At 58.8% G+C, this 230,686-nt stretch carries 199 protein-coding genes and 3 tRNA genes; 139 read left to right on the plus strand and 63 right to left on the minus strand.

Features of this window, described 5'->3' with window-relative positions; translation table 11 throughout:
* Positions 1 to 184: 184 nt before the first annotated feature.
* The 12 genes from CRD20_RS07255 to CRD20_RS07310 all read left to right on the plus strand — a co-directional run bounded on the left by CRD20_RS07255 (position 185) and on the right by CRD20_RS07310 (position 13,614).
* Positions 185 to 2,107 (plus strand): acyltransferase family protein, encoded by a 1,923-nt coding sequence (locus CRD20_RS07255; protein ID WP_187405156.1) that lies wholly within the window; start codon positions 185 to 187, stop codon positions 2,105 to 2,107.
* Between the two features lie 43 nt (positions 2,108 to 2,150).
* A complete protein-coding gene (locus CRD20_RS07260; protein WP_187405157.1) occupies positions 2,151 to 3,839 on the plus strand; it encodes a VanW family protein in 1,689 nt (562 codons plus the stop codon).
* Between the two features lie 101 nt (positions 3,840 to 3,940).
* The gene (glmM, locus tag CRD20_RS07265) at positions 3,941 to 5,284 is read left to right on the plus strand and encodes a phosphoglucosamine mutase (protein WP_187405158.1); all 1,344 of its coding nucleotides are present in this window, start codon (positions 3,941 to 3,943) and stop codon (positions 5,282 to 5,284) included.
* 16 nt (positions 5,285 to 5,300) lie between these two features.
* Positions 5,301 to 5,957, plus strand: a complete 657-nt coding sequence (idi, locus tag CRD20_RS07270) for an isopentenyl-diphosphate Delta-isomerase (protein ID WP_016422095.1) — start codon at positions 5,301 to 5,303, stop codon at positions 5,955 to 5,957.
* 4 nt (positions 5,958 to 5,961) lie between these two features.
* Positions 5,962 to 6,987 (plus strand): mevalonate kinase, encoded by a 1,026-nt coding sequence (gene mvk, locus CRD20_RS07275; protein WP_370546078.1) that lies wholly within the window; start codon positions 5,962 to 5,964, stop codon positions 6,985 to 6,987.
* A complete protein-coding gene (gene mvaD, locus CRD20_RS07280; RefSeq protein ID WP_048731502.1) occupies positions 6,984 to 7,961 on the plus strand; it encodes a diphosphomevalonate decarboxylase in 978 nt (325 codons plus the stop codon). Before mvk ends, mvaD begins: the two co-directional genes overlap by 4 nt.
* 12 nt (positions 7,962 to 7,973) lie before the next feature.
* Positions 7,974 to 9,059 (plus strand): phosphomevalonate kinase, encoded by a 1,086-nt coding sequence (locus tag CRD20_RS07285; protein WP_187405160.1) that lies wholly within the window; start codon positions 7,974 to 7,976, stop codon positions 9,057 to 9,059.
* Between the two features lie 93 nt (positions 9,060 to 9,152).
* Positions 9,153 to 10,208: a hydroxymethylglutaryl-CoA reductase (NADPH) gene (locus tag CRD20_RS07290; RefSeq protein ID WP_016422099.1), complete on the plus strand. Its 1,056-nt coding sequence runs from the start codon at positions 9,153 to 9,155 to the stop codon at positions 10,206 to 10,208.
* A gap of 210 nt (positions 10,209 to 10,418) precedes the next feature.
* On the plus strand, positions 10,419 to 11,609 hold the full coding sequence (locus CRD20_RS07295) for a hydroxymethylglutaryl-CoA synthase (RefSeq protein WP_016422100.1): 1,191 nt from the start codon (positions 10,419 to 10,421) through the stop codon (positions 11,607 to 11,609).
* Positions 11,610 to 11,708: 99 nt separating this feature from the next.
* Entirely contained in the window at positions 11,709 to 12,044 is a 336-nt protein-coding gene (locus CRD20_RS07300) for a hypothetical protein (protein WP_016422101.1), read from the plus strand.
* On the plus strand, positions 12,044 to 13,333 hold the full coding sequence (locus CRD20_RS07305; protein WP_187405161.1) for a hypothetical protein: 1,290 nt from the start codon (positions 12,044 to 12,046) through the stop codon (positions 13,331 to 13,333). Before CRD20_RS07300 ends, CRD20_RS07305 begins: the two co-directional genes overlap by 1 nt.
* A complete protein-coding gene (locus CRD20_RS07310) occupies positions 13,333 to 13,614 on the plus strand; it encodes a hypothetical protein (RefSeq protein WP_070858123.1) in 282 nt (93 codons plus the stop codon). The genes CRD20_RS07305 and CRD20_RS07310 overlap by 1 nt, the downstream gene beginning before the upstream one ends.
* Before the next feature lie 15 nt (positions 13,615 to 13,629).
* Here the strand turns inward: CRD20_RS07310 and CRD20_RS07315 are convergent, their stop codons facing one another.
* Complete coding sequence (locus CRD20_RS07315) at positions 13,630 to 14,481, minus strand: dienelactone hydrolase family protein (protein WP_049169967.1); 852 nt, start codon at positions 14,479 to 14,481, stop codon at positions 13,630 to 13,632.
* Positions 14,482 to 14,592: 111 nt separating this feature from the next.
* Here CRD20_RS07315 and glmS point away from each other — a divergent pair, with 111 nt between their 5' ends.
* Positions 14,593 to 16,467 carry a glutamine--fructose-6-phosphate transaminase (isomerizing) gene (gene glmS, locus CRD20_RS07320; protein WP_005509815.1) on the plus strand — a complete coding sequence of 625 codons (1,875 nt, stop codon included), beginning with the start codon at positions 14,593 to 14,595 and terminating at the stop codon, positions 16,465 to 16,467.
* On the opposite strand, the gene CRD20_RS07325 is transcribed toward glmS, so the two are convergent.
* A complete protein-coding gene (locus CRD20_RS07325; RefSeq protein ID WP_101687750.1) occupies positions 16,450 to 17,802 on the minus strand; it encodes an HNH endonuclease signature motif containing protein in 1,353 nt (450 codons plus the stop codon). The genes glmS and CRD20_RS07325 overlap by 18 nt on opposite strands.
* A gap of 219 nt (positions 17,803 to 18,021) precedes the next feature.
* Positions 18,022 to 19,098, minus strand: a complete 1,077-nt coding sequence (locus CRD20_RS07330; RefSeq protein WP_187405162.1) for a triacylglycerol lipase — start codon at positions 19,096 to 19,098, stop codon at positions 18,022 to 18,024.
* 24 nt (positions 19,099 to 19,122) lie between these two features.
* Between CRD20_RS07330 and CRD20_RS07335 the strand changes: the two genes are divergently transcribed.
* The 10 genes from CRD20_RS07335 to groL all read left to right on the plus strand — a co-directional run bounded on the left by CRD20_RS07335 (position 19,123) and on the right by groL (position 29,788).
* Positions 19,123 to 20,793: an NAD(P)H-hydrate dehydratase gene (locus tag CRD20_RS07335; RefSeq protein ID WP_187405163.1), complete on the plus strand. Its 1,671-nt coding sequence runs from the start codon at positions 19,123 to 19,125 to the stop codon at positions 20,791 to 20,793.
* A complete protein-coding gene (alr, locus tag CRD20_RS07340) occupies positions 20,790 to 22,403 on the plus strand; it encodes an alanine racemase (RefSeq protein WP_187405164.1) in 1,614 nt (537 codons plus the stop codon). The genes CRD20_RS07335 and alr overlap by 4 nt, the downstream gene beginning before the upstream one ends.
* Before the next feature lie 30 nt (positions 22,404 to 22,433).
* A complete protein-coding gene (gene tsaB / locus CRD20_RS07345) occupies positions 22,434 to 23,084 on the plus strand; it encodes a tRNA (adenosine(37)-N6)-threonylcarbamoyltransferase complex dimerization subunit type 1 TsaB (RefSeq protein WP_187405165.1) in 651 nt (216 codons plus the stop codon).
* Positions 23,081 to 23,560 carry a ribosomal protein S18-alanine N-acetyltransferase gene (rimI, locus tag CRD20_RS07350; RefSeq protein WP_187405166.1) on the plus strand — a complete coding sequence of 160 codons (480 nt, stop codon included), beginning with the start codon at positions 23,081 to 23,083 and terminating at the stop codon, positions 23,558 to 23,560. Before tsaB ends, rimI begins: the two co-directional genes overlap by 4 nt.
* A 38-nt stretch (positions 23,561 to 23,598) precedes the next feature.
* A complete protein-coding gene (locus tag CRD20_RS07355) occupies positions 23,599 to 25,335 on the plus strand; it encodes a pyruvate dehydrogenase (protein ID WP_016422112.1) in 1,737 nt (578 codons plus the stop codon).
* 55 nt (positions 25,336 to 25,390) lie between these two features.
* Positions 25,391 to 25,819: a hypothetical protein gene (locus CRD20_RS07360; RefSeq protein ID WP_042388422.1), complete on the plus strand. Its 429-nt coding sequence runs from the start codon at positions 25,391 to 25,393 to the stop codon at positions 25,817 to 25,819.
* Between the two features lie 58 nt (positions 25,820 to 25,877).
* Positions 25,878 to 26,957: a tRNA (adenosine(37)-N6)-threonylcarbamoyltransferase complex transferase subunit TsaD gene (tsaD, locus tag CRD20_RS07365; protein WP_070642941.1), complete on the plus strand. Its 1,080-nt coding sequence runs from the start codon at positions 25,878 to 25,880 to the stop codon at positions 26,955 to 26,957.
* Positions 26,958 to 27,063: 106 nt separating this feature from the next.
* Positions 27,064 to 27,372 (plus strand): hypothetical protein, encoded by a 309-nt coding sequence (locus CRD20_RS11205; RefSeq protein WP_246819607.1) that lies wholly within the window; start codon positions 27,064 to 27,066, stop codon positions 27,370 to 27,372.
* Positions 27,373 to 27,864: 492 nt separating this feature from the next.
* Positions 27,865 to 28,164 (plus strand): co-chaperone GroES, encoded by a 300-nt coding sequence (gene groES, locus CRD20_RS07375; RefSeq protein WP_005510054.1) that lies wholly within the window; start codon positions 27,865 to 27,867, stop codon positions 28,162 to 28,164.
* A 19-nt stretch (positions 28,165 to 28,183) separates the two neighbouring features.
* A complete protein-coding gene (groL, locus tag CRD20_RS07380; protein ID WP_070604455.1) occupies positions 28,184 to 29,788 on the plus strand; it encodes a chaperonin GroEL in 1,605 nt (534 codons plus the stop codon).
* A 116-nt stretch (positions 29,789 to 29,904) separates the two neighbouring features.
* On the opposite strand, the gene CRD20_RS07385 is transcribed toward groL, so the two are convergent.
* Both CRD20_RS07385 and CRD20_RS07390 read right to left on the minus strand, forming a co-directional pair.
* Positions 29,905 to 30,228: a WhiB family transcriptional regulator gene (locus CRD20_RS07385; protein ID WP_016422117.1), complete on the minus strand. Its 324-nt coding sequence runs from the start codon at positions 30,226 to 30,228 to the stop codon at positions 29,905 to 29,907.
* A 137-nt stretch (positions 30,229 to 30,365) separates the two neighbouring features.
* Positions 30,366 to 30,734, minus strand: a complete 369-nt coding sequence (locus CRD20_RS07390; protein WP_038629374.1) for a DUF5319 domain-containing protein — start codon at positions 30,732 to 30,734, stop codon at positions 30,366 to 30,368.
* Positions 30,735 to 30,997: 263 nt separating this feature from the next.
* On the opposite strand from CRD20_RS07390, the gene guaB reads away from it, so the two are divergent.
* The 4 genes from guaB to guaA all read left to right on the plus strand — a co-directional run bounded on the left by guaB (position 30,998) and on the right by guaA (position 37,182).
* Complete coding sequence (gene guaB, locus CRD20_RS07395) at positions 30,998 to 32,527, plus strand: IMP dehydrogenase (protein ID WP_016422119.1); 1,530 nt, start codon at positions 30,998 to 31,000, stop codon at positions 32,525 to 32,527.
* A gap of 50 nt (positions 32,528 to 32,577) precedes the next feature.
* Positions 32,578 to 33,726, plus strand: coding sequence for a GuaB3 family IMP dehydrogenase-related protein (locus CRD20_RS07400; RefSeq protein WP_016422120.1), 1,149 nt, complete (start codon positions 32,578 to 32,580; stop codon positions 33,724 to 33,726).
* Between the two features lie 119 nt (positions 33,727 to 33,845).
* On the plus strand, positions 33,846 to 35,594 hold the full coding sequence (locus tag CRD20_RS07405; protein ID WP_187405167.1) for an FAD-dependent oxidoreductase: 1,749 nt from the start codon (positions 33,846 to 33,848) through the stop codon (positions 35,592 to 35,594).
* A gap of 13 nt (positions 35,595 to 35,607) precedes the next feature.
* Positions 35,608 to 37,182 (plus strand): glutamine-hydrolyzing GMP synthase, encoded by a 1,575-nt coding sequence (gene guaA, locus CRD20_RS07410; protein ID WP_070566164.1) that lies wholly within the window; start codon positions 35,608 to 35,610, stop codon positions 37,180 to 37,182.
* 4 nt (positions 37,183 to 37,186) lie between these two features.
* Here guaA and CRD20_RS07415 read toward each other — a convergent pair whose 3' ends face one another.
* Positions 37,187 to 37,948 (minus strand): hypothetical protein, encoded by a 762-nt coding sequence (locus CRD20_RS07415; protein ID WP_016422123.1) that lies wholly within the window; start codon positions 37,946 to 37,948, stop codon positions 37,187 to 37,189.
* A 65-nt stretch (positions 37,949 to 38,013) separates the two neighbouring features.
* Here CRD20_RS07415 and CRD20_RS07420 point away from each other — a divergent pair, with 65 nt between their 5' ends.
* From CRD20_RS07420 to CRD20_RS07430, 3 genes are all read left to right on the plus strand, one after another.
* Complete coding sequence (locus CRD20_RS07420) at positions 38,014 to 38,319, plus strand: antibiotic biosynthesis monooxygenase (RefSeq protein WP_038629377.1); 306 nt, start codon at positions 38,014 to 38,016, stop codon at positions 38,317 to 38,319.
* A 194-nt stretch (positions 38,320 to 38,513) separates the two neighbouring features.
* Positions 38,514 to 39,209 carry a hypothetical protein gene (locus CRD20_RS07425; RefSeq protein ID WP_048731702.1) on the plus strand — a complete coding sequence of 232 codons (696 nt, stop codon included), beginning with the start codon at positions 38,514 to 38,516 and terminating at the stop codon, positions 39,207 to 39,209.
* Positions 39,209 to 40,873, plus strand: a complete 1,665-nt coding sequence (locus CRD20_RS07430; protein WP_187405168.1) for a DNA polymerase Y family protein — start codon at positions 39,209 to 39,211, stop codon at positions 40,871 to 40,873. The genes CRD20_RS07425 and CRD20_RS07430 overlap by 1 nt, the downstream gene beginning before the upstream one ends.
* A 23-nt stretch (positions 40,874 to 40,896) precedes the next feature.
* Here CRD20_RS07430 and CRD20_RS07435 read toward each other — a convergent pair whose 3' ends face one another.
* Positions 40,897 to 41,577, minus strand: coding sequence for a hypothetical protein (locus CRD20_RS07435; RefSeq protein ID WP_070642893.1), 681 nt, complete (start codon positions 41,575 to 41,577; stop codon positions 40,897 to 40,899).
* Between the two features lie 164 nt (positions 41,578 to 41,741).
* Between CRD20_RS07435 and CRD20_RS07440 the strand changes: the two genes are divergently transcribed.
* Positions 41,742 to 42,653 carry a sucrase ferredoxin gene (locus CRD20_RS07440; RefSeq protein WP_070603509.1) on the plus strand — a complete coding sequence of 304 codons (912 nt, stop codon included), beginning with the start codon at positions 41,742 to 41,744 and terminating at the stop codon, positions 42,651 to 42,653.
* 24 nt (positions 42,654 to 42,677) lie between these two features.
* Here the strand turns inward: CRD20_RS07440 and CRD20_RS07445 are convergent, their stop codons facing one another.
* From CRD20_RS07445 to CRD20_RS07455, 3 genes are all read right to left on the minus strand, one after another.
* Positions 42,678 to 43,310 carry a methionine ABC transporter permease gene (locus CRD20_RS07445; RefSeq protein ID WP_224433327.1) on the minus strand — a complete coding sequence of 211 codons (633 nt, stop codon included), beginning with the start codon at positions 43,308 to 43,310 and terminating at the stop codon, positions 42,678 to 42,680.
* A 65-nt stretch (positions 43,311 to 43,375) separates the two neighbouring features.
* Positions 43,376 to 44,425, minus strand: a complete 1,050-nt coding sequence (locus CRD20_RS07450) for a methionine ABC transporter ATP-binding protein (RefSeq protein WP_187405169.1) — start codon at positions 44,423 to 44,425, stop codon at positions 43,376 to 43,378.
* Between the two features lie 64 nt (positions 44,426 to 44,489).
* Complete coding sequence (locus CRD20_RS07455) at positions 44,490 to 45,356, minus strand: MetQ/NlpA family ABC transporter substrate-binding protein (protein WP_187405170.1); 867 nt, start codon at positions 45,354 to 45,356, stop codon at positions 44,490 to 44,492.
* Between the two features lie 247 nt (positions 45,357 to 45,603).
* Here CRD20_RS07455 and CRD20_RS07460 point away from each other — a divergent pair, with 247 nt between their 5' ends.
* The 5 genes from CRD20_RS07460 to CRD20_RS07480 all read left to right on the plus strand — a co-directional run bounded on the left by CRD20_RS07460 (position 45,604) and on the right by CRD20_RS07480 (position 52,711).
* Positions 45,604 to 48,843: an error-prone DNA polymerase gene (locus tag CRD20_RS07460; protein ID WP_187405171.1), complete on the plus strand. Its 3,240-nt coding sequence runs from the start codon at positions 45,604 to 45,606 to the stop codon at positions 48,841 to 48,843.
* Between the two features lie 18 nt (positions 48,844 to 48,861).
* Complete coding sequence (locus CRD20_RS07465) at positions 48,862 to 50,826, plus strand: S9 family peptidase (protein WP_048731546.1); 1,965 nt, start codon at positions 48,862 to 48,864, stop codon at positions 50,824 to 50,826.
* A 31-nt stretch (positions 50,827 to 50,857) separates the two neighbouring features.
* Positions 50,858 to 51,397, plus strand: a complete 540-nt coding sequence (locus tag CRD20_RS07470; RefSeq protein WP_049190330.1) for a tRNA (cytidine(34)-2'-O)-methyltransferase — start codon at positions 50,858 to 50,860, stop codon at positions 51,395 to 51,397.
* Between the two features lie 67 nt (positions 51,398 to 51,464).
* Positions 51,465 to 52,322: a bifunctional methylenetetrahydrofolate dehydrogenase/methenyltetrahydrofolate cyclohydrolase gene (locus CRD20_RS07475; RefSeq protein ID WP_005510041.1), complete on the plus strand. Its 858-nt coding sequence runs from the start codon at positions 51,465 to 51,467 to the stop codon at positions 52,320 to 52,322.
* A gap of 20 nt (positions 52,323 to 52,342) precedes the next feature.
* A complete protein-coding gene (locus tag CRD20_RS07480; protein WP_016422136.1) occupies positions 52,343 to 52,711 on the plus strand; it encodes a DUF3017 domain-containing protein in 369 nt (122 codons plus the stop codon).
* A 6-nt stretch (positions 52,712 to 52,717) separates the two neighbouring features.
* On the opposite strand, the gene CRD20_RS07485 is transcribed toward CRD20_RS07480, so the two are convergent.
* The 4 genes from CRD20_RS07485 to CRD20_RS07500 all read right to left on the minus strand — a co-directional run bounded on the left by CRD20_RS07485 (position 52,718) and on the right by CRD20_RS07500 (position 59,116).
* Positions 52,718 to 53,854: a homoserine O-acetyltransferase gene (locus CRD20_RS07485; protein WP_049190326.1), complete on the minus strand. Its 1,137-nt coding sequence runs from the start codon at positions 53,852 to 53,854 to the stop codon at positions 52,718 to 52,720.
* 45 nt (positions 53,855 to 53,899) lie between these two features.
* Positions 53,900 to 55,222 carry an O-acetylhomoserine/O-acetylserine sulfhydrylase gene (locus tag CRD20_RS07490; RefSeq protein WP_016422138.1) on the minus strand — a complete coding sequence of 441 codons (1,323 nt, stop codon included), beginning with the start codon at positions 55,220 to 55,222 and terminating at the stop codon, positions 53,900 to 53,902.
* Positions 55,223 to 55,599: 377 nt separating this feature from the next.
* On the minus strand, positions 55,600 to 57,822 hold the full coding sequence (locus CRD20_RS07495; RefSeq protein ID WP_187405172.1) for an NADP-dependent isocitrate dehydrogenase: 2,223 nt from the start codon (positions 57,820 to 57,822) through the stop codon (positions 55,600 to 55,602).
* Positions 57,823 to 58,087: 265 nt separating this feature from the next.
* Complete coding sequence (locus CRD20_RS07500; protein ID WP_187405173.1) at positions 58,088 to 59,116, minus strand: molecular chaperone DnaJ; 1,029 nt, start codon at positions 59,114 to 59,116, stop codon at positions 58,088 to 58,090.
* A gap of 394 nt (positions 59,117 to 59,510) precedes the next feature.
* On the opposite strand from CRD20_RS07500, the gene CRD20_RS07505 reads away from it, so the two are divergent.
* Positions 59,511 to 60,821 (plus strand): MFS transporter, encoded by a 1,311-nt coding sequence (locus CRD20_RS07505; RefSeq protein ID WP_016422141.1) that lies wholly within the window; start codon positions 59,511 to 59,513, stop codon positions 60,819 to 60,821.
* Positions 60,822 to 60,864: 43 nt separating this feature from the next.
* The gene (locus tag CRD20_RS07510; protein WP_016422142.1) at positions 60,865 to 61,821 is read left to right on the plus strand and encodes an exodeoxyribonuclease III; all 957 of its coding nucleotides are present in this window, start codon (positions 60,865 to 60,867) and stop codon (positions 61,819 to 61,821) included.
* A 28-nt stretch (positions 61,822 to 61,849) separates the two neighbouring features.
* Here CRD20_RS07510 and CRD20_RS07515 read toward each other — a convergent pair whose 3' ends face one another.
* On the minus strand, positions 61,850 to 64,537 hold the full coding sequence (locus CRD20_RS07515; RefSeq protein WP_187405174.1) for a DUF6541 family protein: 2,688 nt from the start codon (positions 64,535 to 64,537) through the stop codon (positions 61,850 to 61,852).
* A 190-nt stretch (positions 64,538 to 64,727) separates the two neighbouring features.
* Here CRD20_RS07515 and CRD20_RS07520 point away from each other — a divergent pair, with 190 nt between their 5' ends.
* From CRD20_RS07520 to CRD20_RS07530, 3 genes are all read left to right on the plus strand, one after another.
* Complete coding sequence (locus CRD20_RS07520; protein WP_016422144.1) at positions 64,728 to 65,159, plus strand: hypothetical protein; 432 nt, start codon at positions 64,728 to 64,730, stop codon at positions 65,157 to 65,159.
* 96 nt (positions 65,160 to 65,255) lie between these two features.
* Positions 65,256 to 66,311 (plus strand): tryptophan--tRNA ligase, encoded by a 1,056-nt coding sequence (gene trpS / locus CRD20_RS07525; protein WP_049171954.1) that lies wholly within the window; start codon positions 65,256 to 65,258, stop codon positions 66,309 to 66,311.
* Between the two features lie 62 nt (positions 66,312 to 66,373).
* A complete protein-coding gene (locus tag CRD20_RS07530) occupies positions 66,374 to 67,399 on the plus strand; it encodes a YhjD/YihY/BrkB family envelope integrity protein (RefSeq protein WP_049190314.1) in 1,026 nt (341 codons plus the stop codon).
* Here CRD20_RS07530 and CRD20_RS07535 read toward each other — a convergent pair whose 3' ends face one another.
* Positions 67,400 to 68,650 carry a D-alanyl-D-alanine carboxypeptidase family protein gene (locus tag CRD20_RS07535; protein ID WP_187405175.1) on the minus strand — a complete coding sequence of 417 codons (1,251 nt, stop codon included), beginning with the start codon at positions 68,648 to 68,650 and terminating at the stop codon, positions 67,400 to 67,402.
* Between the two features lie 156 nt (positions 68,651 to 68,806).
* On the opposite strand from CRD20_RS07535, the gene CRD20_RS07540 reads away from it, so the two are divergent.
* Positions 68,807 to 70,036, plus strand: a complete 1,230-nt coding sequence (locus CRD20_RS07540; protein ID WP_016422148.1) for an adenosine deaminase — start codon at positions 68,807 to 68,809, stop codon at positions 70,034 to 70,036.
* Between the two features lie 29 nt (positions 70,037 to 70,065).
* Here CRD20_RS07540 and CRD20_RS07545 read toward each other — a convergent pair whose 3' ends face one another.
* The 3 genes from CRD20_RS07545 to CRD20_RS07555 all read right to left on the minus strand — a co-directional run bounded on the left by CRD20_RS07545 (position 70,066) and on the right by CRD20_RS07555 (position 72,803).
* On the minus strand, positions 70,066 to 71,307 hold the full coding sequence (locus CRD20_RS07545; RefSeq protein WP_016422149.1) for a hypothetical protein: 1,242 nt from the start codon (positions 71,305 to 71,307) through the stop codon (positions 70,066 to 70,068).
* A gap of 132 nt (positions 71,308 to 71,439) precedes the next feature.
* Positions 71,440 to 72,354, minus strand: coding sequence for a C40 family peptidase (locus tag CRD20_RS07550; protein ID WP_246819609.1), 915 nt, complete (start codon positions 72,352 to 72,354; stop codon positions 71,440 to 71,442).
* Between the two features lie 128 nt (positions 72,355 to 72,482).
* Positions 72,483 to 72,803: a hypothetical protein gene (locus CRD20_RS07555; RefSeq protein WP_069359429.1), complete on the minus strand. Its 321-nt coding sequence runs from the start codon at positions 72,801 to 72,803 to the stop codon at positions 72,483 to 72,485.
* A gap of 345 nt (positions 72,804 to 73,148) precedes the next feature.
* Between CRD20_RS07555 and upp the strand changes: the two genes are divergently transcribed.
* Complete coding sequence (upp, locus tag CRD20_RS07560; protein WP_049171962.1) at positions 73,149 to 73,784, plus strand: uracil phosphoribosyltransferase; 636 nt, start codon at positions 73,149 to 73,151, stop codon at positions 73,782 to 73,784.
* A gap of 9 nt (positions 73,785 to 73,793) precedes the next feature.
* Here the strand turns inward: upp and CRD20_RS07565 are convergent, their stop codons facing one another.
* Positions 73,794 to 74,477 carry a hypothetical protein gene (locus tag CRD20_RS07565; protein ID WP_141698028.1) on the minus strand — a complete coding sequence of 228 codons (684 nt, stop codon included), beginning with the start codon at positions 74,475 to 74,477 and terminating at the stop codon, positions 73,794 to 73,796.
* A 196-nt stretch (positions 74,478 to 74,673) separates the two neighbouring features.
* Here CRD20_RS07565 and CRD20_RS07570 point away from each other — a divergent pair, with 196 nt between their 5' ends.
* Both CRD20_RS07570 and CRD20_RS07575 read left to right on the plus strand, forming a co-directional pair.
* Positions 74,674 to 75,900, plus strand: a complete 1,227-nt coding sequence (locus CRD20_RS07570) for a M20 family metallopeptidase (protein ID WP_069359431.1) — start codon at positions 74,674 to 74,676, stop codon at positions 75,898 to 75,900.
* Between the two features lie 75 nt (positions 75,901 to 75,975).
* The gene (locus tag CRD20_RS07575) at positions 75,976 to 77,385 is read left to right on the plus strand and encodes an NAD(P)H-quinone dehydrogenase (RefSeq protein ID WP_016422155.1); all 1,410 of its coding nucleotides are present in this window, start codon (positions 75,976 to 75,978) and stop codon (positions 77,383 to 77,385) included.
* 98 nt (positions 77,386 to 77,483) lie between these two features.
* On the opposite strand, the gene CRD20_RS07580 is transcribed toward CRD20_RS07575, so the two are convergent.
* From CRD20_RS07580 to pgi, 5 genes are all read right to left on the minus strand, one after another.
* Complete coding sequence (locus CRD20_RS07580; RefSeq protein ID WP_016422156.1) at positions 77,484 to 77,762, minus strand: mycoredoxin; 279 nt, start codon at positions 77,760 to 77,762, stop codon at positions 77,484 to 77,486.
* 100 nt (positions 77,763 to 77,862) lie between these two features.
* Entirely contained in the window at positions 77,863 to 78,393 is a 531-nt protein-coding gene (locus CRD20_RS07585) for a dihydrofolate reductase (protein WP_070642910.1), read from the minus strand.
* A 23-nt stretch (positions 78,394 to 78,416) separates the two neighbouring features.
* Entirely contained in the window at positions 78,417 to 79,253 is an 837-nt protein-coding gene (locus CRD20_RS07590) for a thymidylate synthase (protein WP_187405176.1), read from the minus strand.
* Between the two features lie 16 nt (positions 79,254 to 79,269).
* Complete coding sequence (locus tag CRD20_RS07595) at positions 79,270 to 80,025, minus strand: 3'(2'),5'-bisphosphate nucleotidase CysQ (protein WP_187405177.1); 756 nt, start codon at positions 80,023 to 80,025, stop codon at positions 79,270 to 79,272.
* A 224-nt stretch (positions 80,026 to 80,249) separates the two neighbouring features.
* Positions 80,250 to 81,887, minus strand: a complete 1,638-nt coding sequence (pgi, locus tag CRD20_RS07600) for a glucose-6-phosphate isomerase (RefSeq protein WP_187405178.1) — start codon at positions 81,885 to 81,887, stop codon at positions 80,250 to 80,252.
* Between the two features lie 198 nt (positions 81,888 to 82,085).
* Here pgi and CRD20_RS07605 point away from each other — a divergent pair, with 198 nt between their 5' ends.
* Entirely contained in the window at positions 82,086 to 83,567 is a 1,482-nt protein-coding gene (locus CRD20_RS07605; RefSeq protein WP_187405179.1) for an NAD-dependent succinate-semialdehyde dehydrogenase, read from the plus strand.
* A 22-nt stretch (positions 83,568 to 83,589) separates the two neighbouring features.
* On the opposite strand, the gene CRD20_RS07610 is transcribed toward CRD20_RS07605, so the two are convergent.
* Positions 83,590 to 83,964, minus strand: coding sequence for a chorismate mutase (locus tag CRD20_RS07610; RefSeq protein WP_038627823.1), 375 nt, complete (start codon positions 83,962 to 83,964; stop codon positions 83,590 to 83,592).
* Between the two features lie 65 nt (positions 83,965 to 84,029).
* Here CRD20_RS07610 and CRD20_RS07615 point away from each other — a divergent pair, with 65 nt between their 5' ends.
* Positions 84,030 to 86,729 (plus strand): UvrD-helicase domain-containing protein, encoded by a 2,700-nt coding sequence (locus tag CRD20_RS07615; RefSeq protein ID WP_187405180.1) that lies wholly within the window; start codon positions 84,030 to 84,032, stop codon positions 86,727 to 86,729.
* Between the two features lie 66 nt (positions 86,730 to 86,795).
* Here CRD20_RS07615 and CRD20_RS07620 read toward each other — a convergent pair whose 3' ends face one another.
* Both CRD20_RS07620 and CRD20_RS07625 read right to left on the minus strand, forming a co-directional pair.
* Positions 86,796 to 87,287 (minus strand): hotdog fold domain-containing protein, encoded by a 492-nt coding sequence (locus CRD20_RS07620; RefSeq protein ID WP_038627827.1) that lies wholly within the window; start codon positions 87,285 to 87,287, stop codon positions 86,796 to 86,798.
* A gap of 151 nt (positions 87,288 to 87,438) precedes the next feature.
* Positions 87,439 to 88,146 (minus strand): M23 family metallopeptidase, encoded by a 708-nt coding sequence (locus CRD20_RS07625; RefSeq protein ID WP_187405181.1) that lies wholly within the window; start codon positions 88,144 to 88,146, stop codon positions 87,439 to 87,441.
* Between the two features lie 535 nt (positions 88,147 to 88,681).
* On the opposite strand from CRD20_RS07625, the gene CRD20_RS07630 reads away from it, so the two are divergent.
* The 14 genes from CRD20_RS07630 to CRD20_RS07695 all read left to right on the plus strand — a co-directional run bounded on the left by CRD20_RS07630 (position 88,682) and on the right by CRD20_RS07695 (position 105,818).
* Positions 88,682 to 90,508 carry a DUF6350 family protein gene (locus CRD20_RS07630; RefSeq protein WP_255468778.1) on the plus strand — a complete coding sequence of 609 codons (1,827 nt, stop codon included), beginning with the start codon at positions 88,682 to 88,684 and terminating at the stop codon, positions 90,506 to 90,508.
* Positions 90,509 to 90,565: 57 nt separating this feature from the next.
* The gene (gene purN / locus CRD20_RS07635) at positions 90,566 to 91,219 is read left to right on the plus strand and encodes a phosphoribosylglycinamide formyltransferase (RefSeq protein ID WP_187405182.1); all 654 of its coding nucleotides are present in this window, start codon (positions 90,566 to 90,568) and stop codon (positions 91,217 to 91,219) included.
* Positions 91,216 to 92,763, plus strand: a complete 1,548-nt coding sequence (purH, locus tag CRD20_RS07640) for a bifunctional phosphoribosylaminoimidazolecarboxamide formyltransferase/IMP cyclohydrolase (protein WP_070642922.1) — start codon at positions 91,216 to 91,218, stop codon at positions 92,761 to 92,763. The genes purN and purH overlap by 4 nt, the downstream gene beginning before the upstream one ends.
* A gap of 199 nt (positions 92,764 to 92,962) precedes the next feature.
* Complete coding sequence (locus tag CRD20_RS07645) at positions 92,963 to 93,556, plus strand: TetR/AcrR family transcriptional regulator (protein WP_070642923.1); 594 nt, start codon at positions 92,963 to 92,965, stop codon at positions 93,554 to 93,556.
* Positions 93,557 to 93,863: 307 nt separating this feature from the next.
* Complete coding sequence (locus CRD20_RS07650; RefSeq protein WP_187405183.1) at positions 93,864 to 95,444, plus strand: carboxyl transferase domain-containing protein; 1,581 nt, start codon at positions 93,864 to 93,866, stop codon at positions 95,442 to 95,444.
* Between the two features lie 53 nt (positions 95,445 to 95,497).
* Positions 95,498 to 97,591: a biotin carboxylase N-terminal domain-containing protein gene (locus CRD20_RS07655; protein WP_187405184.1), complete on the plus strand. Its 2,094-nt coding sequence runs from the start codon at positions 95,498 to 95,500 to the stop codon at positions 97,589 to 97,591.
* Positions 97,592 to 97,670: 79 nt separating this feature from the next.
* On the plus strand, positions 97,671 to 98,840 hold the full coding sequence (locus tag CRD20_RS07660; protein WP_187405185.1) for an acyl-CoA dehydrogenase family protein: 1,170 nt from the start codon (positions 97,671 to 97,673) through the stop codon (positions 98,838 to 98,840).
* 2 nt (positions 98,841 to 98,842) lie between these two features.
* Positions 98,843 to 99,385, plus strand: coding sequence for a MaoC family dehydratase (locus tag CRD20_RS07665; protein WP_187405186.1), 543 nt, complete (start codon positions 98,843 to 98,845; stop codon positions 99,383 to 99,385).
* 7 nt (positions 99,386 to 99,392) lie between these two features.
* Complete coding sequence (locus tag CRD20_RS07670; RefSeq protein WP_187405187.1) at positions 99,393 to 100,271, plus strand: CoA ester lyase; 879 nt, start codon at positions 99,393 to 99,395, stop codon at positions 100,269 to 100,271.
* Between the two features lie 102 nt (positions 100,272 to 100,373).
* Positions 100,374 to 102,128, plus strand: coding sequence for an AMP-binding protein (locus tag CRD20_RS07675; RefSeq protein WP_101687782.1), 1,755 nt, complete (start codon positions 100,374 to 100,376; stop codon positions 102,126 to 102,128).
* A 4-nt stretch (positions 102,129 to 102,132) separates the two neighbouring features.
* Positions 102,133 to 102,885 (plus strand): CoA transferase subunit A, encoded by a 753-nt coding sequence (locus CRD20_RS07680; protein ID WP_101687783.1) that lies wholly within the window; start codon positions 102,133 to 102,135, stop codon positions 102,883 to 102,885.
* The gene (locus tag CRD20_RS07685; protein ID WP_005509864.1) at positions 102,886 to 103,554 is read left to right on the plus strand and encodes a CoA transferase subunit B; all 669 of its coding nucleotides are present in this window, start codon (positions 102,886 to 102,888) and stop codon (positions 103,552 to 103,554) included.
* Positions 103,555 to 103,612: 58 nt separating this feature from the next.
* The gene (locus CRD20_RS07690) at positions 103,613 to 104,821 is read left to right on the plus strand and encodes an acetyl-CoA C-acetyltransferase (protein ID WP_038627863.1); all 1,209 of its coding nucleotides are present in this window, start codon (positions 103,613 to 103,615) and stop codon (positions 104,819 to 104,821) included.
* 133 nt (positions 104,822 to 104,954) lie between these two features.
* On the plus strand, positions 104,955 to 105,818 hold the full coding sequence (locus CRD20_RS07695; protein ID WP_101687784.1) for a CoA ester lyase: 864 nt from the start codon (positions 104,955 to 104,957) through the stop codon (positions 105,816 to 105,818).
* On the opposite strand, the gene hypD is transcribed toward CRD20_RS07695, so the two are convergent.
* Positions 105,819 to 106,970 (minus strand): hydrogenase formation protein HypD, encoded by a 1,152-nt coding sequence (hypD, locus tag CRD20_RS07700; RefSeq protein WP_101687785.1) that lies wholly within the window; start codon positions 106,968 to 106,970, stop codon positions 105,819 to 105,821. It abuts the gene before it with no gap.
* Positions 106,971 to 106,986: 16 nt separating this feature from the next.
* Complete coding sequence (locus tag CRD20_RS07705) at positions 106,987 to 107,256, minus strand: HypC/HybG/HupF family hydrogenase formation chaperone (protein WP_049172773.1); 270 nt, start codon at positions 107,254 to 107,256, stop codon at positions 106,987 to 106,989.
* A gap of 123 nt (positions 107,257 to 107,379) precedes the next feature.
* Here CRD20_RS07705 and hypE point away from each other — a divergent pair, with 123 nt between their 5' ends.
* Positions 107,380 to 108,522 carry a hydrogenase expression/formation protein HypE gene (gene hypE, locus CRD20_RS07710; protein WP_187405188.1) on the plus strand — a complete coding sequence of 381 codons (1,143 nt, stop codon included), beginning with the start codon at positions 107,380 to 107,382 and terminating at the stop codon, positions 108,520 to 108,522.
* Here hypE and hypF read toward each other — a convergent pair.
* Positions 108,519 to 110,909, minus strand: a complete 2,391-nt coding sequence (gene hypF / locus CRD20_RS07715; protein ID WP_222866249.1) for a carbamoyltransferase HypF — start codon at positions 110,907 to 110,909, stop codon at positions 108,519 to 108,521. The two genes, hypE and hypF, sit on opposite strands and share 4 nt — an antisense overlap.
* A 97-nt stretch (positions 110,910 to 111,006) precedes the next feature.
* Here hypF and CRD20_RS07720 point away from each other — a divergent pair, with 97 nt between their 5' ends.
* The 6 genes from CRD20_RS07720 to CRD20_RS07745 all read left to right on the plus strand — a co-directional run bounded on the left by CRD20_RS07720 (position 111,007) and on the right by CRD20_RS07745 (position 117,383).
* A complete protein-coding gene (locus CRD20_RS07720) occupies positions 111,007 to 111,303 on the plus strand; it encodes a hydrogenase maturation nickel metallochaperone HypA (RefSeq protein ID WP_255468780.1) in 297 nt (98 codons plus the stop codon).
* A gap of 16 nt (positions 111,304 to 111,319) precedes the next feature.
* Positions 111,320 to 112,138 (plus strand): hydrogenase nickel incorporation protein HypB, encoded by an 819-nt coding sequence (hypB, locus tag CRD20_RS07725; protein WP_049193294.1) that lies wholly within the window; start codon positions 111,320 to 111,322, stop codon positions 112,136 to 112,138.
* Positions 112,139 to 112,471: 333 nt separating this feature from the next.
* On the plus strand, positions 112,472 to 113,710 hold the full coding sequence (locus CRD20_RS07730) for a hydrogenase small subunit (protein ID WP_150961147.1): 1,239 nt from the start codon (positions 112,472 to 112,474) through the stop codon (positions 113,708 to 113,710).
* Positions 113,711 to 113,723: 13 nt separating this feature from the next.
* Positions 113,724 to 115,472, plus strand: a complete 1,749-nt coding sequence (locus CRD20_RS07735) for a nickel-dependent hydrogenase large subunit (RefSeq protein WP_070438472.1) — start codon at positions 113,724 to 113,726, stop codon at positions 115,470 to 115,472.
* On the plus strand, positions 115,469 to 116,737 hold the full coding sequence (gene cybH, locus CRD20_RS07740) for a Ni/Fe-hydrogenase, b-type cytochrome subunit (RefSeq protein ID WP_016422187.1): 1,269 nt from the start codon (positions 115,469 to 115,471) through the stop codon (positions 116,735 to 116,737). The genes CRD20_RS07735 and cybH overlap by 4 nt, the downstream gene beginning before the upstream one ends.
* A 61-nt stretch (positions 116,738 to 116,798) precedes the next feature.
* Positions 116,799 to 117,383, plus strand: a complete 585-nt coding sequence (locus CRD20_RS07745) for a hydrogenase maturation protease (RefSeq protein ID WP_187405234.1) — start codon at positions 116,799 to 116,801, stop codon at positions 117,381 to 117,383.
* Here the strand turns inward: CRD20_RS07745 and CRD20_RS07750 are convergent.
* A complete protein-coding gene (locus tag CRD20_RS07750) occupies positions 117,380 to 117,739 on the minus strand; it encodes a hydrogenase maturation nickel metallochaperone HypA (protein WP_187405189.1) in 360 nt (119 codons plus the stop codon). The genes CRD20_RS07745 and CRD20_RS07750 overlap by 4 nt on opposite strands.
* A 40-nt stretch (positions 117,740 to 117,779) precedes the next feature.
* Between CRD20_RS07750 and CRD20_RS07755 the strand changes: the two genes are divergently transcribed.
* On the plus strand, positions 117,780 to 119,135 hold the full coding sequence (locus tag CRD20_RS07755; RefSeq protein ID WP_070438469.1) for a nickel-dependent hydrogenase large subunit: 1,356 nt from the start codon (positions 117,780 to 117,782) through the stop codon (positions 119,133 to 119,135).
* A 4-nt stretch (positions 119,136 to 119,139) separates the two neighbouring features.
* On the plus strand, positions 119,140 to 119,400 hold the full coding sequence (locus CRD20_RS07760) for a HypC/HybG/HupF family hydrogenase formation chaperone (RefSeq protein ID WP_070438465.1): 261 nt from the start codon (positions 119,140 to 119,142) through the stop codon (positions 119,398 to 119,400).
* Here the strand turns inward: CRD20_RS07760 and CRD20_RS07765 are convergent.
* Entirely contained in the window at positions 119,397 to 120,983 is a 1,587-nt protein-coding gene (locus CRD20_RS07765) for an LCP family protein (protein ID WP_016422192.1), read from the minus strand. The two genes, CRD20_RS07760 and CRD20_RS07765, sit on opposite strands and share 4 nt — an antisense overlap.
* A 217-nt stretch (positions 120,984 to 121,200) precedes the next feature.
* Here CRD20_RS07765 and rfbD point away from each other — a divergent pair, with 217 nt between their 5' ends.
* The 4 genes from rfbD to CRD20_RS07785 all read left to right on the plus strand — a co-directional run bounded on the left by rfbD (position 121,201) and on the right by CRD20_RS07785 (position 124,995).
* Positions 121,201 to 122,175 (plus strand): dTDP-4-dehydrorhamnose reductase, encoded by a 975-nt coding sequence (rfbD, locus tag CRD20_RS07770; RefSeq protein WP_070652865.1) that lies wholly within the window; start codon positions 121,201 to 121,203, stop codon positions 122,173 to 122,175.
* A gap of 11 nt (positions 122,176 to 122,186) precedes the next feature.
* A complete protein-coding gene (locus CRD20_RS07775) occupies positions 122,187 to 123,110 on the plus strand; it encodes a glycosyltransferase family 2 protein (protein ID WP_187405190.1) in 924 nt (307 codons plus the stop codon).
* A 41-nt stretch (positions 123,111 to 123,151) separates the two neighbouring features.
* A complete protein-coding gene (locus CRD20_RS07780) occupies positions 123,152 to 124,306 on the plus strand; it encodes a sugar phosphate nucleotidyltransferase (protein WP_101687793.1) in 1,155 nt (384 codons plus the stop codon).
* Between the two features lie 320 nt (positions 124,307 to 124,626).
* Entirely contained in the window at positions 124,627 to 124,995 is a 369-nt protein-coding gene (locus CRD20_RS07785; protein WP_005510060.1) for a WhiB family transcriptional regulator, read from the plus strand.
* Between the two features lie 125 nt (positions 124,996 to 125,120).
* Here CRD20_RS07785 and CRD20_RS07790 read toward each other — a convergent pair whose 3' ends face one another.
* Positions 125,121 to 125,603, minus strand: coding sequence for a metallopeptidase family protein (locus CRD20_RS07790; protein WP_187405191.1), 483 nt, complete (start codon positions 125,601 to 125,603; stop codon positions 125,121 to 125,123).
* A gap of 172 nt (positions 125,604 to 125,775) precedes the next feature.
* Between CRD20_RS07790 and CRD20_RS07795 the strand changes: the two genes are divergently transcribed.
* From CRD20_RS07795 to manA, 4 genes are all read left to right on the plus strand, one after another.
* Positions 125,776 to 126,183 carry a DUF3499 domain-containing protein gene (locus CRD20_RS07795; protein WP_005509890.1) on the plus strand — a complete coding sequence of 136 codons (408 nt, stop codon included), beginning with the start codon at positions 125,776 to 125,778 and terminating at the stop codon, positions 126,181 to 126,183.
* Positions 126,184 to 126,299: 116 nt separating this feature from the next.
* The gene (locus CRD20_RS07800) at positions 126,300 to 127,679 is read left to right on the plus strand and encodes a phosphomannomutase/phosphoglucomutase (RefSeq protein WP_080985611.1); all 1,380 of its coding nucleotides are present in this window, start codon (positions 126,300 to 126,302) and stop codon (positions 127,677 to 127,679) included.
* Positions 127,680 to 127,717: 38 nt separating this feature from the next.
* Complete coding sequence (locus CRD20_RS07805; protein ID WP_187405192.1) at positions 127,718 to 128,734, plus strand: hypothetical protein; 1,017 nt, start codon at positions 127,718 to 127,720, stop codon at positions 128,732 to 128,734.
* Between the two features lie 86 nt (positions 128,735 to 128,820).
* Positions 128,821 to 130,023 (plus strand): mannose-6-phosphate isomerase, class I, encoded by a 1,203-nt coding sequence (manA, locus tag CRD20_RS07810; RefSeq protein ID WP_187405193.1) that lies wholly within the window; start codon positions 128,821 to 128,823, stop codon positions 130,021 to 130,023.
* Positions 130,024 to 130,025: 2 nt separating this feature from the next.
* On the opposite strand, the gene CRD20_RS07815 is transcribed toward manA, so the two are convergent.
* Positions 130,026 to 130,796: a hypothetical protein gene (locus CRD20_RS07815; RefSeq protein WP_187405194.1), complete on the minus strand. Its 771-nt coding sequence runs from the start codon at positions 130,794 to 130,796 to the stop codon at positions 130,026 to 130,028.
* Between the two features lie 349 nt (positions 130,797 to 131,145).
* On the opposite strand from CRD20_RS07815, the gene CRD20_RS07820 reads away from it, so the two are divergent.
* The 9 genes from CRD20_RS07820 (at position 131,146) to secA (ending at position 142,476) form a co-directional block, all read left to right on the plus strand.
* The gene (locus CRD20_RS07820; protein WP_048731664.1) at positions 131,146 to 131,520 is read left to right on the plus strand and encodes a DUF4259 domain-containing protein; all 375 of its coding nucleotides are present in this window, start codon (positions 131,146 to 131,148) and stop codon (positions 131,518 to 131,520) included.
* A 67-nt stretch (positions 131,521 to 131,587) separates the two neighbouring features.
* A complete protein-coding gene (gene ahcY, locus CRD20_RS07825; protein WP_049172800.1) occupies positions 131,588 to 133,042 on the plus strand; it encodes an adenosylhomocysteinase in 1,455 nt (484 codons plus the stop codon).
* 45 nt (positions 133,043 to 133,087) lie between these two features.
* The gene (locus CRD20_RS07830) at positions 133,088 to 133,717 is read left to right on the plus strand and encodes a dTMP kinase (protein WP_222866250.1); all 630 of its coding nucleotides are present in this window, start codon (positions 133,088 to 133,090) and stop codon (positions 133,715 to 133,717) included.
* 54 nt (positions 133,718 to 133,771) lie between these two features.
* Positions 133,772 to 134,446: an MtrAB system response regulator MtrA gene (gene mtrA, locus CRD20_RS07835; protein WP_016422206.1), complete on the plus strand. Its 675-nt coding sequence runs from the start codon at positions 133,772 to 133,774 to the stop codon at positions 134,444 to 134,446.
* Positions 134,447 to 134,524: 78 nt separating this feature from the next.
* Positions 134,525 to 136,198: an MtrAB system histidine kinase MtrB gene (gene mtrB, locus CRD20_RS07840; RefSeq protein ID WP_222709839.1), complete on the plus strand. Its 1,674-nt coding sequence runs from the start codon at positions 134,525 to 134,527 to the stop codon at positions 136,196 to 136,198.
* A complete protein-coding gene (locus CRD20_RS07845) occupies positions 136,199 to 138,040 on the plus strand; it encodes an LpqB family beta-propeller domain-containing protein (RefSeq protein ID WP_149421254.1) in 1,842 nt (613 codons plus the stop codon).
* Between the two features lie 493 nt (positions 138,041 to 138,533).
* On the plus strand, positions 138,534 to 138,791 hold the full coding sequence (locus CRD20_RS07850) for a hypothetical protein (protein WP_141737802.1): 258 nt from the start codon (positions 138,534 to 138,536) through the stop codon (positions 138,789 to 138,791).
* A 161-nt stretch (positions 138,792 to 138,952) separates the two neighbouring features.
* Entirely contained in the window at positions 138,953 to 139,612 is a 660-nt protein-coding gene (gene hpf, locus CRD20_RS07855; protein WP_016422210.1) for a ribosome hibernation-promoting factor, HPF/YfiA family, read from the plus strand.
* 161 nt (positions 139,613 to 139,773) lie between these two features.
* The gene (secA, locus tag CRD20_RS07860) at positions 139,774 to 142,476 is read left to right on the plus strand and encodes a preprotein translocase subunit SecA (RefSeq protein ID WP_049193304.1); all 2,703 of its coding nucleotides are present in this window, start codon (positions 139,774 to 139,776) and stop codon (positions 142,474 to 142,476) included.
* 3 nt (positions 142,477 to 142,479) lie between these two features.
* Here secA and CRD20_RS07865 read toward each other — a convergent pair whose 3' ends face one another.
* Complete coding sequence (locus tag CRD20_RS07865) at positions 142,480 to 143,103, minus strand: hypothetical protein (RefSeq protein ID WP_069359456.1); 624 nt, start codon at positions 143,101 to 143,103, stop codon at positions 142,480 to 142,482.
* A 291-nt stretch (positions 143,104 to 143,394) separates the two neighbouring features.
* Here CRD20_RS07865 and CRD20_RS07870 point away from each other — a divergent pair, with 291 nt between their 5' ends.
* The 4 genes from CRD20_RS07870 to CRD20_RS07885 all read left to right on the plus strand — a co-directional run bounded on the left by CRD20_RS07870 (position 143,395) and on the right by CRD20_RS07885 (position 147,100).
* A complete protein-coding gene (locus tag CRD20_RS07870; protein ID WP_038627918.1) occupies positions 143,395 to 143,805 on the plus strand; it encodes an HAD-IA family hydrolase in 411 nt (136 codons plus the stop codon).
* Positions 143,805 to 144,296: a hypothetical protein gene (locus tag CRD20_RS07875; RefSeq protein ID WP_101687796.1), complete on the plus strand. Its 492-nt coding sequence runs from the start codon at positions 143,805 to 143,807 to the stop codon at positions 144,294 to 144,296. The genes CRD20_RS07870 and CRD20_RS07875 overlap by 1 nt, the downstream gene beginning before the upstream one ends.
* A 329-nt stretch (positions 144,297 to 144,625) precedes the next feature.
* Entirely contained in the window at positions 144,626 to 145,690 is a 1,065-nt protein-coding gene (locus CRD20_RS07880) for a flavin reductase family protein (RefSeq protein WP_016422214.1), read from the plus strand.
* 69 nt (positions 145,691 to 145,759) lie between these two features.
* Entirely contained in the window at positions 145,760 to 147,100 is a 1,341-nt protein-coding gene (locus CRD20_RS07885) for an acyl-CoA desaturase (RefSeq protein ID WP_187405196.1), read from the plus strand.
* Here CRD20_RS07885 and CRD20_RS07890 read toward each other — a convergent pair.
* From CRD20_RS07890 to aroA, 3 genes are read right to left on the minus strand one after another with little or no spacing between them, the layout of a single operon-like run.
* Positions 147,097 to 148,482, minus strand: a complete 1,386-nt coding sequence (locus CRD20_RS07890) for a chloride channel protein (protein ID WP_187405197.1) — start codon at positions 148,480 to 148,482, stop codon at positions 147,097 to 147,099. The two genes, CRD20_RS07885 and CRD20_RS07890, sit on opposite strands and share 4 nt — an antisense overlap.
* Positions 148,469 to 149,515 carry a ribosome small subunit-dependent GTPase A gene (gene rsgA, locus CRD20_RS07895; RefSeq protein WP_187405198.1) on the minus strand — a complete coding sequence of 349 codons (1,047 nt, stop codon included), beginning with the start codon at positions 149,513 to 149,515 and terminating at the stop codon, positions 148,469 to 148,471. The genes CRD20_RS07890 and rsgA overlap by 14 nt, the downstream gene beginning before the upstream one ends.
* Before the next feature lie 2 nt (positions 149,516 to 149,517).
* On the minus strand, positions 149,518 to 150,996 hold the full coding sequence (gene aroA / locus CRD20_RS07900; protein ID WP_187405199.1) for a 3-phosphoshikimate 1-carboxyvinyltransferase: 1,479 nt from the start codon (positions 150,994 to 150,996) through the stop codon (positions 149,518 to 149,520).
* 70 nt (positions 150,997 to 151,066) lie between these two features.
* On the opposite strand from aroA, the gene CRD20_RS07905 reads away from it, so the two are divergent.
* Positions 151,067 to 151,762, plus strand: coding sequence for an SOS response-associated peptidase (locus CRD20_RS07905; RefSeq protein WP_016422219.1), 696 nt, complete (start codon positions 151,067 to 151,069; stop codon positions 151,760 to 151,762).
* 39 nt (positions 151,763 to 151,801) lie between these two features.
* Here CRD20_RS07905 and ybaK read toward each other — a convergent pair whose 3' ends face one another.
* Positions 151,802 to 152,314, minus strand: a complete 513-nt coding sequence (gene ybaK, locus CRD20_RS07910) for a Cys-tRNA(Pro) deacylase (RefSeq protein ID WP_070439541.1) — start codon at positions 152,312 to 152,314, stop codon at positions 151,802 to 151,804.
* A 98-nt stretch (positions 152,315 to 152,412) separates the two neighbouring features.
* Between ybaK and CRD20_RS07915 the strand changes: the two genes are divergently transcribed.
* Positions 152,413 to 153,042 (plus strand): sigma-70 family RNA polymerase sigma factor, encoded by a 630-nt coding sequence (locus CRD20_RS07915; protein WP_016422221.1) that lies wholly within the window; start codon positions 152,413 to 152,415, stop codon positions 153,040 to 153,042.
* 20 nt (positions 153,043 to 153,062) lie between these two features.
* Positions 153,063 to 153,347 carry a mycothiol system anti-sigma-R factor gene (rsrA, locus tag CRD20_RS11330; protein ID WP_038629430.1) on the plus strand — a complete coding sequence of 95 codons (285 nt, stop codon included), beginning with the start codon at positions 153,063 to 153,065 and terminating at the stop codon, positions 153,345 to 153,347.
* 151 nt (positions 153,348 to 153,498) lie between these two features.
* Here the strand turns inward: rsrA and CRD20_RS07925 are convergent.
* The 4 genes from CRD20_RS07925 to CRD20_RS07935 all read right to left on the minus strand — a co-directional run bounded on the left by CRD20_RS07925 (position 153,499) and on the right by CRD20_RS07935 (position 155,948).
* Positions 153,499 to 153,571 (minus strand) — tRNA-Ala (locus tag CRD20_RS07925).
* Positions 153,572 to 153,935: 364 nt separating this feature from the next.
* Positions 153,936 to 154,010: a 50S ribosomal protein bL37 gene (locus CRD20_RS11335; RefSeq protein ID WP_014300525.1), complete on the minus strand. Its 75-nt coding sequence runs from the start codon at positions 154,008 to 154,010 to the stop codon at positions 153,936 to 153,938.
* Between the two features lie 76 nt (positions 154,011 to 154,086).
* A complete protein-coding gene (locus CRD20_RS07930) occupies positions 154,087 to 154,356 on the minus strand; it encodes a WhiB family transcriptional regulator (RefSeq protein WP_016422223.1) in 270 nt (89 codons plus the stop codon).
* A 485-nt stretch (positions 154,357 to 154,841) separates the two neighbouring features.
* Complete coding sequence (locus tag CRD20_RS07935) at positions 154,842 to 155,948, minus strand: diacylglycerol kinase family protein (RefSeq protein WP_370546116.1); 1,107 nt, start codon at positions 155,946 to 155,948, stop codon at positions 154,842 to 154,844.
* A 100-nt stretch (positions 155,949 to 156,048) separates the two neighbouring features.
* On the opposite strand from CRD20_RS07935, the gene CRD20_RS07940 reads away from it, so the two are divergent.
* The gene (locus tag CRD20_RS07940; RefSeq protein ID WP_370546118.1) at positions 156,049 to 156,507 is read left to right on the plus strand and encodes a hypothetical protein; all 459 of its coding nucleotides are present in this window, start codon (positions 156,049 to 156,051) and stop codon (positions 156,505 to 156,507) included.
* On the opposite strand, the gene CRD20_RS07945 is transcribed toward CRD20_RS07940, so the two are convergent.
* Positions 156,504 to 157,835: a PQQ-binding-like beta-propeller repeat protein gene (locus tag CRD20_RS07945; protein ID WP_069359464.1), complete on the minus strand. Its 1,332-nt coding sequence runs from the start codon at positions 157,833 to 157,835 to the stop codon at positions 156,504 to 156,506. The two genes, CRD20_RS07940 and CRD20_RS07945, sit on opposite strands and share 4 nt — an antisense overlap.
* Positions 157,836 to 157,903: 68 nt before the next feature.
* Complete coding sequence (locus tag CRD20_RS07950) at positions 157,904 to 159,268, minus strand: DEAD/DEAH box helicase (RefSeq protein ID WP_187405200.1); 1,365 nt, start codon at positions 159,266 to 159,268, stop codon at positions 157,904 to 157,906.
* 94 nt (positions 159,269 to 159,362) lie between these two features.
* On the opposite strand from CRD20_RS07950, the gene CRD20_RS07955 reads away from it, so the two are divergent.
* From CRD20_RS07955 to CRD20_RS07985, 7 genes are all read left to right on the plus strand, one after another.
* Positions 159,363 to 159,587, plus strand: a complete 225-nt coding sequence (locus CRD20_RS07955) for a DUF3107 domain-containing protein (RefSeq protein ID WP_042388469.1) — start codon at positions 159,363 to 159,365, stop codon at positions 159,585 to 159,587.
* Entirely contained in the window at positions 159,587 to 160,495 is a 909-nt protein-coding gene (locus CRD20_RS07960; RefSeq protein WP_049172838.1) for a DUF3152 domain-containing protein, read from the plus strand. The genes CRD20_RS07955 and CRD20_RS07960 overlap by 1 nt, the downstream gene beginning before the upstream one ends.
* Positions 160,496 to 160,504: 9 nt before the next feature.
* Positions 160,505 to 161,356: a TIGR02569 family protein gene (locus tag CRD20_RS07965; RefSeq protein WP_049191104.1), complete on the plus strand. Its 852-nt coding sequence runs from the start codon at positions 160,505 to 160,507 to the stop codon at positions 161,354 to 161,356.
* Positions 161,357 to 161,459: 103 nt separating this feature from the next.
* The gene (locus CRD20_RS07970) at positions 161,460 to 164,810 is read left to right on the plus strand and encodes an ATP-dependent DNA helicase (protein WP_255468784.1); all 3,351 of its coding nucleotides are present in this window, start codon (positions 161,460 to 161,462) and stop codon (positions 164,808 to 164,810) included.
* A 2-nt stretch (positions 164,811 to 164,812) separates the two neighbouring features.
* Positions 164,813 to 168,307 (plus strand): ATP-dependent DNA helicase, encoded by a 3,495-nt coding sequence (locus tag CRD20_RS07975; RefSeq protein WP_187405202.1) that lies wholly within the window; start codon positions 164,813 to 164,815, stop codon positions 168,305 to 168,307.
* Between the two features lie 115 nt (positions 168,308 to 168,422).
* Positions 168,423 to 169,490: a TrkA family potassium uptake protein gene (locus CRD20_RS07980; protein WP_016422233.1), complete on the plus strand. Its 1,068-nt coding sequence runs from the start codon at positions 168,423 to 168,425 to the stop codon at positions 169,488 to 169,490.
* Positions 169,491 to 169,509: 19 nt separating this feature from the next.
* A complete protein-coding gene (locus CRD20_RS07985; RefSeq protein ID WP_187405203.1) occupies positions 169,510 to 171,681 on the plus strand; it encodes an ATP-dependent DNA helicase UvrD2 in 2,172 nt (723 codons plus the stop codon).
* Between the two features lie 26 nt (positions 171,682 to 171,707).
* Here the strand turns inward: CRD20_RS07985 and CRD20_RS07990 are convergent, their stop codons facing one another.
* Positions 171,708 to 172,643, minus strand: a complete 936-nt coding sequence (locus CRD20_RS07990; RefSeq protein WP_246819629.1) for a TOMM precursor leader peptide-binding protein — start codon at positions 172,641 to 172,643, stop codon at positions 171,708 to 171,710.
* 68 nt (positions 172,644 to 172,711) lie between these two features.
* Between CRD20_RS07990 and CRD20_RS07995 the strand changes: the two genes are divergently transcribed.
* Entirely contained in the window at positions 172,712 to 173,242 is a 531-nt protein-coding gene (locus CRD20_RS07995) for a YgjP-like metallopeptidase domain-containing protein (protein WP_016422236.1), read from the plus strand.
* 4 nt (positions 173,243 to 173,246) lie between these two features.
* On the opposite strand, the gene CRD20_RS08000 is transcribed toward CRD20_RS07995, so the two are convergent.
* Entirely contained in the window at positions 173,247 to 174,749 is a 1,503-nt protein-coding gene (locus CRD20_RS08000) for a zinc-dependent metalloprotease (protein WP_070603424.1), read from the minus strand.
* A gap of 139 nt (positions 174,750 to 174,888) precedes the next feature.
* On the opposite strand from CRD20_RS08000, the gene CRD20_RS08005 reads away from it, so the two are divergent.
* Positions 174,889 to 175,962 (plus strand): PDZ domain-containing protein, encoded by a 1,074-nt coding sequence (locus tag CRD20_RS08005; RefSeq protein WP_187405204.1) that lies wholly within the window; start codon positions 174,889 to 174,891, stop codon positions 175,960 to 175,962.
* A gap of 38 nt (positions 175,963 to 176,000) precedes the next feature.
* Here CRD20_RS08005 and CRD20_RS08010 read toward each other — a convergent pair whose 3' ends face one another.
* The 3 genes from CRD20_RS08010 to CRD20_RS08020 form a co-directional block, all read right to left on the minus strand.
* The gene (locus CRD20_RS08010; RefSeq protein WP_048733326.1) at positions 176,001 to 177,428 is read right to left on the minus strand and encodes a sodium:alanine symporter family protein; all 1,428 of its coding nucleotides are present in this window, start codon (positions 177,426 to 177,428) and stop codon (positions 176,001 to 176,003) included.
* A gap of 69 nt (positions 177,429 to 177,497) precedes the next feature.
* A complete protein-coding gene (locus CRD20_RS08015) occupies positions 177,498 to 177,923 on the minus strand; it encodes a CrcB family protein (protein WP_049172850.1) in 426 nt (141 codons plus the stop codon).
* Positions 177,920 to 178,339: a CrcB family protein gene (locus CRD20_RS08020; protein WP_224784093.1), complete on the minus strand. Its 420-nt coding sequence runs from the start codon at positions 178,337 to 178,339 to the stop codon at positions 177,920 to 177,922. Before CRD20_RS08020 ends, CRD20_RS08015 begins: the two co-directional genes overlap by 4 nt.
* 282 nt (positions 178,340 to 178,621) lie before the next feature.
* Between CRD20_RS08020 and pgm the strand changes: the two genes are divergently transcribed.
* From pgm to CRD20_RS08050, 6 genes are all read left to right on the plus strand, one after another.
* Positions 178,622 to 180,277 (plus strand): phosphoglucomutase (alpha-D-glucose-1,6-bisphosphate-dependent), encoded by a 1,656-nt coding sequence (gene pgm / locus CRD20_RS08025; RefSeq protein WP_187405205.1) that lies wholly within the window; start codon positions 178,622 to 178,624, stop codon positions 180,275 to 180,277.
* Positions 180,278 to 180,331: 54 nt separating this feature from the next.
* Positions 180,332 to 180,772, plus strand: coding sequence for a MauE/DoxX family redox-associated membrane protein (locus tag CRD20_RS08030; protein ID WP_016422243.1), 441 nt, complete (start codon positions 180,332 to 180,334; stop codon positions 180,770 to 180,772).
* 91 nt (positions 180,773 to 180,863) lie between these two features.
* Positions 180,864 to 181,595: a thioredoxin domain-containing protein gene (locus CRD20_RS08035; RefSeq protein WP_016422244.1), complete on the plus strand. Its 732-nt coding sequence runs from the start codon at positions 180,864 to 180,866 to the stop codon at positions 181,593 to 181,595.
* Between the two features lie 175 nt (positions 181,596 to 181,770).
* Positions 181,771 to 181,846: transfer RNA gene (locus CRD20_RS08040), tRNA-Ala, on the plus strand.
* Positions 181,847 to 181,981: 135 nt separating this feature from the next.
* On the plus strand, positions 181,982 to 182,416 hold the full coding sequence (locus tag CRD20_RS08045; protein ID WP_070429781.1) for a pyridoxamine 5'-phosphate oxidase family protein: 435 nt from the start codon (positions 181,982 to 181,984) through the stop codon (positions 182,414 to 182,416).
* Positions 182,417 to 182,595: 179 nt separating this feature from the next.
* Positions 182,596 to 183,192 (plus strand): TetR/AcrR family transcriptional regulator, encoded by a 597-nt coding sequence (locus tag CRD20_RS08050; protein WP_370546124.1) that lies wholly within the window; start codon positions 182,596 to 182,598, stop codon positions 183,190 to 183,192.
* A gap of 79 nt (positions 183,193 to 183,271) precedes the next feature.
* Here CRD20_RS08050 and nadE read toward each other — a convergent pair whose 3' ends face one another.
* Positions 183,272 to 184,123 (minus strand): ammonia-dependent NAD(+) synthetase, encoded by an 852-nt coding sequence (nadE, locus tag CRD20_RS08055; protein WP_187405206.1) that lies wholly within the window; start codon positions 184,121 to 184,123, stop codon positions 183,272 to 183,274.
* Between the two features lie 38 nt (positions 184,124 to 184,161).
* Between nadE and CRD20_RS08060 the strand changes: the two genes are divergently transcribed.
* From CRD20_RS08060 to CRD20_RS08110, 11 genes are all read left to right on the plus strand, one after another.
* On the plus strand, positions 184,162 to 185,643 hold the full coding sequence (locus CRD20_RS08060; RefSeq protein ID WP_016422248.1) for a sugar porter family MFS transporter: 1,482 nt from the start codon (positions 184,162 to 184,164) through the stop codon (positions 185,641 to 185,643).
* A 251-nt stretch (positions 185,644 to 185,894) separates the two neighbouring features.
* Positions 185,895 to 186,017, plus strand: a complete 123-nt coding sequence (gene ykgO / locus CRD20_RS08065) for a type B 50S ribosomal protein L36 (protein ID WP_005511141.1) — start codon at positions 185,895 to 185,897, stop codon at positions 186,015 to 186,017.
* A gap of 756 nt (positions 186,018 to 186,773) precedes the next feature.
* Positions 186,774 to 186,998 (plus strand): glutaredoxin-like protein NrdH, encoded by a 225-nt coding sequence (gene nrdH, locus CRD20_RS08070; protein WP_005511161.1) that lies wholly within the window; start codon positions 186,774 to 186,776, stop codon positions 186,996 to 186,998.
* An 85-nt stretch (positions 186,999 to 187,083) separates the two neighbouring features.
* Positions 187,084 to 187,506 carry a class Ib ribonucleoside-diphosphate reductase assembly flavoprotein NrdI gene (gene nrdI / locus CRD20_RS08075; protein ID WP_016422249.1) on the plus strand — a complete coding sequence of 141 codons (423 nt, stop codon included), beginning with the start codon at positions 187,084 to 187,086 and terminating at the stop codon, positions 187,504 to 187,506.
* A 173-nt stretch (positions 187,507 to 187,679) separates the two neighbouring features.
* Positions 187,680 to 189,824, plus strand: coding sequence for a class 1b ribonucleoside-diphosphate reductase subunit alpha (gene nrdE / locus CRD20_RS08080; RefSeq protein WP_187405237.1), 2,145 nt, complete (start codon positions 187,680 to 187,682; stop codon positions 189,822 to 189,824).
* Positions 189,825 to 190,058: 234 nt separating this feature from the next.
* Positions 190,059 to 190,784: a purine-nucleoside phosphorylase gene (deoD, locus tag CRD20_RS08085; protein WP_187405207.1), complete on the plus strand. Its 726-nt coding sequence runs from the start codon at positions 190,059 to 190,061 to the stop codon at positions 190,782 to 190,784.
* Between the two features lie 50 nt (positions 190,785 to 190,834).
* Positions 190,835 to 192,280, plus strand: coding sequence for an MFS transporter (locus CRD20_RS08090; RefSeq protein ID WP_255468785.1), 1,446 nt, complete (start codon positions 190,835 to 190,837; stop codon positions 192,278 to 192,280).
* Between the two features lie 339 nt (positions 192,281 to 192,619).
* A complete protein-coding gene (nrdF, locus tag CRD20_RS08095; RefSeq protein ID WP_016422253.1) occupies positions 192,620 to 193,636 on the plus strand; it encodes a class 1b ribonucleoside-diphosphate reductase subunit beta in 1,017 nt (338 codons plus the stop codon).
* Between the two features lie 330 nt (positions 193,637 to 193,966).
* Positions 193,967 to 195,667, plus strand: coding sequence for a cytochrome c oxidase subunit I (ctaD, locus tag CRD20_RS08100; protein WP_005511131.1), 1,701 nt, complete (start codon positions 193,967 to 193,969; stop codon positions 195,665 to 195,667).
* A gap of 278 nt (positions 195,668 to 195,945) precedes the next feature.
* Entirely contained in the window at positions 195,946 to 197,238 is a 1,293-nt protein-coding gene (serB, locus tag CRD20_RS08105; protein WP_048732992.1) for a phosphoserine phosphatase SerB, read from the plus strand.
* The gene (locus CRD20_RS08110; protein ID WP_147765851.1) at positions 197,238 to 198,041 is read left to right on the plus strand and encodes a peptidyl-tRNA hydrolase; all 804 of its coding nucleotides are present in this window, start codon (positions 197,238 to 197,240) and stop codon (positions 198,039 to 198,041) included. Before serB ends, CRD20_RS08110 begins: the two co-directional genes overlap by 1 nt.
* On the opposite strand, the gene CRD20_RS08115 is transcribed toward CRD20_RS08110, so the two are convergent.
* The 3 genes from CRD20_RS08115 to CRD20_RS08125 form a co-directional block, all read right to left on the minus strand.
* Positions 198,032 to 199,615: an AMP-binding protein gene (locus CRD20_RS08115; protein ID WP_042388489.1), complete on the minus strand. Its 1,584-nt coding sequence runs from the start codon at positions 199,613 to 199,615 to the stop codon at positions 198,032 to 198,034. The two genes, CRD20_RS08110 and CRD20_RS08115, sit on opposite strands and share 10 nt — an antisense overlap.
* 182 nt (positions 199,616 to 199,797) lie before the next feature.
* Positions 199,798 to 201,777, minus strand: a complete 1,980-nt coding sequence (locus tag CRD20_RS08120; RefSeq protein ID WP_172620254.1) for an ATP-dependent DNA helicase — start codon at positions 201,775 to 201,777, stop codon at positions 199,798 to 199,800.
* Between the two features lie 128 nt (positions 201,778 to 201,905).
* Entirely contained in the window at positions 201,906 to 203,216 is a 1,311-nt protein-coding gene (locus CRD20_RS08125; RefSeq protein ID WP_016422259.1) for a nicotinate phosphoribosyltransferase, read from the minus strand.
* Between the two features lie 81 nt (positions 203,217 to 203,297).
* Here CRD20_RS08125 and clpS point away from each other — a divergent pair, with 81 nt between their 5' ends.
* From clpS to CRD20_RS08165, 8 genes are all read left to right on the plus strand, one after another.
* On the plus strand, positions 203,298 to 203,591 hold the full coding sequence (gene clpS / locus CRD20_RS08130) for an ATP-dependent Clp protease adapter ClpS (RefSeq protein WP_005511165.1): 294 nt from the start codon (positions 203,298 to 203,300) through the stop codon (positions 203,589 to 203,591).
* Between the two features lie 30 nt (positions 203,592 to 203,621).
* Positions 203,622 to 204,173, plus strand: a complete 552-nt coding sequence (locus CRD20_RS08135; protein WP_005511188.1) for a DUF2017 domain-containing protein — start codon at positions 203,622 to 203,624, stop codon at positions 204,171 to 204,173.
* Between the two features lie 84 nt (positions 204,174 to 204,257).
* The gene (locus tag CRD20_RS08140) at positions 204,258 to 205,361 is read left to right on the plus strand and encodes a P1 family peptidase (protein WP_076773550.1); all 1,104 of its coding nucleotides are present in this window, start codon (positions 204,258 to 204,260) and stop codon (positions 205,359 to 205,361) included.
* Between the two features lie 16 nt (positions 205,362 to 205,377).
* A complete protein-coding gene (locus CRD20_RS08145) occupies positions 205,378 to 206,052 on the plus strand; it encodes a rhomboid family intramembrane serine protease (protein ID WP_016422263.1) in 675 nt (224 codons plus the stop codon).
* Between the two features lie 108 nt (positions 206,053 to 206,160).
* Positions 206,161 to 207,027 carry a glutamate racemase gene (murI, locus tag CRD20_RS08150; protein WP_370546129.1) on the plus strand — a complete coding sequence of 289 codons (867 nt, stop codon included), beginning with the start codon at positions 206,161 to 206,163 and terminating at the stop codon, positions 207,025 to 207,027.
* A 73-nt stretch (positions 207,028 to 207,100) separates the two neighbouring features.
* A complete protein-coding gene (locus CRD20_RS08155; protein ID WP_048733014.1) occupies positions 207,101 to 207,883 on the plus strand; it encodes an MBL fold metallo-hydrolase in 783 nt (260 codons plus the stop codon).
* A gap of 68 nt (positions 207,884 to 207,951) precedes the next feature.
* The gene (gene rph / locus CRD20_RS08160) at positions 207,952 to 208,713 is read left to right on the plus strand and encodes a ribonuclease PH (protein ID WP_049193334.1); all 762 of its coding nucleotides are present in this window, start codon (positions 207,952 to 207,954) and stop codon (positions 208,711 to 208,713) included.
* Entirely contained in the window at positions 208,710 to 209,411 is a 702-nt protein-coding gene (locus CRD20_RS08165) for a non-canonical purine NTP pyrophosphatase (protein ID WP_187405208.1), read from the plus strand. The genes rph and CRD20_RS08165 overlap by 4 nt, the downstream gene beginning before the upstream one ends.
* Positions 209,412 to 209,445: 34 nt before the next feature.
* Here CRD20_RS08165 and CRD20_RS08170 read toward each other — a convergent pair whose 3' ends face one another.
* Both CRD20_RS08170 and CRD20_RS08175 read right to left on the minus strand, forming a co-directional pair.
* Positions 209,446 to 209,799 (minus strand): DUF3817 domain-containing protein, encoded by a 354-nt coding sequence (locus CRD20_RS08170; RefSeq protein WP_005511118.1) that lies wholly within the window; start codon positions 209,797 to 209,799, stop codon positions 209,446 to 209,448.
* Between the two features lie 33 nt (positions 209,800 to 209,832).
* Positions 209,833 to 210,228 carry a hypothetical protein gene (locus CRD20_RS08175; protein ID WP_016422268.1) on the minus strand — a complete coding sequence of 132 codons (396 nt, stop codon included), beginning with the start codon at positions 210,226 to 210,228 and terminating at the stop codon, positions 209,833 to 209,835.
* Between the two features lie 223 nt (positions 210,229 to 210,451).
* Between CRD20_RS08175 and CRD20_RS08180 the strand changes: the two genes are divergently transcribed.
* The 6 genes from CRD20_RS08180 (at position 210,452) to CRD20_RS08205 (ending at position 221,826) form a co-directional block, all read left to right on the plus strand.
* Positions 210,452 to 210,536 (plus strand) — tRNA-Leu (locus CRD20_RS08180).
* Between the two features lie 154 nt (positions 210,537 to 210,690).
* Positions 210,691 to 211,110: a hypothetical protein gene (locus CRD20_RS08185; protein ID WP_187405209.1), complete on the plus strand. Its 420-nt coding sequence runs from the start codon at positions 210,691 to 210,693 to the stop codon at positions 211,108 to 211,110.
* A 31-nt stretch (positions 211,111 to 211,141) separates the two neighbouring features.
* Positions 211,142 to 211,555: a hypothetical protein gene (locus CRD20_RS08190; protein WP_255468793.1), complete on the plus strand. Its 414-nt coding sequence runs from the start codon at positions 211,142 to 211,144 to the stop codon at positions 211,553 to 211,555.
* 182 nt (positions 211,556 to 211,737) lie between these two features.
* Entirely contained in the window at positions 211,738 to 211,935 is a 198-nt protein-coding gene (locus CRD20_RS08195; protein WP_187405211.1) for a hypothetical protein, read from the plus strand.
* A gap of 394 nt (positions 211,936 to 212,329) precedes the next feature.
* Positions 212,330 to 221,425 carry a type I polyketide synthase gene (locus tag CRD20_RS08200; protein ID WP_187405212.1) on the plus strand — a complete coding sequence of 3,032 codons (9,096 nt, stop codon included), beginning with the start codon at positions 212,330 to 212,332 and terminating at the stop codon, positions 221,423 to 221,425.
* Positions 221,422 to 221,826 (plus strand): holo-ACP synthase, encoded by a 405-nt coding sequence (locus tag CRD20_RS08205; protein ID WP_187405213.1) that lies wholly within the window; start codon positions 221,422 to 221,424, stop codon positions 221,824 to 221,826. The genes CRD20_RS08200 and CRD20_RS08205 overlap by 4 nt, the downstream gene beginning before the upstream one ends.
* Positions 221,827 to 221,838: 12 nt before the next feature.
* Here CRD20_RS08205 and CRD20_RS08210 read toward each other — a convergent pair whose 3' ends face one another.
* From CRD20_RS08210 to bcp, 3 genes are all read right to left on the minus strand, one after another.
* The gene (locus tag CRD20_RS08210; protein ID WP_187405214.1) at positions 221,839 to 223,599 is read right to left on the minus strand and encodes a neocarzinostatin apoprotein domain-containing protein; all 1,761 of its coding nucleotides are present in this window, start codon (positions 223,597 to 223,599) and stop codon (positions 221,839 to 221,841) included.
* A 160-nt stretch (positions 223,600 to 223,759) separates the two neighbouring features.
* A complete protein-coding gene (locus tag CRD20_RS08215) occupies positions 223,760 to 224,419 on the minus strand; it encodes a TetR family transcriptional regulator (RefSeq protein ID WP_187405215.1) in 660 nt (219 codons plus the stop codon).
* A 75-nt stretch (positions 224,420 to 224,494) separates the two neighbouring features.
* Positions 224,495 to 225,022: a thioredoxin-dependent thiol peroxidase gene (bcp, locus tag CRD20_RS08220; protein WP_187405216.1), complete on the minus strand. Its 528-nt coding sequence runs from the start codon at positions 225,020 to 225,022 to the stop codon at positions 224,495 to 224,497.
* 150 nt (positions 225,023 to 225,172) lie between these two features.
* Between bcp and CRD20_RS08225 the strand changes: the two genes are divergently transcribed.
* Positions 225,173 to 225,454 (plus strand): DUF3618 domain-containing protein, encoded by a 282-nt coding sequence (locus CRD20_RS08225; protein ID WP_005511166.1) that lies wholly within the window; start codon positions 225,173 to 225,175, stop codon positions 225,452 to 225,454.
* A 249-nt stretch (positions 225,455 to 225,703) separates the two neighbouring features.
* On the opposite strand, the gene CRD20_RS08230 is transcribed toward CRD20_RS08225, so the two are convergent.
* A complete protein-coding gene (locus CRD20_RS08230) occupies positions 225,704 to 226,615 on the minus strand; it encodes an NAD(P)/FAD-dependent oxidoreductase (RefSeq protein WP_083229203.1) in 912 nt (303 codons plus the stop codon).
* 509 nt (positions 226,616 to 227,124) lie between these two features.
* Between CRD20_RS08230 and CRD20_RS08235 the strand changes: the two genes are divergently transcribed.
* Positions 227,125 to 227,400: a hypothetical protein gene (locus CRD20_RS08235; RefSeq protein ID WP_187405217.1), complete on the plus strand. Its 276-nt coding sequence runs from the start codon at positions 227,125 to 227,127 to the stop codon at positions 227,398 to 227,400.
* Positions 227,401 to 227,658, plus strand: a complete 258-nt coding sequence (locus CRD20_RS11340; protein WP_222866252.1) for a BRO family protein — start codon at positions 227,401 to 227,403, stop codon at positions 227,656 to 227,658.
* A gap of 531 nt (positions 227,659 to 228,189) precedes the next feature.
* On the opposite strand, the gene CRD20_RS08245 is transcribed toward CRD20_RS11340, so the two are convergent.
* Positions 228,190 to 228,804, minus strand: a complete 615-nt coding sequence (locus CRD20_RS08245; RefSeq protein ID WP_187405218.1) for a helix-turn-helix domain-containing protein — start codon at positions 228,802 to 228,804, stop codon at positions 228,190 to 228,192.
* A 719-nt stretch (positions 228,805 to 229,523) separates the two neighbouring features.
* Positions 229,524 to 229,664, minus strand: a complete 141-nt coding sequence (locus CRD20_RS11345; protein ID WP_370546146.1) for a hypothetical protein — start codon at positions 229,662 to 229,664, stop codon at positions 229,524 to 229,526.
* Here CRD20_RS11345 and CRD20_RS11350 point away from each other — a divergent pair.
* The gene (locus tag CRD20_RS11350; protein WP_370546144.1) at positions 229,605 to 229,736 is read left to right on the plus strand and encodes an HNH endonuclease; all 132 of its coding nucleotides are present in this window, start codon (positions 229,605 to 229,607) and stop codon (positions 229,734 to 229,736) included. The genes CRD20_RS11345 and CRD20_RS11350 overlap by 60 nt on opposite strands.
* The last annotated feature ends 950 nt before the right edge of the window (positions 229,737 to 230,686 follow it).

Consider the following 230,686-nt stretch of genomic DNA (forward strand, 5'->3'; position numbering starts at 1 on the left):
TTACACGCAAGCCGAGGTGCTTTTTTGGTTAAAGTCCGCAGTGACCAGGCATGGCTGCATTTTTGGGACAAGCCCCGTACGTTAGACTTTTATCCGTTAAAAACTGCCACGAGAATCGTTTATCGCGGTGCGATTGCAGTGCGATGAAAGTGCGATTGCAGTGCGATGGGAAGAAGGAAATCGTATGGCGGTGAGCACCACAGCCACCAAGACCTCCGACGCGAAGAGCTCCTCTAGCTCGTCGTCGGTGGCGAAGCATCCCTTCCGCATTCGACGCGTACCAGGCATTGATGGGCTGCGCGGTCTGGCCGTTGCCACAGTGGTGATCTACCACTACTTCGATAATGTGCTGCCCGGTGGCTACATCGGTGTGGATATCTTCTTCGTGCTCTCCGGATTTCTTATCACCTCGCTTCTGGTGCGCGAACGCGCGGTCACTGGGCGCATCGATCTAAAGGACTTCTGGCTTCGTCGGCTGCGCCGCATCGCTCCGGCTGCGATGTTCGTGTTGTTTATTTCCATCGCCGTCGCAGGTCTGGTCGGCGGGGATCCCGCTGTTGGCTTGTCGACGCAGTTTCTCGGCACGGTCTTTTTCGTCAATAACTGGACGCAGATTGCGGGCTCTCAGTCCTATTTCGCGGATTCCGGAGTGCAGCTGTTAGCGCACTACTGGTCACTGTCGGTGGAGGAGCAGTTCTACTTGCTCTGGCCATTGATTTTTGTGGCTCTTCTCGCCTTGAAGCTGGCATCTCGCAAGCTGGCAGCAGTGGCGGGCATTGGGGCGGTTGCTTCTTTCGTGTGGATGGTGTCGCTCTACGATCCGAAGGTCGACCCCACGCGGGTCTACTACGGTACCGATACTCACGCCTTTGGTCTCCTGTTTGGCGCGGCCCTCGCATTGTGGTTGACGTCGACGTCGTCACGCTCAGAGGCGGACTCCTGGCCGCGCACAGAACCTCTCCTGCGGGATTTCTTCGGTAGTTCTGCCCAGGCTTTCGTAGTGGCCTCGCTGCCGCTGATCTTCCTTTCGTTGGTTTTGCTGATGATGTCGGATACCGCGTCGGCGACTTACCGCGGTGGGTTGGTGTTCGCCGCGTTGCTGTCGGCGGCGATTCTCTATCTTGTCGTTCGCGGTGTCTCACCCGTGCGTCAGATTTTTGAGTTCAAGCCACTGTGCTGGCTGGGAAAGATTTCCTTCTCGCTGTACCTGTGGCACTGGCCGGTCATCGTGCTCATCCGCGAACTGCTGGAGCGAAATGAGGCCATGCAGTATGAGAACCTCGCTGCCTTCGCAGGCATCGCGCTATCGCTGCTTTTGGCGAACTGGTCGTACAAGAATGTGGAATCGCCAATTCGCCGGATGGGTTACCGCCGTTGGATGTCGCAGTTTTCGGGCACGCAGTTTGCCGGTTCCTGGAAGCCGCGCGTTGCAGCAGGGCTGGCGCTGGTCGTCGTGGTTGGTGCAGTTGTGGGAATGGCCACGGCGCCGAAGATGACGCGTTTGGAGGCACAGCTACAGGAGGCAGCTGAGCGCCGTGCACAGGCACAAAAGGCGGAGGAAGCCGAGTTGGCCAAGCGTGTTATGCCGCGTGGTGACCAGATCACCGCTATCGGCGACTCTGTGATGCTCGCCTCGGCGTCGGCGTTGGAAGAGAAGCTGCCCGGTATCTATATCGATGCGGCAGTTTCTCGTGGTTATCCGGCCGCCCCGGAGATCATCGCCAGCATGAAGGCGGCGGGTACGCTCGATCCATTCGTCGTGCTGGGCCTTGGTATCAATCAGTCGGCTGCGGCATCGGACGAACACCTGTTGGATGAGATCCTCGATTCGCTGGGTGAAGACCGCATCATTGTCCTAATCAACCCGTACGGTGATCGTGTGTGGATGCCGCAGTCGGAGAGGGAAGTCCTCGACGCGGCAAAGAAGCGCGACAATGTCTATGTGGCTGACTGGTGCCATGGTGTGCGTGATGATTTGTCCAAGCTGCGCGCGGACCTTATCCACCCGACCCCGGATGGCGCCGAGGTCTATGCCAATGCCGTGGTCGATGCTTTCCAGCAGTATGCGAAGAACAAGAAACGCATTCCGGATACCTGCGGAATCTAATAAAAATCTAGTTAGTAGTGTTTCCACGGTAAAGTAAGTGGCTGTGGCCAAACAAAAGTCTTCCTCCAGTCACCGTGGATTAAAGATTTTCCTCGGCATCGTCCTCGGTATCTTCGCGCTCTTCGGTGTGTTTTACGCTGTCGATTACGTGCTGAACAAGGACCATGTCCCGCGCGGGTCTACCGTTGCGGGTATTGATATCAGCACGCTGAGCGCGAATCACGCTGAGGCGAAGCTCGAAGAACAGCTCGGTGATCTTTCCACTCATCCAGTGGCGTTGCGTGCCGGCGAACGCACGGCGGAGGTTCTGCCCGAGGAGGCGGGGCTGAGCATCGACTGGGAGAAGACGGTCGCGCAGGCGGGTAAGCAGACGGCGAACCCAGTTACCTGGGTGCGCAGTTTCTTTACTACCCGTGAGCTGGATTTGGTCAGCGATATCGATAGCTCTAAGTTCGAGCTGCAGGTCGACCGTCTCGTCGGCGAACTGACTATTGCTCCCGTCGATGGTGAGGTCAAGCTTGTCGACGGCCGCGTGGAAACAACTCCACCGGTCATCGGCCAAGATGTCGACCGCAATGCGGTCAGCGGGGATTTGGCCGCCAAGTGGTTGTCGCCGGAGGGCATCGATGTAGAGACCACCGCGCACGACCCGGCTATCGGTGAGGATCAGGTCCGTGAGGCAGCTGAGGGAGAGGCCGCCGATGCGGTGTCGGGCCCCATTGTTGCCAAGGGTCGTGATGGCAAAGATGGTGTAATTCCGCCGGAGCGCATGGCTGAAATCATCAGCTTTGTGTCGCGCGACGGTGGATTGGCCGCCGATATTAATGTCGACCGCGCACGCGAGATCCTCGAGGAGGGGCTGGCTGCTTCCGAGGTTGATAAGCGCAATGCGTCGATACGCTTCAGCGGTGGTTCGCGTGAAGTGGTCCCCTCGGTTGATGGCGTAGCCGTGAAGTGGGATGAAACTATGAAGGACTTCGCCGAGCGTGTGACTTCGACGGATAAGCGCGAGTTCGATGCGGTCTACGAGGACAAGCCCGCCACCTACACCACCGAACAAGCGGAAAGTGCCACCTTCGATGATGTCATTGGTGAGTTCACCACCGGTGGCTTCAGCTCGGCATCGGGAACAAACATTGCCCTGGTGTCGCAGATGGTCAACGGCGCATTCGTGGCGCCGGGCGATACATTCAGCCTGAACGGCTACACGGGTCCGCGCGGTACTGCGCAGGGTTTTGTCGAGTCGGGCATCATCCTCAACGGCCATGCGGATAAGGCTGTCGGTGGTGGCATTAGCCAGTTCGCCACCACTTTGTACAATGCTTCGTACTTTGCGGGCATGGAGGATGTCGCGCACACTCCGCACAGTTACTACATTTCGCGTTACCCGGCCGGCCGTGAGGCGACGGTGTACGAGGGTGCAATCGACCTAGCGTTTAAGAACAGTTCCGACACTCCGGTTCTCATCGAAGCGGTTACTACTGGTTCCGACGTCACTGTGCGCATCAAGGGTGTGAAGAAGGTCAACGTCGAGTCCATCAATGGTGGCCGTTGGGCATACACGCAACCACAGCGTATGCAGGTCAGTGGCAGCTCTTGCCAGCCGTCGTCGGGTGCGCAGGGCTTCACCACTTCTGATACACGCGTTATTCGGGACCTCTCGGGCGCGGAAATCTCGCGTGAAACTCAGACTACGGTTTATGACCCGCAGCCAATTGTGTCCTGTGGCTAGTCTGGATTCGCCTGCGCGACCGGCTAAAGTAATACAGCATTGACAATGCAATAGTCCGCGATACCAAAACTCACAAACCCCCAAGGAGTGGTCTAGCAACAATGGCACGTCTTTTCGGAACTGATGGCGTCCGCGGTTTGGCGAATAAGACTCTGACCGCACCGCTGGCAATGCGGCTGGGTGCTGCTGCGGCCACTGTGCTGACTAGCGGTACGAATCCGTCGGGGCGTCGTCCCCTGGCCATTGTTGGCCGCGATCCGCGTGTCTCCGGTGAGATGCTTGCCGCAGCGCTGTCTGCCGGCATGGCTTCCCAGGGCGTCGACGTTTTGCGTGTCGGCGTGCTGCCCACTCCGGCTGTCGCTTTCCTCACCGACGACTACGGTGCCGACATGGGTGTGATGATTTCGGCTTCTCACAACCCCATGCCGGACAACGGCATCAAGTTCTTCGCCGCGGGCGGCACCAAGCTTGACGACGCGGTGGAGAAGGAAATCGAACACGCTCTCCACAACCTGCCGGAGACCGGCCCCACGGGCACCGGAGTGGGTCGTGTCATCGAGGAGGCCCCAGACGGGCTCGACCGCTACCTGTTCCACCTCTCCCGTGCGGTCAGCACCAAGCTCGACGGCATTCGTGTCGTGGTGGATTGTGCAAATGGTGCTGCTTCGCAGGCCGCCCCGATGGCGTACGCGGCCGCCGGTGCCGACGTCGTCGCTATTCACGACAAGCCGAACTCCTACAACATCAACGACAACTGCGGTTCCACCCACATTGAGGTTTTGCGCGCGGCAGTGCTGGAGCACGGCGCGGATCTGGGTCTGGCTCACGATGGCGATGCCGACCGCTGCCTGGCTGTGGACTCGCAGGGCAACATCGTCGATGGTGACCAAATCATGGCCATCCTGGCCGTCGCCATGAAGGAAGAGGGGCTACTGCACCACAACACGCTGGTGGCCACTGTGATGAGTAACCTCGGCCTCAAGCTGGCGATGGAGGAAAACGATATCGCCCTGCGTACCACCAAGGTCGGCGACCGCTATGTGCTGGCTGATTTGAACGCTGGCGGTTACTCGCTCGGCGGTGAGCAGTCGGGGCACGTGGTCATTCCGGATCATGCCACCACTGGTGACGGCACCCTCACGGGTCTGTACCTCATGGCGCGGATGGCACGCACCGGTAAGTCTCTGGCTGAGCTGGCCTCCGTAATGAAGGTGCTGCCGCAGACTCTTATCAACGTGCCGGTGTCCAACAAGGCCGCAATTCTGGAGTCTGATGAGGTCAAGGCCGCCATCGATGTAGCCGAGGAGAAGCTGGGTTCCACCGGTCGCGTGTTGTTGCGCCCGTCCGGCACCGAGGAGCTCTTCCGCGTCATGGTGGAGGCCGCCGATGCGGAATCGGCCCGCAAGATTGCCGGGGAGTTAGCTGCGGTTGTGGCCGCAGTCTAGAGTCAGGAGTGTGGAAATGAATGACGCGCCAGAGGACATTAAAGCCCGCTTTGCCCCGGGTGAAGCCGACATCCAGGTAGAGGTGGTCGATCGTGACGGTCGGGTTCTCGGTACCGTCGGCAAGCTTGAAGCACACGTTCCGCCGGGAATTTTGCACCGTGCTTTTTCTCTTTTCCTCTTCGATGAGCAGGGACGCATGCTGCTGCAGCGCCGTGCGGAGTCGAAGTATCACTCACCACTGCTACTGACGAATGCGACCTGCTCGCACCCACTGCCGGGGGAGCCGGTGGCCGATGCCGTTGAGCGTCGTGCGAAGGAAGAGCTCGGTGCGGATGTATCCCAGTTGGAGGAAATCGGCATTGTTATCTACCAGGTCATCGATGATCGTTCGGGATTGGCGGAGCACGAGTACAACCACGTGTACGCCGGCATCGTCGATCCGAAGTCGGTGGATATCAACCCCGATGAGGTCGATGAAGTGGTGTACGTGACCCCGCAGGAGCTCGCAGAACGTCGTGCGAACGAACCGATGACGGAGTGGTTTAACCACGTCTGGGGTGTCGGGGCGGAGAAGTTCTCCAAGTACGGTTTCGACATTGCGGGTGTGCCGGGTATCCATGGCCCCGCGGAGGCGCAGGCTGCCGCACAGTCGGTTTCGGAAAAGGATGTGTAGCTTCGTGACCAGCGTAGAAAACGCCAGCGTCGACGACTTCGGCCTCGACAAGTCCGAGGAATTGGAGACCGGAGAGTTCTATGCCCTGGCCAATGAACAGGGTGCCGCATTCGGTGAAGGCCATGCCAAGTCGATTTTGTTGGGCGAGCACTCTGTCGTCTACGGCAAGCCGGCTATCGCGCTGCCGGTGACGTCGCTGCGCACGATGGCGTGGATTGACCGCGTGGAGGATTCTCCAGTCCTGTTTTCCATGGACGGCGAGGTCATTGACATCGATGAGCTGCCGGAGCGCTTTGCCTCTATCGCCGCTGCACTCCGCGCTGGCCTGCGCACCTTCGGTATTCCCGAACGCGACCTGCTGGTTCGTCTCCGCTCCGGTATCCCACCCGCTGCAGGGCTGGGTGGTTCTGCCGCAGTGGCACATGCGCTTATCGACGCAGTGCGTGACCTCGCCGATGGCACTCTGACCGAGCGTCAGCGCTTTGACCTGGTGCAGGAAGCTGAGCGTCTGGCGCACGGTAACCCCTCTGGCCTGGATGCCACGGTTGCCCGCGCATCGCGTCCGGTTTACTTCAAGCAGGGTGAGTTCCATCCGCTGAAGGTGGCCAAGAAGATGTGGCTGGTGCTGGGGGATACCGGTGTGCGTGGTTCGACGTCGCTGGCCGTTGCCCGCGTGCGTGGTTTCGTCGATTCCCACCGAGTCCACGGCCAAGAGTTGTTGGACCACTTGGGGCAGCTGGCCGATGGCGCGGTGTACAACCTGGCCAAGGGCGATTTTGCCCGTCTGGGACATCGCATGGACTCGGCGCAGGAAGCGCTAGAGGAACTAGGTGTTGGGCATGAGTCCATTACCGATCTCGTCACTGCCGCCCGACTGGCAGGTGCCCACGGGGCAAAGCTCACTGGTGCCGGTTGCGGTGGCTGTGTGATGGCGCTGGCAGAGTCCGCCGATCACGCGGAACTGATTAGCCATGCCATGATGGGCGCCAATGCCGTTGCTACTTGGACTGTGGAGGTAAATCCCTCGTGACCACGACCGCTACCGCCGTCGCTCATCCCAACATCGCCCTGATTAAATACTGGGGCAAGCGCGATGAGGCCGTGCAGCTACCGGCCACAGGTTCGCTGTCCCTTACTCTGGGCATCGCTCCGACGACGACCACGGTGTCGCTTATCGACGATCCCAGCGTCACCGCCGACTCGGGCACTCTGAACGGCCAGGAGATGGTGGGCAAGGACCTCTCCCGTGTCCAGAAGTTTTTGGATTTGGTCCGCGAGCGTGCGGGCAGCACTAGCTTCGCAGAGGTGACCAGCACCAACGAGATTCCGACGGGTGCGGGTCTGGCTTCGTCCGCGTCGGGTTTTGGCGCTCTCGCGCTGGCCGCGGCGAAGGCCTACGGCCTGGACTACACCCCGGAACAGCTCTCGGCTCTGGCCCGTCGCGGTTCGGGCTCGGCCTGTCGCTCTATTTTCGGCGGCCTCGTTGAGTGGCTGCCCGGCGATGACGATGCTTCCAGCCACGCAGTGGCTCTGCCGGATTCCGGCCTGGATCTCTCCCTGGTCGTGGCGGTTTTGGCCCCGGGGCGCAAGAAGATTGACAGCCGTGCCGCCATGCGTCGCACGGTCGAGACATCACCGTTCTTCCCGGCCTGGGTGGAGCAGGTGCCTCGTGATATCGAGGACATGAAGGCCGCCATTGCCGCTGCGGACTTCACTGCGGTCGGCGAGCTTGCCGAGGCCAATGCCATGCGCATGCACGCCACTATGCTGGGGGCTCTTCCTCCGGTGCGGTACTGGAATCCGGATTCGGTGGCGGCTCTCGATCTCGTCGCTACGCTGCGTGACGAGGGCACCGAGTGCTACGCCACCATGGATGCCGGGCCGAACGTGAAGGTGCTGTGCCGCAGCGGCGATGCCGAGACCATCGCGGATCGTTTCCGCGCAGAGTTCGAGGATATTGACGTGCTGGTTTCCGGCTCAGGCCCTGGCGCATACCTGGTGTAGCTGGGGGAGTAGTTGAGCAACGCTAAAGGCGGACCTATCGAAGGCGAGTCCATCGGCCGTGGCTGCGGCAAGCTGTACCTCACTGGTGAGTATGCGGTGATGGATGTCGAGGGTCTGGCCGTCATCGCAGGAGTCAACCGCTATGTGACGGTTCGGTGCCACGGTGCCGACCCATCGCAGCCGGTCTCTCGCGTGTACTCCAGCTATTACGGCCCGCAGGGGCGCGTCATTGATATCGATGCACCAGATGACATCGCTACCCATACGATTTCCCTGGTCTATCGCATTGCTGCGGGCGAGCTGGAAAACACCCCAGAGCGCCCCATCAATATCGTCATTGAATCAGACCTCGATGACGCCGACAGCGGTGCGAAGTATGGCCTGGGGTCCTCCGGGGCTGTCGCTGTGGCTGTGACTCGTGCGCTGGGGACGCACCTAGGTCTGGAGCTGGATTCACTGGACGTGTACAAGATTGCGATGGTGGCCACGCTTCTGGCTGGTGCAGCTGGTTCCGGCGGCGATATCGCGTGCTCCGCGCACGGCGGGGTGGTGCTCTATCGCCGGCCGAATCCGACGGCGCTCGCAGAGCTCGTGGCGGCTGATCCTGTCGCTGCCGTGGCGGCACCGTGGCCGAATCTTCGCATTGACGCCCGTGCCGACCTCGGTGGGCTACAACTGTTGGTCGGCTGGACGGGCAGTCCGGTGAAGACGGACTCGCAGTTGAAGAAGGCCGGTGGCGCAGACCGTGATTTTGTGCGCGGGGTCTCGTCGATAAGCGAAAGACTCTGGCAGGCGCTTGCCGACGGCGACCACACCGCGGCGTTTGCCTGCCTGCGTGAGAATCGGACGCTGCTGCAGGACTATGAGCGTGAGCGTGCTGTGTGCATCGAGACGGAGAAACTGAAAGCGCTCGCCGACATCGCCGATGGCGCGGGGGCCGCGGGCAAGAGCAGCGGCTCCGGTGGTGGTGACTGTGGAATCGCGCTGGTGGGAGTCTCAGATGGTGTCGATGCCGAGGAGACTGCCGCGGACATCACCGCGCGCTGGCAAGCAGCTGGCATCCGGCCGTTGCCGCTGAAGCTGGCCGCTCAACTTTGACCACAGTTTTTTGACCGTAGAATTTAAGACAGCTGAAATTTACAGAAGCTGGGAACCGAAGCTGCATGCAGCTAGAAAGGGTCGCTTAGGACAATGGCTGAAAAGAGCTCGCACGACCTGGAATATGCACACGTACCACTGAGCTGGATTGGTCCGGTGCGCATTAGTGGCAACGTCATGAATGACGAGGTGAAGATTCCGCTGGCGACTTACGAGACCCCGCTGTGGCCGTCTTGTGGTCGCGGTGCGAAGGTCTCCCGCATGATCGAAGGTGGCATTACCTGCACTTTCGTCGGTGAGAAGATGACCCGATCGGTGATTTTCACTCTCGACTCGGCAGCGGATGCCGTCATTGCGCGCGACAACATTCTGTCTCGTTATGACGAGCTGAAGAAGGTCGTGGAGTCCTCCTCGCGTTTTGCCAAGCTGGTAGATATTCACTTCCAGATCGCATCGCGTCTTCTCTTTGTCCGCTTTGACTTCTTCTCCGGTGATGCCTCGGGCCACAACATGGCCACGCTGGCGTCTGAGCGTTTGATGTCCTACCTGATGGAGCAGATGCCAGAGTTGGGCTATGGCTCCATCTCGGGCAACTACTGCACCGATAAGAAGACCTCCGCCGTCAATGGCATTCTGGGCCGCGGTAAGTACGTGATCGCCGAGGCCGTCATTCCGGAGCCGGTTGTCCGCGAGCGTCTGCGCACTACCGCCAAGCGCCTGGCTGAGCTCAACGAACGCAAGAACCTCGTCGGCTCCATCATGGCGGGCTCACTGCGCAGCGGTAATGCGCACTACGCCAATATGCTGCTGGGCTTTTACCTCGCTACCGGTCAGGACGCTGCGAATATCGTCGAAGGCTCGCAGGGGCTGACGCAGGTAGAGGCGCTTGACGACGGCTCCGTGCGCTTTAGCTGCACCCTGCCACATTTGATCGTCGGTTCCGTGGGCAATGGCAAGGGCTTGGACTTCGTGGAGAAGAATCTCACAGCGCTGGGCTGCAAGGAGGACCGTGAGCCGGGTGAGAATGCCCGTCGTCTAGCAGCGTGCTGCGCGGCAATCGTCTGGTGTGGTGAGCTTTCCCTGCTCGCGGCACAGACGAACCCGGGTGAGCTGATGGAGGCGCACGTTTCTATCGAGCGTGCGAAGTAGTGGTTTGTGAATAGTCGTTTGCGACAATTCGCAAAACCTAAGACAAATCTCAGGTAAACGCGCTAGATTTCTGTAGTAGGCAATTAACATTTTGTGGGCAAAATATCCCGTGGTCTGATGACTGCTCTGATGGCCGTTCTGATGACATAGGGATGTTTCGTTGCCCGTTATTTCTTAAAAATCTGTAGAGGTAGTGAAGGCACGGTTTTGATGACAACAAGCAATGTGACCCCGATCGGTATTGATGACATCGCCTTTGCGACGGGTTCGTACTGCATTGACCTCGCCGATATTGCGCCCCGACTCGGAGCGGAACCGGCAAAGTACCACAAGGGCCTGGGGCAGGAACGCTCCAGCGTGGTTGCCTCTGATGAAGATCCGGTGACGATGGCCGCGACCGCGGTGAAGAAGATCGTCGACCGCCACGGTATCGACGGCGTGCGCACCATCATGTTCGCCACTGAGACCGGTATCGACCAGTCGAAGGCCGCTGCTGTCTATGTGCATGAGTTGGTCGGTCTTGACCCGCACGCGCGATCTGTCGAGCTGAAGCAGGCTTGCTACTCCGGTACCGCGGCGCTGCAGTTCGCGTGCGCTCTGGTGGCCCGCAATCCGGAGGAGAAGGTCATCGTTGTCGCCTCCGACATTGCCCGCTATGACCTGGACTCCGCTGCGGAGCCGACCCAGGGCGCAGGTGCTGTAGCCATGCTGGTGACCGCTAATCCGCGCATCCTGGCTATCGATGCCGCTTCGGGCGTCTTTACCCGCGAAGTTATGGACTTCTGGCGTCCGAACCACCGCAGCCAGGCGTTGGTGGAGGGCAAGCTCTCTATTAGTGCTTACATCGACGCTGTTCAGGGTGCTTACGAGGACTACCGTGCCCGCGGCGGTGTGGACTTCAGCGAGATTGACTACTTCAGCTACCACCAGCCGTTTACCAAAATGGCCTACAAGGCGCACCGGCAGCTTTCGGCCAATAACGGTGTGGAGCTCACCGCAGAGGACGAGGCCCGCCAGCTCGGCCCAACTACTGAGTACAACCGCATCATCGGTAACTCCTACACAGCATCGGCCTACTTCGGCCTGCTCTCGCTGCTGGACACCGAGAAGGACCTGGCTGGTAAGAAGGTCGCTGTTGTCTCCTATGGTTCCGGCTCGGTTGCTGAGTTCCTCACCGGCAATGTGGTCGAGGGCTACGAGTCCCAGCTGCGCGCCGAAGATAATGCTCGTGAACTGGATGAACGCGTAAAGCTCGATGATCCGACCTACTACCGCCACGCTCAGGTGACGCATGAAGATCCGGGTGAGTACTCCAACCTGGGAGACGACGCCCTGATTGGCACCGGCCCATTCAGCTTCACTGGTGTTGAGGGGTGTAAGCGCATCTACCGCGCTCGTTAGCCCCGGGGGCACCCGCGCTAGTACCTCAACGGAACCGAATCCCCTTTTTTCGCGCCTAACAGTAATAAGAACTGTTTTTCGCGGGGAAGGGGATTTTTCGTGTCCGCACGTTTTACTGGAGGCAGTGGCGGAGGCTTGCTGCACTTTTCGGAAGATGCAGTGACAGCGGCTGCCCGAGAGATCGAGCAGCGCGGCCGTGAAGGCCATGAGCGGTGGGGAAGCGCTCCCGATATTTCCGCGGCAGACTGTGGCCAGGGTTTTGCCGCCCAGGGGCGTCGTCTGCAGCAGGCGGCAGCGCGGCTGCGTGAGCACGGGCAATCGATGTACGCGGGACTTGGCAATCATGCTCCGGCAGTGCGGGAACAGTGGCGTGTCTTTGCAGGCTGTGACAGCGACGGGAGCGCCGACCTCGGTGGAATTGAGGTAGTGGACTGATGCCATGGGTTGCTCGAATTCTTCCGATATTGGTGCGTGTTATTGGCCGTGGAAGCCGTATTGGAGCCAAGCGCGGGGTCGGCGGCATCGGCAAGAATCTGCCCAAAGTCTTGGATAAGGTGCGACGCGCTGACGGCTGGAAGGGCAGCGCCCTATCCAAGTTCTCCAACTCCGTGGGGTTGATAGCCTCCGCGATAACTATTGCTATGGCTTTCGATTGGGGCGGTTTGAAAGGCGATGCCGCCGACGCCGCCAAGGAACGCTGTGATAAAGCCGCGCAGGACTGTGCGAATCAGGATGAGCAGTCCGCCAATGGCGCGCAGAGCGTCGGCGAGTGCGGCAAGAAAGTCGACGAGGTCCTTGAGGATTGCGAAAAGCAGGCCGAAGATATGGCCGAGCAAACCGACGGCATCCTCTCTCAGTGCGAAGCGCTTGTCGACGATCCGGAGGTCGGCGCCGAAGCCGCACAAGTGGCCCAGCAGGTGTGTAACAGTCTCGTCGACTCCACTGGTCAGCTCTACGATGCGCGTAATAGTTGCATCGAGCAGTGTCTTGAGCAGGCAGCGTGTGACACTGAGGCCGCGGTGGTCGCCACCCCGCCGCAGCCTCCTACTGTTCCTGCCAGTTCGGGTGCTACCTCGGCGGCCTGTGCAGAGGTGGCTGAGTCTGGGAGTGGCGAAGGAGCTACTGTAACCGGTGGCAACGGTGCTACCGCTGGTGGAATTGGGGTCGTTGCCAACGTTGATATTGGGATAGAGGCAGGCGTTGCTGCTGGGATATCCGTTGGAGGTGCCATTGGCGCTGCCGGGGCGGCCAGTATCGCTGGAATTGCGGGGGCTGTGGGTGTTGCGGGCAGTGTCGCGTCCTCACTGCTCAACTTGGACATGTGCACGGAGACGGAAGAGCCAGTGTGCGAACAGGCACCTGCGCCAGCACCAGCTCCTGCTCCTGCGCCGGAGGACTGTGTGCCGGAACCCGAACCAGAACCCAAGCCCGAACCTGAACCCAAGCCCGAACCTGAACCCGAGCCCGAACCTGAAAATGTTCCTGAACCGCCTCCTCCAGCTGAGAAACTAAAGCACTTGGGAATCGAGCTGCCACAGGAGCCGCAAGCAGAACAGCGAGCGGAACCGCAGCCAAAACCACAAGCAGAGCCGCAGCCAGCACCAGCCCAGGATTCGGCAGCATCAGTGCAGGAATCTGCTTCCGCTGTGCCCGAGCCCCCTGAGCAGCCCAACGCCCAGGAGCTTGTGGGCGCGGTCAATTCGCCAACGGCAGGTGAGTGGTAGTGGGGAGTAAGCATGCCGCGAAATATGACCGGATTGGGCAGGACTATTACGACGCTGCTGCAATGACCAGGCAGGAGTTCGATACGGCGATACAGAGGGCACAGAAAGAATTGCAGGGTTTGGAGGAGCGTCGTAAAGCACGCGAAACTAAGGAGAGGGAGGTGGCGGCGGGCGTCGAAAAGCAACAAAAAACCGCCCGACCGAAGGGAACCGTTACGCGGTTGTTCGGGCGGGCGGGGAAAGGGACGCCGACGGTGAAGTCGATTCGGGGCGTGTCCTGAAGCGTGGCCTAGTGACTACTTGCCGGGAATCAGCGAGTGCTCCGGGTTTTCCGGCAGCTCCTTGATGAGCCACTCCATATCGCGGTTAGTTGTGCCCTTGATAGTGGCGGTCGGGTCTGCGAAATCCGAGTACTTCTTGTCGTCACCGACCGTGGCCAGCAGGAAGCCTGTGAGCGCGGCGCGCGCAACCTCCTGGTACTTCACCTTGGAGGAAGAGAAGCCCGCTAGACGACGGAGAAGAGTTGTCTCCGAGAAGCTGCCCTGGTCAGCCTTGTCTACTTCGCGGTAAACGACATCGCCCTTCCACTGAACAGCCAGGCGAGCTGGGTTACCGCGATCGAGCCACTGATCCTCGCCAGGAGCCAGGACGAGGCCCGGGGCCGAGACATTAGTTGCAGCGGCGCTGGAGGAAGGCGCGGTAGTTGCGGGGAAGACGCAGCCAACGCCGGAGATGAGGTCGTGACCAGCAGCGGCGAGGACGGCTACACCCGCGCCCATGCCGTGGCCGGCAACGCCGAGTTTCTTCGGGTGGACGACGACCTTGCCCTCTCCGAGGCGGACACCAGCGAGAATCTGGAGCGCTGTCTCCAAATCGTTGGCGAGACCACGGTGGTCTGCCACGATGCCATTTTCGGTGTCCGGAGCAGCGACCGCGATGCCCCACGAAGCTAGGTGACGCAGCGTGGCGTGGTACTCCTCAATCGGTGTGCGCCAATCGTGTGCGAAGGCGATACCGGGGATGCCATTGCCCTCGGCAGGCGTGTAGACCTTTCCCGGCAGGCCAGTAAAAGCGAGATCACCGACCATGACGCGGTGCGGTCCACGCTTGGAAAGATTAGATGTCAGAGTCTTCAAGTTGTCAGCCACAGTGAATAGCTTAACTATAAGGTGCATACCTTTGCTGAAAAAGTGCCAGGATGAGCGAGAATGTCTATTTCGTTATGACGATTTTCCGCTTCGCGGGTTATTCTGTAGGGCATGTGTGGAATCGTTGGATATGTGGGCCATCAGCCCGCCCTGGATATTGCTGTCGATGCGCTACGACGCATGGAATACCGTGGCTATGACTCCGCGGGTGTTGCCATTGTCGACAATCAGGGGCATATCACTGTAGAAAAGAAGGCCGGTAAACTCGCCAACCTCGAGGCTGCCCTTGACGCGGATGGGCGCGACAAAATCACTGGAACCACCGGAATTGGGCACACCCGCTGGGCTACCCACGGTCGCCCAATTGATGAGAATGCCCACCCACACCAGTCCTATGACGGCAAGGTGGCTATCGTCCACAACGGCATTATCGAGAACTTTGCTCCGCTACGTCAGGAGCTGGAGGATGCCGGCATTGAGCTGAAGTCCGAAACCGACTCCGAGGTCGCCGCGCACATGCTCGCCCGTGCCCTGGACGGTTCCGACGGCGGATCTACCGCTGGTGATTTCGAGGCCTCTGCGCTGTCCGTGCTCAACCGTCTCGAGGGTGCTTTTACGCTGCTGTTTACTCATGCAGACCACCCGGATCGCATCATCGCTGCTCGTCGCTCCACTCCGCTGATTGTCGGTGTGGGCGAAAACGAAATGTTCCTCGGCTCCGATGTTGCGGCTTTCATCGCGCACACCCGCGAGGCCGTGGAGCTGGGTCAGGACAACGTCGTCATCATCACCGCAGATGATTACCGCATCCTGGATTTCGCCGGCAACGAGCAGCAGGGTCGACCATTCACCATCGACTGGGATCTCGCCGCAGCCGAAAAGGGTGGCTATGACTCCTTCATGATGAAGGAAATCCACGAGCAGGCTGCCGCCGTCCGCGATACGTTGGCCGGTCACCTCGTTGACGGCCGCATCGTTCTCGACGAGTCCCGCCTGAGTGACCAAGATCTGCGTGACATCGAGAAGGTCTTCGTCGTCGCCTGTGGTACCGCATACCACTCCGGTTTGTTGGCCAAGTACGCCATTGAGCACTGGGTTCGTATCCCGGTCGAGATTGAGGTCGCGTCCGAGTTCCGCTACCGCGATCCGGTGCTGGACCGCCAGACGCTGGTGGTCGCTATTTCGCAGTCGGGCGAGACTGCTGACACCCTTGAGGCCGTGCGACACGCAAAGAGCCAGGGCGCCCGCGTGCTGGCTGTCTGTAACACCAACGGTGCACAGATTCCACGTGAGTCTGACGCCGTGCTCTATACGCACGCCGGCCCGGAGATTGGTGTTGCTGCAACCAAGTCGTTCCTGGCGCAGGTAGCCGCAAACTACCTGGTCGGATTGGCTCTGGCCCAGGCGCGCGGCACTAAGTACCCGGATGAGGTCACTCGCGAGTTTGAAGAGCTGGAGACCATCCCGGCACTGATTGACAAGGTCGTCGCTAAGGGCGATGAGTTCATCGACATGGCCAAGGAAATCGGTGCTATTCCGACGATGCTCTTCCTCGGCCGTCACGTTGGTTTCCCAGTCGCACTTGAGGGTGCGCTGAAGCTCAAGGAGCTTGCCTACATTCACGCAGAGGGGTTCCCGGCAGGCGAGCTCAAGCATGGCCCAATTGCACTCATCGAGGATGATCTTCCGGTCGTCGTCGTAGTGCCATCGCCGAAGGGGCGCGCCGTGCTGCACTCCAAGATTGTCTCCAACATCCAGGAGATTCGAGCCCGAGGCGCCAAGACCATCGTGATTGCCGAAGAAGGGGATCAGTCGGTGGTTCCTTTTGCGAACTACCTGATTGAAATCCCGGAGACGTCCACGCTGCTCCAGCCGCTGTTGTCTACGATTCCGATGCAGTTCCTGGCAGCTGAGATCGCTCGCCAGTGCGGTAACGAGGACATCGATAAGCCGCGCAACCTGGCTAAGTCAGTCACCGTCGAGTAGTTCGTCCTGCTTTCGTCGGTACTGCTCAATCTCCGCATCGAGTTCTTCATCCGTGAGGGACTCGATGCGTTTTTCTTCCTCCTCTGTTAGCTCCCAGACCTCGTCAGGTACGTCGCAAAATGACAACATCCAATCGAGGTTGCGTTTCTGAATCGTCTTCATCTTCCGTGTCACGCGCTGATGAAAAGTTTGCTTGCCGACGTTCTTTAGCGGCCCAACCGGAATGCTAGTCGCGGTGTCTCCATCACGGGAAGTCCACACTTCTGTTCCGTCGGGGTACCTGTCGATGTTCCAGCCCTCGTGCGTTTTTAGGTTGTGGTGTCGGCGGCAGAGACAGTGCAGATTCTCCGTGTCAGTCGGCCCGCCCTGCTCGGGATTGTCGTAGTTATACGGCTGAATATGGTCCAGGTCGCACTTGGCTGCCGGGACGTCGCAGCCGGGGAAGCGGCAGGTACCGTCACGCCCACGGACGCGAGCCACCTGGCTCTCGGTGGGGCGGTAACCATCCACCTTGCTATCGGCGGAGATACGGATGTGAGTTGCGCGAGCAATCCATTCTTCGGTGGCTACCTCGCTCAACCAGCCGACGCCATCAATCCATGCTGGCCCACCGCCGACCTCGCGGTAGACATTGATGACAATCTCGGCATTGGTCGAATTCTGTGCCAGCTGTAGTAGCGCTTCCGCCTGCGTGCACTGTTCACCGCGATTGATTGCGGTGTTGCGAATCCCCTGGATTCTTGCCATGAGCTCGGTCGCGCGGTCGTTTTCAAGGATTGCTGTGACCTTTTTGTGCTTGCCATCGCCCGTGTCGGCGAGTGCGACCGCTTCGCCTTCTGGAACCCGTTGGGTGCCGTCGTTGCGGGCGCAGTCGTTGTACTCAGAAACCAAGTCGCCGATTAGACGAGACAGCGTGTAGACACCAACCATTGCTTGTCGAGGTCGCGTCGGAGTGAGCATTTCCAAAAGATGGGGCTCTACCGTGTCGAACTGATCTGGTGACAGCCCGGCAACGCCATTGGCGATGGCGCGGAGATGGGCTAACGAGAAACAGAAGGTGGATTCGATGAGAGCCCGGACTTTTGGTAGGCGTTCGAACATCAGCGCAATTTCGCACAGCGTAGAACACTTGCCGCGGCTAAGGCCGGTTCGAATGCTTATGCGGGCAAGATGGTGATTGACATCGACCTCGTCGCCGGGAGCGCAGATATCGATGAGTTGAAGGTCTGCGGCGTTGATGGCACGGGCCGCGATGCTAATCGGGTCGTCGGATTGCTGGTTGGCCCATGAGGGCTTTTGACCTGGTGCTGGAAGTTCTGTGGGCGGCGATGACATTGGTTATCCCCCTGATTACTACGTGTCCGCCGGAGAATTGAAGATTGTGTTCTGTGGTGGAGAGAAGCGTGGTGGAGGCTGTTTCAACCAGTCCCGCCAACCCCTGTGCACCGGACAAAGAACTTTCGCTTACAAATTTTCCCTACAACCCAAATCGTACACCTGTTTGAAAAACTGTCAATAGAATTCTGGAAATACGTTCTAAAATTCTGTGCTGAATTAGATCCGGCCCCTCTGCCCGGACCCCCTCCGCCCGGACCCCCTCCGTCCGAGCCCCCTCGGCAGGGCGCCGTACAAAGGCAGGACTCGCTGTCGCGGATGATGCGGGACATCACCAGCTTCAGCGCCATCCAGTTCCTCCAAGAACTCGTGAATGCGTTCGAGCGTATTGGGGGAGTAGAGCAGTGCGAGGTGATCAGACCAGTCGCCACCGCCAGTGGCATTGTTGACGTTCGTAATGTGGTGACCCTCTTGTTCGGGCAAAAAGGCGCCGGTCCACGGGCGAACCACGGTGTCAAAAGGGGTGCCGATATTCAGGTAGTGCGGACCACGTCGGGTAATGCCACGCGCTGCGCGGTTCAGAGTCGCAATGTAGTCAGAGTCCAGCAGCTGTTGAATGCAGGCACGGCCGACAAGGCGGTCGACGAGCTTGTGCATCGGTAGGCCGCATCGCTCAAGGGCACTGAGCCTTCGGCGCATGCCCCACGCAGTAGTGCCGCGATGGTTTCCCGCAAGCGAGATCACTGCCCGCACGGGGCTGTTGTCGGAGGCGTACTGCTCGGCTTCTTCTTCGTTGAGGCCATGGTTGAGGGCGTCGTCGTAAAGCGAATCGATGCTCGCGTTGGCGTAACTGCGGCAGTGTAGACCGCCCTGGGAATGACCGATGAGGTCGATGCGGGGTAGGGAGAGTTGGGCTCGGAAGCGGTCGAGAAGGTCGGTGACTTCGGCGAGCGCATCGCTTAAATCGGTGGTGGCTTTGACGCTACGGAGACGGCTGACCAGCGTGGCGGGGTCGGAGCCGTAATCGAGTGAGAATACGGGGCGATTCCGGGCGAGGAACGGCCCCAACATGGCGAAGGAGTTGAACGAGTTCATCCAGGTGCCGTGAACCAGGACAATTGGTATGCGACCGTTGTATCTGTCCAGGTCGGGAGTGATTTTGCCGTCGAGGATTTCGCGAACGTCCTGCACGCCGTGGGGGATCCATTCGGGATGACGCAACGAGCGCAGGTATGCCTGGGGAAAGGCGCGCAGTAGAGGGCCGAAAACTCGCGTGCTCGGGGAGTAGTCATCCATAGGGGCTAATCGTAGGCTGGGTTTATGACGTACTGCTACACAGCTGCCGAAATTCGCGCCGCGGAACAGCCCTATCTGGACGCACAAACGCGTGACGACGAACTCATGCGCCACGCAGCCGCCGCTGTGTCGGAGGTGGCGGAGCGGATGCTCTCAGAGGCATCTCCGGAGCCTGGTCGCGGTCGCGTGCTGCTGTTGGTTGGATCGGGAGGCAATGGTGGCGATGCACTCTATGCTGGCCGAAACTTGTCCTCGGATGGGCATGGCGTGGATGCGGTTTTGCTGGGCTCGAAGCCGCATGAACGGGCGCTGAAAGCTTTTGAACTCGCAGGTGGGCGGGTGCTGCCGTTGGGGTGTGACCGGGAGACGGATTTATCGAAGATTCTGTGGTCGATTAGTGAAGACTACGCACTGATCATCGACGGCATCGTGGGGCTCGGAGGTCACGGCGCGCTGCGTGAAGAGGCCGCGTGGTTGGTGCGCGAAGCGCGGTTGGGCAAAGTTCCCATTCTCGCGGTTGATGTGCCGAGCGGCGTAGAAGCCGATACTGGGCGTACTTTTGACCCGTCTGCCCAGACCATCAATCCAGACCCTGATCTGGAGGAAGGACAGAGCCCGTACCTGCCATCCCACGTCGAGGCCACGACAACGGTGACTTTCGGCGGTCTGCGCTACGCGCACTCGCTGTCCGAATCCTGTGGCACCGTCGAATTACATGAAATTTCCCTCGACTCCTTCTCCCTCGAACTTCCAGGACTGGGGCAGACGCTCTATGAAAACGGTACCTACAATGCCGTCCACCACCAGACTCCGACCGTGGAGTTCTACGAAGCCCTAGGCGGGAGCTTTCCGGCACCACTTGGCGCGATGACCCCGCTCGAACCCGGTGCTGCAGACCACAAGTACTCCACTGGAGTTACAGGAATCGCCGCTGGTAGCGAGGCGTATCCCGGCGCAGGTCAGCTGTGCGCCACCGCTGCCGTGCATGCGACCAGTCCCGCGGTCATCTATGTCGGCGACGCGGCCGCACGCAACCGCATCACCGCAGCCTTGCCGACGGTCATTGCGCAGCAGGACTCGGTGGATCGCAAAGAGGTACGCGTCGATGCCTGGGTCGTCGGTCCCGGTCGGGGCACTGATGAGAAAGCCGCCGAGGAACTGCGAGACATTCTGGCCACTGACAAACCAGTGGTCATCGACGCTGACGCACTGACACTGCTGTCGAAGCATGAGGACATCCGACAGCTCATTCGTGAGCGCGGCCAGGAGCGCAACCTGCGCACTGTTCTCACGCCGCACGCCGGTGAATTCGAGCGCCTGACCGGGCACGAGGTCACTAACCCCATCGCAGACGCCCGTGAACTTGCCGAGCAGTTCTCCTGCGAAGTGTTGCTCAAGGGGCGCCGTACCGTGATTGCCAATCCGGCAACGCAGCGCACAGTCGTGGTTGACGCGGGTAGCTCCTGGGCAGCCACGCCGGGCTCTGGCGATGTACTGTCCGGGCTCCTCGGTGCCTGGGTAGCGCGTGGCGAAGCCCTCTATGTACCAGCAATTATTCATGCGCGCGCCGCATTTTTGGCCGCGCAGACAGAGTTCGGACCAGCACCCTGCAGCGCCCAGGACATCGCCGAATCCATCCGAGATGCCACCGCATGGTTCACCAACGAAGGCAGCAGTGGCAAAATACGGCTATGACTTCCTCGGCACCAGCCATCCTGACCCATACCGTTAATCTCGACGCGATCACCCACAATGTGAAGACCGTCAAGGCCATCGCAGGGGTGTCGGAATTCATGGCCGTCGTCAAGGCGGACGGCTACTCGCAGGGTGCGCTGCAGACCGCGCGTGCCGCGCTGGCCGGCGGGGCAACGCAGCTCGGTGTCGCAACAATCGACGAGGCGCTCTCCCTCCGCGAGGAACTCCGCGCCACGCTTGACGACGGCCACACCATCCCCATCCTCGCCTGGATCTGGGACGCAGCGGCCACCTCATTGGTGCAGCGAGCTGTGGCTGCAGATATTGACCTCGGTCTGCCGTCGATGGCTCATGCGCTGGCCGTGGCCAATGCCGGGCGGGCGCTGTCGGTGACACCACGTGTGACGGTGATGGTCGATACGGGTTTGGGCCGCTCGGGATTCTCTATGGCCAATGGGGACTTTGAGCATGCGGTCGCTCAGCTGGTCGAGCTGCACAAGACCGGTGCTCTGAACGTCACCGGTACTTTCACGCACTTTGCGTGCGCGGATGAGCCGGGCCACGAGAGCGTCGATAAGCAGGCGCAGAATTTCCGTGCTGCGATTGCGGCACTGCGTGAGGCGGGGCTGGACGAGCTGATTAACCATGCGGCGAATTCGCCGGCATCGTTGTCGCGCCCGGACTTGGCCTTCGACATGGTGCGCCCGGGGCTGGCTATTTATGGTGGTGAGCCAATTGTGGGTGCCACCCATGGATTGCGTCCCGCGATGCGGTGGGAAGCGTCGGTCATTTTGGTCAAGAAGCTGCCGGCGGGAGAGTCGGTGTCCTACGGACAGACGTGGACAACTGGCCGCGATACCACCATCGGCATCGTGCCCTGTGGCTATGCCGACGGCATGATGCGCTCGGCCTCCGGGCGTTTCGAGGTCAGTATCAATGGCACACGCTACCCGCAGGTAGGACGGGTGTGTATGGATCAATTCGTCGTCGACCTGGGGCCCGACAGCGATGTCGAGGCCGGCGACACTGCGGTCATCGTCGGCGATTCCACACTGGGGGAGCCCGGTCTCGATGACCTCGCGGAGGCATCCGGCACCATTAACTATGAAATCCTCACCGCGCCGAAGGGGCGTAGCGAGCGAAAGTGGGTGCGCAGCCGGCTCGCGCCAACCGCAGAGGACATGCGTGACCTCGGCGAGGAGATTGGCCGGGAGTTGGCAGCTGGGGATTTGGTGATTCTCGATGGCCCACTCGGCGCGGGCAAAACGACCCTCACGCAGGGCATCGCCCGTGGCATGAACGTGCGCGGTCGCGTGACGTCGCCGACGTTCACCATCGCCCGCGAGCACCGTCCGCTGGCAACCGACGGCGTCACCCTTATCCACGTCGACGCCTATCGACTCTTCGGCGAAGAGGGGCCCGGCTCCGATGGTGATGCCTTCGATGCGCTGGACTCGCTCGATTTGGACACCGACCTTGAGGACAGCGTCGTGGTCGCCGAGTGGGGAATGGGGCTCGCCGAGGTGCTCTCCGAGCGCTATCTGCAGGTGAATATCGATCGTTCGCGTGACGACGATGCCCGCGTCGTCACCTGGAAGTGGAGCAAGTAGCTTCAAGTCGGTTCAAGTAGGTTACTGAGTATGAACATTTTGGCCGTTGACACATCGACTCCACAGGTCACCGCGGGAATTGTCCGCGATGGTGAAACCGTGGCCGAAAAGCTGCACCTGGATGCCCGTGCGCACAACGAGGTGCTGGTGCCGCTGATTCAGCAGTGCCTCACTGACAGTGGGGTGGCGGCAACCGAGCTAGATGCCGTGGTTGTCGGCTGTGGTCCGGGGCCTTTTACGGGATTGCGCGTTGGTATGGCCACCGCAGCCTCCTTCGCCGACGCTCTCGGAATTCCCTGCTACGGCATCTGCAGCCTGGATGCGCTTGCGGGTGGGGTTGGCGATGAACTGGTCGTCACCGATGCCCGCCGCCGCGAGGTGTACTTCGCCGCCTACCGCGATGGCCAGCGGGTTTTCGGTCCGGCAGTGGCCAAGCCAGCCGACGTCATGGAGCTGCTCAAGGAAGAACTTGCAGCAGAAGCCGCCGACTTCGCGCCGAGCCACGCCCGCGGCAGCCTCAGCCACATCGAGCAAATTGCCGGGCTTGAGGTTCCTGCCGAACAAGTCTTTCCCACTCCGAAAACCATGGTTGAAGCGGTCGACTTTGACTCCGCGCCGGGCCCACTGGTGCCGCTGTACTTGCGCCGTCCGGATGCCGTTGTCCCGAAGGCTATGAGATGAGCGTCGTCAAGCTAGTGCGTCTCGGACCTCCTGCGGCCAAGGCGTGCGCGGCGATTGAGGCGGAGCTGTTTGCCGGCGACGATCCCTGGCCGGAATCGGCCTTTATGGCAGAGCTGGCCGCGCCGAACAATTTCTACGTCGGGCTGATTGCAGATGTAGACGAGGACGAAGAACTGTGCGGCTATGCGGGGATTACCAAGCTGGGGCCTGCGGGTGCCGCCGAGTACGAGATTCACACCATCGGGGTGGGGAAGAAGTGGCAGCGCCGGGGCTTTGGGACGCAGCTGATGGACGCGCTGATGGCAGCTGTGGCGGAGGATCCGGGCCCGGTTTTCTTAGAAGTTCGCACAGATAACGAACCCGCAATCGCCATGTATCGGCGCTATGACTTCGAGAATATGGGGCTGCGAAAGAACTATTATCCGGGCTCTGGGGCGGATGCGTACACGATGTGTCGGCCTGAGTTGGCCAGCTAGATGTTGACGTATTGACTAATCTGCGTTAGACCGGGCACATGGCTAAAACCTTTGCAAAACAGCTCGTAGAAACCCTAGAGAAGCAGGGTGTCAAGCGAATCTTCGGACTCGTTGGAGATAGTTTGAACCCCATTGTCGACGCTGTGCGCGAGTCCTCCATTGAGTGGGTGCACGTTCGCAACGAAGAGGCTGCCGCCTTCGCCGCCGGCGCGGAGTCCCTGGTCACCGGCGAATTAGCAGTGTGTGCGGCCTCCTGTGGCCCGGGTAATACCCACCTCATTCAGGGCCTGTATGACTCCCACCGCAACGGCGCAAAGGTGCTGGCGCTGGCATCGCACATTCCTTCCCGCCAGATTGGCTCGAACTTCTTCCAGGAGACCCATCCGGAGTTCATCTTCAACGAGTGCTCCGGTTACTGCGAGATGGTCAACTCCGCTGAGCAGGGTGGCGTCGTTTTGCATCACGCTATCCAGTCGACCATGACTGGCCACGGTGTTTCCGTGCTGGTTCTGCCGGGCGACATTACAACGCATGAGGTGGAGAATGATGAGTTCGTCACCTCCACTATCAGCAGCGGCCGCCCAGTCGTATTCCCTGACGCCGGCCAGGCCGCCGCGCTTGCCGACGCAATCAACGAGGCTAAAACCGTCACGCTTTTCTGTGGCGCAGGTGTGAAGGACGCCCGCGAACAGGTGCTCAAGCTTGCGGAGAAGATTAAGTCGCCGGTGGGACATGCGCTGGGTGGCAAGATGTACATCCAGTACGACAACCCCTATGACGTCGGTATGTCCGGCCTGCTGGGCTACGGCGCCTGCCACGATGCCTCCAACGATGCTGATCTGTTGATTCTGCTCGGTACTGACTTCCCGTACAACGACTTCCTGCCGACTAAGAACGTCGCACAGGTCGATATCGATGGTCGTGCCATCGGTCGTCGTACCACGGTGAAGTACCCAGTCGTCGGCGATGTGGCTGCCACGATCGAAACCATCCTGCCGCACCTGGATGAAAAGACCGACCGTTCCTTCCTGGACAAGCAGCTGCGGAACCACGAGCGCCTGCTCAGCCACGTCATCGAGGCATACACCCACGACGTTGAGAACATGCGCCCGATTCACCCGGAGTATGTGGCCGACCTGATTGATAAGTACGCCGATGACGATGCCGTCTTCACCGTCGATACCGGCATGGGCAATGTCTGGGCTGCGCGCTACGTCACGCCGAATGGCAAGCGAGAGCAGATTGGTTCCTTCCGTCACGGCACTATGGCCAACGCACTGTCGCAGGCCATTGGTGTGCAGGCTGCTGACCGGGACCGTCAGGTCATTACCTTCAACGGTGACGGTGGCCTGTCAATGCTGCTCGGTGAGCTCATCACCGTGAAGCAGGAGCAGCTACCCATCAAGATGTTTGTGTTCAACAACTCCTCGCTCGGCATGGTCAAGCTGGAAATGCTGGTTCAGGGGCTGCCGGAGCACGAGACCGACCACGACGCAGTGGACTACGCCGGAGTCGCAGAGTCGTTGGGTATCAAGGCCATCCGAATTGAAGATCCGGCCGATGCGCCTCGCCTGATTCAGGAGGCGCTGGCATACGACGGCCCGGTGTTGGTGGACATGATCACCGACCCGAATGCCCTGTCCATCCCGGCAAACATCACCTGGGACATGCTGATGGGATTCTCCAAGGCCGCTACTCGCACCGTCTTCGGCGGCGGCGTTGGTCAGATGATCAACATGGCACGGTCGAACCTCCGCAACATCCCGCGGCCATAGTGGGGGTAGCGCTCTCGAGATGCGGGAGCGGGTGCGGTGCGGTACCTCTGTTTCCATGATTAAAGGTTTTCTGGTGAACCCTGACCTGACGCATCGCATCGTCGAATTTGAGTTGGAGGCCGCTGCTACATTCCTCGGCGGAGTTTCCTCCGACCGTGTTTCGGTGGCGTTTCAGGAAGACGGCGCCGATTACGCCGCTCTCTACAACCCGACGGCCAAGGCTGAGGGCGCTGAACCGAATCCGGTCGCGTCCCTCGGCCGCAATGAGGCTGCTACGGGCAACTCGGCTTTCTTTACCGACCCCACCACCGCAATTTGCGGAACGGTCGTATTTGTCGACGCCGAGGGCAAGGATATCGGCGACGAGGAAATCGAGCGTATTAAGCACGGTATGCGCGCCGTGCGTCACTACCGCGATGACTACCCAGAGGAATACGCTCTCTGGCGTGCCGCTGTGCGGAACCTCGGTCGCCTCGAAATTTAAACTCGGTCGCTGGTAAGTGACCCGGTGGTGCGCTAGTACCATGACTGCTATGACCGAGTTGACCCTGCTGGCAATCGAGAGTTCCTGCGATGAGACTGGCGCTGCAGTGATGCGTGTGCGCTACGACGACACCGACACCAGCACCCCCGCCATTCCCGAGGTGGAAGTGCTTGCCGACGTCGTCGCATCCTCCATGGAACAGCACGCCCGCTTCGGTGGTGTGGTCCCGGAGATTGCTTCCCGCGCTCATTTGGAAGCCCTGCAGCCAGTAGTCTCCGAGGCGCGCGCGCAAGCAGCTGCCAAGCTCGGTACCGATACTTTTATCCCAGATGCCGTCGCCGCTACCGTGGGACCCGGTCTCGCCGGTGCGCTGCTGGTCGGTTCGGCAGGCGCGAAGGCTTATGCCGCCGCCTGGGGTGTGCCTTTCTACGGCATTAATCACCTTGGTGGCCACGTTGCTGTCGGAGCTCTCGACGGCGCGGATTTGTCCAACGCCGTGGCGCTGCTAGTTTCCGGCGGGCACACGCAGTTGCTGCGCGTACAGGGGGTTGGTCGTCCGATGGAGGAGCTCGGATCGACGCTTGACGACGCAGCCGGAGAGGCATACGACAAGGTTTCGAGGTTGCTTGGGTTGGGTTACCCGGGCGGCCCGATTATCGATAAGTTGGCTAAGCAGGGAAATCGCAAGGCCATCGCGTTTCCTCGCGCCATGATGCGCCAGCAGGATGCGCGCCATGACTTCTCCTTCTCCGGCTTGAAAACCGCCGTGGCCCGCTATGTCGAAGCGGCAGAGAAGGAAGGTCGTGAATACTCCGTAGAGGACGTCTGTGCTTCCTTCCAGGAGGCGGTCTGCGATGTATTGACCAAGAAGGCCGTTCGCGCAGCTCAGGATGTGGGGGCCACTACGCTGCTGCTCGGTGGTGGTGTGGCTGCGAACTCGAGGTTGCGTGAACTCGCAGCGGCGCGAGCTACCTCGGCAGGAATTACGCTGCATGTGCCACCGATTAAGCTGTGCACCGACAACGGAGTCATGATTGGCGCAGCTGCCGCCTACCTCATTGCCGCGGGGGTCAAGCCCTCTGGCTACGCCTGCCCGACCGACCCCTCCATGCCTGTGGAAGATCCTCTAATGCAATAAGCAGTGATTGCCCCCCCCCGGATCCATGTTAAGTTTCGTTAACTGACTTTGACTTGTTTCTCTGCCATGGATCGCAGGACAATTACAGGAAAGCGCTTGCCCAAAAATGAGTAAAGACTACAGCGAGTGGGAACTTCAGCCATCCGATAATTCGCATAATCAGACTGAGCTGTTTGCGCCGCAGGGTGAACTGCAAACAACGCAAGCACCGCAAGTTGAACTCCAGCGCGGTCGTGGTCGGGGAGTGTTATGGGCAGTCGTCGCGCTGTTGCTTGTGGTGATCGTCGCTGTGGCAGCGGTGCTTTACCTAGTTGCGAGTGGTCGAGGTGAGCAATGGTTTGGTGCAGGTGCCAAGGATGAAGTAACGCCGAAGCTCACTGTTACTGCGACTGCGACAGAGACCGTGAAGGTGTAGTCGCCGGAGAAAACCAAGACGAGGGAAACCACGAGTACGGCTACGCCCGATCATCCGATCAGTGGGGATTGCGAGGCATCGGCGTTCCCGACTACGGAGGAAAACTTTACGATCGTCGCCTGTGACGGATGGTGGGCGCTGGGTGGGCGCGCAAACAGTGGTGGACTGGCGGTTTACCAATGGGACGAAGGTGCCTGGCAAAGGAGGGAGCCAGACAGTAACTACACAACCGGTTCTGGTGGCCCGTGCTTTAGCGATGAGTACATCAAGGAACACGGAATGACGGTTACTGTGTTCGGTCGTATGGCGTGTAACCCCGACAAGCTGACCAATTAGCATTAGCGCTCACTATTGTTGAGTGTTAGCACTTGCAGGGGTAGAGTGCTAACGAAGGTTGTTTGACACACAGTTGTTCACCCGCGACGACGGCTGTGCACGGCAGACCAACCGGCACAAGAACATCACATCACCGCATGTATGGAGGAATTCATCGTGGCGAACGTCAACATCAAGCCGCTGGAGGACCGCGTCCTCGTCCAGATCAACGAAGCAGAGACCACCACGGCTTCTGGCCTGGTTATCCCGGACTCCGCTAAGGAGAAGCCGCAGGAGGCTACCGTTATCGCAGTTGGTCCGGGTCGTTGGGCCGATGACGATGACCGCATTCCTATGGACGTCAAGGAGGGTGACATCGTCATCTTCTCCAAGTACGGCGGCACTGAGCTGAAGTACCAGGGCGAAGAGTACCTGCTGCTGTCGCAGCGTGACATCCTGGCTGTTATCGAGAACTAAAGGGAGGACGTACCCACACATGGCGAAGCTTATTGCTTTTAACGAAGAGGCTCGCGAAGGCCTCAAGCGCGGTGTGGACACGCTTGCCGACGCAGTCAAGGTCACGCTTGGCCCGAAGGGTCGCAACGTTGTCCTGGACAAGGCCTTCGGCGGTCCGCTGGTCACCAATGATGGTGTGACCATCGCCCGCGACATCGACGTTGAGGATCCGTTTGAGAACCTCGGCGCGCAGTTGGTTAAGTCCGTTGCGGTCAAGACCAATGACGTTGCCGGTGACGGTACTACTACCGCAACGCTGCTGGCACAGGCGCTGGTCCACGAGGGTCTGCGCAACGTTGCAGCCGGCGCAAACCCGATTTCGCTGAACCGCGGTATTCACGCTGCATCCGACAAGGCGGTTGAGCTGCTGAAGCAGCGCGCCACCCCGGTCAGCAGCTCTGCTGCCATCGCACAGGTGGCAACCGTTTCCTCGCGCGACACTGAAATTGGTGACCTGGTTGCAGGTGCCATGGACAAGGTTGGCAAGGACGGCGTCGTCTCTGTGGAGGAGTCGCAGTCGATTGCCACCGAGCTGTCCGTGACCGAGGGCGTGTCCTTCAACAAGGGCTTCCTCTCGCCGTACTTCATTACCGACGTTGAGGCTCAGCAGGCGATTCTCGACGGTGCACAGGTGCTGCTGGTCCGCGAGAAGATTTCCTCCCTGCCGGAGTTCCTGCCGATTCTGGAGAAGATTGCCGAGTCCGGCAAGCCGACTCTGATCATGGCTGAGGATATCGAGGGCGAGGCTCTGTCCGCACTGGTCATCAACGCTATGCGCAAGACCTTGAAGGTTGCCGCAGTGAAGGCACCGTACTTCGGTGACCGTCGTAAGGCGTTCATGGATGACCTGGCAGTTGTCACCGGTGCAACCGTCGTTACGGCTGACACTGGCATGCAGCTGAAGGACGTTGGACTTGAGGTGCTGGGTAACGCACGCCGCATCACCATTACCAAGGACGAGACCGTCCTAGTTGACGGTGCTGGCACCGCTGAGGCTGTGGAAGAGCGTCGTAACCAGATCCGTGCCGAGATTGAGCGCACTGACTCTGACTGGGATCGCGAGAAGCTGGAAGAGCGTCTGGCGAAGCTCTCTGGCGGTGTGGCTGTCATTAAGGTCGGCGCTGCTACCGAGACCGAGGTCAACGAGCGCAAGCTGCGTGTCGAGGATGCCATTAACGCTGCTCGTGCGGCAGCTCAGGAAGGTGTCATCGCCGGCGGCGGTTCCGTACTGGTGCAGATCTCCCGTGAACTCGAGGCATTCGCTGACGAGTTCGAGGGCGACGAGGCAGTCGGTGTCCGTGCAGTTGCCAAGGCTCTGACCCGTCCGGCTTTCTGGATTGCTGAGAATGCTGGTAAGGACGGTGCGGTCGTTGTCTACCACATTGGTGAGCTGGAGAACGGCAACGGCTACAACGCTGCTACTGACACTTACGAGAACCTGATTGAGTCCGGCGTCATCGACCCGGTCAAGGTCACTCACTCCGCAGTCGTCAACGCAACCTCCGTGGCGCGTATGCTGCTGACCACCGAGGCTTCCGTTGTGGATAAGCCGGAAGAAGAACCACAGCACGATCACGCTCACTAATCGCAAGTGTGCTAGTGCCCTGGCCTTTGGCACGTAAAATGCTCCCCACCTTTCAATCTGAGGGTGGGGAGCATTTTGGTTTTTATGTGAACTGGCTGGAGTCCGAGAGAGGGGGACTACATGGCAGTAACTAGAACGCGTTCAAGTTCGCGTTCACGTGCGGCCGGCTTAGCTCGAAGGATTTCATTTCGTTCAGATTCGCTGAGACCGCCCCAGACACCGTATGGCTCACCAACCTTGAGTGCGTGACTACGGCACTGCATAAGAACAGGGCAAGAACGGCAGATAGCCTTCGCACGGGCTTCACGCAGGCTGCGTGCGCGTCCGCGCTCGCCTTCCGGGTGGAAGAAGGTCGCGGAGTCCTGCCCGCGGCACGAGCCGTGCAGCTGCCAATCCCACAAATCCGCATTGGGCCCGGGCAAGTGGTCGATGTACGTCATCGGAATTGATGTCTCCTTCATTGAGCTTTCTTGAAGCAGTGAGCTCAAGTGTGGAGGCCAACAATGAACGGTTGGTAAACCTAAGGAGACCAGCCGGGATACTACGCAAACAATTCCGTCAAACTCTTACCAAATTTTTAGAAACGGCCAGGTCGGCGAGAACGCAAACCGTCGACAAAGCCTGCGCAGTAGTCCCATGGGGCGTAACGGGAGGGGTCTGGATCGAATTGTGGCTCGTGAACCGGAGATGCCTGGCCAGACAGGAGCATCAGGTAGTGGTTTTCCAAAACCTCCCAGTTATAAAAGTGCTCGTCACCGCAGTCCTCACACAACATACAGACGCCCAGTAATCCCTCTGGGCTCAAAGCGGTACGGAATAGGCGAACTGCGGCCAGATCTTCAAGAACCTCTCGACGTTCCTGGTCTGTCAGTGGAGCAAACGGCTCATCCGGCTCGAGAAAGCTTGCCGGGTCATTGGGATCTCCTTCGAACGGATCCCGCGGCATGGATGAGAAAAAGTTGTGGTTCACAACCACTACCGTAACAGCTCTGTACGGCAATCCTGTCGATTGGCGATGCACTTAGTTGGGGTTTAGTTCACCTTGGAATAACCCTCAGCTAGCTTTCGGCTAACCCTTGTCGGGCACCTGTCGCTCCGCCTAATTGTCGCGTTTCATCACTGAAGGACTACCCTGTATATAACGTTTGGCAACCACGAAGCGATAGCGCCCCTGGCCGGATGTCGGCAAGGGTGGAGCAGGAGGAGTCCATGACCAACCCCACGGGAATTAGCCTCGGCGGAGACAATCCCAACAAGATTCCACTAGTCGGCCTTACATTCGATGACGTCCTGCTGCTGCCGGATGCTTCGGACGTTATCCCCTCCGGCGTTGATACTTCGACGCAGCTCACTCGTGAGCTGCGTCTGAACATTCCGGTTGTGTCCGCTGCTATGGACACCGTCACCGAGGCCCGCATGGCTGTTGCCATGGCCCGCCAGGGCGGTATGGGTATCCTGCACCGCAACCTGTCTATCGAGGAGCAGGCTCAGCAGGTCGAGATTGTGAAGCGCTCTGAGGCTGGCATGGTGTCCGACCCGGTGACCTGTTCCCCGGATGACACCATCGCCGAAGTAGATGCCAAGTGCGCTCGTTACCGCATCTCGGGCCTGCCGGTCGTCGACAAGGACGGCAAGCTGGTCGGTATCTGCACCAACCGCGACATGCGTTTTGAGGCAGACCTGAACCGCAAGGTTTCCGAAATCATGACCCCGATGCCGCTGGTCGTGGCTGAGCAGGGTGTGTCTGGCGATGCGGCGCTGAACCTGCTGCGCGCTCACAAGGTGGAGAAGCTGCCGATCGTCGATGGCGAAGGCCGCCTGACTGGTCTGATTACCGTCAAGGACTTCGTCAAGAAGGATCAGTACCCGAATGCTTCCAAGGATGGTTCCGGCCGTCTGCTGGTCGGTGCTGGCATCGGTACCGGCGAGGACTCCTGGAAGCGCGCGCACGCATTGGCTGACGCAGGCGTAGACGTGCTCGTTGTTGATACCGCTCACGCCCACAACTCAGGTGTACTTGAGATGGTCTCCCGCGTTAAGAAGGAATTCGGCGAGAACATCCAGATTATCGGCGGCAACCTGGCTACCCGTGGCGCTGCACAGGCCATGATTGACGCGGGTGCAGATGCCATCAAGGTCGGTATCGGCCCAGGCTCGATTTGCACCACTCGCGTTGTCGCAGGTGTGGGCGCCCCGCAGATCACCGCCATCATGGAAGCCTCTGTCGCAGCTAAGAAGGCTGGCGTTCCGATTATCGCCGATGGCGGTATGCAGTTCTCCGGCGACATCGCCAAGGCTCTGGCAGCCGGTGCATCCTCCGTCATGCTCGGTTCGATGCTGGCCGGTACCGCTGAGGCTCCGGGTGAGGTCACCTTCGTCAACGGCAAGCAGTACAAGATGTACCGTGGCATGGGCTCGCTGGGTGCTATGCAGGGCCGCGGCCTGACCGGTGAGAAGCGCTCCTACTCCAAGGACCGCTACTTCCAGGCTGATGTCAAGAGCGAAGAGAAGCTGGTTCCGGAAGGCATTGAGGGTCGTGTTCCGTTCCGCGGCAGTATCGACTCCATCGTTCACCAGCTGGTCGGTGGTCTGCGCGCAGCTATGGGCTACACCGGTTCCGCTACCGTCGAGCAGCTGCACGACGCACAGTTCGTCCAGATCACCGCTGCAGGCCTGCGCGAGTCGCACCCGCACGATATCCAGATGACTGTCGAAGCGCCGAACTACTACCAGCGCTAAACTGGCTTAGTCGAGTTAAATTCCACGGAAAGGGCATGTGAGGAAAGCTCATGCGCGACATCGTTGAAATCGGTATTGGCCGCGAGGCACGCCGGACCTACGAGTTGGACGATATTGCACTCGTTCCCACTCGGCGTACCCGGTCGTCCAAGGACGTCGATACCTCCTGGCGAATTGACGCCTACGATTTCGAACTCCCGATGATGATGCATCCGACAGATGCCATCGCCAGCCCGGAATCCGTCGCTGAGTTTGCTCGCCTGGGCGGTTTGGCGGTTCTCAACGCCGAGGGTATCTGGGCCCGTCACGCCGATGCGCAGGACAAGATCGCCGAGCTGGTGGAGTTGGCAAAGAATGCCGCCACCAAGCGTGAATCCGAGGCAGTGAACCGCAAGCTGCAGGAACTGCACTCTGCTCCAATTGATACTGACCTGTTGGTTGAGCGCATCAAGGAGATTCGCGCAACCGGCGCGATCACTGCAGTTCGTGTCTCCCCGCAGCATGCCCGTGAGCTGGCTCCGCTGGCTATCAAGGCCGGCATCGACTTGTTGGTTATCCAGGGCACGCTGATTTCCGCAGAGCATGTCACGGCTCAGGGTGAACCGCTAAACCTCAAGGACTTCATCGGCAGCCTGGACGTTCCAGTTATCGCCGGTGGCGTTGTCGACTACCAGACTGCGCTGCATCTGATGCGTTCAGGCGCAGCTGGTGTGATTGTCGGTACGGGCTTTACGACGTCCCCGGATGCGCTCGGTATCGATGTGCCAATGGCTACCGCTATTGCGGATGCTGCAGCTGCTCGTAAGGACTACCTCGATGAGACCGAGGGGCGCTACGTCCACATCATTGCCGATGGCGGCATTGATACCGTCGGTGACATTGCCAAGGCAATCGCCTGCGGTGCGGATGCTGTGGCACTGTCCAGTGTGCTGGCAACCGTCCACGAAGCTCCGGGGCAGGGCTACGCCTGGCCGTCTGTTGCGGCACACCCGAAGTACCCGCGCGGTGCGGTGTGGCCGGTCGTCGACGATGAGAAGGAATTGGTCAGCCTGGAAGAGGCTCTGTTTGGCCCTTCCGCTTCGCCGTTCGGTGACCGCAATCTCGCCGGTGGCCTGCGTCGCGCAATGGCAAAGTGCGGCTTTACCAACTTGAAGTCCTTCCACCGCGTTGAGCTGTCGGTACGTCCGAAGGGTTTTTAATTAAAGTAATCGGATAGTTTTTTCGCAAAACTACCTTACTGAAAAGCCACCTCCGCTTAGGGTTAGGAACATGAGTTCCGCGCATTAGCGTTACGCCCTTAGAGAAGGTGGCTTTTCCCATGAGTAAACAACGTGATTTCGATGTTGTAATCGTCGGTTCCGGTTTTGGTGGTTCTGTTTCTGCTTTGCGGTTGACCGAAAAGGGCTACCGAGTGGCAGTTCTCGAAGCTGGTCGACGGTTCGAAGATAAAGACTTTGCCAAGACCAGCTGGCGGCTTCACAAGTACCTGTGGGCTCCCAAGCTGGGACTCTTTGGCGTCCAGCGCGTGCACATGTTGAAAGATGTCATGATTCTCGCTGGTGCTGGAGTTGGCGGTGGTTCTCTTAACTACGCAAACACTCTGTATAAGCCGGGCACTGAATACTTCCAGCACCGTCAGTGGGGGCACATTACCGACTGGGAGTCAGAACTCACTCCGCACTATGACAATGCATCTCGCATGCTCGGGGTGGTCACCAACCCATCCGACACGCCTGCCGACGTCGTCATGCGTGAGGTAGCCGAAGATATGGGTGTGGGCCATACTTTCCGCTCGACTCCGGTGGGTGTGTTCTTCGGAGCTAAGACTGGTGGACAGGGTGCGCCAGGGCAAACAGTTTCCGATCCTTACTTCGGGGGGATTGGCCCGGACCGTACTGCTTGTACGGAATGTGGTGAGTGCATGACTGGTTGCCGTCACAATGCCAAGAACACCCTGGTTAAGAACTACCTCTACTTGGCGGAGAAGTTTGGTGCGCAGGTCTTTGACCGCACTACCGTTACCGGCCTGCATCCTCAGGCTGATGGCTCCTGGGTTATTGACACTGAGCGCACTGGCCGTTGGGTAGCTAAGGGCAAGCAGCAGTTTAGCGCTAAGCGCGTCATTCTCGCCGCCGGTGCCTGGGGCACCCAGAATTTGCTGCATCGCCAGCAGGCCGATGGGCACTTGCCGCTGCTGCCGAAGTCTTTGGGCAAGCTGACCCGCACCAACTCCGAGGCTATTTTGGGCGCGATGGGTACGAAGGTGGACCCGGAAAATGACTTCTCTAACGGTGTAGCCATCACTTCGTCATTCTTCCCAGATGAGGACACCCATATCGAGCCAGTGCGCTACGGTAAGGGCTCTAATGCCATCGCAATGCTGCAGATGATTATGACCGAAGGAGGTCGTGGGACTCCGCGATGGTTGCAGGCTGTGGGGACCGTCGTAAAGCATCCTAACTACCTGACGCAGCTCGTGAATCTGCGTAAGTGGTCGCAGCGCACCGTGATTTCTCTGGTGATGCAGAATCGCGACAACTCGATTACGACGTACCTGCAGAAGATTGGGCCGGTGCGTTTCCTGATGAGTAAGCAGGGCGAGGGCGAGCCGAATCCGACGTGGATTCCGTCGGGTAACGAAGCTACGCAACGTGCGGCGGACAAGCTCAGTGCACGTGGTCGGAATGGTCGTGTGCTAGCTGGTGGCACTATCGGTGAGTTGGCAAATATTCCTTTGACAGCTCACTTCATTGGCGGCGCGACGATTTCGGATTCACCCGAAAACGGCGTTGTTGATCCGTACTTGCGTGTGTGGGGTTACCCGACGCTCTCGATTCACGACGGTTCGGCGATGGCAGCCAACCCGGGAGTGAACCCGTCACTGTCGATTTCCGCGAATGCGGAGCGTGCAACGTCGCTGTGGCCGAATAAGGGTGAGGAAGATCAGCGTCCAGCGCAGGGGGAGTCCTACGTGCGCCTGGATCCGATTGCTCCGGTGAGCCCGGCTGTGCCTGCAGATGCTCCGGCTGCACTGAACCTGGGTATGCCTGCAGTCCGTAAGTCTTGATAAGCTTTAGGGCGTGTCTGAACAGGTGACTAAGCCCGTCCTCGTCGTGGACTTCGGTGCGCAGTATGCGCAGCTCATCGCGCGACGTGTGCGCGAGGCAAAAATTTATTCCGAAGTGGTCTCGCATGATGCGACGACCGAAGAAATTAAGGCCAAGAACCCGGCCGCGCTGGTGCTGTCCGGCGGCCCGTCCAGTGCCTACGCCGAAGGTGCCCCGAAGCTCAACCCAGAGTGGCTTGAGCTGGGCATTCCGGTGTTTGGTATTTGCTACGGTTTCCAGGCGATGACTGAGGTGCTCGGTGGCACGATCGCTGCTACCGGTGACCGTGAGTACGGCCGCACGCAGCTAAACGTCGTCGACGGTGGCGGTGTCGCTCACACTGGTGTGCCGGAGACACACGAGGTGTGGATGAGCCACGGTGACGCGGTGTCTAAGGCACCGGAGGGCTTCACCGTTACGGCGTCCACCAAGGGTGCTCCGGTAGCGGCTTTCGAGTGTTTGGAAAAGCGCATGGCCGGTGTGCAGTACCACCCGGAGGTCAACCACTCGCCGTATGGTCAGCAGGTTCTGGAGAAGTTCCTGTATGAGATTGCTGGCCTGGAGCCGGACTGGACTGCCGCTAACATCGCGGAAGAGCTGATTGAGCAGGTCCGTAATCAGGTCGGTGAGACCGGTCGCGCAATTTGCGGTCTGTCTGGCGGCGTTGACTCCGCAGTTGCCGCCGCGCTTGTGCAACGCGCTATTGGTGACCGTCTGACCTGTGTCTTCGTCGACCATGGGCTGCTGCGCCAGGGCGAGCGCGAGCAGGTTGAGAAGGATTTCGTTGCCGCCACTGGTGCGAAGCTGATTACCGTCGACGATTCCAGGGTCTTCCTGGATGCTCTGGCTGGTATCACCGATCCGGAGACCAAACGTAAGACCATCGGCCGTGAGTTCATCCGCTCCTTCGAGCGCGCTGTCGCACAGGCGCTGGAGGGCGCTCCGGAGGGCGAGACCGTGGACTTCCTGGTCCAGGGCACCCTGTACCCGGATGTGGTTGAGTCCGGTGGCGGTTCTGGTACCGCCAACATTAAGAGCCACCACAACGTCGGCGGTCTGCCGGATGACGTTGAGTTCACCCTCGTTGAGCCGCTGCGCCTGCTGTTCAAGGACGAGGTCCGTGCGGTCGGCCGCGAACTGGGGCTGCCGGAAGAAATCGTCGCTCGCCAGCCGTTCCCGGGCCCGGGTCTTGGTATCCGCATCATCGGCGCTGTCGATGAGGAGCGTCTGGATACCCTCCGTCGCGCCGACGCCATTGCACGCGAGGAAATGACGGCCGCAGGTATGGACGAGGTTGTCTGGCAGTGCCCGGTCGTCCTGCTTGCCGACGTCCGCTCGGTCGGTGTCCAGGGCGATGGTCGTACTTATGGCCACCCAATCGTGCTGCGCCCGGTTTCCTCTGAGGATGCGATGACCGCTGACTGGACCCGCGTTCCGTACGACACTTTGGAGAAAATCTCCACTCGTATCACCAACGAGGTGCCTGAGGTCAACCGCGTGGTCCTGGATGTGACTTCCAAGCCACCGGGAACCATTGAGTGGGAGTAAGCCACTAGTTGGCAAGGGCCGTGTCTGTGAGTTGTGCAAACTCGCGGGCACGGCCCTTTTCCGTCAGGGCCGAATTGTTCTTGGCGATGGTGATGCGCTTATCGGCGGCTAGGGTGTGGAGAGCTGCGCTCACGGTATCGTCGTCAAGCATGGCGAAATAGGGGAGCTGGTCGGTGAAGAAGACGTAGCCGTCGCGTAGACGTGCGATGAAGAGGACTGTGAGGATGCGGGCCTCTGGTGAGTCGGCGGGGTAGGGGCAGCGCTGGGCGAAATTGTCAGGAAGATGCGCGGCGAGAGGGAGGAATCCGAATTGCCGCGGCAGGATTGCGCAGGTAGCGGTGATGGCGGACAGAACTAGGGTCATTATGCAGGCGACCGGTGTAGAGGAAATTCGTTCGGCGACGGCGGCAATGATCCATGCTCCGGGGAAGATGAGCAGCACGCTTATACTGCTATTCCACGAGATGTCGTTTGGTGACTCACGCATCGGCTCTGCGAAGTAGGAGGGCCGAGTTTCTTTGGTGGGTGTTTTTGCCTGGCGCACGAAAAGTGTGGTGCCGATGAGTACCAGTAAAAGCGCTATCATGATCCACCAGCCAATGGAGCCGATGATGTGGGCTTTAAGCAATGCGAGCAGTGCGATCACTGCGGTGGTGACGCCAATTGCCGTCCCCAGGCGCACGGGACTATTGATAAATTTTGTCGTGCGTTCGGCCCCGTCTTGGTAAGAGCCTGAAGAGTGTTGGTGCCGGCTGGAATCTGTCATACTTCTTAATTTTAGTAGCGATGGAACTATAGATTGTTGAGAGTTGTGTGGCTAGTGTTATGACCATGAGCATTGTAAAAATTAACGCTATTACCGTTCCTGAGGGTGCGGGAGAAGAGCTCGAACGTCGCTTTTCCGCTAACTCTTCAAAGATGACCGATGTGCCGGGTTTCATTGGTTTCCAACTGCTGCGTCCGACTGCAGGAGAGAGCCGCTACTTCGTCTTTACCGAGTGGGAGAGTGAGGAGGCCTACCAGGGGTGGCGTGAGGGCCGTGCCTTCAAGGCTTCGCATGAGGGCGAAAAGCGCAAGCCGGTGTCGTCGTCGGCTGATTTGCTCGAATTCGATGTAGTTCTCGATGTGAAGGCCTAAGTAGTACGAAATGTAGTACTCGGCTGAGGTTAGAGCGTCGCGCGGTGGTGTGCGGCGCTTTTCTTCGCACATTAATATCGAACGTACGTGCTATTTAGGGTAATGTTTAATCCGCTTGTTGGGAAAGAATATTCGAGCAGTGTTCGTGGTGGGCGGGGGCAGTGGGATGGCAGTGAGATGAGGTGGAACAAGAAGTGACAACGGCGGTCAATATTGCTGCGGGGCAGTCTAAGGAACAGACTATTGCGGCATTGCGGCAGGCGATGGCAGCCCAGTCTGGTGGGACTGCAACTGGTGCAACCTTTGGGCTCGGTGAGGCTCTACCGGTGCCGGAGGCGTTGGAAAATACGTTGGCGGGAGCAGTGCGAAAAGGGGCTGTCAGTGTCATTGAACAGCCCGGTGCGGTATTGGCAGGCCTAATCGCGGAAGTTACGAAGACAGGTCATGTTGCGCTAGTTGGACTCGCTGAACAGGGGTTGCTCTCCGTGGTGGAGTTGGGCGGGAAGCTATCGAACATTGTCTGTGTGCCAGATCCTGGAATGCAGCCGCTTGAAGTAATTGGGCTGTTGGCGGACGGCGTTGACTTGGTGGTGGCTTCGTTGGCGCGCACTCCGCCGCCGTCGCAGGCACGTCCGCTGCAGGCACGACTGCGCACGAGTGGTTGTGCTCTGGTTTTTGTCGGGCAGCAGTGGCCGGGCGCTGCTGCGGAAATTTCCAGCTCTGTCGCTGGTGTTTCCGGGCTTGGCACTGGTTATGGCCGGATTCGAGCAGTGGATTACCAAGTCAGTGTGTCGGGGACGCGGTTTCCGCGGAGGCAGTGCCGTTGGCGGGTGGGGGAACAGGTGGAACAGAACAATGTGGTCGCGTTTCCCGCGCAGAGGAGGTCCTAGTGGTAGCGGCGGAATCGAGCCGTGTGGTGGCGCTATGGCTTCCTGATTGGCCAGTGCAGGCAGCACATCTAGCATCTGTGACGTCGCAGGCTAATCCGCTCAGTCCAGTTGCGATTGTGGGTGATAGCGGAGTAGCTGCTTGTTCTCCGAGTGCGCGCCGTGCAGGGGTACGGCGCGGGCAAAGCCGTCGCCATGCGGAAGCGTTGTGCCCGGAGCTGGAGGTTGTCGAGGAAAGTGCGGTGCGCGACGCTGCAGAATTCGAGTCCGTGCTGCAACGGTTGGAGGCGGTGGCAGCTGGGGTCGAAGCTCTACGGCCAGGCTTGGCGGTTGTGGCAGCGCGAGGGGTAATGCGTTATTACGGCGGACAGGATGTGGCCTTGGAAAAGCTGCTTGATGCCGCTGCGGTACCGGGCGTGGACTGCAGCTTGGGGCTCGCGGACGATATTGTGACAGCTATTTTGGCAGCGCGCAGGGGAGTGCTGGTAGCTCCCGGGGAAGATGAAGGCAAAAGATTTCGGCAGGGAATCTCTCTGGTGGAGCTGAGGGCGGAAAGTGCACTGGAGATGCCCGCAGAGCTTGCGAAGTCGTGGCAGGAACTCGGCCTGCGCACATTGGGGGATGTCGCTGCGTTACCGAAGCGGGATATAGCCAACAGGTTTGGGGCGCAGGGGGCTAGATGGCACGATTTGGCCTGCCGTGGGGAAGTGCGGTTGGTGGCGCCGCGATCTTTGCCGCCAGGACTGGCGGTGAGCTACCAGTCTTGGGAGAGTCCACTCCGAAGAGTGGATGAGGTCTCATTCGTCGCGCGCTTTCTAGCTGGGCAACTGCATGAAAAACTTTTTAACCATGGGTATTCGTGTTACCGCTTAGCGGTGGTGGCGCAATTTAGTGACGGCTCAGAGGTGCGCAGAGTATGGCGCTGCACTGAGCCACTGGCAGAACAGACTACGGCTGACAGGGTTCGGTGGCAGCTCGATGGCTGGCTGAATAACAGGAATCGGCAGCAGCCACGAGGAGGCAGCGGCACTGTTGCTGGAACTGTTGACGGCGCTGAGGAAAATGATGGAGATGACAGCCGCGGAATTGTAGAGCTGCAGTTAGAGCCACTGGATGTGGTCGCCGCCGGTACTGTAAAACAGGATCTGTGGCACGGCAGCGATGATGCGCGAGCCAAAGCGCGCCGGGCTGCCGAGCGTGTGCAGGGGTTACTGGGGTCAGAGGCAGTACAGCAACCAATCATGCAGGGCGGGCGTGGCCCAGGAGAAAGAGTGGGATTTGTCGCTTTCGGAGAAAAACCCAAAAGCACAAAAACCGCGGAAAATAATCAGCCGTGGCCGGGAGCCGTTCTTGCCCCCAATCCGGCAACTATTCCCGCGACTGCTAATGCTGAGGTGGAAGTGCTCGATGCCAATGGGCAGACCGTGGGCGTAACTGGGCGAGCGACCATGACGGCGGAACCATCTCTGGTGCGGCATGGAGTGACAACGTACCGCGTGTCATCGTGGGCTGGGCCCTGGCCGATTGATGAGCGCTGGTGGGTGCCCGATGAGGCTCGTCGAGCGGCAAGAATACAAATCCGTGCGATGGCGAATGACGGTACCATCGCCGCCTGGTTGCTCATAGGGCATGCCGGCGCATGGAGAATCGAGGGGGCTTACGCGTAGAGGCGTAGCGCGGGGCAACCCGATTACTTCGATTGGAAGTCAATAACCAGGCGGTTCGGGTTGTTCAACGAGAAAACCTTGAACGGGGTCTTATCGCCCTTGAGCCCGACGACATACTGAGTCTGTCCCTCGAAGGTGCCGGCGCCAACGACTTCCTTAATAACGGACGTCGATGTCGGCTTGACCGGGTCAGAGGGGAAGTCCTCCATCTGGAAATCAAAGGGGTAACCCATGCCCCGCAAGTCGATTACCAGCTTGGCTGTGCCGTCGACCGAAATCGGTTTGCCGGAGCCCTGTTGGGTCGGCACATCCTCGTAACGGACGAAATATCCCGGAGTGCCCTCGCCCGTGAGTTCAAAGACAATGCGGTCGTAACCGTCGTGGGAACCGACACGGACATCTTCAATACCCAAGTAAGCGCCATCGGAAGGGGCAGCTTCTGAGGAGGAACTATTGAAATCGCCCTCCGGAGCAGCATCGTCATCCATGGTGGTTTGCGCCGCCGCAGATGAGCTAGTGGAGCTGCTAGAGCTGCTTGACAAATCGGAGGTGCCAGCGGTTGAGTCAGTCTTCATAGACACTGCAGCAGCCGAGTCTGGGGATGAGTCAGAGGAGCAAGCGCCGAGAGCCAGGCCCAATGCGAGGCACAGGGATGCCGCGATACGGGTACGGGTGCGCGAAACATCCAGCGATTTCGTATTCATACGTCTGACGGTATGTGCGCAGTTACGGAATTTCAACAAGCTGAACTACAAAAGTCGAGGTCAGAAGTATTTGTTGTCAAAGTGTTGCACAATAGTAACAAAACAGGGGTGAACGCTGCGACCTAAGACCCAATCGCAGGGGGCACTCAATTACGCTTAGGCGTATGAGCCAGGCCAAATTTGATACCACCTGTTCCGCTCAGATGACTGAGCCGCTTCCCGGTACTGCGAAGACCGGAAAGCTCTTTATTGCGTTGGAGCACCAACTCGGTTGGTCGCACGATATTTTTGACGGCGGGGTATGGGGAGCAGAGATCACCGGTCAGGTAGAGGCCTGGTTGTCTGAACGCGGCGGCGCGTTGCAGCTGATTCGAAAGCCAGGCCGAATCGGCCAGCAGCCGTGTGATGGCGTTAACGTCTATATCGCGCATTGTGAATCAGTGGATGGCTCTGAGGTTTTTCTCGAACATCGCATGGTTGCCGATGTTGAAGACCTGATGACTCTGGATATCCGCCCTGGCCAGCCCACCGAGGGGGCCACTCGTCTGGACCATCCACTGTTTCTCATCTGTACGCACGGTAAGCGCGATCGTTGCTGTGCGATTAAAGGTCGCCCGCTCGCTGCTGCGATGCACAATCTCTACCCAGAGGTTGTGTGGGAAACCTCGCACTCTAAGGGGCACCGCTTTGCGCCGGCCAGCGTGCTGTTGCCATGGAATTACAGCTTTGGACGTCTGAGTGCGGTGGATGCCAAGGGGGTCATCGAAGACGCTCAGCAGGGCATCGTGCATGCAGAGGGCTGTCGCGGCCGTGGTATCTACACCCCGCAGGGGCAGGCGGCCGAGTTGGCTGTGCGTCGTCAAGCAGATGCGTGGGGCGTAGACGATGTCGCACGCGTTGACGTCGACGGCACGACTGCAGTCGTCGCGCTTTACGACGGCCCCAGCGACCGCGACAAGGTCGTGGAATATGAAGTGGCCCTGGAGAAAATCACCACGGAAGGCGTTGTGTCTTCCTGCGGTGATGCTCCAGGGCCAAAGAAGGGCTGGGCTGCGGTCGAGGTAACCCGCCGCTAGCTAGTGGCTAGCTAATGTGCGCGGCTACCTGCGCATAATCTTCTTGGAGAGCCAGTTGCCGAAGATCTGCGCCAACTGGACGATGAAGATGATGACCAGGGTTGTCACCAGGGTGACGTTCCAGTCGAATGCCTGGTAGCCGTAGGTGATTGCGAAGTTGCCCAGTCCGCCACCGCCGATGTAGCCGGCCATAGCTGACATGTCGACCACGGCGATGAATGCGAAGGTGTAGCCCAGTACCAGCGGGCCCAGTGCCTCCGGCACGACGACCGTCCGGATGATGCGCCACGGACTTGCGCCCATCGCACGGGCGGCCTCAATCACGCCGGGGTCGATGGACATCAAGTTCTGCTCCACCAGGCGCGCGATGGCGAAGGTGGCGGCAATCGACATGACGAACACTGCGGCTTCGGTGCCGATCGTGGTGCCGACCACGTTCTTTGTCAGTGGGCCGATGGCCGTAACCAGGATGATGAACGGGATTGGTCGGACAAAGTTAATCAGGACATTGAGGACCTGGTAGACAAACTTGTTGCGCAGCACGCCACCATCGCGGGTGGTGTAGAGCAGCACGCCGATTGCCAGACCTGCGACACCGCCAATCAGCATGGCGACACAGACCATATAGAGCGTCTGGCCGAATGCCTCGCCCAGCATCGGGCCGAGGCTATCCCAGTTGGTGTCCTTGCCACTCACCGATGGCAGAGAGTTTAAGAGACCGATCATGATGCAAGCTCCTCTACCTGTGTCAGTTCGGAAATAGCAGCAATGGCGGCATCGAAATCAGAGGAATCCGAGGCGGAATTACCTGTCAGCGGAGTCAACCGCAAAGTAAGGCGGCCGTAGGACTTCGCCTGCACATTGGCGACTGCGCCGTGTGCCACCGAGGCGGCGACACCGTGGGCACTAGTGGCCTGTGCCAGGGCACCGAGGTCAACACCGTCATTGATAGTGATGGTGACCAGGCGAGCTGCTGCGCTCTCGGCAGACTGATTCACCGAATCGCGTTCACGGCCAATTGGAACATCGCGCAGTGCGGTGGTGGCGAAGCGGCGGCCAACCTCAGTCTTGGGGTTGGCAAAGATCTCGTGGACCGTACCGGTTTCGACGATGTGACCATTTTCCATGATGGCCATGCGGTCAGCGATACCGCGTACAACCGACATGTCATGAGTAATCAGCACGATAGTGACACCCATTTCGCGATTGATGCGACGCAGCAGATCCAGGACGCCGGAAGTAGTTTCCGGGTCGAGTGCCGAGGTGGCTTCGTCGGCAAGCAAGAGCGTCGGTTCGGTGGCGAGCGCACGGGCGATGCCGACACGCTGCTTCTGCCCACCCGAGAGCTGCTCGGGGAAGGACTCCGCCTTGTCGCCGAGACCGACGAACTCCAGCAGTTCCTGGGCGCGAGCGCGGCGCTTGGCCTTAGGCATACCGGCCAGTTCCAGCGGATATTCAACGTTGCGAATCGCGTTGCGCGAATGGAAGAGGTTGAAGTGCTGGAAAATCATGCCGATATTACGGCGTAGGCCCCGTAGCTGGCGCTCGGAGATGCCGACGATGTCGGTGTCATCTAGCAAAACCTGCCCGGAGGTTGGCTTTTCCAGGCCGTTAATCATACGGATGAGCGTTGATTTACCAGCGCCGGAATAACCGATGACGCCGAGGATTTCGCCGGGTTCAACGGTTAGGTTGATGTCGGCGAGCGCGGTGACGTCGCCGAATTGCTTGTTCAGCTCGCGGAATTCGAGCTTCGTTCCCTTGTTGGTCACGAGTGAATCAGTGCCCCTTGGTCTGTGTTCCCTGGTGTTGGGCGGTGCTTAGGTGGCAGTGGCGTTAGTTCTGCTCGCGCTGCTGCTCTTCGACGCGATCCAGAATGTCCTGCAGCTCCTTAGCCGAACGGTCAACCGGAACCGAGGTGCCCTTGGAGTCCTCTGCGACTGCGTCCTGGACCTCCTTGGAGTGCCAGATCTTGGAGAGCTCCGCGTACTTCGGGTTGTCAGCATTTTCAGCTTTGGTGACAAAGACGTTGATGTACGGCTCTGCCTCCGTGGAGTTCGGGTCATCCTGGAAGATAGCGGTGTTCGGGTCGATGCCGGCGCGGTCCAGGAAGGAGTTATTGATAATGGCGGGCTTACCCTCGCCGTAGGCGGCCGGAGTCTGAGCGGCATCCACCGGCAGAACCGTGATCTTGGAAGCTTCCTTATCGATGTCAGCAGGGGACGGGGTCAGCAGGTCATCCTGCTTCAGCTTCAGCAGGCCAGCCTGAACCAGTACGTTAATAGCGCGGCCCTGGTTGGACGGGTCGTTCGGGATGACGACCTCGGTGCCCTTCTTCAGCTCATCAACCGACTTGTGGTCCTTCCAGAACAGAGCCAGCGGGACAATTTCGCTCGAGCCAATCGGAGTCAGGTCCGACTTAGCGCCGACGTTGTACTCAGCCAAGAACTTGATGTGCTGGAAGAGATTGACGTCGAGCTGGCCCTCATCGAGTGCGCGGTTCGGGGTCTGGTAGTCGGAGAAGGGCTGAACATCCAGATCGATGCCCTGTTCGGAAGCCTTCTGCTCGAAAACGGTCCAGGCCTTCTTGCCGGCATCCGTGGTGCCGATGCGAATGGCATCATCCGAGCTGCCACAGGCGGTAAGGCCGGTTGCGGCGAACGCGACAGTAAGTACACCGGCGGAAAAACGCTTGAGGTTCATCGAGGGGTCTCCTTATTTAATGGGATTTGTTAGCTGAAGTTTTAAGGCAGAACTAGACCAAGCTGTCTTTAATTCTGGGGTTAAGGCTAGCACTTGCCCAGGTAGTGCTGAAAATTCAACTTCAGCCTAAACAGTCGAGCGTGGCTGAGGTGTGACTTACGGATGCGTCCCGGGGGTGGTGCTTAATACACATACTAATCGAAAATACGTTTGAATACAGTCCGGAGGGTGGGTTAATGTTCGTGGCATGGAAAACATCTCGGGCGGACAGTCGGAGCAGTCCGGTCGGCCACTGAGCTGGTCGCGGATTGAGCGTATTCTATCGGGTAAATTTTCAGGAAAACTACAGCCTAATGGCAGCTTCAACGGCTGGAGGGGGCAGCTGTCAGATTCCATCGTTGGGGCTTTTGAAGCTCCGGAAAGCGGTGTTAGTGGCGGAGGTGGCGTGTCATTTTCGCCTGCGGATATTAAGGCGGAATTGCACTGTCGTTCGAGTTATTCATTCCTGCATGGCGCATCGGATCCGGAAGAATTGGTGTCCGAGGCTGCGCGTTTGGGGTTAAACGTGTTGGGGCTGGCAGATCGCGATGGTTTCTATGGAATCGCTCGTTTTGCCGAGGCTGCAGCGGAGGCTGGTATTGCCACAATCATCGGCGCGGAGCTGGGGCTTCCGCAGCGGCCCCTCACGGTGCTGGGGCGGGGGCCCGAGGGCTATCGGCGCCTGAGCCACACGCTGTGTGATGCGCATATGTCGGCAGGGGAGAAATCCGTCGTCTGCTATCCCTCGCTGCCAGAGTTAGGGGAGGCCGCAGGTGGTTTCTGGCAGGTGCTTGCCGACGTCAGCTGGGTCGGCGACTTGGAAGAGCTCATTGCGGCCTTCGGTGCGGAGAACGTGGCGCTCGAGCACCGCCTGAGCCCCACCGCACAGGTGGCCGATGACGCGGAGGCGATTTCGGCCGCAGCTGTGAAGTATGGCCTGCGAGAGGTGGTTTCCTCTGCTGCGACGGCGGCCTCGCCTGCGGCAAGCCGGTTGGCCGGGGCGAAGCAGGCCCTTGCTGTGCGGGAGGACCTAGACGGGTTCGAGTCACGGCTGGAGCCCGCAGGCGGAGCTTGGTTGCGTTCGTGGGAGGAGCTATCGGCGGCAACACGGTATCTGGGGGCGCAGGTACTGCAGGCAACACAGGACATTGCAGGTGAGTGTGCTTTTACGCTTGATCTCATTGCGCCTGAGTTGCCTCGCTGGGAGGTTCCTGCTGGTCACGATGAGGACTCATGGTTGCGGGAAATTGCTCGTGCAGGGGCACGGCGGCGGTATGGTCCGGTCGATGGAGCTGGGGATAGCTCCGTGCAAGCGCGGGCGTGGGCGCAGTTAGAGAATGAGCTGACTGTGATTCGAGAGCTGGGTTTTCCGGGCTACTTCCTCATCGTGCATGACATCTGTGAGTTCTGTCGCCGGGCGGGAATTCTGGCACAGGGCCGCGGTTCGGCCGCTAACTCGGTGGTGTGTTTTGCGCTGGGGATCACCAATGTTGACCCCATTAGTGCCGGGCTGTTGTTTGAGAGGTTTTTGTCGCCAGAACGGGATGGGCCACCGGATATCGATGTAGATATCGAGTCTGGCCGTAGGGAAGAGGTCATTCAGTACGTCTATGAAAAGTATGGTCGTGACAATGCCGCGCAGGTGGCCAATGTCATTACCTACCGGCGGCGCGGTGCATTGCGCGATGCGGCGCGGGTGTTGGGGTACTCGCCGGGCGTTATCGATGCGTGGGTCAGAGACCGGGAGGTGTGCCCGCCGGAGCCGGTGCAGCAACTGGCGGAGCAGCTTCGTGGGCAGCCTCGTCATTTAGGCATTCACTCTGGCGGAATGGTGATTTGTGATCGGCCGATTGCGGATGTCGTGCCAGTGGAATGGGCACGCATGGAAGGTCGTTCGGTAGTGCAGTGGGATAAGGATGACTGTGCGGCAGCGGGACTGGTGAAATTCGACCTGCTTGGCCTCGGAATGCTGGAGGCCATCCACCATTGCATTGACTTGGTCTATGAACAGCATGGGCGCCGAGTGAACCTGTGGGAAATAGATGTCGCCGAGCCGGGGGTCTATGAGATGTTGGCACGCGCGGACGCGGTGGGCGTGTTTCAGGTGGAATCGCGCGCGCAGCTGGCCACCTTGCCCCGACTGAAGCCGAGGGAGTTCTTTGATCTGGTGGTGGAGGTGGCACTCATTCGCCCAGGCCCCATTCAAGGCGGTAGCGTGCACCCCTACATTCGCCGCCGAAATGGACTCGAACCAGTGACCTATGAGCATCCAGTGCTGGAGAAGTCCCTCGGGAAGACACTGGGCATCCCGCTATTTCAAGAGCAGCTGATGCAAATGGCCGTCGATGCGGCGGGTTTCAGTGGGGCGGAAGCGGACTCGCTGCGTCGCGCTATGGGGTCGAAGCGCTCAGTGGCCAAAATGGAAGCGCTTCATGCCCGTTTTCTGGCTGGGCTGGAGCGCACCAGTGGCATTGATGCGGATATTGGGGAACAACTGTGGAACAAGATAGTGGCCTTTGCCGCCTACGGTTTCCCGGAATCACACGCGCAGTCGTTTGCCTCCTTGGTGTATTTCTCGGCTTGGTTTAAGTACCACTATCCGGCGGAGTTCTGTGTCGCATTGCTCCGTGCTCAGCCCATGGGGTTTTACTCTCCGCAGTCGTTGATTGCCGATGCCCGCCGGCACGGTATCGGCTGCGATGGTCCGGATATCGCGGTTTCAGGCGTGGAAGCCCGCGTCATCGATGGGCGTATTCGTTTGGGGCTCGGCGCCATTGCCAGTGTGGGCAATGACGTGGCGGAACGTATCGTTGCAGCGCGGCCATTTGTCAACGCAGCAGATGTCGCCCGCAGAGCTCGGCTGGGTGTTGGGCACATGGAAGCACTGGCGCGTGCAGGGGCACTTGGGTCGCTGGGGATTGACCGTCGTCAAGCACTGTGGGCGGCGGGCGTGGCGGCGACGGAAAGTGAGGGCATGCTGCCGGGGCTCACGCTTGCCGACGCACCTGCGTTGCCCGGCATGACGGAGTTTGAGCTGGCAGCTGCCGATTTGACGGCAACGGGAGTGACCCCGGGGCAGTACCCGGTGGCCGCGTTGCGGGCAGACCTGCAGGAACGTGGAGTGGTGCCTGCGGCGGAACTGAAAACAGTGCCCGATGGAACACGAGTAGAAGTGGCGGGAGTCGTGACGCATAGGCAACGTCCGGGGACCGCTGGCGGAGTGACATTTTTGGGAATGGAGGACGAAACTGGGCTGGTGAATGTGCTGTGTACGCCGGGGCTGTGGAATCGATTTCGGCCGGTAGCGGTGAATTCGCGGGCGATGGTGGTGCGCGGTATCGCGCAGACAGCCTCTGGTGCGGTGACAATCGTGGCCGATCGTCTGGTGGATATGTCCGAGGCTCTGGGGCAGCCAGTGGTGGCAGGTCGAAGTAGAGATTTTCGCTGACTACTAGAATGGATTGTCATGCGCCAGACCTATGAATCCTCGTTAGCACCGGATGGGAGTGCAATCGCCTTTATTGTCCGCGATAGCGGCTACCCGCGTGCGGTACAGCAGGAGATTACTCCGGAGGGGCTAGGGGCGGAGCGCCCCGTGAAACTGCCGGTGGAAGGCCCGGTTACCAGGGTGCTGCACTCCCCGGATGGAAAGTGGATCGCCTGCGAGGTCTCTCCGTACGGTACGGAGCGACTGCAGACCTGGCTGGTATCCACCGATCCGGAGGTCGACGGTGCCCGCCCCCTGCGTATGGATGCGGATATGCGCGCCACACTGGTGGAATGGGATAACGATCTCCTAGCGATGAACGCGGTCGATGCCCAGGGCATTAACTATGCGCGTTTGGTCAACCCGACGAACTCAAAGTATGAGGTCATTGATAAACGCACTGACAGCCAGCTGGTAGCGGCTGAAGGCGGGTTTGGCCTCGTGCGGGTGGGGCCGCGAGGCCACCGTGAGCTACTGCTGGTCGGGCCGGGGCAGCAGTGGCAGCCGCTGTTGCCGTCCGATCCCGGCTCCACCACAGATGCCGGTGTCTTATTGGCGCATCCGGGGCAGGAGAAGCTGACCGCATTCGTACTCTCAGATCATGGCGCGGAACAGCGTCGCATCCTGCGCCTGGGTATTACTCCCGATAGCGGTATCAGCACTACTGAGCCGCGCACAGCGGAATCGACCGCAGCGGAGATTTTGGATATGAAGATCGGCATCGAAGTTGATGTCGAGGAGTTCATTGGCAATCCGGATCAAGACGTCGAAGAATTTGTCATCAGTGAGGATTCCTCCACTGCGGCTGTGCTGTGGAACAGCGGTGGGGTCAGCACGCTTGAGGTGCTTACCCTTGGCCTTCACCCGCAGACTGACGACATGCGGGTGATGGTGCGCCGCAATGTGGAATTGCCGGGCATGGTTGCGCGTGAGCTGTCAATCTCCGGTGACGGTGAGCTGATCTCCCTGACAGTAGAAGGGCCAGGCCTTGCGCCAACGGTGGAGATTCTGCGCAATATCGGTGGTGTCATTGAGCCATTGGACATGGATCGCACCGAACGGATTTTGGCTCTGGAAGAGAAGAATCTGGAGACTATGCCGGCCCCAGAGCTGGTCTACTTTGTCTCCCGCGATGGGTTGGAACTGTCTGGTTGGCTCTACCTTCCGGAGTCGGTGCGCAATAGTTCTAATGACGTTTCCGGAAACGCACTACCGCCGGCTTTTATCCACATCCACGGCGGACCAGAGCTGCAGGCGAAACCCATCCACCACGATGTTCTAGCCAGCATTGTGGAGGCGGGCTTCGTGGTGTTCACTCCTAACGTGCGCGGTTCCTCGGGGTCCGGTAGGTCATTCGAGCACGCAGGTGACCGCTATGGACGCTTTGCCGCTATTGCGGATATCGCAGCGGCGCGTGCCTTCCTCGTTGATGCCGGGTTGGCGGACCCAGAACGCATTGCTCTGGGCGGGCGATCCTACGGTGGCTTCATGTCGTTGTTGGCCTCGGCATGGTATCCGGATCAGTTTGCGGCCATCGTCGATGCCTGCGGAATGACAAGTTTTGAAACCTACTACCAATCCACCGAGCCCTGGTTGGCGCAGGCCGCGTTCCCCCGATACGGCTACCCGTACCAGGATGCTGAGCTTCTGCGCGATATCTCGCCGCTGCACCGTGCGGAGGAAATGAAGGTTCCAACTCTCTTTATCCACGGCGAGTGGGATACCAACGTGCCTCCGCGAGAGTCCGGTCAGATGCGCAACGCCATGGACGCATACGGCGTGCCCACCGATTTTCTAGTGGTCGAGGGAGAGGGCCATAAGTTCTCGAAGCCGAGGAGCCGAGCGCTAATCGGTGAGACCATCATCGCGTTTTTCACCGAGCACGGTGTGTGCGATGCGGCGCCTGCCACGACAGCGGCAGCAGAAACCAACAACGAGCAGTAAAAGAAGCAGCGGAAAAGAACTGACGGAAGAAATGAATAGCGCCACGACCGAGCCAACGAACGCCGAGCCAACGAACTCCACAGACTGGATTACGAGCCACACCTGCCACGTGCTTTTTGACCGGCCTGTCATCCCGCCGAACACCGGAAACGCTATCCGCATGTGTGCGGGCTCTGGAGCTATGCTGCATCTGGCCAAGCCACTGGGGTTCAACTTCGATGACAAAAATCTGCGTCGCGCCGGGCTGGATTACCATGACCTGGCCGATGTGCGTATTCATGACTCCATCGATCAAGCATTGGAGACCTTTGCCAGCCAAGGGTGCCGCATCTTTGCTTTCACCGCTCACGCTGACACGTGGCACACCGATATTGAGTACACGAATACCGATGTACTGCTCTTTGGCCCGGAGCCAACCGGGTTGGAACAGTCAGTGCTCGATGATCCGCGAATTACACAATTAATCCGAATTCCGATGCTGCCAGCTCGTCGCAGCATGAATCTTTCCAACGCCGCAGCAGTGGCTGCTTATGAAGTCTGGCGTCAGCAGGGCTTTATGGGCGGTAAATAGGGTCAAGGCGAGGGCTGTTACGGGGCATTTCTGGGCATTATTCGCTCCTGTGCCTAAGATAAATGCCATGGCAGCGACAAAGCTTGATGGCAAACTCTACCGAGACGAAATCTTTGAAGACCTGGAAAAGCGCGTTGAGCGTTTGAAGGAAGCCGGCTACACCCCGGGGCTGGCCACCGTGTTGGTTGGTGATGATCCGGGCAGCCACTCTTACGTCAAGATGAAGCATCGCGACTGTGAGCAGATTGGTATCGCCTCTATCCGCCGTGACCTTCCGGCTGACACCACGCAGGAAGAGCTCGAGGCAGTAATCACCGAGCTGAATGAAAGCCCGGAGTGCACAGGCTACATTGTTCAGTTGCCACTGCCGAAGCACCTGGATGAAAACCGTATTCTGGGACTCATCGATCCGGAGAAGGACGCCGATGGCCTCCACCCGGTAAACCTGGGCAAGCTGGTCCTCAACGAGCCAGCACCACTGCCGTGTACCCCAAACGGCTGTATCCACCTGCTGCGACGCTTCGGCGTCGAGCTCAACGGTGCCAAGGTTGTTGTTATCGGCCGCGGTGTCACCGTTGGTCGCCCAATCGGCTTGATGCTCACTCGCCGCAGCGAGAACTCCACCGTGACGCTGTGCCACACCGGCACCAAGGACTTGGCCGCTGAAACCCGTCAGGCTGATGTCATCATCGCAGCCGCTGGTGTCGCTCATATGCTTACTGCAGACATGGTCAAGCCTGGCGCTGCTGTACTCGACGTGGGAGTTTCGCGTGTCGACGGCAAGCTGGCCGGTGACGTTGCCGATGACGTCTGGGACATTGCCGGTTACGTATCCCCGAACCCAGGTGGTGTCGGCCCACTGACTCGCGCTTTCCTCGTACGCAATGTCGTCGAGCGCGCTGAAAAGCTCGCTGGCCTGGCCTAGCCAGCCAGGAGGAACAACTCGTGTCGAAAAGGGAAATTGCGCAGCGTGCCCGGCGGGAAGACCTGCCGGATCCAATGCTGAACCCGCACAGCCCGAATACCCCGCCGCCGGGGGCATCGTGGCCAATGTGGGTGCAGTATACGATTTACGGCGCGCTCTTTTTCGGCATGTCCGCCTTCGTTGTGTTCCTGGGGCTGGAGCGGTGGCGACGCGCCACATTCATGCTGGGAAGCACAATGATGCTGCTCGGTGTGGCTAGGCAGTACCTGCCGGACAGCATTCTAGGTGTGTTCTCTGTACGATCCCGGGCCTTTGACCTATGGTTTTGCTCCATAATCGGGATGGGAATCGTATTCCTCGCAGTCAGCGTGGATGCGCTGGGAAGCTAGCTGACATTAACTGACATCGCGAGCGAGGAAACTACGCACAATCGAATCCACTCGCTCGAACTCCGTCAAGAATCCGTCGTGCCCCACGGCGGATTCAATCTTTTCTAGCCCCAAGCAGTTGCCCAGATTGCGGGCGAGGTGCTCCTGCTGGTGGAAGGGGTAGAGAATGTCCGTGTCCACACCGGCAACCATGGTCGGCACGGTTGACGAGTGCAGCGCTTCATTGAGGCCACCGCGATCACGGCCAATATTGTGCCGATTCAAGGTATCGGTGAGCACAACATACGAGCCTGCATCGAAACGCTGGGCAAGCTTCTCCGCTTGGTGATCCAAGTAGCTTTCTACCTGGAAGCGATCTTCCGTGCGCATCGCGCCCAGCGGATCCTCACCGGGCTGCGCTGCCGCGCCAAAGCGATCATCCATCTCCAGCTCGCCACGGTACGTCAAATGCGCGACCCTGCGTGCAAACCCCAAACCTCGGGCCGGAGTCACACCGCGGTCGTAGTAGTCGCCGCCATGCCAATCGGGATCGGACTCAATGAATTGAATCTGCGCAGACTGAATACCAATCTGCCAAGCAGACGCACGTGCGCCGACACACATCACCAATGCCTTGCCGACGAAATCCGGGTGCATCAGTGACCACTCAAGCGCGCGGGCCCCACCCAACGAGCCGCCAATGACAGCTTGGAGGCGGGAAATTCCCAGTTCTTGCAGCGCCAGGTGCTCCACCGTCACCGTGTCGCGCACGGAGATTGCGGGAAAGCGAGAGCCCCAGGGTTTGCCGTCGTCCGGATGTGGGCTGGAGGGGCCGGTTGTACCGCGACAGCCACCTATGACGTTGGTGCAGATAATGCAGTACTCGTCGGTGTCCAGTGCGCGGGCAGAGCCGATCATCCCGTTCCACCAACCCGCAGTCGGGTGGTACTCATCCGAGGGGCCGGAAGCGTGGGCGTCGCCGGTTAGAGCGTGCTCGAGGAGGATGACATTCGAGCAGTCGTCGTTAAGCCGACCCCAGCGTTCGAACTCGACAGTGACGTCGGGGATGACCGCGCCAGCCTCGGTTGTGACATCGCCGATAAAGACACGCCCCGGCTCGCCCTCGGGTGGGAGGGCGGCCGGGGTAGATGGGGAAAAGCTCATGCCTTATAGACTACTTAGTCCGTTCTGTGTCCGTGTACAAACGGTCTACGCGAGTGCTGCGAAGCCGCTCTCGAGATCGGCGATGATGTCATCGATGTTCTCGATACCGACGGAGAGACGCACAGTGGCCTGGGAAATGCCGGCGCGGGTCAGACCCTCCTCATCGGACTGGGAGTGAGTGGTGGTGGCCGGGTGGACAACCAGCGAGCGGACATCACCGATGTTGGCGACGTTGGAGTGCAGCTTCAGAGCGTCAATGAACTTCCAAGCCTTGGCGGTGTCGGCATCCTTCAGGTCGAAGGAGAGTACGCCGCTGGCACCGGAAAGGCCCAGCTTGTTCAGGGTCTCGTACCACGGGGAGCTCGGCAGGCCAGCGTAGTTGACCTTGGCGACCAGCGGGTGGTTCTCGAGGAACTCAGCGACTGCCTTGGCATTTTCATTGTGGCGCTCGATGCGCAGAGCCAGGGTGTCGAGGCCCTGAGCCAGAACCCACGCATTGAACGGAGCCGGGGCAGCACCGGTGTCGCGGAGAATGCCAGCGCGAGCGCGCAGAGCGAAGGCCGGGGCGCCCAGGTCAGCGAACTTCAGGCCGTGGTAAGCCTCGTCGGCCTCGGTGAAGTTCGGGAAGATGGAGCGGCCGTTGCGGGTCTGAGTCCAGTCGAACTTGCCGCCGTCGACGATGACACCGCCGAGGGAGGAGCCGTTACCGGTGAGGAACTTGGTGGTGGAGGAAACCACGACGTCAGCACCGTGCTCGAGTGGGCGCAGCAGGGCCGGGGTCGGAACCGTGTTGTCGACGATCAGCGGAACGTTGTTGCGGTGTGCAACCTCGGCGATGGCAGGGATATCGAGGACGTCGATCTGCGGGTTGGCGATGGACTCACCGTAGAAACCGACGGTGTTGTCCTGAACTGCTGCCTGCCAGGACTCCGGGTCATCCGGGTTCTCGACGAAAGTGCAGTCGATGCCAAGGCGCGGCAGGGTGACCTTGAACAGGGTCTCAGTACCGCCGTAAAGGCGTGGCGAAACGACGAAGTGGTCGCCTGCACGAGCCAGGGTGAGGACAGCAGCGGTCTCAGCTGCCTGGCCGGAGGAGAACAGTACGGCAGCGACGCCGCCTTCGAGGCTGGCGATGCGCTGCTCGACGGCATCCACAGTCGGGTTGGTCAGGCGGGAGTAAATCGGGCCTGCATCCGAAAGGTTGAAGCGGTTGGCAGCGTGCTCAGCGGAATCGAAGACGTAGGAGGAGGTGTTGTAAATCGGCAGGTTGCGCGCGGAGGTCTGTGCGTCCGGAGCGAAACCGGCGTGAATAGCGCGAGTGGACAGGCCCCAGTTGGCGGCGTTGCTGTTGTCGTACTTGGTGGTCATTTCAGATACTTCCTTGCGGTTTTTGAGATTGTTCAAAACGTTGCTTACAAACAATAGTGAACCAAGCTGTCTATTGCAAAGTTTTGGAAAAACCCAAGGTAAGAGAGTGTGTGTATCTGTGTCGAGAGTTCTATAGCCCGCTTAGTACGGATTGGCTTGATTGGCTCTGGGGCGTGGCCAGTTGTGGGGGGGATCGGGCGCTGCGGTGCCGAGTGTCGGGCGAGCCAAGCCGGAAGCTGTCAAGGCCGTTAAGGAAGTCAGGGCATAGAAAAGCCCCTCGCGCCATGTGTATCAAATGCAACATGAGCGAGGGGCTATCGCCCGAAACCGGCGGTCAGCCTAGGTCAGCCAGACCAGCCAGGAGCAAGCAGCTAGTCCTACTTCTTCAGACCGTCGATGATCTCGTTGAACTCAGCGGACGGACGCATAACTGCGGAGGTCTTCTCATCGTCCGGCAGGAAGTAGCCACCCAGATCAGCTGGGGAACCCTGAGCATCAATCAGGGTCTTGGCGATGGACTCTTCCTTCTCCGTGAGAGCCTTAGCGACCGGTGCGAAAACTTCCTTCAGCTCGGAGTTCTCGTCCTGCTTGGCCAGCTCCTGTGCCCAGTAGAGAGCCAGGTAGAAGTGGGAGCCGCGGTTGTCGATTTCGCCAGCCTTGCGGGACGGCGACTTGCCCTCGTCGAGCAGGGTAGCGGTTGCCTTATCCAGGGCCTCAGCCAGGACGCGTGGACGTGGGTCGTCGTCATGCTCAGCGGCGTAGCGCAGGGACTCGGCCAGTGCCAGGAACTCACCCAGGGAGTCCCAGCGCAGGTGGTTTTCTTCCTGAACCTGCTGGACGTGCTTCGGTGCGGAACCGCCTGCGCCGGTCTCGAACAGGCCGCCCCCGGCCATCAGCGGCACGACCGACAGCATCTTGGCGGAGGTGCCCAGCTCCATGATCGGGAACAGGTCGGTGAGGTAGTCACGCAGAACGTTACCGGTTACGGAAATGGTGTTCTCGCCGCGGCGGATGCGCTCGAGGGAGAACTTGGTAGCGGACACCGGATCCATGATGCGGATATCCAGACCCTCGGTGTCGTGGTCTGCCAGGTACTCGTTGACCTTGCTGATCAGGTTGTTGTCGTGCGCACGCTGCGGGTCCAGCCAGAACACTGCAGGGTCGCCAGTGATACGAGCGCGGTTAACGGCCAGCTTCACCCAGTCGCGAATCGGAGCATCCTTGGTCTGGCAGGAGCGCCAGATGTCACCCTCGGCGACGTGGTGCTCAATCAGAACCTCGCCAGCGGCGTTGATGACCTGCAGGACACCGTCAACCGGAATCTGGAAAGTCTTGTCGTGGGAGCCGTACTCCTCAGCCTTCTGAGCCATCAGGCCGACGTTCGGGACAGAGCCCATGGTGGCCGGGTCGAAAGCGCCATTGGCGCGGCAGTCCTCGATAACAGCCTGGTAGACGCCTGCGTAGGAAGAGTCCGGGATGACTGCGAGGGTGTCGCGCTCCTCACCATCCGGACCCCAGCCCTTGCCGCCGTTGCGGATCAGGGCCGGCATGGAAGCGTCAACGATGACGTCAGACGGAACGTGGAGGTTGGTGATGCCCTTATCGGAGTTGACCATGTAAAGGGCCGGACCTTCCTTCAGGTCCTTCTCGATAGCGGACTTGACGGCCGCCGCAGTAGCGTCGTCAAGCTTGTGTAGACCATCGAGCATGGCGCCCAGGCCGTTGTCCGGAGTCAGGTTGGCGGCAGCCAGCTTGGACTCGAACTTCGGGAAAACAGATGGCAGGAAGGCCTTGACAACCTCGCCGAAGATTAGCGGGTCGGAGACCTTCATCATGGTGGCCTTCAAGTGGACGGAGAACAGGATGTTCTCGCGCTGTGCGCGACGGATCTGAGCGCGCAGGAAGTTGTCCAGGATGTGGACGTTCATGCCCGTGCCGTCAATAATCTCGCCCTTGAGGACCGGCATGTCCTTCTTCAGGGTGATGATCTGGCCGTCGTTAGCCTCGAGCTGGTAGGTCAGCTTGTCATCTTCCGGCATGACAACGGACTTCTCGTTGTGGCGGAAGTCGTTGGAGGCCATGGTGGCGACGTTGGTCTTGGAGTCTGCAGACCAAGCGCCCATGCGGTGCGGGTGCTTGCGGGCGTAGTTCTTCACCGGCTCCGGAGCGCGGCGGTCGGAGTTGCCCTCACGCAGTACCGGGTTAACGGCAGAGCCCTTGACCTTGTCGAACTTGGCGCGGTCGGCGGTCTCCTCGTCGCCTTCCGGCTGCGACTTGTACTTCGGAATGTCATAGCCCTTTTCCTGCAGCTCTGCGACAGCGCGCTTAATCTGCGGGACGGATGCAGAGATATTCGGCAGCTTGATGATGTTGGCGTCCGGCTCCTTGACCAGCTTGCCCAGGGCTGCCAGCGCATCCTCTACCTTCTGTTCGTCCGAAAGACGCTCCGGGAACTGAGCCAGAATGCGGCCTGCGAGGGAGATGTCGCGGGTTTCAACATTGACACCAGCCTGGCTTGCAAATGCCTCCACGATTGGCTTCAGCGAGTAGCTCGCCAGCAGAGGGGCTTCGTCAGTACGGGTCCAAATAATTGTCGCCATAATTCATGTCTCCTATCTGTTTTGTTCCACGATAACCCAGTTTTGAATCTTGGGTTGTGTCGGGGCATAGCGCAAAAACAGTGATAGTGATATGAATAACGCAATTATGTGAGGTAAGTCACGAAATGCGTAATTATTTGTCGCTTATTCACCGCTTTTCATTCCATTTTTCGCTTTACGACGGTCCCCGCGCTCAGGCCCCTCAAATACGAAAAACCGCGCTGGGGTGTCGTGCACGCCGGCGCGGTGGTTCAGGACAGCTTAGTTAGTTCTGCGTATTGTTCGGAGGATTGTTCTGGCCGAACTGGTAGCCCTGAATGTTCTGAGACTGGGGGTGCTGCGGCGCATATCCCTGCCCCGGGGCTGACTGGGTAGTCCTGACCAGTTTCTGGCCGCGGAACCATGCGCGCATGTCCTTGAGGAACATAAGAACGCAAGCGGCGATCAGCATGGCACCTGCGAGGAAGAGGACTACATCCACCCAGGAGCTCAAGAACAGGAGGGGGATGATGGTCATAGTCAACGCCAGTGGTGCCACGGTGACGCAGAAAAAGATTGGTGCCGTTGAGTCTTCGCCGCGGAGAATGGAGTGAATCCAGTATGCGGTCAAGGTGACAAGCATCATTCCCAGCAGTAAAAGGATTGGAACGAGAACGAGGGCGGCTGCAGCGCCCATCATGTAGCCAATACCCTCCCAAGAATCACCCAACGATGACTCTAGGCTGCCGAGATTGTTGGCGCCCTGGATGCTGAGCTTGATTGCGTACAGAACTGTGATGATGCCAATCAAGGTTGAAAAACCGACCAGGCCGGTAGTAATTCGGGGAATGAGCGGCATGCGCTGCCACATGTTCTGCAGTGTGGCGTTTGCCGGCAGTGGCGGTACATCCGTGGTCACCGTGGTGGTTACCGTCGCAGGTCCGTTTTGAGTTGGGGCGGACCACTGTGCTTGTTGATTCTGCTGTGCCGATGACGGCTGCGACTGGGCTTGCTGGGCTTGTGTCTGGAACGAGGATTCCTGCGCAGTGGGTACCGGGCGATTTGCCAGCCCGCGCAGCGTCGCGATGGTGATGGTGGCGTTCTCATCGGCCAGCAAAGCGTCGTATTCGCGACGACGTCCCTCATCGCCTAGCACTTGCAGCGCAGTGAGCTTCTCCTGGAATTCGCCGGAGTACTCCGAGACGCCAGCATCTCGCAGTTCGGAGAGTTGATTAGAAAGATTTGCATGGAGCTCTTCGGTGCTGGCTTCGCTATCCAGCGTCAGAGACTCGTAGAGGTTATAGCGGTCGCCCATAGTGAATCAAGATCCTATCGGTATTGCAGTTCGAAATATCTTTTAAAACAATTTACCTGGTAGCTATTACGGCAGCATCGAAGACCCGGAGCGCTCGATGGTAGGAAGTCCGTGGCGCTCGGAGGGAATGGTAGTCCTCGGCAAACAATGCCGATTTCAAAATGGTTTAGAAGAACTTGAGTGAGCGACTTCCACTAATGGCCGTAGATGTTATTCCGCGCACAAATACCCGGGGAACAGGCGGATTAAATAGCGAAATTTTTGTGTTGCGGAGTAGAGTCTCATTTTTCCCTTACGGCTCCCCTCACGGTTTTGCGAGCCCGTCTTGGGTCGAAAGTCGAGGGGAACTGAGAGTCCACCAACTGGCGTAAGAAGAGAAAAGGAGACGGTCGCAATGACGTCGTCAAGCGAAGTAACAACCCACAACGACGACCACAAACCGCGTGCGCGTCGTGCGGGAGCGTTTAGCTCGCATCGCCGTCCTGTTCCGGTGCAGGACGACATCTCTGATTTACGCCGAATCTTGGTGATTGTGGCTCTGTCGGTCGGTGCATTCGGCATCGGCGTTACCGAGTTTGTGGCCATGGGCCTGCTGCCTTACATCGCTGATGCCTTCGGACGTGATGAGGATGCCGCAGGGCGCATGATTTCGATGTACGCACTCGGTGTTGTCGTGGGCGCACCGCTAATTACCGTGCTGACCGGCTCGATTCCGCGCAGGCGCATGCTCCTGCTGCTGATGGCGGCATTTACCATCGGCAATGGTGCCACGGTTTGGGCAGGCACACTGGGCTCTTTCGAAGCGGTCATGGTCTCGCGCTTCATTGCCGGTCTGCCACACGGTGCGTACTTCTCGGTGGCGGCTCTGGTGGCGGCCTCCCTGGCTAAGCCGGGGCAGCGCGGCAAAATGGTGGCCCTGTCAGGAGTGGGGCTGTCGGTGGCGACTGTGATTGGTGTGCCGGCCGCGCAGGTGCTGGGACAGATTTACGGTTGGCGCAGCGCCTTCGCGTTTGTCGCGGTCATCGGGCTGATTGCATTTGTTTCGCTGTGGTTCGCCGTGCCGCATATGAACCGCATGCCGAAGACACGTCCGATGGATGAGCTCTCGGCTCTGGTGACACCGCAGGTGCTGCTGACCGTCGCGATTGGCACCGTTGGTTTCGGCGGCATGTTTGCGGTTTACACCTACATCACCTGGACTATGACTCGCGAAGCGGGCATGAGCGAAAACCACATCTGGATTGTGCTGATGGCCTACGGCATCGGCATGGTTGTCGGTACTTACATCGGTGGCTGGCTCTCCGACCGCATCGGGGAGTGGGGCATCATGGTTGCGCTGGTGCTGATGGTAATCATGCTCAGCGTCTTCTACTTCACCTCACAGAATGCTGTGCTGGGCACGATCAACTTCCTCCTTATCGGTCTGCTGGGATCGGTATTGGTGCCTAATCTGCAGACCCGTCTGATGGATGTCGCCGGTCGTGCACAGACGCTGGCGGCAGCTCTCAACCAGGCCGCATTGAACATGGCCAACGCATTCGGGGCGGCGCTCGGTGGTTGGGTCATCGCTTCCGGTTATGGCTACCGCGCACCGGCTTTGGGCGGCGCGACGTTGGCGATGTTGGCTATCTTCATCGCTCTGCCGACCATTGTTCTTTACCGCCGCTCACAGGCGAAGAAGGCTGAGCGCATCGAACTGCGCTAGGGGTCTTCAAGGCGTAGTGCACGCATAGGTAACGTATGAGGGCATGAGCCTTACAATCGCGACAATCAATGTCAACGGCATCCGCGCCGCCGTCAAGGAGCGCAGCGAAACCAATCTGGGATTGCTGGAGTGGTTGAAGCACACCAGTTCCGATGTCGTTTTGCTGCAGGAAGTCCGCGCCACCGACGACCAGGCACGCAAGGCCCTCGCGCCCGCTTTTGATGCCGGATGGCATTGGGTCGGCGCTGAAAACCTGGGTGCCAAGGGGCGCGCCGGCGTGGGCATTCTCTCGCGCTTTCCGCTTAACGACGTCCAGGTGGGCATCGGCTCCGAGGAGTTCGAAGAATCCGGTCGGTTTATCAGTGGTGTTGCCCCGGCAGCGGACACCGGCCTGGATGTGGATGTCCAGATTGCCAGCCTCTACCTGCCCTCTGGTGCTGCCCTGAGCGAGAAGCAGGATGAGAAGTACCGCTTCCTCGATGCCTTCTCCGACTACCTGGCCGAACTGGGTGCCAAGGGGCGCGACGGTCACCACGCAGTCATCGGCGGCGACTGGAACATCTGCCACCGCGAACAGGATTTGAAGAACTGGAAGACCAACCGCCGCAAGAGCGGTTTCCTACCGCAGGAGCGTGCCTGGATGGACTCGGTCTTCGGCTGCTGGCCCGATGAGGTTCCCCAGGATTCGCAGGTACAGGCCAGCGACAAGGAGCTGGAATCCGGTGCCTTCTCCGATGGTTCTGTGTGGGAGGCCCCGAAGCTCAATGCAGATCCGGTGTGGTTTGATGTCACTCGCCGTCTGCACCCAGAGGCCGACGGTCCCTGGTCCTGGTGGACCTACCGCGGTAAGGCGTTCGATACCGATGCCGGCTGGCGGATCGACTACCAGGCGGTAACCGAACCAATGCTCAAGCGTGCTGTCAGCTCGGTAGTGGATAAGCCTGCCGCCTACGACCTTCGCTGGACGGACCACGCGCCGGTGATCGTGGAGTACGCCTAAACCCGGCATACGCCTAACCCCGAGCGGACTAGTGTGCTCCGACGTCAGCGAACTCTGGGATTATCTCAGGCTCGGGAGCAGTTACGAGATGCCGGTTCTGCCGCAACATGGAGGCGATGCCGTCAACGATGGCGTCGGCCCATTTGTCCTGCATAGCGGGGTCGGCCAAATCGCGGGTGAGTTTTTCAGCGCCCACCGCTCCCAGCGATAGCGCAATTGTCGGCGCATGTGGCCGCGAACTCTGGTTCACCGCCACTGCCGGCGCCAGGCCGGTGCGAAACTCGGTTGGCACCCCGTTTGTGCTGTAACTGCTGTGCGGATTGAAACCTCGGTACACCATTCCGTCGCGAACACCCGCCGCCAACTGCCAACCGGCAGGAGCATCGTCCTCAGGTTCGAGAGACTTCACCACAGCGGATACCGAAAAACCACGATCGCCAATGTTATCCCCAGAAAGGGTCTGCCCCTCTGATGAGCGACCGACGATTACGGTGGCTGCGCTCGCAGTGTCGTCGGCAAGCGAATGCGCGCCAATGATTGCGCCGCGCTGACGGAGCTTGTCGCTGGCGCGTTGCACGATGCTGTCGATGTGAGCGGAAGTATCCCCACTCAAACGCAGCGCGCGAGGCAGGTCGGCGTTGATAGCCTCGATGGCCTCGCGGCGAGAGTCGACGGTGATGTGCGCGCCGGCGAGCGGATCGACAGCCTCGTCGGGGGAGGGGACGATTGGCTGGCGCGGAGGCATCCACAGCGGATTGGGGCGCGCCGGGCGGTGTGGGGAACTGTTGACAACAGCGTGCAACTCTTCCTGTGAAAACATCTTGTTGACCGCGAAAATCATCACCGAGCTGTTGTGATACACAGGCGTGAGCCCCGGCGCGTGCCATGCCCAGGAACGCATCGACAGCGCCTCCGTGCCATCCGTGTTCACACCCGGCGGGGAACTAATGATGTAGTGCACTCCCAATTTCTTCGCCATGGCATCGAACTCTGGATGTGAGCCCAGCAGGTCAACGTTTATCGGCAGCTTGTTGCTCGCCTCGGCAGTTTTGTCGGAGAAGGAGAAATGGCGGAACAGGGTCGGCAGTCCGGCGATGGCATACATCCACGCAGAACCGTCACGACGGTCATTGAGAATATGCCCCTCAAACGCATGCGGCTGTGCGGACAGCCAATCAATAGCTTCCATGTCCGCAGCGGTCACAAACGTGCTTCCGAAACTCTGGCGAATTGCCTCGCGCTGAGCAGGCCCACTCGCCCAGGTCGCAGGCACAATCGCCAGTGCCGCTACGAGCCCCATCGCCAGCGCAGGATTCCACGACTTGGTCGGCTGATCTCGCTTTGCGACGATCCACTGCGCCACAGCCACAATCGCGACAACGGCAGCCGCGACTGCGTAGCCGATCAGTACTGCGCGCAGAATTCCCATAACCGCCTGCATGCGGTACGGCATGTCGTAGAAGAAAGTGCCAATAAACTTCAGATAGGTGCCGAACGGCTCAGACCAACGGGACTGCGCACTGTCGGACACCACAAAGAGCAGCCCGAAAACCAGCGCCGGCCACGGCGCCCATGGGCTGTCTGGCAGGCGAGAGACCAGCGCCACTACCAGGCCGATGAGCACAAGAACCAGAACAGTCCGGGAAAAGATGGGCTCGTCAGCATAGCGGGAAAAACCGATCAGAGTTCGCCACAGTGATTCGGAGCGGGAAATCTCAATTTGGCCGGTAAAGCCCGCAACGGATTCGCCTTGCCCACTCGCGGACAAAGCCGCCGGGAGAGTCATCACCAGGGCGAGCGCGCCGATAATTAGCGTGCGAACTAGGCCACTGACGCTCGGTTGGGTGATCAACCACAAGCCAACAAAGAGCACGGCAGCAATTGCGCCGGCCGGGTGGGTGATAAACGTGCCGACCAGGGCAAGCGCAGCGGGGACAATATAGCCCCGCATGGTCAAAGCCGCAGCAATCGGCAAAGCGGCCACCGCGAGCAGATACGGCATGGAGGAGGTGCGCCAAAGGGCCACCCAAATCTCCGGAAGCATCAGCGTCGCGACGGCAGCTGCGGGACCGGCATAGGCCGCCCACTTAGGACCAACTGCGGTGCGGGCTAGCACCGCAGTTGCTGCGGGAAGAAGCAGCGCCGGGGCCAAGAACGCAAACACGTTGGAATCAAGGAAGACCGAGCCGGGCAGCAGCCCCGCCATGGCATGCCAGCCGGTGGGGTAGAACATTTCGGCCCCGGTCTCCTGATTCATCAGGTCACCGGCCGCGGTGGGCGAGGCTATTGCATGTTCGTCAATGAACCGGAGGAAGTTGGTATGCCAGAGCATGTCCCAGGCTTCGCGGATAGCGCCGGGGCCACCAGGGACGTCGTTAAGCACGAGCATGGCGCGCATCGAGCCGACTACCGTAACTCCGACGACAATCATCGCGGTGACAACGCCGGAATCGAAGCCGTCTTCGGGCGTTGCTCGGGGGACGAATCTGCGCACCAGATAGCCAATAGCACAGAACCATGCCCACATGCCGGCCACGAAGAGCCAGGTGTAATCCAGCCCGAGCGCGTGAGACAACCATGCGGAAAAACCGGTCACACCCAGCATTAATGGGCCGGCAGATGCCAACGCGAGCGTGGGACGTAGCCCACTGGCCCAACCGAGAACTGCGCCTGGGACCAGCAGGATGAAGACGGCAACCACAATGGCAGCGAGCATGGGACTCCTGACGGATAAGAGAATTGAATTAGTCCAATAATACCTGTGGGTTAGTTCGGCACTTGGGACGCGAGCGCCTAAGATTTGAAGAAGGACTGATGGGACTTCAGCCGCTGTAAAACCCAAGCGCGAATCTGCGCGGGACTTGAAGCGAGCTCGGTGCGGACCAGGAAAGGAGAGGACATCCCCAGTGAAAAACGGCGAGAGCGATAACAAGCGGCACCAGATGGCCGATTTGGAAGCCATCGCACGGAGTCTGCAGAACGACCCTGGCACTGCTGTCAATGTCCCAGTGGTCGTGACTTCCGGTGTCATTGTTGCGTTTATCGTGCTGTCTTTTGCCTACGCGTGGCCACTGTGGATTTCCCTAGGACTCATTGTTCTGCTGGGAGCCGTGATGGTCGTGTCCTACACCCGCAGGCCACCCGTAGCCCCGCTCGAGTTGACCCAGGGGGAGCGTGAGCGTGTTCGCCGTGTTCTCTCTGAACACGGCATTCGCCCAGCGATCACGTTGGTGCGCGCACTGTACCCCGAGGAATCGCCAGCCGCTGCGGCGCGCACCGTCAAATTGCTATCCGATCGAATGCTTGTGGAGCAGGGGGACGAGGGGCGTCGGGGCTAGCTTTTGGCAGTCGGTTTCCTGCAAAAGCCCGTGGTGTTGTCGAAACGGGTACGTCGTCGACTCTCAACTGCGGGCCTCGCGCTAGACTTATTGGCTATGAGTGAAAGCAAGGGTCCTGAGGCAACTAATCCTGCACCGAGTGCTCGTAAGCAGCGCGTTCTGTCCGGCATTCAGCCGACCGCAGATTCCTACCACCTGGGCAACTACCTGGGTGCATTGAAGAACTGGATTAATCTGCAGGATGACTTCGACGCTTACTACTTCATTCCAGACCTGCACGCCATCACTGTCGAGCAGAATCCGAAGGAGCTGCGTCAGCGCACTATCGCAGGTGCCGCACAGCTGATTGCACTCGGTATTGATCCGGAGAAGTCGGTGCTCTTCGTGCAGTCGCATGTGCCCGAGCACGCGGAGCTCGGATGGGTGTTGACCTGCTTGACTGGCTTTGGTGAAGCCAGCCGTATGACGCAGTTCAAGGACAAGTCCTCTCGTCAGGGCGCGGAACATACCTCCGCTGGTTTGTTCGCGTACCCCATGCTGATGGCTGCCGACATCTTGCTCTACCGCCCGCAGCTGGTGCCGGTGGGGGAGGATCAGCGCCAGCACCTCGAACTGACGCGTAACCTGGCGCAGCGTTTCAACTCCCGCTACAAGAAGACCTTCGTGGTGCCGGATCCACACATCATGGAAGGCTCCGCGAAAATTTACGACTTGCAGGATCCGACCTCGAAGATGAGCAAGTCGGGTGCAAATCCGAAGGGCATTATTAACCTCTTGGACGACCCGAAGGTCTCCGCCAAGCGCATTCGCTCGGCCGTTACCGACAATGACGGAGAGATCCGCTTCGACCGTGAGAACAAGCCGGGCGTTTCCAACCTGCTGGTCATTCAGTCGGCGTTGACCGACAAGCCTGTCGACGAGCTCGTTGCCGGCTACGAAGGCGCTGGCTACGGCCAGCTGAAGGCCGATACCGCAGATGCGCTGGAGGCATTCACCACGCCACTGCGTGCACGCTATGAGGAGCTCATGGCTGATCGCGGTGAGCTGGAACGGATCCTAGCCGAAGGCGCAGACCGCGCCCGTGAAGTTGCCGCCAAGACACTTGCAGATGTGTACGAGCGCGTCGGGTTCCTGAAGGCCGCCAACCGGTAATTCAGCTGTAGACTCTGCGCTTCAGTCTCCGTACCGAAAGCTGGCACGTTAAGGTAGGGGACATGGCAACCTCTACTCAAAAAGATCCGAAGAGAACGGACCGCTATGGCATCGAGCGTGTACACGCCGATGAACCGAGCGCAATCGACCGCCTCCGCGAAAAGTGGGCGTGGTTCGATCACGTTATGCGGATGCAGGAGCGCTACTCCGAGCAGGGTGGCAACTTTTTTGCCGCCGCTGTCACGTACTTCTCCGTGCTGTCGATTTTCCCCCTAATCATGACGGCATTTGCCATCCTCGCGCTTGTGTTGCGTGGCAATGAGCAGCTGCTTGAGCAAATCCAGTCCGCTATCACCGACTCCATCGATGGGTCGATGGGCGACACCATCAACGCAATTATCGAAGGCGCGATCGATCAGGCAGGTGGCGTCTTCACCGTCGGTTTCATTGCCACCCTGTGGTCGGGTCTTGGTTGGATGGGCAACCTCTCCAACGCAGTGACACAGCTGTGGAAGCGCCCGCTGGGCGCTAGCAACTTCGTGATGGGAAAGGTTCGCGACCTGCTGCGTCTGCTGGGCATGCTGGTTATGATCCTGCTGACCTTCGCTGTCACCGCAGCCGGCTCTTCCGGACTGACCCAGTCCCTGCTGGACAAGATTGGTCTGGCCCATGTCCCGGGAATCACAATCATCGCGGGATTGATTGCCATTGCCATTGGTCTCGTTGCCAACTGGCTGCTGTTCTTCTGGATGCTCGCTTTCCTGCCGCGCGGGGGTGCCCCGTTCCGCTCTGCGGCAAAGGGCGCGATTATCGGTGCGATTGGCCTTGAGGTTGTCAAGCAGCTCGGTAGCGTTTTCTTCTCCAACGCCCTGTCGAACCCGGCCGGTGCAGTTTTCGGTCCGGTCATCGGTTTGATGGTCGTCTTCTACCTCATCTGGCGCATCACTATGTACGCCACCGCCTGGACCGCGACGACCGAAGAAGCGCTTGCCGACGAGGAGCTGGATGCACCTGCTCCTGCTGTCATTAACGTCCGTGCGGAAGCGGCCAACCCGTCCGGATTGAACCGCCTGCTCGGTTCGAAATAATTAGTCGCGATCGCGTCTGCCGAAGCGGTAGGTGACCATCGCAATCAATGCGATGACACCTACGATGGCAGCGCTGACAGTAATTTTTAGCCCGGTTCCTGTTGACTCGCTGTCCAGGATATCGGGCAATTTTTCTACCAACTTGTCCTCAGTCGCTTCCGCTTCGAGGACACCGACAGAGCTGTCCTGCGGGGCCGCGAAGCCGGCGTCGAGAAGCGATGCCGCCTGCTCCCAGGGGCGCGGCGAATCCTCAACCGTGACGTCGAGAACGATGACGCCGAGACGACGGCCATCGCGCTCAGCCACCCCAGCGAAGGTGTGACGGGCATCGTCGGTAAAACCGGTCTTGCCTCCAAGGGCGCCGGGGTAGTCCTGGGCAATCAGCTGATTGTCGTTGGCGATTTCGAAGTCATCGACCTCGAGAGCCTTGTCTCCGGGGATGGTGGCCAGGCGGGTGGCCGAGAGCTTGCGATAGGTCTCATTGTTGAATGCGTGCTGGAAGAACAGTGACATGTCGTATGCCGACGTCATCTGCCCCGGAGCATCGAGACCAGTCGGGTTGACCACTCGCGTATCCGTCGCCCCCAACTTCTTTGCCAGGGCATTGACCTTCTCTGTGGTCTTATCCATGCCACCAAGTTCGCGGGCCAAGGCGTGGCCGGTGTCGTTGCCGGAGTTAAGCAACAGACCAGTCAGGAGCGTTTCTACCGAGTAGTTCACGTCCTCGACGATGCCGACACGAGAGCCCTCCATGTTCGCGTCCTCGAAGGTCGCCTTGACTGGGGTGTCGAGCTTCAAATTCTCGATTGCCTCCATCGCCAGCAGCACCTTAATAATTGATGCCGGACGGTAGCGGCCGTGAGGGTCCTTCGCCGCAAGGACATCTCCGGATTTCAAATCGAACACCGTCCATGCAGAGGCGGAGAGGTCCTTCGGAACGTCAAACCCCTCACCGCTGACAATGCCGCAGGCGGACATCTTGCTACCTCCAGCCGGCTTTTGAGGAACCGGAAGTGGAGCGGGAGATGTTTCGCCGGGAGCCGGAACCTCAGAGGAATCCACTGGTGCTGGTGGAAGGGTCTTGTAGGGGCAGCCCTCCGTGTCACGGATATCAGGTGCGGGACCGACAATCGGGGCGTCGTCGGTAAGCGAGGTGCTCTGCGCCATGGCTGCGGGGGCGGTGCTCGGCAGAAGCAGAGCGCTGGTAGCTAGCAGCGTAACGGCAGATGAGAAGCGGCGAGAGGGAAACATGATGAAATAAGGGTAGTAAAACGTCACCCGAAATGACGTATTCGTCGTGTGTGGATGGGGGAAAACGGGGGAGCGGAAGCCTTTGTACAAAGCAGAATTACGATTCACCGGCAGTGAAGTAGAAGCGGAGGGCACAGTACCGATAGTCTGGCCATTATGACTAATTCTTTGCACAGTGATGCTCAGTCTCTGGACACACAGTCTTCGGCATCGAATCTCGATGAGATGCGCAAGGTTGTCGCCAGCCTGCCCAAGGTACTGCTTCACGATCACCTCGATGGCGGCCTGCGCCCGCAGACCGTTATCGACCTGGCCGCGGACTGCGGTTACACCGATCAGTTGCCCACCACCGACGTGGATGAACTGGAGAAGTGGTTCATTGACACCGGCAACTCTGGCTCGTTGCCGAGCTACCTGACCGCCTTCGCGCACACCTGCGCCGTCATGCAGACCGCTGAGTCGCTGACGCGCGTTGCGCGTGAGGCCGTCGAGGATCTGGCCGCCGACAACGTCGTCTACGCTGAGCTGCGCCTGGCTCCGGAAAACCATTTGGAAAAGGGCCTGGATATGCAGGCTGTCATCGACGCACTGGTCGAAGGCCTGGCGCAGGGTGAAGCCCATGCCGCCGCTGAGGGAAAGCACATCACCGCACGTCTGCTGGTCTGTGCGATGCGCCAGAATGACAATTCCAAGGAAGTCGCACAGCTGGTCATCGACAACTACGGGAAGAACTCCGACGGGTACGTTGTCGGTTTTGACATCGCTGGACCGGAAAACGGCTTCCCACCGGCTAACCATGCCGAAGCATTCACCATGCTGCGGGAAAACCTCATTCCGGTCACCATTCACGCAGGTGAAGACGCCGGTGTCGATTCGTTGCAGGATGCTGTCGTGCAAGGTGCTCGCCGCCTGGGTCACGGCGTACGCATCTACGAGGACTTCGGTGCTTCCCTCGAGGGCATCGAATGCCAGGAGGTTGCCTCCGCTATTCGTGACCGCCAGATTCCGCTGGAAATCTGCCCGACCTCCAACGTTCAGACTGGTGTTTGTGACAGCGTTGCGGATCACCCGTTCTCGCTTCTCGACGATATGAGTTTCGCCTGCACGGTCAACACGGATAACCGTCTGATTGGCGCGACTTCCATGACCCGGGAGTGCATGGAGTTGGTGGAGAACTTCGGTTACGGCTACAGCGAGCTGTTCGAACTGACCTCGAATGCGCTAAACAATGCATTCGTGGATCTGCCGACCCGCGAGCACATCATGGACACCATTATTTACCCCGCTTACCTGCAGCTTATCGACAACAGCGACGAGGACATCGAAACTGATGTCAACGGTGCGGGTTTCGGTGCCGAAGATGAGCTGAACCTGACGCTGGACTAGCCAGCGCCGGCCAGCTTTGCTGGGAGGAGCTAGATCTTGGTCGTGAACCGAGCGGCCAAGTCCTTCTCCAGCTGCCTCCAGCCCTCGGCCTCATCGTCGTAAGGCGGAACTGGCTCGGACATTTCTCCGGTGTCCAGCAGGAAGTTCAGCAGCCACTGCAGCTGCTGGTTGCCCGCCAGTACTTCGTTCACGGCATCATCTCCAGCCCAGTCAGCGGCGTCTGCGAGTAGCTCGTACGCGCGGGCGAGCTGGGCGGTGTCCACGGCGTTCGGGCCCTTTTCAATGTCCTCGGCCAGGCCGGTAAACGAGTACTCATTGTCCTCGTGCACCACGGCCTCCAGTTCACCTGCGTTGGCCGCGGTGATGATTTCATCCCACGTCGTCAGCGCCGACATGTCGTGATGCTTGTGCTCCAGCAGCCAACGCACCATCGTGCGGGGCTGTGAGAACGTGTGAATCTCACCGGCGCTGCCCAGGAATAGCGGGCGACGCCCCATGTAACAACGCAAGGTGTAGAGCGTGCGGCCAGCGATGGAGATCTTGATCGGGTCGATGCCAGCGTTGGCCCACACCGTCTGATCGTACGGATCGCCGGCGGTCTCCTCTGCGGACTTCTTTTCCTCTTCGCGCTTCTTCTCCGCTGCTTCACGACGCTCACGCTCCGCGGCCTCCGCTTCCTTTAATGCGGCTGCAGCAGCGGTTTCAGACTCTTCATCGATGCTCGGAGTATTTGCGCCGATGGCGTCGATAGCGTCAATGCAATTGTCCCAGTTGGTCAAGATGACATTGCCGATAGCCGACCACTGAGCGGCGCCACTGCCCTGGAAGTGATCAGCACCATTTTGTGTGGCAGCCAGGACAGAGTGAGAGGCGAACATCTGGTTGATCGGAGTGAGATCCGCGATTGCACCAATCGAGCGAGTGATGGCAAGAATGCGATCTGCGCGCGAAACATGGTCGTAGTCGGCCCGGCCGGCCAGAATCTCTGGCAGCCCAATCAGGTCATAGCGGTGGCGTGGCGCCGCGATGGCAGCTCCCGGTAGCTGCTGGTTGAAGTTTCGCCAGCTGGGGTGCTGCGTGAAGTCGTGAGGAGCATCCGACTGAAGGAAAGCCAGGAGCTTTGCCGCCGATGAGAACAAATAGATGTCATCGCCGCGGCCGAGCAGAGCCTGCCACTCGGAGCCACCTTCACGCCAGCTTGGAGCCCACAACGTGTAAAAGGTGCCCGAGGTCAGCTCGAGTTCGATAGGAACGATGCCTTTCCTGGCCATAGTTTTCGTCGCAGCCCTTCTGCTTGTTGGTGATTATTAAAATTCAAAAATTGTCATACCTGCAGCGCCCCCACGGGTGGCAAGTTTGCGTATTCCTATCTTAGAAGTTTTGCGACGCAGATACCCACCGCACTATCCGGTCGGGCGGTAGAACCCCTTAAACGGCATGCCAATGTTGGTTGTACGCACGGGGTTTACCTGCACCGGATCGCCCGCTTCGACCATCTTTCCGTCACCGATAACCATGGCGACATGGCCGTCCCACACTGCAAGATCGCCAGGCAGCAGTTCATCCTGGCTCACCTGTCTGCCGACGGCCTGTGCTTCTGCCGTGCGGGGAATATCAACACCAGCTTGCCCGTAGGCCCAGTGCGTCAAGCCTGAGCAATCGAGCGCCTGCCCCGGAGTATTTCCGCCCCAACCATAGGGCGTTCCGACGGCACTGAGTGCAGCCTTCACCGCAGCTTGGGCCTCTGGTGTGGGCGCGCCAGCTCCAGCATCCGCAGGTACCGGCGCGCTGCCCGAATCGGACGACGCCTCCGAACCATCTGCAGCGTCGGTAGCGCTAGCCGATCCTGGGGTGTTCGTAGACGTAGAAGCGAGGGCGGCTTGAGTGGTACCTGGGGCCTCCAACTGTGCCGGGTGAGGTGGGGTAGGGGTGTCCACCGCTGTACTTGCTTGCTGTATCAGCGACTGCACCAGAGGTCGTAGTTCTTGCTCGAGTTTCATGAGCCGTGCAATTGCCTGTGAAATCGCGGAACTGGCCGCTGAGGCTAGGCTGGCACCGGTCGCGGCGAGACCAGCGGGCCCCGCAGCAGTCGCAGTCAACGAGCCCATGGCAGAACTGACAAAATCCATGGCGATTCGGGCCAAATCAGTGGCCGCTGACATTACTGCGGCCAGGCCCTTGGCAATGTCACTGTCAATGGTTCCGGCGCGAGTTTCCAAGTCGGCTGCCGCATTTGCAGCCCGTTTGAGGCTTGTTCCCGCGGCCCCTGCTCCGGAACCAGCACCATCGCCCCAGTTGCGGTCAACGGAATCTGCCACTGAGCGCCAGGCAGTACTCGCGGCGGGGATTGCGGCCCCAGCAAGTCCTGCCAGTGCGGGTGCGATGGCAGGACTTAACTGTTGTGCAATCGCGCTGGGGACCTCCGTAAGTAGATTGGTGGGAAGCATCACGCATCACCAATCCCGCGAGCTGCAACGGTTCCCATTTTCGGCGAGATCGACTGCAGCGCATGAGCACCGGCATCTTCAGCAGTGGACACCGCAGAGACAAGAGCGTTCAGTGCACGAGCAGCGCTGGTGCCGTACTCATTCAGCTCAGCCACATGCTCATGTTGGCGCTGTAGAGCAGTGGCTGCAGCGTGACAGAAGGGGCCAGCAAACGGGACGTCGCCAAGCGAGAGCAGTGCGCTGATGCCCAAGTCAGCGCCGCTGACCTGCTGCGACAACGCGTCAAGGCGCGTGGCATCGGCAGAAATAAGCTCTGGCACCAGCGTAAAGACTGAGTCATTCCCGCTAGTGGTCGGAGAGAGAAAAGATTGGCTGTGGGAACTGTGTGGTGATGGACGGGACAATGTTGACGGCCTCTCTAGGGAATTCGCGTGTGGTTCAACACTCAGTGCTGTGGCTGAACGGCTAGCGGGGTTCGGACGGCGGCTGAGCGGCAAGTGGTTTGGTAGTAAGCGGGCTTACGCAAATGGGGCGCAGTAAAAAGCCCTCGTATTGTTAGGCGCGAAAAAGGCCGATTCGGTTCCATCTTTTTTGGGAACGCGTTTTCAGAAACTTGCGATGCCGGCACCAGAGCAGCAAAAGCAAAGCAATGTATTTTGGAAGGCATGGAGATTACCGTTGTCAACCATCCCTTGGCACAGTCACGTTTGACCATTCTGCGCGACGCGCGCACTGATAACGCGGGCTTCCGTGCGGCACTCGCCGATCTGGGCGCAATGCTGATTTACGAGGCAAGCCGGGAGCTGCCCGTCGATAACTTCGATGTTCAGACCCCAATCACTACCGCGCCGGGTTACCGTCTGCAGGATCCGCCGATTATTGTTCCCGTCATTCGTGCGGGGCTTGGCATGATCGATCCGTCGCTGTCGATGATTCCGGATGCGCAGGTGGGCTTTATTGGCTTGGCTCGTAATGAGGAAACTCATGAGCCGGTGCCGTACCTCGAGGCGCTGCCGGAGGATCTGTCCGGTCGCACTGTCTTCCTGGTCGACCCGATGCTGGCAACCGGCGGTTCACTGCTGCATGCCCTGAAGCTGTTGGCGGATCGCGGAGCGGACAACATCACGGCCGTGTGCATCATTTCTGCACAGCAGGGTGTCGACGCCTTGAAGGAATCCGGTTTCCCGGTGCGTCTTGTCACCACTGTGGTGGACCCGGATCTTAACGAGGATGCCTACATTGTGCCGGGGTTGGGAGATGCGGGCGACCGTCTCTACGGTCCCCGCAACATTGATCTTTAAATTGATCTCTTAGGCAGTTCCCCAGGCTTCTGCGGCGTACTTCTTGACGACCTCGTTGTCCTTGGTCACAAGAACTCCGTCGGGGGACATCTGGTACTTGTACGAGCCGTTTTGTGCAACAACGCGGTCGCCCTCATCGACGATGATGTCCATCGATCCGGAACCCTGTGGTGTATCCGAGCGGTAGTACTTCTCGCCGGAGCGCGTCTCACAAGCAGCAGCCTTAATTCCCTGTTCAGCGGCGATAACAGCAAAGGCGCGGTCACCGTTGTCGCAGCGTGCGGAGCTGCCCACGAAGCCCAGGCCGTCTAAGTCGGAGCGGCCAGTGCCGAAGTCCTGTCCCTCCGGAGCTGTTGTCGGCTCTGAGCTCGTCGTCGTGGATGGCGAAGACGTGGTGCTCGGCGTCGACGACGAGGACGATGTCGAAGTGCTCGGCGTGCTTGACGACGTCTCGGAGGACTTCGACGTAGTTGTCGTCGTGGTGGTCGTCTTGCTCGTAGAAGTCGAACTCGTCGAGGACGGCGGTGTCGAACTGGGCGACGTCGGCTGCGAGGAGGAGGGGACCTCCGGACGCTGGGGCTCATCACTATTGTTCAGCGACAGGCCGATGGCGATGCCGATGACGACCACGAGTGCGGTGGCCACGATGATGATGGGGATGCTGAGAGACTTAGGTGTGCCATTGCCGGACATGCCTATTATCATCGCAGACTTCCTCAAAATGTGAAACATCTGATAATTGAAGAGGTCAAAGTTAAAGAAGTGACTCCTGGTCATGCGTACGTCTGGCGCCGACATTCAAGCGCTTGCCGGCCACTGCTGTCGCTGGCGCAGTCGTCGGTAGGCCTCTTGTTACGGCCTGTCGGTGGAGCGCTTACACTGGAGAGTTGTGATTGAGGAGTTTATTAAGCACTGGTGGGCCGAGCACGCGAACGAGATTCTCGAGTGGCGGCGGCATCTTCATGCGCACCCAGAGCTATCTCACATGGAGCACGCCACCACGGCTTTTGTGGAGGAGAAGCTGCGTGCTGCGGGGCTGAAACCAGTGCCGTTTCCCAACACCGGCCTGATGGTCGACATCGGTGAAGATGAACTCGCCGGTAGCGAAGCCGGAGGTGAACTCCCGGGGCGTCTCGCTTTCCGCGGTGATATAGACGCGCTTCCAATTACAGAAACCACGGGGCTGGAGTTTGCCAGCACCAACGATGGCGTCATGCACGCCTGCGGGCATGATTTTCACACCACGATTACGCTCGCGACGGCTCTGGCTATGGCTGAGTACCACGAGAAGCACACATTGCCGACGCCGCTGCGTTTCATTTTCCAACCTGCTGAGGAAGTCATGGTTGGCGGTGCACCCGAGGTTATCGCTGCCGGTGCGCTTAATGGCGTTGAGCGTATTTTTGCCGTCCACTGTGAGCCGAAGCTGCGCGTCGGTCACGTCGGCGTTCGAACAGGTGCCATCACCTCTGCGGCCGACACGCTGGAGATTCAGGTGCATGGCCCGGGCGGGCATACCTCCCGTCCGCAGATGACAGCCGATGTTGTCTATGCACTGGGCAAATTGATTGTCGATTTGCCCGGCTTGCTCTCGCGACGCGTCGACCCGCGCACCGGCACCGTGCTCACGTTCGGTTCCGTGCACTCCGGGTATGCGCACAACGCGATTCCGTCGGAAGGCAGCGTCAGCGGCACCCTGCGCACCGCGGACATCAAGACCTGGCGCGACATCGATCCACTGGTCCGCGAACTCATTGAACAAGTCCTCGCTCCGACCGGCGCCGAGTGCACCATCAATTACGAGCGTGGCGTGCCGCCTGTGCTTAACGACGAATATTGCACCGCCCTGATTGCGGAAGCAGTGCGACGAGTGGACGAGAATGCTGTCATTCAGGCCCCACAGTCGTCCGGTGGCGAGGATTTCGGTTGGTATCTCGAGCACGTCCCGGGTGCGATGGCCCGTTTGGGCTGCTGGTCCGGTCGCGGAGACAAGCACGATTTGCACCGAGATGACCTAATCGTGGACGAGCGTTGCCTGGGCGTTGGTGTGAAACTCTTCGCTGGCATTGTTGCTCGCTACGAGGACGGCGCGCAGTCAACCATGACTGTCCGTTAGACTATGGGGGCAAAGCGGGGAAAATGCCTCCCGCGGTAATTACATTGTGATATCCACGGCAAATTTGGAGGATTTGTGGCACAGAGGATCGTAATCATTGGCGGCGGCCCAGCCGGCTACGAAGCAGCGCTGGTTGGCGCCAAGTACGGTGCTGAAGTCACTGTGGTTGAGGATGCCGGGATGGGCGGTTCTTCCGTCCTGTGGGATTGCGTTCCCTCTAAGGCCTTCATCGCGGCGACGGGCGTTCGTACCGATATGCGCCGTGCGGACGAGATGGGTCTGCGTCCGGACTTTTCCCAGCGCAAAATCGACTTCACTGCGGTCAACGAGCGCGTTAAGCGCCTGGCACAGCAGCAGTCCGACGATGTTCGCGCGCAGATGGAGCGTGAGGGCATCAAGATGCTGCAGGGCCGTGGTCGTCTCGATGACCACGACCCGGGCCGTGTAACTCACTACGTCACCGTCGACTTGCTCGAGGGCGGCGAGGTCACTCTTGAAGCCGACCTGGTGCTGGTCAGCACCGGTGCGTCCCCGCGCATTCTGCCGGGTGCGATTCCTGATGGTGACCGTATTCTGACCTGGCGTCAGGTCTACGAACTGGAGGAGCTGCCGGAGCACCTCATTGTGGTCGGTTCCGGTGTGACTGGCGCTGAGTTCGTATCCTCGTTCACCGAGCTGGGCGTGAAGGTCACCATGGTCGCGTCGCGTGATCGCATCCTGCCGCACGAGGATGCCGACGCTGCAGATGCCCTAGAGGAAGTCCTACTGGAGCGCGGTGTGGACGTTGTTAAGAACGCCCGCTGTGATCTTGTCGAACGCACGGAGGACGGCGGCGTTCGCGTCGTCACTTCCGACGGCCGTGAGGTCTTCGGTTCCCACGCGTTGATGACCGTCGGTTCGATTCCGAACACCGCGGATATGGGGCTGGAAGCCAGCGGCGTAAAACTGACTCCGTCTGGCCATATTCACGTTGACCGTGTTTCCCGTACCAACGTGCCGGGTATCTACGCTGCCGGTGACTGCACTGACTTGTTCCCGCTGGCTTCCGTTGCAGCTATGCAGGGCCGTATTGCGATGTACCACGCCCTCGGTGAAGGCGTATCTCCGATTCGCCTGCGCACTGTTTCATCGGCAGTGTTCACCCGCCCGGAGATTGCGACTGTCGGTGTTTCCCAGGCTCAGATTGAGTCCGGTGAGGTCTCCGCTCGCGTTGAGGTTTTCCCACTGGCAGGTAACCCGCGTGCGAAGATGCGCTCGCTGCGCCACGGTTTTGTCAAGCTGTTCTGCCGTAAGAACTCCGGCATGATTATCGGTGGTGTGGTGGTCGCTCCCACCGCCTCGGAGCTGATTCTGCCAATTGCGGTATGTGTTTCCAACCAGCTCACCGTCGATGACCTGGCAAGCTCCTTCTCTGTCTACCCGTCACTGTCTGGCTCGATTACTGAGGCTGCTCGTCAGCTGATGGCACACGACGATCTGGACTAATGCTGGTATCGCGACTGGCAGCATGACCGGTCGTATTCATACATAAAAAGCCGAACCCCGGAAGTGGGGCTCGGCTTTTTAATTACTTAGCTTTTTAATTACTTGCTGGAGAGTTCAGCGTACTTAGCGGTGACTTCCTCAACCGACGGATTCGTGGCGTGCACGCCATCGGAGTACAGCACGGTCGGAACAACGCGGTTGCCATCATTGACGGACTCAACCCACTTCGAAAGGTCGTCGTGCTTTTCGACATCCCAGGCCTCAAACGGAGTGCCGTTTTCCTTCAGGCCAGCAATAAGGTTCTGGCAGAAAGGACACCAGGCTGCAGCGTAAATGGTCACGTGTTCGGTGGTCTGTGGAGTCTTCACATCAGTCATACTTAGGTCAACGCGCGGACCAAGGCCGATATTCCATTGCGCAATACGTTCGCCGGGCAGTAGTCCCGCCTCAGAGCCTTGCGAGACAGGCTTCCAAGCGCTAATCCTCTAGACGCCGCCACGTGCAGAAGCGGTAGCGTAGGCCGGTCGTTGACGTCTGCCACGGGCCATCCTCGACGCGAACCCAGTCGTAGAGGTCGGGAGCCATGACCGGTACTGGGACGTTGACATCAGTATCAATGTCGGTGACCACGCATTCGTCGGCAAGCGAAAGTGCATCGCGATAGACACGCCCACCTCCAAGAATCCAAGCCGCGGGCGCGTCGGCGACGGCTGCGAGCGCGGCTTCGAGGCTGGTTGCGGACTCGGCGCCGGGGAAATCGGACACGGAGCGTGAAAGGACGATGTTTCGACGACCGGGGAGTGGTCGGAACTTGGGATTCAGCGAGTCCCATGTGCGACGCCCCATGATGACCGGTGCGCCCATCGTTGTTGTTTTGAAATGCTGAAGATCTTCAGGCAGATGCCAGGGCATAGTCGCACCGTCGCCGATAATGCCGGCTCGAGACTGCGCCCAAATCATCCCTACAAATGGGGGCCTTGCGCTGGTGGAAGCGGTGGACTCGTTCATGTCGACACTCACCTTTCGCTGACTTAGACAGCCACCTGACCGCGAATCAGAGGATGCGGGTCGTAGCCGATGACCTCAATGTCCTCGTAAGTGTAGTCGAAAATGCTGTCGGCCTTCTGAAGCTTCAGCGTGGGGTAGGGGCGTGGCTCACGGGAGACCTGCAGTTCGCACTGTTCAATGTGGTTGTCGTAGATGTGGCAATCGCCACCGGTCCAGATGAACTCACCAACATCCAAGCCCGCCTGCTGCGCCATCATGTGCGTCAACAGTGCATAGGAAGCGATGTTAAACGGCACGCCTAGGAACATGTCCGCGCTGCGCTGGTAGAGCTGGCAGCTGAGCTTGCCATCTGCGACGTAGAACTGGAACAGCAGATGGCACGGCGGCAGCGCCATATTGGAAATCTCGGAAACATTCCAGGCGCTGACGATGTTGCGGCGGCTATCCGGGTTGGACTTCAGTGTCTCCAGCGCCTGTGCAATCTGGTCGATGTGGTGCCCATCTGGAGTGGGCCAGGAGCGCCACTGCACGCCATAGACCGGGCCGAGGTCGCCGTTGTCGTCTGCCCACTCATCCCAAATAGTCACCCCATGATCCTGGAGCCACCGGACGTTCGAATCGCCGCGGAGGAACCACAACAGCTCGTACACGATGGACTTCAGGTGCACCTTCTTAGTGGTGATCAGTGGGAAGCCCTCGCTCAGATCAAAGCGCAGCTGGCGGCCGAACACTGAGCGAGTGCCCGTGCCAGTGCGGTCTGATTTAGCTGCTCCGTCAGCGAGAATTTCGCGCAGCAAATCCTCGTACGGAGTCTTAATGCCCTGATGAGCCTGTGTCGTGATGTCAGTGGAGTCGGTCATAGCCGCCCTAGCTTACCTACTTCTGCTCTTGATTCTTGAATTCCTTCACCAGTGCCAGAATCTCCTCCGACAGGTCCGGTCGGCAGAACAGCATATCCGGCAGGAAAGTATCGACATTATTGTAGGTCGGCGCGGAGCCGTCTAGGCGGCTGACGAAAAGCCCTGCGGACTTAGCGACACCAACCGGCGCTGCCGAGTCCCACTCGTACTGACCACCGTCGTGGATGTAGGCGTCGTAGTCACCGAGCAGCACGTGCATTGCCTTCGCGCCAGCGGAGCCCATCTCTACCAGCTCCATGCCCAGCTTGTCAGCGACGTACTTCGCCACAGCCGGTGGGCGAGTACGCGATACGACAATCTTGCCCGCACGCGGCCCCTGCACAGCCTTGGCCTCACCCGTGTGGAAAACCTGGCCGTGATCCGGTAGACCAACAGCAGCGTGGGTCGGCTGACCGTCCTCTACCAGAGCGACATGAACTGCCCAGTCCTGGCGCCCCGAAGCGAACTCACGCGTGCCATCGAGTGGGTCAATAATCCACACCCGCTTTGAGTCCAGGCGCTCACGGTTATCCGCGGCTTCCTCCGACAGCAGCCCGTCGTCCGGACGGTGCTGCTCCAGTACGCGGGCAATCCACTCCTGTGCCAGTGCGTCGCCGGCTTCTCCCAGAATGCGGCCGCGCAGCAGGCCTACGTTGCGGACACCCTTGAGAATTTCACTGGCGCCCACGGCAAGTCGATAGGCAAGAACATCATCTTCAATGTAGGCAGACATGACTTAGATACTATTCACTTTTTCCCAACCCCGCTTTACGACGGGATGCCGCGCCCCATCTTCACGGCAACCGAGTGGCCCCATGGGCTTAACGCCTGACTTTGGGCAGGCGTTAAGTGAGCTGCGCTATCTCCAGATGCCGACTACACATCCTGACTACACTCGGCGGCATGAAGACCTTGCTGAATATCATTTAGCTAGTTAGGCCAGCTATCTAAGGGCTGTTAGCGCTTGTCGCGGTACCACGCCAGCAGCGCATCGGTCGAAGCATCGCCAGAATCAGGTGCTACTTCACCGGTAACAGCAGGCAGCAGGTCGCCGGCTTGCTGCTTGCCCAGCTCCACGCCCCACTGGTCGAAGGAGTTTAGACCCCAGACAATGCCCTCGACGAAAGTGATGTGCTCGTAGAGTGCAATCAGCGCACCGACAGCGTCCGGGGTGAGTTCCTCAGCCATGATGGTCGTGGTCGGACGGTTGCCCGGCATGACCTTGTGTTCCACGAGTTCCTCGGCAATGCCCTCCGCACGGATCTCTTCCGCGGTCTTACCGAAGGCCAGCACCTTGGTCTGCGCAAAGAAGTTACTCATCAGCAGATCGTGCATAGAACCATCGCCGGATGCTGTCGGCAAATCCTGACGCGGGCGTGCGAAGCCGATGAAGTCAGCCGGAACCAGGCGAGTGCCCTGATGGAGGAGCTGGAAGAAAGCGTGCTGGCCGTTCGTTCCCGGTTCACCCCAGAAGATTTCTCCGGTGTTGTAGTCCACCCTCTTGCCGTCGGTACGCACAGACTTACCGTTCGATTCCATGGTGAGCTGCTGAAGGTACGCCGGGAAGCGAGAGAGATCCTCGGAGTAGGGCAGCACGGCATGCGACTGAGCGTCGAGGAAGTTCGAGTACCAAACATTCAGCATGCCCATCAGTACCGGCACGTTCTGCTCCAGCGGAGCGTTGAGGAAGTGCTCATCCATTGCGCGGAAGCCCTGCAGGAAGCGCATGAAGTCCATCGGGCCAACGACGGCCATGATGGACAGGCCGATGGCGGAGTCGACCGAGTAGCGGCCGCCGACCCAGTCCCAGAAGCCAAACATGTTCTCAGTGTCGATGCCGAATTCGGCGACCTTTTCGGCATTCGTGGAAACGGCAACAAAGTGCTTGGCGACGGCTTCTTCGCTACCCAGCTGCTGGATAAGCCAGCGGCGAGCTGCATGAGCGTTAGAGAGCGTCTCCTGCGTGGTGAAGGTCTTAGAAGCGACGATAAACAGCGTGGACTCCGGATCGACCTCATCCAGAACCGCCTGTAGATCAGATGGGTCAACGTTAGAGACAAAGCGAGCATCAATGCCGGCAGTGGCGTAGGTGCGCAGCGCCTTGGTCACCATTGCCGGGCCCAAGTCGGAGCCACCGATGCCGATGTTGACCACAGTCTTAATAGTGTGACCCGTGTAGCCCAGCCAGTCTCCACTGCGGAGGCTGCGAGCGAAATCGCGCATGCGGCCGAGCACCTCATGCACGTCGGCAGCGACATCCTGGTCGCCGACGGTCAGATTTTCCTCTGCTGGCAAGCGCAGCGCTGTGTGCAGCACGGAGCGGTTTTCAGTGGTGTTGATCTTGTCACCGCGGAACATCTTCTCGCGTGCTTCTTCGATGCCAGCGGCACGAGCGAGCTCAACCAGCTCGGCAAAACCGTCGAGGCACATCAAGTTCTTGGAAAGGTCAACGTGGAGAGTGCCCGCATCGAAAGTCAGCTTCTCAGTGCGGCCATCTTCATTGGCGAAAAGCTCACGCAGCGAGGTGGCGCGAACATTGTCCACGCGCTTAGCCAGCTGAGCCCACTGTTCGGTTGCGGTGATATCTACAGTCATTCCTGCTCCCAGTGATTTTTGACGAAAAGCACTTTATACATCCCCAGACTAGTTGCGTTTTGGCACTCTCGCCGGGCGGCAGGATGTGAGCAGGCGTGACCACAGTTTGCTAGAAACTCGATTCCGCTGTGCTATGCGTCAACTATTCGGGATCTACGCCCCTAGCCTGCTTCAGCAAAGGCACCTACCCTGGAAAATATGACTGATTTCACGCCTGATTATGAAAGCATCCTCAATGACGTCCCCACCGGTCTGCTTATTGGCGGCGAGTTCCGCTCTGCGTCGAATGGTGAGACCTTCGACGTAATTAACCCCGCTACAGATAAGCCGCTGGTTAAGGTCGCTTCCGCCACCGAGGAAGACGCCAAGCAGGCGCTTGACGACGCCGTCGCAGCCCAGCAGGAGTGGAGGGCAACCCCGCCCCGCAAGCGCAGCGAGATTCTTTACCGTGCATTTGAACTCATCCGTCGGGATGCAGACAAGTTGGCCCAGCTGCAGTCCCTGGAAATGGGCCGTGCGTTGCCGGATTCCAAGGCCGAGGTCGGCTACGGTAGCGAGTTTTTCCGTTGGTTCGCAGAGGAGGCCGTGCGTATCTCTGGCGACTACCGAATTTCTCCGAGCGGAACCTCGCGCGTCGCGGTGATTAAGCAGCCGGTCGGCCCGGTTTTGGCTATTACACCGTGGAATTTCCCACTGGCTATGGGTACTCGCAAGATCGCCCCGGCACTCGCCGCCGGCTGCCCGGTCATTATTAAGCCCGCGTCCAAAACTCCTCTGACCATGCTCTACCTGGGCAAACTGCTTATCGAGGCCGGCGTCCCCGCAGGCGTGATCTCCGTGCTGCCAACAGGACACTCAGCCAACGTTTCGGCCCTCCTTTCCGATGACCGCCTGCGCAAGTTCACCTTCACCGGTTCCACCGAAGTTGGCCAGATGCTCGCTGCGAAGGCCGCGGAAACCTCGATGAAGGTCTCCCTTGAACTCGGTGGAAATGCACCGTTTGTCATTCTCTCTGATGGTGATGTCGATAAGGCTGTGCAGGCAGTCAGTGACGCCAAGCTCCGCAATGGCGGCCAGGTGTGTATCGCCCCGAATCGCTTTATTGTTCATGAATCCAAGAAAGATGCGTTTGTCGAGGGCGTCGTCAAGCGTTTTGCGGAGCTGAAGTTGGGCGAGGGCACCGACCCTGCGACGGACCTTGGGCCGCTCGCGCTGCGCGATCAACAGGAAAAGGTTCGTGATCTGGTTGACGATGCGGTCAAGCGCGGTGCGAAGGTCGAGTGCGGCGGCAAGATTCCAAATCTCGGCGGCGCGCTTTCCGACGGCTACTTTTTCGAGCCCACAGTTCTGACCGATGTGCCCGAGGATGCGGATATTGTCCGCGAAGAGATTTTCGGTCCGGTGGTTGCGGTGACGACCTTCACGGACGATGACCGGGCGATTGAGCAGGCAAATGACACCATCTTTGGTTTGGCTGCATATGTGTTCAGTGAGAATCTGACCAAGGCGCTCGGTGCGGCAGAGGCAGTGGAGTCCGGCATGGTTGCGGTCAATAAGGGCTCGCTGTCGGACCCGTCGGCGCCGTTCGGTGGTGTCAAGCAGTCCGGCCTTGGACGTGAGGGCGGCTTCACCGGTATCGATGAGTTCCTAGAGGAAAAGCTGATTTCCCTGGAAGGCTAGCCGGACAGGTAGCTGGCGCGGGTTAGCCCAGGCGACCGCGTCCCATGCGCAGCAGAGCCGATGCGATCGCTGGGCCCTCTGGGCCAAGGGCGTCACGGAACTCGTTGATGATCTGCACCTCTCGGCCGTGCACGAGACGCGTGCCGCCAGATCCCAGGCGGGTTTTGCCGACGGCCTTACTGATTGCGGTGCGACGTTGAATGGCATCGATAATCAGCCCGTCAAGGCGGTTGATTTCCTTGCGGTACTGTTCGATCTCCGCGGAGCTCAACGGGTCATCGGTGCCGGTGGGGGTGCGGACTTCAAAAGGGGATACTGCCGCAGCCTGCTGGCTGTGTTCAGCGCCGTTGGTGTTGTCGGTGTGTGCGGCGGGAGTGTCCGCAGGGTTTTCGCTCATAGTTCTTATTGTGCCAAAGGATTCGAACAGTCCAATCCGGGGGCTCGGCTACTGTAGTAGCCATCATGGGAAATGAAACTGGAATGTTGTTCGGGTCCTTCAATGCTGACGATGGCCGTAGTGGTGATAGCCATGGTGGTTCGAACCACGGTGAGTCGGGCGGTGCTACGCCTGGCCGTGGTGGGTTCGGCCACTTCGCCGGCGCTGGTAACAATAGCGCGCAGAGTGGCGCTGCCAGCTTTGGCGGCGGTTTTGGCGGTAGTTTCGAGCCCAGTTTTGATTCAGAGTCGCTGTTAGAGGGGCTTAATCCGCAGCAGCGCCAAGCAGTGGAGCACATTGGCTCACCACTGTTGATTGTGGCTGGAGCGGGTTCGGGAAAGACGTCTGTGCTGACGCGCCGGATTGCATACCTGATTGGTGCGCGTGGGGTCCTGCCAAGTCAAATTTTGGCTATTACTTTTACCAATAAGGCCGCAGCCGAGATGCGCGAGCGTGTGGCTGGTCTGGTTGGTGACCAGGCGCAGCGTATGTGGGTGTCCACGTTCCACTCCATGTGTGTGCGCATCCTGCGCATGCAGCATGCGCTAGTACCGGGGCTTAATTCCAATTTCTCTATTTATGATTCGGACGACTCCCGACGTTTGCTGTCCATGATTGCTAAAGACATGGACCTGGATGCCAAGAAGTTCACCGGCCGCGTGCTCTCGTCGCGTATCTCCAATCTCAAGAATGAGTTGATTGACCCGGAGAAGGCCATCGCGGATGCCTCGACGACGCGCAATCCTTTTGATGACGTCGTTGCACGAGTTTACCTGGAGTACCAGACCAGGCTGCGGGCGGCTAATGCCGTGGACTTTGACGATCTAATCGGTGAGGTCGTTCGGATCTTCACAAATCACCCGCAGGTTGCAGAGTATTACCGTCGCCGCTTCCGGCATGTGTTGGTGGATGAGTACCAGGACACCAACCATGCGCAGTATGTTTTGGTCTCGACGCTCGTCGGCAAGCCCGGTGGAGATGTGCCTCCGAGTGAGCTGTGTGTGGTGGGCGATTCGGACCAGTCCATTTATGCCTTCCGTGGTGCGACTATTCGCAATATTGAGGAGTTTGAAAAGGACTATCCCGAGGCCACGTCGATTCTGCTGGAGCAAAACTATCGCTCGACGCAGACGATTCTGTCGGCGGCCAATGCGTTGATTGCGCGCAATGAGAATCGCCGGGAGAAGAAGCTGTGGACCAATCTCGGTGAGGGCGGCAAGATCAAGGGCTACGTAGCGGACAATGAGCACGATGAAGCTCGGTTTATCGCTAACGAGATTGAGCAATTGGTCGACTACGGGCCGTACTCGTATTCGGATGTGGCGATTTTCTACCGCACCAATAATTCCTCCCGTGCGCTAGAGGATGTCTTCATTCGTATGGGCGTGCCGTACACGGTGGTTGGTGGCACCAGGTTTTATGAGCGTAAGGAAGTGCGCGATATCGTCGCTTACCTGCGCGTTATTGAGAACTTCGACGATGATGTTTCGCTGCGTCGCATTATCAATACGCCGCGCCGCGGAATCGGTGACCGTGCGGTGGCGCATGTGTCGCTCTATGCCGAGGACGAGAGATGCTCGTTCGGCACGGCGCTACGTGCCGTAGCGGAGGGCAAGGTTCCGGCGGTGGCGGCGCGGAGTCGAAACGCGATGGCGGCGTTCGTCGAGATGATTGATGGCTTGGCGGCGGATATGGCATCCGGTGAACTGGCCGATATCGGTGATCTGGTCAACGCGATTATTGATCGCAGTGGGTACAAGTCGGAGCTCGAGCGCTCCAATGATCCGCAAGATGCCACGCGCCTGGACAACCTCAATGAGCTCGTCAGCGTTGCGCGGGAGTTCTCTGCAGAGGCGCGGATGATGTCGTCGGTGGATATTAGCGCTGATGTAAATGAAGGCTCTGGCGCTGCAGCTGATGCTAAAAGCGGTGCTGATACTAGTGGCGAGTCCGAGGTGGAATCTGGAATCGCGAATGACCTCGCGCGTGATTTCACGGCCGACTTCGACAACGATGGGGAAGCGGAGCCGGGAAGTCTGCAGGCATTCCTCGAGCGAGTTTCTCTGGTCGCGGATGCGGACCAGATTCCGGATGATGACACCGGTGTAGTGACGTTGATGACGCTACATACGGCCAAGGGCCTGGAGTTTCCGGTGGTATTTCTCATTGGTTGGGAAGACGGACTGTTCCCGCACCTGCGCGCCCTGGGCGATCCGAAGGAGCTGGCCGAAGAGCGACGTCTGGCCTATGTGGGTATTACCCGAGCTCGCAAGCAGCTGTATCTCACGCGCGCTGTGACTCGGTCCTCGTGGGGTTCGCCGCAGAATAATCCGCCCTCACGTTTTCTGGGGGAAGTCCCAAGCGACCTGATTGATTGGCTGCGCGAGGCTCCGGCTCGAAGCTGGGGTTCCGGTTCTGGTGGTTTCGGCTCTGGTGGCTACGGCGCAGGCAGCGCGTTTGGTCGTGGCCACGGTGCCTCGTCGGGCTTCGGCTCCAGCTCGGGCTTCGGCTCTGGTGGATCCGCCAACTCTGGTGCGTCATCCCGAAAGAAGAATCAGGTCTTGCACCTAGAGCCCGGTGACAAGGTCGTTCACGACAAGTACGGCTTAGGCACTGTGCTTGAAGTCCAAGGGGTCGCGCCCCGGGCAACTGCGATGATTGACTTTGGATCCGCAGGTAAGGTCCGAATGATGCTTATCGGCGGTGTGCCAATGGAAAAGCTGTAAAAATCCATCACCGCCCAACTGGCCGTCCCTACCTGCGGCCGTGCACGTGCCACTATCGCGTGGAGGCTACTTAGGCTTCTTCGCCGTCACCCAGCAGTTGATGGTGGCATCTTGCACTTCGGTGCCGTTGGCATCGGTCAGCACGATGTGGACGGGAAAATCTACCCCGCCAGTCTCCGGTGTGATGGTGGAGAAGTCCGGCAACTCAGCCTTGGCCACAGCCGTCAGGCCACCAACGGAGATGCGCTTGTAGTTCGTCGTCATGCCCTTTGGAACCCAGCGATGCGTTGTCGGTACGCTGGCCTCACAGAGCATGCCCATCGCGAATTCAGCGAGGTTACACGCAGCAATCGCATGCACGGACTTAATGTGATTACGCACGCCCCACCAAGCGGGCATGCGCGCTACCGCCAGTCCAGGCTGCATCGTCTCTAGCTTGGGGCAGATTGTGCGGAAATATGGCGCCGTCAATGCGGCGGTTAAGGAAAATAGACGCTTGCCGACGACCGGAGTCGCAGCCAACTTCTTCCACATGCGAAATGTTTGAGTCTCTGCCATGTGTCAAGAGTAAAGCCCCAGTACCGGCGGCGATGCCGATTTCTGAAAAATTAATCAGACGAGGCTTGCAGCCGCGGTCAAACAGGGGCCGGTGCACAAGTAGGGCCTTCGCAGAGCGGCCAGGCCTGCTCGTACCTGTGCCGATACCTGATTAGTTCAGGTTCAGACCACGCTGGATGAACCAGGTCACCGGATCGACCGGGGTGGTGCCATCCGGGTGGATCTCGAAATGGAGGTGAGTACCGGTGGAGAAGCCGCGGTTGCCCATACCGGCAATGACCTGACCAGCTCGGACAACTTCGCCGACAGCAACGTAGATGGACTCGATGTGGCCGTAGACGGAAACAGAGCCATCGTCATGGCGAACGCGAATCCACTGGCCGTAGCCCTGAGCCGGACCTGCATCGATAACAGTGCCGTCCATGACGGACATGATTGGGGTGTTGGTGACGTTAGCCAGGTCAACACCGTAGTGGAAAGTGCCCCATCGTGGACCGAACGGTGAGGTCAGCAGCCCCACGGTCGGAATAGAGAGCTTCGGAGCGCGGGCAGCCTGATCGCGGGCAACGCGCTCCTGGTTGTACTGCAGGGCGGTAGCGAGGTGATCGCTGAGGTTAGTGCTCGGGCTGAAGGAGCTGGAGGCCAGCACCATTGGAGCATTGTTCTTCGGCTGAGCAGCGCGGGTCTGAGTAGAGGCTGAGTTCTCTGGAGCCTTATTCTCGGTCTCTGTTGCGTGGGCGACCGCGTTGGAAGAAGCGATTGTCGATGCGGACAGTGCGACCAGTGCTGCGCGAGAAGTTGCGGAAACCTCTACCTTGCGGTGCTTTCCGCCTCCGCGACGAGCATTGAAAAACGTCACTTCAATCTCCCTGCCAACGAAACTCTTTGTAACCCAACTGTTATCTAACCCCTGTGATAATAACGGTTCGATATAGGGCAAGCAACTTCTTTTTAGAGAACTTGTTCACTGATTCGTCAGTTTCAGTTCAATAGAGCCGTGCTGTGGCCATAGTGCTGTTGTCTTCTACCGCGGGTTCGTCGAAGCGCAACCGGCCTGTTTCCAGGGGGTTTATGCCGGATGCCCCTTAATCGAGGGGGTGTGCAGGGAAATTGGCAAGGAGTCTCCGCGCGAACTAGGGGTGTGTCCGCGGGGGTGACAAAAGGTAACCCGTTGGCGTTGACAAATGGAAACCAAAGGTGAAGCCACTTTGGGGGGATGGCAAAAGGGGTATCGGACTCGACGGATAGCGTCCGTCCTGAGAATCCACACTTTCAAACGAGACTCTGCAATGCCTGAGCAAACAGGCGTTGTATATATGGCACTATATGGCCATGGCTGTGACGCACAGGTGCGCGCCACCTTATCCATATAGGTAGGGAGTCAGCCGTCAACGATGAGACGCAGGAAGGACGATGCCACTGTGAAAGGCGCGGATTCGCGGAGAGGTTCCTCCGGTAGCGATCGAAATCGGCGAAGCCGCACCGGTGCCGGTGGTAGCAGCGGCAGCTCCCGCGGCGTCCGCAGCGAGCACAGCGAACGCACCACCCGCGCATGGCAGAATACGCAAGCGGGTCAAACAGGGGGCGCGCGCAGCGAAGGGGCTGGCTCAAATCGAGGTACCGCTACGAAGATGAAGGCGGGGGCCTCCGGGACGTCGTCACGCATGGGGCGGTTCTCGGGTTTCCGTCGCCTCATTAACTCGCCTCGTGCGCGCCGGTTTGGGCTGTCTGTTGCCGGTTCTTACGGCGTCGTATTGCTGTTCATCATCTCGGTAGCTCTGATTGGCGTCATCGTGAGCGGCGCTGGAATGTCTCCGCTTCCAGCGAGTATCGCATCGATGTGGATGATCTTTAACCTCGCACCGTTCCGCTTTAACGGCACGACGCTGGGGCTCACACCAGCACTGCCTGCGGTGCTGATGGTGTTGTTCATCGCCTGGCGTGTACGCCGCGAAGTTGCTGACCGCATCAGCATCAAGGACGTGCGCGCGCTGGTCGGCGCGTATCTGGGTACGCCCATTGTGCTCACCATCATCGCGTGGCTCATGCTTTACGACGCGTCGAAGGTGTTTCCCCGCATTCAAACCCCCAGTTTCGGCCTTGCGATTGCAGCCGCGCTGCTCGTAAATCTCGTGGCCTTGGTGCTGGGAATGGGGCAGCGGTTGCTGCGCGCACTACTGCTGCGCCGGAAGCTGCCGGAGTGGTTGCTCGCGTCGGCGCGACTGGCGGGCAGCTACGTGGCATGGCTGTGGCTGGTCGGTGTTGTGGTGACCCTCGTTTCGCTGATTTGGCATCGAGGGTTGCTGGCAGAGACATTTGCAATCACGGATACGGCCGGTGAAAGTGTTGCGGTCAGCGGTCTCTCGCTGCTCTACCTGCCAAATGTGGCCTTCGGTGCTGTCGGTGTGCTGGTGGGCGGAAAATCGACCTTTGGGCCTGCGGAGGCTGGGCTGTTCGCAGTGCACCCGGCTCAGCTGCCACCCCTGCCGATTCTGGCTGCCATGCCTCAGTCGCTGGCGCACTGGGCTTTCGGAGTGCTGATTGTGGTACCGCCAGCCGTTGCAGCTTGGCGCGTCGTGGCATTCCTGAAGAAATCTGCACCGAAGCAGCCCTACCTGGTCGTCGTTCTCGCTGCCGTGTGGTCGATCATGTTCCTCATGGGGCTGGCTTGGCTGCTCGGCGGTGAGGTTGGCATCTTTGGGTGGGCCGGTGCCTCCTGGTGGCTGACCGGACTGCTCGGCTCAATGTGGCTGGTTGTTCCGGGGGCCATCGTGGTTGTTGCGATGACCGGTGTGCCGTCACTGGGTAGGGACAAGGGCGTCTCGGAAGTGGCCGCTGAGAAGTTCCCGCCGAAGCCTGCAGAGGATAGGAACGGTCATGCTGAGGCTGAGGATGCCGGAGATGCCGACAAGTCTGACAATGACGCGGACGGTTCGGAAGAGTCGGAGGAGTCGGAGGAGATTGTCGACGGGGAAGTCGTAGCAACCTCCGAAGACGAAGCCGAGTCCGACACAGAGGAGCAATCAGGGGCCGGTGCAGATTCTGAAGACACTTCAGAAGGCGCTGAGGAATCAGACGACTCTGAAGAGGATTCGGAAAGCGCCGCAGGCGGAGAAGAACCGAGCGAAGTAGATGCGACCGACGAGGACGAATCCGATGAGGACACCGAAGACTCGGAGGAGGGCGGCGACGGGGAACCGTCGTCAAGCCAAAAGAGCTAAGCCAACTTAGGGGGAGCGGAATTTGGGGTCTCTGTCGGGCTGGGTAAGCTAAACGCCGTGACTGAAGCACAGCCCGTCGCAGAAATTTCGCACAATAATTCCTCCAGCAAGCAGCTCCGCATCGTAGTCCTGGCCTCTGGCCTGGGCTCCCTTTTGCAGTCGATGCTGGAACTGCTCGACGCTGAAAAGGTTCAGATTGTCGCGGTTGGTTCGGACAAGGATTGTCCGGCGCTGGAGAGGGCTCAAAACCTCAATATCCCAACTTTTCAGGTGCCTTTCGATGCTGAGGCAAAGAAGGACCGAGAAGGTTGGGATATTCGTGTTTTAGAGGCCATGAACAGTTTTTCGCCGGATATCGTTGTCTCGGCGGGTTTCATGCGCATTCTGGGGCCTTCCTTTGTAGAGGCCTACAGCAATCGCATCATTAATACGCACCCAGCGCTGCTGCCGTCCTTCCCAGGGGCGCGTGCGGTACCGGATGCACTTGACTATGGGGTGAAGGTCACCGGCACGACCGTGCATATCGTTGATAATGGAGTGGACACCGGGCCGATTCTGGCGCAGCAGCCAGTGGCCGTCGAGGACGGCGACACGGTGGAGACCCTGCACGAACGAATCAAGGTTGTCGAACGCCGACTCCTGGTTGATGTATTGCACTCGATTGCCGATCACGGAATTGAGCGTGACGGACGAAAGGCTTATCTGAAATGACCAACGACAACACGCAGCGTAAACCAATCAAGCGCGCTCTGATTAGCGTCTACGACAAGACTGGGCTCGAGGAGCTGGCTCGTGACCTGCACGAGGCTGGCGTGGAAATCGTTTCCACCGGTTCCACGGCTGGCAAGATTGCTGCAGCTGGCGTGCCGGTGACCCCGGTTGAGGATCTCACTGGTTTCCCGGAGTGTCTCGAGGGCCGTGTGAAGACGCTGCACCCGCGTGTTCACGCCGGCATTCTGGCTGATACTCGCAAGGAAGACCACCTGGCTCAGCTGAAGGAGCTCGGCGTGGAGGCTTTCCAGCTCGTTGTCGTTAACCTGTACCCGTTCCGTGAGACCGTTGCCTCGGGCGCTTCCTACGACGAGTGCGTGGAGCAGATCGACATCGGAGGCCCGTCGATGGTTCGCGCTGCGGCGAAGAACCACCCGTCGGTCGCTATCGTGGTCGACCCGGCTCGCTACGGCGATGTCGCTACCGCCGTGAAGGAAGGCGGCTTCACCCTGGAGCAGCGCCGTGAGTTCGCTCGTGACGCATTCCTGCACACCGCCGATTACGACGCAGCTGTGTCCAACTGGTTTGTTGAGCAGCTCGGTGGCGCTGAGGGGGCCGCCCCGACTCCGCTCCGCTACGGCGAGAACTCTCATCAGTCGGCAACTCTGACCCGCATTGGTACCAAGGGGCTGGCTAACGCCAAACAGCTGAACGGCAAGGAGATGTCGTACAACAACTACCAGGATGCCGACGCCGCATGGCGTGCCGCCTGGGATCATGAGCGTCCGTGTGTGGCAATCATCAAGCACGCTAACCCGTGCGGTATCGCAGTTTCGGATGAGTCCATCGCCGCAGCTCACCGCGCAGCTCACGCATGTGACCCGATGTCCGCATTCGGTGGTGTCATCGCCGTCAACCGCGAGGTCTCCGTTGAGATGGCCGAGCAGGTCAAGGACATCTTCACCGAGGTCATCGTCGCTCCGTCCTACGAAGACGGTGCCGTTGAGGTACTGAAGGCCAAGAAGAACCTGCGCATTCTTGTCGCCGAGTACGAAGCACCGACCGCAGAGAACAAGTTCATCTCGGGCGGCCTGCTCACCCAGGAGCCGGATACTTACCAGGCAGAGGGCGATAAGCCGGAGAACTGGGAGCTGGCCACCGGCGAGGCATTGAATGTCGAAGAGCTGGCTGAGCTCGAATTCGCATGGCGCTCCGTCCGCGCTGTGAAGTCCAACGCCATTCTGCTGTCCAAGAACAACGCCACCGTCGGCGTCGGCATGGGCCAGGTCAACCGTGTGGACTCCGCAAAGCTCGCCGTTGAGCGCGCAAATACGCTTGCCGACGGAGAAAACCGTACCCAGGGGGCCTACGCTGCATCCGATGCCTTCTTCCCGTTCGCAGACGGCCTGCAGGTCCTGATTGATGCCGGTGTGAAGGCAGTTGTCCAGCCAGGTGGCTCTATCCGTGACGAAGAGGTCATCGCTGCTGCCAAGGAAGCTGGCGTCACTATGTACATGACTGGTACTCGCCACTTCTTCCACTAATTCCTTATTGGGTTAAGGGCTAACCGCCGAGGTGCTAACTGTCACCTCGGCGGTTTTTCTCTAATCGGAAGTGAGCGGAGATAGAGCCGAGGATGCGTGTCTGTTGTCGAGCCGTGGTCTATGTGAACACTCGCTGAGGGCGGGCGCTGGTGAGAATTATGCAGACGAAATGGCTCCAATGCGTTTAACATAAGGGCTTATGTCACGTAGAACCGAAGCGCGACGGCGTCGAGAAGCAGAGATTCTCTCCGCTGCTGCTGCGATCCTGGCCGACCGGGGGTTTCATCAGACTCGGTTGGAGGATGTTGGCTCCGCCGTCGGCATTTCTGGCCCAGCTCTTTACCGCTACTTCAGCGGCAAGGAAGAGTTGTTGGCGCAGATCCTCATCGATATTTCTATCCGGCTTGTCGATGGTGCGCGAGCAGTTCTCGATCGAGCAAAGAGCAATGATTGGGGTCCAGAGGAGACTCTTCGGGCACTCCTTTCGCATCACGTGCATTTTGCCGTCACGGAGCCGGATCGCATTCGCGTCCAAGAGCGCGAAGGGGGAAATCTGGCGCCAGAGCAGAGCGCAAAAGTGCGTTCCTTGCAGCGTCTTTACATGGTCTTATGGGTGGATGCTCTGCGTGAACTGCAGCCCGAACTGACCTCCGATGAGGCGCAGCTTAAAGTCCAGCTCACCGCTGGGTTGATTAATTCTTCCAGGCACGTGCTCAAATGGGCGGGCCCCGAGGCGACAAGGGAAAATGCCTTTGAGATGGCCCTCGCTGCGCTGGGCATTAACAACCAATAATCCGCATTCATTCTTCTGCCGTCTGGCCTCACTGTGCTCAGCAGTGTGGGGGTCAGGCGGTTTTATTGTGCGGCGCGGGCGGTCTTATCCGAGTGAATTTACCCCCGAAACAGATTTCTAGGAGAAACTTACATCTCTGCTGGAAATATGTCGTGACCTCGGGGAGGTGTGCGTACTTCAAGCCGTCTAAAAGGCTCTCGGGGGTGGAAGCGTGGTCTAGGAAACAAAATTTGTTGTGAGGTGACTGGGGTCACATTAATCTTTCCGTCAAGAAAGTTAATAGTCATTAACGGAAAGTATTTCGCCCATGACTCACGCCCCAGCATTGACCAACCGACAGCGCCACGAAGAACTCGTTGCAGAGCTCAAAGAGCTGCTCAGCACAACAGCACGCGGTGGTTCCGAACGTGCCCGTGCTCGCCATATTTCCCGAGGTAAGCTGCTGCCACGTCAGCGCATCAATCAACTGCTTGATCCCGGCAGTCCTTTCCTTGAGGTCGCACCATTAGCGGCCCACGAAATGTATGGAGGCAAGGTTCCGGCTGCTGGCGTCATCGCCGGCATTGGCATCATCGAAGGTCGTCGCTGCCTGGTTGTCGCCAATGACGCAACCGTTTCCGGCGGTACGTACTACCCGTTGACTGTCAAGAAGCACCTGCGCGCACAGGAGATTGCCGGCCTTAACCACCTGCCGTGCATTTACTTGGTCGACTCCGGCGGGGCCATGCTTCTCAACCAGGATGAAGTTTTCCCTGATCGCGATCATTTCGGTCGCATTTTCTACAACCAGGCCAACCTCTCCGCTCGCGGCATTCCGCAGATTGCCGCCGTGATGGGGTCCTGTACCGCCGGTGGCGCCTACGTTCCGGCAATGAGCGATGAAGCGGTCATTGTGAAAAATCAGGGCACTATCTTCCTGGCCGGCCCGCCGCTGGTGAAGGCTGCAACTGGTGAAGATGTCACACCAGAGGAACTCGGCGGTGGCGAACTGCACTCCAAGACCTCTGGAGTTACTGACCACCTTGCGGTTAACGATGCCGACGCACTGCGTCGCGTCCGCGATATCGTCGCAACGCTTCCCAAAGATCCGGAAGCTCCGTGGGATACAGAACCCACCGTCGCGCCGACTCGCAACCAGACCGATCTTTACGATGTCGTCCCCGTCGATGCCAAAGTGCCTTACGACGTCCACGAGGTCATCGAAATTATCGTGGATGGGGGACAGTATCAGGAGTTCAAGGCCGAATTCGGTACCACTCTGGTCACTGCTTTCGCCCGTATCCACGGTCACCGCGTCGGCATTATCGCCAATAACGGCATTCTCTTTGCGGAATCGGCGCAGAAGGGTGCGCACTTCATTGAGCTGTGTGACCAACGCGGCATCCCACTGGTTTTTCTGCAGAACACCACGGGTTTCATGGTTGGTCGCGAATACGAGGCCGGTGGCATCGCAAAGCACGGGGCCAAGATGGTCAACGCTGTCGCCACCACCCGTGTGCCCAAGTTCACCGTTGTTATCGGTGGTGCCTTCGGTGCAGGTAACTACTCCATGTGCGGCCGTGCGTACTCGCCGCGGTTCCTGTGGATGTGGCCGAATGCACGCATCTCCGTCATGGGCGGCCCACAGGCGGCAATGACGTTGTCGACCGTCCGTCGCAATCAGATCGAGCGTGCAGGCAAGAACTGGTCACAGGAGGAGCAGGAGGAGTTCGAAGCTCCGATTCGCAGCCAGTTTGAACGCCAGTCGCACTGCTATTACTCGTCGGCTCGCCTGTGGGATGACGGTGTCATCGACCCCGCAGATACCCGCCGAATTCTTGGCATGGCCCTCGATGTGGCAAGTGGCGCACCCCTGGATGAACAGGGCTTCGGCGTCTTCCGCATGTAGCAACCCGCTAAAACTCTCGACACCGCATTTTCTGGAAAGGAAACACAGGGCACATGACAGCGCACAACACGCAGCCCCACGCAGCTGGCGGCAGCCTGAGTACCGTATTGGTCGCAAACCGCGGGGAGATTGCCTGCCGCATTATCCGAACCCTTCGTGACAACGGAATTCGCTCCGTCGCGGTCTACTCGGATGCCGATGCCGACGCCCCTCATGTCCGCATGGCGGATATGGCCATCCACATTGGCCCATCTCCGGCACGCGAGTCCTACCTGGTTATCGACAAGATCATCGACGCTGCTCGCCGCTGCGACGCAGACGGAATCCACCCCGGCTACGGCTTTCTGTCTGAAAACGCAGACTTCGCGACCGCCTGTGAGGAAGCCGGTATTGAATTCATTGGTCCACCGGCCAGCGCCATTAACACCATGGGTGACAAAATCTCCGCCCGCGCTGCCGTTGAAGCCCGCGATGTTCCCACAGTTCCGGGCCTGTCTCGCCCAGGGCTTAGCGACGAGGACCTCATTGAGGCAGCCCCATCGATTGGCTTTCCGGTACTGATTAAGCCGTCGGCAGGCGGTGGCGGTAAGGGTATGCACCGCGTGGAAGACGCTGCTGACTTGCCGGCGGCGCTCGCAACGGCTCGTCGTGAAGCGGCGGGTGCCTTCGGCGATGACTCCCTGTTCATCGAGCACTTCGTCGACACCCCGCGACACATCGAGGTGCAGATCCTCGCAGATAAGCACGGCAATGTAATCCACCTAGGCGAGCGTGAGTGCTCGCTGCAGCGACGCCATCAGAAGGTCATCGAGGAAGCGCCGAGCCCGCTGCTGGATGAGGAAACGCGCAGTGCAATTGGTGAAGCGGCCTGTGACGCGGCCCGCTCGGTTGGCTACGTCGGCGCGGGCACGGTGGAGTTTATTGTGCCGGCGAAGGACCCGTCGTCGTTCTTCTTTATGGAGATGAACACGCGCCTGCAGGTCGAGCATCCAGTAACTGAGCAGGTCACCGGCCTGGATTTAGTGGCGCTGCAGGTCGACATTGCCTCGGGACGCTCACTGCCGGTTGCTCAGGAAGATGTAACTCTCACCGGTCACTCGATTGAAGCTCGCGTGTATGCCGAAGACCCAGCGGCGGGATTCCTGCCCACCGGTGGCACGGTCACACGTGTCGTCGAGCCGAGCGGGACGGGAATCCGGGTGGATTCCGGCATTGTCGACGGTTCCGAGGTCTCATCCCTCTATGACCCGATGTTGATGAAGATTATCTCCCATGGGGAAAACCGTGAGCAGGCGCTCGAGCGGCTGGACCGGGCGCTCGGAGACACCGTTGTCGCAGGTGTCGGAGTCAATATCGATTTTTGTCGCTACCTGCTGAACGTCCCCGAAGTTCGCGCCGGCGATCTTGATACCGGTCTGCTCGACCGTGTGGCGGAAGGCTTCGCCACCTCCGAAACACCGGACGATGTCTACCTCGCCGCTGCGATGGACTGGCTGACTTCTCGCTTTGAAGAGGCCACCGACTCGCCGTGGCTGACCCCGGACGGCTGGCGCGCCAGTACCCCTGCCGCGCAGCGCATCCGCTTCGGAACGGGGGAGGACTCGCGTCTGATCTCGATTGTGGGCACGCCGTCGAGCGCCGACGTCATCGTTGGTGATGTGGTCGCGGGCCTGTCCGCCGAGGCGGAGAACGAAGAGATCGACGTTCCAGAACCGCGAAACTACAAGGTTTCGGTCTACCGCGACGGGGAACACCTGCGCATCGTCCGCGACGGTGTCGCACAGCACTTCCTGGTCGAGACCATCGACAATGCGGGGGCTGCGAACCATGAAGAATACGTCGTCGCCGGCGCTCACGGCACGTGGGTGCTGCCTCGCACCGAGGTAGTCACCACCGGAGCCGAAGCCGATGCCGGAGGCTCGGGAGTCATCCAAGCTCCGATGCCCGGCGCGATTATCGCGTTGGCGGTGGAGGAGGGAACCCGCGTCGAAGTTGGTGATGCTCTGTTGGTCATGGAGGCCATGAAGATGGAGCACACTCTCACCGCTGAAATTGCGGGTGAGGTCAGCTTCACCGTCGCGCCGGGCGATCAGGTCACCGGTGACCAGCAGCTGGCGGTCATCACTGTGGCCGAAGCCGAGGAATAAAAACCCACACGAAACGCACCAACCAGGTCTAACGCCAATCAAGTCCCACACCTACAAAATCTTTTAAGGAGCACTCATCATGTCCGAAAGCACCAAGATTGCAACCGCCATCCTCGACGACGAATACGTGGAACTGCAGAAAGTAGTTCGCGAATTTGCCAACGAAGTTGTCGACCCGGTTTCCGCCGAGCACGACCGCAACCACACTTTCCCGTACGAGATTGTCTCGCAGATGGGCGAAATGGGCCTGTTCGGTCTGCCATTCCCTGAGGAAGTCGGTGGCATGGGCGGTGACTACCTGTCCTTCGGTATCGCCCTGGAGGAGCTGGCTAAAGTCGATCAGTCGGTCGCTATCACCCTGGAAGCCGGCGTTGGTTTGGGCGCCATGCCAATCTTCCACTTCGGCAATGACAAGCAGAAGGAGACCTACCTGCCCGAGCTGACTGCTGGTAAGAAGCTCGCTGGCTTTGGTCTCACCGAGCCGGATGCAGGTTCCGACGCCGGCGCCACCCGCACCACAGCCCGTGAAGACGGCGATGATTTCGTCATCAACGGCGCCAAGCAGTTCATCACCAACTCCGGCACGGATATTACTTCGCTGGTTACTGTCACCGCAGTCACCGGCCAGAAGGAAGATGGCAAGAAGGAGATTTCTACCATCATCGTGCCGAGTGGCACGGAGGGCTTTGTCGCGGAACCAGCTTACGACAAGGTCGGTTGGAATGCCTCCGACACCCACCCACTGACCTTCACCGCTGTTCGCGTCCCGCAGGAGAACCTGCTGGGCACCCGTGGTCGCGGCTTCGCTAACTTCCTGTCCATCTTGGCCGAGGGGCGTGTCGCAATCGCAGCGCTTGCCACCGGTGCTGCGCAGGGTTGTGTTGATGAGTCGGTCCGCCACGCCAAGGAGCGCCACTCCATGGGCCGTGCGATTGGTGAGTACCAGGCCGTTTCCTTCAAGATCGCACGAATGGAAGCGCGTGCGCATGCCGCACGTATGGCGTGGTACGACGCAGCCGCAAAGATGGCCGCGGGCGCAGAGTTCCGTCGTGAAGCGTACATCGCCAAGATGATTGCCTCGGAGGCTGCGATGGACAACGCGCGCGACGCGACGCAGATTTTCGGCGGCTACGGATTCATGAACGAGTACCGCGTGGCACGCCACTACCGCGACTCCAAGATCCTGGAGATCGGCGAGGGCACCACAGAAGTGCAGCTCATGCTGATCGCACGTGGATTGGGGCTTTAAAAATGTCTGACAACAACGCAACCGAGGCCACCCACGACGTCGTCCAGCGCGGACTGTGGTTCGAAGAGTACGAGGTCGGCGCGCGTTACCTGCACCGTCCGGGGCGAACCGTAACTGAAACCGATGACGTCCTCTTCACGACGCTGACCATGAACACCCAGCCACTGCATCTGGATGCGCACTGGTCGAGCCAGCAGCCGGGATTCGGAGGCGAGCGCCTGGTCAATTCTATGTGGACGCTGTCGACGGTTGTCGGGCTGTCTGTCGGGCAGCTCACGCTCGGCACCATCGTCGCCAACCTCGGCTTTACCGAAGTGGCGTTTCCCGCACCGATGTTCCACGGCGACACCCTGTACGCAGAGACCGTCTGCCGTAACAAGCGCCTGTCCAAGTCCCGCCCCAACCAGGGCATTGTCGAGCTCGAGCACATCGGACGCAATCAGAACGGCACTGTCGTCTGCCGCGCAGTCCGTTCCACGCTCGTCCAATGCGCACCGACTTCGCTTAACGACGGCTCCGAGAACGCAGCTTCAGCGGGGAAGTGAGTGGCTCATGTCTACGCATAACTCCTGGCAGCCGCTGGGCCCTGCAATTCTGTTTGCGCCAGCCGACCGGCCGGAACGGTTCGCTAAAGCTGCTGACCGTGCCGACATGGTGATCCTGGACCTGGAGGACGGCTGTCGCGCTGAAAACCGTGAGGCTGCCCGCGAGGCTATCGTCTCCTGTGACCTCGATCCGGCCCGCACCATTGTGCGTGTCAATCCACCGGAGGTTGAGGACTACGCAGCGGATATTGACATGCTGCGTGGCACCGCTTTCCGCCAGGTGATGCTGCCCAAGGCCTCCTCGGCGCAGCAAGTGGATGAGTTGGTAGCGGCACTGGGGGAGAAGACCCAGATCATTGCCCTCATCGAAACTCCGCTTGGGGTCATGCGCGCCGAAGAGCTGGCGCAGGCCGATGGCGTCGTTGCGCTGTTCTGGGGCGCAGAGGACCTGGTGGCGGGCTTGGCGGGAACGTCATCACGCTTTAGCGAAGCAGAGGCTGCACTCGCGCCGGGCCGTATCCATGCGGGCAGCTACCGCAGTGTGGCGGCACATACCCGCAGCCACGTTCACCTGGCGGCAGCGGCGCACGGTAAGGCCAGTCTGGATTCCATCTACGTCAATATCTCCGACACGGATGGGCTAGCTGCGGAGGCAGCCGATGCCGCTGCGTTGGGATACGCTGCCACCGTCTGTATTCACCCAGGTCAGGTCCCGACAATCCGCCAGGCTTATCGCCCTAGCGACGAGGAGATTGACTGGGCGCGTCGGCTCTTGGCGGAAGCGGAAAAGAACACCGGTGCCTTCAGCTTTGACGGCCAGATGGTGGATGCGCCGCTCTTCCGCCAAGCAGAAGCCATTGCTCGGCGAGCCGCTGTAACCGGTTAGTCCCACAGCCGGTAATGACTACTGATTTATCCCCCTAAAGAACACATTTCCCCTAACGCACTCCGCACTATGCGGAGTCACTTAAACCAAGGAGATCTCCCCATGACCGCGACATTGAAGAACCACGCAGAACAGCGCACTGCTGATCCTTCGAAGCTGCCGGAGGGCTTCACCACTGTGCCGGCACCATACGGCAAGGATGTTGTCGATGCTGATGGCAACAAGATGAGCCACGTGTTCGGCGCCGGTGTCGAGCAAGGTGCCGCTCCACTTCGCGATGAGACTCTCGGTGAGAACCTGCGTGCGATTGTGGAGAAATTCCCGTCCCGCGACGCCGTCGTTGACGTCTACGCGGATGTCTCCTTTACCTTTGAGCGTTTCTACAACCGAGTTCTGCGTCTGGCCAGCGCTTTCATCCGTGAGGGCTACCGTCCAGGAGATCGTATCGGCATTTGGTCCACCAACCGCTGGGAGTGGACCGTGGTGCAGTACGCCTGCCACCACATCGGCTTGGTGCTGGTCAACATCAACCCGGCTTACCGCCAGCACGAGCTGAACTACGTGTTGGAAAAGGCAGGTGTGCGTATGGTGTTTGCCGCCCGCCGCTACAAGGACTCCGATTACCGAACCATGCTGATCGAGGCCTCCAAGCAGCGCGGTGTGCGCCTGGACAAGGTCATCTACTTCGGCTCCTCCGAGTGGTACGAGCACATGCACAGCGAAATCGATGACCTGAGCGAGTACACCTCCCAGCTGAAGCCGGATGATCCGATCAACATCCAGTTCACCTCGGGCACGACAGGCTTTCCCAAGGGCGCTACGCTGACGCACCGCAACCTGCTGAACAATGGTTACTTCATCGGCGAGCTGTTGGGCTACACCGAGGCCGACCGCATCTGTGTGCCGGTGCCGTTCTTCCACACCTTCGGCATGGTGATCGGCACGTTTGCGGCCTTCACCCACGGTGCCGCCATTGTCATTCCAGCGCCGTCGTTTAAGGCGCGCGAAACTCTCAAGGCTGTGCACTCGGCTAAGGCCACTAGCCTCTACGGCGTGCCGACGATGTTCATCAATGAGCTTGAAGAAGCCCACGACCAGGAGGAATACGGCTCCCCTTACGACCTGTCGCTGCTGCGCACAGGTGTGATGGCAGGTACCTCGTGCCCGTCGAAGACCATGCGTGATGTGATGGACAAGCTCAATATGCGTGAGATTGCCATCTGTTACGGCATGACCGAGACTTCGCCGGTGTCCTTCCAGACCCGCGCTGATTCCCCGCTGGAAAAGCGCGTCAACACCGTCGGGCAGATCATGCCGCACCTGGAAGCCCGCATCATCTGTGAAGAAACCGGCGAGACGCTGCCGCGAGGCGAACAGGGCGAGGTCGTCGTCCGTGGATACTCCGTGATGAAGGAGTACTGGGAGCACCCGGAAAAGACCTCCGAGGCCATCGATGCCGACGGTTGGATGCACACCGGCGACTTGGGTGTGCTTGACGACGAGGGCTACCTGTCCATCACCGGGCGTATCAAGGACATGCTCATCCGCGGTGGTGAGAACATCTACCCGCGCGAGATTGAAGAGTTCCTGTTCACGCACCCGGCTGTCGTCGATGCGCAGGTCATCGGTGTTCCGGATGACAAGTACGGCGAAGAGATTATGGCGTGGGTAATTCTGCACGACGATGTGGAAGACCTCACCGCTGACGATGTGGCGGCCTTTGCCCACGGCAAGCTGTCGCGTCACAAGATTCCGCGCTACGTCCACGTCGTCGAGGAGTTCCCGATGACCGCGTCGGGCAAGGTCCGCAAGGTCGAGATGCGTGAGATGGCTCCGCGAATCCTGGGCTGGGTGTAGAACAATGTCAAAAACAACTAATCAGACCGGCCGCGAGCTTGTCGCAGGCCTCGTCACTGATGGAATGACCCTGGCAGTCGGTGGATTCGGCCTATGCGGTGTTCCGTATACCCTCATCGAGGGCGTGCGCGACTCCGGGGCAAAAGACCTCACCATCGTGTCCAACAACATGGGCATTGACGGCACTGGGCTCGGCATTCTGCTGGAGAACAAGCAGGTGGCAAAGGTAGTGGCCTCCTACGTCGGCGAGAACAAGGAGTTTGCTCGCCAGTACCTCGAAGGAGAAATCGAGGTGGAGTTCACCCCTCAGGGCACTCTGGCAGAGCGTCTTCGCGCAGGTGGCGCAGGTATTCCCGCGTTCTACACCGCAACCGGCGTCGGTACGCTCGTTGCAGAGGGCAAGCCCCACGCCGACTTCGACGGACAGACCTACGTGCAGGAGCGTGGCATCGTTGCCGACATCGGCCTGGTGCACGCCTACCACGGCGATATTGACGGCAACCTTGTATATCGCCGGACCGCGCAGAACTTCAACCCGCTGTGCGCAGCATCCGGCAAGGTGACCGTTGCAGAGGTGGAGCACTTGCTTGGCCGCGGTGAGATCGACCCAGATCTGGTGATGACTCCGGGTGTGCATATCCAGCACATCGTCCGCGGTGACGGTCGCGAGAAGCTCATTGAAAAGCGCACAACTCGGCCACGCAATACCGATTCCAGCCACGATGCCGGTGACGCGGCAGCAGGGGAGGAGATTTAAATGGCACCTGCGAAGACAATTATGGACAAGGGCTGGAGCCGTGACGAGATGGCACAGCAGGCCGCTGAAGAGCTGCGCGATGGCGACTATGTGAATCTGGGTATCGGCATTCCGACACTGGTGGCAAACCATATTCCCGAAGGCGTGCGCGTTCTGCTGCAGAGTGAAAACGGAATTCTGGGAATGGGCGCCTTCCCATATGAAGGTGAAGAGGATGCTGACCTCATCAATGCGGGGAAGCAGACCGTGACATTGGTGCCGGGCGCGGCAATCTTCGACTCCGCCACCAGTTTCGGCATGATTCGCGGCGGTGCCGTGAAAATGGCCGTGTTGGGTGCGATGGAGGTGAGCCAGTGCGGTGACCTGGCCAATTGGATGATTCCGGGAAAGATGGTCAAGGGCATGGGCGGTGCGATGGACTTGGTCGCCGGTACCCCTCGAGTGGTGGTTTTGACCGATCATGTTTCCAAAGATGGCAAACCAAAATTGGTAAAAGCCTGCGAACTGCCCCTCACAGGTGCAAAAGTAGTGAAAAGGATTATTAGCAACCTGGGAAGCTTCGATGTCGCTGATGATCACCTGGTGCTACGCAGGCTGGCACCTGGGGTGACGCTGGCAGATATCGAGGCCAACACCGAAGCCGCATACGTGGTTGACCTCGAGAATTAAATACGCAGCAATCATGGTCAGTCCACACTCATCAGTTTTGACTTAGGAGAATCCATCCATGAGTAACCTTCCAGCTCCCAGCCCGAATGATGTCGTTATCCTCGCTGGTGCCCGCACCCCGCAGGGCAAGCTGCTCGGTCAGCTGGCACCGCTTACTTCCGTCGAACTCGGCGCACATGCTGTCAAGCACGCTGTCCAGCGTTCCGGCGTTGCCCCGGAAGAGGTTCAGCACGTCGTTCTGGGCCAGGTGATTCTCGCAGGTGCTGGCCAGAACCCGGCTCGACAGGTCGCCATTAAGGCAGGTCTGCCATGGAATACGACTGCTGAGATCGTTAACAAGGTCTGCCTCTCGGGCCTAAACGCTGTCATTCACGCCGCTCGCTTGATTCGTCTCGGTGATGCAGACGTCGTTGTTGCAGGTGGTCAGGAGTCCATGACGCACGCTCCGCACGTTGCACGCGGTGTTCGTCAGGGCAAGTCCTTCGGTGCGCTGAAGCTGGAGGACACCTTGGAGCGCGACGGTCTGGTCGACTCCTTCGATGGTGTGTCCATGGGTACGCTTACCGACGGTCCGAACAGCGACCTCGGCATTAGCCGCGAGCAGCAGGACGAGGTTGCGGCCGCTTCTCACCAGCGTGCGGCTAAGGCGCAGGAAGACGGTATTTTCGCGCAGGAAATCGCTCCAATCGAGATTCCGCAGCGCAAGGGTGACCCGGTAGTTGTCGACACCGACCAGGGCATTCGCCCGGAGACCACGGTGGAGACCCTGGCTAAGCTGCGCCCGGTCTTCCTGAAGGAAAACGGCACCATCACTGCCGGTAACTCCTCGCCGATTTCCGACGGTGCCGCAGCAGTTGTGCTGGCATCGCGTGCTTACGCAGAAAAGCACGGCCTGGACTACCTCGCAGTTGTGGGCAAGGCTGGCCAGACCGCAGGTCCGGATAACTCCCTGCACGCTCAGCCTGCGGACTCTTTGAAGGAGGCCCTGCGTCGCGCTGAGTGGGACGCGCAGGAGCTCGACTTCATCGAGATCAACGAGGCATTTGGTGCGGTGGCCGTCAAATCCCTGCGTGAGCTGGACTACCCGCTGGAGAAGACCAACATCCACGGTGGCGCGATTGCCCTCGGCCATCCGATTGGCTGCTCTGGTGCCCGCCTGACTCTGACCGCTGCGATGGAGCTGAACCGTCGCGGTTCGGGTCGCGCTGGTGTGTCCCTGTGCGGTGGCGGCGGTCAGGGCGATGCGCTGCTGCTGTACCGCGACTAATCGCAAAAGGCTGAAAAACTCAGCAAGCCCGCGTTGTGGTTTCCACTCTATGGATGCCACAACGCGGGTTTTGTTGTCTCCTGGGGGAGCCCCTGCGCGAAGGTGATTCGAGTTTTCAATTAGGTTAGGAGCTATGACAGGCTTTAGCTCCCTCGATGGTGAACAGACCTTCCCTTGGCTTCCCTCTGGCCCGGCGCTACTCTTCGCCCCGGCTGACCGTCCGGAACGTTTCCAGAAAGCTGCTGAACGATCGGACATGGTCATCATTGACCTGGAAGACGGCGCTGCCGTTGACAATCACGAGCAGGCACGTGCGAACATCATCAACAATCCGCTCGACCCGGAGACGACTATTCTTCGGATCACCGGTCCCGGGACTCCGACCTTCGCGGAGGATGTCGCCTTTGCCCGTGCATGTGATTACGACATCGTCATGGTGCCCAAGATTCGAGACTCCATCCCCGCAGAGCTCGAGGGGTTGAAGATCATCGCGATGATTGAAACCCCGCAGGCCATGATTAATATCCAGCAGATTGCCACCCACCCGGACGTTGTGGGTCTGTTCTGGGGCGCCGAAGACCTGACCGCCGAACTCGGTGGCGTGTCCTCGCGCCAGAGTGTGGATGAAAACCCTCGTCGCCACTACCGCGATCCGCAGCGTCTGGCGCGAGCACTCGTTCAGGTGCATGCAGCTGCGGCGGGTATTGCCGCCATTGATGCCGTTCATACTGACTTTCGCGATGAGCGCGGCCAGTACCTAGAGGCTCTCGATGCCGTGGGCTGTGGTTTCCTGGCTACGGCCTGCATCCATCCGGCGATGGTGCCGCCGGTGCGCAAGGCATACAAGCCGTCGGAAGCAACGCTCGCCCGCGCCCGGAAGATTGTCGATCACGCAGGTACGCACACTGGCGCCTTCCAGCTCGATGGCGAGATGATTGACGCGCCCGTCGTAAAGCAAGCCGTGGCAGCGCTCGCGCGAGCGGGAATTACGGAGTAACTAGCGGCGAGATTTCGCCAGGTTCTCGGTGACCTTCCGATCGATGCGGCCGAAGTTGTAGTACGCCGCACAAGCGCCTTCGGGGGAGACCATGCAGGTGCCGATGGGGGTCGCCGGGGTGCAGGCGGTGCCGAAGACCGCGCACTGCCAGGGCTTGATGTGGCCGGTGAGCACAGAGCCGCATTCGCAGGTCACGGGATCTGGAATACGGCGCCCCGGCACTTGGAAACGGCGCTCGGCGTCGAATGCCGCGTATTCCTCAGAGATGCCGAGGCCGGAGTTTTCAATCCAGCCGAGGCCACGCCACTCGAAGGTGTCGCGGAGGGAAAAGACGCGGTCCATAAGTTTCTGCGCGGTGTTGTTGCCGGAGGAGCGAACGACGCGCGCGTACTGGTTGTCCACCCGTGACTTACCGGCAGAAACGTCGCCGCTGACGAATTGATCCAGCAGCATGACGACGGCCTGGAGCACATCCAATGGCTCAAAACCGGTGACCGCCACTGGCAGATTAAACTCGCGCGGCAGGAACTCAAAGGCGTCCGTGCCTGTGGTTGTAGCCACGTGACCTGGGCCGATGAAACCATCGACCTTGGTTTCGCCGCCGTTGACGATGGCGCGCAGTGGCGGCTCGATGAGTACGTGGTTGGAAAATACGGAGAAGTTTTCCACTCCCTGCCGGCACGCGGCCTCAACGGTCACGGCTGTCGACGGGGCGGTGGTCTCAAACCCGACAGCGAAGAAAACGACCTGCTTATCGGGGTTATCGGTGGCGATCTTCAGCGCGTCGAGAGGCGAGTAGACAAAGCGCACATCGGCGCCGCGCGCACGTGCCTGCATCAGCGACGTTTCGGACCCCGGCACGCGCATCATGTCGCCGAAGGTCGTGAAAATGACGTCTTCCTGCTGTGCCAGCCAAATGGCATCGTCGACGCGACCCATGGGGATGACGCAGACGGGGCAGCCGGGCCCGTGGATCAGCTCGATGTTTTCGGGTAGGAGGTTTTCCAAGCCGTAGCGGTAAATGGTGTGCGTGTGCCCGCCACAGACTTCCATCAGCGCGATGGGCTTCTCCAGCTTGGTGGCCTCGCGTTCAATGCGTGTGAGCAGCTTTTTCGCAGCGGCGGGATCGCGGAATTCGTCAACGTATTTCATGGTGCCGTCCAGCCCCTCAGTTGATCTGTGACGATGAGAAGGATTCCAGCTCATCCTCGTAAGTGTCGCCGCCTAGCTGTTTGATTTGCTGGAGCGAAAGTCTGGCTTCTTCCTCGTCGATCTTGCTCATGGCGAAACCGACATGTACGAGGACCCAGTCACCGGCGGTGAGGTTCTCGTCAACAAGTAAATCGGTGGAAATCATGCGTGCGACGCCACCAATTTCCACTGTTGCACGGGCAGCATCGTGGACTTCTGTGATGACGGCAGGGACACCAAGACACATACGCTTCTCCTCGTTTGCAATACTTATCGAGACTACCATCAGAGGCAGCGAGCCTCGTTTTCGAAGGACGAGTGACGCAAGCAGTTTTGTCCGCCACCAGCTGTGAAGTTAGGGATAGTGAGCATGCAGCCGAAGAATCGTCTGAACACCAACGAAGCCAAGGTAAACACCAATATTGGTCGCGTTCGGGCACGTCCGTTCAGGCTTCTCGACGACTACGTCACCTTGCAACACGGCTCCGGCGGAAAGGCATCCGCAGCTCTGGTTGAACAGGTCTTTTTCGATGCCTATGGCAATGAAATTTTAGGGCAGGGTGGCGACTCCGGGCTCTTCGCTGCCGATGCCGTCGTCAAGGCTGCGACAGCTTCTGCACATGGCGGGGCGCGTTTGGCAATGTCCACTGACTCCTACGTGGTCAATCCCATCGAGTTCCCGGGCGGCAACATCGGCGATTTGGCCGTCAACGGCACGATCAACGATCTGGCGGTAGCCGGAGCCAGGCCGCTGGCGCTGACCGCATCGTTCATCCTGGAAGAGGGGCTGGAGATCGCGACTCTCCGTCGCATCGTGGCGAGTATGCGCGTCGCTGCCGATGCCGCAGGGGTGAGCATCGTCGCCGGCGACACCAAGGTTGTGCCGAAGGGCGCAGGCGACCAGGTCTACATCACCACGGCCGGGGTGGGCGTGGTCCGCGGCGACTATGCAGGTGCCGCTACGGCAGGATCTGTCTACGCAAACATCGAGGCCGGAGACCGCATCCTCGTCTCCGGTCCAATCGCCGATCACGGCATGGCCGTCATGCTCGCCCGCGGCGACTTGGCTCTGGCCGCGCCTATCGAGTCCGATACCCGTGCCGTCAACGGCCTGGTCGAGGCACTACTTGAAGCTGCCCCCGGCACTCGCTGGATGCGCGATGCCACCCGCGGCGGCCTCGGCACGGTCGCCAACGAGCTCGCCCGCGGCACCGGTCTTGGTGTCGTGCTTGACGACGAATCCATTGCAGTCCGTGAAATGACCCGTGGCGCCTGTGACATGCTCGGCATCGATCCGCTCTACGTTGCCAATGAAGGTACCTTCGTCGCCGTTGTCCCCGCCGAGCAATCCGAGGCAGCGCTCAGTGCGCTCCACGCAGCCGGAGCTTCCGAGGCTCGTGATATCGGCTCCATCGAGGACGAGCCCGCCGCTTCCGTGGTGCTAGTCACCGGATTCGGTGGCACCCGCATGGTGGACATGTTGGTCGGCGACCCGCTGCCGCGCATCTGCTAGACGCACGTGCCGGTTGCCGCCAGCAGGCGCCCGGCCACTGCCTGGCCAAGACTCAAGCCGCCATCGCCCGGTGGCACGATCTGGTGCTGCAGCAAAGTGAATCCCTGCTCTGCCACCTCACGCCGCAGCAGCTCCATCAGCAGCGCATTATTCGCGCAACCCCCGCTGATGCCGACAACATCGGTGCCGGCTTCCTCCGCAGCCTGCACCAATCGCTTGGCGACGACACCCGCGACCCCACCGTGAAATACAAATGCGGCCTGCTCAACGTCAGGCGATGCTACCGCCTCCCGAATGGCGTCCTGGAAGGGCACTGGCTTGGTCTCTGAACTGACCGCTTCAAGCGCTTCCGCATGTGACCTCACGTAGCGAGTCGCCGCTGCCTCCAACTCCATGGCCGCTTGCGCCTCGTAGCTGATGGCCCCGCCACCGCGCCAGCGAGGAAGCAGCAGAGCTGCGGCGGCATCGAATATGCGGCCGAGAGAAGACGTTTGCACTGTGCCAACTCCCGTCGCCAACTGGCTTTTAACCAGGGCTACTTCGCGCTCGTTGGAGAGATTGCGCAGGAGGTGGTCGTCGTCAAGCCCCCAAGCATGAGCGAGACCGAGGGCGAGCCGCCACGGGTGCGTGACGGCGCGATCTCCACCGACCAACGGGAAAGTGGGGCAGTGCCAGGTGCGTTCCCAGTTTGCGGAACTGCGACTGAGCGTGAGGATCTCGCCGCCCCAGATGGTGCCATCAGTGCCGTAGCCGGTGCCGTCGAGGGTGGCGACGACGGCACGGCCCGCGTTCAGGGAAAGGAGACGGTGCTCGGCGAGTAGGGAAAGCGCGTGGGCGAAGTGGTGTTGAACCGCGAGCAGCTCGATGTCGTGCTCGGCGGCGAAGCGTTCGGCGAAGGCGGTAGTGGCGTAGTCCGGATGCAGATCGCAGACGACAAGCTCCGGGGTCGCGTCACGCATGGAAAGCAGCTGGTCAACTGCTCTCTGGAAGGCCTTCTGACTGGCCCACGAACCCATGTCGCCAATGTGCGCGGAGACGTGAGCGAGGTCCCCATGCGCGATAGCGAAAGTGTTCTTCAGCTCTCCGCCGGTCGCGAAAATGGTGGGTTGGGACGTGCTCCGGGCGCTGGTGCCAGGGCCAGGGCCAGTGTGGCTACGAGAATCGGTGGGCGTGATTGAAACGGGGACGGGAGCGAAGCCGCGGGACCGGCGCGATGGGGCGGTGCCGATGAAAACCGAATCTTCAACGGGTACGTGGATTTCGCGGTCGTGGAGGATGAAAGCGTCGGCGATGTGACCGAGCTTCTTCAGCGCGTCGGCATTGTCGGTACAGACGGGCTCGCCACTGAGGTTGCCGCTGGTGACCACGAGCGGGCGATCGCAAAGCAGCAGGTGAATGCCTGAGTACGGAAGCATAATCCCGAAGCTGTCGAGGCCCGGTGCGATGAGATTGGAAAGCGGCCCCGACCGCTGCTTCGGTGCAATCACAATCGGTGCCTCAGGGGAGTCGAGGAAACGCTTCTCCTGCTCAGTTAACTCAACCAGTTGGGCAGCGGTGTCAACAGTGGGGGCCATTACCGCCAACGGTTTGTCGGGTCGACGCTTGCGCATCCGTAGTTTCTCGCAGGCAGCGTCATTGGTGGCATCGCAGACCAGGTGAAAACCACCAATACCTTTGACGGCGAGCAGGGCGCCGTCGTCAAGCAGTGCGTGTGCGCGACGAAAGAGCGCGAGAACCTCCTCGCGGGAGGTGGCGGTGGTGGTGCCGCCTGCATCGTGCCAGCTCAGACGCGGGCCACAGTCGAAGCAGCTGATTGGCTGAGCGTGATAGCGGCGGTCGGTGGGGTCGGTGTACTCGCGCTCGCACGGGGTGCACATCGGAAAGGCCGCCATAGTGGTGCGCGGGCGGTCGTAGGGCAGTTCAGTGATGATGGACAGGCGCGGTCCGCAGTTGGTGCAGGAGATGAAAGGGTAGAGGTAGCGCGGGTTGGTAGGGTCGAAAAACTCACGGCGGCAGTCCGGGCACAGTGCAGTGTCGGGCGGAAGCAGTGCGCGGCCGGAGTAGCTGTGGCGAGAGGGCACGATGGTGAACTCGCGCTCATGGCCCAGTGTCGCGATGTGCTCGGCGGAGTGATTGATGATGCGGGCAAGCGCGGGCAGTTCGGTGAAAAGCTGGCTGCGGAAGGCAGCGAGGGCGTCCGACGTGCCTTCTACCTCGATGAATACGCCCTGCTCATCGTTGCCACAGAAGCCGACGAGACCCGCGCGTCGGGCGATGGTGGCGACAAAAGGGCGGAATCCGACCCCCTGGACGATACCTTCGATACGCCAGCGAATGCGTTGAATGCTCGTACCCATCCCCGCCCCGGTCGCGCCTGCCTTTTCCATGCATTCAACTTTACGTAAGCGGCTCGGGTCCGTTCGCACTGCTAGTTTGGAGATTGTGCACGAAGTAGCGTTGAGCATGCAGTTAGCGAAGGTTGTCATGAGAGCAGCCGAAGGTCGAACTGTACGCACTGTGCACCTGCGGATAGGCGCTCTACGGCAGGTTGTGCCAGAAACCCTTTCATACGCGTGGGATTTCGTCAGTCGCGATACCGGTTTGGGGGACGCGAAGTTGGAGATCGACTGGGTACCTGCGGTTGTCGAATGCGTGCACGGACATCGCGAACAAGTGGGGCCACTCGACGGCCTGCTGTGCCCCACGTGTGGAAAGCCAGGACGCGTAATCTCGGGGGAAGAGTTCACAATCGTCGACATCGACGTCGACACGCACAAGTAGGAAAGACGGTTTTATCATGGGACGTTTCCACCGGCATGACGGCGATGACGCACACCACCATCACCACCATCATCATGACCACGACCATGACCACCATCACGGCCATGACCACGTTCACCTCGCTGACCCCGATGACACTAGCCACGGCGACCACTCGGGTTATGAAACCGGCGTGGAACGCGTGACCATCCTCGAGGACATCTTCAGCGAAAACGACCACCGCGCGGAGCATAATCGCGAGCTGCTTGCTGAACATGGCGTGGAAGCCATCAACCTGATGAGCTCCCCGGGCTCAGGCAAGACTGCGCTGTTGGAGAAGACACTGGCGGCTGCGCAGGGAAAGCTGCGCGTCGGCATTATCGAGGGCGATATTGAGACGGCTCTCGATGCCGACCGCTTGGAGGGCTACGGGGCACAGATTTCGCTGCTGAACACGGGCAACGGATTCGGTGGTGAATGCCACTTGGACGCCCCGATGGTCTCCCGCGCGCTCGAGGGGCTGGATCTGTCCACGCTTGACCTGGTCATGATTGAAAATGTGGGAAACCTTGTCTGTCCGGCTGAGTTTGAGGTCGGTGAGACTCGCAAGGCAATGGTCTACTCCATCACCGAGGGGGAGGATAAGCCGGTCAAGTACCCGGTGATGTTCCGCTCTGTACAGGTGGTGGTTATCAACAAGATGGACCTTGCCCCGTACCTTGACTTCGACATGGAGCTCTTCCGCGCCAACCTGGAAAAGGTCAATCCAGGCGTGAAGGTGATTGAGGTGTCCGCTAAGACCGGGGAGGGCATCGACGAATGGCTCCGTTGGGTCAACCCTGCGCTGGTTGATTAAGCGCGCGCCGGGGGCCGTCGTGAAGCAATGGGGGGGGCAGCACGGCATGCTTGACGACGGCCCCGCTGCCCGCTCGCTTCGCTCCACCTTAGTGGGGGATAGGTGATATCCCGCTGTAATCTGCGGCGGTTTTTCACGTTCATTACCTGTACCTGGAGCTATATTTACGCAACATTTATCTTGCATATTATTTTGTTATAACCGCAGCGCAGCGCCATTATTCAGGTTGTTCTTAGGTCGCTATACTTGGCCATGTATAGGCAATGGGCCTGGGTAGTTGTAAAACCTCGAAACCAATATTCCTAATAACTAAGCAGAAGGCGCAGCGAAAAAATGATTAGTGGCGCGAATTGGCAGGAAGGGACCCTCGGCGAAAACCTCGCTAGAGCTGGTGTCTCACGGCGCAGTTTCATGAAGTTTTGTGGCACTATGGCGGCAATTTTTGCCGCCGGAACTCCGAATGTCGGTGAGGCTGCGGCGCAGTCACTGACTCCCTCAGCGGAGGAAATCGCAGATAAGCTCTCGGCTGTAAAGAAGCCGAAGGTGGCTTGGCTGCAGTTGCAGGAATGTACCGGATGTATGGAATCCGTATTGCGTTCCGGAGGCACCACTGCTGAAGATGTGGTGCTGAACCTGGTTTCGATGGACTACAACGAGCTGCTCATGGCACCGTCCGGGCATGCGGCTGAAAAGGCTTTGGACGACATGAATGCCGAGGATCACATTCTGGTGGTCAATGGCTCGATTCCGACCGGCGAGAACGGTGCGTACTGCACCATTGGCGGTAAGTCGGCAGAACAGGTGCTGCTCGAGGCTGCTGAGAAGGCCACGGCAATCCTGGCCGTTGGTGCCTGCGCAGTCTGGGGTTCTGTCCAGGCGGCTAAGCCGAATCCGACCGGCGCTAAGGGCGTCGATGAGATCATCAAGGACAAACCGGTGATTAACGTCTCTGGTTGTCCGCCGATTGGTGAGGTGATTACGGCCACCCTGACGTACGTACTCACTTATGGCAAGACACCGGAGGTCGACGCTGAGGGGCGGCCAAAGTTTGCCTATGACCAGCGTATTCACGACTCCTGCCCGCGTCGCGCGCATTACGATGCCGGTCAGTTCGTGAAAACCTTCGACGACGAAGGCGCGCGAAACGGCTGGTGCCTTTACGAGGTCGGCTGTAAGGGGCCATCCACGTTTAGCCCATGCCCAATCGTGCAGTGGAACCTTAAGTCCGGTTGGCCAATTGGTGCTGGTCACCCATGTATTGGCTGTACTGAGAAGGACTTCTTCGACCAGTTCACTCCGTTCTACGACAAGCTGCCAGGAATCCCGGGTATTGGAGTGGAGTCCAGCGTGAACAAGGTCGGCGTTGGACTGCTGGCTGCCACTGCCGCAGGTGCCGCGGTCCATGGCGGACTCACATTGGTGAAGGAACTGAAGATAAGGCGCTCCAACGGCGAAGAAAAGGTGTTGGCTGCGTTTGGTGGTGTGGAAGGCCGGAAGCCACCGATGGTCGACCTTCCTTCAAACTCACCAGGCACGCAGAGCGAGACAGCATCCGATTCGAAGGACAACTAAGGGGGCATAGGACATGGCTACGGAAAAAGTTGTAATCGACCCGATTACCCGAATCGAGGGACACCTTCGCATTGAGCTGGAGCGCGAGGGAGACCAGATCAAAACCGCGTGGAGTGAGACTACTCAGTTCCGCGGTATCGAAACCATTGTGAAAAACCGCGATCCTCGCGATGTCTGGGCATTCGTTGGTCGTATTTGTGGTGTGTGCACTGGTACTCACTCGGTGGCGTCCATTGCCGCTGTCGAAGATGCCATTGGCTCGACACCGCCCCCGCAGGCACGTCGTATTCGCGACCTGGTGATTGGCTCGCAGGAGATTCACGACCACGTCGTCCACTTCTACCATCTTCACGGTCTGGACTGGATTGATGTCACGAAGGCTCTCGAGGCAGATCCGAAGAAGACCGTTGAGTTCGCGCAGTCGATCGGCTCGACGTGGAAGGGCAATAACGAAGAAACCTTCGCCCGGGTTAAGGAGACCGTGCAGGGCATTGTGGACTCCGGCCAGCTGTCCATCTTCACCGGCGGCTACTGGGGACATGAGGACTACCGCTTGCCGCCCGAGGCCAACCTGATGGCAGTGTCGCACTACCTCGACGCCTTGGCTTTCCAGCGCTCTATCATCCGCATTAACACCGTCTTCGGCGGTAAGAATCCACACCCGAACTTCCTGGTCGGAGGCATGGCGTGCTCCATCGACCCGGAACGCTCTGAGACGGTCAACCAAGTCGGCATTGATCAGATCAAGTCCTGGATCGACGAGATCGTGGAGTTCGTCAATGACTGCTTCTACCCAGATGCAGTCGCCATCATGAGCGTTTACAAGGACTACTTCGACATCGGTCGCTCCTCTGACAGCTTCCTGGCGGTAGGCATGGCCGGCGCCACTTACTCCGGCGACCCGGCTAAGTCCCGTGTCCAGACCGTGCATCCAAACATCAAGCCCGGTGTCATTCTCGACGGTGACTACACCAAGCTCCACCCATTCCAGCCGGAAAAGATCGAGGAATTCATCAACTCCGCCTGGTATACGCAGGAAGCCGGCGATGATGTCGGCCTCAAGCCGTACGACGGCGAAACAACTGTGAACTACACCGGCCCGAAGCCGCCGTACGAGTGGTTGTCGGACAATGAAAAGTACACCTGGTCGAAGGCGCCGCGTTACGACGGTCGCGCTGTTCAAGTTGGCCCGGTTGCTCGTGTGCTGTTGGCATACCTGCAGAAGGAGCCGGAGACAATGCGCCTGGTCGACGAGGTCATGGATAAGCTCGACCTGCGCATTGAACAGATGAACTCCACTGCGGGACGCACCTACGCACGTGCTGTGGAGTCTGTGACCACCGCCAATTACTTGGCAGATCACATTTTCCCGGAGTTCGTTGAGGCCCTGAAGAACGGCGACATCGATGTCTTCGACAACAGCCGTTGGGAGCCGACCACGTGGCCGGAAAAGTGCCAGGGCGTGGGCTTCCTCGAGGTCGCTCGTGGCATGCTCAGCCACTGGGTCAAAATTGAAAATGGCAAGGTGACCAACTACCAAGCCGTGGTTCCCACCACGTGGCTGGCCGGTGGCCGTGACCCGAAGGGGCAGCTTGGCCCATACGAGCACGCGCTGGCTGGCGATGGCACACATCCGCTGGTTGATCCCGAGCAGCCGCTTGAACCACTTCGCACGATTCATTCCTTCGATCCATGTATGGCCTGCGCAGTCCACATTTTGGATCCGGCTGGTCAGGAAATGTTTAAGGTGACGACGGCATGACACCCCCAGTGAGTGAAAATCCGGAACTGCGACTAAAAGATTCCAAGGGCAACCCCCTGGTTATTGCGGTTATTGACGCACACACCAGCCACTGGTTGTCGCCATCCGAGGTCATTCAGGCCGCAGCAATTGTCCCGGACGACTCCCGCGATCCTGTCGACCTTGCGCTGAAGGTCAGTTTGCGTCGTCGTCGTGACGATCTTTTCCATCTCGACGGCACGCCACTGATGAAACTGACCCCGGATTCCTACGACCCGGCAACACCTGACCGCCGTTACTCCATCGCCAAGGTGCACGGCCTCAACATTGCGGATCAAACGGTCGATGTCGCCATCATGCGCGGTGAATTGAATGCGGTCGTTGAGGCATCCACGATGTCCCGTGAGGAAGGCGTTCTACTTCGTCGTAACGCGAACATGCACCATGGTCGCGGGCACCGCAGTATGGGCGTCGCGCTTGCGCCCATTGACAAAGACGGAAATATCATCGGAGAGTTCATCTTCGAAGGATTCGTGGCAATGGGGCTGCGGAAACTCGACGAGGCCATTGCGGAAAACAAAAAGGGTTCCGGTTCGTGGGTCGAGGTTCACCTGTGGGGATGGGCGCTGCGCGTTCAGCATTGGTTGAACCTGGCGCTGATGTTGGTGATGACCTTTACCGGCTGGTACATCATGCAGCCCTATTTGACCGAGCGCACCTATGACGGCTCGGCCGCGGGCTTCGCGATGGGATATGTCCGTTTCGCGCACTTCTTAGCCGGATTCCTATGGATCGCGGTGGGGCTGTGGCGTGTCATTCTGCTGTTTGTTACCCACGACCGACAAACACGATGGCGTGCGCTATGGCCGATTTATAACAAGCAGGATGTTAAAGACCTCTGGCACACGATGCAGTACTACCTCTTCCTGCGCAAGGAAGGGCCGTTCTACTTCGCACACAATCCGCTGCAGCAGCTGGCGTACACCGGCATTTATGCGATGTGTTTCATTCAGATGCTCACAGGTTTGTCGCTATACGCGATGATGGATCAGTCCAACTGGTTCTTCCAGCTGCTGGCTATGCCGACGCACTGGATTGGCATCGGCTACTTCCGCCTGATTCACACAATCATCATGTACCTGATTTGGCTCTTCGCCATCATTCACGTCTACTTGGTCATCCGCTCCGATGCGGTGCACAACCACGGTGGTCTGTCCTCGATGATTGGTGGCTCTGTCTGGCTACCGCGCGGCACGCAACCGGTTGACTCTCCACGCATTGGATAGGAGATCATTGGGTAACGATAAGGTGTCCGACGCAGTCACCGGTGCTGATGCTGGCACTCCGTTGGTGACGGTTCTTGGCATCGGCAACCCCGTCATGGGCGACGACGGCATTGGTCTCGAGCTGCTGAGGCGTCTTGCCCCAGAACTGGAATCTGCAGGCATGGGGCAGACAACGCAGGCTGGGGATTCTGCGCATCTGGTCTGGTCGCCCTCCAACCTCGATGATCCTGCGAACCTCGCCGGGCGAGGGGACGAATGGACGGGTGCGGTTGCCTACATCGATGGCGGCACCTGCGGTATGGAGTTGCTGCCCATCGTGCAGGAGGCCAAGAACCTATTGTTGCTCGACGCTCTCGCTGGTCCGGGGGCTCCCGGTACCGTCGTCAAGCTCGTCGGTGACCAGATCCCTAGACTATTGGCGGCAAAGCTGTCCGCGCATCAGGTCGGCTTGCTGGATTTGCTCACCGCGGCGCGCCTGCTGGGGCAGGAGCCTGAGCGCGTCGGTGTGGTGGGAGTGGTCTACGAGTCTGCCGACATGGTGGTGGGGCTCAGCAACACGGCACTTGGTGGCATTGAGGAGGCGACTGAGGTTGCGCGCGAGCTCATCGACAGCTGGCTTGCCGACGAGCGCGACAGTGACGTCTAACCCTCGCCCTCAGCGCTGACCTCAATACTGGAGATTTCAAACTCGCGGCCGTGCCGTAAATCCGCAGTAGGTGTGCCACAGACAGGGCAGGTTAGAGCATAGAATTTATCAATTTCATGCTCGGCCTCGCAGGTGGGGCAGTAGACCGTCGAGACAATGAGCTCGGCGTCTAACTCGGCGCCCTCACACTGCGTCGCGGCACTGGCCACAGGCCACGCGGCGATGAGGGAATCGTAGACGACTCCGGAGCGGTCGCCCACACGCATTGACACCTTTGTCACGGTACGTCCCGGGCAGACCTCGGCGATCTTTTCCACCACGCTGGTCAACAATCCAAGCTCATGCACAGATACCATTATGGCGAAGCACTCAGCGCGAAGGAGGCGCAGGCGGACCATGTCATCCAAATCCGTTCCGGTTACCCAGCACATCCAGCTCGATGAGCTTGTTGACCCATTCGAGGCACGACTGGATGTCTATCGCGATGACAACGGCGCCATCACACAGGTGTCCTTCGACCTTTCAGGGCTGCCGCGTATCGACGGGATGCTCGTGGGCAAGCAGGCATTAGATGTGCCAGATATCACCAAGCGGCTGTGTGGCCTGTGCCCGGTTGTGCATCATCTTGCAGGTGTACGGGCGGTGGAGGACCTCTACAGGATTTCCGACATTCCCCGAACCGCACAGTTGATTCGAGAGCTGCTGGCGGCCGGGTCGACCTTGGATAATCTAGCGACCAAGTTTGTGGCCGTCGACCGCGAGGGGGCGCGGGCAATGAAGCGTGCCGGAAAAGCTCTGATGCGTGCAGCGGGGGCACCGTCGCACTTCCCGGATGTCGCCGTCCCCGGCGGTGTGCGCGCGGCAGTGGATAAGACGCTTGTTTCTGAGGCAGAAAGTGCCCTAGAGGCGCTGGCTGAGACGGCGGTAATCAAGGAAGTGGAGCTTCTTGCCGCCCCCTATGCTTCTGATGCTTGGACGGATACTTTTGATGGTCTCGACGTCGCAGTTGTCGATGCTGACGGTGAGCTGGCTCCGCTGGGAAATTATCTGGCAGTCGCGCGGCACGACACCGATACCGCGGCGCAGATTTTCCCGGCTGCTGATTGGCCTACACGTGTTCGGGAGTCCCGTCCGGGCGATGCCGCTCCCAGGCCGGTGTTTGATGCCTCGAAGGAGCTGGGCAAGGATGGCTGTGAAGGTCAGCGGGCAGATTTTTACCGGGTGGGGCCGGTCTCCAGGCAGGTTGTCGTCGATAAGCGTGGAATCAGCCCACGCGACGCCCAACGCCAGCTTCTCGCCGACACCGTGGCCTGGGCGAGACAGGTGCTTGCCGACGGGGAACTGCTCGGCGACCATGTGTGCGATCCGAATGCCGCGGCGGCGATTGAGAATGCTGACTTTGCAGGACCTCGCAGCGGTGTCGGGATGATCGACGGGCCGCGCGGGCTGTTAGTGCATCGTTATACGGCAGGAGCTGACGGCATCATCACGGATTGTCAGATTATGACGCCAACTGCGCAGAATGAACCCTGGCTGACGCGTATGCTCACCGAGCAGCTGCGCGGTGGCGGGGAGACTGCGGGGGTCGAGAAGTCCATCTGGGCCGCTGATCCGTGCCTACCGTGTAGCTCGGCACCTGCGGGAGTGATGACATTCACGATGCAGGAACATGCCGGTGCACCTGCGGACAATATGACAACGGATAGCCGTGGTTCGGCGGACGCCCCGACTGTAGTGGAGAGGACGAAGTAACTCGATGTGTCTTGGAATTCCTGCTCAGGTTCTGGCAATCGCCGATGGTCCATTGCCGATGGCGACGGTGGATATGGCGGGGCAGAAGCGGCAATGCTCGGCAATGTACGTGCCTGAGCTGGTGGCAGGTGATTGGGTGTTCGTCCAGAACGGATTCATCATGAACGTGCTGGACGAACAGGAGGCCAAGGAGTCCTTGGCCGCAATTGAGGAATATAACCTCATCGAACATGTCGCTGAGGTCTCCCCGAAGGGACGGACCTAGTTCACGCAGGTCACGCCGGCGGCGTCGATAGCGGGGCGATCTTCCTGCGGAATTGCCCCGCCTTCCTGGCCGATGACATCGCCATTGGAACCATCTTCGACTTCAGGCGCGGGTTCGGCACCGTCGCCCGAATCAGCGGCCATTCCCTCTGATGTCAATCCCGGGCCTTCGTAGTCACCGGCAATTGTCACTGAGATGTGGTGCGGATCGAGGTATGGATCGTGGACAATCGGTACGCCACCGAGTGCCTCAGAGATGGCCTGCGCTGCCGGATCCTCTGGGTCAGCCGCATTGATCTGGCTGGAGGCAACGCCGGCGAACTCAGCGTTGCCGACCTCTCCCTGGGTGTAGCCCTTTTCCGTTAAGAAGCCTGAGACGCCGCTGGCCAAACCTTCGATGCCTGTGGCGTTGTAAACGCTGACTGTAGTTTCAGCCGCGTTGGGGTCAGCCTTCTTTTCGTCTTCTTCCTTCGCCGGAGCTTTTTCTTCCTTGGTGCCCAGCAGGGTCTCGAAGTACTGGTGAACCTGGCCCTTATCGATTGTGACCACGGACTCGCCATAGTCACCGACACCGTCAATCGAGGTCACCGGGATAGTTTCAAACTTCACGTTGCCACCACTGAGGCCCTGCATCTGGGTGGCAAATCCGGTGACATCCCAGTTGTCGTCGAGCACCACCGAGCGCTGGACAGCATTGCCCAGTTCAGACAGCTTCGCGGGATTAGACAGTGTGCCAGCGCCGAGCAGCTTATTGGTGAACGAGGCCATGAAGACCTGCTGGCGAGTAATTCGGTCGAGGTCACCGCGGGGCAGGCCGTGGCGCTGGCGGACGAATGAGAGCGCGTCGGCGCCCTTCAACGTCTGTGAGCCCGCTGGGAAATCTGCACCCGAGAACTCGTCGTAGACAGCCTCATTCAGACATACATCGACACCACCAATGGCATCGGTGAGCAGGACAAAGCCGAGCAGACCAACTTCTGCGTAGTGGTCAACGGTGATACCGCTGAGGTCGCTAATGGTTTCAATCAGAGCTCTACGTCCGGCCTCGGTCGAGCGACGCTCAATGTCTTCCGGCGAGGCCCCGCTTCCTGCGAGTTCCTCTTCTACCATTTGCTTTGTGTTGCCGTAGACACCATTAATCTTTGTGTTGCCTAGACGATTGGTGTGGACATAGGTATCGCGCGGAATGGAAATTGCCGTCGCTGAAGAACCATCGGCAGGAACACGAATCACAATAATCGTGTCTGTATTCGTGGCTTCTTCGTCGCCGGCACGCAGAAGCTCAACTTCTTCCGGAGTCAGCGGGTTGCCCTGGGCATCGGTGCGGGAGTCGGAGCCGACGAGCAGAATATCGGTTGCACCGTCCTTCTCACTGCCTAGACCGAAGTCGCCACCCGAACCCAAGTTGTCGGTGGTCCTACCAAGTGTCCACCAGCCAACTGCGGAAATAACCAGGATAATGGCTGAGAGCAGCACAAGCGCATTGCGCAGCATCGGCGGCCAAGCTTGGGCTGTACTCTCTGCAGAGGACGGTGGCGCTTGAATATCGCGTGCGTGACGCGCGCGTGGCGTGTGGCTGCTCAAACCGGGGCTCCTCTTAAACCGTTTTTCGAAAATATAATTTGTGCTGCATGTCTGCGTGGGCATTCCACACATCGTGGAGGGCAGTAAGCGGCTGCGGAAACTACATAAACCTTAACCGTCCAACCGTGTGCGGTTGCACCTCAACACAGTGTCAATCCGTATCCGGTTACACCTCAACACAGTGTCAATCGTATCTACGATAGTGATAAAGAAGAATATGTCTGAAATTTCAGTCTCGCATTTCGCCACTCATGGACCAACCCACAGCAACTCGCGGCGTCCCATTGTCGCCATAACTGGTGCGGCGGGACAGCTGGGTACTGCGCTTCAGTGTGATTCTTTTGCCGCCGGTGTTGAGGTGCGCGCTCTCACTCGGGCACAGTTGGATATCACTGATTCGGCTGCTGTGGAGGCAACGCCTCTGCTTGACGACGTCGACATCATCATTAACGCGGCAGCGGCGACCGATGTCGATGGCGCAGAATCCGATCCCGGTTCGGCGCACCTTATCAATGCACTTGGACCGAAGTACTTGGCGGCTCGGGCGAAAAAAGAAGGCGCGTATCTCATTCACATCTCCACCGACTATGTCTTCGGTGATGTAGCAATCGATGAGATGACGGGGCAGCGCCGAGCGCTGCGAGTTGATGATTTCACCGCGCCTCAGACTATGTATGGACGTACCAAGTTAGTGGGGGAGAATAATGTGCGTGATTCGGGTGCGCGTTTCGCTATTTTGCGCACGGCGTGGGTCTGGTCGGGGCCCACACAGCCGGAGGCCAAGGACTTCGTTTCCACGATGATGCGTCTGGCAGAGACGGCGACTGACGACAAAGGCAATCCGGCAATTATTAAGGTCGTTGACGATCAGCACGGAAACCCCACATTTGTCGGTGATCTCGCCGGAGCTGTCTGGGAGTTGTCCGAACGTGTGTTGTCCGAACCGAGCAGCGCACCGACCGGCACCTTCCATGTCACGGGCAGCGGTGAGGCGACATGGTTCGAGGTGGCTCGCGAAGTGTTTCGGCTCACCGGTCACGATCCGCAGCGTGTGGTGGCTTGTACCAGCAGTGAGTTCCCACGTCCGGCCCCACGTCCGGCCTGGTCCGTGTTGGATGGTTCGGCATGGAGTGAGGTAGGTCTACATGCGCTTCCGGAGTGGCAGGACACTTTGCGGGCAGTCCTGACCTAGGGTCTAGGTTTGTGATTGAAACCTCGAATTCCCCGCAACCCTCGCAGCTTCCGCTCGGTGTGGTCACCGTGACCTTTTCGCCCGGTGAGCACCTGAGCAAGCTGGTGGATTCGCTGGGCCCCGCCGCCAGTGCCTCCACGCGTCTGATTATGGCCGACAACGGCTCGACGGATGGTTCCGTGGAGAAGGAAGAAGCTCGGGCCAAGGAGACCGGAGCGGATGTTCAGCTTCTGCGCACCGGCGGCAACATTGGCTATGGCGCGGCCGCCAACCGTGGCATTGCGGAGCTGGGGCGGGCTCGCCGTGCTGGTGAAATCAATCCTGATTACGTCATGCTGGTCAACCCTGACGTGGTGTTTGCCCCTGGCGCAATCGATGTTCTGTTGGAATGCGCGCAGCGCAATCCCAAAGCTGGAGCGATTGGTCCGCTGATTCGCGAGGCGGATGGCAGCGTGTACCCGTCGGCACGCGCGGTTCCTAAACTTGTCAGCGGTATCGGACACGCGCTGCTTGCCGATATCTGGCCTACTAACCCTTTCTCACGTCACTACCGGGATGACACGAATATGGATCGTGAGCGATCGGCGGGATGGTTGTCGGGCGCATGCCTGCTGCTGCGGTGGGATGCGTTCGACCAGATTGATGGCTTTGATACCCGCTACTTCATGTACATGGAGGACGTGGATTTGGGTGACCGACTGGGCAAGGCCGGTTGGAGCAATGTTTTCTGTCCCCGTGCAGAGATTCGTCACGCGCAGGGGCATTCTGCCAGTAAGCACCCAGAAATTACCGTAAAGGCCCATCACGAGTCGGCATACCGTTTTATGTCAGATCGCCTGCCGGGGCCGGCGCTGGCACCCGTGCGACTGGCATTGCGTTTGGGGCTGTTCCTGCGTGGCAAAGTCATAATCGCGGTCAAAAAGCGTAGGAATTAATTAACTGTTGGAATGATCCATCGAAGAAAGTTACCGATTTCATGACTACCGAAGTTCGTCCGAGTGCTGGGCATGGCTCCGCCTTCCAGCCGGGAGCGGCTGCTGAGCAGGCGGGAGCCACGTTGGCTGAACAGACTGACGCTGTCATTCTGGTCGGCGGGCAAGGTACGCGTTTGCGTCCCCTTACTGTGAATACGCCGAAGCCGATGCTGCCCACGGCAGGGCATCCATTCCTGGAGCACCTGCTTGGCCGCATTCGTGCAGCAGGTATGAAGCACGTGGTATTGGGCACCTCCTACCGAGCTGAAGTATTTGAAGAACACTTCGGCGACGGTTCGGATTTGGGTCTCGAAATTGAATACGTCTTTGAGGCTGAGCCGCTGGGTACCGGTGGCGGTATCCGAAACGTCCTAGACAAGCTGCGCTATGACACCGCAATGATTTTCAATGGCGATGTCCTCGGCGGTACCGACTTGCGCGCGGTGTTGGGCACCCACGCGGAGAAGGATGCGGACGTTACGATGCACCTCGTCCGTGTGCCGGATCCACGCGCGTTCGGCTGTGTTCCGACCGATGAGGATGGGCGCGTCCTGGAGTTCCTGGAGAAGACCCAGGATCCGCCGACCGATCAGATTAATGCCGGTATCTACGTGTTCCGCCGCGAGATTATCGAGTCGATTCCGGCTGGTCGCCCCATCAGCGTTGAGCGTGAAATCTTCCCAGCGCTGCTTGACCGCGGTATGAACGTCTACGGTCACGTTGATTACGCCTACTGGCGTGACATGGGGACTCCGGGCGACTTCGTCCGCGGCTCCTCCGATTTGGTCCGCGGTATCGCGCCGTCACCACTTCTAGAGGGTAAGCACGGCGAAGCGCTTGTCGACGAATCTGCGTCGGTCGGTGGCGGTGCTCTTCTCTACGGTGGCTCTGTTGTCGGCCGTGGGGCGGAGATTGGTGCGGGAGCTCGGATTGATCAATCGGTGATCTTCGACGGCGCACGCATCGGTGCCGGTGCTGTGATCGAGCGCTCTGTGATTGCCGATGGCGCCGATATCGGCCCGCGAACGGTCATCAGTGATGCCATTATCGGCGAGGGTGCCGTCGTTGGTGCGCGCTGTGAATTGATCAACGGTATCCGTGTGTGGCCGGGCGTCCAGATCCCCGATCACGGAGTACGTTTTTCGACGGATGTCTAGTCTGCAGCCTTCGGCGTGTCAGACTTTTGTCGGCAATATCTGATTAGAGTTGCCGAAGTGTCGTCAAAGTTGCTGGTGAGAGGCATGTGGCGAATGTGATTGAGTTCAGGTGGCAGGTTTGGGGTTCGGGCACCATCCTTCAACCTGAACTTAATCCCCAACGCGGGGGGAGGGGCTTCAGGGGCAATGAAAACTATTGGGGCAAATTCTCTATTCGGCTTGACCGATGGTGGGTTACACGTGTGTAATCACAAATGTGTGTTTCGCACACTAAGCCCAATTTAAAGACCCGCAGCAACAACCATCAGGAGGCCCTCGGCATGGAAAAGTCCAGCATGTTTGATGGCGGCTCTGCTGTGGATAGTGAGACGAATGCGGGTGACATCGCTGTGAATGATAGCTCCTCTGAAAACCAGCCTCGGCCGTTGACAGAGTGGGCAGATGACCTTTCGGGGTTGTTTGAAGCCGTCGATCAGGACTGGCAGGAGCAAGCTCTGTGTGCCCAGACCGATCCAGAAGCTTTCTTCCCTGAGAAGGGTGGATCTACTCGCGAAGCAAAGCGTATTTGTCGTGCTTGTGGTGTGCGAGATGAATGCCTGGAGTTTGCTCTCGAGCATGATGAGCGCTTCGGTATTTGGGGCGGCCTCTCTGAGCGTGAGCGCCGCCGTTTGAAGCGGCAGATTGGCTAGGGCAGCCGGGTCTGCATTTTATCCTTCGCTCGACCTCGCAGTTTCCCCTTGGGTAATACCCTGGGGGATTTTTCGGTGAACGAGTTTTTCTCCGCTCTCTAGAGAGCTCCCTAGAAGAAAGCTTTCTACAGGAAGTTCTCGTCGAAACTAGGGTCCACCTCAACCGGGTCAATGCCCAGATATACCGCTACCAGGCGGGTCAGTACATATTGCAGCATCTGGTCCAGTTCCACTCGGCCCGAGACACGGCGCTCAATGGGGCGGCGGAACACTACTACGCAGGGGCGGGTGGGGTTGCCTACGCGGTCAATGCCAGCGGAGATAAGCCGTCCCAGCGGTACAGGTCCGTCAGCGACAATCTCTTCCGGGAAATACATGTCCGGGCGCAACTGCATGCGAGGAATCGTGTCGATGGCGATGTCCAGGTGTGACAGTTGCCGGGACCAGCGCTGATCCAATGGGGCGTAGGCGTCAATAACCGCCTGGTCAAAAGCTTCTGAACGGCTCTTCCAGCGGGGTACCTCCGGCGGCAACAGAGGACCCCGAGGTCCGCGACCGCGTCGCAGTGAGCGTCGCAAAGAGCGCGGAGTATAAGCCGATGAATTCATATTTGTTGAGCTTAATCGGTCGGATCGTCAACGTGGGTGAGGCCAGCTTCCGGCCATGTCGCAGGTTTACTGGGTAAGGCTGGGGTGCCCCGGGGGAGCGTCGGAAAGCGAAAAACGCCCGAGTGGGAGAAAAACTATCGAAACTTAAAGTTAGGGTCTAGACTTTGATGCCGTGAGTGTTTTTAGACGTTGTTGCCGGCCCGGCTGTGGCAAACCTGCCGTAGCTACGTTGACGTATGCCTACGCGGAGTCGACGGCTGTGGTGGGTCCGCTCGCCGCCGCGTCCGAACCGCATAGCTGGGATCTCTGTGAGAAGCACGCGCGTTCTATCACCGCACCGCTGGGGTGGGAGCTCGTGCGTTACGACGTGCCGACGCCCGCCCAGGACGATGATGATTTGACCGCACTGGCGGAAGCCGTCCGTGAAGCTGGCCGCAACGCGACTGGCCTGGTGCTGCGGGATGAGGTCGACAACCGTCCGCAGACCTACAAGATTGATTCCAGCCGCCACCCGTCGACGCGGAAATCCGCGCGCGGTCACCTGCATGTAGTTCGCGATCCGGAGGATTCGGACGACTAACGGGTCGGGCGCCGTGCCCCAGCTCATGCCATCTTGCCGCGGCATTTCTTTGTGAGAGCCTCTCTGTGGCTAGTATCATTTTTCACAAAACTGATACTTACCCAGAGAGGTTTTTCGTGGGCACTTACAATCGTTCCGATTTGGATGCCGTCATCAAGGCCTATGACGTGCGCGGTGTTGTCGGTGAGGGCATCGACGCGGATCTTGTCGGAGCCATCGGCGCCGCCTTCGGACACATCATGCGTTCAGAGGGCGCAACACGTGCCGTAGTTGGCCACGATATGCGTGAGTCCTCACCGGAGTTGGCGGCTAGTTTCGCCGACGGCGCGGCTGCACAGGGGCTCAACGTCACCCTGCTCGGCCTGACCTCTACGGACGAGCTGTATTTCGCCTCCGGAGTAAAGGAATGCCCGGGCGCGATGTTCACTGCCAGCCACAACCCAGCTGAATACAACGGCATCAAGATGTGCCGTTCGCTCGCCCGCCCGATCGGGCAGGAGACAGGGCTTGCTCAGATTAAGGATCTGCTTGTCGACGGAATCCCGGAGTACACCGGCACTCCGGGCGAAATTGATCACGAGGATGTTCTGCAGGATTACGCGGCGTTCCTCCATGGGCTGGTCGACATCCGCTCTGGCCGTCGCCTGAAGATCGCAGTCGATGCCGGTAACGGTATGGGAGGACTGACAGTCCCGGCAGTGCTCGGAGAAGACATGGATGTTGCTGACCTCTACTTTGAGCTCGACGGCAACTTCCCGAATCACGAGGCCAACCCATTGGAGCCCGCCAACCTCGTTGACCTGCAGAAGTTCACGGTGGAGCAGGGCGCAGACATCGGTATTGCCTTCGATGGCGACGCTGACCGCTGCTTCGTCGTCGACGAGAAGGGCAACCCGGTCAGCCCATCGGCCATCTGTGCGTTGGTGGCCACCCGCTACCTGGAGCAGAACCCGGGCGCGGCTATCATCCATAACCTGATCACCTCACACGTCGTGCCGGAGATGATTGTGGAAAACGGCGGAACCCCGGTTCGTACCCGTGTTGGGCACTCCTTTATTAAGGCGCAAATGGCCGAGCACAGTGCTGTTTTTGGTGGCGAGCATTCGGCACACTACTACTTCAAGGAATTCTTCAACGCTGACTCCGGCATGCTCGCCGCCATGCACGTCCTGGCCGCACTGGCAGAGCAGGACAAGCCACTGAGCGAATTCATGGCCGAGTACAACCGCTACGAGGCCTCCGGTGAGATTAATTCCCGCCTGGGCAGCGCAGAGGAGCAGCAGGCAAAGCAGAAGGAAATCGAGACTGCGTTTGCCGATCGCACCGAGTCCTCGGACTGGATGGATGGCCTGACCATTGAGCTGGCGGACTCCAAGGCGTGGTTCAACGTCCGGGCCTCCAATACGGAGCCGCTGTTGCGTCTGAACGTCGAGGCGCCGACGCGTGCTGAGGTCGACGCTCTTGTCGACGAAGTTCTCGGCATCATCCGCGGTTAATCAACCCCACACGCCCGTTTTCAGGCATGCTTGGGAGTATGACCTCGTCATTCGACTCCTCCCATAACCCGCGCCAAGAGGCCCTGTTCTACCGTATGGCCACTGCCGGCGCAGGTCTCAGAGCTGCTGCCTCCGCGACTCGCGGGGGAGCGTTTGCTCAACTTCCACTGCCGCGCAGCGCGGTCATCCTCGTGGGAAATCGTCGGGCGCAGCTCGCCGCCGAATCCGTGCGCGCGCTTGCCGACGACATCCGCTGCCCGGTCGTAATTGCGCGTCAGTTGCCCAGTTATGTCGGCGCCCTCGATTCGGTCATCGTCTGTGACGACAACCCCGGCAGCCCACTCGGTGCAGCTCTGGCTGAAGCTCATAGGCGAGGAGCAGCCACGGTCGTGGTGGATCCCGGTGAAGGGCCATTGCGTGCCGCAGGTAGCCCCGATACGGTTGTGGTTCCGCGCCCGGCGATGGCGGAGTCGGCGTCCTTTACCGCCTATGTCGGTGCCATCGCCAGCGCGCTCACCGAATGTGGCGCCACCGCTCTGGCTCCGGCTGGGATAGTCGAGGAAGTCGCCGATGCGGTGGACGCCGATATTGCCGCTTGTGCTCCGCAGCGAGATGAAACAGTTAACCCCGCGCGGCAGGTAGCGCAGTGGGTGGCAGGCCGCAGAATGCTTGCAGTGTCGACGACCTCGGCGCTGGCGCCGGTAGCGGAGCTGGCATCGTTACAGATGCTCGAGGCAGGCGTGGTCTCGGCAGCGTCGTCGATAAGCGAATTGTCTCTTAGCGTGGGCGCGTTGCTCGCTGCAGAACCCCAGGCAAGCCGGGATATTTTCTATGACCCGTTCATTGATGGTGGGGATGAAGGGGCGACAGTGCTACCGTTGGGGGCGATTGTTTTAGCTGCGCCGAACAATGTGGGCCACTACCGGGACCACTACGGCGAGGCTGGATGGGCTCGTGTGGAGTGCCCTGCGCTCGATGCGGAGACTCATCATCCACTGGTTGAAGTATGTGTTACTGCAGCCAGAGTTGGTGCGATTGCGGCGTTTTCTGCGTAATCGCCGGGTGTCACCGAAGGCTTTTGGGTCTTCGGTGAGATTGGCGTGCTTGCGCCAGTAGTGACTATTAGAGGAGTGATACGGGCATGGAGCTGTTGGACCCCGTGCTGCAGTCGTACCCCTGGGGGTCTCGTACACATTTGGCGAGAATCACCGGTGCGGACGCTCCCACATCGAAGCCCTGGGCGGAACTGTGGTTTGGTGCGCATGCACTGGCATCGGCCACCGTAGCCGGCACGCCGTTGGATGAGCTCATTGCGCAGGATCCGGCGGCTGCGCTCGGATGCGCAATTGACACCGACAACGGCAGGCTGCCGTTCCTGTTGAAGCTGCTCGCAGCCGATGAGCCGCTATCGCTGCAAGCACACCCCACCTTGGCAGAAGCTCAGGAGGGATTTGCACGCGAAAATGCGGAAGGAATTCCGGCCACTGCACATTTCCGCAATTACCGGGACAACAACCACAAGCCAGAACTCATTGTCGCCCTGACTACCTTCGACGCGTTGGCCGGATTCCGCCCGGTGGAGCGCACGAAGGAGCTGCTCGCAGCGCTGGCGGTACCGGAGTTCGACCACTACATGGGACTGCTCGATGCCGCCGATGACGAGAGCGCTCTGCGGGCATTGTTTACAACGTGGTTGACGTTGCCCCAGGATGTCCTCGATGAGCTGGTCGAAGCCGTGGCTGCCAAGTGCGCGGATTACAGTGGCGAGGACGAGGAGTTCTCGCGAGTAGCCGAGACCACCTGCGAACTGGCTCGGAAGTATCCGGGGGACCCGGGAGTCCTGGGGTCGATGCTGCTTAATCGCCTTCGCTTACAGCCGGGCGAAGCCATCTACCTTGGTGCGGGACAGTTGCACGCTTACCTCAATGGCATGGGCGTGGAAATCATGGCCAACTCCGACAACGTGTTGCGCGGAGGCCTGACCTCTAAGCATGTCGATGTCGTGGAGCTACTACGCGTGCTCTCTTTCCGCCCGCTGCCAGATCCGGTGCTGCAGTCGCGGCTGACCGATGATGGCTGGAATGACTATGACGCGCCGGTGCGCGAGTTCCGTCTTCGTTCGCGGGACCTGGAGCCGGGCGAACATGTTCTGCTCGACGAAGATTCCGCCACGGTTGTGTTGTCTACCGCGGGCACGGTGGCGTTGCGTCACGACGACTCCGTGGTTGAGGTTCCCAGTGGCCATGCGGCCTGGGTTCCGGCTGTTGACGCAGTCGATATTGAGTTGACTGCGCGCCAAGGCGGGGCAACCGTCTTTGTCGCGACCGTCCCGCGGGTGGGTTAGTCCTAGTCGTTATCGAAGAGATTTCCCAGGAATCCGGAGTCCTTCGGCTTTTCCGGGATTGGGGAAATCTTGCTATTGATAGCCCCATTGCCGCCAGTGGTGTCCTTCTCCTTCGAAGGGGCCTGGTTGTTCGGCGGTGTCGGCACCTTCGGAGGTGTCGGCCCCTTCGGGGACGTTGGCTCGTTCGAAGGAGTTTTCTGAGGAGTCTCGGACGGAGTTGTGGTTTGCGTACCCGACTGAGACTGCGCCTGCGATGAAGGCGGCTTCGGCTCAGCTGCTGCGTCACCGTCGCCTTCCGGAAGACTGTCGTTCGGCTTTTCCGAGTTATCTTCCGGTAGCAGTGGCACCGGCTTGCTGGGCGTCGGCGAAGAAACGTCGTCAGACGTGGGCTCTGTGGTCTCCGTGGTCGTCGGAGGTGTTGATGTCGTCGACGTCGGAGTTGTCGTACTTGAGCTTGTGGAAGTCGGCGGGATGTACGCCTGCGGTGGCAGGTACGGATCCTTTACAATCTCGCTGCTCGATGGCGTGGTCGGACGAGGTACCAGACTGCCAGTCGTCTCAGTCAGCGAGGAATCTGAATTCGATTCAGTGCTCTGCTGCAGCTCGGCATCACTAGGAACTGGAGGCAGCGGAGCAGAGGTCTCCATTTTCGACTGAGAGCCGGCATTTTCCGGATTCGCCCCCTCGGCAGCATTGCTATCGGAGCAGCCAACGAGCGAAACGCTCAGGGGAAGGGCTGCGAGCAGAAGAGCTCCAAAAGCCTTCTTCACCATGGTAGGTACTCCTTTCGTGTCATGCGTGAGGTCGCCCTGTAACGAAAAAGATAACAGTTGCATTACGAGGTCTGGGAACTAACTTAACATGCCCGTTATCTTCTCTCTAGGGTGAAAATTGTGTTGAGGGGATTAAATAAGTCTCTCGCACTGTAAAAGTGGCGAAAAGTCGGGTAGAACTTCGGTAAGGCCACATGCGGTTTTCCGGCTAGCGGCGCGTGCAGACGACAGCTATTTGGTCGGCGGCCAGATTACCGTGGGCTCGTCGAAAAGCGCTCTTTGGAAAGCGCTCGTCGAAGACGAAAACTGGCAATTGGTTCGAAGCGCGAAAGGAGCGTGGCCACCTATCATGTCCATCTGGGAGACTGAGGTTTTTGGTAGCGATTCGGTCATTGAACTGTTCGATGAGGTTCAGGATCTCGACTCGCAGGATCGCGTTGGTGCATTGATTGATGCTGGCCGCATTGGGGTGGATTCCGAAAGTAGCGATGAGAAAGCATGCGCACTCGCGGCGGCTGTGATTATTGCAATTTGGAATGGTGCGCCATTTAGCGGCGGTGACATTGTGGAGGACTACAGCTTCATTCGGAAGGGAATCTCGGAGGCACACGGCAGCGAGGAGGATGCGTTGGCTATCGCCTCCGAGGTGTTCGATAGTCTTCTGGGGGAACTCAGTGAGTCTGACCAGGCGGCGCTGGAAAACTGCGTCGAAGCGGTAGAGTAATTCTCGCGTCCCCAGTACTGATTCTTTAAGAAGAATCTCACGTCAAAGAATCTAGAGAAAGCGTTACATGTCCTCGAAGAACATTGATTTCAAGGTTGCAGACCTCTCCCTGGCTGAGGCCGGTCGTCACCAGATTCGTCTGGCTGAGCACGAGATGCCAGGCCTAATGGCGCTGCGCGAAGAGTACGCAGAGCAGCAGCCACTGGCCGGTGCCCGTATTTCCGGCTCCATTCACATGACGGTTCAAACCGCAGTGCTCATCGAGACCTTGACGGCGCTGGGCGCAGAGGTCCGCTGGGCCTCGTGCAACATCTTCTCCACTCAGGATGAGGCCGCTGCGGCTGTCGTCGTTGGGCGAAACGGCACTCCGGAGGATCCGCAGGGTGTTCCGGTTTTCGCTTGGAAGGGCGAGACGCTGGAGGAGTACTGGTGGTGCCTCGACCGCATCTTTGACTGGGGCGATGAAGATGCCAACATGATTCTGGACGACGGCGGCGACGCCACCATGGCTGTCATTAAGGGTATGGAATTCGAGGATGCTGGCCTGGTGCCGCCTGCAGAAGAGTCGGATTCGGACGAGTTTATTGCCTTCAAGGACATGCTTCGCGCCAGCTTGGAGAAGGATGCCGGCCGTTGGCACCGAATTGCAAAGTCGGTCAAGGGTGTCACAGAGGAGACCACCACTGGTGTCCACCGCCTCTACCACTTCGCAGAGCAGGGCGTGCTGCCATTCCCGGCCATGAACGTCAACGATGCCGTCACCAAGTCCAAGTTCGATAACAAGTACGGCACCCGCCACAGCCTTCTGGACGGCATTAACCGCGGTACCGACATGCTGGTTGGCGGCAAGAATGTGCTGGTTTGCGGTTACGGCGATGTGGGTAAGGGCTGCGCGGAGGCGCTGGCGGGGCAGGGCGCTCGCGTTCAGGTCACCGAGGCCGACCCGATTAACGCATTGCAGGCATTGATGGACGGTTTCGACGTCGTCGCTACTGAGAGCGTCATCGCAGATGTCGACATTGTCATCACCGCCACAGGCAACAAGGACGTCATCACTTTCGAGCACATGCAGCAGATGAAGAACCACGCGCTGCTGGGCAACATCGGCCACTTCGACAACGAGATCGACATGCATAGCCTGCACCACCGCGATGATGTCCGTCGTGTGGAGATCAAGCCGCAGGTCACCGAGTACATCTTCCCGCATGCTGACGGCGAGGAACGCTCTCTGATTGTGCTTTCCGAGGGGCGCCTGCTCAACCTGGGTAATGCCACCGGACACCCGTCCTTCGTAATGTCGACCTCCTTCGCCGACCAGACAATCGCGCAGATTGAGCTCTACTGCAACGGTGATAAGTACGACAACACTGTCCACCGTCTGCCGAAGATTCTGGATGAGAAGGTCGCTCGCATTCACGTCGAGGCACTCGGCGGTGAGCTCACCCGACTGTCCAAGGAACAGGCCGAATACATCGGCGTTGACGTCGAGGGCCCGTATAAGCCAGAGCACTACCGCTACTAGTTCTAGCCAAGGCTAGGCCGCAGCCATGTGTGCGAGGAGAAGAATTTGATTATCGCAGTCGAAGGAATCGACGGTGCTGGCAAGAACACGCTTGTCACAGCTGTTACCAATCAACTCCGAAGTCAAGGACACTCCGTTTCTTCGATGACCTTTCCGGCGTACCGGCAGACAATCTTCGCTGATTTCGCCGATCAAGCCTTGCACGGTCAGCTCGGCGACACCGCGGACTCCGCTTGGGCAATGGCACTCCTGTTCGCTCTGGACCGCAAAGAACGTCGTGAAGCGATTGTTGATGCAGCGCGCGAGAACGATGTTCTGATTATCGATCGCTACGTCGCGTCCAACGCGGCATACTCCCTGGCGCGCACACAGGATCCGGCGATCGTCGGGTGGATTGAGAAGACCGAATTCGGAGATTTCCAACTTCCGCTTCCCGACGTTCAGGTCTGTCTGGCCACGTCGGTGGGAGTGGCAGCCGACCGTGCACGCAAGCGGGAAGCCTCGGATGTGCAGCGAACGAGAGATGCCTACGAAAAGGACTCGAGTTTGCAGGAGCGCACACTAGCGGCGTACCAGAAGTTCGCGGAAGGCTCGTGGCAGTCACCATGGCTGATGCTTACGGGGGACGATGGGGCGGACCGCCTTGTGGAATGGATCAGTGCACGCCTGCGCTAGCCACCTCAACGGGAAACTACAGAACTAGATAGCTTTACGTTTAGAATATGATGCATGAGCTCAAAAATCCTGGTTGTTGATGATGATCCGGCCATCGCCGAAATGCTCACGATGGTGATGGAGCGCGAGGGCTTCGACACAGTAGTAGTCGACGATGGCCTCGAAGCTGTCAAGGCAGCAGAGCGGGAGAACCCAGATTTGATTCTGCTGGATCTCATGTTGCCGGGCATGAGTGGTGTCGATGTCTGTCGCACTGTGCGAGAGACATCGGCGGTGCCGATCATCATGTTGACTGCGAAGACCGACACGGTCGATGTGGTCCTCGGCCTGGAATCCGGTGCGGATGACTATGTCACGAAGCCCTTTAAGCCGAAGGAGCTCGTGGCGCGCGTGCGCGCTCGGCTGCGTCGTCAAGAGGACAGCCCGAGTGAGACTCTCGAGGTCGGCGACTTGACTATCGACGTGCCCGGTCACGCCGTGTTCCGCGATGGCAAGGAGATTTCTCTGACCCCGTTGGAGTTTGACCTATTGCACACTCTTGCTTCCCGTCCGAAGCAGGTCTTTTCCCGTGATGAGTTGTTGGAAAAGGTCTGGGGATATCAGCACACCTCGGATACCCGACTCGTCAACGTTCACGTTCAGCGTCTGCGCTCGAAGATTGAATTGGATCCGGAAAACCCCCAGATTGTGCTGACCGTCCGCGGTGTCGGGTACAAGACGGGTGACTAATCAAGGTCAGTCAGCTTTAGTGGGAGCCGATTCTTGCGTCGATTAATAACGAAGCTTCGAGACTTCACCAACAGGGGAGTGACCTGGGCGGTTACGCTCTGGCGCACGTCTATCCAAGCGCGCATTCTGACCTCTGTGGTGGTACTGAGCGCGATGGTGATTGCGGTACTCGGTTTCGCGCTGGCGACTATTGTTACCCAGCGGCTTATCGACGCAAAGGTTACCGCTGCCGACGAGGAAATTGACCGTGCTCGCGCGGTGGTGGAGCAGGCGATTGAGAACTCTTCGTCCAACGAGCTGCAAGCTCTTCTCAACGTGGGGCGCGATGCCCTTGTGAACCGTGCAGCCGGTTCCGGTGCTGCGCCACTGACAAGTTATGAACCACTGCTCGTGGCGCCGGTGCCACGAGGCACGGTGTTGGCTTCATCGCCGATTAAGGCCGATGTTCCAGAACGATTGCATGAAGTAGTCCGACAAGGGCAAATTGCGTATCAGGTACGCCAAGTCACTGATAACCGCGGCGATACGTACTCGGCGTTAATTATCGGTAGTCCCACTTCTACTTCGGTTGATGGGCTCGAGCTCTATCTGGTCACCTCTATGGCCGCAGAGGAATCGACTATTAAGTTGGTTCGTGGTCTGCTCGCCGGTGCGACAGTAATCATCATGGCGCTTCTCGGCGGTATTACTTGGTTCTTCTCCAATCAGGTGACGACACCAGTGCGTTCCGCCGCCCAGATTGCCCAGCGCTTTGCCGACGGTCACTTGCGCGAACGCATGGTCGTGCAGGGTGAAGATGATATGGCGCGACTGGCCATGAGCTTTAACAAGATGGCCGAATCGCTGTCGACGCAGATTAGACAGCTGGAGGAATACGGCAGTCTGCAGCGACAGTTCACCTCCGATGTTTCGCATGAGTTGAGGACACCTCTGACCACGGTGCGTATGGCCGCCGATCTTATTGCTGACGGCGCTGAGGATCTCGATCCAGCGACTCGTCGCGCAGCTGAGCTGATGAATGAGGAGCTTGAGCGTTTTGAGATGCTTCTCAATGACCTGCTTGAGATCTCACGCCACGATGCCGGCGTTGCCGACCTGTCCGCAGAAAAGGTCGATGTTCGTCGCTGCGTGGATGCTGCCTATCAGCAGGTAACGGTCGTGGCTAAGGAGACAGGTACGCCCATCCGCTTCCATCTGCCCGATGAACCGGTAATGGCAACAGTCGACTCGCGTCGTATCGAGCGCGTGCTACGCAATCTTATGGCCAATGCTGTTGACCACAGTGAGGGCAATCCGGTGGATGTCACAGTGCGGGCGAGCGATTCCGCGGTTTCGTTTACGGTCGTTGACCACGGTGTGGGGCTAAAGCCGGAGCAGCAGGAACTGGTGTTTAACCGTTTCTGGCGTGCTGACCCCTCGCGCGTCCGACGCACCGGCGGTACCGGACTTGGCCTGGCAATCGCGCGCGAGGACGCACAATTGCACGGTGGGGAACTGGAGGCATTTGGCGTGCCGACGGTCGGTAGCTGTTTCCGTCTGACTGTGCCGCTGGAGCCCGATGCGAGCTTCGGTGAGCATCCGCTCGGACTGGAAGTTCCCCCGCTGCCTGATCAGATTCCGCACCAGCAGGAAATTGGTGCACGGGAGTTGGAATCGGAATCGAATGCATCGCAAGTCAAGAGCCAGGATCAGGGTAAGGGGCAGAGGACTAGCGATAGCGAATCCCAACAGGCACGAGAGGAGGATAGTTAAATGACGGCGCAGCAACAGTCGAAGGCTCGTCGCGTCCTGCGTAAGACAGTGGCGCTTAGCTCGGTGATCATTTTGGGCACGGCCGCAGGATGTACCACCATTCCGCGGAACACCAGCCCCCAGGTGCTGCGTCCGTTTGAGCCGCCCCAAGTTCGTATTGAAGTTCCGCAGCCTCGTCCGAATGTCAATGCAGACATTGTCCTGCGCGACTTTTTCGCCGCGGCCGCGCATCCGGTTGATGATTTTCAAGCTATGCGTGCCTTCATGACCCCGGAACTAGCGGCCAGTTGGAAGCCGCAGGATAGCGCCCGCATTCTCGACGGTGTCAACCTCATCGCCCAGCGGGATGAAGGAGGATCGCGACAGTCCTTCGTTGCCCGAGGTCGCAGCGTTGGTCAATTCGGTACTGATGGTGCTTATGAGCCCCAGTCCGGTGACTATGAGGAAACCGTGGAGATGAAGCTCGGTTCGGATGGGCAGTGGCGCATTTCCTCGCTGCCCGACGGTGTTGTCATGGAGCGTCAGGCATTCCTGGAAAACAATGTGCCTCGCAATGTCTATTTCCTCGACCCGGCGGGTAATCATTTGGTCACAGATCGTCGTTGGCTCTATCGTGGCGTCACCGATGGCGCGACCAATCTGTTGACGAAGCTGAAGAACGGCCCATCAGCACCACTGCGACCGGGCGTCACCACCGTGCTCAAGCCCAATGCCTCAATTGCGGTGGAGGCAGGACCTGTGTCCAACGCGGACGGTCGCAGGGTCGAAATCACCGGGTTGGGTGATATTTCCGAGGAACTGCGTGTCATGCTCGCGGCGCAGATTATCTGGACTCTCGATTCGGCAGATTTCCGTGGTCCGTGGATCCTCATGGCCGACGGCGAACCGTTAGTTGCCAGCCACGACGAGCCGTGGACGAAGGACACTGACGCAATCCAGCTCTACGACCCGAATCATCTACCGGCTGATAACGCGCCGTTGCGGACAGTCGACCGCAGCGGTATCTACGAGATCGCTGACGGCCACGCCACACCTGTGGGACGCGGCTGGACCGCCAGCGGCAGCACCGCGGTGTTCTCCGCGGCAGTGGGCACCAACCCCAATGGCAGCGAGCTTATTGCCGCTGTGTTCCGCTCGGCCGTGGATGGTCGTGCCGGTTCGTATGACCTCGGTGAGTCCACATTGATGCTCGGCGGAATTCAAGATCAGCCGGTTCCTGTGCTGACTGGCGAGAGTCTCACCCGTCCGACATGGTCTCCAGACGCCGAGGCGGTCTGGACAGTGAAGGACGGTACAACCGTCGTACGCCTGGTTCGGCAGTCGACGTCATCTCGGATTCAGCAGGAGGAGGTTGATACCTCTGAGCTCAATCACCTTCTTGACGGCGGCGAAGGCACGGGGCGCCCGAGCGCCGGTATTTCTGAATTCCGCGTCGATTCTTCAGGCACGCAGGTAGCGATGATTATCGCTGGTGAAGTCTATATCGCCACCATCGAAAGGCATGACGATAAACCGTGGAAGTTGACGCACCCGCGCGCTCTGCCGCTCCCTGAAAACGTTTCCCCGGTGTCGCTGACGTGGTCGCCGAATCAAACGGTCACGGTGGGTGGTTACAGCGGAGACACCCCGATGTGGAGTGCCTTCCCGGACGGTGCGACTAGCTCCGTTCTGCCGAAGCTCAACCTGACACCGCCAATTCCTGTAGTTACCGCGACCTCGTCGAAGCGTTACGCATTGGATGCCACCGGTGTCATGGAGCTGATCTCCAGCGAGGGGCAGCAGCAGTTCTGGCGCCAGGTTCCGGGTGCGCGCGGTCGAATGGCTCCGGTGTCTGTGGAATAAGCGCAAATCGGGGAGGGGATTAATGGCGCAGGGGAGGTCATCGCAGGAATTTCTGCGCGCGCTTTACGACGTTACCCGCGATGCGATCGGCCTCGTGATACCGGAAACCTGTCCGGTGTGCGGCTGCTCCGGGGCACTGTGTCGCGGTTGCAAGGACGATCTTCAGCAACCTCCAGTGCGGTTTTCACCGCGGGCTGCGTTACGCGCAGCAGCGTGGACCTGCGGTCCGTACTCGGGTGCGAGGAGACATCTCATTTTGTCGGCCAAAGAACGGGGCAGTGGTGAAGCCAGACGAATCATGGGGGCCGTGTTCGCCGCTGCGGTACGAAGGCTAGCCTCTGATGGCCATATAATGCCCCCGGAAATTACCCCCGTCATTTTGATTCCCGCGCCGACAAGATCGTCATCCCGTCGACAACGGGGTGGGGACCCGGTAACAATTGCCTGCGACTTTGCTTGCAGTCAGCTCCCCTCCAGTTCGGTATTGCCCCTGGTGCGCATTGGCGGGCGCACGCGGGATTCCGCGGAGCTGGGGGCTTCTCAACGCAGACGAAATCTTTCTGGCCACATTGTGCCGCTGACGCAATTCAAGCGCGGAATTAGCGACAAGCTGCGACAACGCTGTGCGCAGGCGACAGTAATTCTGGTTGATGATGTGGCCACTACTGGTGCCACTGCAGCGGAAACCGAGTTGGTGGCAGCGTCATTGGGGATTCGCATCGACATGGTGTTGGTGCTCGCCCGGGCGTAGACGCAGGGGTGTCGTCGGCAAGCGAAAAATAAACGAGGGGAACGTGGCATTGGTTACCCCCGGAACTGTATCCTGGGGGTGCAGAAAGACTCGTCACCGTAGACGCCGTGAGTAATCCCGCTCACGGAAGGGCGGTGGCCATACCGGGAGGTAGGTAGCAAGTGTCCACACCTGCTGACAACAACGAGGTACTCAGCCCGAACGCTCAGGTGACCATCACCGGGCGCAATGTTGAGGTTCCAGAGCACTTCGCAGATCGTGTTAAGGCGAAGCTGGCGAAGATTGAGCGCCTCGACCCGACTTTGACCTTCTTCCACGTGGAGCTCCAGCACGAGCCGAATCCGCGCCGTGCAGACCGCTCTGACCGTATTCAGATCACCGCTACTGGCAAGGGTCACCTGGCTCGTGCGGAAGCCAAGGAAGATAGCTTCTACGCTGCACTGGAGTCTGCTCTGGGCAAGATGGAGCGCTCCCTGCGTAAGGTGAAGGCTCGCCGCAAGATTAGCCGTTCTGGCCACCGTGCACCGATGTCCGTCGGCGAGGCAACTGCTTCGCTGGTTGCAGAGGCTGAGGCAGCGGCTCCGGAAAAGGCTGATCCGTACGAGGATCTGGTTGAGGACGTGACCCCGGGTCAGGTTGTGCGTACCAAGCAGCACTCCGCAACTCCGATGACGGTGGAAGATGCTTTGTCTGAGATGGAGCTCGTCGGTCACGACTTCTACCTCTTCGTTAACGAGGCAACCTCTCGTCCGTCCGTGGTCTACCGTCGTCACGCATACGACTACGGTCTGATTGAGCTGGCAGACGAAGACGAGAAGTAAGTCTTCACCAAAAAGAGCACGCAATACCGCGCAGAGCTGTGTATTGGTAAGTAATTGCTCACATGAGCCCGTCTTCTCTTAGAAGGGAAGGCGGGTTCGTCGTATAATCAACCGTTGCACATTAAAGTTCGACGTGAATCGGCCGGAAAGGTCCCAATTTAGTGTTTTCGCTCAGCAAGTTGCTCCGCATTGGTGAAGGCCGCGCTGTCAAGAGGCTTGGCAATATTGCAGATCAGGTCATCGCCAAGGAAGACGAGTACGCAGCTCTTTCAGACGATGAACTCCGTGCCAAGACCGAGGAGTTTAAGAAGCAGCTGGCTGACGGTGCCGATGTAGACGATTTGCTTCTGGATGCTTTCGCCACGGCGCGCGAGGCATCCTGGCGCGTGCTGGGGCAGAAGCACTACCGCGTCCAGGTTATGGGCGGTGCGGCACTGCACTTCGGCAACGTTGCCGAGATGGGTACTGGTGAAGGTAAGACCCTGACCTGTGTGCTGCCCGCATACCTCAATGCGTTGGCAGGCAAGGGTGTTCATGTCGTTACGGTTAATGACTACCTGGCTAAGCGTGACGCGGAGTGGATGGGTCGAGTCCACCGCTTCCTGGGGCTTGAGACTTCCGTGATTCTCTCTGAGCTCAGTCCGGACCAGCGCCGCAAGGCCTATGCTGCCGACATCACCTACGGCACGAACAACGAGTTCGGCTTTGACTACCTGCGCGATAACATGGCGCATTCGCTCGACGATTTGGTGCAGCGTGGGCACCACTTTGCCATCGTCGATGAGGTTGACTCGATTCTGATTGACGAGGCCCGTACCCCGTTAATCATTTCCGGTCCGGCAGATGGCGATCCGCACTGGTACCTGGCGTTCTCCAAGATTGTGCCGCGTATGAAGCGCGACATTCACTACGAAGTCGATGAGCGTAAGCGCACCATCGGTATTCGTGAAGAGGGCGTTGAATTCGTTGAGGATCAGCTGGGTATTGCCAACCTGTATGCTCCGGAAAACTCCTCGCTGGTCAGCTACCTGAACAATGCCCTGAAGGCCAAGGAGCTGTTCACCCGCGACAAGGATTACATTATCCGCAATGGTGAGATCCTCATTGTCGATGAGTTCACCGGTCGCGTGCTGGCAGGCCGTCGCTATAACGAGGGCATGCACCAGGCAATTGAGGCCAAGGAAGGGGTGGAGATTAAAAACGAGAACCAGACGCTGGCAACCGTTACGCTCCAGAACTACTTCCGCCTCTACGACAAGCTGTCCGGTATGACCGGTACGGCTGAGACCGAAGCGGCTGAGCTGCACCAGATTTACAAGCTGAACGTCATGGCGATCCCGCCGAATCGCCCGAAGCAGCGTGAGGATTTGCCCGACCTGATTTACAAGACGCAGGAGGCAAAGTTCGCCGCTGTTGTCGAGGACATCCGCGAATGCCATGAAAAGGGCCAGCCAGTTCTTGTTGGCACGACGTCAGTTGAGAAATCCGAGTACCTTTCCAAGCTCCTGCAGCGCGAAGGTATTCCTCACTCTGTGCTGAACGCTAAGCACCACGAGAAGGAAGCTGAGATTGTCGCAGTGGCGGGTCGGCTCGGAGGCGTTACCGTGGCAACTAACATGGCCGGTCGTGGTACTGACATCGTGCTGGGCGGTAACCCGGACATCATCGCTGACCTGAATCTGCGTTCTCGTGGTCTGGACCCGGTGGAAACTCCGGAAGAATACGAAGAGGCGTGGGACGCTGAGATTGAGCGTGTTCGTCAGCAGTCGAAGGAAGAAGCTGACAAGGTACGTGAGGCCGGTGGCCTCTACGTCCTGGGCACTGAGCGCCATGAGTCGCGCCGTATTGATAATCAGTTGCGTGGTCGTACCGGTCGTCAGGGTGACCCGGGCGTTACCCGCTTTTACCTGTCCATGCGCGATGATCTCATGGTTCGCTTCAACGGTCAGCGCATGGAAGCGCTGATGAACACTCTGAATGTCCCGGATGACGTTCCTATTGACTCCAAGGTTGTCTCCAACTCCATTAAGAGCGTTCAGGCTCAGGTGGAAAGCCAGAACTTCGAAATCCGTAAGAATGTTCTGAAGTATGACGAGGTTATGAACCAGCAGCGTAAGGTCATCTACGCTGAGCGCCGTCGCATCCTCGAAGGTGAGGATTTGAAGACTCAGGTCCGTGACATGCAGGACGACGTCGTCGATGCGTATGTCAACGGTGCCACCGCTGACGGTTACGTGGAGGATTGGGACCTCGACGAGCTGTGGAATGCCCTAGAGCAGCTCTACAGCCCGACGTTTACGGCGCAAGAGCTTATTGATGGCTCTGACTTCGGTACCCCGGGTGACCTCTCGGCCGATGAGCTGTCCAAGGCTCTGCACACGGACATCTCGGCCAGCTACGACCAGCTTGAGGATGCGGTCTCCGCAATTGGCGGCGACGACCAGATGCGCAATATCGAGCGCTTCACCATCCTGAACGTCATGGACCAGAAGTGGCGCGAGCACCTCTACGAGATGGACTACCTCAAGGAGGGCATTGGCTTGCGCGCCATGGCCCAGGCTGACCCGCTGGTGGAGTACCAGCGTGAGGGCTACGACATGTTCACCGCGATGATGGACGGCATCAAGGAAGAATCGGTTCGTCAGTTGTTCCTGATCCGTAAGCAGGTTATGCCTGCAGTGGAAAACGCCGAGGGGCAGGAGAACCAGGCTCCAGCTCTGCCAACGGAAGCTGCTGAGCAAAATCAGCAGATGACTTACTCCGGCCCCAGCGAGGACGGCAGTGCAGAGCAGCAGCGCGTGGATCAAGAGTCTGAGGGCAACCGAGCGCAGCGTCGGAAGGCGGCTCGCAAGCGCCGTCGCTAAGCACTAAAGCACACGAAACGCGGTCATGGTCCATGGCCGCGTTTTTGCTGTTCCGCGGCGGAAAGTGCCCGTGAACGCGCGAACGCGCGGACCGACACGGCAACTACCCAGGAACTCGACCTTCTTGCCGTCCGCGGAAGCGCTGGCGTGGAAGGATTGCAACGCGACACCCTTGAGGCTGGTGTTCTTCGACAGCGTGAGTATCGCAGCGTGAATAATTGGGTCGATATTGATGCGACGCAAATCGTTGACTCGCCTGCGACCCGCGATGATGTCGAAGACGCGGCGAGTAATCGTGCCAAGCTCCTGTCTCAGATTCTGCTCACAGTGCTGGACAACGTGCGGTGTTTGCGGCGTCTTTTTCGCAGCAGGAGTGGCCACGGCGGGCGGTAATGCCGTCATGACAGCGGTCCCGGTGGCAGCGGAGCATCCGCTATAGGTCGGTGCCACTTTTGCGGTTTGAGAGGCGGCGGCATTAGCTGACTGGCCAAGTTGAATTGTGTGGAGAAGCGAAAAGCCCGTTGCCGGTTCAATGGATTCCCTGCCACTGGAGCGGTGCTCAGCGGCGTGCGACAGCGCGTAAGGCATCGGTGTCTGAGATTTTGGTACGTGAGACGTTGGTGCCATGGATTAATCCCCCTAAAAACGCTCCATTGGCAAGTTCCCCCTTGCTGAAGACCATTGTCCTACAAGTGCTTTAAGTGTGCAGCTTGTGAAGGGGAATTCACGGCCGGCGTGGGGGGGGGGATTGGGGAGAGGATGCAGCTGCGAAATGGGCTGAGTGTTTCGCTGTTAATGGTCCTATCGGTTTCCGTCAAGGCCGTTCTGGTCGTCTACAAATGGGCGTAACGAACAGCCAATTAACACGCTGAACTGGAAAAAAGGCAAACGTGCAGGTCATGCGATAAACTACAGGCCATGCGCGGAATGATTATCGATTACTGTGGTGTCCTTGACGGCACGGATGAAGACCAGGCACGTTGGCGTAATTTGCTGGTAGAGGCGCGTGCAAATGGTGTTGGCCTGGCAGTCCTGTCGAATGACCCAGGTGGCCCATCGGCGGATCCGATTCGCAAGCTCGAAGATGAGGGCCTGGTAGACGCAGTTGTGCTCTCTGGTGAAATTGGCCATGAGAAGCCTTCGGCAGAGGCTTTTAATGCAGCCGCTGCGGCTATTGAACTGCCGGCACGGGACTGCGTGCTGGTAGATGATTCGATTGAGAACATCCATGCGGCCGTCTCTAACGGCATGGTGGGAGTCTTCTATCAGCAGTTCGACCGCGCAGTGGTCGAGATTGCCGGTCTACTGGGTCTCGAGGGCGAGTTCTAATGCGCGTCTATATCCCAGCGACTTTCTCCATGCTTGAGGCGCTTAAGGAGGATGAGCTCTTCCACGCCCGCGGTGGTTGGGGCTTTGCTGTCACTGAAGCGCTGCGCGATTTCTTTACTGAGGGCGATGACGAGGAACTGGCAGACGTAGCCTTTGATGAGGCATCGCGTGCGTCGCTCCGTCTGCTCGATGCCGCAGAAGAGAAGTTCCCGCACCGCCGAGTGGTCATTTCCGTTGATGTGGAGGCGGAGCCGCAGTCGGATATGGGCGATGCTGTGGTTAAGGTCGGCGGCCCAATTTCGCTTGCCGACGTTGCAGCGCTCCACATTGATGTGGAAGAGGCGGAAAGCAAGGTTGAGGCTGCGATTGATGCCGTCGATAAGGCAGATCTCGGTGACGAGGATGCGGAGCTCACTGTCGGCGATGCGCTGGAGATCCCGCTGGCGTGGTACGACGTAGCTGAGCTCGGCATGGTGGTCGACTTCCTGTAGTAGCGCGTGCTTGGCGTTGATGAAGGGGACTGGGTTTAGGAACCCAGCCCCTTTTTTGTATGGCACAAGTGTTTTCAGCGGGGGTATAAAAGGCGGGATTGTTTTGTGTAGATAAGCTCCATGTCAAAGGGGGTGTTTCGCACAAGGGTGGGGGTAATGACAATTTCGCTATTTATGTCAAAATCATTTGTTTCTCTTGACCAATAACTTACCGCTCCGTAGTCTACGTCTAAGTAACCTACGGACACGTAATAATGAATCGGGTGGGGCATGCCTACTGATGAACAGCGTTATTACTTGTTCGCCCGTGACAGTCAGGAGGGCCAAAAATGGGGCTTAAGACCAAAGTTTCCCGGGTATTCAAGCATTTATCCACGCCACTTTTGCCCGATGATTACACGCATTTGCTAAATCCGCTGTGGTCAAGTCGCGAGCTGCGCGGTCAGATTGAGGCCATTAATCCCACATCTCCTACTTCAGCAGAGTTGATAATCCGTCCGGGTTGGGGGATGCCAACAGACTTCAAGCCAGGCCAGTTCATCGGACTCGGCGTAGAGGTCAAGGGGAAATACCTGTGGCGTTCCTACTCGCTGACAAATGCACCGCGGCCACATGACGGGCTGCTGACTATCAACATCCGTGCGCTCAACGACGGCTACGTGTCCCAACACCTTGTCGCCAATGTAAGGCCGGGTACTGTCGTCCGCCTGGCTGCCCCGGCTGGGGATTTCCATCTTCCGGAGCCGCTCCCAGCCCGCATTGCGTTTGTTACCGCAGGCTCCGGCGTAACTCCGGTGATTTCCATGCTGCGTGATCTTTCAGCTCGCAATGCCTCAGTGGAAGTCGAACACATTCACTCCTACCGCGGCGAGGCAGAAGCTGTGTTTGTCAACGAACTTCGCGAACTGGAACAGCGCAGCGCTACTAGCGCGTTGAAGTATCACCTGCATGCCCGGAATACCGAGACGCAGCCGCGGATTGACGCTGCGGCGGTTACCGACATCATTGCGGACTTTGGAGCGCTGGCATCGTCGGCAAGCGCCTATGCCTGTGGTCCGGTTGAACTGTTGAAGAACCTTGAGCCGGAGTTTCCCGGGCTGCGGACGGAACGTTTCACCGTTGACCGCTCGGCGGCGGGGGAGGTCGGCGGCACGGTGAGTTTCGGCAGCCGAGGCGATATCGACGTAGACGGTGCAACGACCATCCTGGAGGCGGCCGAGAGCGTCGGGGTTGACCTGCCGTACGGCTGTCGGATGGGAATTTGTGCGACGTGCGTGCAGCAACTCTCCGACGGCGCAGCGCGGGACATCCGCACCGGGGCGACGTTTGTGGCGGGGGAGCGAGTCCGAACGTGCGTCTGTGCGCCGGCGGGGCACGCGCGTATCGAATTGTAAGTTCGCCCCACATCTATCTCAACCTGCATTAACCAGGAGAAACTACCTAAAGGAGTTGGGACCCTTCCCATGGCAATTTCCGATATCGCATCGTATGCGCACTTGAGCGAAGAAGACGTCGCAGAGATTGGGCGTCGGTTTGCGGAAATCGAAAAGCAACACCGCGATTCGCTGGGACAGAAGGATGCTCGCTACATCCGCACGCTCATCCGCATTCAGCGCACCCTTGAGGTGACTGGTCGAGGTCTGCTGATGGTGCCGACGGCAGGCATGGCCTTAAACAAATTAGGGATGCTGCCGAAGTCGTGGAAGAACACCGCGCACTGGGGTTTCAAATGGGCGGGTGCCTCAGCGCTGGGGCTGGCAAAGATTTTGGAAAACCTCGAAATCGGACACAACACCATGCACGGTCAGTGGGACTGGATGAATGACCCCGAGATTCACTCGGCCACCTGGGAGTGGGACAATTCCTGCCCATCCAGCGGGTGGAAGCACTCCCACAACTTTGTCCACCACAAGTACACCAACGTGCTCGGTATGGACAACGATGTGGGATACGGCATTCTCCGGGTGACTCGTGACCGCCGTTGGAAGCCATCGACGCTGCTGCAGCCGGTGACAAACGTGGTGTTGGCCAGCCTTTTCCAATGGGCAGTGGCCTTCTACGACGTCGAGCTCGGGCGCGTGTTCGCAGGTAAGAAATCCTGGGATGAGGCCCGACCGCAGCTCATGGAGGTGCTCAACAAGTCGGGGCGCCAGGTGCTCAAAGACTACGTTCTCTTCCCCGCGATGGCGGGTTCGCGTTACCGCGAAGTGGCGTTTGCGAACATGATGGCCAACCTAGCCCGTAATCTGTGGGCCTACGCCGTCATCTTCTGCGGACACTTCCCGGATGATGCCGAGACTTTCACCAAGGAGCAGTACAACACCGAGGACAAGAGTGAGTGGTATTTGCGCCAAATGCTGGGCTCGGCGAACTTCCACGGTGGGCTGGCGTTGTCGGTGCTCTCGGGAAATCTGAATTACCAGATTGAGCACCACCTGTTCCCGGACATGCCATCCAACAGGCTTGCGCAGATTTCGAGGCAGGTTCAGCAGATCTGCCGGGAATACGACCTGCCATACAACACGGGGTCGTTCCCGAAGCAGTTCTTCCAGGTCCAGCGCACGCTGCTGAAGTTGTCGCTGCCCGATCGCTTCTTAGTCGCCGACCCGGACAACGCCCCAGAGGTACGTTCGGAGGCGGCGTTCAAGAAGTATCCGCAGGTTGAAGCGGAGCTCCAGTCCAGTTCCCCGCAACGCAAGGGCTTAGCGACGGGCCTGCGAATGCTCCGCGGTCTTCGCCCAGGCGTCCGGGAAATTGTCCGGGCCTACACAGGTCGCTCAACGCACACTGCTGCGCGCGGTTAGCCCTCGACCCGCTTGCGGACCGCAGCCGCGACTGCCGGCTCGCGGTTCCATGGCATTGATTGCTTGTGGGGGAGCCGCAGCCAGGCGCGAATCATGGTCACGGTCAGCGTCGCAGTTGCACCAGCGAGGAAGAGCGCTAAGTAAGCCGAGGAATTCTGGCCGGTAAACTCCACGGTCACGATCAGTGCGAAAAGTGGAGCTGCCATGGACGCCGACAGGAAGGCCGCCGCGCCGAGAATCGCAAAGTCGCTCAGCGGAACTGAGGGCATAAATGGCTGTACGAAGCAGCCGACGATGAAACCGCTGAGCGCGCCAAGGGCAAAGCCGGGAGTCAAGAGACCACCGACGGCCCCCGAACGGAAAGTAACGAGAACCGCGATAGCTTTCGCAATCAGCAGGATGACTGCAAAACCCAGCAGCGGGCGATCCATGAGAACTGTGGTCGCAGCGATACGGCCATTGCCCAAGACTTCTGGAACCCACAGTGAAATCACACCAACCAGCGTGAATGCGAGGGGGATGGCCCAGGCAGAATGCCAGCCAGTCGGTGCTTTGTCCGACATCCGCGAGCTGAGAATGCGAAATGCGTAGCCATTGGCACCGCAGATAACACCGATGAGCAGTGCTGCCCCGAGGTTGCCCCAGCCGTCCGAGAGATTAATTGGGCTGTAGAGCGGGCTACTGCCGACCACAATGCCCGACGTCACCGTGGCAATGGCTGAACACGCCAGCACCACCATCACCGCGGTAATACTCAGCGAGCCCAGCAGAATCTCCAACGAGAAAACTGCTCCAGCCAACGGGATGTGATAAATCGCCCCCAGGCCGGCACCGGCCGCTGCTGCGACCAGAATACGGCGGTGTAGCGGGTCGATGCGCAGTCGATGCGACATCTGTGAGGCCACCATTGCACCGAGCTCACGCGGGGCATTCTCGCGTCCCATGGATGCACCTGCGGCTACGGTCGCCATCTGCAAAAACACATTGACAAGAGTTGACCACACAGGCATGGGACGGCCGCGCATGCCCGCTTCAACGCTTTCAATAGGCTTCGCCTTTGTGCGAAGAGCTGCCCAGATTGGCCCGGCAATCAGCCCCGCCAACACGATCCCGACAAAGCGCTGTAGGCCGGTGGTGCCATCGGTCACGACCGCTACGTCACCCTCGTGCTGCCCGTAGACCGCGTACTCGATTCCGTGCATAACCAGCGCGAGCCCGGCTGCTCCGAGCCCCGTCGCAAGACCCACGATAAGCGTGTAGATGCACAGTCGAATCCAGCTGCCGGGAGCGGGGTAGAGACCGGAGTCTTCTTTGTTCGACTCAGCACTTGCCGAGGCTTCAGAGGACGACTCCGCAGAATTGGTGTGGCTAGTCTCTTTCAATGTCCAGCTCCCAGTCCTCGTTGTCGCTGATAGCGATCAATAGACGACGCACTGCCATCGCTCGACGGTGCTGAACTCCCTCCAACTTGTCCAGGGCGCACTCTGGATCCGCGGGTGGTCCCAAATGGGTACAACCACGTGGGCATTCATCTGTTGCCGCCTGGATATCTGGAAACGCCGCCAGTAGCGTCTCCGGTGTCACATGAGCCAGGCCAAAGGAACGAATGCCCGGGGTATCAATGATCCACGAGGGCGCGCTGTTTTCGCTTTCCGACGGCAACATCAGCGCCACCGACTGCGTGGAGGTATGGCGGCCCTTACCCACACCACTGACTTCGCCGGTCTCACGGTTGGCTTCGGGAACAATCCGGTTGACGAGGGTTGATTTCCCAACACCGGAATGCCCAACCAAAGCTGTCACTCGTCCTGGAACATCGATGAGCTCTGAGAAAGGAGCCAAGTCATCGTTAATACCGCAGATAACGACATCCACTCCGAGTGCGGAAAACTCCCCGGCAAATTCCTCTGGGTCAGCCAGATCAGACTTAGTCAGACAGAGCACGGGACGGACACCGCCGGCGTAGGCCGCGACCAGCGCGCGTTCGACAAAACCGGTGCGGGGTTCAGGATCGGCGACTGCACACACAATGAGTAGCAGGCTGGCATTGGCCACGACAATGCGCTCATACGGGTCATTGTCATCAGCGGTGCGACGCAAAACCGTGCTGCGCTCTGCCAGCTTGACGATGCGGGCCAGTGTGCCCTCACGGCCGCTGACATCGCCTACGACACCGACACGGTCACCGACAACGATATTGGTGCGGCCGAGCTCGCGGGCACGCATGCATGTCACTGCAATATCTGGGTTGTTATCGAGGACTACACCCCAACGACCACGATCCTTGGTCACCACCATGCCCCAGTGGGCATCGGCGTGGCTGGGGCGATCCTTCGTCCGTGGCCGCGACCCTTTACCGGGGCGGATGCGTACATCGGACTCGTCCCATTGCCGTCCACGCCTGCGTGCCGCCACTGTTATTTCCCTGCCTCGGTTCCGTTCTCCATGCCATCAAGTCGAGTGTCGACCGACTTTTCCAACGAGCTAGGGCTGGGGGAGGCCAGTCCGAGCATCTCCAGCCAGCGCAGGTCGAATCCAGGCATGGTCTTAGCGGTGGTACTGATGTTTTCGACTTCCACGTCCTCCGTGCGCAGGCCAACAATGGCACCAGCGGTGGCCATTCGATGGTCGGCGTAGCTGTGCCAGAGGCCACCGTGGAGCGGAACGGGGTCAATCGCAATGCCGTCGTCAAGCTCCGTAGCGCGACCGCCGAGGCGGTTGATTTCCGTGGTGAGCGCGGCAAGACGGTTGGTTTCGTGACCGCGCAAGTGTGCAATACCCGTCAGCTCGGTGCGGGTGGTGGCCAGGGCGGCGATGGCAGCGACCGTTGGGGTCAGCTCGCCAATCTCGGACATGTCCATCGTGATTCCGCGCAGCTCCGACGGCTTTGGACCCACGACGGTGAGGCTGGTGCGGCCGCCCTCGTGACGGTTGAACGTCACGGTAGCGCCCATAGCGGTGAGGATCTCGCGGATGCGGTTGCCCGGCTGCGTGGTGTGCTCTGGCCAGTCGGGCACGGTGACGCTGCCACCAGTGACAGCCGCAGCGGCCAGGAAGGCGGCAGCGTTGGACAGGTCGGGCTCGATCTGCCAAGTACGACCCATCATTTCGGTGGGGCGAATGGTGAACGTTGTGCGTGATCCCTCAGGTGCGTCGGCCGTGGTCTCCTCGATCTGCACACCGGCCTCGCGAAGCATGTCCAGGGTCATGTCAATGTGCGGGCGGGATGGAATCTCACCGGTCGGGCGAAGCACGAGGCCACGGCCATAGCGCGGCGCTGACAGCAACAGGCCAGAGACGAACTGGCTTGAGGCCGAAGCGTCAATTTCCACTTCGCCGCCGATGTCCGGCAGATCTTGCTCTTGGACCGAGTCGCCGAGGCGGTTGCCCTGGTTCGGTCCCTGTGGATTGACCGTGAAAGGAAGCCCATTTCCAGTGATGTTCACACCGAGGCTGCGCAGGGCATCCAGCACGGCCGACATCGGGCGAGCCTTGGCCTCTACGTCGCCTTCGAAGAACACCGACCCCTGCGCAAGAGCTGCGATAGGTGGCACGAAGCGCATAACCGTACCTGCGAGACCACATTCCACGACACCACCGCGAAGCATGCGTGGAGTGACGCGGAGCGTGTGGTTCGGGGCACCCGAATATGTCGAGTCGGCACTGATGTCAGTTCCCAGGGCCTGCAGTGCGCGAATCATAAGATCGGTATCGCGAGAGCGTAGAGCACCATGGATAACCGATGGTGTCGAAGATAGCGCCGCGATGACAAGGGCACGGTTCGTAATCGACTTCGAGCCGGCAATCTGCACCGTGGCGTTAAAAGGCTGTCGACCGGCATCGGCACCGTCGACACTTACAGTAGGGGCGGACCAATTCTGATTTTGGGAACACACACAACCAATTATGGAACACTTTCACTCCATACCTCGACTAGAGGGGGAGTCAACGGCACAATCAGTTGGTATGTGTGGTCGTTTCGTCAATTTCACAGTCGCCGAAGAACTGCTCAGCACAACTGCTGAGATTCCCGGTTTGGCGCCCGTGCGTGCCGACGGCCCGTTGCCCACCTCCCGCTACAACATCGGCCCGACCATGCCAATAGTTGCTCTTGCCCGCGAGCACCCCGGCCGCACAGGAACCATTGCTGCCACCGTGCGCTGGGGTTTAATTCCGCAGTGGGCCCGCGAAGTGCCAACAAAACCTTTCTTCAATGCCCGTGCGGAAACCTGGCAGTCCAAACCGACTTTCCGGGACGGCCTGCCCTGCGCAATCCCCATGAACGGTTGGTATGAGTGGAAGAATCGCCAGCCCTACTTCGTCAGCTTCAGCGATGACGCACCGCTTTTCACCGTCGCTGGGCTGTGGGCGCGCTGGGGCGATATCGTCTCCGCCACAATTCTCACCACCGACGCCGTGGGACAGCTCGCGGATCTGCATCATCGTATGCCGCGCGTGCTTGCCGACGACGAAGTCAGTGACTGGTTGGATCTCTCGGCCTGGGCAGCAGACGGAGATGTTGGCATGACCAGCGCAGAAGTGGTGGACAAGCTGACCATCCGACCGGTCAACCGCGCCGTCGGCAATGTTGCGAATGAAGGGCCGCACCTGCTGAATGGGCCCGATGGAGCAGCACCCGGCCACAACGAGGAGCTGTTTTAAGGTCGTATCAGTGGGGAGGTTGCAGGAGTAGCCGCCGGATTAGCGGGCGATGTCGGCGACCGTGGCGTCGCAAAGCGAAACCAGATCAGCGGGTGACAGTTCGATGTCCCACCCGCGGCGACCACCGGAGACGAACACGGTGTCGGCGAGAGTAGCGGTCTCATCAATGACGGTGGGGAGCTTGCGGCGACCGCCAAGCGGGGAGATGCCGCCGGGAACGTAGCCGGTGGCAAGTGACGCGTCATGGGGGTCGGCCATCATGGCCTTGGACGCCCCGACAGCCGCGGCGGCGGCCTTGAGGTTGAGCATTCCGGTGGCGGGGACGACGGCGATGGCCAGCCCAGTGCGTTTGCCGGATAGCTCGATAATGAGAGTTTTGAAGATGCGTTCGGGCTCGACTCCGAGATGCTCTAGTAGCCAAGAGGCGGCCTCTTCGCCGAAGTTGTCGCTGCCGTGGGGGAATTGGTGAACGTGGAAGTCGATTCCGGCGTTCTGACAGACGGCGATTGCCGGGGTGGCGGCAGCGGATTTCTTGGCGGACTTCTTCGACATAATTTCCCATCGTTGCACACCAGTGCCGCCACGCTACGAAATGCCTGGTGACGGGGGTCTGGCCGACTCGTGGGTGCGGATGTTTTAGGATAGGTAGCATGTCAGGTGATCAGACAGGAACATCGGCCATCCGGACTGATGAGTCGGATGAGGAGCTTGCGCAGCGCTTTGAGCGTGACGCCATGCCGCTTTTGGATCAGCTCTATGGAGCGGCGCTGCGGATGACGCGCAACCCCGCCGATGCCGAAGACCTGGTGCAGGAGACCTATATCAAGGCTTTTCAGGGCTTCCGCTCCTACAAACCGGGCACGAATCTGAAAGCGTGGCTCTACCGCATTCTGACGAATGCGTACATCAACAACTACCGCAAGGCGCAGCGACGTCCTGCCGAGTACGCCACCGATGACATCACGGATTCACAGATCGCGGAAACCGCGTCGCACACTTCGATAGGGCTGCGCTCTGCTGAGGTTGAAGCGCTGGAAAAGCTTCCTGACGAGGAAATTCGTGACGCTCTGATGAGCCTCAAAGAGGACTACCGGATGGTGGTCTACTACGCCGATGTCGAGGGATTGCCCTACAAGGAAATCGCCGAAATCATGGGCACGCCCATCGGAACTGTGATGAGTCGGCTCCACCGTGGAAGAAAACAGCTCCGAGACGCGTTGCACAACGTAGCCGTGGAACGTGGATTCTTGAAAGAAGAGAAGGGAGATTCTCCGCGATGAGCCGAGAGTCGAGCCAAGATATGGAGCAGACGCCAGAGCGCGGGCACGCCTGTGAAGATGCTTTCTGTCAGGATGTCCACTCGCGCCTACACGCATTTTTGGATGGAGAGTGTGATTCGGAGGAGCGCCGCTTTCTCGAGGAACACATTCACAAATGCCCTCAGTGCTTGGAAGAGTTCGGTTCCGAGCAAGCTATACGACGGCTGCTGCGCCGGTGTTGCCAGCAACCTGCCCCTGAGGACCTCCGTCAGCGCATTACCACTCGGATTCGCGTGTCCTATACGCGGGTGGAGTATCGCAGGTAGCTGCTGGCGGCTAGGTTAGGTGCGTCATCTTTTGGCGCGTATTCCTTTGATGCTTAATGCGATGTTGCGTAATGCGGTAATGCGGTAATGCGTAATGGGAAAATCCCAGGTCACGGTGATGTGGCCTGGGATATTTTTGTGGAGCTATTTGTGGAGCTAAGGGGAATCGAACCCCTGACCTTCGCATTGCGAACGCGACGCTCTACCAACTGAGCTATAGCCCCATTGCTTTCGAGCAACCTAGCTGGAGCTGCTGTAAAAGCTCTGTTTTCAGACGTTACTCCGGTGGGGTTTGGGCTCCAAACTCGCTGGTAAGGTTCTGGCGGATGGTTAATCCGGAAAGCGAGGATGCGGTATCGACGAGGCATCGAAAAGGTGTTGAAAGTGACTAGGTTTATGACAAAAAATCGCGGGTGAATTCAATTCATGTGTCATAAACCTAGTCACTTTCAGACCTGCTACCCGTTGAGGTATCCGCTGGAGGCATAAAAAACTCCACCCCGTCCCTCGGTGCAATACCGAGTTGTGCTGGAGTGGAGTGAGATGTCTTAGCCGGTGATGGCTAAGACTGCTGCAACTAAGGGCAACTTAGCTGTTCGGACGCTTGCCGTGGTTAGCCTTGTTCTTACGGCGGTCCTTGCGCTTACGGCCACGCTTGCTCATAGCTGGGCTCTCTTTCTATCGGGTTAAACAGGTATCAACCGGTATAGATTACACGGTACGAGGGTAAGTCCTTTAATTAGACCGTGGTGCTGGTGCGAGTGCGACGGGTGCGGCCGCGGTTGCGACGGCGCTTCAGTGCGCGACGCTCATCCTCGCTCATGCCGCCCCAGACACCTGCATCCTGGCCGGTCTCAAGTGCCCAGGCCAGGCACTGAGCAGTAACGGGGCAACGGTTGCAAACGACCTTGGCCTTAGCAATCTGGGCGAGGGCCGGGCCGGAGTTACCGACCGGGAAGAACAGCTCCGGATCCTCTTCACGACAAACGGCCTTGTGACGCCAATCCATGACAAACTCCTAAAACATTACGAGCCCCGGGTGAGGGCAGGGTTAAATTTCCTTGCGGGAAGGCAGCTCCGGAAATGGATTTCGTCAGACACGACAAATCGCCGTATCTCAACGAAGGTTGGGGTTCATTCCCGGTTGCCCAGGGGTATTAGGCATCTTGGGAGGGGCCACCTGTTCCATCGCCTATACGACGTGAAAGGTAGTGGGGACTCACCAAAGAGTTTGCGCCTAAAAAGGCGAGACTTGCATGGTTACACAACCAGTGAACTGCGTGCCTGTCTCGCTGACGATTTACATGTTTTCACGACTGGGGCGGTTCGTAAAGAGCAAAATGAATAAAAGTGCCAAACCTCACAGAAAAGTGAAGTTTTGGTTAAAACGCCAGGTCAAAACTAGCCCTTTGTGGGGGTAAAATTAGTTTTGGTAATTGCAGTAGTGAGGGTGTATGGCGCATTTTTGTTGGCTTGTCAGTAAACAGTTGTAGTTTAAGTCGGGTTTGCCTCGGCTTTTTGGCTAGTACTGAACAGTCGGCGTGTGCGATCCATGACCTTTTTGGTCACCACAACGAGCAAGCGCTCGTCCACGGGGCGGGTAGCGACTTTCTTGGTGAACTGGTCCTCGGTGTAATCGTCGGCACGCGCCACAAAATTGATAGCGCCTTGCTTAACACGGATGTTGAGGGACTCACACTGATTGATGTACTCGCCGTCCAACTGGAGACGAAGTGGGGCAGTAGCGGTGAGCTCGATGTGCTGGACGTTGTCGACGCGTCGTTCGCGGGCTTCGACGTGGAAGGGGGAACGCAGTCGGGTGAAGAAACCGGCTAAATTGGCTGCGGCGACAAGTCCCGTCACTCCCCTCAGGGAAGTGAAGCCATAAAAGCCCAGGCCCCTGCGTAGGGACACAGTGGGGTTGGTGACGATGGGGAGGTCGCCGAGGAATGTCCAGGGATTGGAGTTGGACACCACGGCCATTGCGAGATCACGGCCAAACTCCGTGCCGTCGATAGTTGCGGTGATTTGTGGCGGGCTTTTGCGCAACTGATTCCATGCGGTGAAAATTGCCGGCAAATAGCGCACGGCTTTGGCGCGGGTACCGTTTTGTCGGAGCTGTTCCATGGTGGAAATGACTTCCGCATCAATGCCGATACCGGCATTGACCACGAAGCATCGCTCCGCTGCATGTCCAACGCTGATAGTGCTGCGGGTTCGGGAGCGCAGCAGACTTGCGATGTACCACGCGGCATCTATGGGGTCGCGGGGAATACCCAACGCACCTGCCAAAACGTTGGCGCTGCCGGTGGGAATTGTCGCGATGGCAGGCAGGTCAGTGGCAGGCAGTGCGGAGAATGGGTTGGAGTTCATGAGCCCATTGACAATCTCGTTAATGGTTCCGTCGCCGCCGAGAGAAATAATGACGTCGTAATCGCGAACCGTTTTACCCGCCACCATTTCCGCAGCATGGCCAGGGTAGGCGGTAAACATGGATGTCAAGCGAATCCCCTCGACCGAGCGAAGCGCCCGCACAACGCCGGGCATACGTCGAGCAGTGTTACTGGTCGAATTCGGATTGGAGATTAGCAACGCACGCACAGGCACCAAGAATAGTGCATGAGCAGACTTGTGATGGGCGCATTAGCCGGTATGCCTCCAGGGTGTATTCATCGGTTCGCACCGGGCTAACATGTAGGGCGTGAGTAACCAGAAAAACAGCAGCAATGCGCCCAAATCGCGTACTACCGACCAGCTTGCGGCAGCCGACGGGCCGATCGCCGCACCTCAGGTTGTTATGGTCGGTGCGTGGATTGGTGTCGCCGAATGTGCCCTCGGTCTGGGCTACGGGATCTTCCTTCTCATTCGTGATTTGATGGGGTACCGCGACGAGGCCGCGGTCATTTCCGGTTGGGGTACCGCGCTGTGGTTCCTTCTCATTTTCGGCGCTGTTCTCGCTGGTGCGATTATGTTGCTGCGTGGCGCCCGATGGGGGCGCGGGCCGATTATTATGCTCAACCTCTGCTTGCTGGGCGTGGCCTATTACATGTTCCGCTCGAGCGCTTTTCTGCTTGCTCTACCGACGGCGGCAGCTTCAATTGCTGCGCTGGCCTGTTTGTTTAGTCCGAAGGCGATTGATTGGGCTGCCCGCTCTTTCTAAGCTTCGATGGCGAACGCGTCGACTGACTCACCGCGCTGAACTAGTAGCGTGTCACCGACAACTGCAAGGCGCACGGGCACTTCCGGCTTGTCCGCATTATTTGCATGAGTGGACTTCGCAGCTGCAGGCAACGGGAGTGTGCCGATAATCTCGAGAGTCTTGGCATTCAATACCGCGACTCCGTCAGCGACTGGCATGAAAACATGCTCACCCCATGGAGCTGGGGTTCCTGTGGCCTCAGGAAACTCGAAATCCGGCGCCAGGGTGCTCGGGCGGAAGCCCAGTAAACCACGCGGCGACCACCACGTCATGTGATGGGGAAGATCCGTTGTAAAAGGCGCACGCGGGGCATCGCCGTTGGAGTTAGCTTCCGCCGGTGCTGGGCGCAGAGTAGTCTCATCCAGCGCCAATTCAGTCAGCATCGTGCCGTCCATACGAAAAACTCGGATGCGATTGTCTGACAGTACCGCCGCCGTGTCCTGGCCAATCGATACCAGTGACATATCTGCAGTTACCGGACCAAGGTCAATATCGCTCTTGACCTCCGGTTTCCGAGACTCCTCCGGATTTGCCGCCTGCATGACCAGGCGCCCGTGACCATCGCAGTTGTTTACGACGGCCAGCAGCTCCACGCGCGTGAGCGCACTGATAATCGAACACTCCGGATGCGGCTGCATCTTCGGTTCCGGAGACGCTGGAATCTTGCCGTACTCGACTACTCGGACCAGGTCAGAGCGCCACAGCTCCAGGAATCCAGAGTCGTAGACACCCGCGTATGAGTTCGAGCGCACGGCGGCAGGGCTGTCAGCCGCAATCGATTTACGGGTCGCGACATACTGCCCCGAGTCGGGCTTGAGTGCAACGGTCTCACCGCAGCCAGCTGCCCCACGAAAAGTCGCGAAAACTTGGCCATCACTGCCCGAGAGCGCACAAAGCGGAATATCTCGTCGATAGTGCCAGCGCTCCGTGCCGTCGTTAAGCGAGATAGCACGCACGCCCTTGTTCTCAGCAACGATGAGGGAGTTGTCCATCACCAGTGGCGCCGGGGAGATGGTGTGCGTGCTTGTGCTTGCCGACGATTCAGTGGACCACACCGGCCGGAGAGTATGTGGCATTGCCTCCGGATCGTTCGCGGCCGGGGCTTGCGCTGTGCTGCTCGTCGGTGCCGTGGATTCAGTGCGATCGACCTTACGAGCCGGAGAAGCGACCCATGTCCAACCGACGACTAGCACTACGGCGATGATGAGAACTACTGATGCGATTCGATTGCGGCGCAGTCGGGTCTCTGCAGTGGTGGGCTCAGCGTTGGCTTGTGGTGACTGCAGCACGGTTGGAATGTCCTGTCGACGAGTGGTCGTGGCGAGAGGTGAGGCGGGGAGTTGGCACGCGCAGCGGCCTAGCTGCGACGATGAGAATTGGAGTGGCCGGCCCGCTTTGAGCTTCGTCCTTGGCCGCGATTGCGATGATGAGCCTGTGAGCGGTTGTTTCGCGGGCCTCTTCCGCCACGCCCGCGAGGTGGTCTGGAACCCAACACCGGGCGGGCTGGCCCGACCTTTTCATCGATTCCCTCGGGGATGTCTAGAGCTTCAGCGAGCTCGGGGGAGGTGGAAAACCACGTCGGAATCTCGGCCATGTCCAGGTCGAGAGCATCTGAAATAGCCTTCCACTTTGTGGTTTCATCCCAGCCGACGAGCGTAACGGCGACACCGCTGTGTCCCGCGCGGCCGGTGCGGCCGATGCGGTGGACATAGGTTATTTCGTCATCGGGCACCTGGTGGTTGATGACGTGGGTGACATCGTCGATATCGATACCGCGAGCCGCGACATCGGTTGCGACCAGGACGTCGACGTCGCCATTGCGGAACGCCGTCAGCGAGCGCTCACGTGCAGGCTGGCCCATATCGCCGTGGACGGCAGTGACCAGGAAGCCGCGCTCGCCGAGCTGCTCAGCAACCGAGGCGGCGCCGCGCTTCGTGCGAGCAAAAATGATGGTGCGACCACGACCGTTGGCTTGCAGGATGCGGGCAATGACCGAGACCTTATCCATCTGGTGCGATTGGAAAACAATCTGTTTAGTGGTCTCGTGGACTGTGGCCTCTTCCTCGCCTGATTCAGCGCGGATGTGCACCGGGCGATTCATAAAGGTACGTGCGAGAGTCAGAATTGGGCCCGGCATTGTTGCCGAGAAGAGCATGGTCTGACGTTCATCTGGCACCGCAGCCAGAATCTTCTCGATGTCCGGCAGGAAGCCCAAGTCGAGCATTTCGTCGGCCTCGTCGAGAACCAAAATCTTTACGCCTGACAGCTCTAGATTATTGCGCTGGTAAAGATCGATGAGACGGCCGGGAGTACCGACGATGATGTCCACACCGCGGTCTAGCTGTTCAATCTGTTCCTCATAGGGGCGGCCACCGTAAATAGTGCACACACGCAGATTGGTTGAGTGCGCAGCGCGGGCCAAATCCTCGCCGACCTGCACACATAGCTCACGGGTGGGGACGATGATGATTGCGCGGGCAGTGCCATCCGGTTCTGGAATGCGGGCGTCATCAAAGACGCGGTCAATAAGGGGGACACCAAAACCAAGAGTTTTTCCCATGCCAGTACGGGCTTGGCCGATAATGTCCGTGCCGTCGAGCGCCAAGGGCAGCGTCAGTTCCTGGATTGCAAATGTGCGGGTGATTCCTTCGTCGGCGAGTGCGTCGCAGATTTCCGCGGCGACCCCCAATTCGACGAATGTCGGGGACTGGGACTCTGCCACGGCGACTCCTTTGCTGTTTGTAACCTCACGTGACACGACGGCTTAATCGGTCTCTCTAATCCTAGCCGCTTTGGGAATGGTTATGATGTCACCTATGGACATCACTATTGGATTTGCAGACAATACGCGTGAGCTGAACATTGAAAACGTCGCTGGTGGCGAGGAGGTCAAGGCTGCGATCTCCCAGAAGCTGGCTGCTGGCGAAGGTGTGATTGAGCTCAGCGACGGCGCTGGTCAGGAGTACCTGATTAATGCTGACAAAGTCGCCTACGTCCGTACCGGTAATAACGCAGACCGTAAGGTTGGCTTCTTCGCCTAATGACGCAAGAACCCTTTCTCGTACGCATTGCAAGGAGTTGGGGGTGGCGAGCCTATGCCATCCCTGTACTTGTGGTGCTCACAGTCATCATTCTCTTCGACATCTTCACTGCTGAAGATGATTCTTCAGGTTCCGGCACTGGCACTGTCGCCTCGCAGAGTGGCAATGGTCGCCCTGGTCCGGTGCCCGGTGAGGGATACGGTGATGGTTACGAGGGAGGGCAGTTGCCACCCGGTCCGGCCTTTGCCACGGAACCCTCGGGAAATTTTAAAGATGTCACCGTGGCGCATCCCCGTGTTGGGGAGGGGCGCGACAATGCGGTCAGGTATTCCGTGGAAATTGAAGACAACATTGATGTTCCTTCGATTGGTGGCGAGCGCGCCTTTGCAGAGACGGTGAACTCGATTCTGGCCGATCCACGTGGCTGGACAGCTAATCCAGATTTTTCTTTCGAGGCAGTGCCTCGCGACCAGGATCCGACGATTGTCGTGCAGCTTTCCGCGACTGGAACCGCACATCAGCTGTGCGGCAACACCTTGGGAATGGAGACCTCCTGTTACCTGTCTGGGCAGCGGGAAGGTGAGCCTGGGCGCGTGGTCGTCAGTATCGCCCGGTGGGTTCGAGGTGCCCTGCCTTTTGAGGGGGACCTGGGATTGTATCGCCAATACCTTATTAATCACGAGGTTGGTCACGGACTTGGGTACGCGGTTCACGAGCCCTGTCCGAGGGACGGCGGTATCGCGCCAATCATGATGCAGCAGACCCTGAGCGTGTCGAACGATGAACTGCACAAAATCGACAGCAGCGAGGTCTATCAGGTCGATGGTAAGACGTGTTCTGTCAACGGCTGGCCGTACCCATTTGGGGCGGACGACGATACGGCCGCACCGACTCAGAAAGCAAGGTAGTAGCAGATTATGATCGCCACTCCTCCCGACCGTGTTTTAGAGGCCTTTGGTGCCGAGGGCGAGCCGCATCGTGCCGGGCGAGCTTGGGACAATGGCTGGGTCTACGACGATTCCATTGTCCTTTCGCCGGTACATAATTCGGCGCAGGCGCTGTGGTCTGCGAAGGTTCGCAGTGCGCTAGATGTCGATGGCGTCCGAGTGGCGAAATCCGTGCGTACCAGTGACGGCCGCTTAGTCATTGCTGGGTGGCAGGCTCGTCATTTCATCCCGGGGGGATTCGCGCCACGTGCCGATGAAACCATTGTGGCCGCTGGTCGCGTGGAAGAGTCGCTTGCCAGTATTGAACGGCCACAGTTCCTCCTTGATAAAGAGCCCGATTACTTCGTCATGTGTAATCGCGCAGCTTGGGACTCTGACCCAATCGGCATCCTCGAGCAGCTTCTCGACGCGGATAGCGTCCCCCGCGCCGATTGTGCCGAGGCTCTCACGATCTCCGGTGATCTTCTCCAGCTGCGGGCAGAGATGGTTGTGCCAACGGAGCTTCTGCAGGTCTGTCACGCAGACCTCGTCGGCACGCTGCTTTACGACGGCACGGCCGCCCCGGTTCTCACCGATATCGTGCCAGCGTGGCATGTCCGTGGTTGGACAGCTGCCTTGGCGGCAGTGGATTGTCTGTCCATGATGGGGGCTGATGAGGAGCTACTGCGGCGCTTCGATCACCTGCCGGATTTCGGTCAGTTGCTCGTTCGTGCGATGTGTTATCGACTTTTTGTCCACGCTGTTAGTCCAGAATCGCAGCCGGGTGCGTATCGCGGTCTGTTCCGCGCGGCTTCGCTAGTTCGCGCGTTTGTGTCTAAGTAACGCCGGGCAGTATTTACAGGCGTTTTTTGGGCGGGGGTATTTTTCTCCCTATTTCGAATAGGTGTTCGAGTGTTGGTCCGGAGGTTGTGCCACAATGGTGCACATGAACGTAGATGGAATGCCGAAGGTTCGGTTCGTCCAGGAGGAACCTCCTCGTCGTCGGCAGTGGTTGGGTACTGCGGTAGAGACGCTTTTCCCTTCCCATAATCAGGCGCTCGTGGTAGAGAACAAGCTTGTAAACCAGCCTGTTGTGCGTGTTTTAGGCGGTCCAGGGACTGGTAAGAGTTCGCTGCTGGCAGATCTCGCGGTGGACTACATGCAGGCGGGCATTCCGGCGGACAGCATTTTGGTGGTGTCACAGTCAAAAGAGGCCGCCGCGGAATTGAGGCGGGATATTGACAGGCGTTTTGCCTCTGAACTGGGGGAAGGCGGTTCGGTCGGGGCAGGTCAAGGTGGCATGGTGCGTGCCGTGCATTCGCTTGCCTATGCAGTAGTACGTGATGCCGCCGTCAGTCGGGGAGAGCCTGAACCATCGTTGACCACTGGTGCACGCCAAGATGCTGTCGTGCGGCAACTTTTGGCCGGTCATGCGGAAGATGGTGGTGTGTATTGGCCAGAGCGGTTGCGCCCGGCTCTTCCGTTAGTCGGTTTTTCCCGTGCGGTTCGTGACTTTCTGCTGCGTGCAGCTGAGCGGGGGATTGATGCCCCGAGGCTTCAGCAGCTCGGCGTGGACTATGGCATTGAGTCGTGGTGTGCGGCTGGCAAGTTTATGGCGGAGTATCAGCAGACTATGCGGTTGGCGTGGGAGCCCAGCCTGAACGCTGCAGAGATTGTCTCTGCGGCATTGATGGAGCTGGATGCAGACGCGCAAGCACTGGCTCGGTGGGGAAAGTCGGTGGTGCTGGTCGATGATGCTGAACACTTATCCCCGGAAGCTGCGCGTCTTGTGGATCGGTTTGTGTCGCAGGCGGCGGTGGCCGTCATTACTGGTGATGAAGATCAATCGGTATTCCACTTCCGCGGTGCTAATAATGACTATCTCCGGGGGACTGGTGAGGTCGAGTACAAGGCAATCCACTTACAGCAGTCTTACCGCTGTAACGCTGATATCGCGGATTTAGTCAACGCAGTTTCTCAGCGTTTGCCTAAGGCTCCTGCATACCGTGGCATTGTCGGTTCAGTTGGAACACAGGAAGCTCGTGAATCCGAAGTTGGAAACAACAGCGATACCGTCGCAGCGGAAAACTCGTACGCAGCTAAAAGTGCAGTAAAAATAGCTATTCATCCTTCTGAACGTGCACAGCGAGCCACAGTCGCGGACTATTTCCGGCGCCTTCATATTGACGAGGGAGTGGCATGGAAGGATATGGCTGTCATCGTCCGGTCCGGTGCAGGGGAGTCCTCTCTGTTCCGTGCGTTGTCGCGTGCGGGTGTGCCTGTGCAGATTGACCCAACGGACATCGTGCTAAGTCATCAGCGATTGGTGCGAGCGCTGATGGTGGCGTTGCGGGCAACTATGAACCAGCTCGATGACGTGGAGTGGGACGAGTTCCTCTCCGGCCCATTGGTCAACATGGATCCGATTGTCAAAGAGCGTCTGCTGCGCGGAATCCGAAAGGCCGACCTGTTCGGCGGGGCCGCGATGACTCAGCTCATCGGAATCTTGAAGGTAGAGGGACTCACAGCTGAACAGCTGGAGCTTATTGAGTCTCTGTCGCAGCGTGAACGTCAGGCGCTGCAGGTGCCGCTGGATCTGTTGAGCGCAGCTCGTGAAGCGTTGCGCGATGGTGTGGAAGCAACTTTGTGGGCAATTTGGCAGTCCACTGGTTTGGCAGACCATCTGGTGGCGGCATCGTTGCGCGGCGGTACAGCTGGCGCATCGGCTGACCGCGATTTGGATGCTGTGATGGCACTGTTCGACTTTGCTGGTGACCGTGTGGAGCTGAATCCAAAACTGACGGTTGACGGTTTTATCGCTTCTGTGGAAGAGCAGGAGCTGCCCATCGGCGCACGTGACCGTAGCGGGGTAGAGCGCGATGCCGTGCGCATTCTCTCAGCCCATGCGGCTCTGGGCAGGCAGTGGAAAGCAGTAGCAGTTGTCGGAGTCCAGGAAGGCCAGTGGCCCAGCCTCGGTGTGACTGGCTCGGTGATGAAGCAGAACGAGTTCATCGGTCTCGTTGATCACGGAATTGAGCCGCGGGAGTACATCAATTCCATGGCGGATGCGCTGGCGGAGGAACGCCGTTTGCTGCACGTCGCGGTATCACGGGCGAGCGACAGGGTACTGCTGACCGCAGTCGATTCTCCTGACGATGTTGGAGTTCCCAGTCCGTTTATTATCGAGCTCGTTGAAAAGCTCGGTAATTCGGTGACGGAGCTGGTGAAACAGTCGGAAGCCTCGTCGTCTGCGAACGGAGTCGGGGCTACGGATAATGAAGCAAACGCCGGCAATCCGGATGTTGCAGAGGCAGAAGATGTCGCATGGGCCGGTGAAGGCCTGCCACGGGTGCTCTCTGTGGAGTCACTGCTGGCAGAACTGCGTGCAGCCGTTGTGGACGATGCGGAGACTGAGACGCGGCGTCGACAAGCTGCACGTCAACTCGCGCGATTGGCGCAGGTTGAGGTTGCTGGCGCACATCCAGACACCTGGTGGGGGCTCCGTGCACCGTCGACTTCGAAGCCGGTAAATGACAAGAAGCCGATGAGGATCAATCCCTCCAAGGTGGAAGCAACCCTGAGTTGTCCGTTGAAGGCCATGTTGGATAAATCAGCACCGACATCGGCCATGTATCTGGGCTCTCTACTGCATCAGGCGGTAGAAGCAGTCGCCAAGGGAGTGACTGTGCCTGAGGCTCAGTCTGAGATCCGGCGTGTTTTTGGGGACCTGTCCGATGATCCGGAGTGGCGTAAGCGTACTGAGGAAGAGACCTGGTTGACCGGGCTGGAGGATTGGCAGCGGTGGATTGAGACTAAGAAAGATATCGGAACCGAGGTCCCAGTAAATGTCAACATCAACGATGACATCGTGATTGTCGGACGAATCGACCGGTTGATTGAAGACGCTGATGGTGCAGTTCAAATCGTCGATATTAAAACCGGTAAGACAGCGCCCTCCGGTAAAGAAGTAGAAGGACACGCACAGCTAGCTACATATCAACTGGCGCTGTCGAAGGGGAAGCTCGTTGAAAGCGGAGATGGGCTCGCTGTGGACAACGGCGAAGGCATTGAACAATCTGGGGCATACCTGGTATTTCCGCGAAAGTCACACAATAAGACCATTATCACTAGCCGCGAACAGTCAAAGCTCACGGAAGACAAGTTGGCTGACTGGGAGCGTCGCGTAGAGCAGGTAGCACGTGCGACGTCTGGCCCGCGTGCCTTGGCGCTCGCTGGTGATCATTGCAAGTTCTGCACGCTTTCGAAGGCGTGCCCGGCAGCAGAAGGGAATCGGTAGTCATGTCGGAGGAACGAACCATCATTGATCCCGTCACCCTGTCGGAGATGATGGGGCAGGACTTTCCGCCCACCCCGCAACAAGCGGCGGTAATCGGTGCACCGATGGAACCAATGCTTGTTGTCGCCGGTGCCGGTGCTGGTAAAACAGCGACAATGGCTGCCCGTGTTGTGTGGTTGGTCGCCAACGGCTTTATCCGCCCAGAAGAAGTTCTAGGTTTGACCTTCACCAGGAAGGCAGCGCGCGAGCTCGGCGTCCGTATCCGCCAACAGCTGAATGCGCTTGCTTCTTCCGCTGCATTTCGTGCACAAGCTTCACCAGAGGTGCTAGCAAGCCTCGAGGTCATTGCCCCAACCACGCTTACTTACGATGCCTATGCCTCTGAAGTCGTGAGCAATTATGGTCTTTTGCTGCCGACGGAGCCGGGGGTCACCATTATGGATGGCGCGACGCAGTGGCAGTTGGCCTGGGAAACAGCTCGCAATGTGACCGAAATTGATGTCGATATTGCGCCATCAACGCTGGCCAGTCGCATTATTGAGCTGGGGTCGAACATCGACTCAAACTTGTCTACCCCGCAGGCGATTCGCGAGGAAACCGAAGCGTTCATCAGCAATATTGAGCAGACCCCGCAGAAGGGTAAACGCGAGGGGCTAATTGGCGATCTACAGGGCATCGTCGATAAGCAGCGGGAGAGATTAGAGATTTTGCCGCTGGTAGAGCAGGTTCGAGCTCGGTGCAATGAAGAAAATGTAGCCACCTTTGGTATGCAGATGGCTCGTGCGGCCCGGCTAGCCACCGACTTCGCGGAAGTCGGGGAGGAGGAGCGGCGTCGCTTTAAGATCATCATGCTCGACGAGTACCAGGACACGTCGCACACACAGCGGCTGTTCCTGCGTGCGCTGTTCTCCGGTGGTTGTGTCACCGCTGTCGGCGATCCGATGCAGGCAATTTATGGCTGGCGAGGAGCAACGGCCGAAAACCTTGTGCAGTTTGTCAATGATTTTCCGCGGTCGGATGGGCAGCCAGCGGAGAAAAAGCAACTGACCATTTCTTGGCGAAACCCGCAGTCAGTGCTGCAGCTTGCTAACGCAGTCTCCGACCGTGCTTTTGCGGGGCAGGCTCGTACGGTAGAGGCACTGGATGCGGGGCCAAAAGCAGGTCAGGGCGAGGTGCAGCTTGCTTTCACTGCAACCGGTGAGGAAGAAGTTGCATACATCGCAGATTGCATGGAGGCGCAATTACGCGAATGTGAAGCAGCTGGCAACAAGCTCGATGCTGCCATCCTGGTTCGGACAAATGCTGAATCGGCTGTCTATTTAGATGCACTGTCTGAGCGGGGTGTGCCTGCAATCATTGTGGGACTCGCTGGATTGCTGCACTTGCCCGAGGTCATGGATATCACCTCGGTGATGAAGATATTGGTCGACCCCAGTTCAGACCAGGATGCTCTGCGTCTGCTACTCAGCCCACAGTTCAATTTGGGTGCCGCAGACGTGGAGGCACTTCGCACTCGTGTAGATCAGCTGGCAATCGCAGGAAAGGACGAGTTGGCCCGCAAGAAGGGCAACGTCGAAGAGACTTCAGACTCCTCACCGCTTTCCCAGCTCGCTCGCCAGTATGACAAGCTCGTGGAAGATGCCGAAGCAGCATCGTCCGCGGTGGGGCTGGGGCACGCCATCGCCGACCCGGATATTCGTTTTTACGACGGCACCCCGCTGGCGCGCGGCAGTGTGGAAAAAAATGGGCGGTTGGTCTGCAGCGAGTCACTGAACTACACAGATGAAGCAATGGTGCGCATCGCACAGTTGGGTGCAAGCCTACGAAAACTACGCCGGTTCTCGCTGAATAAGCCTCTGCCGGAACTGGTCGAGGACATCGCTACTGAGTTTGGAATTCGCGTAGAAGCAGCGGCCGGACAGTACGGTTCCGCTACCGCGATAACCAGGCCGACAACCGCACATCTGGATAGGTTTGTCGATATCGCTGCGACGTATTCTCAAAATATCTCGGACGATGTGACAGGGTTTTTGAACTATCTGGAATTCGCTGTCGAACACGATGATGGCTTGGAGCGGGCACCTATGAACATGCCGGAAAACTGTGTCCAAATCATGACTATGCACAAGTCAAAGGGCTTGGAGTGGGAAACCGTTGCTGTTCCGGGCATCACCACCAGCAAGTTCGACAACGTTGATTTGTCATCGTGGCTCACCAATTCAGTTCAACTTCCTCCTGGTGCAATTACCCAAGTGGATCCGCTAACGGCTAGTGCAGAAACAACAGAGGATGCAACACAGCTTGCAGCAGGCGATTGGGCTCCTGTCGCTGATTCTGTCGATAGCAATGCCCCTGAACTGGACATATCAGGCGCAGATAACCAGACCGACCTCAACAAGGTGATCAAAGCCTACAAGGAAGAGCTGCGAGAAGTGGAAAGGGAAGAGAAGCAGCGCCTTTTCTACGTTGCCATGACTCGCTCTGCAAAAAAGCTCATTGTTACTGCAAGCAGGCGGCCTAATCCGAGCTTGAAGAATCCCACTGACGTGTCGGCAGACTTCGCAGCCATCGCCACGCAATTCAGTGACTATGTGGTGTCGTGGACAGATGGGGAGGACCCTGAGGTAGAGGACACTGAAGTCGATTTGGACTGCGACACTGCGGTTGATGGGGTGGTCTGGCCCGTCGATACCCTGGGCAACCGCCGAGATAGTGTGCAGCGAGCAGCCGAAAGCGTCATGCGCTACATGGGCGAAGACCAGGATGAGCGCCCCATTGCAGGTGACCTGTCTGAGGTATGGGAAACGGAAACGACCATTCTCGTGGATGAAATCCTTCGAGCTAAGGCCGCGGAGATTCATCTACCAATGCCGACAAGCATGTCCACTAGCGAATACCAAGCCATGATTGCGGATCCGGTCGCGTTTGCTCGACGGAAAGCACGCCCGGTGCCGTTTAAGCCAAACCGATTCGCGCGCCGAGGTACGGCATTCCACGCTTGGTTGGAGAATCGCTTCGGTGCACACAGTCTGCTGGACGATGAGGATCTCTTCGGGGATCAACTGGATGACTTCCTCGGCACAGAGCAAGTCGCGTCCGAACGCGAACTGGAGAAATTGAAGGCGAATTTCGAGGCATCTGAGTGGGCTGACCGCACGCCAACGCATGTAGAGGTGCCGTTTGAAATTGCCATCGGGCAGAGGCGGGTCGTCGGCCGAATCGACGCGGTGTTTAACGACAACGGGAAGTGGAGCGTCATTGACTGGAAGACAGGCCAGATGCCGCGCGGAAAGGAAAGGGAAGTAGCGGCGCTACAGCTGGCGATTTACCGCCTGGCGTGGTCGGATAGGCTGCGCGAGATGGGAATGGAAACTGCCCCCGAAGACATTGAAGCTGGGTTCTTCTACGTTTCGGCAGGACGGACGCTAATACCAGATGAAGCGCTACTGCCAAGCAGGATAGAGTTAGACAGGAAGATGCGCGAGCTGATTGGATAATCATCTACGTATGTAACTGCCGCGTGGCCGTGGCCAGTTATCCAGGTGAAAGCAGCAGTTTGTATGCGCTATTTTTCACCGGGAGGAGTTTTCATGAAAGGCAGGCGAGGAGCGGTTGCGTAATCCAATTCGGAAATCTTCGGGATACGAAACCGGGCTCAATGATCTTCCCGGGCATGCACTGCTGGGAGTCATTGGCCTGCCTGAGTCCGCGCCGAAGAATCCTTGGCGGCTAATCATACGTCGTTTGAACTACGCCGTATTTTTGCTGCTGATTGCATCCGTCGTGGTTTACTACGACCGCAACGGATATACGGAGCCTCTCACCTTCATCGATGCGGTGTATTACTCGGCTGTCAGTCTGTCGACGACGGGCTACGGTGACATCACGCCGGTGACACAGAGGGCTCGATTACTCAATATTTTGATCATTACGCCACTGCGTGTGGCCTTCCTTGCTCTCTTGGTCGGTACTACTCTGACCGTTTTGACCCAAGAATCTCGGAAAACCCTGCAAATTCAGCGCTGGAGGAGACAGTTGCGCAACCACACCGTCGTTATCGGATACGGCACCAAGGGTCGTTCTGCCATTGCAGCTCTTCTCGCGGACGGCGTAGATCCGGCAGAAATCGTTGTCATTGATACGGACAAGGAAGCACTCGACCACGCTTCGAATCAAGGCTTGGCGACGGTGCATGGGTCGGCTACTAAATCCGATGTGCTGAAGTTAGCTGGTATTCAGCGTGCCCGCTCTATAGTCGTTGCACCGAACAAAGATGACACAGCGGTGCTGGTCACGTTGTCGGTCCGTGAGTTGGCGCCGGGTGCCTCAATTGTGGCCTCGGTGCGTGAATCAGAAAACCGCCACTTGTTGACGCAGTCAGGTGCAGACCAAGTGGTTATTTCTTCTGAAACCGCCGGCCGAATGCTGGGGCTGGCCACGGTGACTCCTTCGGTGGTTGAGATGATGGAAGACCTCCTGAGCCCGGATGAAGGATTCTCTGTTGCAGAGAGGCTGGTCACCGAAGAGGAAATCGGTGCCAGCCCACGGCACCTCGCGGATATTGCACTCGGCGTGGTGCGCTCGGGTGAGCTGTACCGAATTGATTCACCGGAGTGTGAGTCGGTGGAGCCAGGCGACCGGCTGCTGTACGTCCGCCGTGTCTACAGCAATGACGAATAGCACTCGACCAGTTTAAAAAATGGGGTCTAACAACTTTTTGACTTACTCAGAGGCGGATGTGAACGAGCCGGATTATCTAGCTGGGCTGGATCCAGACCAGCGCGAGGCAGCAACGGCTCCGATGGGGCCGGTGTGCATTCTTGCTGGAGCCGGTACAGGTAAGACCCGAACAATTACTCATCGCATCAAGTACCTCATTGACCAGGGGTTTGTGCAGCCGCAGAAGGTATTAGCGGTGACATTTACCTCGCGTGCAGCAGGGGAGATGCGCGACCGCCTGGCAAAGATGGGAACGCCTGGAGTCCAGGCGCGTACTTTCCACTCGGCAGCTCTTCGCCAGCTGCGCTACTTCTGGCCCCAAGTCGCCGGTGATATGCCCTGGCAGCTGTTGGATGACAAGAAATTCCGTGTCGTCGCCCAAGCAGTACGCCGGGTGGGCCTGGACACCTCCAAGGAAACGATCCGCGATGTCATGGGCGAGATTGAGTGGGCGAAGGCCACTCTGGCCGGTGCGGATCAGTACCAGGCCGCGCTGCGGGAGCATGGGCGCACGGCGCCTCTGTCTGCGGAAAAAATTGTCGATTGCTATCGCGCTTACGAGGACATAAAAACCACTCCTGACGGGCTATTGCTTGACTTCGACGACCTGCTCATCCACACCGCCGGTGCGATGGAGAATTCCCGTGCAGTGGCGGAGGAATTCCGCAACCAGTATCGGTGCTTCGTCGTCGATGAGTACCAGGATGTGACCCCGTTACAGCAGCGAGTTCTCAACGCCTGGCTGGGAGACCGTGACAACCTCACAGTTGTCGGGGACGCCAACCAGACGATTTACTCCTTCACAGGGGCGACTCCGCAGTACCTAATGAACTTCTCTCGGGACTACCCGGAAGCCACAGTGGTCCGCCTGCAGCGGGACTACCGATCGACCCCACAGGTCGTCGAGCTGGCCAACAAAGTCATCGGCCGTGCGCAGGGGCGTATCGCCGGCTCGCGGCTGAAACTGATTGGGCAGCGTGAAGACGGCCCGGAGCCGACTTTCAATCAGTACGACGATGAGCCGATGGAAGCTCGTGCGACCGCGCGCAGCATCAAGCGGCTTATCGACGCGGGAACGCCGGCATCGGAGATTGCCGTTTTGTACCGCATCAACGCACAGTCCGCAGTTTTTGAGCAGGCTCTGTCCGAGGTAGGAGTCGCCTACCAGGTTCGTGGCGGGGACGGTTTCTACCAGCGTCCCGAGATCCGCGATGCCATCGCCGCACTTGTGCGAGTTTCCCGTTCCTCACGGACCGTTCCGACATTGCAGGGCACGAATCTATTGGATTTGGTCAAGCAGGTTTTCGCGGGTCTTGGCATGACTGACCAAGAGCCGGAAGGCGCTGGTGCCAGGGAACGTTGGCAGTCACTGCGCGCCCTATTTGACCTGTGTAAGGACATCGTTCATGCCAACACCGAGGTCAATATCCAGGCGCTCCTCGGCCAATTGCACACCCGGCAGCAGGCCAAACATCCACCGACGCTGGATGGCGTGACGCTGGCTAGCCTGCATGCAGCCAAGGGGCTGGAGTGGGATGCGGTGTTCCTCGTTGGGCTTACCGACGGTTCGCTGCCTATCCAACATGCGCTGAATAAATTCGACCGATCTCCTGCACAGGGGGCGGAAGCCATCGAAGAAGAGCGCCGTCTGTTCTATGTCGGCATTACTCGAGCCCGCGAACATCTGGAGCTATCTTGGTCATTGTCGCGGACAGAAGGCGGCCGCAGGTCACGTCGCCGCACACGATTCCTCGATGAACTCGACATTGATGTCTCTGACTACTCGGCTGAGGCACAGCGAAGCTCAAGGAGCTCTAGTTCCCGCAGTAAGCGTCAGCAGTCCAAACAGTGCAAGGGCTGCACTAAGCCATTGCATACCGATGCCGAGCGGATTTCAGGGCGTTGTGAAGAGTGCCCAGTCAGCGCGGATCCTGCACTACTGGAAGCATTGCGTGCATGGCGTCTGGAAATGTCGAGGGAAATGACGGTCCCCGCATTCGTGATCTTCTCCGATGCGACCCTTCTGGCCATCGGTGAGCAGCAGCCGACTACGCCGGAGGAACTTCTGCAAATTCCGGGAATTGGAGAAGCGAAGCTCAATCATTTCGGCGAAGGCATCTTGGGAATCGTCAATTCTTTTGTGAATTCCTAGCCAGATTCTGCTCAAGGCACTTCGAATTACATGAACTGCATCTGCGAGTTGCCATGACCACACACTGGGCACTGCGGGTGGGGAGCAACAGTAGTGCGGGTGATATCGAGGCTTTCCAGATCTATGCGCACCTCCGTTGCACATAGATCTGAGAGATCCGGCCGCCGCAGCTGCCCAACCAACAGTGGCACCGCTGTGTTCAGCCATTCCGGTGCGGCTACGGGCGTAAAAGTGCGAAGCTGTAGCGCAATCAGTGCCCGGACGGGGTCGCGGTCTCGTCGATAAGCTTCGAAACACATCGAGCAGGGCCCTTGACCTGGGTGAACAAGCGGCCCAAGAATCAGTGCCCCATCGCGGAAATGCGTGTGCAGATGCTCAATTCCACGATGAAACAGAGCGCGAACCAAGGGCATGCTCGGTACTTCCATGCCCGTGACCACCGCGAGCCCGATCTCTTCCGGTGTGGATTGAGATATTTTCAGCGTCGCATTGCGAGTGGGCGACATTGCCGTCGTCCAACTACCACAACCCGTGCGACGAAGCTCCTTTAAAAGTCCGGTGCGCAAGCTGTCCCGACCAATCAGCGTAATCCTCCGCCGTGTCGGTGGTTTTTGGACCAGTGCGGCTCGGTGAAGGTCGGAGATAAGTGCGGTAATGAACTGCGGTGACAGTTTGTCGTGACTGTCAGTAAAGGCCTCGCTTAAGGTGCTACCTCTATGAGCTGCAAGAAGCGCCGAGAAGACAGGCCCCGGCGGGGTGCCGTCGGAAAGCGGAAGAATCATGCTGCGCTCCGGTTCCACGCCGAACTGAATCCGCGCGCCTGGGCGCATGACAATCGGTACCTCCGGCCGCAGCGCGTAGTCCGTGGCAGGCGCGGCAAGTGTTTGTGCCGCGGGTGTGTGCGAACCTATTACGCCAGCCGTACCATCCCGCCCCCGAGACGTATCCCTGTATTCCCCCATAAAAATATCTTTTACCCCGGGGCCAGCTTTTACGCAATCGCAGCGCAGAGCATATACGCTTAAAAAGCATGAGCACCAAGCGACCTGAGTACGGCCCGGATGTTGAGGTTCGGCGCTCGAAGCGCCGCCGCCGTACTGTGTCCGCCCGCGCGGAGGGAAACCGGATCATTGTCATGGTTCCGGACGATCTCAGCGCCGCTGCGGAAAAACAGCAGGTCAATGAAATTGTTGCGCGAGTGCGGAAGAAAGTTGGCAGCAACCTGGATAATTCCGAGCTGGAGCGCCGCGCACGGCTGCTCTCTCGTACGGTGCTGGAAGATCGCCCGCGGTTCGAGTCAATCAAATGGGTCAAGAACATGTCGCGCAGGTGGGCATCCGTCACCGGCGGCGTCGATAGTCCGGGGCGCATTCGCATTTCGCACAGGCTTGCCGACGTCCCGGGGTACGTCCTCGACGACGTCATTGTGCACGAACTGGTGCACACTTTCGTCGACGGTGGTCATACCGAAGAGTTTTGGTATTGGGCGGCAAAAGCCCCGTACCACGAACGGGCACGGGGCTATTTAGAGGCGTATCAGCGCTGGGGAACCCAGAGCTAACTCGCTACTTATCGTCGTCGGCGTCGCCAGAATTGTCCTCGTCGGCGTCACTGTCGTTGCCGTCAGCCGCGCGCTTTTCGGCTTCTTTGCGCAGCTGCTCTTCAAGCTCTGCGATCGGGTCGAAGTCATCGTTTTCCGAGCCGCCAAGAACCGAGTCAATAAAGGCTGCGGGTTCATCCAAATCCTCTGCCACGGGCAGGAAGTCCGGGTGATCCCAGACCTTGTCGCGCCGCTCGATGCCCACAGCGGTGGTCAGACGGTGCCACAAGTTGGTTGCCTCACGCACCTTGGGGGATCCGAGGTCAATGCCGGTGGCCTTCTCCAGTGCCTGTTCAGCACCTTCGGTGGCGCGGCGACGACGCCAGGCTTCATCCAGTTGTGCGGCACCCGGTAGACGCTCACCGAGGGCATCGGTGACAACCATGTCCACCCACCCTTCGACCAGTGCTAGCAGCGTCTGGAAACGAGTACGAGCATTCTCGTTACGAGAACGGATCTTCGGGCTCAGATCCATATTCTGCAGCTCGCTCATAGCTTCCTGCATACGCTGCGGATCCTGCATGTTCTCAATATCCAGACCGCGGGCGGCCTCTTCAATCGCGGAGTAGTCGATAACGATGCCGGCAGCGTACTCCTCGACAGAGGAAATCATGCGTTCAGCCAGCCATGGCACGCGGTCGAAGAGACGCTGGTGGGCAGCTTCGCGGGCAGTGGCGTAGATAAACAGATCGCGCGCGGGAACCTCGAGTTCCTCCGCGAGAGCGACGAGATGCGTTGGCAGCAGTACCGCCGCACCAGTGGTGTGTAGCGGCAGCCCGAGGTCAGAACCAGTCAGGCTCGTCTGTGCCAACTCAGCCAGCGCATTTCCTAGCTGAGTACCGAAACTCATCGAGTTCATCTGGCGCATGATGCCCAGCATCGGCCCCATCATCTCGCGAGCTTCCTCTGGAACGCCTTCGAGGGAGGCATCACTCATGCGGCTGGCGACGGGATCGACAAGGCGAGTCCATGTCGACTTGGTGTTCTCCAACCACTGCAGGCTATTCCACGCTTCTACGCGGTTGACACCAGCCGGCAGGGAGGTGACGTCATCTAGCCACAGTTCTGCCAGGCGCAGGGAATCAGTCAGCGCCTCGCGGGCTGAGTCCTTCACCGGAGCCGGGTTACCAAGACGGGTCCGCGCAACGCGCTCGGCCGCGTCGTAGTTGACAGGGCCAGAGTTAGACTCCTGGAATCGCTGCCCCATGCCGGAGAACATCTCGCCGAACTGGTTGAGAATATCGCCCAAGTTCGGCTGGTCCCCCTTGCCGGAGGCGCCGCTGCCGGGCTGCCCGGGGCCGCCGAAACCGAAGCCACCGGCGCCGCCCATGCCACCGAAGGGAAACCCGAAGAAACCGAAAGGACCGCCCTGGCCGCCCTGACCGCCCTGACCGGAGTCATTGTTGCCAGCGTCGTCGCGATCGTCATCATTGTCGTTCGGACCAAAGCCAAATCCGTTAGAACTCATGCTCCCACCGTACCGGGCAATGACTCGCGTGAGTACTCAAAAGCACCACTTTATTGGCAACTTCGCGCCCAGCGAACAGACACGGACAAGATTCATCAGGTGTCCAGTAGGCAGATAGCGAGAATGTAGGGTGTTATTTGTGAATCGTCGTACCCAAACTCTTGTTGCGGGCGCTGTGCCCATCGCCGCGTTGGCAACTGTGCTCTCGCTGCCAACGCTGACAGTGCCCTATGCCGCGCAGGGGCCTGGCCCGGTCTTCGATGTCCTCAGCGATGTCGAGGGCAAGAGCATTATCTCGGTCAGTGGCAGTGCTGCGGACTCCGAACGCTCTAAGGGCACGCTGGATATGACAACCGTCGCAGTCAGACATAACCTGACATTGCCGCAGGTCATTGGCCTGTGGTTCGATCGTGACAACGATATCGTCCCCATTGAGGCGGTCTTCCCTCCGGGCCAGAGTCAAGACGAGGTGGAAGAGGAGAACAAGGCTGCATTCACCGAGTCGGAGGCCAATGCCACCTCCGCTGCGCTGGCACATCTCGGGTTGCCGATGGAAGTCACCGTCGCCTACACAGTGCCGGATAGTCCCGTCGATGGGCGACTGCATGAAGACGATGTGATTCTCGCCGTGGATGGGGTGGCCGTAAGCAAGCCTGAGCAAGTCAAGGCGATTATTGCCGGACGCAACCCGGGCGATACTGTCACGTTGAGGGTCAAGTCTGCGACCGTCGACAAGCAGAAGACTGCTAAGGGCGAGGACTCTGACCCCGAGAAAGCCGGCGATATTTCTGTGACACTGGTGGAAAACCCGCATCAGAAGAATGCCGCGCTCCTCGGCGTTGGGATGGGGGCGCAATCCGCGGACGACACCAAGGTTGAGTACCAGCTCAGCGGCATTGGAGGTCCGTCTGCGGGTCTCATGATGACGCTCGGAGTGATTGACAAGCTGAGTCCAGGCGATCTGACCGAGGGGCAGCACCTCGCTGGCACCGGCACTATTGACGCTGCCGGCAACGTGGGCGAAATCGGTGGCATTACACACAAAATCTCGGCCGCCCGAGATGAGGGCGCCGAGATGTTCTTCGTGCCGGAAGGCAATTGCGCAGAGGCTGTGACCGCCGACCGAGGCGATATGAAGTTGGTAAAAGTCTCTGTGCTTGACGACGCGCTTGCGGCAATCGAAAAGCCGGAGACCGCGCAGACCTGCTCGTAGTTTTTGCCGTAGTCCCTACGAGCAGCTGCTAGTTTCAGCTAGTTCTTGCTGAAGGCCTCGAAGTTTTGCTGAGACTGCCATTTATCAATCTCTGCAGCCGTTGCGCGCAACTGCGGGTCAAATTTGAGGTAGGCCTTTGTCTCGCGCGCAATGAGCCCGGACAGGACAATCAGACCGATGAGGTTCGGTAGCGCCATCAGACCGTTGAGAGCCGAGGCGACGGACCAGACGGTTTCCAGATGAGTAACAGCGCCGACGAAGACTACGCAGGTGAAGACCGCACGGTAGAGACCGGTGCCGCGGCGACCGACCAGGGACTCGAATGCGCGCTCACCGTAGTAGGACCAGCCCAGCATGGTGGAGAATGCGAAGAAGACAACCGACAGCGTGACGATTGTGCCACCCCAGTGGCCAGGCAGTCCGCGGGAGAATGCCTCAGCAGTCAGAGCGCCAGTGTCGACGTTGCCATCCTGCCAAACACCGGTGCTGATGATAACCAGGCCGGTGAAGGACACGACGATGATGGTGTCAATGAAGGTCTGAGTCATGGAGACCAGACCCTGACGAACCGGGTGAGTGGTCGATGCGGCGGCAGCGGCGATAGCACCGGAACCCAGGCCCGACTCGTTGGAGAACAGGCCGCGGGCAACACCCATCTGCAGGGCGAGAATCAGCGTGGATCCTGCGAACCCACCAACAGCCGCGGTGCCGGTGAAAGCATCGGTGAAGATGAGCTTGAAGGTCTCGGGCAGCGCCGAGACATTGGCGACGAGCACCCACACGGCCGCACCGATGTAGAGCACAATCATCATCGGCACAAAGCCGGCGGTGATGCGGCCAATCGACTTAATGCCACCCATCAGAGCTGCGCCTACCAGGATGAACATGATCATGCCGGAGAGCGTCGGATCGATGTCGAAGCTGTTTTCCAGGTTCGAGGCCACGGCGTTGCCCTGGGTCAGGTTGCCGATACCAAACGCTGCCAGCGCAGCGAAGACGGCGAAGAGAATGCCCAGCGTCTTACCAAAACCATTCGGGATGGCCTTGCGCAGGTAGTACTGCGGACCACCGGACTGTTCGCCAGCTGCATCGACCTGACGGTACTTCACACCCAGGAATGCCTCGGAGTACTTCGATGCCATACCAAGCAGGCCGGTCACCCACATCCAGAACAGCGCACCGGGTCCACCCAGGCCGATCGCGGTAGCGACACCGACAATGTTGCCGACACCGACTGTTGCCGCGAGAGCCGTCGCAAGCGCCTGGTAGTTGGTGATATCTCCCTCGGCGTCTTCGTCGTTACGGTCGATGAGTCCGAGGCGCAGTGCCGGGCCGAGTTTGACCAGGTGAATTGCACCCAGGCGAATGGTCAAAATGATTCCGGTGCCGATCAGCGCGGGGATCAGGAGATACGGACTCCAAATAAAACTATCCGCCGCTGAGGCAAAATCGCTGAAGCTTTCCATGCTGTGGAACTTTACTGGTAGAAAGCCTAAATTCGATCATTAAATTCTCAGAAAATGATTATTGTGCTACTAATTCGCCACAAGTGGGGGTAAACACATTCCGACGAAAGCAAAAACTATTCCGCCAATCAGTGTGAGAGCAAGGTACCCACATGCCCTCCAAAAGTGTTGGTTCTTAAGGCGTACGATCTCTCCGGCGAGTGTGGACCACGTCGACAGGCCGCCGGCGAAGCCAATCATTACCGTCGCATAGGCCAGGGCAGGCGTCATGCCATTGCTTATCGACGTTCCCCGCGACCACACCACAGCAGCGACACCGGCGACGAAGCAGGCAATCATATTCGCGGTCCACGTTCCGGGCAGTTTGGAATCAGCCCACTTCACCGCAAGTTCGGCCAGCGCATAGCGCAGCGCTCCACCTACTGCCGCGCCAACTGCGATAGCGAGGATGGCAGACAGCGCCGAGGAAAAAGAGCCGAGGAGATCGCCGGTCATTCCGCGACCTCCCGTGCGCACTTGGTGCCCAACCAGTAGGCGAGAGGGCAGCACAGCAGATGAATAAGTCCGACGCTCACAATCAGTACGACTGACGTGTCCGCTTGCACCAACAAGAGAATGACAAATGCGGAGAAAGTGGTGAAACCGCCACAAAAGCCAGTACCGCAGAAAGCGGAAAGCCGAGGATTAGCAAACGCGATACTGCTGACCAGGCCGAAGAGAAAGCAGCCCAACAAGTTGATGGCAGTGGTCGAAACTGCGCTAGTTCCCGAGCTCACAATCGCATCGATTGCCGCGCCGAGCAGAAAGCGACTTACCGCGCCAATAGCGGCACCGCCGGCGACAACCAGGGCCATGAGAACCTGCGCCCGTCCTGCTGATGGCAGTTTCGCAACGACAGATTCCTCATTCACGGTGAAAACGCTAGCACAGTGGCGAAAGGGGAGGTAGGCGCCGACAATTCGGAATCTTTCACCAGGAGGTGTTCCCGTCGGCACGCGACAATCTACCTACTGCACCCTATTGCAGGGGCGAGTTTGCCTTACCGAGTGGTTCTTGCCATGCGCGCTGACCCTAAAACGGGGACACTGGGGAAGAGGAAGCGCATTTAAGTCCGGTTTCCCCATTCCGGCCGGCTCGTCGGCGGTGAAATCGGTGGTTGCGCAGTTCGCCGATTCAGCAGGAGGATACCCACAATGGCTCATGAGCGCGCCGGGCAATTGGCCCAGCCATCCGACCTTATCGATGTCGCGGAACTGGTCACTGCTTACTACACAAAGCACCCGGATCCGAATAACCCCGACCAGAAGGTCGTCTTCGGTACTTCCGGTCACCGCGGTTCCTCCCTCGACGGCGCTTTCAACGAAGACCACATTCATGCCACCACTCAGGCCATCGTGGATTACCGCAAGGGCCAGGGCATTGAAGGCCCGCTCTACGTCGGTCGCGATACCCACGGCCTGTCCGAGCCGGCAATGATTTCCGCCCTCGAGGTGCTCACGGCCAACGGCATCACCGTGATGGTTGACGCTCAGAATCGCTACACGCCGACTCCGGCCGTCAGCCACGCGATTCTGACGTACAACCGCGACGTGGAGGGAGGTCCGACGGGGAGTAGCTCCGCGCGTGCCGACGGCATCGTGATTACCCCTTCCCACAATCCGCCACGGGATGGTGGTTTTAAGTACAACCCGCCGACTGGTGGTCCGGCGGACGCGGATGCGACGGACTGGATTGCAGCTCGTGCCAATGAATACTTGGCTAAGGGCCTGGATGGGGTTAAGCGCCAGCTGGTGGATAAGGCCGGAGACCTCGTCGTAAAGCACGACTACCTCAACGCATACGTGTCGGACCTGCCGAATGTTGTCAACCTCGACGCCATTCGTGATGCCGGCGTTCGTATCGGCGCTGACCCAATGGGTGGTGCGTCGGTGGATTACTGGGGCGCAATTGGCGATGCGCATAACCTAAACCTGACCGTGGTCAATCCGCTGGTTGATGCGACCTGGCGTTTTATGACGCTGGATACAGACGGCAAGATTCGTATGGACTGCTCCTCGCCGAATGCGATGGCGTCCTTGATTGGTAACCGCGATAAGTTCGACATCTCCACCGGCAATGACGCGGACTCCGATCGCCACGGAATTGTCACACCGGACGCGGGTCTAATGAACCCGAACCACTACCTGGCCGTTGCCATTGACTACCTCTTCGCACACCGTCCGGGCTGGTCGCAGGAGACCGCGGTCGGTAAGACGCTGGTGTCTTCGTCGATGATTGACCGCGTCGTTGCCAATTTGGGCCGCAAGCTCGTGGAAGTTCCAGTCGGTTTCAAGTGGTTCGTCCCGGGTCTGCTCGGCGGCACCATCGGCTTCGGTGGTGAAGAATCCGCTGGTGCATCGTTCCTGCGTCACGACGGCACTGTGTGGTCTACCGATAAGGACGGCATCATCCTGGACCTCCTGGCCAGCGAGATCAAGGCCGTGACCGAGAAGACTCCATCGCAGCTCTACGCAGGACTCGCCGATAAGTACGGTGCCCCGGCTTACGCCCGCACCGATGCGGACGCAACCCGTGAGCAGAAGGCAATCCTGAAGAAGCTCTCGCCGGAGCAGGTCAAGGCCGACACCCTGGCAGGGGAGACCATCACGGCCAAACTGACTGAAGCACCGGGCAACGGCGCTGCGATTGGTGGCCTCAAGGTGGTTACGGAGAACGCTTGGTTCGCGGCGCGTCCGTCGGGCACTGAAGATAAGTACAAGATCTACGCGGAGTCCTTCAAGGGCGCGGATCACCTGGCACAGGTTCAGGCTGAGGCGCAGGACGTGGTCTCGGCAGTTCTGAACGGGTAATCGGTAGCCGTTGGGCTAGCTGTAAACAGTTAGCCTGTACTAACATTTCTGTGTATGAAGAATTTCGTAGGCGTGGTGGCACGATTCGGCCTGGCTGCAGTTTGGTTGTACTCGGGTCTTATCAAACTGCTGAACCCGCTGGAATCGCGTCAGGCAGTTCAAGCTTATGAGCTGCTGCCGAGCGATTTGGTGCCGATGGTAGCGGTTGCGCTGCCCGCTTTCGAAGTCATCCTTGGACTCCTGCTGGTATTGGGGCTTTTCCTGCGCCCGGTAGCGGTGTTGTCTGGCGCGCTCTTGCTGGTGTTTATCGGCGGCATTATCTCGGCGTGGGCGCGCGGCCTGCAGATTGACTGCGGGTGCTTTGGTGGCGGTGGCTACGACGAGAACGCTGGCCCCGCTACGTATCTGACGGAAATCGCCCGAGATATAGGTTTTCTGGCCTTGGCTGTATTTGTGTACGTATGGCCGTGGAAGAAGTTTGCCATTTACGCCTAGTCCGCTGGCTAGAGGGGAAGCCTAGCAACCATTTCCGTTTTCTCAGGCGCAATTGTGTCATTGGCAAGAAAACACCGCTATCGTAAGCGGTGTGAGTCAGAAGATTAAGAATCCAAATGAAAAGGGCAGTGGCTTCGTCGTCGGCCTGATTGCTCTTCTTGCTGTCGTTGCAGTTGTTATCGGTGGCGTTATCTACATCGGCCGGTCGCAGCCGATTGAGGGACTGCCAGATGAGGACGTCGACTTCTCCGTCGCACTCGACGGCGATGTCATCCGACTGAGCAAGGACGGCGCCGAAGGGGCTAAAACAGCCACGATTTTTGAGGACTTCTCGTGCCACTACTGTGCTCAGATGAGCGAAGAGGGCCACGATGATGAGCTCAAGGCGCTAAACGACGGCAAGCTTGTCGCTGAATACCGCACGCTGAACTTCCTGGATGGTCAAGAGAAGGAGCAGCGTGACGGTCACTCCACTCGCGTCTTCGCGGTTGCCCGCAAGATTGCTGAGACCGGTGATGCTCGCGCATATTGGAACTTCCGCACAATGATGATGGCTGACCAGCAGAACTCTGTCACGTGGAGCGATGATGAGTTGGCTGACCGTCTGGAGCAGCTCGGTGTTGCTGACGAAATTGTCAGCGAAGTCCGTTCCGGCATCGACACCACCGAGGCTAAGGCAAGCGCAAATGCCAACTTCGATGACCTTGAGAAGCGCTTGGGCAAGGTTTCCTCACCGCACGTCTTTGTCGATGGCAAGGATATTCTGGAGAACATTTCCGGTGATGGCGGACTGGGGCAGTGGGTCAAGGTGGCCCTGCGCTAGGTTCCGTGCACGCTCACACGATTCATCTTCAGTTCATGTTCGGCAGATCTGCTCTAGGGCACTCGACGAATACGTAAAAGAGTGTTCTACATGCGGATTTGGTGATACATGACAGTGCCATGTAGCCTTTGAGGAGTCCACAGCGGAGGGTGAAAGCCACTTCGATGTTGATTCTGGGGCTATGGCGCAGCTGGTAGCGCACCACACTGGCAGTGTGGGGGTCACGGGTTCGAGTCCCGTTAGCTCCACCAGTAGAAAAACCCTCGGTCGTTATGACCGGGGGTTTTCTTGTATCTGCCCTGGGGTAGTGTGCTCGCCGTTTACCTCAATGATTGGTAATCCGTATGGCTGTAGCAACTTTGTCTGAACGGTGGAATACTGGGGGTATGGCACACAACGACTCCGTTATTCAGAAACTGTCCACCGAAGAATCCCTTGAGCTGCTGGCTACGCAGACTTTTGGGCGGCTGGTTGTTCGTCGTAAAGACGATATGGATCTTTTCCCGCTGAACTACGTCGTTCATGAGGGAAGCATTTACTTCCGCACTGCCGAGGGGTCGAAGCTCTTTACTGTTTCTCTGAACCACGATGTTCTTTTTGAGGCCGACTTTGTTGACAAGGATGCTCAGAAGGCCTGGTCGGTCATCGTTAAGGGGGACGCAGAGGTTCTCACCTCCCGCGCGGATATTAACGCTGCAGATGAGCTGCCGCTGAAGCCCTGGCTGCCGACGTTGAAGTACAACTACGTGCGCATTACCCCGAACGATGTTTCGGGTCGCCATTTCCACCTCGGTGAGGAGCCGAATCGCTACGAAGCGTAGCGGTGGCATATGGCACTTTTGCTTGACGACGGTGGGGGCTCCGTCGTGAAGCAAAGATAGCAGCGTGCAAAGGCAGCTTTTAGTGACTGAGCACCGCCGTTAGCTGTTTTTTTAAAAATTGTTGGGTTAAATTACCCAAAAGCGCCCTAAGTGAGATTCAACGCGTTACAGTCGCAAATGTGACGTGCACCATAGAATCGACCGATGGGGTGCCAGCGCAGCCCGATGTGCGCAGGCAGTCCCCACGTATGCAGAAGATCGTAGATGAAGCGCGCGCGATGCTGCGCGAATCGGGCTGGAGTGCTATCAGCATGCGCCGCCTAGCGGCGCGGCTCGATGTGAAGGCGCCATCGCTGTACAAGCACATCAGCGGCAAAGAAGAGCTCCTTCAGCTGCTGCTGACCGAGAGCCTCGAGAATCTGGGCAAGCGTATTCATGCTGCCATTGATGAGGAATGCACTTCGGCGTCTCTGCTGCAGGCGTACCGCCAGGCAGTTCTCGACGATCCGCATGGTTACCGGCTGATGAGTCGCACTAATTTCGTGAATGTCGTCTCGCCTTCGTCGTTGGATGCCTGGATTCGCGATGCATTCATTAAGGTTGCCGGCGATGAGCCTAAGGGATTGGCCATGTGGGCGTTCGCCCACGGTTTGGTGACCGCCGAGCTCGTCCAGGATGGTTCACCTGCGCTGGAACCCAGCGCCGAAGCCGGTGCGGCAGACAGCTTGGCCGCAGTTGGGGCTATTTGGGGCGCTGGCGCGGAGGCCTTTTCTTAAGGGTTTGATCTTAAGAGGTTTCTCTTAAGGGGTTTGCTGCTCTGTCCGGGACGCTAGATTGGTGGCCCGGGGCAGTAGCCTAGCGCCACCAGGAATCGGCCGGTCCGGGCGGGACGGCTCGCTTGTGCCGGGAAATGGAGTAGAGGTGCTCGATTCGCGCGGCATCCTCATCTGAGACAGCCTTGCCTTCGAGGTAGTCGTCGATGGCGGTATAGGTCACCCCGAGCGCAACTTCGTCGGGAAGCGCAGGTCGATCTTCTTCCAGGTCGGCCGTCGGCACCTTCTCCCACGTACTGGCTGGTGCGCCGAGGTGGCGGAGTAAGGCCGCGCCCTGGCGCTTGCTCAGCCCCTGCAGCGGGACGAGGTCGCAGGCGCCGTCGCCGTGCTTGGTGTAGAAGCCGGTGACCGCCTCCGCGGCGTGATCTGTGCCGATGACCAAAGCGCCGTCAACACCCGCCACTGCGTACTGGGCAATCATTCGCATGCGGGCCTTAATATTTCCCTTGTTGAAGTCGCTGATAGCGCTGCCGGCCAGGGCATCAGTGACCTGAGCGGTCATCGCGGCGGTGGCCGGTGCGATATCGATAGTTAGCCTTTGGTCAGGTTGAATGAATTGCAGTGCCACTTGTGCGTCGTCCTCATCGGCCTGCACGCCGTGGGGAAGGCGAATGGCAATGAAAGTGGCATCCTCACCGCCGTCGCGAAGCTTTTCGACGGCCAACTGCGCTAGACGCCCGGCCAGCGTGGAATCTTGACCGCCGGAAATTCCGAGCACGAATCCCTTGGCGTGCGTGGCGCGGAAATAATCGCAGAGAAAATCGACTCGGCGGCTGATTTCCTCGGCGGCATTGATGGTGGGCTGGACGTGGAGGTCGTTAATAATCTCCGACTGGAGGGGATGCGGGAAATCCTGTGTGCCTACTGGGGTCATGAGCCTCACTCTACCGCTAGTTCCGGACGGGAAAAGGGATGATTTTCCTGCCAGAAGAGTGCCAAAACTCTCATCTTTATCGAGTAAGTGCTGTTCGGATAGGGGGTCTTTGCCTGGACGGTGGCAAGATTTCCAGCGTGAGTACAACCGAACAGAATAAGACTGGACCGAACCGGGAAACCACCACATCTCGGTCGATAGCCGTGGCTATCATCGCCGCTCTGGGCGGCCTCCTCTTTGGTTACGACACCGGTGTCATCTCGGGCGCGCTGCTGTATATCCAGCGCTCTTTTGAGCTGACTCCAGGACAGGAGTCCACTGTCACCGCCATGCTCTTGGTCGGTGCGGCTATCGGTGCGTTCCTGGGCGGTCGCGTAGCGGACTCCCTGGGGCGCCGTGGCACCATCCTGCTCGGAGCGGTCGGCTTCATCATCGGCAGTATCTGGTGCGCTTTCGCTGCTAGTGCGTTTTCGCTGGGTGCTGCGCGTACTTTGCTCGGCGTCTGTATCGGTGGTGTTTCCATCGTCGTACCGATGTACATCTCCGAAATGGCACCACCGCATGTGCGTGGACGCCTGGTCAGCCTGAACTCGCTGATGATCGTGATTGGTCAGCTGGTGGCGTTCCTCACCAACTCCGCCCTAGCCTCCTCCGGTAACTGGCGACTCATGCTTGGATTCGGCGCTGTCCCCGGCATCGTGCTGCTCATCGGCATGCTGGTTCTGCCGGACACACCGGCCTACCTCGTCCGTCGAGGACAGGAGGGCAAGGCGCTGGCCGTGCTGCGTCAGATGCAGGGAGATGAGGCGACCTTGGCTGAGGTTGCCGTTGGTGAGGCGTCGTCAAGCGCCGATCAGCGTGCAGCAGAGCGTCTGGCTGTGAAAACCCCGTGGGTGCGACGCACCGTCATCATTGCGATGCTGATTGGCGTGACGCAGCAGGTCACGGGTGCGAACGCGATTATGTATTTCGCGCCGACGATGATGAACAAGGTTGGCTTGTCGACGGAAAGCTCTGTCTACACCTCCATCATCATCGGTATCGCCTCGGTGATCTCGTGTGCAATCGGTATGAGCATTATTGACCGCGTTGGTCGCCGGCGAATGCTGATTATCGGTTTGGTGGGCTGTGCAAGCTCGCTGCTCGTGCTGGCGCCCGTCTATGGCCTGTCGAGTAACTCTTCGACGGGTGCCATGATGTCGCTTCTGCTGATGACTGTATTTATCGTATTTCAGCAGGCGGCTGTGTCGGTGGCGACCTGGCTCCTGATTTCCGAGATTGTCCCGACAGAAGCCCGTGGCCTGGGTATGGGGCTGGCAGGGCTCGCGCTCTGGGTTGCGAACTGGTTTGTGGCGCAGGCATTTCTCCCGATGGTGGATGCTGTCGGTGGTGCGTGGTCATTCTTCTTCTTTGCCATCACGGGTGCGATTGCGCTGGTATTCACCATCAAGGCGGTGCCGGAGACTTCTGGCAAGACACTTGCCGAGGTCCGCGAGTACATGATTGCCGCTGCCAAATAGAGAAGCGGAGGCAGTTGCAACGTGGGGAGTTGCAATCTTGGGGTTGACCGTCAAAGGACATGTTTCCCCCGGATTTTTGGAGTTATTCCGCTTATTAGGTAGTATGGCAACTCGTGTCGTAACGCATACTCTTTGATATTTCTTCGGATTATCAGGAAGGGTGCGTTGCCAGGCAGTCACTGGGGTGATTGTCCGGGGAGAGTGCAGTGTGCATATTCCCGTTTCGGAGCCGAGTAGAAAGGAGCGCCCGAATGAAGGTCCGCAAGTCCCTTCGGTCGCTGAAGAACAAGCCGGGCGCTCAGGTCGTGCGCCGTCGTGGCAAGGTCTACGTGATCAACAAGAAGGAGCCGCGCTTCAAGGCCCGCCAGGGCTAAGCCTTATTTAGGCTAGCGCGAAGCAAATAGCTTCCTCATTTATTGCCAAAACCGCAATCTGAAGTCGCAGTTTTACTGTGGCTAAAGATTGCGGTTTTTGGTTTTTAGGGAGGGGAGGTTCAGGCGGTTACTGCGTTTATGGCTGGCGGCAGTGGGGCGATGGAAGTTACTGACTACGTTTATGACAGAAATGGCTCGAAAAATGGCTTGAAAGTGTCATAAACTTACACAGTTTCACATTTGCAGCCCGTGTTCACATTTGCAGCCCATGTTCACATGTGCAGCCCGTGATTTTTTGAGATCGCTGCTGAGTCCGAAGTTGGGCAGGGGAGGGGCGGTGCGGCGCCTGGTATTGGTGTGATTGGCCTCGAGCCGTCTTGCAGTAATTGGTTTAACCAAAATGCGCCGATAGTTGTTTTTCTACGATTTTCTAGAATTTTTAGCGTGAAATTACAAGGTTGTGGTGCGTCTGTGTACAACATCTTGTGCGCCAGAGATCTCCGAACAGGGAATACCATGGTTGTGAGTACTACATCTAGTATGACTAGAGTTTTCTAGGCACCAAGTGTAGTGTTTTCGATGTCGAGCCAAGGATAGCTAAAAGGATCTGTCGGCCACCCGTACTCGGTTTCTCATGGACCTCCGGGAGCTTTCAGTCATTCAATCAATCCGCTGATTCCTCGGCCGCTTCCGTTGTTTGTACGAAGTCGATCCGATTCATTGGTCTTACCCAAAGCCAGAAAGTTTGTGAGAGTCATGGTTACCGTTTACAGCAAGCCTGCATGTGTCCAGTGCCGCGCTACCACTCGCGCCCTCGATAAGGCTGGAATTGCCTACGATATCGTCGACATCACCATGGATGATGAGGCTCGGGATTACGTCATGGCTCTCGGTCATCTCCAGGCGCCGGTCGTTGACACTGGCACTGAGACCTGGTCGGGTTTCCGCCCGGACCGCATCAAGGCTCTCCAGGCAGCTTAAGAATCACACACCTCCCCGCAGATTTCGTTGACCACCCGGGAAACGAAGATTGCGGGGGTTTTGCGATGTAAAGGGTGAAGCTCTCATGCTGGTGGTGTATTTCTCCTCGGCGACGGGGAATACACACAAGTTTGTTGAAAAGCTAGATATCAAAAATGCCCGCATTCCCATCCGTCGTAATGAGCCGGAGCTTATCGTCGATGAGCCCTACGTCCTCATTTGCCCGACTTATGGTGGCGGCGCTTCCATCAGCGGCGGTAACTCAAGGCCAGTTCCTCCGCAGGTCATCAAATTTCTTAATAATGAGCACAACCGCTCTTTCATCCGAGGTGTGATTGCTGCCGGCAATCTCAACTTCGGTGAGGACTTCTGTAAAGCAGGGGATGTCATCTCCTACAAGTGCAAGGTTCCATATCTATATCGCTTCGAGCTGATGGGAACCGACCATGATGTGCAGCGAGTCAGAGAAGGGCTAGAGGAGTTCTTCCACGGTAGAGCCAGCGCTTAAGTTGGCTAGCCTCAGTGTCGAGGGAAGGGGCACTGAGACAACCGAATGGGTGCGCTCGCGGAAGCCGTCGTAAAGCGGTGCGCGAGGAAAATAGCTAGATTGGATTGCTCTGGGCAGTGATTGAACAGACCCTGCGCAGGCAAATGAATATTAAAGGAGTCAACGTGTCGGAAATGGGCAAGCAGGTCGCGGAGCCGGTGGGCGAGGACAAGCTGGATTACCACGCGCTCAATGCGCTGCTGAATCTGTACGGTGCAGACGGCAAGATTCAGTTCGATAAGGACCGCATGGCTGCGCGACAGTTCTTCTTGCAGCATGTCAATCAGAACACTGTGTTCTTCCATAACTTGCGGGAGAAGCTCGATTACCTGGTAGAGAACCATTACTACGAGGCTGAGGTTCTGGAGAAGTACGAATTTGAGGACGTCAAGGCACTGTTCAAGCAGGCCTATGCCCACAAGTTCCGTTTTCAGACCTTCCTGGGTGCTTACAAGTACTACACCTCGTACACGCTGAAGACTTTCGACGGCAAGCGTTACTTGGAGCGCTACGAAGACCGTGTGTGCATGGTTGCTCTTACGCTTGCCGACGGCGACTTGGGGCTCGCGCAGCACCTGGTTGATGAGATCATCGCCGGACGCTTCCAGCCCGCTACTCCTACATTCCTCAACTCCGGTAAGGCCCAGCGCGGCGAGCCGGTGAGCTGCTTCCTGCTGCGTATCGAGGACAACATGGAGTCCATTGGTCGCGCCATCAACTCCTCGCTGCAGCTGTCCAAGCGCGGCGGTGGTGTTGCGCTGCTGCTGAGCAATCTGCGTGAACAGGGCGCTCCGATTAAGCACATCGAGAATCAGTCTTCCGGTGTCATCCCGGTTATGAAGCTGCTGGAGGACTCTTTCTCCTACGCTAACCAGCTGGGTGCTCGCCAGGGTGCAGGCGCTGTCTACCTGCACGCGCACCACCCGGACATCATGCGCTTCCTGGATACCAAGCGTGAGAACGCGGACGAGAAGATTCGCATCAAGTCGCTGTCGCTCGGCGTTGTCATTCCGGACATCACGTTCGAGCTGGCCAAGCGTAACGACGACATGTACCTCTTCAGCCCGTACGATGTCGAGCGTGTCTACGGTAAGCCGTTCGCGGACATTAGCATCACCGAGAATTACGCGGATATGGTCGAGGACCCGCGTATTCGTAAGCAGAAGATCAACGCGCGTCAGTTCTTCCAGACCATCGCTGAGATTCAGTTTGAGTCCGGCTACCCGTACATCATGTTCGAGGACACGGTTAACCGCGCGAACCCGATTGAGGGCCGCATTAACATGTCGAACCTCTGCTCGGAGATTCTGCAGGTCAACACCCCGTCGACCTACAATGCGGACCTGTCCTACGAGCACGTGGGTGAGGACATTTCCTGTAACCTCGGTTCGCTGAATATTGCGATGACCATGGACTCGCCGGACTTTGGTCGCACTGTCGAGACTGCCATCCGTGGCCTGACTGCGGTCAGTGAGCAGACTTCTATTGACTCGGTGCCATCGATTCGCAAGGGTAACGACGGATCCCATGCGATCGGCCTGGGGCAGATGAACCTGCACGGCTACCTTGGCCGCGAGAAGATTATGTACGGCTCGGAAGAGGCGCTGGACTTCACCAACGCCTACTTTGCAGCAGTGCTCTACGCAGTCCTGCGCGCATCCAACAAGATTGCTCGCGAGCGCGGTCAGAAGTTCGTCAACTTTGAGAACTCTGACTACGCCAGCGGCAAGTACTTCGATAACTTCGATCCGGCAGAGTTCCAGCCGAAGACTCAGCACGTCAAGGAGATTTTCGCGAACTCCACCGCGCACATTCCGGACGCTGAGGACTGGGCGCAACTGAAGGCCGACGTCATGGAGTACGGCCTGTTCAACCGCAACCTGCAGGCAGTGCCGCCGACCGGTTCGATTTCCTACATCAACAACTCGACTTCGTCGATTCACCCGATTGCATCTCAGATTGAGATCCGCAAGGAGGGCAAGATTGGTCGCGTTTACTACCCGGCTCCGCACTTGGACAATGACAACCGTGAGTACTTCCAGGATGCCTACGAAATCGGCTACGAGAAGATCATTGACACTTACGCGGTCGCTACCAAGTATGTTGACCAGGGACTGTCGCTGACCTTGTTCTTCAAGGACACGGTGAGCACTCGTGACCTCAACCGTGCGCAGATTTACGCATGGCGCAAGGGTATTAAGACTCTGTACTACATCCGCCTGCGTCAGGTTGCGCTGGAGGGTACTGAGGTCGAGGGTTGCGTATCCTGCATGCTTTAAGCAAGCGTGCTTGAGGGCTAGGCATCTAATGCTTCCGCTGTAGCGCATTGAAGGCGCGAGAATTTCCCCGAATTTTGTCGGGAGATTCTCGCGCTTTTTCGTCACTCCACCCAATTGGGAACAAATGTAAATATCACTATTGACGGTTGTAATGCAGGTAATTAACCTGGGCAGTGGTACACCAATGTTCGCATAATTTTCACCCACGGCTAGTGGGGGAAGGGGCTGGAAGCCATGTCCGATACCACTGGTAAGAGCACTCCACACATCAACCCAAAGGGTGCGCCGATTGCAGAAACCATTTTGTTGCCCGGTGACCCGCTGCGTGCCAAGTTCATTGCGGAGACCTATTTGGATGATGTCGTTCAGTTCAACGAAGTTCGCAACATGTTGGGCTTTACCGGCACCTACCAGGGGCAGGAAGTTTCCGTCATGGGATCCGGTATGGGCATTCCGTCTATCTCGCTGTACTCCTGGGAACTTATCCATGTTTTCGGCTGCAAGAAGCTGATTCGCGTCGGTTCCTGCGGCGCGTTGCAGCCGGAGCTGGACCTGTATGACGTGGTTATCGGCCAGACGGCGTCGACGGACTCCAATTTTCTATCGCAGTACAACTTGCCGGGGACATTCGCCCCGTCCGCATCTTTCCGTCTGATCGAAGATGTTCGCGATCGCGCCCGTGAGCAGGGCATCACTACGCACGTCGGCAACATCTTGTCCAGCGATATTTTCTACAACTTCCAGGATGATGTGAACGACCGTTGGGCACGCATGGGTGTGCTGGCGGTGGAGATGGAATCAGCTGGCCTTTATGCCACTGCCGCCGAGGCCGGTGTGGAGGCCATGGGAATCTTCACTGTGTCGGACAACATCGTCACCGGTGGAAAGACCACTCCGGAAGAGCGTGAGAAGGCCTTCACGACGATGATGGAGCTGGCATTGCCGCTGGCTCGACCTTAATGTCCTGGTCCGCAATCAATTGGCTTGAAGTGTGAAATAGGTACAGTGCGATGAGCAATCCCGCCAGCAATACCAGCTTGAACCTGAATACCCGTGAAAGCGCAGCATCCAAGGCTGCCGCGCCAAACCCTAAGGCCGCAGTCCCGGTCTTGCTGTTTTCCTTTGTATTCTGTTTGGTCTTGGACAATGGCTTTAAGTTCATGACCAAGCCGATTGCGGAATCTCTGGACCTCAGTGTCTCCACGGCCAGTCTGCAGGCGACACTCGCCGGTATCTTGATTGGCATTGGAGCGGTGGTGTACGCCGCATTGGCGGACAGCATCAGTATCCGCAAATTGATGATTGTCGGTATCGGCTTTGTCGCCGTGGGCTCTCTACTGGGTTATTTCTTCCAGGGAGTATGGCCAATCGTGCTTACTGCCCGCATTATTCAAACTGCCGGCCTGGCGGCGGCTGAGACACTCTACGTCATCTATGTCACCAAGTACCTAAGCCCAGAAGATCAGAAAACCTACCTCGGCTTTTCCACCGCGGCCTTCCAAGCTGCGCTGCTGATTGGAACGTTGACCTCGGGAATCGTGGCTACCTACATTTCCTGGCCAGCTATGTTCCTGATTTCGCTCATTCTGATAGTTGCCATTCCGTTCCTGATCAAGACAGTTCCGGAAGAGCAGCAGCAGAAGAGTCACCTGGATATCTTTGGCCTGTTCCTCATCGCGGCCATCGCCACTGCGGTGATGCTGTTCATGCAGCAGTTCCAATGGTGGTGGCTGGTGGCCGCTGCGCTGGGTGTCGCGCTCTTTGTCTGGCATATCCGGGCGCACGACAACGCCGTGGTCAGCCCGTCGTTCTTTACCAATGCTCGCTACGTTTGCGCGCTGATTGTTGTGCTCGTGGTTTACATGGTCCAGTTGGGGTATTCGGCCATTCTGTTGCCGTATATGGTCGACGAGCTCTATGGCATCAATCTCGACGGTGCTGCCTATATTCTCGCGCCGGGCTACCTCTGTGCTGTCATCGTCGGTGCAATGTCTGGCAAGGTTGCCAAGTTCCTGCCCTCGAAGCAGGCCATTGTCGCGGCTATCAGCATCATCATCGTGGCGTTGCTCATCCCCGCAGTGCTGCCGGGGGCCGGTGTTGCCACGGTTATCGTCTCCATGATTCTGTTCCCATCAGGGTTCGCGCTCATGTATGCGCCGTTGGTCGCGACCGCACTGCAGAACATTCCTGCCGCCAAGTCCGGTGTTGCAATCGGTTTCTACAATCTGACGATCAACATTGCCGTCCCGGTTGGCATCGCGTTAACGGCCATGCTTGTTGATTCTCGACCGGCCTTCTTCAGCACCCTCTCCATCGCGCAGTCTGAAGCAGAAGGGGTCTCCGCTACCATCGCTTGGTTGCTCGCGCTCATGGCTGTCGTAGGTTTGCTGGTGTACGTCATCTCCGACCGCATCATCAACGACACGGCGGAAAACCGAGAGAAGGTTCACGCCTAGGTTCGCGCAACATCTTGCGCTTGGTGCTTGACGACGGACATTGCGTCGTCAAGCACCTTGTTCTTTGTGTGACGTGGGGTTAGGGGAGGGGCACCGGGAACAAGACTCGGCAAGTGGGGCGATTTCTTCTAGGCCGCGTGCTTAATAATGCGGGTGTGGGTAAGCTGCTAAGGGTAGTGGCTCCTTTCATCGGGAGCCTGACGTTTTGTAGTGGGACAAGGCTGGAATAGCCACCGCTGCAGCCGCTGTTTTTGGACTCATAAAGAGTGAAGGATGTTCCTTATATATAAGGTGTGTTCGAAAAACGGCAATATCAATGAAAAAGGGAGAGGTTTCCACGTGAGTTTCGATGATTGCCCACCCTCGACTCCGGCCCACCGTGAGAAGAATCCAGAGTCGCGTGCATGCCCAGTTGCGGCTATTGACTGGAACACGATTCCTGATGACAAGGATCTCGAGGTTTGGGATCGTCTGACCGGTAACTTCTGGTTGCCGGAAAAGGTGCCGCTGTCGAATGACATCAAGAGCTGGAATACGCTCAACGCACTGGAGCAGCGCACCACGATGCGCGTGTTCACTGGTCTGACCATGCTGGACACCATCCAGGGCACGGTAGGTGCAGTATCACTCATTCCAGATGCGCTGACTCCGCACGAGGAAGCTGTGTACACCAATATCGCCTTCATGGAATCGGTGCACGCAAAGAGCTACTCGTCGATTTTCCAGACGCTGGCGTCGACTCCTGAGATTCAGGATGCGTTCCGTTGGGGCGAGGAGAATGAGTACCTGCAGAAGAAGGCCAAGATTATCCTCGACTACTACGAGGGCGATAATCCGCAGAAGAAGAAGGTTGCTTCCACTTTGCTGGAGTCCTTCCTGTTCTACTCGGGCTTCTACCTGCCGATGTACTGGTCCAGCCACGCCAAGCTGACCAACACCGCGGACATTATTCGCCTAATCATTCGTGATGAGGCAGTTCACGGTTACTACATCGGTTACAAGTACCAGCGCAACCTGGAGCGTCTGACCCAGGCCGAACGTGACGAGCTGAAGGATTACACCTTCGACCTCATGTTTGATCTCTACGACAACGAGATTCAGTACACCGAAGAGATGTACGACGAACTCGGTTGGACCGAGGATGTCAAGCGTTTCTTGCGTTACAACGGCAACAAGGCTCTGAACAACTTGGGCTATGAGGGTATGTTCCCGGCCGACGAGACTCGCGTTTCGCCGTCGATCCTGTCGGCCCTGTCGCCGAATGCTGACGAAAACCACGACTTCTTCTCGGGTTCCGGCTCTTCCTACGTCATGGGTAAGGCTGAAGTAACCGAGGATGAGGACTGGGACTTCTAAAAGCACAGGTGTAGGGAACATTCCGCATCGAGCCTCACTCTGGTGACAGCACACACACGGGGGTAGTAGTCCTAGCCTCGACGGTTCCTGCTAAATAGGCGTTAGCCCAGGTTAAGACAATTCTCAGGAAACTAATAGTGTGCTTAGCTGAGTGGGGAAGTGAGCCGGAAAATCCCTTAGCCTTAACTTTTTCCAAGGTTCAGACTAGAATCTGGCACATAGCGGTAGGTGGGTTCGCCGTCGCGTACTCGCCTGCACTATTCTCACAAGGACAAAACTTAAAATCCCTGTAGTGAGTTACAGGAAATCTTCGCGTAGTAAGGAGGAAGAATGACTGCAGTAGCGCCTCGTCCAGATCATGGCGTTGTAGCGCCGGAACGGCCGCAGCCGTTCGGACATGAGCGTAAGGGCAGCTGGGCGTGGGAAATGCTGACCACGACCGACCACAAGAAGCTGGGCATCATGTACATCATTATGTCCTTCTCGTTCTTCTTTGTCGGCGGTCTGATGGCTCTGCTTATCCGTGCTGAGCTCTTCGCCCCAGGACTTCAGTTCCTTTCTAACGAGCAGTTCAACCAGATGTTCACCATGCACGGCACGGTGATGCTGCTTCTGTTCGGTACCCCGATTGTTTGGGGTTTTGCTAACTACATTCTGCCACTTCAGATTGGTGCTCCGGACGTGGCTTTCCCGCGTCTGAACGCTTTCGGCTTCTGGCTGACCACCATTGGTGGCATTCTGATGCTGTCGGGCTTCCTGACCCCGGGTGGTGCTGCTGACTTCGGTTGGACCATGTACTCCCCGCTGTCTGACCCGATTCACTCTCCGGGTGTCGGTTCTGACCTGTGGATTGTCGGTGTCGGTGTTGGTGGTGTCGGTACCATCGCTTCCGCCATTAACATGACCACCACTGTCCTGTGCCTCCGTGCACCAGGCATGACCATGTTCCGTATGCCAATCTTCACCTGGAACATCCTGGTTACCTCGATCCTGGCTCTGCTGATCTTCCCGATTCTGACTGCAGCTGCTCTTGGTGTTTTGTACGACCGTAAGCTGGGCGGTCACATTTACGACCCGGCAAACGGTGGCGCAATGCTGTGGCAGCACCTGTTCTGGTTCTTCGGTCACCCAGAGGTCTACGTCCTGCTGTTGCCGTTCGTGGGCATCATCACCGAGGTCGTTCCGGTCTTTTCCCGTAAGCCGCTGTTCGGCTACGCAGGTATGGTCTTCGCAACCCTGTCTATTGCAGGTCTGTCCATGGCTGTGTGGGCACACCACATGTTCGTGACCGGTGGCGTTCTGCTTCCGTTCTTCTCGTTCATGACCTTCCTGATTTCGGTCCCGACCGGTGTTAAGTTCATCAACTGGATGGGCACCATGTGGCGTGGCCACATGACCTTCGAGGCTCCGATGACTTTCGCTCTCGGCTTCATCGTGACCTTCCTGTTCGGTGGTTTGACCGGTATTATGCTGGCTTCCCCACCGCTGGACTTCCACGTCTCTGATACTTACTTCGTCGTGGCGCACTTCCACTACACCCTGTTCGGTACCCTGGTCTTCGCTTCCTACTCGGGCGTTTACTTCTGGTTCCCGAAGATGACTGGTCGTATGCTCGACGAGAAGCTGGCAAAGGTTCACTTCTGGCTGACCTTCATCGGCTTCAACCTGACCTTCCTGGTCCAGCACTGGCTGGGTAACGAGGGTATGCCGCGTCGTTACGCCGACTACCTCGAGACTGACGGTTTCACCACCCTGAACATGATCTCCACCGTTGGTGCGTTCATCCTGGGTCTGTCTGTTATCCCGTTTGTCTGGAACGTCTTCAAGTCCTGGCGCTACGGTGAGGTCGTCACTGTTGATGACCCGTGGGGTTACGGTAACTCCCTCGAGTGGGCTACTTCTTGCCCGCCGCCGCGCCACAACTTCACCTCGATGCCGCGCATCCGCTCGGAGCGCCCGGCGTTCGAGCTGCACTACCCGCACATGGTTGAGCGTCAGCGCGCAGAGGCCCACGTTGGTCGTCAGCTCTAAGAGCTAGTGGCTACATGGCTGATGCAACTCTGAGTTAATAACTACGCGAAGCTAAGGCCCCATCACGGTTCTCCGTGATGGGGCCTTAGTCTTGTCTTTGAGAGTCTTTCCTAGGGAAGAGGCAGTAAGAGAGCGCAGTAAGAGCAGGGGGGCGCAGGGAGCGCCAGAAGGGCAAGAGAGCAAGGCGATGGCTAGCGCCTGTCGCTGGCCACCCACTGAAGTGCGGAATCCCACTATGCGATGAGCGCTCTGCCGGGGCTTCATGCGATACTGGATTGGTGAATGAACAGGTAATTACCTCTCCCAGTCAGTCTGTAGATACCGATGCTCTATCGGTTTCGTTGGCACCGGGACTAGCTCCGGTGCTTATTACCGCTGTTGGCCGAGACCGCCCGGGTGTCTCCGCAGCTTTCTTCCGCGTGCTCGCGGCCCACGGAGTTCAAATTTTGGATGTGGAACAGTCGGTGTTCCGCTCTAATCTGAGCCTCGGTGCGCTTGTTGGTGTCACAGAAGAAAAGGTCGGTGTTCTCCGTGAGGGACTCATTGAAACACTGAAGCCTCACGGCATGACTGTCAGTTTCCAGCTGGATGCGCCGATTGAGCGCAGCGATGGCTCCACCCACGCACTTGTCGTGTTGGGCAATCCGGTCAACGCTGAGGATATTTCCCGTATCGGCCGCACTCTTGCTGATTACGGTGCAAACATCGATTCCATTCGCGGTATTGCTGACTACCCAGTCACTGGCCTGGAATTGCTGGTCTCTATTCCGGACCCGAAGCCGGGTGCGGGCATTCCGCTGCGTAAGGCACTGGCCGAGCTTGCACAGGACCAGGACATTGACATCGCAATTGAACGCGCTGGTTTGCAGCGCCGCTCCAAGCGCTTGATTTGTTTCGATGTGGACTCGACCTTGATTACCGGTGAGGTCATTGAGATGCTGGCCGCCCATGCTGGTCGCGAGGCGGAGGTTGCAGCGGTTACAGAGCGCGCTATGCGCGGTGAGCTGGACTTCGCCGAGTCACTGCATGAGCGAGTTAAGGCTCTGGCTGGCCTGCCGGTCAGCGTCCTAGAGGAAGTCACTAACTCCATCGAGCTGACTCCAGGCGCCCGCACCACGATCCGCACGCTGAAGCGCCTCGGTTACAAGTGTGGTGCTGTCTCCGGTGGCTTTATCCAGATCTTGGAGCCGCTGGCAAAGGATCTCGGTCTGGACTTTTACAAGGCGAATACCCTCGAGGTCGAGGACGGAAAGCTGACTGGACGCGTGGTCGGCGATGTCGTCGATAGGCAGGAGAAGGCCCGCAGCCTCAAGACGTTCGCCGCAGAGTCGGGATTTCAGATGCATCAGACCGTTGCGGTCGGCGATGGGGCCAATGACATCGATATGTTGTCGGTCGCAGGCCTTGGTATTGCTTTCAATGCCAAGCCGGCGCTAAAGGAAATCGCTGACACGTCCGTCAACGTTCCATTCATGGACTCGATTCTGTTCATGCTGGGCATTTCCCGCGATGAAATCGACGATGCCGACCGCGAAGATGGCACCTTCCGCCGCGTGCCGTTGGAGCAGTAGTGCAACGCGAGGATCACAAGAATCCAGCTGTCACGGACGCATCATCGGTACCGGAGTGGTTCCGTATCGCCCATAACCTCCTGCCGCAACCCGATAGGGAAGACCACGGCGAGGATGTGCCGTGGGCAATGGCTATTGTGCTTGAGGTTCCGAAGAAGGAACGCCCCTCGCGCACTGCGCTGCTCCGCGCTGCCGCGATGGCTGTTGTTGCTTGTTGCCTGGACGAACGCGCAGGCGATGACACTTCTGCCTATCAACAAGGTCTGGCGTCTTGGTACGGTGCGCGCATCCGCAAGCTCACACGTCGCGCTCGCAATATCGGCTGGCAACGCGCTCAGCTTGCACCGGGTGTCACCGTGGACGTCGACGGCGCGCAAGCTCGCGCACTAGTGCCAACGCCTGTCGACGAAACCTACCCGGAGATTGCCAAACTACAAATTTCCGGCACCGATTTGCCTTACGACGACCCGGAGAACACATCTCCCGGCGCCCCGGGCGACCATGAGAGCGCTGACACCTTTGCTCCGCCAGTGATTTGGGTGGACAAAAACCTGAATATGTCCGTAGGAAAGGTGGCCGCGCAAGTTGGACACGGCTCGATGCTCTATGCGGCCAGCCTGTCGGTCGAGGACGCTTGGGCGTGGGCGCAAAGTGGTTATGCGTTAGATGTGAAAGAAGTACCGCGGGAGCAGTGGCCAGCGCCAGAGCCCCGCGCGGTTGAGGTTCAGGATGCCGGGTTTACCGAGATTGCACCCGGTTCAGTCACCGTGGCGGTGACCCCTGGGGCAGTAACTCACGACTGAGCGCGTGCTGCCTCCATGGCCTTGAGATCCTTGCGCAGAATCTTGCCCGTCGCCGACTTCGGGATTTCATCCATGAACTCGACTGCTCGCACCTTCTTGTACGGTGCGACGCGGTCGGCGACGTAGTCCATAATCTCGTCTTCAGTCACCTGCTTGCCCGCCTTGAGGACAACGTAGGCCTTAGGAATCTCCTCGCCGTCGGAGCGAACGACACCACTGCAGGCGGCATCGGCAATATCCGGGTGGCTGAGCAGCACGGACTCGAGCTCGGCCGGCGGAACCTGGTAGCCCTTGTACTTAATCAGTTCCTTGAAGCGGTCGACGATGTACACATTCCCGTGTTCGTCGAGTTCCGCAACGTCGCCGGTACGCAGCCAACCGTCGACAAGCGTCTCTGCCGTCGCCTTCGGGTTGTTGAGGTAGCCCTTCATCACCTGTGGACCATGAATCCATAGCTCACCTGCCTCCGAGCGCCCCTCGGCGGGAACCGGGATTTCCTCAAAGCTGTCGGAGTCGAGGTTGACAATCTTGTACTGAGTGTTGGGGACTGCGCGACCGATCGAGTCCAGCGGACTATCGTGGCCGATGCGGATGTGGGCTGCTGGCGAGGACTCGGTCATGCCGAAGCCCTGTGCGACCACGCAGTCAAGGCGCTTTTCCACCTGTTCCGCGAGGTCAAGTTGGAGAGAAGCGGCACCCGAGAAGATTGTCTCCAGGCTGGACAGGTCAAAGGAATCGACAGCTGGGTGCTTGGCCAGGCCCACAGCTACAGGCGGTGCGATGAACGCGAACTTCACCTTGTGCTCGGCGATGATGGACAGGAAATCGACGAGGTCGAACTTGCCCATGGTGTACTGCGTCGTGCGGCGCCACAGGCACAGATTCAGCAGCGCAGTCAGGCCGTAGATGTGGAAAAACGGCAGGATAGTGACAGCCGGGGTGTCCTCGGTCAGCGCGTTGACTGTAGCTCCACCCGCCTGAGCGACGTTGGCCACCAAGTTGCGGTGAGTGAGCTGGACGCCCTTCGGTACACCGGTGGTTCCCGAGGAAAACGGAATCACGGCAACGTCATCGGGTGATACGTCGACGTCCGGGGCTGCGTGCCCCTCGGCAAGCAGCTCGCCCATGCCGTGGAGACCCGTCAGGCCGATAATCATCTCTTCCGGCAGACCAGCAGCCTCAGCGCCGTGGGCGCCAGCCCAACCGATTGAGGAGGTCGTCAGCATCATCTTCGCGTCAGACATCCGGAGTTGGTTTTCAATGTCCTCCGCAGTTGCCAGCGATGCGACCGTCGTGCAGACAGCCCCCGCGCGTAGGACACCGTGAAGAGCGACCGCGAAGGTTGTCGAGTTGGGGCAGTGGAGAGCCACAACGTCGCCCTTCTTAATCCCACGTGCTGCCAGCGCACCCGCAAACTTCTCAATGCTGGCCTTCAGATCACCGAAGGTGACCTCGGAGCCTGAGTCAACGATTGCAAGCTTGTCCTGGTGACGTGGCTCAATTTCTCCGAAGAGGAACTCAAAGAGTGAGGTCTCCGGGATGTCGATGTCGGGGAGGTTGCTGGAAAGGGGCATGCAGGAAATCGCCTTTCTAATCTCGTGCACGGCTGCCAAGTGTCCTGCTTCATTAGCTCGGGCACTGTAGCAGTGCTGTGTTTCACATCACAATAATGTATTGGATAGAAAAGCGTGGGATTTTTTCCAGAAACTATGCCTAATCCAGCGTCACCTCGTGAGCCCAGACAGCCCCCTCTGAATCAGCTTTGGGTCAGCCGCTGCAACGCTCCAGCCGCAATATCCAGGTTGGTCGTCCGCCAGAAGTCAGGCATCGACGCGGCGATCCAGGAACCATAGCGTGCAGTAGCCAACCGTGAATCCAGTACCGCAACAACCCCGCGGTCATCGACTTGGCGTAGCAGACGACCAGAACCCTGCGCCATCAGCAGCGCTGCATGTGTCGCTGAGACCTCCATAAAACCGTTTCGGCCAGCGGCATTAGCCGCATCGGAGCGCGCGGACAAAAGCGGGTCGTCGGGGCGGGGGAACGGGATGCGATCGATGATGACACACGATAGCGATGGGCCAGGAACATCGACGCCTTGCCACAGCGTCAGCGTGCCAAACAAACATGTCTGCGGATTAGCTGCGAAACGATCAACCAGAGCACCGATAGAGTCATCGCCTTGGCACAGCACGTCGTAAGGCAGGCGCTTGCGCATTTCCTCCGCCGCTGCCTCGGCGCCTCGGCGAGAAGAAAACAGCCCGAGCGTTCGCCCACCAGCGGCGCGGATGAGGCGCTCCATGATCGCGAACTGCTCCGGTGTGGCGCCGTCGCGTCCAGGTCGTGGCAGGTCGCGTGCGACGTAGAGGATGCCAGATTTCTGCGGGTCAAAGGGCGTGCCGACGTCCAAACCATCCCACCCGCCGGAGGGAAGCCCCCAGGCGGCGGCCATAGCATCGAACTTGCCGCCAAGAGCAAGTGTTGCTGAGGTCAAAACGACGGTGGATTCGCCGAAGAGGCGTTCGCGAAGCAGTGCTGCGATGGACAGGGGAGCGACATAAACTGTCTTGTTCTCGCCAAGCCATACGACATCGTCGCTACTGAACTCTAGAATTCGCACGACTGTGTCGTGCATATTCTCCACGGCAGCGCGGACGGTCTGGCGCTCAGTGTTGTCAGAGTCAGAACCCGAACCACCGGAGCCCGACCCGCCAGAGCTGCCTGAACTAGAGGTACCTAGCGTGGTCTGTAGTTGCCACAGGCTATCGCGGAGCGAAGCTAGCGCCGCTCCAAGCTCACCGGGAATTTCTTCGAGTGCGCCGCTGTAGGCGTCGGCAAGCAATGCGACGGTCTCGCCGAGTAGATCCGTGGCATCGGTGACATCATCGACCTGCTCTGCGGCGCCGAATTTGCGGGCGCGCCGGGCCATCATGGTGATACCGGCAGGGGAGAGCTCGTCGGTGGCAACAGAGGTGATTCGGCCGTCGAGTTCGTGAGCCTCGTCAATGACAACGCAGTCGTGCTGCGGCAAAATCATGGCGTCGGAGAGCGCATCGATGGCCAACAGTGCGTGATTGGTGACAACGATGTCGACGTTGGAGGCCTCGCGGCGGGCTTGTTCGGCGAAGCACTCCTCGCCGAAAGGGCAGGAAATGGCACCGACGCATTCGCGAGCCGTGACGGAGACCTGCCGCCAGGCTTCGTTGGAAACGCCCTTGTCCAGGCTGTCGCGGTCGCCGGTGTCGGTGTCATTGGCCCACTCGCGTAGCCGCATGACCTCGGCGGCAGTGCGGCTTAGCTGTGCTTCGCTGAGGAGGGCAGTGGGGCCGCCCATAGCGGTCGGCTCGGATTCGTCACCGTCCATGACGGGGTCTTTGATGACATTTCCGACCTTGGACTTGCACAGGTAGTTCGAGCGGCCCTTGAGGATTGCGAAGGTTGGCGTGCGGGACAAGTGTGGCTCTAGCGAACTGACTAGCCGCGGCAAGTCGCGTTCGACCAGCTGGCGTTGCAGCGCAATGGTCGCCGTGGAAACGATTACAGACTCGTCGGACTCCATTGCTTGCACAATGGCAGGCACCAGGTAGGCCAGCGACTTACCCGTACCGGTACCTGCCTGTACCGCTAGGTGCCGCTCGCGCGCAAAGGCGGAGGCCACCGACCGGGACATTTTGACCTGATTCGGTCGAGTCGTTCCGCCGAGTCCCTTCACTGCCGCATCGAGAAGAGCTTCGATGCTATCCGCGTTATGGACGCTGGCTCTCGGTGAAGCTAGCTCGTCAACATCGTCAAAGTCCTCAAAGTCGTCCGATAGCTCAGCAAAATCTGCGTGCTCGATACTGTCCGACACAGTTCCCCCGCCGCCTAAACGCCGTGAAAACGGACGGACAGTACCGGCTCGTCACGGGAAAGTGCAAGTCCCTCCCACGGGAGGCTGACCAGCGCTTTAACCAAGTGATCGCGGGACTCCTCCAAGGTCGGTAGACCATCGACGACCTCGCCATCGCGCATCATCGGAATGGTCAGATCGCGGTAGTGCAGGTTGCCCACATCCGGGATTTCTGAGCCGAGCGGGAAAGCGATTTCCTCCACGGCGGTACCGGAACGACGGCAGGTACGAATAGCCGCCTTCACGCCACCGTGGCTTCGCTTGTCCAACGAGCGCTTGGCGACGGGCACCCCATCAACTTCGACCATCTTGTAGACCAGGCCCGCAGTCGGTGCGCCGGAGCCAGTGACTACAGAGGTGCCCACGCCGTAGACATCGACCGGCTCTGCCCTCAGCGCCGCAATGGCGAACTCGTCGAGGTCAGAGGACACTACGATGTTGGTGTTGTGCGCCCCCAGCGAGTCGAGCTGCTGACGCACCTGGCGAGCGAGAACTCCGAGGTCGCCGGAGTCAATACGTACACCGCCGAGTTCCGGACCCGCGACCTCAATAGCCGTATTGACGCCCTCGGTGATGTCGTAGGTATCCACCAACAAAGTGGTGTCGGTTCCCAGTGTGTCAATCTGAGCCTTGAAGGCCGCAGCCTCGTTCGTCGTGCCATCTGGGTTGGTGTGCAACAGAGTCCACGCGTGCGCAGCGGTACCGGAGGCTGGGATGTTGTACCGTGCCGCTGCCTCCAAGTTGGAGGTGGCGCTAAAACCTGCCAGGTAAGCGGCGCGGGCAGCAGTCACAGCTGCTTCTTCATGAGTGCGACGCGAACCCATTTCAATAATCGGGCGCCCACCGGCAGCCGTGACCATTCGGGTTGCTGCCGAGGCGATGGCGGAGTCTGCATTGAGAATGGAGAGAATAACAGTCTCCAAAATGACGCACTCGGCGAAAGTGCCTCGCACCGTCAAAATGGGCGAGGCGGGGAAGTAGAGCTCTCCCTCGCGGTAGCCGTCGACTTGGCCACTGAAGGAATAGTTACGCAGGTAATCCAGCGTCCTGTCATCGAGGAAGTCCAGCGAAGCCAGCTGTTCCTCGGTGAAGCGGAAGTTGCGGATAGCATCCAACACACGCGCTGTACCAGCGACAACGCCATAGCGGCGCTCATTCGGTAGACGACGGCCAAACACCTCGAAGGCGACCTGGCGCTCGCCGGATCCGTCGGCAAGCGATGCCTGCAGCATCGTCAGCTCGTACTTATCGGTGAGAAGGGCGGTGGAGGAATGCTTATCAATCACGGTCAATAGTCTAGTCGGCTGAAGCGGGCCGGGGCAGTCGGTTCCGGCGAGCGCGCGCCACTCCGTACTATCCTGGTGCCTATGAGCATGCCAGCAGCAACACCGATGCCCACTATGGATGCCGATGTCGTGACGGAATCGAACCGACCCTGGCAGTGCATTGTGTGGGATGACCAGGTTAATTCGATGAGTTATGTCACCTACGTGTTTCAGATGCTCTTCGGCATGGACCGAAAGAAGGCGCACGCGCTGATGATGACGGTTCACACGGAGGGCAAGGCAATCGTGTCTTCCGGTGAGCGTGACAAGGTGGAGGCCGATGTGAAGAAGCTCCACAAGGCAGGCTTGTGGGCAACAATGGAGCAGGCTGACTAAGCCGATATTCGACAGCGGGAGAGAATTTACATGCGTCCTTGGAAGCGCAAGCGATCCCTTCTCGGCGGTGGCGTCAAGTACGTCACGGCTTTTGAAGGCACGGAGCGGGATTTGCTGCTGAATCTGGCTGCTACTGTGGCGGACTCGCTGATGGAGCGAGCCCGGTCGGCGCCGAAGGATGAGCTCGCGGAAATGACGGGAATGCCTGTCGGGCACTCCGAGGCCCCATCCGATCCGAAGCTTGCGCGACTGTTGCCGGACTTCACCAAGCCGGGTGAGGAGAGCGTGGAGGGGGAAAACGCCCTCATGCGCCAGCTGCATGAATCGGAGATTGTAGAGAGCAAGCTCCATTCCCTGCGTGCGATTATCGACGCCCTGGAGCCCGCCGAGTCGGGGCAGGTATCCATTTCGGAAAGTGATGCCCATGCCTGGGTGGCGGGTATCAATGACCTACGTATTTACCTGCATGTTTCCATGGAGAACCTCAATGGCTCCATCGAACAGATTGAGCAGACCGACGCGATGTACCAGTGGCTGTCCTACAACCAAGAGTCACTGTTGGACCAGCTCATGGGTGAGTAGCGAATCCGAGCAAAACCCCGAAAGATGCAGTAATCAACTGAGGCTAGCTGCCATGAACTGTGGTGAAAGGTGCCGTGGTCGACAATGAATTCTGAGATCTTCGCAATCAGCCCCACCGACATTCGACACCAAGCCAGCAGTGCTGCGCTGGGCACGAGCATCGACATCGGCGCAGGCTGTCTCGACTCCATCGACGGCATCTCCATCGGCCATGCTGCTGAGGGGGATACCGGAGTCACCGTCATCGCCGCTCCAGGCGGCGCTGTCGGCGCTGTCGATGTCCGCGGCGGCGGTCCGGGCACCCGCGAGACCGACCTGCTCGCACCGGAGAATACCGTCGAACGCGCCCACGCTGTCGTTTTGGCTGGCGGCTCCGCGTACGGCCTCGCAGCTGCCGACGGAGTTATGCGCGAACTGCGCGACCGCGGCATTGGCTTTGAGGTCACCCCAACTCGTCCGGATATCCTCGTGCCCATCGTTCCCGGTGCTGTCATCTTCGACTTGCTGTTGGGGGAGCCGACGCTGCCCACCGCTGCACTCGGGCGCGAGGCGTTGTCGCACGCGCTTGACGACGTCCCGGAGGGCACTCCCTCCGGCACAATAGGTGCCGGTGTTGGCGCTATGGCCGGGGCAATCAAGGGTGGTTTTGGACAAGCCCGTGTGACCTCCGCCGATGGTAAGTACTTTGTGGCTGCCGCAATGGTGGTCAACTCCTTTGGTGCGGTCATTGACCCGGAGGGACACCTTTACGGAATGCCCGCGGCTGCCGGTGCCAGCAAGGAGGCATTGGCCCAGCTGGACCAGGTTTTCGTCGGTAGGACCAAGATTCTCGCCGATGAGGCTGGACACGGGGAATCGTCGGCAAGCACGCGAAACACAACGATTGGCACATTGATAACCAATGCGCCGGTGACAACTGCGCAGTTGAAGCGGTTGGCGATGTGCGGTCATGATGGGCTGGCACGAGCGATTCGGCCGGCCCATGCGCCGATGGACGGTGACACGCTGTTTGCCCTCAGCTCGGCCGAGGCGGCGGATAGCGGAAACGCTGAACCCGTGGGCTCGGATGTGGTGGCCCTGTTGGCTGCGATGGCGGCCGATGCGGTGCAGATGGCTATTGTCGATGCCGTGATGAGTGCAACGGGACGCGCGGGAGTGGCCGCGCTGTCAGAGATGCTGGATAAGTAGTGAGGGAAGTGCGCCAATGAATCCGCAATGGAGCTCGGGACAACAGCAGAATTACCAGAACTATGCGCAGTACCCGATGGGCGGTCCCGTGCAGACGCGGCGGAATAATCAGATTGTTCCACAGGATCGCGACGGCGGGCTCGGGGCGGCCATCAGTACGGCTATTGGGTACCTGGCACTTATCTGGACGGTCTTTCTTGTCAACGAATTCATCTTTGGTGGGGCGCTGAACAACTTCGGTGTGCGCCCACGCGAAACCTCGACGCTGTGGGGAATTTTGACCGCACCGCTGCTGCACGCAGATTACGGGCACATTGTGGCGAACTCTCTGCCCGGGGCGTTGTTCGCCGGTTTGATTGCAATGTCGTCGAAGCGGCTATTTTGGCAGGTCACACTCTTGATTACGGTCGTTGGTGGCGGTCTGACATGGCTGGTCGGCGGTGTAAATACCGTCCACATCGGTGCGTCCGGCCTGATTTACGGCTGGCTGGCGTTTTTGGTGGTACGCGGTTTCGTGAATCGTCGGGTGATGCAGATTATTTTGGGCGTAATTCTGGCATCGATGTATTCGGGTCTTATCTGGGGAGTGCTGCCAACACAGATGGCTGTTAGTTGGCAGATGCACCTCTTCGGCGGGCTTGCGGGCATCTGGGCTGCGGTGATGTTTAAGCGTGGTCGTGCGCGTGGCTAAGAGTGCACGTGGTTAAGAGCCCGAGGTACGTGGCATCAGCTCCTGGCGGAATCGGCCTAGAATAGGAGCTTCGGTGTTTGACCAACGATATGAGGAGTCCAGATAGCGGTGGGAGCAGGAGCAGAAACTCAGGTAGTCAATCAGCTGACAGCGCAGGATAGCGGCTTCCCCGACCGAACAGCGCCGATTGGCATCTTCGACTCCGGCGTCGGTGGGCTGACAGTGGCACGTGCCATCATGGATCAGCTTCCGCACGAGTCGATTATGTACATCGGCGATACTGCCAACGGCCCTTACGGCCCGTTGCGCATCGCCGAGGTTCGTCAGCACGCGGAAGCGATTGCCGATGAACTGGTTGCACGCGGCTGCAAGATGATTGTCATTGCCTGCAACACTGCTTCGGCCGCATTTTTGCGTGATGCCCGCGAGCGCTACCCAGTCCCAGTAGTCGAGGTTATTCTGCCTGCTGTGCGCCGTGCGGTCTCGACCACCAGGAACGGAAAAGTCGGCGTAATCGGTACCTCCGCCACAATTCGCTCTCGTGCCTACCAAGATCTCTTTGATGCAGTGCCCGGCGTGGATGTCTCCGCGGTCGACTGCCCGCGATTCGTGGACTTTGTCGAGCGAGGAATCACCTCTGGTCGCCAGATTCTCGGACTTGCAGAGGGCTACCTCGCGCCATTGCAGGCCGATGGTGTAGACACCCTCGTTCTGGGCTGCACCCATTATCCGCTGCTGTCTGGTGTGATTCAGCTGGCTATGGGGGAGGACGTCGCCCTAGTGTCGTCGGCGGAGGAGACGTCGAAGGATGTTCTGCGCATCCTCACAAAGACCGACATGCTCGCTGACCCGGAGAGTAATCCGAACCCTGTGCGCACATTCGAATCCACTGGAGATCCGCAAGTTTTTGCATCCCTGGCAAAGCGCTTCCTTGGGCCGGGTATTAGCCAGGTCACTATGCATTCCCAAATGTGACCTTTCTTATTAAATCCAGACACTCCATTGGTTTTTTGCTCGTTTTTGATCAATTACATGGCAAGCTTGAAGTATGCGATTGAAGGTTCTGGGATGTACAGGCAGCATGGGTGGCCCATCGGCGCCAGCATCTGGCTACCTCATTGAGCTGGATAACGGTCGAACCTTTGTCATTGATTTGGGTCCCGGTGTCCTCGCCGAATTGCAGAAGATCTCTGATCCTGCAGCTTGTGATTTGTTACTAACTCATGTGCACCCAGACCACACTGCAGACATTCCAGGGCTGCTCGTCTGGCGTCGCTTCCACCCGACAGCCCCGGCGAGTTCCCGGAATCTCCTGGTTGGCCCCGGAGACATTCACGACCGGATAGGCACCATGTGCAAAGCACTGGGAAGTGAAGAAGATGCCAACCTGGAAGACACTTTTGACCAGGTTGTGAGTAACCCAGGTGAGCCACTGTTAGTCGGTGGGGGCGAAGCGGACGGAGGCGCCGTCGTCACGCCGTATAACATGGTCCACCCGGTGCCAGCTGTTGGATATCGCATTGAAGCAGATGGTCTGACCATTGCGTACACCGGAGATACTGCGTGGACCGATGAATTGGTGGAGCTGGCGCGGGATGCGGATATCTTCATCTGTGAAGCCACATGGTGCAGCAACGAAGAGGGCACCCCACCGGATATGCACCTGACGGGCTACGAGGCCGGAAAGGCAGCGACGCTGGCGGGGGTTAAGAAGTTGGTGCTGACTCACATTCCGCCATACGCCGACGGTGAAGAAGCACTACGTGCTGCGAAGAGTACCTTTGCCGGTGACGTTGAATTGGCCTACCTGGGCATGGATCTAGGCGGCTAGTCTCAGCGACTACCGGGTTTCCGTACAGCTGTCGCACCGCTTTCGCGCCGGGCGGTAGGGTAGTTGGCATGACTACAGCTAATTCCGATTTTCGCCGTGCCGATGGACGCGCGGTTGATGAAATGCGCAAGGTGACCATCACTCGCGGCTTCACCGACAATCCGGCCGGTTCTGTGCTGGTTACTTTCGGTAATACGCGTGTAATGTGCACCGCTTCCGTCGAACAGTCGGTGCCACGATTCAAGCGTGACTCCGGCGAGGGCTGGTTGACCGCTGAGTACTCCATGCTGCCGGCCTCTACCCACGAGCGCATGCCCCGCGAGTCAATGCGCGGCAAGGTCAAGGGTCGCACTCACGAGATTTCCCGTCTGATCGGTCGCTCCTTGCGAGCTGCTATCGACTTGAAGGAACTCGGTGAGAACACCATCAACATCGACTGTGATGTTCTGCAGGCGGATGGTGGTACTCGAACCGCTTCCATCACCGGTGCGTACGTCGCGCTGGCTGATGCCCTGACCTACCTGCATGCAGCGGGTGCAGTTCCGGGCACCCCGCTGAAGGCACCAGTCGCAGCTGTTTCGGTTGGCATTATTGATGGCCGTGTCTGCCTGGATCTGCCTTACGAGGAGGACTCTCGCGCTGAGGTCGACCTCAACGTGGTGATGACCGCAGAGGGTAAGTTCGTCGAAATCCAGGGCACTGGCGAGGAAGGCACCTTTGACCGAGGTCAGCTGAATGACATGCTCGACTCGGCGGAAAAGGGTCTGCGTGAGCTCGTTGCCCTGCAGCAGGAAGTTCTGCGTGCGCCGTACCCGGGTGAGCTGCCGTGAAGCTCCTCGTCGCTACCCGAAATTCTAAAAAACTAGTCGAGCTCGACCGCATCCTGCGTGCGGCGGGTATTGATTCGGTGGAACTTCTTTCGCTTAGCGACGTCCCGGAGTACCCAGAGCGCCCCGAAACCGGTCGCACTTTTGCGGACAACGCCTACATCAAGGCTTTCGATGGTGCGACACACACCGGCTACGCGTGCTTGGCAGACGATTCGGGGCTCAGCGTCGATGAGCTAAACGGCATGCCGGGTGTGCTCTCGGCGCGCTGGTCGGGCACTCACGGCGACGATGTCGCTAACTACGAGCTGCTGCTTGCTCAGATGGGGGACTGCCCAGATGAGCGTCGTACGGCGTCCTTCCGTACCGCCTGCGCGTTGGTCGTCCCCGGTGTCAAGGAGGTGCCGTCCGCGCTTGCCGACGGCGGTTTCCCAGCCGTCCTCGATGAAGCCGGTAATCTGCTGCTGGTTGTGGAGGGGCGCTGGCCTGGCTCCATTCTGCGCGAGCCTGTTGGGGGCAATGGGTTCGGCTATGATCCGGTGTTCGCGCCCGCAGTTGGTGAGGGCAACGAAGCTGAGGGGGCCTTGTCTGCGGCACAAATGAGCGCCGAAGACAAGGACGCTTTTAGCCACAGGGGGCGTGCACTGCGTGCCTTGACTCCGGCGCTGAAAATTCTGGCTGAGGTTGAGGCTAAGGGGTAGCCCTGGGGCGAGCCCTCGGGCTGCCGAGAGCCCGCTACTTCAGCTGGAAAGCGGTCTCGACTTCCTCGCGGCGCTTCTTCTCGACGAAGAAGGAGAGGAACGGGACCACGCCACCGAGCGCGGTGATAATCCACTTTGCTGGTTCCCAGCGGGCCTTGGTACCCAGGTTTACGGTGGCAATGAGGAATGCCATGTAGCCGAAGCCGTGAATCTGGGCGGTGTAGAAGAACCACCGCGGCGCGTCGGCGGAGTTGTCGAGGATGAGGTACTTGTAAATCATCTCGGCACACAGCAAGAGCAGCATCACACCCGTGAAGTAGGCGGTGACGGAGAAGTACGTCAGGGCCTTCCTTACGCGCTCTTGACGATCTGGATTGATGTTGGTCACTAAAAGTCCTTTTCTCGAATAAGCAGTTATCGCCTAGGCGTTGGTGCCAGAATCCGTCGATTGTGTCTCATCCACACGCTGCACCTTTCGCGAGCCATCCGGGTTGGTCGGCAGGAATTCGTCTGGAATTTCCGTCATGACATCGTCTTTAGCCTCAAATGCGGCCTCGCTATTGCCGCTCAGGCGTTCGCGTTCGTACTCCATGTATTTGCGGTAGGCCCAAATAAAGAACAGGCCGAAAGCTGGCCACTGCAGTGCGTAGCCCAGGTTTTGGAATGAGCTGGTTGTGTTCCACCTGCTGAGCTGCCAGTAGGCGAGTGCAAGAGTGGCGCCGACTGCAAGAGCCAAGAAGATTAGTTGCACCACGCGGGTACGGGTGGGAATCTTCGCTGGCTTGTCAGTGGTATTGGAATGCTGTGAAGTGGACACATAACCACCATAGCTAGTCCGTGACCTGCCAAGCTAGCGCGCTCGCTGGATAAGGCAGGCGATGGGACATTAGGAATTCAGCTAGGACATTAGGAAATCTGCGGCAAACCCGTTAAAGTGTGTACAGTCCAAATGAGCTGTGAAAGTTCGTTGCGCCTGTAGGTGGCTAATAAGTAGTCCATGCTTACGGGGACTGTACGTAACTGTCACGGATTCGCGACGGGCGCCTGTGGCGGAATTGGCAGACGCGCTGGATTTAGGTTCCAGTGCCTTAGGGCGTGGGAGTTCAAGTCTCCCCAGGCGCACCACATAAATACCCCGTGACTATGCAGGTCACGGGGTGTTTTCGTTCTCCAGCCCGCCAGATTTTTCGCCCTCATTGCGCTGCGTGCCCAAAATCTGGCCCATTTCCCGCCCGAAGCTATTCCAAGGTCGCTAATCTCCCGTGCACGGTGTAGAACCATGACTATGAAAATTGTTGTCTGCGTCGTTTATCCCCGCTACCCAGATAACACTGAACCTCTCGGCGGGTTCGTCGAGTCTGAAGAAACCGCCCTCGCGATTGACAACTGGTGGCGCGCACAACCCGGCGACATGATTGGTACCTGGGAAGATTTCGAAGTTGAGGTCAATAGCCGCGACCAACTCCTCTATGGAGTGTTCACCGGCACTCCCACTCTCGAAATCACTGATAGCAACTTCTGGGACCCCATCTGCTACGGGGTGTACACCGACCGGGAAGAAGCCGAGCGGGCAACTAAACCAAAGTCAATGTGGGAAGCGAACAACAGTCCCCAAAAATACGTCCTCCCGTTCCGTCTGGGCTGGAAATTTGACCGGTATTTCCCCGATGGAAAGCCCTGGCCACCAGACCAGCTGTAGGCCTCCCGTAGAATGCAAAAAAAAATTGTCTATGAAAGTTGTTGTCTGCGTCGTTTATCCCCGCTATCCGGATAACACTGAACCTCTCGGCGGGTTCGTCGAGTCCGAGGAGACCGCCCGCAAGATAGACGACTGGTGGCGTGCACAACCTGGCGACATGATTGGTACCTGGGAAGATTTCGAAGTTGAGGTCAATAGTCGCGACCAGATTCTCTACGGGGTATTTAGTGGTACGCCCGCCCACAAGATTGACGAGCCAGACTACTACGACCCTATATGTCACGGGGTGTACACCGACCGCAAGGTGGCTGAACACGCGGCAAAACCCAAGACAATGTGGGAGGCCAACAACTGCCCTCCTAAGTTTGTGCTTCCGTTCCGCCTGGGCTGGAAGTTTGACCGGTATTTCCCCGATGGAAAGCCCTGGCCACCAGACCAGCTGTAGACCTGCGACAGTTTTCGCATCGGGAAGGGGAACGCAAGACGTGGCAGTCGCACAGCGCGCGTGAGTGCCATTCTGGGAAACCTTTGTTCGCTCATTCCACTGCGTAGGGCAATCGAATCTGTCGATACAATGACGCTGATCGAATCGTATCTTGAATCGTAAGGTGGAAGCAGGGAGGCAACATGAGCATCTCGATGCATCTGGATGAGTACATGGCGCGTCGTGGCATAGTTCCCGACGACACTGTGGTCAACGATGATCCCTGCGCAATCTTCGACGGCAAGGTCGAGCGCGATGGTAAGTCGCAGCAGGACCTTGAAGAGTCGGAACGGCGCTTAGAGGAAGCGGAGTCCGCAATTCTGGACTTGCTAGGCGATTAATCGAGGAAAGATTGAGCGTTCTCGACGCTCATTGACACGCATTCCGGGTGTGATGTTCATCACCGATTGGGCATAAATTGGCTCGGTCTTCCCGGCTTCATTTTCCACCGCCGGCGCTGCCAGGGTGATGAAGCGCAAGCAACTTATCGACAAGGGAACGCTGTTTCCTACCTGCGAAGTTCTTTCACCTTCGAAACGCTGTGCTCGCTTATCTCGCGGCCGTGCCGGGCCTCTCATTTTGGGGCTGCAAATTACTTTCGCGTTGATGGTGTCGCAAAACTGGGTGAGAAAAACATGATGGATTCCTCATGATTTATGGCATAGTGTCCTGGCAAGGATTTGGAAACAAAAGATGTTTTCATTTCGTACTCCACAAGACAAGGACCTCAGCCACGTGAAATACGAAAAACTCGCCACTTTGCAGACCAATGTCGTAACTGCTCCAGACCTGGGTACTTTTGCAGTCACTTTCGCCGGTCAATCGCAACCATGGCTGGACACTCTCTCCAGCGTCATGGCCAGTGGCAACTCAAAGAAACTACGGGAAGTTTTCACTCGCGCTGAGGAACTGCTCACACCGCTTGACGACGATCTCATCGGCCAGCTTCCCGCAGGTTTCGACCCCTTTGGCTGGGCAATCTCACTCGTTACAGACGAGCCATTTACCGGAGATACAACCAACCCTGCGGTCAGCGTCCCGGGCATCGTCTTGGCACAGTTGGGCATTGTCGAGTTGCTGGAAAAGCAGGGAATTAATATCACCGAAGCGGTAGCGGTAACCGGTCATTCGCAAGGTGTTCTTGCCGCTGAGATTGTCGCTCGCCCAGAGAAGGCAGCAGAGCTACTGGCGCTAGCTCGCCTCATCGGTGTGGCGTGTGCGCGCGGAAGCCGAGTAGCCGGATTTGGGCGCGCGCCGATGATGAGTATCTCTGGCCTGACGGTCGAGGAGTTGGAGCCTTTCCTCCCCCAGGGCTGTGTCATCGGTCTGAAGAATACGCAGACTACCAGCGTAGTTATCGGCAAGCAGGATGAACTAGACCAGCTGGCAGAGCAGCTCACAACGCAGCAGCCGAAGGGTCGGAAAGTCGAATGTACAGTTCTGCCAGTTAGTGGCGCATTCCATCACCCAGCGCTGGTACCTGCTGTGGCATGGGTAGTGGAGCGAGCTGAGCGCATTGGGCTAGATGCGGAAACGGCGGACCGGCTTGCGCGTGCAATCTTGGTTGACCCCAGTGACTGGAGCGCCGAGGTACGGGGGCTCATCGACCAAGGAGCAACCACCATTTTGGATCTGGGGCCGAACACAGGCGTCGTCAAGCTGACAGAACGTAACGCTGAAGGCTATGGCGTGGCGGTGATTCCTGCGGCGACAGCTGCGGGTAGGGGCGTCCTGTCTGAGAGCGACATTGAGCATCCGACATCGTGGCTGGAGTTTGCGCCGCGTCTGGTCACTGGAGACAAGCCCCGTGTCGAGACGAAGTTCACCAAGTTGACCGGGCGCTCGCCAATTCTGCTCGGCGGTATGACCCCGACAACCGTTGACCCTGAGATCGTGGCGGCTGCTGCGAATGCGGGGTTCTGGGCGGAGCTGGCCGGTGGCGGCCAAGTCACGCCGGAAATCTTCGAGGCTAATGTGGCGCGACTCTCCGATCTGCTCGAGGAAGGGCGCAGTGCACAGTTCAACACCATGTTTTTGGATCCGTACCTGTGGGGTTTGCACATTGGAAGCCGCCGTTTGCTCCCGCGCGCAGTGGCAGCGGGGCGACCGATTGATGGAGTCACCATCTCCGCGGGAATCCCCGAGGTGGACGAGGCAGTTGAGCTAGTAAAGCAGCTGCGTGAGGGCGGGATTCCGCATATCTCCTTCAAACCGGGCACAATCGCACAAATCGAGTCGGTGCTCGAAATTGCAGACACCTTGGCGCAGCAGGGCACACCGTATCCAATCATCATGCAGGTTGAAGGTGGGCGTGCCGGCGGCCACCATTCCTGGGAAGACCTCGATGACCTGCTAATTAACACCTACGCAAAGATCCGCAAGCGAGATGTGGTGCTTGCTGTTGGCGGCGGTATCGGCAAGCCAGAACAGGCCCGTGATTATCTGATGGGCACGTGGTCGACACGGTACGGATTGGCGCCGATGCCGGTCGATGCTGTCATCATCGGCACAGCTGCGATGGCAGCCAAGGAGTCGACCGCCTCTGAGTCCGTGAAACAGATGCTGGTCGACACCGTCGGCACTGACAACTGGATCCCCGCTGGTAGCGCCATGGATGGCATGGCGTCGGGACGCAGCCAGTTGGGCGCTGATATCCACGAAATTGATAACGCCGCAGCACGCGCAGGCAGATTGCTTGACGAAGTCGCAGGTGACCTCACTAAGGTCACTGAACGACGCGCAGAGATCATCGAGGCAATTAACGCCACCGCGAAGCCGTACTTCGGGGATGTCAGCACCATGACGTATGCCGAGGTGCTGAATCGCTATCTCGAATTGTGTGCGCCCGAAGGGACGTTCCTCGATCCAACGTGGTCGACGCGCTTTGTCGCACTCGTCGATCGCGTAGAGGCACGATTGAATGCAGTCGACGCGGGCACGTTTGACGCGCTTGCCGACGGCGACAGCTTGCGCACTCAGCCGCAGAACGAAATCTCGCGACTGTCCGGCCTGCTGGATCTGGATACCCAGCTCCACCCAGCAGATGTCACCTTCTTTATCTCTGAGCTCTGCCGCACACCTGGCAAACCTGTGCCATTCGTTCCGGTTATCGATGATGAGGTTCGTCGCTGGTGGCGATCGGACTCCCTATGGCAGGCGCATGACTCTCGCTACGATGCGGATCAAGTCTGCATCATCCCAGGGCCGCAGGCTGTTTCGGGCATTACCCGCGCGAATGAGCCAGTAGCGGAAATTCTGGGTCGGTTTGAAAAAGCTACTGCACAGGCATTGATGGATACCGGCTACCTGCCGGAGGCACCTGTTGACGCCCTCAGCCGGATGCTCGCAGCACCTGTGATTTGGTGGGCTCGTCGACAGCAGCCGAATCCGGCGCTGGCACTTGGCGCGGAACATGAGTGGGTATGTGTATCTGACGCAAGTGATGTCTCTCGTTCACAACGCCTGGAGCACCCAGGTACTGGTGCCATTTTGGAGACCATTGGAGCTGATGGCAGCAATGATGAGGGCGGGGAGGAGCTCGTCTGGGCACAGCTGACCGTTCCGCTGCCCGATGCTGCGGGGGAGAATACGCAACTGCGAATTCGCCTGTGCCAGAGTGCAGCGGTGGGCGCAGTGCCCGTCGTCAAGCATGAGGATGCGGCAGCCGCGATGCGGGAGCTGACGCGAATCGCGGCTGGCGGTGAGCTTGCAAACATCGTCGATGGGGTCGCGGAGTGGGAATCCGAGTGGGATCCGATGGCGATGGCTGACTACGATGCGGTCACTATTGCAGCTGCCGGCGATGAGTCACAGGCGACGGTGCCGGACGCGTTGGTTGGGCATGCTTGGCCAGCGATTTTTGCGGCAGTCGCGCAGGCGCGTACTGAGACCGGCATTGATGTTGTTGAGGGCATGCTCGCGCTTGTTCACCTTGAGCATCACATTCGTATGATTGGGGCTCTGCCTCAGGAAACCACAACGTTGCGGATTAGTGCGCGTGTCGACGAGGTCGTTGATACGGACTTAGGGCGGTTAGTTGTGGTGCGCGCGGAGGTTCGTGATGGCGATACGCTGCTCGCCACCTTGAGTGAACGCTTTGCCATTCGTGGCCGAAACGGCGGCGAGACAGCGCGGACCAATACTGTGCCATTTCCAACGGTCACGGATACGCCACGGAGTTTCCGCGGTGCCTTGACCGTGGAAGCGCCTAAGGCGATGGAGCCATTTAGCTGTGTCACAGGCGATCGCAATCCTATCCACGTCGATTCCCGGGCAGCAGCGCTAGCTGGTCTACCAGGGGTTATTGTCCATGGAATGTGGCTGTCGGCGATGGCCGAGCATGCGGCTGTTGCCACGTCGGATGCCGGCATTGGCAATCGGGTGATTGAGTTCACTGCGACTATGCTGAGTCCGGTTCTACCTGGCCAGGAAGTGAAGTTCTCTGTCGAACGCCGTGGTTTTGATGACCGTCCAGGCGCCGGTGAAGTCCGTGAAGTCACGGCCACAGTAGAGGGCGAGCTGGTACTGACTGCCACTGCTGTAATTGCCGCACCGACGACCGCATATGTCTTCCCTGGCCAGGGGATTCAATCACAGGGGATGGGGCTGTCTGCTCGGACTCGCAGCGTAGCGGCCCGCCGCGTGTGGGACCAGGCTGATGCAATGACCCGAGAGAAGCTTGGCTTTTCCGTACTGGCTATTGTCCGGGACAACCCGGTAGAGGTGGTCGTGGATGGTGTGCGCTATTTCCACCCAGAAGGTGTCCTGAATCTGACTCAGTTCACCCAGGTTGCGATGGCGACGTTGGGGCTGGCGCAGGTTGTGGAGCTCCGTGAAGCAGGGCTGCTGGATGAAACAGCTCACTTTGCGGGTCACTCCGTCGGTGAGTACAACGCGCTGGCGGCTTTCGCTGGTGCGCTTGACGCAGATGCCGTGTTGGAGGTTGTCTACCGCCGCGGTTTGACCATGCATGAACTGGTCGAACGTGATGAGCAGGGGAGGTCCAACTATGGTTTGTGCGCCCTGCGTCCGGACAAGATTGGCGTAGGCGAGGACGAGGTCACCGAGTTTGTTAATCGGTTGTCGCAGGAAACCGGTGAGTTCCTCGAAGTCGTAAATCTCAACCTGGCAGGCAAGCAGTACGCCGTCGCCGGCACCGTCGCGGGCCTTGCGGCACTGGCTGATCAGTGCGAGCGACGCAGCTCGGACGGCAAGGGATACGTGCGTATCCCAGGTATTGATGTGCCATTCCACTCCAGTGTCCTACGCGATGGTGTGGATTCCTTCCGTAAACACCTGGAGCGGCTGCTGCCAGCGGAAATCACTCCAGAGCGCCTGGTGGGGCGCTATATCCCGAATCTCACCGCGACCTCTTTTGAGCTGACCGAGAAGTTCGTCCGACAGATGGCTGCAGTCGTCGACTCAAACATTCTGGAAAACATCCTTGCCGACTTTGATACTGCCGCTGAAAACCCGGCGCGCCTGGCCCGCATGTTGCTGGTCGAGTTACTGGCCTGGCAATTCTGCTCACCGGTGAGGTGGATCGAAACGCAGGATCTGCTGCTTGAGGATCTCGGCGTCAGCCGCATTATTGAAGTTGGTGTAGGTACAGCGCCCACACTGGCAAACCTGGCTGCCCGCACCTGCCAGCTGCCCCGTCACCGTAGCCGTGACATTCGAGTACTCAATCTCGAACGTGATGCTGATGCAGTGTTTATGCGCGACCAAACTCAGCCAGAGAAGCCTGAGACCGAGTCGAAGGTGACACCAGAGCAGGACGCGGCGCAGGCTCTATCTGGAACAGCAGGAGCAGCGGGAGCAGCAGGAGCAGCGGCGCCGGCGGTATCCGCCGACCAATCCGCGGCGACCGAACAGGCAACCACGATCACGAGTGCTGCCACTCCGGCTACCGAAGTTGCTGATATCGCAGTCAGCCCGGCAGAAGCGTTGGAAGTTCTTATTTGCCAATGGACGAAGGTACGTCCCGACCAGCTCGGTGCCGCCGACTCCATTGAGACTCTGGTCGATGGAGTCTCATCTCGACGCAATCAACTGCTGCTCGATCTCGGAGTCGAATTCGACCTCGGTTCAATCGAAGGGGCCGCAGATGCGGAACTGGCTGATCTAAAGGACAAGATTGATAGCTTGGCCAGTGGATATTCCGCATTCGGCCCGATTCTCTCCGAAGCCATTGCCGACGGTATTCGCCGGATTACCGGTCCTGCCGGTGCAGGCGCGAATTACATCGATGACTATGTGGCCAATGAATGGCAGCTTGGCAAGGGATGGGCAACCGCAGTCAGCGCCGAGATGATGCTCGGTACTCGCGACGGTGCATCCCTGCGCGGCGGCGATCTTGCGCATCTGGCTCCGGCCGCCCCAGCCAGTACTGCTGAACTCAACCAGCTGATTGATGAAGCAATCCTTGCGGTCGCCTCGCAGCGAGGTGTATCTGTCGCTAAGCCGTCGGCAAGCGACAGTAGTGCTGGGATGGTCGACTCGGCTGCACTCACTGAGTTTGCAGATAAACTGACTGGTCAACGAGGTATTCTTGCCACCGCTGCACGCACGATTCTGGAGCAACTCGGCCACGAGATTACCGGTGCCATTGACTTCGATGCCGAAGACGCCGACAGCAACCTGGTAAATCTCGTCACTGCTGAACTCGGTGCGGACTGGCCGAAGCTGGTCACCCCGACGTTTACGCCCACCAAGGCAGTGCTTCTCGACGACCGCTGGGCCACCTCCCGCGATGACCTAGCACGCCTCTGGGCAGCCGCTGATGAAGACGTGGCTGACACCGCGCCGGGCAGTATCCATGAAACCGCAGTCGAGCAGGCACAGTGGTGGGCTGCCAAGGCAGACGAGGCAGGGCGGGCACAGTTGGCGAGTATCTACCGACAGCTGTCGGATGAGGCCATCACGAATGTGGATGAACTGCCGATGAATGCCGACATCGCTGTTGTTACCGGTGCATCGCCAAATTCGATTGGCTCCGCCGTAACTGCACAGTTGTTGTCTCAGGGCGCAACCGTTGTTGTCACTACCTCACGCCTGGGACATGAGCGCCTGAGCTTCTACAAGCAGCTCTACCGTATGCATGCGCAGGGCGAGGCGAAGCTGTGGGTGGTACCGGCGAACCTGTCCAGCTTCCAGGACCTGGATTCCCTTATCGACTGGATCGGAACCGAGCAGACTACGACGATTGGTGCGGAAGTGGTTGTGACCAAGCCCGCGCTGTCACCGACGCTGCTATTCCCGTTCGCGGCGCCTACGGTCTCAGGTTCGCTTGCCGACGCCGGTCCTGCGTCCGAGACCCAAATGCGTCTGCTTCTGTGGTCGGTGGAACGACTCATCGCAGGGATATCAGCACTTGGCGGGGACAATAATCTGGACCATCGTTTGCATGTGGTGCTGCCGGGTTCACCGAACCGTGGTCGCTTCGGCGGTGATGGTGCCTATGGTGAAGCCAAGGCCGCACTCGATGCAGTGGTGGCGCGCTGGAATGTGGAGGACGCTTGGCGCACCCGCGCCACTCTGGCTCATGCACAGATTGGTTGGGTTCGAGGCACCAACCTGATGGGTGGAAACGATCCGCTGGTTGCTGCAGTGGAAACAAAGGGAGTTCGCACCTTCTCCACCGAAGAAATGGCAGCTGAACTCATTGAGCTCGCGAGCTCGGAGGCTCGGAAGAAGGCACAAACCCGCCCGATTCAGGCCGATCTCACCGGCGGATTGGGTGACGTCGACCTCAACATTGCGCAATTGGCGCAGGAGGCTGCGCAGGCGGCTGGCCCAACAGCTCAAAGCTCCGAGGTCGCTAGCGGGGCGCGTTCGCAGGAGCCGTCGTCAAGCCGTGTTCTGAGCGGTCTGCCAAGCCCACGCCGACCAATTGCGCAGACAACACCGACCTTTGGTGACATCGCAGCGGCTCCGGAGGACATGGTGGTCATTGTGGGCGCCGGTGAGCTTGGGCCGTACGGTTCTTCCCGGACGCGCTTTGAGGCTGAAGTCGATGATATTTCTGCAGCAGGAATTGTGGAATTAGCCTGGTCAATGGGGCTGATTTCCTATGAGGGTGGCTGGCGCGATGCCGACGGGCAACCGTTGGCAGAAAGCGACATTGCTACGCGCTACCGCGATGAAGTACTGGCGCGAGTTGGTGTGCGTCGTTACGCCGATGATGGCGATTTGGTTGACAATACGATGACTGAGCTGACCACGGTCTACCTGGATCGTGCGTTGAGCTTTGCTGTGCGTGACCGCGCGGCAGCGGAGACTTTTGTCAGTTCCAACCCGGACAACACCACTGCGAGCTTCGATGCCGAGACAGGGCAGTGGCTTGTGACACGGGCCGCTGGCACGCCAGTTCAGGTTCCACGCCGAATGGCGATGAGCCGCTATGTTGGCGGTCAAATTCCGCAGGGCTTTGACCCGGCACGCTACGGTATTCCGGCAGACATGATGGACAATCTGGACCGCGTGAGCTTGTGGAACATTGTCTGTACTGTCGATGCCTTCTTGTCATCGGGCTTCAGCCCAGCGCAGCTGCTGGAAGCGGTCAACCCGGCGCGAGTGTCGTCGACACAGGGCACAGGTATTGGTGCGATGGAGTCGCTGCGCAGTCTTTACATCGACGGTCTGCTGGGGCAACCGCGAGCCAATGACGTCCTGCAAGAGGCATTGCCAAATGTTATTGCCGCCCACGTTATGCAGTCGTATGTCGGTGGCTACGGGCAGATGATTCACCCTGTGGCAGCCTGTGCGACGGCAGCGGTGTCGGTGGAGGAGGGCGTCGACAAGATTGCCCTGGGTAAGGCAGATTTTGTTGTCGCGGGTGGCTTTGATGACCTATCCACAGAGGGAATCATAGGTTTCGGCGACATGGCCGCCACAGCTGACTCCGCCACCATGGAAAACAAAGGCATCGAGCATGAGTACTTCTCCAGGCCGAACGATCGTCGACGCGGAGGTTTTGTGGAATCGCAAGGCGGTGGCACGGTGCTGTTGGCTCGCGGAGACATCGCCCGTGACATGGGGCTCCCCGTGCTCGGTGTCGTCGCATACGCCCAGTCCTTCGCCGACGGCGCGCACACATCCATTCCGGCGCCGGGTTTGGGCGCGCTAGCGGCCGCTCAGGGCGGCGAGAAGTCTCGGTTGGCTCGCGCCCTTGCAGTACTCGATGTCACTGCGGATCAGGTCGCGGTGTTGTCCAAGCACGACACCTCGACCAATGCCAACGACCCAAATGAGTCCGAACTGCATGAACGCATTGCAGATGAACTCGGTCGCGAGCGCTCTAACCCGCTGTTGGTGGTCTCTCAGAAATCGCTGACGGGACACGCTAAGGGTGGTGCTGCAGCGTTCCAGATCATTGGTCTGACCCAGGTGTTGCGCAGCGGCATTGTGCCAGGTAATCGATCGCTGGACTGCGTCGATCCCGCATTGGCTGAGCATTCGCGTCTGGTATGGCCAACGAAGGCAGTCAATTTCGGCAATACGTTGCCGCTGAAGGCTGGCTTTGTTACCTCGCTCGGGTTCGGACATGTCTCGGCACTGGTGGCAGTCGTGCATCCGGAAGCTTTCTACCAAGCGATAGTGCAGCACGATGGCGCTGAGGCTGCGGAGCGTTGGCGGTCCGCGGCGTACAACCGCGAAGCGGCTGGTCTGCGTCGCATTGATGAGGCTATTTACGGTGGAGAAGCCCTCTACGAGCGTCCACGCGAGCGAAACCTGGCGGACGGTGGTCGGTTCGGTTCACCCGCTGCATTGGAAAAGGCAGTTCTGCTTTCCGACGGCGCCCGTCTGATCGATGGTGTCCTCCAGCCATGATTGGCGTAGACCTCGTCTATATTCCGGGCTTCGAAGAGCAGCTGAATATGCCAGGCAGTCAGTTCGCGCAGGCGGTTTTCACACCTGCGGAGCTACTGGTAGCTAGGCGCCGCGGAGCAGTCGGCGGCGCGGTGGCGCGTCACTTAGCGGGCCGCTGGGCTGCGAAGGAAGCCTTCATCAAGGCCTGGTCGCAGACTCTCTTCGGCAGCCAACCGCCGATTGCGCGCGATCAGCTGGACTGGCGGGAAATAGAGGTGCAGCCGGATGCCTACGGTCGCGTGAGCATCAGTCTCCACGGTGCTGTGAGCCGCCATTTCCACGATCAGGAGTGGCAGCTGGGGCCGTCGTTAAGCATCTCGCACGACGGCGACTACGCAATCGCCGTCGTACGCCTGGACTAGTCCGGCACCGCGCTAATCGACGGACTTCTGACGGCGACCGACCAGGATGCCGGCACCGAAGATTAGCGCGCCCAGGATTGCGCCGGTTCCGGCGACTGCGGCGGTTTGGAGCGGGGAGTTGGTCGCGGCCTGCTGAGTCTGCACATCAACTTCGTCGAGGCCATTGCCGGAAGCGTTGGACTTTGCGGAAGCCTTGCCAGATGCCTTGGAGGAGCCGCTGGCCTTGGACTCTCCGGTCTTGGAGGCACCGGTCTTCACAGCTTCTTCGCGTTCCTTGGCGGAGCCGCCGACGCTGAGGTCCGTGGCCGTGTCCTGGCTGCGGTCGGAGGAACCGTGAGCAGCAAAGGTGTAGAGCGCGCAGTCATTTTCGACGCAGTTGGCGGCCGAGGTGACGGCCTCGACATTGAGCGTTGTAGAGAAGCTGCCGTCGGAGGACATCTGGGAGGTGCGCACAAACTCAGCGGCGGAGAAAGCATCAGCGTTGGTGGTGGAGAACTTGTTCTTCTCAGCCACTGCGACGTAGATGCCGTTGCCGCTGGTCTTGAATCCGCTGCCGGAGACAGTAATTGCGGTGCTGCCCGATGGGTTCAGTTCCGTGGTGGAGAGGCTTACCGACGGGGTGCCGGTCGAGGAGCTGCTGCCGTTGGAGCTGCTGGAGCCACTGGAAGCGCTGGTGCTACTCGTTCCACTAGACCCTGTGCTGCCACTGGTGCCGGAGCTTGCGCTGCCTGCGGACTGTGAGGAGCCACCGCCGGAGGGCAGGGTAGCGTCCTGCTTGGCAGCTCCGCCGGCAAACGATACCGCGGTCGCCGTGTCCTGGCTGCGGTCGGAAGAACCGTGAGCAGCAATGGTGTAGACCGAGCAAGCGTTCTGCATGCAGTCTGCCGTGCCGAACTTCGCGCTGACCGGAAGATCCACGCTGAAGCTGCCGTCGGACTTCAAGTTGCCGCGAGAGGTAGACACAAACTGGGTATCCGGGCCGAAGGAATCGGCGTTGGTCACATCCATCTGGTCATTTTGCGCGATACCGACGTAGATGCCCGGTCCAGAGGTCTTGAATCCCTTGCCTTCGACTCGAATGGTGTCGCCGCTCGGGTTCAAGTCTGAGGTCTTGGACAGGCTCACCGATGCGTTACCCCGTGACTGCGACGGTGACTGCGAGCCCGACTGTGACTGGGAGCCCGAACCAGTGCTCTGGCCACCGCTCGGTGCCGCGCTGGTGGAACCCTGTGATTGAGCAGCCTGGGAAGTAGCACCCGCCTTGAAGGTGATGGGGACCCACTGGTCATTGCTGCGGTCAGAAAGATTAGGGAACGCAGTAAAGGAGGCTACGTAGCACTGGGTGGAGGTGCAGTCGACATCGCCAAAGCTGGTCGCGACCTTCATCTCCTGCGTAAAACTTCCGTCAGCGCCGACTGTCACCTTGGCCGCTTCGCCGTAGGTCGAAGGGTAGCCCGACTTTGGCTTCTCGATTGTCTGGGCCAGGTAAATATTTGCGTTAGCGGGGTAGCCGACTCCCTTGATGGTCACGGTGGCGCCGTCGGACAAATCGGTGGCAGGGGTCACAGAGAGCTGGCGCTCAGACTGATCGGTGCTACCGCCGAGAAGGTCGCCGATGCCGGGGAGCGAACCGCCGAGCTGTCCAATCGATGGCAGTGACTGTGCCGATGCGGGGACTGCGGGTAGGAACCCCGTACTCACTACGATTGCCGAAGCTAGAACAATAGAGCGGGGAAGCAGGCTCCGTCGGAAAGCGCCCTGCGTCGTGGACATGTGAACCTCTGATTCTGTTTGGGAGTTCCGGCGCAGGCGCGGCGAAAAACAGGGAACCCCACCGCGCCGACCAGAGTAAAGCTATAACTAAGGCAAGCCTACCCTCCGTGTATTGGTAAGGGCAATAAATGCCCCTGCCGAGGTGGGCGAGGGGCGCTCTCTAGTCTGTTGCCTCTGCGACGCTCATGAGATAAGAGATTGTCATGCGTTTGATTTCCTGCACCGTCAGCTCGTAATGAGCTTCCCGCTCAGCATCGCTTCCCGGATGGTCCACCGCATAATTCAGCAGGGCGTACGTGGCGTTAATCATGAGGTCGGAGATGAAGTTCAGTTCCGCATCGCTTGACGACGGCACCAGCGGGCGCAGCACCTTTGAAATCTCGTTGACCAGGCGTGACTTCGTATCTTCTGCGGTTGCGCGTGTGGCGGGCGTTGATTGAACAGCCAGCCATACGGCTCTTCTAGAAACGTCCTCGCGCCAGAGTTTTGCCAGGTGATCGATGAACTCCGAGAGAAACTCCGGCCATTTCAAGGTGGGGACTGTTTCTCCGAAACGTGAGACTTCCTCGATGACGGCCTCGGTGTCCTGACGGTCGAGCTCGCAGATCATCACATACTTGTTTGCGAAAAATTGGTAGAGCGTGCCAATGGGGATATCTGCGATGCGAGCGACTTCGTCGAAAGTGAAAGACTCAAACCCGTGCTCGATGAGCACTGTGCGTGCCGAGCTGAGCATGCGTGCGTACCGCTCTCGGCTGCGTTGCTGAGCCGGAGTGCGACGGGGACGAAGAATGTTCGGTGCGTCCTGGGATTGAGTCACTACTACGAAACCGTCTAATCGGGATGATGTGGGATGAGAGTTTGGGACCGGGGTCAGAGTAGGCCTTGTGGCTAGTTAGCTTTCGGAAGCCTGTGATTCCACGCCCAAATCACGCAGTACGCGCTGGACGTGACCCTTGGCACGAACGTTGTACCAGGCCTTTTCAATTTCGCCTTCGGAATTGACCAAGAAAGTCGAGCGGATGACACCCTGGACAATCTTGCCGTAGTTCTTCTTCTCGCCGAAAGCGCCGAACGCGGTCATGGTTTCCTTGTCCGGATCGGACAGGAGGGTGAAGCTCAAGCCGTGGTCCTCACGGAACTTTGCGAGTTTCGCCGGCTTGTCCGGAGAAATACCTACGACAGGAATGCCGGCATCATTCAGGGCTGCGGATTCATCGCGGAAGTCGCATGCCTCAGTGGTGCAGCCTGGAGTGTTGGCCCGCGGGTAGAAGTAAATCAGCACGGGCTTGCCCGCGTAGTCCGACAGAGAAACCTGCTCTTCGGCGTCGTTGAGAAGAGTAAACGCTGGGGCAGGATTGCCAGGTTCCAGTCGGATGTTGTTCTGGCCGTATTCTTTGTCGCTGGAGGAAGAAGTAGTCATGGCTTAATCGTATCGACTCTGGAGCGGTGCGTGGCGACTCTGAAGCAATGCGTTGAGTTTTTCCCCGTGCTCGCCCACGTTGCTGTAGTGGAAGTGTTAGTCTTTTAGGCGAACAATCACTTTAGATATTCAACTTTTTAGGGAGTTTACGTGGCTCGCAGCATTGAAGATATCCAGCGCGATATTGAGCGTAACCGTAACCAGCTCGCCCGTACTCTGGATGAGCTAACCGTGCGAACGAATCCGAAGAACGTTGCGGATGACGCAAAGACCCGCGTTCTCGATGCTCTGAATGAGCCGAAGGTGCAGGCAGCACTGGGTGTCGTTGCCGCACTTGTTGTTGGCGGCATCGCAATGGGCATTCGTCGCAACCGTAACCGCAGCAAGGAAATCGACCGCATTCGCGAGATGATTGAGACTGCTGCTAAGTAGTTTTTCGGTAGTTAGCGCACGCGCTTCGGGTAGTTACCTGGGGCCGTGCGCTTTTGCGTATTCGCGCATGGAGTGGAGAGATGTTATTCCGACGATTCGCACTTGCTCTGCTGAACTCCGTGTAGGCAAGAGTGCTTTTAGTTGGTTCTCGATTCTGGGAAAACATGCCGTACAACCGTGTGCCGCTTTTGAATTAAGAGTCGTTTCCGAATACCCAATAACGCAAGGCAGCAACCTGCGGGTACGCCCTTACGAAAGCAGTGACTGTAGATGGTCATCGAACATTGCCTGGTCGATGGCTATTGCTACAGCAGCTCCAGCCCCTACGGCTTGAGACACTTGATCAGGAGAGCTCACGACATTGCCGACAGCCCAGATGCCAGGCTCGGAGGTTTTGCCACTTTCTACCTTCACCCAACCATTTGAAACAGCGCAACCCGCTTGACGCAGTAGATCATCATTTGGAATGAATCTCGGACCGGTGAAACATGCTTCGAAGCGAGTCCGCCCCTCATGCGAACTGATTTCTACACTTTCGTTGTCATCCGGCACTGCGACGACTGACTCGACAGAGGCGGTGACAATAGATACGCCGCACACATTTAGTTGTTTGTACTGACTGGTAGGCAACTCCATTCCATTGAGAAATAGTGTTACTGAGCGTGCCCATTTGGTTAGAAGGCAGGAGATTCGATATGTGAATTCTGGGTTCTTACCACCTACGATGGCAATATTCTTTCCTTGGATTTCGTAGCCGTGGCAGTAAGGACAATGAAAAACACGTTTCCCCCAGAGTTCCGACAGGCCGGGAACCTGAGGTAATTCGTCGGTAATTCCTGTTGCAACAAGCACATTGCTAGCAGAAACTCCCATTTCGTTTGATAATTCTGCAGTCCAAGTTCCGTTGGGCTTTTTGGTCAGTTTTTTGACGTGCCCCCGAGTGATGGTTCCTCCGAAAGATATGAACTCTTGGTGCCCTCTTGTGAGGAGTTCTAGCGGATTGACCGCATCAGCCCCCAGTATTCCGTGAGCGTGTTCGCTAAAACGGTTTCTAGGGTTCCCGTCGTCGATTATGCAGACGTTACGGTTGGCTCGTGCGAGATTAATACCAGCAGCTGTGCCTGCAGCGCCTCCTCCTACGATAAGAACATCAAAATTCATGTAGGAAGTCCCCTTTTATGTCGTTGCCATTCCGATCCTGCAGAAAACGTTTGCACACCATGAGTGGGCTAGCAACTACTGGGAGAGCATCTCAAGAAACATTGGCAATGTATCCGGACGATGACGGATTCAACTAGCCAGTTCTTTTGCAACGTGGGAACTAGCAGGGCATAAAAGGCGATTATGGGGTTAAGTAGCAAAACTGACAATCCGAAAACTGACAAGCCCAAAACTTGCGGGCTGCACGTGTGGGTACGGGCTGCAAATGTGAACCTGTGCGCGTTTATGGCGCCTGCGCTTGTTGTGCAACAAAAAGACCGGGAGGGTATTTCTACCTTCCCGGTCTGTATTGTGCGCCATCAGGGACTCGAACCCCGAGAGGTTTTAAGTCACTATCAGACGCGCATCAGCGCAGGTAAAAGCGTTTTTAGCGGGTTCTCTGTTCTAGGGAAAACAGTAGCACACAGCCGTGTGCCCAATTTGTGCCCAATTACAGAGAGGTAGAGGCAATGAAGATCGCAATCCGGGACATGATGAAGCATGAGAACATCACGCTGGCAGACGTGGAAGACGGTCTCATTATTGAGATTGCAAGCACCGTTCACGCCCGCATTCATGACGGTGTTCTGTTCGCGTCCTTCGATGCTGAAGCGAGCCCGAAGGCGGTAGGTATGTCCGTATGGCAAGAGGTTGTCCAACACACTGGGGCAGCTCTTAAGTTCGAGGCGGTTCTTGATTCGCCTGATTATCCTTCGGGCAAAGAATTTATTGCTTGGTTGTCGTGATTGCGCTGGGAACGAGGTAGAGATGGTGTCGGTACTACCGACACCATCGACCGTATTACCAGGTCACAAGGCGTAACAGGGTGTAACTTCCGAGTCGTCCTAGAAGACGGAGAGCCTTGGTTCGTTCTCAAGGACGTGTGCGACGTTCTGGAGCTCAAACTCCCGCACCGAGCAGTAGACAGCCTGTCCGAAGATGACCACTGTACTACAGGGGTCGCCGACCGTTTGGGCAGGTCACAACGGGTAACACCCCACTAGAGATCGTCCGTAGGGACGTGTGCTAATCCACGAAACGCCAGCGCCCGACTGGATAAGGGTGTCTGTACTGTGGACACCCCTGGCGGGCAACAACGAGCCGCCTTCGGGTGTTTCGGGGAGCCGGTTTGGGAGAACCCCCGGTGATGTTGCAGATTCGTGGTGCCCACCCGTTTTTAGCCGATTTTGCGCGTCTCTGACCTGCATAAACGCAAAGCCATTTTCGCTGTACGCCATTCTAAGCGATTTTATAACCCTCCCGAGGGTAAATACATGGGGAAGGGTGTCTCAACGCTTTAGAATCGATTATAGGGCTTCTTTCTAGGAGGTTGTTGTATTTAGGTTTATTGAGGTTGATCCGGGGCGTGTTGTTGTGATGCGCGCCCCGGGTGCTAATCGTGGGTCGGAGACTGAGCAGGCTATCCGGGGCCGGGTGGCTGTTCGCTTGGAGGGGCGGATGCGCTCGTTGAGGAGTGCGAGCGGGTTGCTTAGCCTATTGCCCCTAAGCGTTTGAGGCTCAGGGGGGTGTTGTGACTAAAACACTGCGAAGAGGATTAGCAGGAACACGATCACCGCGACGATGAACCAACCCGCGCTTAGTTCGTTGTTTGTGGTTGGCTGTTGTTTAGGGGTTGGTTTTCTCGAGGGTGTAGCTGCTGCTCTTGTTGGTGGCTTGTTCGTTGGCCTAGTAGGTGGTTTGGGCTTCGGAGCTGAGGAGGTGTTCAGCTTCGGGGTTGCTGCTCGATTAGTTGTCTGTTGAGTAGAGCGTTCCGGTGAGGGTTGTTGCGCCTCTTTCCGGTCTTTGTAGACGGTGGTGGTTGAAATCCCTAACTCTGCTGCTATTTCCTTAGCTGTTTTGCCTTCGTTGAACAGTTGAACCACCCGTTCGCGCCGGGCTTGTCGTTCTGCTTGATACTGCTCGTAGTTGTAGGCGAGAGCTTCGGGTGCTAGACGGTGTACGAGGTCTTGTTGTTCGTCGCACTGTCGTTGCAGTTTCTTGAGCCTGTTCCATTCGCGTTGTGGGACTGATCCAGGGTTTTGGTCGTTTCTCCGGTAGAGAGAATCTGCGTATTTGGATTTAACTCCTCGGAGTCTCCAAAGTTCCTTTTCTGCTGCTTGATGCTCGTCCCACGGGTTTAGCTTGTTCATACAAACTAGTCTAGATTGTTTTGCTCCGGTGGTGAGTAGCATTCAAACAGGTTGAGGTTGACGCTCTCCGGAGGGGTTCCCTAACGGGCAACTGTCTTATCGAGTGTTTCTTCAGGCATTCGCAAGCCTTTTAGCTAGTGATTTTGGTCACTTTTAAGGTTTGAAGTGTCGCCATTCTGTAGAAGTGACACCTATATAGTAAGTGAGAGGGATTTTAGAAGAATTCTTGAAACAGAGTATCGGAGGAATACCAGAACGCCACCTATCTATATAGTGAGAGGGATTTGTGGTTGTTGTATAACGGAATGGTAACAATTCTTGAAATATCACCCTAGAGTGGGGGTATTTTAGAAGATTAGGTGTCTGAAAAGTAGCAAAATGACACGTATATATATAGTGAGGGGCGAGTGAAACGAGCCCCGAACGAACCTCGTTCTTCACTCGGTTCTTATCGGAACCGGGGAGCTGAGAGCTCCCCTCTCTTTCACTCACCAGTAAGAGCCGGCCAACAAAGGCCGGCGATCTTCTTAAACAAGAACGCGGCCCTCGGGGGCCGCTCTTACTTACTAAGTAGACCGAGCCCCTAAGGCTCGGGCAACGTTCGCAAGCTCACTCATTCGCTTGCTCACTACGTGACCAGGAGGTTTAAGTCTCCGGTGACTAAATGGTATTCGAGTGACCGAAGAAAGAGACTGCCTCCTGATTGGAGGCACCGGAGATTAAGAGTCCTCCGGAGAGATCGCTGGCGGTGCCAGCTCAAGTCCTTCGGGTGCCTTGAAGAGGCAACCGAGGTAGATCACATCGTCCGAGGAGACAATCACTCCGAGGACAATCTGCAAGCCGTCTGTTCGGCTTGCCACAAGAAGAAGACGCAGACCGAAGCCAAGGAGGCCTCGGCTGCTAAGAGAGCCGTAGACACACACCTCTGCTAAGGATGCTCGAGACTATCGAGTGTCGTTAGGGGAGATGGCTAGTCCCCAATGCCGGGTTACTCAGTAATCCATTCAGACATCACCGGTGTCTGACCTTCTGGTGATTCTAGGATTTCGCCCTTGGTTTAACGAGCACCAAGGGCGTTTTCCTTTTCGCCATGTTTTATAACGCTATACCCGCTCAGCCACCGCAAGGAGGTGACAGTAATACAGGATCGACACGCAACCAGGTATGCCTCCGGAACAATCAAGGCCACTCAGGATCTAGCTAACTCCAGGTATCGAGCCAGACAGCGAATCATGCGCCGTTGGATCGACGATGTAGCCGACAAGCTCGATATTACAAGAGAGGAACTGCTGTGCTTAGAGCCTGATCTGGTCTCTCAATTGCTCAGGCATCTAGCACGAGAGCGTCCCGACGCGGCTACGGAATCTCGCTAGTAATTCATTCACGACCAAAGGAAAAAACTTGGACTATATCCCGTTAAACGGTGCGAAAGTCACCGAGAGAGTTGCTCGCGCCCTCAGCTCTCGAGCAACCAACTATCACCGAGCCCCCTCCGCTGCCTCAGTCCTGCAAGAAGCACTGACTGATACAGCACCGGAGCCCGAAGCTCCGGAGCGGACAACAACCACCACCGGAGCTTTCGTCGATTCACTCGAATCTGTTCAATCAGCCGTAGACCTGTCTCAGGGATCCTTCGGTGCAATTCCCGATCGAACAGGAGATCCGCTGCTCGAGAGTTTGCAGAGTGTGCTGTACCGGAGGCGATAAGTTGACCGAGGTACTCGTTCATACACCTTCGGCCAGAGTCGAATACAGCCACCGGGACAATTCACTCACCGTGGTTGTGAACTCGGAATACATTCCGCCGAGGCTGTGTCAACAGATCGGATGTTTCACTGCTCGGCACAATCTGAAACTGGTCTACTGCCACACAGACCACAAC

This window comes from Corynebacterium sp. LK33, from assembly GCF_014334955.1.
In the GTDB taxonomy this organism is placed as follows: Bacteria; Actinomycetota; Actinomycetes; order Mycobacteriales; family Mycobacteriaceae; genus Corynebacterium; species Corynebacterium jeikeium_D.

Coding starts and splice junctions, on each gene's coding strand:
- CRD20_RS07670 (WP_187405187.1), top strand. CDS start 99,393: ATGTCTACGCATAACTCCTGGCAGCCGCTGGGCCCTGCAATTCTGTTT.
- CRD20_RS07385 (WP_016422117.1), bottom strand. CDS start 30,228: ATGACGTACATCGACCACTTGCCCGGGCCCAATGCGGATTTGTGGGAT.
- CRD20_RS07905 (WP_016422219.1), top strand. CDS start 151,067: ATGTGTGGTCGTTTCGTCAATTTCACAGTCGCCGAAGAACTGCTCAGC.
- CRD20_RS07615 (WP_187405180.1), top strand. CDS start 84,030: ATGGGAAATGAAACTGGAATGTTGTTCGGGTCCTTCAATGCTGACGAT.
- CRD20_RS07870 (WP_038627918.1), top strand. CDS start 143,395: ATGCGCGGAATGATTATCGATTACTGTGGTGTCCTTGACGGCACGGAT.
- hypD (WP_101687785.1), bottom strand. CDS start 106,970: ATGAAATACGTTGACGAATTCCGCGATCCCGCCGCTGCGAAAAAGCTG.
- CRD20_RS07440 (WP_070603509.1), top strand. CDS start 41,742: ATGAGCCAGGCCAAATTTGATACCACCTGTTCCGCTCAGATGACTGAG.
- trpS (WP_049171954.1), top strand. CDS start 65,256: ATGAGTGAAAGCAAGGGTCCTGAGGCAACTAATCCTGCACCGAGTGCT.
- CRD20_RS08205 (WP_187405213.1), top strand. CDS start 221,422: ATGATTGGCGTAGACCTCGTCTATATTCCGGGCTTCGAAGAGCAGCTG.
- CRD20_RS08010 (WP_048733326.1), bottom strand. CDS start 177,428: ATGGAAAGCTTCAGCGATTTTGCCTCAGCGGCGGATAGTTTTATTTGG.
- CRD20_RS07540 (WP_016422148.1), top strand. CDS start 68,807: ATGACTAATTCTTTGCACAGTGATGCTCAGTCTCTGGACACACAGTCT.
- ctaD (WP_005511131.1), top strand. CDS start 193,967: ATGACTGCAGTAGCGCCTCGTCCAGATCATGGCGTTGTAGCGCCGGAA.
- CRD20_RS07915 (WP_016422221.1), top strand. CDS start 152,413: ATGTCAGGTGATCAGACAGGAACATCGGCCATCCGGACTGATGAGTCG.
- deoD (WP_187405207.1), top strand. CDS start 190,059: ATGTCCGATACCACTGGTAAGAGCACTCCACACATCAACCCAAAGGGT.
- CRD20_RS07605 (WP_187405179.1), top strand. CDS start 82,086: ATGACTGATTTCACGCCTGATTATGAAAGCATCCTCAATGACGTCCCC.
- guaB (WP_016422119.1), top strand. CDS start 30,998: ATGACCAACCCCACGGGAATTAGCCTCGGCGGAGACAATCCCAACAAG.
- bcp (WP_187405216.1), bottom strand. CDS start 225,022: ATGACTACTTCTTCCTCCAGCGACAAAGAATACGGCCAGAACAACATC.
- CRD20_RS07505 (WP_016422141.1), top strand. CDS start 59,511: ATGACGTCGTCAAGCGAAGTAACAACCCACAACGACGACCACAAACCG.
- nadE (WP_187405206.1), bottom strand. CDS start 184,123: ATGACCCCAGTAGGCACACAGGATTTCCCGCATCCCCTCCAGTCGGAG.
- CRD20_RS08135 (WP_005511188.1), top strand. CDS start 203,622: ATGCGTCCTTGGAAGCGCAAGCGATCCCTTCTCGGCGGTGGCGTCAAG.
- tsaB (WP_187405165.1), top strand. CDS start 22,434: ATGAACATTTTGGCCGTTGACACATCGACTCCACAGGTCACCGCGGGA.
- hypF (WP_222866249.1), bottom strand. CDS start 110,909: ATGGAAAAGGCAGGCGCGACCGGGGCGGGGATGGGTACGAGCATTCAA.
- CRD20_RS07705 (WP_049172773.1), bottom strand. CDS start 107,256: ATGTGTCTTGGTGTCCCTGCCGTCATCACAGAAGTCCACGATGCTGCC.
- rfbD (WP_070652865.1), top strand. CDS start 121,201: ATGTCTGAAATTTCAGTCTCGCATTTCGCCACTCATGGACCAACCCAC.
- rimI (WP_187405166.1), top strand. CDS start 23,081: ATGAGCGTCGTCAAGCTAGTGCGTCTCGGACCTCCTGCGGCCAAGGCG.
- CRD20_RS07845 (WP_149421254.1), top strand. CDS start 136,199: ATGACGGCGCAGCAACAGTCGAAGGCTCGTCGCGTCCTGCGTAAGACA.
- CRD20_RS07955 (WP_042388469.1), top strand. CDS start 159,363: ATGGACATCACTATTGGATTTGCAGACAATACGCGTGAGCTGAACATT.
- CRD20_RS07515 (WP_187405174.1), bottom strand. CDS start 64,537: ATGCTCGCTGCCATTGTGGTTGCCGTCTTCATCCTGCTGGTCCCAGGC.
- CRD20_RS07930 (WP_016422223.1), bottom strand. CDS start 154,356: ATGGATTGGCGTCACAAGGCCGTTTGTCGTGAAGAGGATCCGGAGCTG.
- CRD20_RS07965 (WP_049191104.1), top strand. CDS start 160,505: ATGATCGCCACTCCTCCCGACCGTGTTTTAGAGGCCTTTGGTGCCGAG.
- CRD20_RS07720 (WP_255468780.1), top strand. CDS start 111,007: ATGAGAGCAGCCGAAGGTCGAACTGTACGCACTGTGCACCTGCGGATA.
- CRD20_RS07400 (WP_016422120.1), top strand. CDS start 32,578: ATGCGCGACATCGTTGAAATCGGTATTGGCCGCGAGGCACGCCGGACC.
- clpS (WP_005511165.1), top strand. CDS start 203,298: ATGAGCATGCCAGCAGCAACACCGATGCCCACTATGGATGCCGATGTC.
- CRD20_RS07360 (WP_042388422.1), top strand. CDS start 25,391: ATGATTAAAGGTTTTCTGGTGAACCCTGACCTGACGCATCGCATCGTC.
- CRD20_RS07295 (WP_016422100.1), top strand. CDS start 10,419: ATGACAACAAGCAATGTGACCCCGATCGGTATTGATGACATCGCCTTT.
- CRD20_RS07435 (WP_070642893.1), bottom strand. CDS start 41,577: ATGAATACGAAATCGCTGGATGTTTCGCGCACCCGTACCCGTATCGCG.
- purH (WP_070642922.1), top strand. CDS start 91,216: ATGACCAACGACAACACGCAGCGTAAACCAATCAAGCGCGCTCTGATT.
- CRD20_RS07415 (WP_016422123.1), bottom strand. CDS start 37,948: ATGACAGATTCCAGCCGGCACCAACACTCTTCAGGCTCTTACCAAGAC.
- rsrA (WP_038629430.1), top strand. CDS start 153,063: ATGGAGCAGACGCCAGAGCGCGGGCACGCCTGTGAAGATGCTTTCTGT.
- CRD20_RS07655 (WP_187405184.1), top strand. CDS start 95,498: ATGACAGCGCACAACACGCAGCCCCACGCAGCTGGCGGCAGCCTGAGT.
- CRD20_RS08015 (WP_049172850.1), bottom strand. CDS start 177,923: ATGACCGGCGATCTCCTCGGCTCTTTTTCCTCGGCGCTGTCTGCCATC.
- CRD20_RS07750 (WP_187405189.1), bottom strand. CDS start 117,739: ATGGTATCTGTGCATGAGCTTGGATTGTTGACCAGCGTGGTGGAAAAG.
- ybaK (WP_070439541.1), bottom strand. CDS start 152,314: ATGTCGAAGAAGTCCGCCAAGAAATCCGCTGCCGCCACCCCGGCAATC.
- CRD20_RS07255 (WP_187405156.1), top strand. CDS start 185: ATGGCGGTGAGCACCACAGCCACCAAGACCTCCGACGCGAAGAGCTCC.
- CRD20_RS08000 (WP_070603424.1), bottom strand. CDS start 174,749: ATGAGTTCTAACGGATTTGGCTTTGGTCCGAACGACAATGATGACGAT.
- CRD20_RS08145 (WP_016422263.1), top strand. CDS start 205,378: ATGAATCCGCAATGGAGCTCGGGACAACAGCAGAATTACCAGAACTAT.
- CRD20_RS07420 (WP_038629377.1), top strand. CDS start 38,014: ATGAGCATTGTAAAAATTAACGCTATTACCGTTCCTGAGGGTGCGGGA.
- CRD20_RS07760 (WP_070438465.1), top strand. CDS start 119,140: ATGTGTCTTGGAATTCCTGCTCAGGTTCTGGCAATCGCCGATGGTCCA.
- CRD20_RS07290 (WP_016422099.1), top strand. CDS start 9,153: ATGGCTGAAAAGAGCTCGCACGACCTGGAATATGCACACGTACCACTG.
- CRD20_RS07485 (WP_049190326.1), bottom strand. CDS start 53,854: ATGAGCTTTTCCCCATCTACCCCGGCCGCCCTCCCACCCGAGGGCGAG.
- CRD20_RS07785 (WP_005510060.1), top strand. CDS start 124,627: ATGGAAAAGTCCAGCATGTTTGATGGCGGCTCTGCTGTGGATAGTGAG.
- CRD20_RS07500 (WP_187405173.1), bottom strand. CDS start 59,116: ATGGGCGACCGCTATAACCTCTACGAGTCTCTGACGCTGGATAGCGAA.
- CRD20_RS07660 (WP_187405185.1), top strand. CDS start 97,671: ATGTCCGAAAGCACCAAGATTGCAACCGCCATCCTCGACGACGAATAC.
- groL (WP_070604455.1), top strand. CDS start 28,184: ATGGCGAAGCTTATTGCTTTTAACGAAGAGGCTCGCGAAGGCCTCAAG.
- CRD20_RS07805 (WP_187405192.1), top strand. CDS start 127,718: ATGACCTCGTCATTCGACTCCTCCCATAACCCGCGCCAAGAGGCCCTG.
- CRD20_RS07755 (WP_070438469.1), top strand. CDS start 117,780: ATGTCATCCAAATCCGTTCCGGTTACCCAGCACATCCAGCTCGATGAG.
- CRD20_RS07495 (WP_187405172.1), bottom strand. CDS start 57,822: ATGGCGACAATTATTTGGACCCGTACTGACGAAGCCCCTCTGCTGGCG.
- CRD20_RS07455 (WP_187405170.1), bottom strand. CDS start 45,356: ATGAACCTCAAGCGTTTTTCCGCCGGTGTACTTACTGTCGCGTTCGCC.
- CRD20_RS08045 (WP_070429781.1), top strand. CDS start 181,982: ATGGCACACAACGACTCCGTTATTCAGAAACTGTCCACCGAAGAATCC.
- CRD20_RS07665 (WP_187405186.1), top strand. CDS start 98,843: ATGTCTGACAACAACGCAACCGAGGCCACCCACGACGTCGTCCAGCGC.
- hypB (WP_049193294.1), top strand. CDS start 111,320: ATGGGACGTTTCCACCGGCATGACGGCGATGACGCACACCACCATCAC.
- CRD20_RS07620 (WP_038627827.1), bottom strand. CDS start 87,287: ATGGCAGAGACTCAAACATTTCGCATGTGGAAGAAGTTGGCTGCGACT.
- CRD20_RS07875 (WP_101687796.1), top strand. CDS start 143,805: ATGCGCGTCTATATCCCAGCGACTTTCTCCATGCTTGAGGCGCTTAAG.
- CRD20_RS07680 (WP_101687783.1), top strand. CDS start 102,133: ATGTCAAAAACAACTAATCAGACCGGCCGCGAGCTTGTCGCAGGCCTC.
- CRD20_RS07790 (WP_187405191.1), bottom strand. CDS start 125,603: ATGAATTCATCGGCTTATACTCCGCGCTCTTTGCGACGCTCACTGCGA.
- CRD20_RS07530 (WP_049190314.1), top strand. CDS start 66,374: ATGGCAACCTCTACTCAAAAAGATCCGAAGAGAACGGACCGCTATGGC.
- CRD20_RS07595 (WP_187405177.1), bottom strand. CDS start 80,025: ATGTCTGCCTACATTGAAGATGATGTTCTTGCCTATCGACTTGCCGTG.
- CRD20_RS07645 (WP_070642923.1), top strand. CDS start 92,963: ATGTCACGTAGAACCGAAGCGCGACGGCGTCGAGAAGCAGAGATTCTC.
- CRD20_RS07780 (WP_101687793.1), top strand. CDS start 123,152: ATGACTACCGAAGTTCGTCCGAGTGCTGGGCATGGCTCCGCCTTCCAG.
- CRD20_RS07510 (WP_016422142.1), top strand. CDS start 60,865: ATGAGCCTTACAATCGCGACAATCAATGTCAACGGCATCCGCGCCGCC.
- CRD20_RS08185 (WP_187405209.1), top strand. CDS start 210,691: ATGACTATGAAAATTGTTGTCTGCGTCGTTTATCCCCGCTACCCAGAT.
- CRD20_RS07730 (WP_150961147.1), top strand. CDS start 112,472: ATGATTAGTGGCGCGAATTGGCAGGAAGGGACCCTCGGCGAAAACCTC.
- CRD20_RS07675 (WP_101687782.1), top strand. CDS start 100,374: ATGACCGCGACATTGAAGAACCACGCAGAACAGCGCACTGCTGATCCT.
- CRD20_RS08115 (WP_042388489.1), bottom strand. CDS start 199,615: ATGCCCCTTTCCAGCAACCTCCCCGACATCGACATCCCGGAGACCTCA.
- CRD20_RS07630 (WP_255468778.1), top strand. CDS start 88,682: ATGAGACGCAGGAAGGACGATGCCACTGTGAAAGGCGCGGATTCGCGG.
- CRD20_RS08060 (WP_016422248.1), top strand. CDS start 184,162: ATGATTTTCCTGCCAGAAGAGTGCCAAAACTCTCATCTTTATCGAGTA.
- alr (WP_187405164.1), top strand. CDS start 20,790: ATGACTTCCTCGGCACCAGCCATCCTGACCCATACCGTTAATCTCGAC.
- idi (WP_016422095.1), top strand. CDS start 5,301: ATGAATGACGCGCCAGAGGACATTAAAGCCCGCTTTGCCCCGGGTGAA.
- CRD20_RS07335 (WP_187405163.1), top strand. CDS start 19,123: ATGACGTACTGCTACACAGCTGCCGAAATTCGCGCCGCGGAACAGCCC.
- glmM (WP_187405158.1), top strand. CDS start 3,941: ATGGCACGTCTTTTCGGAACTGATGGCGTCCGCGGTTTGGCGAATAAG.
- manA (WP_187405193.1), top strand. CDS start 128,821: ATGGAGCTGTTGGACCCCGTGCTGCAGTCGTACCCCTGGGGGTCTCGT.
- CRD20_RS07490 (WP_016422138.1), bottom strand. CDS start 55,222: ATGACCACCAAGTACGACAACAGCAACGCCGCCAACTGGGGCCTGTCC.
- CRD20_RS07610 (WP_038627823.1), bottom strand. CDS start 83,964: ATGAGCGAAAACCCTGCGGACACTCCCGCCGCACACACCGACAACACC.
- CRD20_RS07970 (WP_255468784.1), top strand. CDS start 161,460: ATGAACGTAGATGGAATGCCGAAGGTTCGGTTCGTCCAGGAGGAACCT.
- CRD20_RS07545 (WP_016422149.1), bottom strand. CDS start 71,307: ATGGCCAGGAAAGGCATCGTTCCTATCGAACTCGAGCTGACCTCGGGC.
- CRD20_RS07995 (WP_016422236.1), top strand. CDS start 172,712: ATGAGCACCAAGCGACCTGAGTACGGCCCGGATGTTGAGGTTCGGCGC.
- CRD20_RS07960 (WP_049172838.1), top strand. CDS start 159,587: ATGACGCAAGAACCCTTTCTCGTACGCATTGCAAGGAGTTGGGGGTGG.
- CRD20_RS08030 (WP_016422243.1), top strand. CDS start 180,332: ATGAAGAATTTCGTAGGCGTGGTGGCACGATTCGGCCTGGCTGCAGTT.
- CRD20_RS07590 (WP_187405176.1), bottom strand. CDS start 79,253: ATGACCGACTCCACTGACATCACGACACAGGCTCATCAGGGCATTAAG.
- CRD20_RS07990 (WP_246819629.1), bottom strand. CDS start 172,643: ATGGGGGAATACAGGGATACGTCTCGGGGGCGGGATGGTACGGCTGGC.
- CRD20_RS08210 (WP_187405214.1), bottom strand. CDS start 223,599: ATGTCCACGACGCAGGGCGCTTTCCGACGGAGCCTGCTTCCCCGCTCT.
- CRD20_RS08090 (WP_255468785.1), top strand. CDS start 190,835: ATGAGCAATCCCGCCAGCAATACCAGCTTGAACCTGAATACCCGTGAA.
- CRD20_RS07475 (WP_005510041.1), top strand. CDS start 51,465: ATGGCAGCGACAAAGCTTGATGGCAAACTCTACCGAGACGAAATCTTT.
- CRD20_RS08140 (WP_076773550.1), top strand. CDS start 204,258: ATGAATTCTGAGATCTTCGCAATCAGCCCCACCGACATTCGACACCAA.
- pgm (WP_187405205.1), top strand. CDS start 178,622: ATGGCTCATGAGCGCGCCGGGCAATTGGCCCAGCCATCCGACCTTATC.
- CRD20_RS11205 (WP_246819607.1), top strand. CDS start 27,064: ATGAGTAAAGACTACAGCGAGTGGGAACTTCAGCCATCCGATAATTCG.
- CRD20_RS07470 (WP_049190330.1), top strand. CDS start 50,858: ATGAATAGCGCCACGACCGAGCCAACGAACGCCGAGCCAACGAACTCC.
- CRD20_RS07460 (WP_187405171.1), top strand. CDS start 45,604: ATGGAAAACATCTCGGGCGGACAGTCGGAGCAGTCCGGTCGGCCACTG.
- CRD20_RS07445 (WP_224433327.1), bottom strand. CDS start 43,310: ATGCTGGGCGAGGCATTCGGCCAGACGCTCTATATGGTCTGTGTCGCC.
- rph (WP_049193334.1), top strand. CDS start 207,952: ATGACTACAGCTAATTCCGATTTTCGCCGTGCCGATGGACGCGCGGTT.
- CRD20_RS07355 (WP_016422112.1), top strand. CDS start 23,599: ATGGCTAAAACCTTTGCAAAACAGCTCGTAGAAACCCTAGAGAAGCAG.
- mtrA (WP_016422206.1), top strand. CDS start 133,772: ATGAGCTCAAAAATCCTGGTTGTTGATGATGATCCGGCCATCGCCGAA.
- CRD20_RS07685 (WP_005509864.1), top strand. CDS start 102,886: ATGGCACCTGCGAAGACAATTATGGACAAGGGCTGGAGCCGTGACGAG.
- CRD20_RS07735 (WP_070438472.1), top strand. CDS start 113,724: ATGGCTACGGAAAAAGTTGTAATCGACCCGATTACCCGAATCGAGGGA.
- pgi (WP_187405178.1), bottom strand. CDS start 81,887: ATGACTGTAGATATCACCGCAACCGAACAGTGGGCTCAGCTGGCTAAG.
- CRD20_RS07865 (WP_069359456.1), bottom strand. CDS start 143,103: ATGGCACCAACGTCTCACGTACCAAAATCTCAGACACCGATGCCTTAC.
- CRD20_RS07390 (WP_038629374.1), bottom strand. CDS start 30,734: ATGCCGCGGGATCCGTTCGAAGGAGATCCCAATGACCCGGCAAGCTTT.
- CRD20_RS07535 (WP_187405175.1), bottom strand. CDS start 68,650: ATGTTTCCCTCTCGCCGCTTCTCATCTGCCGTTACGCTGCTAGCTACC.
- cybH (WP_016422187.1), top strand. CDS start 115,469: ATGACACCCCCAGTGAGTGAAAATCCGGAACTGCGACTAAAAGATTCC.
- CRD20_RS07465 (WP_048731546.1), top strand. CDS start 48,862: ATGCGCCAGACCTATGAATCCTCGTTAGCACCGGATGGGAGTGCAATC.
- CRD20_RS07880 (WP_016422214.1), top strand. CDS start 144,626: ATGGGGCTTAAGACCAAAGTTTCCCGGGTATTCAAGCATTTATCCACG.
- CRD20_RS07330 (WP_187405162.1), bottom strand. CDS start 19,098: ATGGATGACTACTCCCCGAGCACGCGAGTTTTCGGCCCTCTACTGCGC.
- CRD20_RS07690 (WP_038627863.1), top strand. CDS start 103,613: ATGAGTAACCTTCCAGCTCCCAGCCCGAATGATGTCGTTATCCTCGCT.
- CRD20_RS07405 (WP_187405167.1), top strand. CDS start 33,846: ATGAGTAAACAACGTGATTTCGATGTTGTAATCGTCGGTTCCGGTTTT.
- CRD20_RS08230 (WP_083229203.1), bottom strand. CDS start 226,615: ATGAATTTTGATGTTCTTATCGTAGGAGGAGGCGCTGCAGGCACAGCT.
- CRD20_RS07580 (WP_016422156.1), bottom strand. CDS start 77,762: ATGACTGATGTGAAGACTCCACAGACCACCGAACACGTGACCATTTAC.
- CRD20_RS07565 (WP_141698028.1), bottom strand. CDS start 74,477: ATGTCCGGCAATGGCACACCTAAGTCTCTCAGCATCCCCATCATCATC.
- CRD20_RS08155 (WP_048733014.1), top strand. CDS start 207,101: ATGCGATTGAAGGTTCTGGGATGTACAGGCAGCATGGGTGGCCCATCG.
- hypE (WP_187405188.1), top strand. CDS start 107,380: ATGCAGCCGAAGAATCGTCTGAACACCAACGAAGCCAAGGTAAACACC.
- CRD20_RS07820 (WP_048731664.1), top strand. CDS start 131,146: ATGTCCATCTGGGAGACTGAGGTTTTTGGTAGCGATTCGGTCATTGAA.
- CRD20_RS08245 (WP_187405218.1), bottom strand. CDS start 228,804: ATGAACAAGCTAAACCCGTGGGACGAGCATCAAGCAGCAGAAAAGGAA.
- CRD20_RS07650 (WP_187405183.1), top strand. CDS start 93,864: ATGACTCACGCCCCAGCATTGACCAACCGACAGCGCCACGAAGAACTC.
- CRD20_RS08235 (WP_187405217.1), top strand. CDS start 227,125: ATGAAGATCGCAATCCGGGACATGATGAAGCATGAGAACATCACGCTG.
- CRD20_RS07985 (WP_187405203.1), top strand. CDS start 169,510: ATGGGGTCTAACAACTTTTTGACTTACTCAGAGGCGGATGTGAACGAG.
- nrdE (WP_187405237.1), top strand. CDS start 187,680: ATGGGCAAGCAGGTCGCGGAGCCGGTGGGCGAGGACAAGCTGGATTAC.
- nrdH (WP_005511161.1), top strand. CDS start 186,774: ATGGTTACCGTTTACAGCAAGCCTGCATGTGTCCAGTGCCGCGCTACC.
- CRD20_RS07815 (WP_187405194.1), bottom strand. CDS start 130,796: ATGGTGAAGAAGGCTTTTGGAGCTCTTCTGCTCGCAGCCCTTCCCCTG.
- CRD20_RS07585 (WP_070642910.1), bottom strand. CDS start 78,393: ATGAACGAGTCCACCGCTTCCACCAGCGCAAGGCCCCCATTTGTAGGG.
- CRD20_RS07305 (WP_187405161.1), top strand. CDS start 12,044: ATGCCATGGGTTGCTCGAATTCTTCCGATATTGGTGCGTGTTATTGGC.
- glmS (WP_005509815.1), top strand. CDS start 14,593: ATGTGTGGAATCGTTGGATATGTGGGCCATCAGCCCGCCCTGGATATT.
- CRD20_RS07695 (WP_101687784.1), top strand. CDS start 104,955: ATGACAGGCTTTAGCTCCCTCGATGGTGAACAGACCTTCCCTTGGCTT.
- CRD20_RS07975 (WP_187405202.1), top strand. CDS start 164,813: ATGTCGGAGGAACGAACCATCATTGATCCCGTCACCCTGTCGGAGATG.
- CRD20_RS07885 (WP_187405196.1), top strand. CDS start 145,760: ATGGCAATTTCCGATATCGCATCGTATGCGCACTTGAGCGAAGAAGAC.
- upp (WP_049171962.1), top strand. CDS start 73,149: ATGGAGATTACCGTTGTCAACCATCCCTTGGCACAGTCACGTTTGACC.
- ykgO (WP_005511141.1), top strand. CDS start 185,895: ATGAAGGTCCGCAAGTCCCTTCGGTCGCTGAAGAACAAGCCGGGCGCT.
- ahcY (WP_049172800.1), top strand. CDS start 131,588: ATGTCCTCGAAGAACATTGATTTCAAGGTTGCAGACCTCTCCCTGGCT.
- CRD20_RS08190 (WP_255468793.1), top strand. CDS start 211,142: ATGAAAGTTGTTGTCTGCGTCGTTTATCCCCGCTATCCGGATAACACT.
- nrdI (WP_016422249.1), top strand. CDS start 187,084: ATGCTGGTGGTGTATTTCTCCTCGGCGACGGGGAATACACACAAGTTT.
- CRD20_RS07325 (WP_101687750.1), bottom strand. CDS start 17,802: ATGTCATCGCCGCCCACAGAACTTCCAGCACCAGGTCAAAAGCCCTCA.
- CRD20_RS08195 (WP_187405211.1), top strand. CDS start 211,738: ATGAGCATCTCGATGCATCTGGATGAGTACATGGCGCGTCGTGGCATA.